We start from the raw sequence: 230,686 nt of genomic DNA on the forward strand, positions 1-230,686 counted from the left end.
TGCGGGTGTAGCGCTTCTGGGCACTGCCCCCACGGATAGAAGTGGTAATACTCTTTAATGTCTTTTTTCGTAAAGCCTTTAGCTACCTCAGATACACTCTGAGGGAAAAATCCGTCTTGTTTACCTTTGTTGTACAGGTAGTCGTTCTTCTCTTCACTATCGAAGAAGCCCTGCCAATTGTCGTAAATACCTTGAACTAATGACTGTTGGATAGGGTGATTTTTTAAAACACCGAACCCTGTCTCGCGAAGTGACTTCACGAATTCTTCTTGTGCGTTTTCCGCTTGGTAATCAACAGCAACTAATTGCATAACTTTATCCCGTATATTTTGACTGCGGCATTATAAAGGTAGACGGGCTACAGAAAAAAGTCGCAGAAATTGACATAAATCAACCCCGCGAGGAATTTGCGCGTAATTTACAGAAACCTGACCAGTTAGTCTAGTAAAATCTTGACCAACTGGTCCAAATTAATGAAATTTAACCAAGAGAGAGGTAAAAGCCCGCTAGCGCGGCACTCATTAAGTTAGATAACGTTGCAGCAATAACAGCTTTTAGCCCCAGTCTCGCAATTTCTTTTCTGCGTGTTGGTGCCATAGCACCAATTCCACCCATCAAAATAGCGATAGAAGAGAAGTTTGCAAAACCACAAAGTGCAAAGGTGATAATGGCCTGAGATGCTTCAGATAGCTGCGATTGGTTTTCTAAGAAGTTAAGGTAAGCAACGAATTCGTTGACCACCATTTTCTGACCAATGAAGCTACCTGCAAGTTGCGCTTCCTCCCATGGTACGCCGATTGCCCATGCGAGAGGTTGAAGTACATAACCCAGGATCCCTTCAAACGTAACGTTTTCATAGCCAAATAGCGCTGCTGTCCAGCCGATAAGGCCGTTGAACATGGCAATTAACGCTATGAAAGCGAGTAGCATAGCGCCTACGTTTAACGCAAGCTGCATGCCTGACGCTGCGCCACTGGCTGCAGCATCAAATACATTAGCGTAGCCGGTATCTTCCGCGTCTACGTCATGTAAATCTTCATTGGGCTTACTGGTTTCAGGCAAGATGATTTTTGCCATTAATAAGCCACCTGGCGCAGCCATAAAGCTTGCTGCCAATAAGTATTTAAGGTCTACACCCATTCCCGCGTAGCCTGCCATGACAGAGCCAGCAATTGACGCTAAACCGCCTACCATAATGGCAAACAGCTCAGAACTTGTCATGTGAGGGATGAAAGGGCGAACAACAAGAGGGGCTTCGGTTTGACCCACGAAGATGTTAGCGGCTGAAGACATAGATTCAGGGCGACTGGTACCCAGCGTCTTTTGTAAAAAACCACCGATAACTTTAATAACAACTCCCATCACTTTAAGGTGATAAAGCACTGCGATAAGGGCTGAGAAAAAGACGATAACGGGAAGTACGTTAAAAGCGAAGATAAACGCAATAGACTTGTCGCCAATAGGGCCAAACAAGAAGTTTATGCCCTCTTGGCTGTAAGCAATAATATTAGCAACAAACTTGGTTGCACTTAACAATACCTCTTTACCTGTTTCAGAATACAGGACAAACGCGCCAACTGATGCTTGAATAGCAAATGCGCCACCAACGGTGCGCCAATTTATACTGCGTTTCGCCGATGATAACGCGAAAGCAATACCCAGAAGGACTGCAATGCCCAGTAAACCTACCATAGTAATGTTCCCTTAAAGAAGCGCTTGCTGAATGTGTGATTTAATCACATCTAATGCAATTTGGTTTTTGCCACCTTGCGTCACTACTACGTCGGCAGTGAAGCGGCTAGGTTCGATAAATTGATGATACATAGGCTTAACAGTTTCTTCGTACTGTTTTGCCACCGACTCAATACTACGACCGCGTTCTTTTAGGTCGCGCATCATTCGGCGCATCAAACAAATATCAAGAGGAGTATCGATAAAGATTTTTACGTCATATAGAGGTAATAAATCGGTACGCGCAAGCAACATGATACCTTCAAGTATGATCACAGGTGCGGGATTTAAGCGCTCCGTTTCAGGTAAACGTGTGTGCGTTTTATAGCAATAATGCGGATAGTCGATAGGTTGACCGTCACGCAATGCTTGCAAGTGCGCTTTCAATAGCTCATGTTCAAAAGCGTTTGGATGATCATAGTTATTCTTCTCACGCTGTTCCATGGGAAGGTGATCTTGGGCGCGATAGTAGTGATCTTCGCGCAGCACTTGAACAGGGCGGCCTTGAGCACTGAAGCCGTTAAACAAATTTTTTGTAAAAAGAGACTTCCCAGAGCCAGAAGCTCCAGAAATGGCAATAATTAGTGGCGATTGCATAGTACTATAAAGCTGGTTTTGTTGGTGCAAAGATACGCGTTTAGGCCTCGCGAATCAATGTTATATTCACAAGTTCTCACTTTTGGGCGCGGTCTTTGCTAGAACTTTATTGTATTTTCAAGGTATTGCGGGCTGTTTTTTAAACTCGCAAAAAATACAAAAAAGTTCTCCAAGTGGTCAGTTTTTAATTAGTTACCAATAATTTCGATATCCTCTTCTTTTATCGGTGGCAATGCATAAGAGTGTTGCTTTGAACGTGAACCTTCACCCTGAGCACGAGGTGGGTAATACTTCTCTTTTTCTTCAACGTAAGACAAGAATAACTCATCAAGGGCGGCTCTTATTTCACTTAACGTTTTGTCTAGGTTTGCGTTGAAGTCGGGGCGTTTTCTCTTTGTATGGCCTAACTCAATCAATCGGCCGAAGCATTTATTAGCTAGCGCCATTAACTCACTTGGAACATCTTTATGTGGCGGTAATGGTTGATTGGGATTGGCTATGCAGTATTTAACCAAAGCAGTGTAAAAACAAAGAGGCTTGTTTTGTAAGGTTACTACTTTGTCTTCAATACCGTTTGATATGGTCTTTTCTTGCAGGTTAATTATTAGTTTGGGCTTAGGAGGAACAACGAGTTCTTCAAGGGGAGATTGTTTTCGCTTCTCTTTGTTCGTAAATACAAATAATGGGGCAATAAGAAGTGCAATTAGAACGGCTACCCAGCTAATCCCCACTTCACTTAAAGCATTTCTACTATTAATTGAAATATGTATGGTTTGCTCTGCATTCTTAAAAGTGGATCTATGTACAATTGGATATTCAGTTAAGTCTGCATTTGTCTGAACGCCCTGAACAGCGCTCGCTATGACAGGCAGCGTTTTTTCTTCTATTACTTTATTGAGGCGTTCAAGATAGCGTTCAATGGCATACATATTCGCTGGCGTATTTAGCGTTTCGTTTCCAACATCAAGGAAAGCGCTATCCAAACTTATACGCCTTTCAACGACATCAATAGCTTGGTGGATGGAAAGCTGATGTGCAAAGTACTGACCTATAATGGATGCTGTTTGCAGAACCATTACCAGCAATACAAATACTGCCGCAATTTTTAGGGGAGGTATAAGGTGCAACTTAACTTTACTCATTTGTTACACCCTTCTTCCAAGGTAATATTTTTGTAATATGGCCTTGGGTGAGTTGTCGCTATTTCGTAGACAACTGACTGTACAGCGCAGAATAGGTCCGTATTTTGGGTCTGCATCTTTAAATACCATTGCATCCCGCTCACGCTCTCTAAAAGGGGGGCGGTGTAATTCTTAGAGAACGTCTCGGCATCTTCCTCTGCCCAATACGTTGAGATGATATCGACTTCGCCTGCAAGGAGTGCGCGCCTCAATTCCTTATGAGAGCTGTAATAGACAATGTCGACAGTGGTGTCTGTCAGCCCCATATGTTGTAAGACTGTCTTGGGCACAATATGACCAGAACGACTACTTGGATAGTCTAAAAGACCAATTCGTTTTCCAAGTAGATACTCTTTATTTAACAATGGTTTTTCTCTAAGCGCTATAAAAAATGCGGGGTAGTCAGGGTGGGCTGCTAGCTTGGTTAAACCATAGATTTTATCTGCACCAAAGGCATCCACGATATTGCTTTTCACCAAGGCTAGGTCAACTACACCGTGGTTTATATATCGAAAGGTATCGTAATCGCTTTGACCAATTACTACTTTAATACTGCTGTATTGGCGTTTTATCGTGCTGTCAGAGCATAATCGTTCGCTAACCATTTTAGCTATGCGACCATCGGTTATATAAGCAGAAAATACATCTTTATTACCCGATAACCCTGTGTTACAGGTTGATATTTGACCAGTTTGCGGCAGGATGTCATCATAAAACGTAGAATTTTTATAATAGCTTGCTAGGCCACACGATAGTGCAACTATAGCTAATATAATCCACTTTACAGAGGTAACAATTCTTAAATCTGTCAAAAAAACGACCAAATGAATTAACGATTTATATGTGGATTTCATCAGTTAAGGTTACTTATTGCAATAGGTAAATTTATTTTTAAATGGTAAGTTGTTGTTATTAATGAATCTTTTATAGGTAAACCTGATTTTTGTTAAACGCTGTTTATTAGTGTTCGATATGGCAAGAATAGCATCAGCTAATCGCCGTGAATTGACAATAATAACAATAAGTAAATTAACCTGACCATTTGGTCAAGATATTTTTTACAAAGTCAAACGCCTAGGGGAGTTGCTGCTAAATAAAAATGTAAAGTTGTAATAAAATTGACATGAATCTCTATAACAATTTTGTCGATTCATATTAATTGAAGGTCGTCTAAGGGAAATGCCCTACTAGCGACCCTAAAAACAAATTTAAACAATAAGGGAAACACACATGAGAACATCAGCAAAGTTCAGTCGTATTGCGGCTGCGGTTGCGCTGTCAATCGGTTTGTCGTCAACGGCTATGGCCCAGGTTACGTCATCTGAATTGAACGGTAAAATCATGGGGCCGCAAGGTAACCCAGCGGCAGGTACTGTTGTAACAGTTACTCACGTTCCTACAGGCGCGGTTAAAACTGTTACTGTGAACAACGGTGGTACGTTCAGTCTTCGCGGTCTTCGCGTAGGTGGTCCATACACAGTTGTCATTGATTCTGACGAATTCGCTGATCAAACAATCAATGACGTCTACCTAGAGCTTGGTGAGTCAGCGTCAATTGAGCGTATGCTAGAGCCAGCAGCCCAGTACGAAAACATTGTTGTTACTGGTTCTCAAGTTAGCAGCTTATCTTTCGGCCAAACCGGCCCTGTTGCAAGCTTCGACCTTTCTACTCTTCAAGAAGCGCCTGCTATCAACCGTGATATTACCGATATCGTTCGTATCGACCCGCGTATTTACGTGGACGAAGGTGGCAGCAACGGTATTCAGTGTGTGGGTAAAAGCCCGCGTTTCAACAGTTTGACTGTTGACGGTGTTCGTATGAACGACCTTTTCGGTCTTAATTCAAACGGCTACCCAACTGAGAGAATGCCTTTCTCTTTCGACGCTATCGCTGGTGTTTCAGTTGAAATCGCACCGTTTGATGTAATCTACGGTGGTTTCTCTGCGTGTAATATTAGTGCTGTAAGTAAAACGGGTACTAACGAAGTTCACGGTTCTGCGTTCTATGACTTCGGTAGCGACAGCTTACGTGGTGACTCACTCGAAGGTGATGACATCAACCTAGGTGCTTATACTGAAAGACGTTACGGCTTCACTGTTGGTGCACCACTTATCAAAGATAAATTATTTATCTTCGCAGCATACGAAAAGCTTGAAGGTGCAAACACCTTCGACCGTGGCGCTATCGGTTCTGGTGCAATTAACGAAGTTAATATTACTCAAGCAGAAGTTGAGCGTATCCAACAGATTTCTCAAGATGTTTACAACTTCGACGCGGGCTCTGTACCTTCAAGTCTTGCTAACGAAGATGAAAAACTACTTGTTAAATTAGACTGGAATATCAATGACCAGCACCGTTTAGCGTTTACCTATAACTACAACGACGGTAATAACTTTGCTGAGTCTGATGGCGATTCAAATGAATTCGAATTCCAAAGCCACCTATATGAGCGTGGTGCAGAACTTCAGTCTTTCATCGGTGTACTTTACTCTGACTGGACAGACAAATTCTCAACCGAAATCCGCGTAGCTCGTACAGAGCTTGATAATCTTCAGCGCTCTTTCTATGGCGACGGAACACCAGGTGGCAATGATTTCGGTGAAATTATCATTCGCATGGCTAATGATCCTAATGATGACGCTGATAACCTTTCTGTTTATCTAGGTTCTGATGACAGCCGTCAAGCCAACGACCTAGACTGGGATGCAACTAGCATCATGTTCCGCGGTAACTACTACTTCGATAACGGTCACACGCTAACTTTCGGTTATGAAAACGACACGCTTGATATCTTCAACCTTTTCGTACAGCACGCCGAAACAACAACTACATTTAACAGCATTGATGACTTCGAAAATGGTGCGAATGCTCGAATTGATTATGGTTATGCTTACTCGGGTAACCTTCTAGATAGAGCTGCTGAGTGGGGTTACACTTCACACTCTACATATGCGCAGGACGAGTTCTACCTAACTGACGACTTGAAAGTAGTTGCTGGTCTTCGTTATGACTGGATTACAACGTCAGACCGCCCTCTAGAGAACGCTGAATTCACCGAATCTTACGGTTATAGTAATAGTGCAAACCTAGACGGTGTAGACCTTCTTCAACCACGTGTTGGTCTTAATTACACGCTAAGTGATAGCACAGAACTACGCGGTGGCTTTGGTCTTTTCTCAGGCGGTAACCCGAACGTTTGGATGACTAACAACTACCAGAACACTAACGTTACTGGTGGTGAAGTACGTGGTGATTACGCAAACATCCTAGATGGCAGCGTAACTTGGGTTAACACTGAAGACGGCGTTACTGCTGGCCCTGGTTACTCAGTACCGTCTGACCTTGATGCTCAGATGGATGCAGGTGTTGGTAGTAACTTTGAACCAAATAACCTTGACCCAGACTTCGAAATGCCTAGCGAGTGGAAAATCTCTGCAGGTATGACGCACATTACAGATGAAGACTATGTATTTAACCTAGATCTTTTGGTAAGCATTACGCAAGACCAAGCGATGATTAAATACAAAGGTATAGAGCCTGTAGGTCTTACCGACGAGGGATACATTGAGTACGAAAGAACGGGTCTGGGTTCTTTGGAGCTTACTAACTCTGATGAAAGCTCTACTTCTTATTCATTAACAGCAACAATGAACAAGACTTGGGACAACGGCATCTCACTTGTGGGTGGTTATAACTACAGCCACGCTGAAGATGTTCAGCCTATGACTAGCTCAGTAGCGTTCTCTAACTACCAGTTCAGGGCATTTACTAACCCGAATGAAGAAGTTTCTTCACTGTCGGATTGGAACATTGCTCACCGCTTTACGTTGGACTTCCGTTACACTACTGAACTTATTGATGGCTACAACACTACGTTCTCTGCGTTCGCGGTTGCTCAGTCTGGTAAGCCATACAGCTTTACTATTTCTGAGGACGAAGTAAATAGTATCTTTAACTTCACGCCTTACTTGGACTCTAACAACGTACTTCCAATTGGTGCTGAGCGTAACGATGAAGAAAGCCCTTGGTGGACAAAAGTTGATATCGCGGTTCGCCAAGATGTTCCAGCCTTCCACAAAGACCACACAGCACAAGTATTCTTCGTGATTGATAACTTCACAAATATGCTTAACGATGATTGGGGTATCCTAGAAGAGACTTCATTCAATACAGCTGTTGTAGGTACTGCTAATCCAGAACGTCGTCAAGGTGATGCGTCACTTTGGGAATTACGTTTGGGTGTTAACTACCGCTTCTAAGAAGTAGTAAACACTAACTACAAGTTGTAGTGTTAGGTGCCACTTTCCTTAACAGGAAGTGGCACTTTTTTATGCCTGCGATTTATCTCACACACAAGCCACTAATCGATCACAGTGTTTGCTTATGATCTAAGTCCCTCCACAACACGAATTAACTGACGAGAAAACTTTTAAATGCTCGCAAGGAGGGCTTATGACAAAACGTATGCTTATGGTAATGACGTCTCACGAAATTATGGGTGACACGGGTAAGAAAACTGGCATGTGGTTAGAAGAGTTCGCAGCGCCATATTACGCATTTAAAGATCAAGGCTATACGATTTCGCTGGCATCACCAATGGGCGGGCAAGTGCCTATTGACCCTAATAGTCTTGCAGAAGACGCAATGACAGACGACGCCATGCGTTATACTAAAGATGAATTGGCACGTAGTGCTATCGCCTCGACTATACCGCTTGAAGATGTGCGTGCAGATGAGTTCGATGCCGTATTTTACCCAGGCGGCCATGGCCCTTTATGGGACCTTTCTGACAACGCCCACTCGATTAAATTAATTGAAGACACAATTGCGGCGAATAAACCTGTCGGTGCAGTGTGCCACGCTCCAATCGTGCTAAAGGATGTTAAAACTCCAGATGGTAAATACTTAGTTGATGGCAAACAAGTAACGGGGTTCTCAAACAGCGAAGAAGCTGCAATGGAACTTACTGACGTTGTTCCTTATCTGGTAGAAGATGAACTGGTTAAAAAGGGCGGTAAGTATGAAAGTGCTGACGATTTCGCGGTAAAAGTCTTTACTGACGGTTTGTTAGTAACGGGTCAGAACCCACCGTCATCTCGCCCCGCAGCAGATGCGCTTATTAAGTTGCTATCTTAGGAAAACTTTCGGTTATACCCTATTTGGAAACCGCATCTTGTATGCGGTTTCTTGATTTTTGATTGTCGGCTTTTGGTTGCCCTAACTATACATTTTCAAATAAATCTTCAACGCGTTGTCTTAATTCTTCAATTCTTGTTACGTCAGCAGGGGCAATGAAAATAGTGTCATCACCTGCAATAGTCCCTAATACGCCGTCTTTTTTACTTAATGAATCAAGTAAACGAGCAATAAGCTGTGCTGCACCTGGGCTCGTTCTAATAATGACCATGACATTGTTGTGAACGATATCTAATACCAACTGTTTGAGCGGACTTTTGGCGGTAGGCATACCTAGTTCAGGAGGCAAACAGTAAACCATGTCTCCTCGTGCATTTCGGGTTCGTACCGCGCCAAACTTACTTAGCATTCTAGAGATTTTGGATTGGCTGATGTTGTCAAAACCTTGTGCTTTCAAAGCGTCAACAATCTCGCCCTGCGAACCGTAATTTTCTGCTTTTAGGATTTCTTTAAAAGCTTTGATGAGTTGCTCTTGTTTTGCGTTTGCCATTAGCGCTCTTTTCTTTTTTGAGTGTTATCGTAAGGAATTGTATTTAGTATGCGTATATTGTGCCGTACAGGTAGACTTTGCGCAATTTCTTTGCATAATCATTCATGATAATGAATATCGAATGAAAATCGCCATAAATAACGTTAATAAGACGATCCGGTGATTGAGTTTTCCCCCGCGTTGCATTAGTGTGACGTTCCGTTTAAATACGTGAAGTAATCCCATAGGAGAAATGGTATGAAAGTAGCCGTGTTAGGTGCTGCCGGTGGTATTGGTCAGGCGCTGTCTTTGTTGTTGAAAACACAATTGCCAGCAGGTTCAGATTTAGCGCTATATGACGTTGCGCCAGTTGTTCCTGGTGTTGCCGTTGATTTGAGCCACATCCCCACTGCGGTAAAAGTAACCGGTCACGGTAAAGATGACCTAGCTGATGCACTTACTGGAGCAGACGTAGTTCTTATTCCAGCGGGTATGCCTCGTAAGCCAGGTATGGATCGTTCTGATCTGTTCAACATCAACGCCGGCATTGTTAAAAACCTAATTGAAGGTGTAGCTGATAACTGCCCGAACGCGTGTGTTGGTATCATCACTAACCCAGTTAACACTACTGTAGCTATTGCAGCTGAAACGCTTAAAGCTAAAGGCGTTTACGACAAGAACAAGCTTTTCGGTGTAACGACACTTGACGTTATCCGTGCTGAAACTTTCGTTGCTGAACTTAAAGGTGTAGACGTATCTTCTGTGCACGTACCGGTAATCGGTGGTCACTCGGGTACAACTATCCTTCCTCTTCTTTCACAAGTTGAAGGCGTAGAGTTTACAGACGAAGAAGTATCTAGCCTAACTACTCGTATCCAGAATGCGGGTACTGAAGTTGTTGAAGCGAAAGTTGGCGGCGGCTCTGCAACCCTTTCAATGGGTCAAGCAGCAGCGCGTTTCTGTCTGTCTCTAGTTGCAGCAATGCAAGGTGAGAACGTTGTTGAGTACACTTACGTACAGACTGACGACAGCGACGACGCAGCATTTTTCGCACACCCAGTACGCCTTGGCGCAAACGGTGTTGTAGAAATCTTGCCATACGGCGAGCTAAGCGCGTTTGAAGAAAAAGCGAAAAACGACATGCTTGAAGGCCTACGTGGCGACATCAAGCTAGGCGTTGACTTCGTAAACGGCTAATAGTGCTATTGGCGGCGAAGCCTGAAAAGGCAATCAAAACGTAGGCCCGCCGTGAATACGTCCATGTAGGCTTCACCACCGCATCCATGCGGTGGAGAGCCTACATTTTAATTACCTTCCCAGTCTTTACACCAACGTGCGATCTTACCGGAACTCATTACTCTAGAGAGTAGAAAGCCTGTTACGACCTTACGTATCCAGCTTTTTTGTTGCGTGCTTGTAGGCTTCGTCATGGCATCCTTGGCATAGGAGAGCCTGCTTATCAAAGCCCCGCCAAATCCAAACCTTCCAATAGCCTAATCACTGAAGTTTTTTTAAAAAGACCAGTCTGTTACGACCTTACGTATCCAGCCTTTTTTGTTGCATCTTTGTAGACATCGCGACGGCGTTTTGGGTACATGTTTACTTATCAAAAACTTCTCTAAACCCAAAATCTCATTTTTCTATCTTTATAGATTTATTAGCCACAGAAAGGGGGGGCTTAGTTAAAATCCAAACGTTGAATAATTCCATGCTGAAGAATGACTATGTAACCCAGCGTTAGTGCGGTAAATGTGTAAAAAAAAAGAATCGCTATCTTTAAAGTAGGAGGCGATGAACGTTGTAAAGATCAAAACTAGGTAAGTGAAATCAGCCAATTTTTTATGCTTCATGGTGTTTTCCCCTCATTAGGTAGATATTAAAAGCTCGCCCAAAGGTGAGCTTTTATCACTTTTTACTTGTCTAAATAGCCAATGAACATCATTGCTCCGCCGACAGCGAGTCCGAATATACCTGTAGCTGGACCTCCGGCAATCCCAAGGCCTATTACTGCCATGCCTCCAGAGGTCCAATCACCCATTGCTCCAGACACTTGTGTAACTTCTTCTACATTTAACTCTTTCATAAGTCATCTTTAATCTATTAATAAAAACCCCAAGAATTGGGACCTTTAAAGTGTATTCAGGTCGAAGCGGCTTTTTAACTGTACGGAGGATTTGTTTGTAACCTCTTTTGGCAAACCATGATTAATTTGGCCGTATACTTTTGCAGTTACGAATGGACGTGCGTTTGTATTATTTAAGGGTAGGGCATTTCGCAATATTAAAAAGCCTGTCTTCACGTGAATCTGTATTGATACCTTTGGCTGTAGCAGAAGTACAAGGCTTCAATATTATGCTGCTTTCAGCCATGAGAAAAAGCTTAGTGACTTACCTGTATTGGCTTTGGTTGGCAAATGCTCGTAATAAGGGCCAATGTCTAAACTTTTGTGGAAAAGCGTAAAACTTTGACTATGCTTGGAGAACGCTGGTTTAGTATCAATGCTAACGTGACAGCGTAACTGCATGGGTCAACCCTATAACTTATCTAACCAACTAAGTTGTATAACGCTAACGAACAGGCAAAGAGGATGTAATATGAGCAATGCAAAGTTAGGTGATGTGAATGATTCGGCAAAAAAATGTCCGGTCATGCATGGTGGTTTAACAGCCACAGGGACAACAGTAATGGACTGGTGGCCTGAAGCCTTAAACTTAGACATTCTGCATCAGCACGATACGAAGACAAACCCAATGGGAGAAGACTTCGATTACCGTGAAGAGGTTAAAAAACTAGACTTTCAAGCCCTTAAAAAAGATCTCACCGACTTAATGACAGATTCACAGCCATGGTGGCCAGCGGATTGGGGGCACTATGGCGGCCTTATGATCCGTATGTCATGGCATGCGGCAGGTTCGTACCGAATTGCGGATGGTCGCGGTGGCGCTTCAACGGGCAACCAACGTTTTGCACCGCTTAACTCTTGGCCTGATAACGTTAACTTAGATAAAGCGCGCCGTTTACTTTGGCCCATTAAAAAGAAGTATGGCAACAAATTAAGCTGGGCTGATTTGTTTGTTCTTGCGGGGACCATAGCTTACGACAGCATGGGTCTTAAGACTTATGGTTTTGCCTTCGGTCGTGAAGATATTTGGCACCCTGAGAAAGACGTTTACTGGGGCGCTGAGAAAGAGTGGTTAGCGCCTAGTGATGAACGCTATGAAGACGTAGAAAGTGCTGAAACCATGGAAAACCCTTTGGCAGCTGTGCAGATGGGCCTTATTTACGTAAACCCTGAAGGCGTTAACGGTAAGCCAGATCCACTTAAAACGGCAGCTCACGTACGTGAAACCTTTGCGCGTATGGCAATGAACGACGAAGAAACCGTTGCGTTAGCAGCCGGTGGTCACACGGTGGGTAAATGTCACGGTAACGGAAGTGCAGAAGCGTTAGGGCCAGACCCAGAAGCAGCAGGTATTGAAGAAGCCGGTCTTGGCTGGATGAATCATGAGAGCCGCAGTATTGGTCGTGATACCGTATCTAGTGGTATTGAAGGCGCGTGGACGACGAATCCTACGCAATGGGATAACGGCTATTTCCACCTACTGCTTAATTACGAATGGGAACTGAAAAAGTCTCCAGCGGGCGCTGAGCAGTGGGAACCAATCAATATTAAGGAAGAAGACAAGCCTGTTGATGTTGAAGACCCATCAACACGCTACAACCCTATTATGACCGACGCCGATATGGCGATGAAGATGGATCCGGAATACAGAAAAATTTCTGAAAAATTTTATAACGATCACGAATACTTCAGCGAAGTGTTCGCCCGCGCATGGTTTAAACTTACTCACCGCGACCTAGGACCAAAAGTTCGTTACATAGGGCCTGATGTACCAGAAGAAACGTTAATTTGGCAGGATCCAGTTCCTGAAGGCAGTACGTCATATGACGTTGAAGCGTTGAAGAGTAAAATTGCAGAATCAGGCCTATCTGTTGGGGATATGGTAGCAACAGCGTGGGATAGTGCTCGTACCTTTAGAGGGTCAGATTTACGTGGCGGCGCTAATGGTGCGCGAATTCGTTTAGCTCCTCAGAAAGATTGGGAGGGCAATGAGCCTGAGCGTTTAAATAAGGTGCTAGAGGTTCTTGCTCCACTTGCTGGCGCGGCGGGTGCAAGCCTTGCGGATACCATTGTTTTAGCAGGTAACGTGGGCATAGAAAAGGGTATTGAAGCGGCTGGCTTTAACGTACCTGTTCCTTTCTCTCCTGGACGCGGCGACGCTACTGACGACATGACCGATGCTGAATCGTTTGATCCATTAGAGCCAATTGCAGACGGTTACAGAAACTACCTTCAAAAAGACTTTGCAGTTAAGCCAGAAGAGCTAATGTTAGACAAAACCCAGTTACTTGGTTTAACAGCAAAAGAAATGACGGTACTAGTAGGCGGTATGCGCATGCTTGGCACTAACTACGGCGGCAGTAAGCATGGTGTATTCACCGACAATGTAGGTACGCTAAGCACGGACTTCTTCGTAAACCTTACTGACATGAAATACACGTGGAAGCCGACTGGGAAAAACAGCTACGCCATTGTCGATAGAGCATCAGGTGACGAAGTGTTTACCGCTACACGCTTTGACTTAGTGTTTGGTTCAAACTCAGTGTTGCGAGCGTATGCTGAGCTATACGCGCAAGATGATAGCAAAGAGAAGTTTGTTAAAGACTTTGTTGCAGCGTGGACAAAGGTGATGAACGCAGACCGCTTCGACCTTACCTGTTAGTTCTTATCTAAAGTGTAAGTAAAAACACGTAAGCAATAAAAAGCCCGCTTCATCATATGAAGCGGGCTTTTTTTATATTATTTCGTAGCGAAGCAATTGGTGACCAACATAATAAAGCTGTGTGCGTCAATTCAAGCGCTTCGTTAGCACAGTGATTAACCCGTGTTACGCATACCGATAGCAATACCCGCGATGGTAACCATCATAGCGCGTTCTAGGCTAGTGTTCTGCGCATCGTCGCCGGCTTTACGGATACGATCTAGAAGCTCAATTTGCAGGTAATGAAGGGGCTGGAGATACGCCGCACGAATTTCCATCGACTCTTTACCCTGCGGGTCGTTCTTCATAATGTCGTCATCGCCTGTGATAGCCAATAGTGACGAGATGCTTTCCTTAAGCTCGCTACGTAACGCTTCACCAAAGTGCTTAAGCTCTTTAGGTACAAGGCGCTCATCATAAGCTTCACTAATGCGTGGGTCAGCTTTGTGGAACACCATGTCTAGCATAGAAAGACGCGAACGATAGAATGGCCATTCGCTGAACATTTCGTTAACTACTTTCTCGTTCTCAGGGGTCTTCACGCTATCAATAGCGCGCATAACGCCTAACCAGCTCGGCAGTACCAAACGGGTTTGTGCCCAAGCGAAGATCCATGGAATAGCACGTAGGCTCTCAATTCCGCCTTGTGGCTTACGCTTAGCAGGGCGGCTGCCTAGAGGTAGTTTGCCTAACTCTTGCTCTGGTGTAGCCACGCGGAAGTAAGGTACAAACTCTTCATCGTGACGTACAGTTGCACGGTAGTTATCACGACCTTGCGCTGCCATTGCGGTAATAAGCTCACGCCACTCTTCTTTTGGTGCCGGAGGTGGGAACAACATAGCTTCAATAATGGCGCTGGCGTAAATACCTAAGCTGCGTTTAGCCAGTTTTGGCATACCGAACTTATAGCGAATGGTTTCGCCCTGTTCTGTTACGCGGAAACCGCCTTCTAGTGAGCCAGGAGGCTGTGAGTAAATAGCAGCGTGTGCTGGCAATCCACCACGACCAATCGTACCGCCACGACCGTGGAATAGGGTTAGGCTTACGTCGAATTCTTCTGCAATGGCTACCAGTGCTTCTTGCGACTGATACTGTGCCCAGCCAGCTGCTAATGCGCCAGCATCTTTCGCTGAATCAGAGTAACCAATCATGACAAACTGACGACCTTTCACGTAACCGCGATACCAGTCGATAGACAGAAGTTTGCGCATTACGTCAGGCGAGTTGTTCAAATCGTCTAGCGTTTCAAATAGTGGTGCTACCGGCATTGGCCAATCTACACCGCTTTCTTGAAGAAGCAGCTGAACCGCCATGACATCTGATGGTTCGCTTGCCATAGAGATAATGTAGATACCAAAGCCATGCTTACTGTGTTTTGCAATGACCTTGCAAGTATCTAGTACTTCTTTTACATCGTCAGATGCATCCCATTGTGCTGGGAATAGCGGACGTTTTGAGCCTAGCTCGCGCAATAAGAATGCTTGCTTGTCGGCTTCGCTCCACTGTGCGTAATCGCCTAAACCTAAATAGCGAGTAAGTTCGCTAAATACGTCTGCGTGACGTTCAGAGTCTTGGCGTACATCAAGGCGTAGAAGGTGAATACCAAATACGCGAGCACGACGAATGGTGTCTAGTAGTAGGCCATTAGCAACAACCTGCATACCGCAGTCTAATAGTGACTGATAGCAAAGCATCAATGGCTCAATTAGCTCATCGTCGCTTTCTATCCAGTTAGACGTGTCAGGGTTTTTACCCGCAAGATAGTCGGCAATGCCGTCACGAGTAGCAATAAACTTATTAACCAACGGGCGAAGTAGGGCGCGGTACGGTTCGTTTGCATCGCCTACTTGTTCACGTAGTTCTTCATTGCAATCGTACATTGAAAGTTCTACTTGCAAACGATCAAGGTCGATAGCGAAAAGTTTAGCTGCGCGCTTTCTTGCCAGCAGCAATACTTGCTCGGTTACTTTTGAAGTAACAAATGGGTTACCGTCTCTGTCGCCACCCATCCAAGAGCTAAATTGTACTGGTGACGAGTCTAGCGGTAGCGATACGTCGTAGTCTTCATTTAAGCGACCATCAAGCTCGCGCATGAAGTCAGGTACCGCTTCCCACAATGAGTTTTCAATGACCGAGAAGCCCCAACGCGCTTCATCAACAGGCGTCGGGCGCACTGAACGAATTTCTTCAGTGTGCCACGCTTGAGCAATAAGGTCAGCGATGCGTGTTTCTATCTTCTTACGCTCAACATCACTTAACGATTCTTGATGCACAGCCTGCAGGCAGTCCGCTAGCTCTTTATGTTTATGAATAAGTGTACGGCGCGTAACCTCAGTAGGGTGTGCGGTTAATACAAGATCGATGTTTAGTTTTGCAACGGCGTCTTGTACTTTGTCAGCAGTCAGTTCTGCTTTATCTAGGTGTTTAAACAGAGCATCAATAGATGCATCGACATTCATTGCCGCGTTGTATTCTTGCTCGGCAATATTACCTAGGTTCAAGAATTGTGCGAAGGCACGACCAACAGTCAGCAAATCGCTGTCAGACATTGTTTTGAAAGTTTCTTTCAGTTCTTCGCTACAAGTAGCGTCTCCCTGATAAGAAGCTCGGCCGCCTTTACGAATCTTTTCAATACGGTCTAGCCACTCCTGACCTAATTGATTTTTGATTGTTTCACCAAGGGTTTTACCAAGGTATCGAACGGTATCTTTCAGTTCAGCATCATAGTGTGTTTGCATGCTATCCTCCTAAATATATGGGCTAACCATACTGTGTCCTTTGCGACTTGTCTAACCACTTTCGGTTATAATTTACAACATTTTGATACTTTTGCACCCTAGTTAACATTGCTCAAAGCAAGATATTTTGTGGTGTGGTACACTCTTGCACCGGAAAATGCAGAAACATTCTCGCGTTAAGCGTTTTGTTTGAAATTTGTACTGCATTTGTAATTTAATTTCAGGAGTTCTTGTGACTGATACATTCAATACAGTAGAAACCCAAGCAAGTTACGGCATTGGTTTTCAAATGGGTCAACAACTACAATCAAATCCTTTCGACGGACTAGCGATTGACGCTGTTGTAGCTGGCCTAAAAGACGCCTTCGCAGGTCAAGCACCTCAGGTTGATAACGACACTCTACGTGATGCGTTTGGCGAAATTCACAAGCGTATGCAAGCTGCTAAAGAAGAAGCAAGCAAAGCGGTTATTGAAGAAGGCACAAAGTACCTTGAAGAAAACGCAAAGCGTGACGAAGTAACCGTAACTGAATCTGGTCTTCAATATGAAGTTGTTACTGAAGGTGACGGCGAGACTCCAGATGCTTCTAGCACAGTACGTGTTCACTACCACGGTACGCTTATAAACGGTACTACGTTTGATAGCTCTTACGAGCGTGGTCAGCCAGCTGAATTCCCAGTAGGCGGCGTAATCAAAGGTTGGACTGAAGCACTTCAACTTATGAAAGCAGGTTCAAAGTATCGTCTATACGTACCACACGACCTAGCTTACGGTGAGCAAGGTGCTGGCGCAGCTATTGCACCTTACAGCACCCTAATCTTTGACGTAGAACTTCTTGACGTTCTAGGTTAATGATTTCTTCACAGGAGTGCCCAGTGGTGCTCCTGTGAATATAAGTATTCTTCTTTGTTTAATCTTTTATTCCTTTCTATCTTCTAGCCTATTCCTTTTACTTTTCTAACGCTTAGTTTGTAAACGAACAGCACACTTATAATCTGAACGCGTTTACGTGTCGCTTGTTTAAATCTAAATATGTGATGCTACTATGTTTTGTTGGTGAGAATGCATGTATGCGATATGCTGGCAAAAGCGTATTAAAGGTTAGCAGGGTCCCATCTGCTCCGAGTTGTTATCAGTGGCTTCGGCATTACAATAGCCCCACGCTCAAATAAGGAAAATTATTATGGTTATCAAGCCTAAAGTGAGAGGCTTCATTTGTACAAACGCGCACCCGGTAGGCTGTGCTAAAGCGGTTGATGAACAAATTGCTTATGTAGAAGCAAAAGGTGACTTAGGCGAAGGCCCTAAAAATGTACTGGTTATTGGTAGCTCAACAGGCTACGGATTAGCGTCACGCATCACATCTGCCTTTGGTTATGGCGCAAAAACATTAGGTGTTTGCTTTGAAAAAGCGCCAACGGAACGCAAAACGGGGACTGCTGGTTGGTACAACACTGCAGCATTCCATGAAAAAGCTAAAGCAAAAGGCTTGTATGCAGACACTATTAATGGCGACGCATTTTCTGATGAAATCAAAAATGAAACCATTGAAAAAATCAAAGCTGAAATGGGTAAGGTTGACTTGGTTATTTATAGCCTTGCGTCTCCTCGCAGAACCGACCCGGAAACCGGTGTGACCTACAAGTCGACGCTTAAGCCAGTAGGCGAGGCATACACCACAAAAACTTACGATACAGATAAAGACAAAGTGCATGAAGTGGCGCTTGAGCCCGCCAATGACGATGAAATCCTCAACACCATTAAAGTGATGGGTGGCGAAGATTGGGAACGTTGGATGGACTTTTTACGCGATGCTGATGTGCTAGCAGAAGGCTGCAAAACCACTGCCTATACCTACATTGGTAAAGAGCTTACATGGCCTATCTACGGTCAAGCTACTATCGGCAAAGCAAAAGAAGACCTTGATCGCGCTGCAGCTGCTATTATTGGCAAAAACAGTGACTTGCTTGTACAAGCAAACGTAAGCTCACTAAAAGCGCTCGTGACGCAAGCAAGTTCTGCCATTCCCGTAATGCCGCTTTATATTTCACTTATTTACAAAGTGATGAAAGAAGAGGGCACACACGAAGGCTGTATTGAACAGATTCATGGTTTGTTCACACAGTGCCTGTTTGGCAATACGCCTACGTTAGATGAAGCAAATCGCTATCGCATGGACGGCAAAGAAACAAATGACGCTACTCAAGCGAAGATTAAAGCGCTATGGGACCAAGTGACACAAGAGAACTTTCATGACTTAAGTGACTACAAAGGTTACCACCATGAGTTCCTAAAGCTGTTTGGTTTTGACATTGACAGCGTTGATTACGACAGTGAAGTTGACCCATTGGTTAAGTGGTAAAGCCTAAACTTACCATTAATTAACTTAATGCAATTCGTGCAAAAGCCGTCTGATTTGACGGCTTTTTTGTACCGAATTACAAGCCGATATAGGGTGTCATCGAAAAAATTGTAAATGAATAAGACCAAAGGTTTACATTAAATTGTAGAAAAATTTGCCTTTATCTTGAAATAGCGTGGCACAAACGTATGGGTTAATGCTAAAATCCCGAAATTAAGTAGGGGTCTTTTCTGCCTCTACCAAAACAGCAGTGGCGATTGCAGCTACACAACAACAATAATAAGTGTAAATTTCTGCTGGTGGTCTATATAGAAAGGACGAACAAAGCGTCCGCTAAAGGAATTATGCGTTACGGCTTCATAACAGGCTGACCGTAGCAATTGCAGCAAGTTCCATCAATCAACAAAAAAGGTGTCTAACACCTGTTAATAGTGCGTTTTTGCATGCTGACAGGCAGGTTTTCTGCGGTCATGCAAAAGGGTATTTCTATTAGAGTAGTGCAATTACATATGATAAAAATCAAGAAAGGTCTCGACCTCCCAATTGAGGGAGCGCCAAAGCAGGAGATTGCTGATGCATCTGCTGCAACGCGCGTTGCCATTCTGGGAGAAGAATATGTGGGTATGCGCCCTACCATGCACGTCCAAGTTGGCGATGTAGTGAAGAAAGGTCAGGTTCTTTTTGAAGACAAAAAGAACCCTGGCGTTAAATTCACTGCTCCAGCTGCGGGTGAAGTGGTAGAGGTTAACCGTGGTGCAAAACGTGTTCTTCAGTCTGTAGTTATCAAAATGAACGGCAGCGATGCCGTAACATTTGATAAAATTGCAGCTGACCAGATCGCGAGCGCAACACGTGAGCAGCTTCAGTCAATCCTTGTAGAGTCAGGCATGTGGACAGCGTTACGCACACGTCCATTCAGCAAATCGCCTCAGCTAGACTCTGTACCAAACTCAATTTTCGTTACAGCAATGGATACTAATCCACTTGCAGCAGATCCTGCTGTGATTATTGCTGAGCGCCAAGACGATTTCGTAAATGGTCTTAAAGCGCTAACGCAATTGAGCGGCGGCAAGACTTACGTTTGTAAAGCGGCAGGTGCTTCTGTTGCTACTGGCGATGCGGCAGTTGATGTTGAAGAGTTTGGCGGTCCTCACCCTGCGGGCCTACCGGGTACTCATATCCACTTCCTTGATTCAGCCGGCATGAACAAAACGGTTTGGCACATTAATTACCAAGACGTTATGGCGATTGGTGCATTGCTGACCTCTGGCGAGCTAGATAACCGCCGTGTTATCTCACTTGCAGGTCCTGCTGCAACAAACCCACGCCTAGTGCGCACCGTAATGGGCGCAGACTTGACCGAGCTTACTGCTAGCGAGCAAGTAGACGGTGAAGTACGTGTTATCTCTGGTTCTGTACTTAGCGGTACGACAGCTATGGGCGTTCACGGCTTCCTTGGTCGTTTCCACACCCAAGTTTCACTACTAAAAGAAGGTCGCGAGAAGAAATTGTTCGGTTGGATCCTACCTGGTTCAAACCAACACTCAGTGACTCGTGCTTACTTAGGTCACCTAAGTGGCAGCAAGAAATTTGATATGACAACAACTACCAATGGTTCTGAACGTTCTATGGTTCCAATTGGTAATTACGAACGCGTTATGCCCCTAGATATCATTCCTACGCTTCTGCTTAGGGACCTGATTTCTGGTGATACTGACGGTGCTCAGACGTTGGGTTGCTTAGAGTTGGACGAAGAAGATTTGGCATTGTGTACTTATGTATGCCCTGGCAAATACAACTACGCTCCTATCTTACGCGACTGTTTGACCACGATAGAGAAAGAGGGTTAAGTCATGGGTTTAAAAGCGTATTTAGAAAAGATCGAACCAAACTTCGAACCAGGTGGTAAGCATGAAAAGTGGTATGCGCTTTACGAAGCTGCGGCGACCATTTTCTACACCCCAGGTAAAGTAAATAAAGCTAACACGCACGTGCGTGACAGCATTGACCTTAAGCGCATCATGATCATGGTATGGATGGCAACATTCCCAGCTATGTTCTTCGGCATGTATAACATTGGTTTCCAAGCGCAAGAAGCTATTGCTGCTGGCGCAGGAACGCTGCCTGACACATGGCAAGCAGGTCTATTCGCTGCCCTTGGCGGTGACTTGGCAAATGCGGGAACACTAGGTCTATTCTTCTATGGCGCATGTTTCTGGCTGCCAATCTACGCGGTAACGTTCGCGGTAGGTGGTTTCTGGGAAGTATTGTTCGCGTCTGTGCGCAAGCACGAAGTTAACGAAGGTTTCTTCGTTACATCGGTACTGTTCGCACTAACACTTCCAGCTACTATTCCTCTATGGCAAGTAGCACTAGGTATTACCTTTGGTGTTGTAATTGCTAAAGAAGTATTCGGTGGTACAGGTCGTAACTTCCTTAACCCAGCATTGTCTGGTCGTGCATTCCTTTACTTTGCGTATCCTGCACAAATTTCAGGTGACCAAGTATGGGTAGCGGCAGATGGCTATTCTGGTGCAACGTCTCTAAGCCAAGCGGCTTCTGGCAACCTTGATTACGCGAACATGGATCAGTGGATGAACAGCTTCATCGGTACTATCTCAGGTTCTGCGGGTGAGGTGTCTACCCTTGCTATTATTCTTGGTGGCTTGTTCATCATGTACATGCGTATAGCAAGCTGGCGCATTGTTGCTGGTGTAGCAATTGGTGTTGCCTTCTTCGCAACTTTGCTAAACCTAATCGGCAGCGATACTAACCCTATGTTTGCAATGCCTGCACATTGGCACTTTGTTGTTGGTGGTCTTGCTTTTGGTATGTTCTTTATGGCGACAGACCCAGTTTCTGCGTCGTTCACTAACCAAGGTAAGTGGGCTTACGGTATCTTCATTGGTTTCATGACGGTACTAATCCGCGTCCTAAACCCAGCCTTCCCTGAAGGTGTAATGCTAGCAATTCTATTTGCTAACTTGTGGGCGCCACTGTTCGACTATTTCGTCGCACAAAGCAATATCAAGCGGAGGGTAGCACGTGTCGGCTAAGAAAGAATCTTTAGGCAAAACGGTAGGTATTGTTGTTGCCGTATGTTTAGTTTGTTCAATTGTTGTTTCTGGCGCGGCTGTTGGCCTTCGTTCTCTACAACAAACAAACGCAGCTCTAGATAAAAAGAGCAACATTCTTAATGCTGCAGGCCTTTATGAAATGGGCATGAGCAATAGCGCAATTGAAAGCACGTACAGCGAGCGAGTAGAACAGCGTTTTGTTAATCTTGACGAAGGTACTTTCGTAGAAGCGCCTAAGCCAGATTACGACATGTATAAAGCAGCCAAAGAAACTGAGTACAGCACAAAGGTAACTAACAGCAATGTTGGTTTCCAGCGCCGCCCTAACGTGGCAAGTGTTTACTTAGTTCGCGACGACGCAGGTGATGTTTCTCGTATCATCCTTCCTGTTCACGGCAGCGGCCTTTGGGATCTTATGTACGGTTTCTTAGCGGTAGACGCAGACGGCCAAACGGTTCGCGAGCTTATTTACTATCAGCAAAAAGAAACGCCAGGACTAGGTGGTGAAGTGCAAAACCCTGCTTGGCAGGACAAATGGGACGGCAAAGAGCTTTACGAGAATGGCGAAGTTGCTATTCGCGTAGTGAAAAATGCTAACCCTAGCAATCCTCACACTATCGATGCGCTTTCAGGTGCAACCCTAACCAGCAACGGTGTTGAAAACACTATTCGTTACTGGGTAGGCGAGCAAGGCTTCGGCCAGTTCCTGAAGAACCAAGCATGGCGTTCATAAGGGAAGTCTCATGGCAGATACTAAAGAAATGAAAAAGGCCCTCTTTGGGCCAATCCTGGACAACAACCCGATCGCCCTACAGGTATTGGGTATCTGTTCAGCACTGGCAATTACCACTAAGCTGGAAACAGCATTGGTAATGTCGCTTGCGCTTACAAGCGTTGTAGCGTTCTCAAACTTGTTTATTTCACTAATTCGTAACCAGATTCCATCTAGCGTTCGAATTATTATCCAGATGACCATCATTGCATCGTTGGTAATCGTGGTTGACCAAATTCTGAAAGCGTATTCGTATGAAATATCGAAGCAGCTGTCGGTATTCGTTGGTCTGATTATTACTAACTGTATCGTAATGGGTCGTGCTGAAGCTTACGCCATGAAGAGCCCACCTCTGATGAGCTTCCTTGATGGTATTGGTAATGGCTTGGGTTACTCTTTCATTCTAATTGTTATTGGTACAATTAAAGAGCTATTTGGTTTCGGTACTATTTTAGGTTTCGAAATCCTTCCACTGGTTCAAAACGGTGGCTGGTATCAGGGTAACGGTTTGTTAATCCTACCATTCAGCTCATTCTTCTTAATCGGCGGTATGATTTGGGTTATCCGTACTATCCGTCCTGAGCAAGTAGAGCCTAAGGAGTAAGTCATGGAACATTATTTGTCGTTATTTGTTCGCTCAATTTTCGTTGAGAACATGGCGTTATCACTTTTCTTAGGTATGTGTACCTTCCTTGCGGTATCTAAGAAAGTAAAAACTGCTATGGGTCTTGGTGTTGCTGTTATCGTGGTACTAGGTATCTCGGTTCCGGTTAACCAAATTATTTATGTAAACATTCTTGCTCCAGGCGCATTAGCATGGGCAGGTTTCCCTGAAGCTGACTTAAGCTTCCTTAACTTCCTAACCTTTATCGGTGTTATTGCGGCATTGGTACAGATCCTAGAGATGAGCTTAGATAAGTTCTTCCCTGCGCTTTATAACGCACTAGGTATCTTCCTTCCGCTTATTACCGTTAACTGTGCAATCTTCGGTGGTGTAGCGTTCGCAGTACAGCGTGAATATAACCTGACCGAAAGTGTTGTTTACGGCGTAGGAAGTGGTATTGGCTGGGCAATAGCAATTGTGTTGCTTGCGGCAGTACGTGAAAAGCTTAAGTATGCTGATATGCCAGATGGTGTTCGTGGTCTAGGTTCTGTATTTATGATCGCGGGTCTAATGGCACTAGGCTTCCAGTCATTCACTGGTATTCAGCTGTAAGAAAGCTCGGGAGCATATAAATGAATAATGTAGAAATATATCTAGGCGTAGGCATGTTCATTGCCATCGTTCTAGCGCTGGTATTTATTATCATGTTTGCCAAGTCTAAATTGGTACCAAGCGGTGATGTTACTATCACTATCAACGGTGACCCAGACAAAGCAATCAAAACAGAGCCAGGTGGTAAATTACTTGGTGCTCTAGCTGATGCAGGATACTTCGTATCTTCTGCGTGTGGTGGCGGTGGCTCATGTGGTCAGTGTCGTGTAGATGTACACTCAGGTGGTGGTGAAATTCTTCCAACTGAACTAGACCACATCACTAAAGGTGAAGCACGCGAAGGCTGCCGTCTTTCATGCCAGGTTGCTATTAAGCAAGACATGGAAATCGAGCTAGAAGAGTCAGTATTTGGTGTTAAGAAATGGGATTGTGAAGTTATCTCTAACGATAACAAAGCAACCTTCATCAAAGAACTTAAGCTTAAAATTCCTAACGGTGAAAGCGTACCTTTCCGTGCAGGTGGTTATATTCAGATTGAAGCGCCAGCGCACCACGTTAAGTACAAAGAGTTCGATATTCCTGAAGAATACCGCGGTGACTGGGAGCGTTTTGGCTTCTTCGACATCGAGTCTAAAGTAGACGAAGAGACGATTCGTGCTTACTCAATGGCGAACTACCCAGAAGAAGAAGGCATTATTATGTTGAACGTGCGTATCGCTACGCCGCCACCTAATAACTTAAGCCTACCTGCGGGTAAAATGTCATCGTACATTTGGAGCCTGAAAGAAGGTGACAAAGCGACTATCTCTGGTCCATTCGGTGAATTCTTCGCGAAAGAAACTGAAAACGAAATGGTATTCGTAGGTGGTGGTGCTGGTATGGCCCCAATGCGTTCACACATCTTCGATCAGCTTCGTCGCCTTAAGTCTAAGCGTAAGATGAGCTTCTGGTACGGTGCACGTTCACTTCGTGAAATGTTCTATACAGAAGACTTTGACGAGCTAGCAGCAGAAAACGATAACTTCGAGTGGCACGTAGCACTTTCTGATCCTCAACCAGAGGACAACTGGGAAGGTTACACAGGGTTCATTCACCAAGTACTTCTAGAGAACTACTTGAAAGATCACCCTGCACCAGAAGACTGTGAGTTCTACATGTGTGGACCACCTATGATGAACGCGGCCGTAATCAACATGCTTAAAGATTTAGGTGTTGAGGACGAAAACATCATGCTAGATGACTTCGGTGGCTAAGGGTTTGATTTAAGAGCTACTCGCTTAAAAACTCAAGCATATTAAAAGGGGCGCAAGCCCCTTTTTTGTTGAAGCAAAACGCATAATGCACATTGTTAGTGAAAAATGTGCAAATTAGCTAAGGACAACATCGTGATCCGATTCGGTATTCGAATTTTTCTCGCTTTTGTTGCTATTGGTATTCTTGTACTTGCAAGCTGTAGCGACGAAAAAACGCCTGTAGTGCACCTTCAAGGGCAAACAATGGGCACAACCTACAATGTAAAATACCTTGTAGCTGAAACGCCGGTAGAAGGCTTACAAGCTGAAATAGATGCCCGTCTTGTTGAGGTTAACAAGATGATGTCTACTTACGACCCAACGTCAGAACTATCAAGGTTCAATCAATATCGCTACACCGACAATTTCGCCGTATCGCCAGATACGCTAACCGTAGTTAACGAGGCATTACGCTTGGCAAATCTTAGTGGTGGTGTGCTTGATGTTACCGTTGGTCCATTGGTTAATTTGTGGGGGTTTGGCCCGACTAAGCGCCCTGAAAAAGTACCAAGTCAGACAGACATCGACGATATTCGTCAATATGTTGGGTACAAGAAGCTTTCAACGACGCCTACAGGCTTAAAGAAAAGCCATCCTATGCTATACGTCGACCTGTCGACTATTGCTAAAGGTTTTGGCGTTGACGAAGTGGCAGAGATCCTTGAAAAGCACCGTATAGAAAACTACCTTGTGGAAATAGGTGGGGAAATGCGCGTAAAAGGCGAGCGAGGAGACGGCAGTGAATGGCTGATTGCCATTGAAAAGCCGGTTACTACGGAACGCGCAGTTCAAAAAGTTGTCTCAATAGGTGAAAACGCGGTCGCTACATCGGGTGACTATCGTAATTATTACGAAGAAGACGGTGTTCGTTATTCGCACCTAATAGACCCGACTACCGGTAAACCTATCTCACATAACTTGGTGTCGGCCACCGTTGTTCACCCTTCATCTATGACGTCAGACGGTTTGGCTACGGCATTTAATGTGATGGGATGGGAACAAGCAATAGCGGTTGCGGAGCAAGAGCAACTTGCTGTATTCCTCATTCGTCGCACAGAAGACGGATTTGAAGAGTATGCGTCGCCAGAATTTGATAAACTGGTCACAGTTCATAATTAGGGGGTAGCTATGTCTACATTCATTCTTGCTTTTGGTTTCTTTCTAACAATGGTACTAGCTATGGCCGTTGGCTACCTATTTCAGAAAAAATCAATCTCTGGAAGCTGTGGCGGCTTAGGGGCACTAGGTATCGAAAAAGCCTGTGACTGTCCAGAACCGTGCGATCGTAAAAAGTCACGTATGGAAAAAGAAGAAGCCCGCCAGAAAAAATTAAACGAGTGGAAGCAAAACCAAATTTTGTAATGCTTAATCTCTCGTTGGCTTAAGTTATAAAAGCGCTGTTTTATACTCATCGACAGCGCTTTTTTGTATCTGATAGATGGAGATTTTACGTCGAATCTGCACAGCTAACCTAATGTAACTTGTCGGGGATGCTTCATGGGCGACACCACTTAAAGGGAGCGTTATCTTTACGAACAAGCCATGAACAGGCGTTAATATTTTAGCACTTTGTTAGCTCTACCCATATTTCGTTGCTCCACATTTGTATTTAGGTTAAATTTACATCTCATAAAATTCTAATATAAACAATAAAACATCAAGGAAGAGTTATGACACGCAGTGTACGCCTCGGGACCTTCAGTATAATCGCGTTATCCCTAGCCGCATGTGGAGGCGGAGGTTCGGACTCTGATGTGTCGGATAACGGAGGCTCCACTCCGGTTTCTTCATCATCAATCATCAAAAACGCTAAAGACTACACTCCATCGCGCCTCAACACTGCAGCAAAGGCAATTGCAAACGCCCAATACCAAGGCAAAACAGTCAATGCGGAAGTGGACATAGAGCTGGTCCAAGAAGCGTTCAATTTATTGTTTAATGATTCAGTTATGACAGTCCCAGAACTGGCAGAACAGGACTTTTCTGATGATGTGAACGGTGGCTCGATTAAGAAAACTTATGCCTGTGATCAAGGTGGTAGTGTTGCTTATGACGGCAAAGTATCCGATACCTTGACAGGTACCATCGCCATGAATTACCAAAATTGTTGGTTGTATAGCAATGGCGTTGCTATTTCTGGGTCGACGGCTATTGCCATTGAAAGCGTGTCAGATAGCGCTGCGAAATACAGTATGTATTTCGACAGTCTGACATGGACTATCGAAGGTGTACCCTATACTTTGTCTGGCGTCGTCTCAATCGATGAGGGCTTCAACGAAACTAACAGTAGCTATTACGTAGATACCAGTCAACATGTCGCGTTCACTATAGGCGCAGAGCAATATAAATTAACGGGGAATTACGACATATCCTATTCGCCCAATGAAAGCCTTAACCATGCTGAATTAGACTTCTATGTTGGCTCTAAAGGTAAACTAGCTGTCGAAGCAGAGGCCCCTGAGTATTTATGGCCATACATGTACGATGGCGAAGTAGTAGTAGCGGGTGATAAAACTGCAACCTTACTTTTCGAACAAAGCACTATTCGTTATTTAGAAGATACAGATAACGACGGTACCTACGACCTAGGTACATTTATAATTGATGGCCATGATTTAATTAGTGGTAACCTTGCAGACAGATCACTTGTCGCTATCGCTGACATGTCCATGCCACCCACAGTCTATGCACCTGATTTTTATACCTGGGACAACGTGGACACGACGACACCCATTACTGTTAGCCCTGGTTATTATAATGATAGCGATACAGATTACGAAGATTTATCTGTCAGTTATCGCTGGTATCTCAACGGTGTTTTAGTAGAAGACGTTACTGGAGATACCTTTCCAGCCTACCGCGCTGTATTTAACGATGTGGTAGAAGTGTCAATGGTCGTCTCTGATAGCGCTAACACTGTAGAGTCAGGTCGCACTTCAATCACTCTTGCGGATGCACCGGCACAAGTAGCGTTCGAAAACTTACCTGAATCGGTGTCTCCTGGCGAATATATCGAATTTAGTGCAATTGTGTCTGACCCTGATCTTGGCGACAATCAAGGGGTTCCGACCTTAGTGTCAGCGCCTTCAGGCGCTACCATTAACGAAGATGGATTGATTTCTTGGCAAGCGCCGAGTAATCAGTTGTTTAAAACCCAACTTTACGAATTTGGTTTTTCAACGGGTGAAGAAGGTGCCGAAGTAGTCAAAACTGATGTCTCAGTGACTAATAATGACGTTCAAGAGTTAGCTCGCTCGGGTATTGAAGTGCCTAAACTGAACAATTCAATGGTAGTGGGTGATTTCGACCACGACGGTGACAATGAAGTTCTCTCCACCGATTCTGCAAATCGCGTATTTTTACTGTCTTATCAAAACGGCATCTACAACCAAACTTGGATGTACCCCTATAAAATCGAGCAAGGTGGAACAGTAAAACAAGTCCTCAGTACCGATTTTGATAACGACGATTACCCCGATATTCTAGTGATATCTGAACACGGCGTATCCGTTGTTACCGACATTGACGAAACGGCAACAACGCTTTTAACTACCGACAACTACATACATAGTGCCGTTCTCGGTGACATAGATAATGATGGTGACGATGAATTGGCCTACCTATACTCACCACGTGATTACGGCGAAGCCAGTGATATTGTGGTGGTAGACCTTAGTTCGTCCGAAACACCTTTATTTACGTTTACCGCCGAAGATACCTATGAAATTGCTCTGGGTAATGTAGATTCCGACACTCAGTTAGAGCTGGTTACTAATTCTGGTTTGGTCTATGACCTTGATTCTGGTGAAAACCAATGGTTTCTGAACTCAGGATTTGGTAGTCATCACATTGCCGTTGCCGATATAAATGGCGACGGTATTGATGAAATTGTAGGAGCTGACAGTTGGTCTTACATCTATGTGTACTCAGCACAAGACAAGTCTCAAATTACGAGTGTTGAGAATTTTAATACTTGCGACATTAGCGCAGGAAAACTGACTGACGATAGTGATCCTGTATTGCTTGTAGGGGACTGCCAATGGGGCAATGTCCACGCCATGAAGCTGTCTAGTAACACGCTCACTTCAGTATTTAGCGTTGATATGGTTGATCATGGTTCGACCTCGCTGACCCTTGGCGATGCCGACAATGATGGCCTTAACGAACTGTTATGGGGCACCGGTACTACACATTCTGGTGAAAATTTACTCGTAACGGCAGATGTCACAGCCACTTCTGCAACAATAAAAACGTCGGCAACCACATATCAACTAGATAGCTTTAGTGCGGCTGGGTGGGCAGATTTGTACCCTGGTGACGAACGTGCTGTTTTCTTCGTGCCAAGCACGGGTAGTGGTTATGACGGCTCTAAGGTCTTACTAATGGAGAACACAGGGAATTACATTACTAGTGAAGAGATTTCTTCTAACTGGGATAACTCTAGTGTTGCTGTAACTACCGATTACAACAATGACGGTGCTGGTGATTTATTCCTACCTAGTGCAGAAACCTATGATGGCGCATTCGCTGCAATGCGATTAAATGATTTCTCTATTCAATATGAGATTACAGGCGATTATTCAAATGATGTTTCAGTTATCAAGGCATTCGACTTCAATAACGATGGTTTCGATGATGCAGTGTATGTTGATGGTCGCACATTAAAAGCGGTCGACGTGAATAATCAAGTTATGTTGGCCACTTACACCATGCCTCAATATTTCCGTGATTTTGATATTGCCGCGATCAATGGCAATGTGTACGTGGCGCTTTCTCAAGGCGACGACATAACGCAATTACTCAAACCAACAACATCAGGTTTCTCTATTCAAGCAAGCGCCGATATTTCTTGCGCGCGCCTTACCTTTATTAATGCTGATAGTGACGCTGCCGCTGAACTGGCCTGTTATAATCAGAACCAATCTCTAGTTATGTATGATGTAGCTGACACCAGTTTGACCAAGACATCGGAAGTTTCGATAAATAAGGTTATTGTAGACATGGTAGCCAATCCAGCAACCGCTACTGAACAGACACTTCTTGTGACAACGGCGCATGACAATGATTGGAGTTACTACGGTGCTTCTGAACTCAGCGAAATGACGGTTGAAGGCATCAGTATTTGGAAAAGCCCTGCGTTGATTGGTCCGGCCCGCAGCCACTCTCTACACGCGAGAAAGTCTGCTGAGGGAAGCCTAGAAGTGATGATGGCAACATCTCGGGTAATGTATTGGTTAGGCAGAGTGAATTAAGTAAAACTGCTGGGGCAATTTTGATACTTGTTTTGGCGTTTACATAATTGAGCGGCGACACATCAATGTTGGTGTGTCGCCGCTTTTTGTTTAGTACTTTTATTCTGGCAACGTTCTGTAAAAAAACACGCGTTTTAACTTAAGCCATTCATGCAAAAGAGTGAGGACCAATCAATCTCGTTAATTATCAAAACGAGGTAGTGTAATTAAACGCTATTGATAATATACTGTCTTTTTGTACAGTTTCGTGTGAGCACGTTAAGAACAAAGGCAGGTAATGCGAAAAATTATCCACGTTGACATGGATTGTTTTTACGCCGCAGTAGAAATGCGCGATAACCCAGCCTTGCGCGATATTCCCATTGCTATTGGCGGCAGTGCCGACCGTCGCGGTGTTATCTCTACCTGTAATTATCCCGCCCGCAAATTTGGTGTGCGCTCGGCTATGGCAACAGCGTATGCCCTAAAATTATGTCCCAATCTCACGCTAGTAAAAGGGCGAATGGAGGTGTATGCCGCTGAGTCGCAAAAAATACGTAAAATTTTTGCAGACTATACCGACCTTATTGAACCCCTATCATTAGATGAAGCTTATTTGGACGTTACTAACAGTGAGTTTTGTGGTGGTAGCGCTACGTTAATCGCTGAAGAAATACGCGCGCGTATTCAAAACGAATTAGGTCTTACCGCTTCAGCAGGGGTCGCACCCTGCAAATTCGTGGCAAAAGTAGCCAGCGATGAAAACAAGCCTAACGGTATTTGCGTGATCACGCCTGATAAACTTGATGAGTTTGTACGGGAGATGCCGCTAAAGAAAATTCCAGGCGTGGGCAAAGTTACCATGCAAAAGCTTCAGCGCATGGGGCTGAATACGTGTAACGACGTTCGCCAGTATCCTTTTGAGCGCATTCAAAAAGAGCTGGGCAAATTCGGTAGTGTGCTATGGGAACGGGCTCATGGCATCGATGAGCGCGAGTTGTCAGTATCTCGAGAGCGCAAGTCTATAGGCGTAGAGCGCACGCTAAGCGAAGATATACACACTATCGAGCAATGCATCGACTTCTTGCCCCATTTGTTTGAAAAGCTTCAGGAGCGAATGGAAAACCATAAGAAGCGGACGGGCAAGCCTGTGCGTATTCGCACACAAGGCGTAAAGCTTAAGTTTAACGACTTTCAGCTGACCACGGTTGAACATCGTTGCGCTACGCTTGATGAAGCTTATTTTCGTACATTAATGCAGGAAGCTTTTGAACGCGCAACAGGGCGTGGCATCCGTCTTGTAGGCGTGCATATAGGCCTCGCCGCCGACCAATCAACACAACAGCTGGTTTTGCCTTTTGAGCCAATTTAATTAACACTAGCGCCTTATTCTTTGACGCAACACTTACCTTGAAGGTCACAATGGATTCAATACAACTTAAAACCCCCGGCCGTTACAAGCATTATAAAGGCAATTTATACGATGTTTACGAAGTAGCCACCCACTCAGAAGACGAGAGTAAATTAGTGGTATATCGGCCGTGTTATGGCGAAAAGGCGTTATGGGTTCGCCCTCTGGATATGTTTTTGGAGTCAGTAGAAAAAGACGGCGAGACACTCCCTCGTTTTGCTTATGTGGGTGATATCCCTAATGACGAAAAAATGATCTAATTGTGAAATTAGGTCATAGTGTAAGAGGTCTTATTTAAACAGGCTTCTTACAAGGAAATAATAATGAAAACTGCCCCTCGTTTTAGCGCCCACATTGTAGCTGCGTTCTTAGCTGCTAGTCCTTTAATTTATTCATCGGTTCATCCAGCCAATGCACAAGACAGGTTCGCCGATGTTGAAGTAAAGGCAACCGCGATAAAAGGCTCTGTGCACATGCTTACAGGCGCAGGTGGAAATATTGGCGTATCAGCTGGGGAAGACGGGGTACTGATCATCGACGATCAATTTGCGCCTCTAGCTGAAAAAATAGCGGCTCAGCTTGGTGAGTTAGGCAGTGACAAGCCTAAATATGTGATAAATACGCATTATCACGGCGATCACACAGGCTCTAATGCATTTTTCCACAGCCATAAAGGCGCGACCATTCTGGCCCATGAAAATGTACGCGTACGCTTAGCTAACGATGAAAAGATAAAACCGGAAGCCCTGCCAACGATTACCTATGAAGATGGCATTAAAATTTACTTTAATGGTGAGACCTTACATGTAATGCATTTAGCGGTAGGTCACACTGATGGCGATAGCGTAGTGTGGTTTGAGCAACCCAACGTCATGCACACGGGCGACTTATTCTTCAATGGTCGTTTTCCCTACATTGACCAAGGTGCAGGTGGCAATGTAGAAGGCTACATGGAATCGGTAGAGCAGTTGCTAGCGAAAATAGATGACGAGACCATTATCATTCCGGGCCACGGCGAAATCAGCAACAAGCAAGAATACACCGCATTTTTAGCTATGATCAGCGAAACCTTTGACTACGTTAAGAAACTCAAGCAAGACGGCAAAACCCTTGATGAAGTAAAAGCGATGGGCCTAGATGAAAAGTGGGCCGACTGGAGTTGGAATTTCATCAATGAAGAGAAGTGGATAGCTACACTCTACAAAGACGCCTAGTAAAAAATAACAGTGGGGTCAGAGTCAGGACTCTGACCCCCAATAAAATATGGTGCATTGTAAAACGCGGTTTTATCAGTGACTACTCACTAAACGTTTGAATATAAAGCTGCTCTACTTTATCTCGCGCCCACTGGGTCTTTCTAAGAAACTTAAGTGACGATTTAATCGAAGGGTCGTTGTTAAAGCAGTTCACTCTTATGCGGTAATACAACCCGTCCCAGCCGTAGCGCTCATGAAGCTGCGTTACGATTTTCTCTAGCGTTAAGCCGTGAAGCGGGTTATTGGGTTGTTCATTCATAGTATGGCGCTGCTCTGTCTCATTTCGAACTGCTAGTTTATCACGAACAATGGGGTCAGAGTCATTACTCTGACCCCATAAACTTTTGATGCCATACTAAGCGCTAGTCTTCGCTGCCTGTTGCTTTGTTAGTTGCTCTGAATTAAGCACAGGTAAGCCCTTATTGGAAGACTCAGTCTTTAACTGCTTTGGCTTTCTCGGGGTTTTGTACAGCGGCCAAATTAGTTGTTCTTTCCAGTCGGCGTAAAACATACCCTCAATACCGTATTGCGCAGGATATTGCCTTGTTATCTTAGCGGTACCAAATAATACATCCCAAAAGAACAATAGGTTGCCGTAATTACCTTTGTAATTGGTCACGCCGTCATCTGCTTTTAATCCATGATGCGCACTATGTGTAGAAGGCGTTGATATGGTGCGCTCGACCACCCAAGCAATAGGGTGTAACCAAGGTATATTGTACAGTACTTTGTCCCACTTCCACTCTGCATGAGCGCCAGTTATCACAGTAAGCTTTGCCACTAAATAAAAGGCGTAGGTCCAACCTAACCCCAAATAAATTAGCGCGCCAGAAAACCATAATGACGGCATAAATAGATAATAGAAGAAGTTATTTCTGTAGATAATACGAACACTCATGTACTTAGCATTGTGGTGGGCTCGATGTAAGTTGTAGAGAAATCGGGTTGAGTGCGAAAGCCTGTGCCACCAGTATTGCATCATGTCATCAAATATTAAAAGCAGTGCTAGGTGCAAAAGAATAGGGGAATCTGTAAGTGCCCCCTGAAATTGGGGGAATGCTAACGCCATTATTGCGGCAGAGCAAAAGAGAACCAGAGGTTGTGTTACGGTAAATAATAGTAACGTACCGATAAGTTCTACTTTTCCATCATCGCTGACTTCCGTAGCTTTTTTAAATAGCTTACCGCTCTTGGCTTCCAGCAAAGCAAACGTAACAAAAACGGCCAAAATTGCCCATTGATAGCTCATAGTAATTACTCCCACACACGATTGTTGAGTGTGAATTTACATTGCGTTAACATTGCAGAATATATACTTATATAGATTTGATGAGCATGTCTTACATTCACGGTATACAGCAGACGGTTATGCCTGATGATTATCTCGATATTTGTATACCCTTTGGAAAGGTAAAAACCTATGCCGCGACCTCGACTATTCACGATAGAGGTAGCAAAAACAAAGGGTTGTCTATTGTTATGTCTGGAGAAGTTAAAATAGGTAATTATGGATTAGACGGCAGTTATCAAATTACCACTATACTGCAACGCGGAGATACGTTTGGAGAATTTACGCTATATGCTTCACTTGCCAGAACCCACCACGCACAAGCGCTAACGCCATGTAAGATATTACAGGTCCCTGAACCTGCTTTTCGTTCTCTTATAAACCAGCATCCTGTAATCTCTGATTTCATATCTCGATCGCTCGCAATAAAGCTTCATGCGGCGCTAGAAAGACTAGATGATATTCGGCGTTTACCCACTTATGTTCAGTTGGCTAAGTTGATTTACCAGTCTTATTTGACGACACAAAGTGACGTTATACCCCTGCGGCAAAGCGATTATGCAGAGAGGTTGGGAGTAACAGTACTTACCGCACATAAGTCGCTTACTAAGCTGTATGACTTACAACTCATAGAGAAACGATATGGAGGAATAGCTATAACCAATGTTGAGCGCCTTAAGAATTTTTTAAAAGACAGTTCGTCTTTATTACCTTTGTAGGGGGCTTTTAGTACTCACTCAAAAATTATAACGACCTACTGCAGGTGTTATCTGAACAAAACACATTAAGTGTTCCCCCGGTTGATTAGGTTTTTATCAAGGCTTTAGCCCGTCTAAAATAATGTGCTGAATGTTACTAAGCGTGCTATTAAAGAAGTTGGGCTCGCTTAAATCTTTGCCGGTGACCGCTTTAATTTGCACGCTGAAATCTGCGTAGTGCTGCGTAATAGCCCAAATGCTAAAAATTAGGTGTATGGGGTCAACAGGTTTTAACTTACCCGCTTTTATCCACTCGTTAATGACAGCGCTTTTTGCATCGAGTAAGGCCTTTAGCGGCGTTTCTAATTCCTGTATTAGAAGAGGAGCACCCTGTACCACTTCCATACAAAAAAGTTTAGATTCGGCCGGATTGTCCCGGGACATTTCAAGTTTTACTTTTATGTATTCACTCAAGGTGGCTATGGGTTCCTGTTCTGCAGAAAAGCTTTGTAGCGGCGTTAGCCATACATCTAATAGGTGAGTGATTACCGATAAGTAAAGGCCATCTTTGCTTTTAAAGTAATACAGTAAATTACTCTTTGATACATTCGCTAATTCCGATACTTGTTCTACGGTTGTGCCGCTTACACCGTTTTTTGAAAACAGAGAAAGGGCAGCATCCATAATGCGGTTACGCTTTTCTTGAAGCGCCTTTTCTCTTCGTTTCTGGGTAGTAGGGCTAAATGCTCTTGCTGTTTTTGTATTTAATTGGTCTTCAGATTTACTCACTACTCAATTCTTCTTAACCGGATTTCTGCAATCTGGCGCATAGTTTACGCGCAGTTTTCTAACCTATAAACCCATTTGCACAAATATGCACCAATTAAGTTCAGTTGCACTGGACTGGATGTTCCAAATTGAACCAATAGGTCTAATTTCAAAGTTAAAGATATTTAAGTTATTGAAATTTAAGTGTTTAATAAATTGGCCTGCTTTGTGCTGTTCACTATGTATACCGCCACTTCAATGTTTTGAATTCGGCAACCTTAAAAAAAGCGGGGTAAACCGCTTAAAACGCAGACAAGCAGAGGGAACAACATGGATATAGGTGTATTTATTCCGATTGGTAACAACGGCTGGTTAATTTCTAAAAATTCGCCTCAGTTCAAACCATCGTTCGATCTCAACAAAGAGATTGTAATGAAGGCAGAAAAGTACGATATGGACTTCGCGCTCTCTATGATCAAGTTGCGCGGTTTTGGCGGTGAAACAGAGTTTTGGGACTACAACTTAGAGTCGTTTACCTTGATGGCTGGTCTTGCCGCTGTTACTTCAAAAATACAACTGTATGCCACAGCTGCAACGTTGGTCTTGCCACCAGCGATCATGGCACGCATGGCAAGTACTATCGATTCTATTTCTAACGGACGTTTTGGGGTCAACCTGGTTACTGGCTGGCAACGCCCTGAATATTCGCAAATGGGCATGTGGCCGGGCGATGAATTTTTCGGTAACCGCTACGAATATTTAGATGAATACATCAAAGTTGTGAAAGAGCTTTGGGAAACAGGGAAAAGTGATTTTAAAGGCGAGCATTTCCAAATGGATGACTGCCGCATGCTACCTAAACCACAGCGTAAAATACCGCTTATTTGTGCTGGGCAAAGTGCCGCGGGCATGGATTTCTCGGCCCGTCACGCCGACTATAACTTCTGTTTTGGTAAAGGTGTGAATACACCTACCGCATTTGCGCCTACCGCTGCGCGCTTGACCGAAGCCGCTGAAAAGCAAGGTCGCAGCGTTGGCTCCGCGGTACTTATCATGATCATTGCTGATGAAACCGACGAAGCAGCGATGGCTAAATGGGAAAGCTATAAAGACGGTAAAGATCAGTCAGCGTTAGATTGGATGGCAACGCAAGGCGCGGCAGACAAAAAGTCAGGCAAAGACACCAACATTCGCGACATGACCAATCCAACCTCAGCGGTAAACCTGAATATGGGTACCCTTGTTGGCTCTTATGAATCAGTCGCTTCTATGCTTGATGAAATAGCCACAGTGCCAGGCTGTGAAGGTGTGTTGCTGACCTTTGATGACTTCCTTAAAGGCATGGACGATTTTGGCACTAAAATTCAGCCGCTAATGAAATCACGCCAGCACTTGCTTAGTACATCGGGAGCCGCCTAATGTCAGCCGGTGAAATATTTGAAGTGTCAGGGTGCTTTCAAGCGCGCCAAACAGGGCAGCCCGTACTACCAGCTAAGCCTGAACCGTTAACGTTAAACCCTGCGGAAACTGCCGTAATTGTGGTGGATTTGCAAAATGCTTATGCCAGTAAAAATGGTTACTTAGACAAAGCGGGTTTTGACGTTTCCACCACGGCACCAGTCATTGAGAATACCGTTAAGGTACTGGAAACCGCACGGGCAGCTGGTATGCCGGTGGTGTTTTTACAAAATGGATGGGATGCCGACTATAAAGAGGCGGGCGGCCCAGGTTCGCCGAATTGGTACAAATCTAATGCCCTTAAAACCATGCGTAAACAACCAGAGCTAAAGGGCTGTTTGCTTGCCAAGGGGACATGGGATTACGCGCTTGTCGATGCCCTAAAGCCTCAGGATGGCGACATCGTTATTCCGAAAACCCGTTACAGCGGTTTTTACAATACTAATTTAGACAGCATGCTGCGCGCACGTGGTATTCGCAACTTAGTGTTTACAGGCATTGCAACTAATGTGTGTGTTGAATCTACGCTGCGCGATGGCTTTCACCTGGAATATTTTGGTGTTGTGCTGGCTGATGCGGCATATCAAGCTGGCCCGCCAGATATTCACGAGGCCTCACTTTTCAACATTCAGACGTTTTTCGGGTGGGTGTCTACCACCGCGCAGTTCTGTGAAGTGTTTGAAGAGGCGAGTTAGGCGTTTCTTCTTAGCTTCAAATAGCTACACAGACAAAAACAACGCGATAAATCAGTTTACACGATTTGAAATAAACCATTTATAGGCGCCAGGCAGCAATGCATAGAAAGCGCAATGAAAAGGATAAGAACATGCCGAAGAAAGCCATTATTCCAGCGGGTACGTCAACGCCAATAGCCCCTTTTGTTCCGGGCTCCATGGCTGACAATATTCTCTATGTGTCAGGCACTTTGCCGTTTGATGAAAACAATGATGTGGTGCATGTAGGTGATGCTGAAGCGCAGACTCGCCATGTGTTAGAAACCATAAAAAGTGTAATTGAAGAGGCGGGTGGCACTATGGATGACGTCACCTTCAACTCAATTTTTATTACCGATTGGGACGACTATGCCGCGGTAAACAAGGTTTACGCCGAATACTTCCCAGGCGAAAAGCCTGCTCGCTACTGCATTAAAGTTGGGCTGGTAAAGCCTGAAGCCTTAATTGAAATTGCCTCTACAGCACACATTGGGTAAGCGGTTATGTTTGGACTTCCCATTAATTGTGCTCATTGGTTTTATATAGGTGAGCTTTATGCCTTCTGATACGCAGGCAAGCTACGCCCACATGAGCGGCAAAATGCAGGGCGAAATACGCAGCGAAATGTACGGCAAGACACATTACGAAATACATGGTCTGACGTCGACCGACGCGCCAACGGTTGTTTTCAGCTCAGGGCTAGGCGGGGCTGCTAAGTTTTGGCAGCCTCAACTGGCTGACTTTACCCCAGGCTACCGAGTGATAACTTACGACCAGCTTGGAACCAACAAAAGTGTGGGTGATTTACCAGCGAACTACAGTATTTCTGATATGGCCAATGAACTGGCCGCTTTGCTGAAAAAACTAGAAGTACAGCAATGCCATTTTGTTGGGCATGCACTTGGAGGGCTGGTGGGCTTAGAACTCGGTTTAACTCAGCCCAGCCTTCTGCAAAGCCTAGTGCTAGTGAACGCATGGAGTAGCCCCAATCCGCACACTCTGCGCTGCTTTGACATACGCAAAGCCTTACTCGCTGCGGATAGAAAAGATATGTACCTACAACTGCAAGCACTGCTGCTATTTCCACCTGATTGGATAGCTGCTAATGCCCAGCATTTAGACGATGAAGAGGCACATTTACTCAACAATTTTCCGGATGTAGATAACTTGCTAGCTCGTATCGGCGCGCTAAGTGCGTTCGATATCGATGACAAGCTAGCAAATATCACTACACCAACATTAGCGCTGGCAAATAAAGACGACACTTTGGTTCCATGGCAGCGCTCGAAAATACTAGCTGATGCCATGCCTAACGCAGAGCTATCGGTAATGGAATATGGCGGTCATGCATCAAGCATTACCGAGCCTGAGGAATTTAATAAATTGGTATGGGATTACTTAGCGCGCATAGCTTAATCGGCTAACCCAATACCTAGACGGCTAAAACAGTACTTAACAATCTTTAAAAACTGGAAAGAATTTGAAATGACGGTATCAGAAAAAGCTGAATATGAAATAAAGGCCCCCATTAGCGAAAGTGGTCTAGCTCAGTTATTTAGCGGTGCTCATACGCACACTACATGGCTCGATAAAAAGATAGATGAAGCGGTACTAAAGCAGCTTTATGACTTGGTGAAAGTAGGCTCGACATCAGCAAATTGCAGTCCTGCGAGATTTGTTTTTATAACCTCAGATGAAGGGCGAGAAAAACTCAAGCCTTGTCTTTCAAGCGGTAACGTAGAGCAAACCATGACCGCACCTTGCACGGTTATCGTAGCTTTCGACGAAGAATTCTATGAAGAACTACCTACGTTATTTCCTTATGCGGATGCGAAAAGCTGGTTTACTTCAAGCCCTGAAGCCGCTTATGAAACCGCGATGCGAAACAGTTCCATGCAGGGCGCTTATTTAATTAGCGCCGCGCGCGCACTCGGTCTTGATGCCGGTGCCATGTCTGGCTTTAACCCCAAATTACTTAACGACACATTCTTTTCCGATAGCACGTGGAAGGTGAACTTCTTACTTAACATTGGTTATGGCGATGGAAAGAAAGTGCACAAACGTTTGCCTCGCTTAAGTTTCGAGCAAGCTTGTCAAATATTGTAACGCCAACACAAAGGATATTTGTATGACTATTACAGCAATAAAAAACGCAGTAACAGAAGTGCTTCCCCCGGTTACGCCTGAGCAATACCGTGAAGGCATGTCTAGCTTAGCGGCAGCGGTAAACGTCGTTACAACGACTGGCCCAGAAGGGCGCGCTGGCTTTACAGCAACGGCAGTGTGCAGCGTAAGCGACAGCCCAGCAACTTTGCTGGTGTGTTTAAACCGCAGCGCTTCTGTGCATAAGGTATTTAAGAACAGCACGCATCTGGTTATTAACACGCTAACCTCGCAGCATCAGTCAATTTCAAACACCTTCGGTGGTAAAGCGCCTATGAGTGAACGCTTCGAAATTGGCGAATGGGGCGAGTCAGCAACTGGCTGCCCTCAACTACTCGATGCCGCAGTCAGTTTTGATTGCGTGATCATAGATGTAAAAAGTGTTGCTACACACGATGTGCTTTTTTGCCAAGTAGTAGACATTAAACAAGACCAAGACGCCGACGCACTTTTATATTACCAGCGCGGATATCACAGCGCGTGCAAAGACGCATAACTGAAGGATTAGATACCCAATGAAAGTAGTAGGCCACTTTATTAATGGTGAAACCTGTACCCCAAAAGGGCGTATGCAAGATGTGTATAACCCAGCAACGGGCGAAGCAGAGAAGCTGGTTTTACTGGCATCGAAGGCTACCGTAAACGAAGCCATTGTTAACGCGCACCAAGCTTTTCCACAATGGCGAAACACGCCGGTAAGCAAGCGGGCTCGCGTTATGTTTAGGTTCAAAAGCTTACTTGAAGAGCATGCTGATGAAATTATCGCGCTAATTGGCACCGAGCACGGAAAAATAAGCCATGACGCGGCAGGCGAACTACAGCGAGGTATCGAGAACGTAGAATTTGCCTGTGGCGCGCCGCAGTTGCTTAAAGGTGAACACAGTAAAAATGTGGGCCCAAGTATAGATTCATGGAGCGAGTTTCAGCCCCTTGGTGTGGTGGCAGGGATTACCCCATTTAACTTTCCGGCTATGGTGCCGCTTTGGATGTTTCCGCTCGCCATTGTATGCGGTAACACCTTTGTTTTAAAACCATCAGAACGAGACCCAAGCTGCGCTATTTTCCTAGCAAAGCTACTTAAAGAAGCTGGGTTACCCGACGGTGTTTTCAATGTAATCAATGGTGATAAAGAAGCGGTTGATCAAATACTCGATGACGAGCGCATCAAAGCAGTAAGTTTTGTAGGCTCAACGCCTATCGCCGAATACATCTATTCAAAAGCCAATGCTAGCGGCAAGCGTTGCCAAGCACTAGGCGGGGCTAAAAATCACGCCATTGTTATGCCTGACGCTGACGTTGATAACGCGGTTAATCAACTGTTAGGCGCAGCCTTTGGTTCATCGGGCGAGCGCTGTATGGCGCTCTCTGTGGTGGTTGCCGTGGGCGACAAGATAGCCGATGAGATTGTAGATAAAATGCAGTTGGCGATGAAAGACTTAAAAGTGGGGGCATTTGACGATGCATCTAATGATTTTGGCCCGCTTATTACACAGCAGCATAAAGAGAAAGTAGAAGGCTTCATAACAAGTGCAGCTGAGCAAGGCGCTAAAGTAGTCGTTGACGGGCGAAGCCCAACAGTCGAGGGGTATGAAACTGGCTTTTTCTTAGGTGCTACGCTCATCGATAAAGTCACGGCTGAAATGACAAGTTATAAGGCTGAAATTTTTGGCCCGGTATTACAGGTAATGCGCGTTGAAAGTATGGAGCAAGCCATGCAGCTTATTGACGAGCATGAATACGGCAACGGCACCTGCATTTTCACCCGCGATGGTGAAGCTGCCCGTTATTTCTCCGACAATATTCAGGTGGGCATGGTAGGCATAAACGTACCGCTGCCTGTACCTGTTTCTTATCACAGCTTTGGTGGTTGGAAGCGCTCACTCTTTGGCGACCTTCATGCATACGGACCTGACGGCGTGCGTTTTTATACTAAACGCAAAACTATTACCCAACGTTGGCCCTCAAGTGGTGTTAGAGAAGGAGTCAGCTTTTCATTTCCTAGTTAACTAACAAGTTAATAAAAACTACATGCTGCCGGTGCATTAATGCCTTTAGCTAAAAACGGCAAATGTTCACTGGCGGTGGGTAGTAAAAGCTATGCCATTAATTATAACAATTTAAACCCGCAAACCTTTGGCAGTTACTCTCCAGTCCTGCTTTAGGTTTGCACCCCAGTGGCAATCGATAAGCAGTTCACGTCGACAGTTACTCTTATAAAAATATCGGGACAACACCGCCGCAAGGCTTGTTAAAAAGAACTATAAACGAGAGTAAAACATGCATACGTTAAACACACACAAGCGTCTGCTGGCGTTAACCGTTGGGATGGCGTTAAGTACGCCAGCGGCCTTTGCTGCAGAGAATGTTTGGGAAAGTATTGAAGTTACCGCGCAAAAGCGCAACGAGAATATAAGCGATGTGGGTATCGCTATTACCGCTTTTTCGGGGGAGCAGCTAGAGGCGCTTGGTCTTGAAAGCAGTACCGAGCTTATTGCGTTTACCCCAGGCGTGTCGTTAGCCGGGGATATTGGTGGGCAGCGCGCTATTTTTAATATTCGAGGTGTGGTACAGAACGACTACGCTGACTTGGCGGAAGCGCCGGTGGCGGTCTACGTGGACGGCGGATATTTAGCAAGTACCCAAGCCCAAACCTTTGGCTTATTCGACGTAGCTCGTATAGAAATTTTAAAAGGTCCGCAGGGAACATTATTTGGCCGAAACGCTACGGGTGGGCTGGTAAATACCGTTACCGCAAAACCTACCGCCGACACCGAAGGTTATGCGGAATTTACCGCAGCCCGTTTCGAACAATATCGTTTTGAAGGAGCAATATCCGGGGAAATAGCAGACGGCATTTATGGTCGCTTTTCTGGGTTTACCAATCAGCAAGGTGAAATACTTGAAAATATTTACGAAGACGGTGCAGCACCCGATACGCGCTTGGGTTCAGTAGGCGGCGGAGAGGACGGCTATAACGACGATACTAAAGCGTTTCGTGCTCAGCTAATGTTTGATATTGGCGAGGAGGGCACCTTACTTGTAAGCGGTAACTGGTCTGATACCACCAAAAGTGAAGGCCCGTATCAGGTGGTGAATACCACAGAAGTGAAAGATGCCGCGGGCAATGTGATAGATGTCATTTTCGCTGCTGACGATCCTCTAGGCTGTGACACTATCCAAGCGGGTGTTTGTGTAGATGGTAATTTCAATGGCGACCCATTCCGTCCAGTGCAAGGTGGTGACTTCAACGGCAACTTTGACCCTGACGGTTCGGGCAATAAGGTAAATAAAGACTTCGCCTTTGACGATCAAAACAAAATCAAGTCAAAAGGCTTAGCGGCAACACTAGACTATGCCTTCGAAAGCTTCGATTTTTTTGCAATGTCAGACTATAAAGAATTCAAGCGTACCGTTGGTCTAGATTCTGACCAAACGGCGTCTCCTGAACTTATCTTCCAGTCAAATAGCACCATTGAACAGTTTAGCCAAGAGTTTCGCTTTTCAGGTGAAACTGCCGACTTAAAGTGGGTTGGAGGGCTTTATTACCTTTCTATCGACACTGATTACAGTCAAGGCTTAGCGGGCTCACCCACCACCTTTTTCTTAGGCGGTGAAGAAAATAATACCTTAGTGGCCCTTGAAACCGAGTCATACTCTGTATTTGGGCAAGTCGACTATAGCTTGACTGACGACCTTGTTCTGGTTGGTGGCTTACGCTATACCCGTGAAGACAAAGACTTTGTGGGTAATGTTTATCAGAACGAGAACACCGACGACCGAGTTATTGAGATTGACACCAGCACGTCTTCTTTAGAAATGCTTTCGCAAAGCAACGACCAAAATTTATGGTCTGCAAAGCTTCAGTTGGAATATAGTATTGGCAATAGTTTGTACTACGCGGGAATTAATCGTGGCGTTAAAGCAGGGAGTTTTAATGCGCCCTTATTCGGAGGGTTCAGTTTTTATGAGCCTGAAGAGCTAACCTCCTACGAAGCTGGCTTAAAGCACAGTTTTATGCAGGGAAGCGGCGTGTTTAATGCTAATGTCTTTTACTACGACTACAACGATTACCAGTCTTTTTCATGGGTAAATAATGCCGGAGTGGTAACGAATGAAGAAGCGTCGTTTAGTGGGGTAGAGCTTGAAGTATTTTTAACGCCAACAGACAGCTTAGATGTAATGGTTAACTTCTCTTATACCGATGCAGTGGTTGAAGATTTAGAAGTGGCGTCAGGTTACTTTGCTGATACAACGCCGCCGTTTACCCCTGAATACCAGGCGTCTGCTATGCTCAGGTATAATTGGGATGCGTTCGAAGGAAACATGGCGGCACAGCTATCAGCAAACTATCAATCTGAAACTTTTCACAATGCGCGTAATTTTACCGCTCATGAAATTGATAGCTATGCTATGGCCGATGCACGTTTAACTTGGGTTGATGGTCAAGACAAATGGAGCCTAGCCGCTTACGTAGATAATCTGTTTGATTCTGATCACGAGCTCATTGGCTTTGACGTTTCAGGATTTTACGGCACAAGCCAAATTTCCTACGCAAAACCTAGGACATATGGCGTGACTATTAGACGAAGTTTCTAGTTTGGTAAGCAAGGCGTTTTAGACACTTGGCTTAAAACTTAAATCTTACTCGAAAACGCCCTTACTCGAAAACGCCAGATATTTAGCTAACCTAGATACCGACATTCTAAAAAACGGTATCTAGGTGTTTCGTTATCGGTAAGCGCAAAACGGCAGCATTTTTGCTTCTGTTCTCATCAGCGACTTATCGGTGGCTTATCGCTAAATAGCGCGTTTTCGCTAGTTAAAAAGAATGCGGCATTTTTTCAAAAAATGTCACCCAAGGAATCAGCAAAATATTCGATATTTTGTAAACAGTAACGCTTCGTAAGGCCCTGTTTTTTATTTATAAAAAGACATGCGCGTGCAGCACTAAAACAACAAGGAAATAGATCGTGGATAACACCAACAATCAACCCATGACAAAACCTTCCCAATACGATGGCGATTTATGGAACCCAGATTTGGCGCCCACCAGTGAGGCAACAAGAACCTGGAGGTGGAAGGACTATGCGGCGTTATGGGTGGCTATGGTGGTATGTGTGCCCACTTATTTGCTATCTGCTGGGCTAGTGTCTGAAGGCATGAACTGGTATCAGGCAGTGATAACCGTGCTGTTGGGCAACATTATTGTGCTGGTGCCAATGATGCTAATTGGTCACGCGGGGGCTAAATACGGTTTACCTTTTCCTGTATTGCTACGTAGTGCTTTTGGTACCAAAGGCGCGAAGATCCCTGCTCTGGCTCGCGGCCTTGTAGCCTGCGGGTGGTTTGGCATTAATACATGGGTGGGAGGCAGTGCGATTTACGTTATTTTAAATAGCGTAAGCGGCGACGCTTTTGTAGGGCAGGCGCTGCCATTTTTAGGTATAGATATTACCCAAACCCTGTGCTTCTTTGCTTTTTGGGCAATGCATTTGGTTTTCATTAAGCACGGTACTGAATCTATTCGCTGGCTTGAAACTTTTGCTGCACCATTTTTGATCTTAATGGGCTTAGCGCTTCTTGCTTGGGCATACATCAATGCCGGTGGATTTGGCGCTATGTTATCTACGCCATCTCAATTTGTCGAAGGAGGCGCTAAAGAAGGCCAGTTTTGGTCTGCGTTTTTCGCAGGTCTTACATCTATGGTGGGCTTTTGGGCAACCATGGCATTAAATATCCCTGATTTCACTCGCTTTGCTAAATCACAGAAAGATCAGATGCTAGGGCAGGCTATCGGCTTACCCTTACCCATGGCGTTGTTTGCCTTTATTGGGGTAGCGGTTACCTCGGCAACGGTAAGCATTTACGGTGAAGCTATTTGGGATCCAGTGGCACTCGCGGGCAGAATGGGCGGCATGGGCGTGGTCTTTGCGCTCGCGGCATTAGCGCTTGCTACTTTAACTACGAATTTAGCCGCTAACATGGTTGCTCCGGCGTATGGGTTTTCGAACATGGCGCCTTCAAAAATTAGCTTTAGAATGGGCGGATACATCACCGCGGGTATCGGCGTTGCTATATTCCCTTGGAAGTTGCTTGAAACCGCGGGTGGTTATTTATTTACCTGGCTTACGGGTTATTCTGCACTGCTCGGCCCAATCGCAGGTATCCTCATTGCCGACTATTTCATTTTAAGAAAATCGACGCTAAACATTGATGCGCTGTTTCAGCACAGTGGCGAATATGGCGCGAACAACGGTTGGAACATGGCGGGCGTAGCTGCACTTGTTATTGGTATTTTGCCTAATATCCCTGGCTTTGCGCACGCAGCTGGGTTTGTAGACAGCGTACCAGCCATTTTTGATACGCTTTACGCCTACGCATGGTTCGTGGGGCTAATTATCGCCAGTATCGTATACCTAACGCTGTCCAACAGAGTACCAGCTACCATGCAGGCAAGAAGCGCCTCCCAATAATGGGGTCAGAGTACTTTTCTGCGCAGTAAACTAATGGGGTCAGAGTACTTTTCTATTTAATTTACTCTGACCCCCAAATATGCTTTGTCAGGGTTATTTTCGCTTCATGTTTTCAAAAAGTGAAGGCTCCCACGGTCGCATTGCCATTAAAAGCCCTATATGTTGGCGCTCTTCAATTGGCAGGGCGTTGTCTTCACTGCTGAGTTTTGCAGCTTCTTGTCTAAGCTGCTCTAAACGCCGCTGAATAATCGAAACCGAGGTTTGAGAATAGCGACCGCGCAAATAAAAGCGGAACATCCAAGGTTCGTTCTTTTTTGGATCCATGAACTTCACCATGACTTCTTGTTCCATAAACTTTTCTAGCGGCCCGCCTGGGATCCAGCGAAAGTCTTGGGCAATAAGCAGCTTATAATGGTTGTTCGGCAACAGCTCGATAAGCTTAAGCCTATCAAGGGTTGTCATTAGCTTAATGCCTTCTACTTCATCAATATCGTAATGTTCGATGAGTTCTGAAAAGCGCCAGCCGTCACGAACACACACCGCGGCAAGTAATAGCTTGGGGTTAGCAAGCAATTCCATTTCTTGCTGTTCAGACAGCTGCGAAATCTTCTCCTGCTGTTTTTGTGAAAGGCTAAATAAATCGCTTAATGACAAGTTTAAGCATTCACAAATCTGCTCTAACTTATCAAGGCTGAATGCCTGCAACGAAAAGTTACGCTTTACACTCGCTTCGCTAACATCAAGCGCTTCTGCAAGCTGCTTATAGGTGAGTCGCTGTTCCCGTAAGCATTGTTTCAAAGTGTCGTACACAAGGCTAATTTGGCTCATGGTATTACTTTTTTATACTTGTGGTGTAATTTAATACTACATTAATCATTTTGGTTTACGAAATTTATTCTTGGTTCTAGTGTGGAAAGTGTTCAGGCACATCTTGTCTTAACAAACTAGGAGCAAGTGATATGAAAAATACACGTTCAACATTGATGTTAACTGCACTATTAAGTAGTGCGCTTCTTACCCATGCTGCAATGGCAGATGATTCTTTTGATCATAGCGGCAAAGCCAGTAAGCACAGTGCATTAGCTGCCTCTGAAGGCTTAGCGACAACCGCTTCGGTAGCAAGTGCAGTCGTGGCAGTACCTGTGGTATTGACCGGGAGTGCGGTTGTAGCCGGAAGCGCGGTGGTAGAAAGCGCCGTGAATGAAAGTGCTCGCAACCTTCATCAGGCTAGCCATCAGTCTTCAGTGGCGGATAACCAACCTTTGGTGATAACCGAAACCATTATTACTGCCGACCCAGCCCCAAACCAAGTGGTTAGTACTAAGACCAAAGTGATCACGACCACAACTAATACTAAGCGGTAGGTTAGACATGAAAGCCTACATAACTTCAATCGGGTTTACACTTGTACTATTGATGTCTGGTATTCATGACGTATACGCGGGTAGTCAGCAGCACGGTAAGCCTACTTTTACGCCAGAAGCGATCGCTACTTTTTCAAAGAATGTGGAAAAGTATGCGGCAGTTGAAGGGGCCCAGGCATTTATTATTGCCAGACGTGGCAGACCTATTGAGGATATGCCGAAAGGCATACGCTTTACTCATACCGCTATTGCTATTTACTCAAGTATTGAGCTAAGCAATGGCGATACGGCTAAGGGCTATGCCATACACAATTTATATCAAGACGCAGATGAGAAGGGCAAAAGTCATTTGATTACCGACTATCCAGTAGATTTCTTCTGGGGCGCGTATGCGCTAGAGGCAGGAATAATAATTCCTTCAGTAGAGGTGCAACAAGCGTTAGTGAATCTATATCGTGATGACAAAGCTAAGCTGCTTCACAATGCTCGATATTCGGTAGTGGCTAACCCGTTTAATAGTGAACGCCAGAACTGCACGGAGTACACCCTCGATGTTTTAAACGCTGCAATTTACTCAACTACTGATATTGCGCAGCTAAAGGTAAATGCTAAGGCCCATTTTGTGCCACAAAAAGTAAATATGAGCCGCGCGAAACTTGGCTTAGCAAGTATGTTCAGCGATGGCGTAACTTTGTCAGACCACGGTCGCAAGGTAGAAACCACCACTTTCGGAAGCCTTGCTCGCTATATGCAAAAGTACGATTTAACAAACAAGGCCGTTACGTTTACCCATACGGGTCAAATAGAGAATATTTAGGAATTTTACTATGCAAAACATGAATAAACCCACTAAAGCATTTCGAATCGCGTCACTAGCTGCACTTATTGTAGGCGTAGGTGCTTATTTTATAGGCTTGTACAATGCACCTATGGCCCTTAACGAAAAAGGTTATTACTTCACTATTATGCTTTTTGGCCTATTTTCAGTGGTAAGCTTGCAAAAAACGGTACGGGATAAAATGGAAGGTGTACCTACGACCAAAGCATACTTTTTAGCTTCAGCGGTAGCCACCGGTTCAGCCATTGTACTGTTAGTTATTGGATTGCTGAACGCCGAACTCTTGTTAAGCGAAAAAGGCTTTTTCGGAATGGCGTTTACCTTAAGCTTATTTGCTGCCATTACGGTTCAAAAGAACGTTCGTGATAGCCAAAATCAAAATGAACTTAGTAGCGTTGAACCCCAATTAGTAACTAACGTTTCACAGCCTGAAACAACCACCAAAGTAAAAGCTGCATAAAAGTAAAGGGGTCAGAGTACATTTCGCCAAAGTCAGACGACCCCGCCATCAAATTAATTTACTCTGACCCCACTTTTTCGTATTGTATATCAATTGTTTAGCTATTTAGCGTCCTTTATTTTTAACGCATCAGGGATGAAATATGCGTAAACCCGTCAAATACAGAATTGCTTTTTTAATCGTTGCTGCGGCGTGTTTTTATGTAGGCACATGGTTCTTACCGAGTACCTTGCCAGACATTACGCTGAACTTTAGCAATATCATATCAGAGCCAAGCTGGCGTAATACGGCGCTTGTTTCGTTGGTTTATTTCCTTGTGCTGCCGGTGTTGTACTACTTCTGGGTTATTCGTATTGGCGAACAGGCTCTTTGGAAAATACTGCTAATATTTTCGCTAAGTAGCTTGATAGCTCGTTATAACTACCCGGATCAGCTGGCGCACTATTTTGCGTTTATCAGCTACCTAAAATACCCCATCATTGCTGTGTTAATGGTTATTGAAGTCGTGCTAATAGTAACTATCGTAAAAGCACTTTGGGGCGCACGTAAACTAAGCGGCGACCCACGAATACACATGCTCGAAAAATATGAAACAGCTGAAGCGCCAGAAAAAGGTAGCAAAGAGGCTAAGCAACTAGAGCTTGCTTTAATGTTGGCTCACGAACCTGCTAGTTGGTATTACGCTATACCTAGCTTCAGCAAAAAGCATGTGAAAAGCGCAGTGCACCTGAAGTTACTTTCTGGTAAGTGGTGGCATTTACTAAGCGTACTTATTGCTTTGAGTATCACAACCTATGCCTCTTATGTATTGCTATCGCAATTTAGTGAAACGATTGCCATGGTGGTGGCCACCTTGGTGTTCTATCTAGTGATCATGTTTGTTGCGAACTACCGGGTAAGCAAAAACTACAGCTGCTTTGTTTGGCAGGACAAGGTTGTAGTGAATAACTCTTGGTGGGGAATGGTTGTGATTCCAAAAGCGAATATAGAAAGCATTGAAGTTGGCGAGTGGAGTAGAAATTTAACCAAAGAGGATTTTCACTTTGGAAGGGGCGCTGCTAACGTCAAACTTACCTTCAATAAACCCCAAACATATTATTCTGGTATGGCTTTACTAAATGAAAGTATTTCGACCCTATATTTAAGCGTAGATAACCCTTCGATGCTACACAGGGAGCTTGAAGTCATCGATTAGCTTTTCACTGCGCAGTAAGCGGTAAAGCCTAAACCACCGCGCGCAATACGTCGCGGGCGGTGGTGGCTTGCAGGAGTTTACTCTTTAAAGTAAATCAAAATTTATAAGTAGCAGAAACTCCAACGTTTCTCGGGTCCGCAATGGCAGCGTAGCCCCCTGGGTTACGAGCACTGACTGGCTCTTGCGTCACAATGGCGGTTTCGTCGAAAAGGTTGTCTACAAATGCAGTAACAGACCAGTTGTCAGTTTCATAGCCAGCAGTTAGGCGCACCAAAGTATAGTCTCCTGCCACGCGCTCCTCAGTATTTGAAAAGTCGCCAAAGTATTCACCAATGTAACGGACCGAGCCGCCGACATTGAATGTCTCGTTTAGCCAGTATTTAGCCCCTACATTTGCGTTAAAAGAGGGTGCTGAATTCAGTTCATTACCATCCACATCAGGGTATTCCTCACCTGCATCGGTAATTTCACTGTTAAGTAACCCAATACCCGCATTAAGCTGTAGGTCGTCAGTGAGATTTGTATGCAGCTCCGCTTCCAAGCCATAAGTTGTTACCTCTGGCATATTCGTTATGAAGCGGGTCGAGCTTAATGCTTGAAAACCTGAATAGTCGTTATAGAAAAGGTTAGCACTAATGAATGTATTATTACTTAACGATGTACGCGAGCTCAACTCGTAGGTGTAGACTTCTTCTTCATCGTAGTAATAGTACTCTTGAGCTGTGAAGTTTAGAGCACCACCCGCTGCGTTATACCCTTTACGAGCACTGATACCCAATGTAGTGCTTTCATCTACATCGTAGGTTAGCGCGAGTTTAGGAAGGAAAATGTTAGTATCTTCTATGTACACATCGTCGATGGGGTCATAAACGAAGTGCCTGTCTTGGCTTTCTCTTTCTAGGCGCCCACCCGCGGTAAGCGTGAGCTTATCCGATAAAGTAAAGTTGGCTTCGGTATATAGTGCGATTGATTCACTATCGTCGTCACCGTAGTAGGGAAATGCGCCCGTACTTAAAATATCTTGCTCACGCTCGAAGTAATAGAAACCAATAAAACCTGTGGTTTCACCACCACTAAACGCGAAGTTTAGCTTTGCATCTACCGTGGTATTGGTTTCATCGAATACTAGAGTTTGTTCGTCTTCATCAGATGCTTCGTAACTGTCAAAGCCCCACTGATAATCCATATAAGCCAATATAAGGTCGAACGAGAAGTTATCATTTACTGCATATTCTGTAAGGAGCGAGGTGGTAGATATTTCAGTTTCAATATTTCTAAAAAATACGCGATTTCGTTCGTCTAAATTTTCAAGCTCATAATAAATACGCCCCGTGTCACCTTCTTCGTTGTTGTAGGTGTGTGTAAGCATAAATGAAAGGTCGTCGCTAGGCTCCCACTTAAGCTTCGCGCGCACGCGACGGGTTTCAATTTCATCTATGTCGTAGTCTGGAGGGTTAGTTTCAAAACCTTCACCATTGGTAATGGTATCTGCGTTAAGCGTTTGCACACTTAAACGAAACGCTAGTTCTTCTTCAATAATAGGGCCTGATATAACACCAGCAGTATCAATATATTGGTCTTTATTTCTATAGCCTACTCGGGCTGCGCCTTCCCAATCGAATGAAGGATCATTAGTCTTAATAAAGACAGAGCCTGCAATACTATTTCGCCCATTACTTGTAGATTGAGGACCTCTGAAAACCTCTATTTGCTGTAAGTCCCACATACCGCTATCGCCGCTTAAATCGGCAACAAAAGGTTGTGCTACACCATCAATTAAGGTCGATACACGCCCCTTCGCACCACCGGCAATTGAATTAAAGCCTCCAGCGCCACCGTTACCCGAAACACCGCGAATGTCGGGCAATGCTCCCGAAAGCGTTACTACGTTGGCGATTTCTGACAGGGCATCAGATACAGACTTGTATTGCGTATTGTTTATCTCATCTGCGGTAAGTACAGATATGGATGATGTTGAATTTTTTAGCGTACGATTGGCTTTTTCACCTAGTACGACGATTTTCTCAATTTCCTCAACACGCCCGTCAGGGGCTGGTACATTTTGAGCATTGGCAGTAAAGCCGACCGTTGATATTGCCATTGCTATCACAGATAACGATGCCGGAAATGTGTTTCTCATAAAAGTAGTTCCTTATTATTTCTCAAAGTAGTACGGCCGCTTTGAACGAGGCTCTTTTTATTGCTTAAGTGGTAAAGTTCTGGCGGTTGCCAACGGTCAACACCCGCCAGAGGTTGGATTTAGGTTATTGCCAGACACCGTCTTGGGGCACAAGCGTGCGCTTTGCAGCCAGACGTTTCGCAATCAAAATAAACAGCGCAATAAGCGAAATAGCGACTCCGATAAACGCGATATTTATGGTGCTAGATACGCTGGCATTCCAATAAACACAGGTCACTACAATAAGGCTAAGTGCTATGACGGTAAGTGCACAAAGGCTGTGAATGGCTGCTTTAAGAGGGGGAACCCAAAAGCTGTATGCTATCGCTGCTAGGAACCCGCCGTAATAGCCAAGGTGCTGATAGAGTTGAATGTTACCTTGTGCTGCCGATACAAGCTTCGCCGCCAAAAGAGATAAACCAATCCCAACTAAGGTACCTGTGCAAACGCCGACAGTTAGGCGCGATAAAATTCTCACCGAGCGTTTCTGTGTGGCAGGAGCATTAGCTGTCGAACGTTTCCTTCTCCCTTCTATCCAAATGATATTGCCCGTTAGGAATAGCAGTGAGCCGCTTAATCCCAATGCAAAATAAATCCAGTGAATTGCACTGCCGCCAAAACCCCCAAAGTGCAGCGTGAAAAAGCTATTCACAATTTTACCCGCTACGCCTGAAACTGAAGGCAGCATTGCCGTATACCCAGCTGAGGCAGTGTATGGGTCTGTCACCCAGAACGCGTAATAAGGACCGCGGATGATCTCACCTTCAAGTTCGCCACCAATGATCAATCTAGAACGCGGCGTACCCAGACCTGAAAAGCGAAGTTCAGCCATATTAAAGTCAGGCTCAGTTTCTGTAATTTTCTGGCGTAATGTTTCTATAGAGAGAAGGTTTTCGTTGTTTCGAACCACGTCAATTGCAGCGGGTCGATTAAACATAGGCTTATCTTGATAAACAAGGCTTTGCATAGAGCCATAAAGGATATCGTGATAAGCGAATACCACAGTTGTTACCGCGATGATGATGTGAAAAGGAAGGGCTGAAATACCTAATATATTGTGAAAATCTACCCAAAAACGTTTTGCTTTTTTTGCCTTTCGCAGGGCAAATAAGTCTTTTGCCCATGTGGGGAGAAATATAACCAGACCAGATACAATGGCGACAAAGTAGAGTATACAAACGATACCCATTATCCAGATACCTACCGCATCGTGATCGTCACCTCCTGGGATCCCTGCGGTTCTGTGTAAATGATCAAGAAAATCACCGATATCTGAAAGAAATGCTTGCTGACTGATAAGTTGTCCGTTCTCATCCAATGAAGCATGCCAATAGACCGCATCATGAGTATCTTCATCTCTCACTACCCATTGAACCGGCGCATGTTCTGTCATTGCGGTAGGCAAATACACCGTCATTTCTTTACCTGCTTCTGGGTGCTCAGTAAGTACTTGTTGTATTAGGTCGTCATACTGGCTTTCAGCGATGGCAGGCATGGTATTTTCGCTGTGTAGAGCCCAGGTGTTCAGCGGCCCTTTAAACATGGTAAAAGCACTCGTTGCAAAGCAGATGAACAATAAAAGCCCAGTTAAAATGCCTGTCCAAATATGAATGTTTTGGTAGTTTTTAAAGTTTTCTAATTTCATGGTTTAAATCAAGACCTGTATTGCTAGGTACTCTGCAACGGTTAAAAGAGCGATAGCGGTAAAGATGCGAAGTGGACGGTGAGAAAAGTAAATAAGTGCTATAAGCGTGAGCCAGACAGGTACTATCCACCACATAAGGTGTTGTGTTTTAACGTCTAAAGGCGTGTTATCAAAAACTGCAAAAGTGATAAGTGCGCTAGTAAATAAACCTAGAGGAAGCCCCAGTACAAGTGCTCCAATACTTTTTAGCCACCATTGTGGCGGATTAGCTTGACTACTTTGGTCGCGAGATAACGTAGATTTATTACCCCGTGGTGCGGTTAAAGGCTTCTCCCACCGTGTTATAAGAGGTACAAGGCTTAAACCAAGCATGCTAAGCGTGAAAGTCGTATAAATTGCTGCGGCTACTGAAAACGACTGGCTGAAACAAAAAGTGGCGACAGTACAGAGACTAATACAACCGATGATGGCTGTTTTAAATGAATAAGGGCGTGTTTTAAACCACTGTTGATTTGGGGTTCCAGCATACAAGACTGTACACGCTAACACGCAGAGGACTAAACCAAATGCAAATACAGTCGTCAACGTAAGCTCTCCTTTAGCTTTTATTTAATTTGCGGCAAGCAGCCTTAAAAAATCGCCAATAGGATATTCAACTAAAGTATATATGTAAATAGGAATAATTGTCATTTACATTAGCATTTTATTAAAAGGAGTGTTTAAAAAGTCTTTAATTATAAAATGCGGATTGCTCCTAATTGAGAATTGAACTAGCGCCAGCCCTTTATTATGCTGAACACTAATATTGTTAGAGGTCGTAAATTAACGTGTGTGAACTACTAGGCATGAGTGCCAATACCCCAACGGATTTGTGTTTTAGCTTTACGGGATTAACGCGCCGTGGTGGTGAAACAGGCCCGCATAAAGATGGCTGGGGCGTGGCATTTTACGAAGGTAAGGGCGTGCGTATGTTTCACGACCCTGAGCCTTGCGCCACGTCACCTATCGCCGACTTTGTTTCTAAGCTTCCTATAAAAAGTAAAAACGCCATTTGTCATATTCGGCAAGCTAACGTTGGCAACATCAACTTGGCGAACACGCATCCCTTTACCCGTGAGCTTTGGGGGCGCTATTGGGTATTTGCACATAATGGGCAGTTACCCAACTTCTCACGTCGAGCAGGTATTTATGAAGCGGTAGGGGATACAGATAGCGAAGAGCTTTTCTGCGACATTATGAATAATGTTAGGCAAAACCTCCCCCGAGACGCTATGCCAGAGCAGCTAGCTGAAACGCTTGTCGAATTGGCACAAGAGTATGCACAGCAAGGTGTATTTAACTGTTTATTGAGTAACGGCGACTGGCTGTTTACTTTCTGTAGCACAAAGTTAGCCAGCATTACTCGTAGAGCGCCTTTTGGCCCGGCTTGCTTAAGTGATGTTGAAGTAGAAATTGATTTTGCAGCTGAAACCACGCCAAAGGATGTGGTAAGTATTATTGCTACCGAACCGCTAACCAATGATGAACAGTGGGATATATACGAGCGAGGCGAATGGAAGCTTTGGCAAGAGGGGGAAGTCATTGCCTCGGGTAAGGTGGATGTACCTGAACACAAAAAAGAAGCCGAGATGGTAGCGCCCGATCCTTCGCTTCACGACTAATCACGAATTGTGGGGTCAGAGTAACTTTAACGGCCCCGCACTTTAAAAGCCGGCGCTTGGTTGGTAAGCCGCTCAATAATGTACTCTGACCCCAAAACTCGGGTTACCCCAATATTTATCTCAATACTTGGCTGATGGTTTGTTTTACTGCTTGATAGCGGGCGGGGAGTGCGCTGTGGGGCGTTTGAACACTGTATAAGGGCTCGGTTACCTCGTTTTTTGCTTCGTAAACAGTAAGTTTGTCGGCAAATGACACAAATTCTAGCGTGCTGGTTGGCAGCACGGTGTAACCTAACCCTTCGCTTACCGGCAGTAAAATTTGCGAAAGTTGATTGATATAGCCGGCGTGTGGCAGCTTATTTGGATTAACCTTGGCTAATTCAGGCTCTCCGCAATCGTTAAAGTAGCGCTGTAAGTAGTGCATGGCGTCTGGGTGATTAATAAGCCCTAAGTGGTTGATTATGGCTTTTAGTGTAATAGCGTCATCACTTTTACTCTTTGCTCTTCCAAATGCGCTTGTTATTTTTGTACCCGAACCCGAACCCGAACCCGAACCCGAACCCGAACCCGAACCCGAACCCGAACCCGAATCAGACATCAAGTTCTGTTTATTTTCAGGAAAACCAGAAAGCTGTGCGGTAATTGTATCAGGCAGTCTACGTGGAAGTATTAGCCCCAAAGCTTCCTCGCCTAAGTACTCGCTATGTATATCTTCACTCTCTGGCTGGTTAGTTACAATGCCAAGCTCAAGCGTATTGTTCGCTATGCCTGATAAAATTGTGCGTCGAGGCGCGACTTCCACATGAATATTGAGCGCGCTATGCTGCCTTTGTAGTGCCAACAGGGCAGGGTAAATACGCTGTGCGATAGCGCCTGAACAGGCCACTACACACTTTCCTTCAAATGGTGCGTCAAACTTTAAGCTGGCAATAAAATCTTGCTCTTTTATCTGTTGCTCTTTGGCGTATTGATAAACCCGCTGACCCTGCTCTGTAAGCTGAATCCCTTTGCCTAAACGAACCACCAATTCGCACTGACATACTTCTTCTAGTTTTTTCAGGTGCTGGCTTACCCCAGGCTGCGTCATGAATCGCTGCTCAGCGGTACGAGTGAAATTTCCCGTTTCTACTAACGTAATAAAGGTGTCTAGCCAAATAGGGTTAATCATTTTGGTATAACCTAAATTTATCAAATTAAGAAAATATCATAATTTCAAGTTTTTTCATTGTCTAGCTACTATGTATCCATATTCACTTAAGCGCTATTTTCGATTAGCTGTATGATTGATGTTTTGGATAATTGGTACAAGAGAACGCCATCTATCCAAACACAGAGACAAACAACTAATTAGCCGCTTAAGCCGTTTTGACAACTTGCACTACAAAGGAGTAAGTGATGACTGAAGCAGTAAAAACACCGTATCCACGTACGTTTTCCCATATCGGTATTTCGGTACCCGATTTAGAAGCCGCCGTGAAGTTTTACACCGAAGTACTTGGCTGGTACCTCATCATGAAGCCAACCGAAATTATTGAAGACGATTCGGCCATTGGTGAAATGTGTACCGACGTATTCGGTGCAGGTTGGGGTAAATTCCGCATTGCGCACCTCTCAACGGGTGATCGCGTAGGCGTTGAAATCTTTGAATTCAGCAACCAAGAAAATCCTGAGAACAACTTCGAGTACTGGAAAACCGGTATCTTCCACTTCTGTGTTCAAGACCCAGACGTAGAAGGTTTAGCTGAGAAGATTGTTGCCGCTGGCGGTAAAAAACGTATGAAGGCGCCGCGTTATTACTATCCTGGTGAAAAGCCTTACCGCATGATTTACATGGAAGACCCGTTTGGCAACATCCTTGAAATTTATAGCCACAGCTATGAGTTGCACTATGCAAGCGGCGCTTACGAGTAAACGTTAGTTAATAATGCTTTATAGGCATTGCGTTAAGCAAATGCATAGCTAGCTTTAAATAAGCGAAAGGCGAGGGCGAAATAAGCAAAAGCTTATTCAACGCACCTCGCCTTTTTGTTCTTTAACTACTCTTGAAACGTGAGATTTTATCCGAATTGACCTGATACATAAGGGTTGGACGCCTTTTCTGTGCCTACCGTTGTAGTAGGGCCATGTCCAGGGTAAATTGTCATATCATCAGGTAACACCATAATTTTTTGCTTAATAGAGTCGATAAGCTGCTGATGATTTCCTTGCGGAAAGTCAGTTCTGCCAATAGAGCCTGCAAATATGACATCCCCCACAATAACTCGATTGCTCGAACGCTCTACCAACACCACATGTCCGGGTGTATGACCGGGGCAATGCAATACTTCCAACGTTAAATTGCCTACTGAAATGGTGTCGTTGTCATTTAACCACTCATTGGGGGCAAAAGGCTGCGCGGGTGGAAAGCCAAACATCTGGCTTTGCTGCATAAGCGCATCTAACCAAAATTTATCTCCGATGTGGGGGCCAACAACGGGCACACCGTAATGTTCAGCGATGGCGACAGTACCGCCAACGTGGTCGAGGTGACCGTGAGTCAGTATGATTTTTTCTATACTCACGCCTTTATTTGTAGCGGCTTCAATTAACGCTTCAACGTCGCCACCAGGGTCGACAAACGCGCCTTTGTTAGTCGTTGGATCCCAAATTAACGAGCAGTTTTGGGCAAAGGGCGTAACCGGTATAACTTGAATTTCCACTGTTTAACCTTTTGATTTTTTGTTGCTTGGATGATAATACCAGTCCGCATAGATAATTACCCACTCAGAAGGCGCTGGCAAGTTTCCTAGCGAAGCGTGGGAATGCAGGAATGGCTGTTCCCTTTCAAATTTCCAGAATGAAGCTAGGAAGCTTGCCAGACCTTCCCGAAGGGCGAGTTTAAAATGTCCGTACTCTTTGTTGTGTCACCTTGATGTAGAGCCACTATACCTTCGGTAACACGCCGCGATTACGAACATTTTAAACCTCGCTGAGAGGGTGATTATCTATGCGGATTGGTATAACGCGCAAAATAGAGCAGTGCGCCAATAGCTAATTCCCCTAATAAAAATAACCATGCGTTAGTTGACGATTGTGCAATAGACCATGCGCAAACCGCTAATGCAGCAAAGGGTATCAAACGTTTTAAAGGGTTTATAGCGTTAGCGGATGAGCCTGTAGAACTCCCTCGTAAATAAGCCCTCTGCGCTTTCATTAGCACCACTACACACACGGCATACACTACAAGCCGGGCAAGCACACTTGAAATTGCCAGCCATACAAAACTGCCGGTAAGCGCCATGGTCCCGGCAAAAATCCCTAATATCGTTATGGAAACGGCTGGAGTAGCAAAGGTCGAGTGAACTTCACCTAGCTTATTACCTAGTCTACCGGGAATAAGAGACTGCTGCGCCATAGAGAACGTAAGCCGAGAGGTAGATATCATGTTCGCCAATAGGTTACCGGCAACCGACACCACGGCGGTAAATGTCATAACAAGCGCTCCGGTTTCGCCAAATATCACATTAGCAAGGGCAATAAGTGGTGCGCTATCCGGCTTGGCAGGCCCTACGGTGTGCCAATAAAGCCACTGCACGCAAAAGTAAAAGATGGCAATGCCTGAAACCGTAAGCATCAACGCCCGAGGAATGGTCTTTTTCGGTGAATTAGTCTCGCCGCTGGTTACCACTACCGTCTCAAAGCCAATAAAGGCGTAAAGTGTAAGTAAAGCACCTGCAGATATAGTGTCGAATGCAGGGACAACGGTAGCCGAAGAGCTTGTCAGCGCAGTAGAAAAGTCTAGCTGCCAATAACCCACAACAATTAGCGCTACAAATGGCACAAGTTTTAGCACTGATATAGTATCAAGCGAACGCATAGCGGCCTTAAGACCAACAATATTCACTACAATTAATGCTGCTGTCAGCCCTATGATTGCATATGATTTTCCTGCGCCTGTATTAAGCTCGGGCCACATATAGCCTGCGTAAAGTAACAGAACGTGCATATTAGCGGCAATTGCCGTGGCTCGAGCCAAGTAATACACAAACCCCGTTTGAAACGCGGCTGCATTGCCAAAGCCTTTTTGGGCATAAATGACTGGCCCGCCAGTCTCTTGATAGCGCACAGCTAACTGCCCAAAACACCAGACGATGGCCAGCATAAGTGCGCCAAAGATTAAAAAGATGTAGGGGCTGAAAGCACCAAGCTCCGCGGCCATTTTAGCGGGCAGTGCAAAAATGCCTGCCCCAATGAGCCCATTTAATACCAAAAGGGCGGCGCCAATGCCGCCGATCCCTTTGGTTAATAGGCTTTTGTTTTCGCTATTCATTTAGAGAAAACTTCTTCTCCAGCCACATAGGTGGCGTGAACTTCGGTTTTCCAAATATCTTTAGCGTCTATGCTGAAAATATCTTGGTCTACCAAAATGAAATCAGCCCACTTTCCTGGTGTTAAAGTACCTAACGTATCTTCCATATGCCCTGCGTAGGCTGCATCTAAAGTAAACCCTTTGAAGGCTTGCTCGATAGTTAATGCTTCGTGGGCATACCAGCCTTTTACTGGTTGGTTGTTTCTGTCTTGACGTGTAACCGCAGCGTGAAGACCGTAAAACGGGTTAGCAAGCTCTACAGGAAAATCTGAACCTAAGGGTAGGGCAATGCCTGAATCAAGTAGCGTTTTCCATGCATAAGCGCCTCTCATACGGTCTTTGCCAATGCGATCTTCTGCCATGTTCTTATCGCTGGTGGCGTGAGTAGGCTGCATAGAAGGTAATACCTTTAGCGACGCAAAGCGGGCTAGGTCGTCAGGCGCTATAACTTGCGCGTGTTCTATGCGGTTGCGCAACTCGCTGCCGCCAATATTTTTAAACGTGGTTTCAAACTCGTTTAGCGCAACATGATTCGCCTTATCGCCAATAGCGTGATAGTTAAGCTGGAAGCCCGCACCAATAACCGTGGTGAAAAGTTGGGTCATATCTTCTGGTTGAGTTAACAGCAATCCATGTTGATGGGGCGCATCGGAATACGGTTCGAGTAATGCTGCCCCCCGACTACCTAGCGCACCATCGCCATAGGCTTTCACTGAACGAATATACAAAAAGTCGTCTTCATCACGAATTGCACCGTTGCTCAACATGGTTGATAGTTCGGGGTCAGTCGCGCTCACCATTGCATAAATACGTACAGGTAAGTCGCCTTCTACCGCTTCTTTTAAATAGAAGTCGTAAACGTCTCTGCCCACACCAGCATCGTGCATTGACGTAATGCCATTTGCTAGTAAGTGCTCACCTGCGGCATTCAATTGCTGCTCGTATATCGCGTTACTGGCTTTCGGTAAGTGTTCTTCAATTAACAGTGATGCGTTATCGATGAATACACCAGTAGGTTGGCCGTTAGCATCCTTAATAATTTCACCGCCAACAGGGGACTGGGTGTCTTTTGTGATGCCAGCTAGCTCCATGGCTTTTGTGTTAACCCACGCCGCATGACCGTCCACTCGAGTAAGCATTACAGGTTTATCAGAAACAACTTTGTCCAAATCAGCAGCTGTTGGAAACGCTCTGTCAGACCATAATTCTTGGTTCCAGCCGCGCCCGGTAATCCAAGCTTGTTGTCCGTTTGCGAAAGCGTATTCGGCAACCATTTTAGCTGCGTCTTGCGCACTTGTACTTTCTCGCAAGTTTACTTCTAGTAAGTTTGCTCCTAGGCCGAGAAGGTGACCATGAGCGTCGATAAGACCTGGCAGCATGACTTTACCTTCGCCGTCTATGGTGCCATCAACAGAGGTTTTACCTTTATCTACATCTAGTGCAACGACCTTACCTTCGTCCAAGAGAAGATTTTTAAAAGTAGTGAGTTCACCCTTTTCATTTAAGGTGTAGCCTTTTACGTTCTCAACCAGGGTGGCTGCCTCAACACTAAGCGCAGTGGTCATGGCGGCCAGTGTTGCCGCTGTGGCAAATGTTGATGCGAGTAGTTTTGAAAGCGAATGCTTTTTAAATGTCAGCGTAGACAATGTAGAGTTCATAGTGAGTTTCTGCCTGTTTGTTTTTCTATTCTTAGTATTAAATCGTACTATTCGCTTAAGTTCTCTTTAAAACGAAAAAAGCGAAATACCGCTTTGCTAAGTCTGAGCTTGGACCTGCGACTATGCCTAAGCGTCTTTAAGTTCTTCTAATTCGTCAGCGTCTTCAAAATCCAGGATAGGAGGCTGCAATAAAAAGTCTCTTTCCCAAATTTTTGCCATATTCGATTGGCTAATGTTGCCACCACTTAATATTACAAGAGCGGTTTGCCCAGGTGGAGTGTTCGCCGCCCAAGCTGCTACAGCGGCCATCGTCATTGCACATGTTGGCTCAATATGAAGCTTTAGTAGGTGGTGCAACCATTGCGTCCAATAAGCAATTTGTAGCTCGTCTACTTCATAAAAATCGTCAAGCTCCTGCAGTATAGGAAAGGTTACATCGCCCACTGAAGGGGTGGCTGCGCCATCAGCTAGCGTATTTGGCGTGTGCTGCAGCGATACTATCTCGCCCGCCTGTAGCGACATGGATGCGTCGTTTGCCTCAGCGGGTTCTGCGCCTATAACCAAAGCATCGGGCTGCAATTCACGGGTTGCCAGCAAGGTACCAGATAGCAGACCGCCGCCGCCGCAAGGTGCAAAAACGGCGTCCACATCGCCTATTTCATTTAACGCTTCTAATGCCACTGTGCCTTGCCCCGCCACTATGTCTTCATGATTGAACGGCGGTATCCATACAGTGTCTGGTGCTTTTGATGCTTGCTCAACCGCTGCGTCGGCCTCTGGGCGAGTAGGATACAACTTTAATTCTGCGCCATAGCTTTGCGTTGCCGCAGCTTTAATTGGCGAAATGGTCTCGCTCGCGAAAATCGTAGCGCTACAACCGAAATGTGCGGCTGCATAAGCAACAGCTTGAGCGTGATTTCCAGAGCTATTGGCAACCACATGTTTTGGTAGGCGGCCTTCCTCTTTCAAACGTGCCAGAAAATTCATTGCGCCGCGAATTTTGAATGCCCCAATGGTTTGTAAGCATTCTGCTTTAAACAAAATGCGGTTGCCCATCCATTTATTCAGTAACGAAGATTCTAATATTGGTGTTTTCTTTACGTCGTTCTTTATGCGTTCATAGGCTTGTTTTATATCTTCAAAATTTGGGGAGTTACTCATTAAGAAACGCTCTTTTAATTGTGTGTTTTTAACGCGTTAAAGTAAGCATGCCTTTTTTCGCGCTAAAGAAAAAATTAAATCTATACACTGCCAGATACTTTTCAATTACGCCAGTGTGCTGAAACTTAATCGTGTATAAGGCAATTCATATTTATTTCATAATTCTACTTTAGTCTAACTGCGCCAGTTTCCGGAGATAGGCACATGTTAAGCAAACTCAATCATCGTATTTACGCCTTACCAACGGTTTTGTTTCTCTTTCTCACTTTACTATTCGTTTCTGCGGGCGTTTTTATTCAAAACGACGAACGCCAAGCACGTATTTCTAAAGCCCAGTCAGTAGCAGAGCAGGTAAAGATAAGCCTAGAGGTATTCTCGAGTGAACGCATTCAAGCGCTGCATAACCTCATGCAAAACTGGCCAACCTTTGAGCCAAACCAAGTAGACTGGTTTAACGCGCAGGCCCTGTCATTGATGGGTATGCAGCGTGGTTTTTCATCGCTGGTGTTTGTTGATGCTAATGGGAAGATAGCGTGGGTGGCCACGCCATCTTCCGGCATTAAAACCCGCATAGACAACAGCTTAGTTGGTAAGCCTATGGAAGCGTTGGGCCTGAACATATCGCGCTTTTCTGAGGACTTGGAAAGTACGCTTTTGTATTCAGAGGCCGTAAAACACCACTTTATCATTATGGGTAGATCGATAAGCCCTCAGGAGCCTGAGCATGGCTTTCTAGTGGCGAGTTTTGATGTACAAACTATTCTAGGCGTGATGTTAGGCGAGTTAGTGGGGCCGCAGTTTAATTTTCAGCTCAAAGCCGACAATCAAACCTTATTTCAAAGCGGAGAATTAGTACAAGATGGCACTATTGTGCCGCTTGCACCGTTTACATTTCTAGAGCGGGACTTCCTCCTTACCATGCAGTCCCAGCTTAGCCCTTACAACGCAGGGCTTTTGATTATGCTAACGGGCTTATTAATGTCAGCGCTGGTTAGCTATGTACTACACAAACAATTAAAGGGTGCCGTCAGTTTATCGCTTAGCCATCAGCGTTACTTAACAGCCAGCGAAGCTTCTTTAGATGCTTTGCTTATTTACCAACCTACTGAAGGCGATTTTTCACTCGTCGAAGCCAATTCATATACCCGTTATCTGTTTCGTGGGGCGTGTGACGTACTGCGATCCATGACATTGGCGGAGCAAATGCGGTATTTAGGGTTGGGTAACGAATTTATAAATGCGCAAAACGTATATAAAGATGGCGTACCTTATGAATCGCATATCGCTATTGAAAGTGATCAAGTTAGCCCAGAATGGATAAAAGTTCAGGTGGTAAAGGCGGGGGAAAATATCGCCTTAACAATTAGGGATGTTACCGAGCGTTTTCGGGCCCAAAATGATCTTAAACGCAGCGAGGAAAAATACCGTCGCTTAGTTGATGGCATGCACCGTCACTTTGTTTACACCAAAACTGTCGAGCATAACTTTATGTATGTGAGCGCGGGTATTGAAAAAATTTTAGGGTTTAGCGCCGAAGACTTCTGTGCGAACGAGTCGAGATACGTACGACAAGTACCTGACGAGACCTTTGAAATACGCCAAACCATTGCCCGTGGCGAAAAGCCCGAGCCTTATGTTGTGCATTATCAAGGCAAAGTAGGCGAGCCATTAGCCATTGAGTTCTCAGACACCCCTATCCTCGACGAGCAAGGACTACTCGTAGCCGTTGAAGGCATTGCCCGCGATGTGACGAAAGAGCTAGCGCTGCAGGAAGAAGTGTATTTTCAAGCAAACCATGACCAGTTAACCGGGTTGTTTAATCGCTACGCGTTTGATGAAAAACTGCGAGAGATCCTTGATGAAACGCATAAAGAAGCTGTTCAGCACAGTAGCCAAGAGGCGTTACACCAAGTTGGTTTTAAAAAAGTGGCAAACATTAGCTCGCCTCGCGCTTACCACAAGCAAAGCGTGATGTGCTTTATCGATATGGACCGTTTCAAATTGGTTAATGATAGCTGTGGTCACCCCGCGGGCGACAAGCTTTTAAAAGAGATATCTACAATATTCAGACAATACGTAAACGGCCAAGACTTGCTTGCCCGAATAGGTGGGGATGAATTCTGCATTATATTTCGCAATCAAAGTTTGGATGAGGTAACAAACCGCCTAGACAAGTTATTGGTGGCGATTTCAAATTATCGTTTTGTTTATGACGACAAGTTATTCTTTGTAGGCGCAAGTATCGGCGTTATCGAAATCAATGAAAGTACACAAAGTGCAGAAGCATTGATTAAAGCTGCAGACAATGCGTGTTACAAAGCCAAACACCTAGGTCGAAACCGTTACTTTGTATTTCATGATAACGACTCGCAAATGGCCATTGACGACAGCGAAAATCAGGTTCTACATGCTTTACACCACGCGTTACAAAACGATGGTTTTGAGTTGTATAGCCAAGCTATTATGCCACTTAACGTGCCTAGCCAAGATAAGGCTGCCCAACAAGAGCATTACGAAATTCTGCTGCGTCTAAATGCAAAAGATAGCGGCCTTATAAGCCCGGGGCTTTTTATTCCATTGGCAGAGCGCCACGGATTAATGAACAAAGTGGATATGTGGGTGGTAGATAACACCCTTAAAACTCTTGAGAGTAACCCAGCTCATATTGATAACGTTGGCAAGGTTGCGATTAATTTATCTGGGATTACACTGGGCGATGAAATGGCGCTTCACAACATTACGAAGCGCATGCAAAGTACCTCTGTGCCAGCTGAGAAGATTTGCTTTGAAATAACAGAAACAACGGCGGTAACTAACTTAAGTGCAGCTAAGCATTTCATTTCTACCTTACGGGCCCTCGGCTGCAGCTTCGCTTTAGATGACTTTGGTGCAGGTATGTCCTCGTTCACCTACCTTAAAAACCTTGATGTTGATTACGTTAAGATTGATGGTTCTTTTGTGCGAAACATTGTTCACGATCCAATTGATCATGCTACAGTTACTGCGATTAATAATATTGCGCACAGTATGGGTAAACAAACGGTAGCTGAGTTTGTGGTCGATAACGCGACCGCAGAGGTCTTACAAGAGCTTAAAGTGGACTATGGTCAAGGCTTTGCTTTAGATAAACCTAAACCGCTGGCGCATAGAGTTCAATGGCGAGTTAAACTTGCCTCTGCCTAAAGGAAATGATTATGGGTTTATTTGATACCATCATGGGTAATGCAAGCGAGACAAGCGCTTCGGACGTACAAGAAGAGCTTACGCCAATACTCGCAGCTAACGAGACCGTTACCTCCGCGTTTAAACTAGTGCGCGATTTAAGTGTTTTCACGAACAAGCGCTTAATCCTTATCGATAAGCAAGGCCTAACCGGGCGCAAAGTGAACTATCACTCCATTCCTTACAAATCTATTACCCAGTTTATCGTTGAGACGGCAGGGCACTTTGATACTGACGCCGAGCTTAAAATTTGGTTGTCGGGTAAAGCTGACCCTGTTGAAATTGAGTTAAGTGCATCGTCTGCTCAGGCGGTACAGCAAAACCTAGCAACCCAGATGTTTAGCTAGTGAGAATCAAAAAGACCAAATAAAAAAGCGATGCTTTCACAAGCATCGCTTTTTTGTTTATTACAACTTGCCTAGGCCCTAACCCGATTAGTCTTTCAAGTTACGGTTAAAGAAGTTAGTAATCGTTTTGTATAAGTGAATGCCCGTTTGCTTACCACGAATACTGTGCTTCTTACCTGGGTAATCCATGGTTTCAAATGGAATCGCCAAATCTTGAAGGTGCTTGTATAGCATGGTCGAGTGCGTAAACAATACGTTGTCATCTGCCATGCCGTGGTAAATCAAAAGGTCGCCTTTCAAGTCTTTTGCGTAAGGGAATACTGAAGATGCTGTGTAGGCATCATCATCTGTATTAGGGTTACCCATATAGCGCTCGGTGTAATGAGTATCGTACAAGCGCCAGTCGGTAACCGGCGCACCTGAGACACCCGCTGCGAAGTAGTCGCCCGCTTTGAACATAGTCATAAGCGTCATGTAGCCGCCATAGCTGTGACCGTGAACACCGATACGCTTAGCATCAACATAAGGAAGTGTGCGCAAGAACTCTACGCCCGCAACCTGATCGTCTACTTCAATAAAGCCCATTTTTTTGTAAATAGGATCTTCAAAGCTTTTACCGCGATAGTTAGAGCCACGGTTATCTAACGTGAATACTACGTAACCTTGGTCAACCCAGTGTTGGAACAGCAAACCACGGTTACCCGCCCAGCTGTTTGTTACCACTTGTGCGTGTGGACCGCCGTAAAGGTAAACAATAACAGGGTGCTTCTGTTTAGGGTTTTGCTTAGCGCTGTCTGGCGTGTAGATGCGATACTTAAGCGTTGCGCCATCCTTAGTGGTAATGTCACCAAACTCAGGTGCCGTCCAGCTGTCCATATAAGCGTGTAGCGGGTGGCCTTCTTCAACCTTATTTTCTTCAAGCCAAGTAATTCGCTCGCCGTTTGCACTGTTTAAGCTTACCTGTGCAGGGGAATTGATAGTTGAAAAACGGTCAATAAAAATTGAAGCATCTTTGCTAAACGCAGCACTATGATACGCGCCTAACTCAGTTACGCGTGAAATCTCGCCGCCATCTAAGGGTACGCTGTAAACATGACTTTCTAGCGGCGTATCTTTGCGACCAGAGAAATACAAACGGTTGTTTGCGGTATCAATAGCTTCAACACTGTCAACAACCCAATCACCTTTGGTTAATTGCTTAACTAACTTGCCGTTGTTGTCGAAAAGGTAAAGGTGTTTAAAACCGTCGCGCTCAGACGCCCAAATAAATTGGCCTTTTTCTTTTAGAAAGTAAAGGTCGTTGTGCAGGTTTACCCAGGTATTACTTGTTTCTGTAAGCAATACGTTTTCTTTTTTACGGTTAAGGTCGAATGCGCGAAGCTCTAAGGTTTGCTGATCTCGCGTTTGCCATTGGTAAGTAAAGGTAGTGCTGTTTGGCATCCACTTACCGCGAGCAAAATAAATGTCTTTATCTTCACCTAAGTCAACCCAGGTACGGTCGCCTGAGTCGATGTCTTGAATAGCCAGTTCCACTAACACGTTTGGTGTGCCCGCTTTCGGGTATTTCTGTTCGATAAGCTTGATGTCGTCAGCATAGATTTCAGAGCGAGTAATTACATCTACCGGGCTTTCATCAACTTTGGTAAAAGCAATTTTAGTCTCATCTGGTGACCACCAGTATCCAGTCATGCGGCCCATTTCTTCTTGGGCTACAAACTCAGCCATACCAAATTTTATGTTGCCGCCGCCTTCTTTGGTAATCGCTGTTTCTTTACCTGATTCAATGTGCTTTACATAAAGGTTCTGGTCGCGGATAAACGAAATGTAGTTACCTTTTGGTGATAATTTAATATCGGTTTCAAACGCTTCGGTATCTAGAAGCTGTTTTGCGCCTTTTTCACCTAGCTTGTGATAGAAAACGTCTCCGCCCAGCGGGAACAACAATGCTTTACCATCGTCGGACCATTGGTAGCTAACAATGCCGCTACCAGATAAGCGCATACGCTCACGTCGCGCTTTTTCTTCATCAGACAGCACTTCTTCGCCGCTTTGAAGGTCGTTTGAGTCGAACAGCATGCGAGTTTGACCGCTTTCAATATGGTATTCCCATAAATCTAGGCGCTCGTAGTCAGTTTGCTTACCTTTTAAGAAGGTAACACGTTGGCCGTCGGGGGATACTTTCAATGAACGTGGCGCATTGCCATCAAGTGAAGGAGAAGAGAAAATGCGCTCAATAGTGAGCGTTTCAGCGTTTAAAGCAGTAGAGAGCATAGCGGCTCCAATTAAAAGGGCTTTTTTCATTTTTATCTGCATATTTGACTGTCGAAGGTTTGATTGTTGTTATATCAATTTATGATACAAGGTGCGACGTATGAAATCCGCAATGGTGCTAGGAGCGACAGGTTTAGTAGGACGAACGCTTGTAAATATGCTGTTACAGGACAGACGATACAATGAAGTAACCTGCTTAGTCAGAAAACCGCTTTCTTCTAGCATGTTTAACGACCCCTACAACAGACTAAAGCCTGTGGTTATCGACTTTGACAACCTGCAAGACTACCAAGGTTACTTCAGTGTAAACCATGTTTATTGCTGCCTGGGTACTACGCTTAAAAAGGCGGGGTCTAAGCAAGCCTTTCGCCGTGTCGACTTCGAGTACGTTCACGTAGCGGCGCAGCTTACCCGCGCTCAGCGCGCAGACAGTTTTGTATGGATATCTTCAGTTGGCGCTGATGCTAAAAGCAGTAACTTTTACTTGCGGGTGAAAGGAGAACTGGAGAACGCCATTATGCGTATGCCGCAATTACCCCATGCCTCGGCAGTTCGACCTTCATTACTACTGGGTGAGCGCAATGAATCGCGAACGCTAGAAGACATAGCGCAGAAAACGGCGCCTATATGGCAAAGCATAATGAAAGGCCCGTTAAAAAAGTACCGACCTGTTCATGCCGTGGATGTGGCCAGAAATATGATGTCGCTTCAGCGCTGGAAATAGACCCGGGGGATGAGCGTGTACAATATATGTCACCAGCTTAACGTGAAGCGCAACCGAACTTGGTATAGAATGCGCGCCTTTTAATGCACCAGGTAATATGACTTCTCCATGTTCCGCTGTAAACAATTCACCGTAGCGCAAGATAAATGCGCCATGAAAGTGAACACCGACAGCCTAATTTTAGGAAGTTGGGCTAAGCTTCGTGCTGACATTAGCCGCGCCCCGCGTATTTTAGATATTGGTACCGGCAGTGGCATTTTAGCCCTAATGATGGCGCAAAAAGCCGAAAGCTTTTTTCCGTTAAATCATAACAATGATGCACCTCAAGTCGAGGCTATCAAAATTGATGCCATCGAAATTGATAAGGATGCAGCGGCGCAGGCAGCAATTAACTTTGAAAATTCAAAGTGGGCAGGGCAGCTACATATCCACAACTGCGATTTGGCGGGGTTTGAACCAGCCTATTTGTATGACACCATTATTTCCAACCCGCCGTATTTCGAATCGCCAGCGAAACTTTCTAATGCCTACAGTAAGCAAAGCCACAATCGTTCAGTAGCAAGACAAACATCTACATTAAGCCCAGATGATCTTTTTAACGCTAGCAGTGCATTATTGATAGAAAGTGGACAAATGTACTGCGTTTACCCTGCGTCGATGGAAACTGACATTATCAAAACCGCCGCTGGTCATGGCTTATTGCTGGAAGCGATGCTTTATGTAAAGCATACATCGGATAAAGACCCTTACCTTTGTGCATTTCGCTTTAACAAAGTAATGAAGAATGCTGACGGCGGACATGCAGATTGCACTGCGTATGCAGACCATCAGCTTTTTAACACAACAGTTACGAATGAAAATGCGCTGGTTATTAGAGACCATGAGGGTAATTACACAAATGAATACAAAGCCCTTTGTCAGCCTTTTTACCTTAAATTTTAATGAGCCGATATAAATGAATATAGTTGCAGAAGGTTTTGGCGCGATAGCCGTTGTTTTAAATTTTATTGGGTATCGCCAAACCAATGTCGACAAATATTTGCTTATTTCAGCGTTTGCTTTGAGTGCATTAAGCGCTCATTTTTTTATGTTGGACGCTATGGCCGCTGGCATTGGTACATTGCTCGCAAGCGTGCGTAACTTTATTGCTATTAAACACAGAAGCAATGCTATTTTGTTTTTCTTCGTAGCAGTGAATCTTGGCTTTCTCGCCTATGAATGGTTTGTGTTAGAGCACAGTTGGATAATTTTTATTGCCTATGCGTCGTCACTTATTTTTACCGTAGGTTCACTAGTTATTCGAAACACACATACCATTAGAAAAGTGTTTCTAGCGGCTGAAACATTAGGGCTGTTATACGCTTTATCCGTAGGCAGTATTTTCGGTACTGTTTTCAATATCAGTAACTTGATCAGTATTTTAAGTAAGCTTAGAAAGCCTTAATACTCTTCTTACCACACTTATCTAATCAATTAGTCTAATTTAGCCTACTTTTAGCTCGAAAATTGAGCTGTTTTGGGCTTTCAAAGCGCCTGATAGCACTCCTCCAAACGGTCAGGTATTGGCATGTCAATCTTCTCTACGCCTTGTTTTCAAAGGCTTATACCAAAGTTTAATGAGCTAAAGTCCAATTTTCTTTTGCGTATGTAAGCGTATCATTATCAATCAGTAAGTATGGTTTCAGCAATTTTTCCTCCGGATGTGCAGAAGTAGACTTGTCGTGTAGTAGTCAGGAGAGCGTGCGCAGTGAAATTAGTCGATAACAAACAACAAATTAATCAAACTGATCTGCTTGAGCAGTCTTTTCAAAGCGCTATCAACAGCGGTTCTGCGGTAAATGTGTTTGAACGAGCACAACATTTCAAAAATACAGCGCCAGCTGGCAACAAGCCGCGTTTGGTAGAAGTAAGCACCAGTCTTGAAACAGAGAACCTTTGGAAAAAGCGTCTTAAAATGCTACTGGATGCGGAGAATAATCTTATAAAAGTTATACGTTTACGTAAAATTACTGCTATATTTACGGTCCTGAGTATCGCTATGTTTTTATTTTCTCTGTACGTGGCTCCTTCCATGTCTCCAGCAGTTTTCTACAGTTTAATTGCTGTTGCTGCTTTCGGTTTGGCGACCTACCCAGCATGGTTCCTAGTATCGAAAAGTAATAGAAAACGCAGAGACCATATCTCTAGCTTGTTCTACAAAAGCAACCACGAAGTTGAGATTGTTGACGGAACCATGAAGTTAATAAACAGGGCGAACTATGCAAGTGTAACTCAAATACACATATTGGATCGCAAACTTGGATTATTCACAAACCCATAGACATCACTATACCTCCAAGCTAATTTTGTTGCTTCTGGTAGCCTCTTGTTTGTTAGGAGGCTTACTTTTAGCGCCAATGGACGCACTAGGCCAACTATTGGCCTCTATTACTATCCTGGTTTTCATTTCTCTTTGTAGTAAAGAAGCGCGTCATACTCAGAAATACCAGCATTTATTCCGCATCTTTGCGCTCGTTTTGGCCATAGCACTTAGCGTAAGGTATTTGCTGTGGCGAGGTATCTATACACTCACCTATTCAGATATTTTTTCGATGATTGCAGTATGGCTGCTTTTCGCAGCTGAAATATATGCGGGTATCACTTCGGTATTAGGGGCTATTGTTAATGCTTTCCCGTTAAGTCGACCATTGCTTTCATTAGAAGGTATGGACAAATCTGCGCTGCCAAGCGTAGACGTTATGATCCCAAGCTATAACGAAGATGAAGAGATATTAGAGGTCACGATTCGTGCCGCACAAATGTTGGACTACCCAAAAGATAAGCTTCATATTCATCTGCTTGACGACGGTGGTACAGATCAAAAAATCAACGCAGATAACCCTATCTCGGCAGCGTCAGCCAGACAGCGTCGACAAGACTTACAATCACTTTGTTCGCGCTTAGGCATTACCTATCACACTCGGGCGAAAAATGAGTTTGCTAAGGCGGGCAACGTTAATAGTGCAATACAAAATACGACGGGAGATTTGATTGTAATTCTCGATGCCGATCACGTGCCTACTTCTGACTTTCTCGACAGAACTGTCCCTTGGATGCTTAAAAACGAAAAGGTGTTCTTAGTTCAAACCCCTCACTTTATGGCTAACCCAGATCCAGTAGAGCGCAATTACTTTTCAGCGTTTACGCGCATGCCTTCAGAGAACGATATGTTCTATGGCACTATTCAAAAGGGGCTAGATTATTGGGGAAGCTCATTTTTTTGTGGCTCAGCCGCATTAATGCGTCGAAAGCACTTGGATTTGGTTGGCGGCATTTCTGGTGACTCTATTACCGAAGATGCAGAAACCGCGCTAGACCTGCATAAAATGGGCTATGAGTCTGTGTATGTTGACAGACCTATGGTAAGCGGACTTGCTCCTGAAACCTTCGATGCGTTTATTCAACAGCGTATGCGTTGGGCGCAGGGAATGACGCAAATTTTACTACTTAAAAAACCATTTAAAGCGGAAGGTTTAAAGTGGTACCAGCGGGTGGGCTACATGAGTTCAATCATGTTTTGGCTGTTTCCTTTCGCCCGCATTATCTTTTTACTCATGCCTTTAGCATATCTTGTGTTCGGGCTTCAGGTTTACCATGCCTCTATACTAGAGATATTCGCGTTTACACTACCCCATGTGTTCGCAACTTATATGATCTCCACAATGCTCTTTGGGCGAACGCGATGGCCCTTGGTATCCGAACTTTACGAAATATTGCAATGCGCATTCACATTAAACGCATTAGTGAAAGTTTTCTTGAAGCCTCGAGCCCCCTCTTTTGTCGTAACGCCGAAAGGAGAAAGCTTAGAAAAAACCTTTGTATCGCCGCTTTCTAACGTTTTTTACTGGGGAATACTTCTTATTACTTTCGCGCTAGGGTGTGGAGTTTATAAATTAATAACTGAACCACTAACCCGAGAGCTTACGGTAGTCGTATTGCTTTGGAATGTCTTTAATTTAATTTTATTGCTGTCAGTGTTGAGTGTTCTACTCGAGCGAAAACAGGTACGCAGCCAAGCTCGGTTGCCAGCCACCAATAGTGTAGTAATTAAAACTAAAAGTGATGAAGCTTGGGTGGGTGACTTAGTCGACCTTTCATTAGGTGGAGCAAGGTTGCGATTAAAAGGTAAAGGAGCATTCGTTCCCGAAAAGGCAACACTTTCTTCATGGAGTCATGCTTTAAATAAGAATGTACATATCGCTATTGTTGTACTGAACTACGATAGCAAATCTAAAATACTAAGAGTTCGTTTTGTTCCCGAAACGGACGAACAAGAAAACGAAGTCATCGCCTTCGCTCTTTGTGACAGCTTGCGTTGGTTATCGTTTCAACGTCGCAGAACCAGACCCATTTCTTACTGGTTTGGAGCTAAACACGTATTAAAAGTTGGATTAAAGCCAGCTTTATTGCATATGCTTGTATTAATAGGCAAATTCGCCGATAAATTAGGTCTATTGCCTAAATCGGTAAAGGACAAACAATGATTAAAAAATACTTTATCTTCATGTTGTGTTTGTGCGTATCATGCAGCCTCGCGGCCCAAACCGATACTTACAGGCTAACAGAGTTTTTCGGCGGTGACGAAACCCTGCGCCTACAAGGTAAAGCGGCAACGCTAGACATACCTATACCTCTTAGTTCGCTTGCGAAAGTAAACAGCGCTCGACTGCGGTTAGAGGTAATGAGCTCCCAAGCGTTGATCAAAAAACGCTCTCAACTTTATGTTAGGTTCAACAACGCGACTATCGGTCAGGTGGCTTTTGACCCTCAAAGGCCGTCTTTAGTCTCTGAGATAGAAATACCCCAGTCTCTTTGGCGAGCAGGCTTTAATTCACTGACGTTAGCAGTAAGCCAGCACTATGCCGAGCAGTGCGTAGATGGCAGTGCGCCAGAGCTATGGAGTGAAATTAATGCCTATACGTCAACGTTACAATTAGATACATCAATCGATAACAAACCTTTTAAATTAGAAGATTTAAGCGGTTTCTTTAATCCAGGCATTGGCGGACAGAGAGACGTACAGCTTTACACTGCACGCGAGATCGAAAGTGAGCTAAAGCAACAAACTTTGCCTTTAGTGGCACAAGCTCTAGCGCTTAGAAACCAATACCAACCGTTAATTGTAGAGCATGACACCTTCGATGATGGTTATGTTTTGCCTCAATTAAAAGAGACTGAGGATAGCTATTGGGGTGAGGAAAACGTAGCGCGTTATGAACGCACTGCTTGGTATTTGGAACGAAAAGAAAAGCAGCCCGTTCACGTATTAATTGGCACCGTAGATGCTTTATCCCCTGTGTTATCTGACGAAGTAATAAACGATATTGACGGTGCATTTTTGAAAACCCAGCGAACTCCAGCGTTTGTAAAAGATGGTGAAGTAATTGTACCGGCGAGCTATCGGCTTATTGTTAGTGGCACAACACCAACTGAAGTGCTTGAAGCGGCAAAAGCGTTGGCGGTAATGGATGACGCTATCAATCCAGTCTCTCAGGTCACCATACTTTCCCAAACCCAAATGAAAGCAGACACGCTTCAGCGCAATTTTGTATTGGCTCCTGATAATCATTACACACTTCAAGATTTAGGCGTGTCCACATCGCAATTTAGAGACGAAGGCACCTTCAACAAACGAGTATCGTTTAGATTGCCCGCTGACTTTTACGTACCAGAGAATGCCAGCGTTAACTTGTTCTTAGATTTTGGTTATGGCGCGGGTTTCGGACCTGGCTCTGTAATGAATGTGAGCGTGAATGATGAGTTAGTTCACGGCCTAGCGCTTAATAATGACAACGGCCAGTCGTTTAGGGATTATCAACTCAGGGTGCCGGCACGCTTTTTCAAAGGAGGCATCAACAATGTAGACTTTGATTTAAGTTTACGCGCGCCACTTGCGGGAGTGCCCTGTGACGATGTTTCAGGCAAGCATTTAGTTTTTCAGCTGGCCGATTCTTCTGCTATCGAATTTCCGGATGCAGGAAATGTTGCTGTGCAGCCGAATTTGGCATTATTGTCTGAAACTGCCTACCCGTTTGCACGATTTAAATCGGCACCTGTTTCCACAATTGTCATTCCATCAGATAACTATCTAGGCACTGCGCTCACGCTAACGGCTAAACTAGCTCAAGTAGCGCAGGTTCCTTTGTTAAACCTTCATATAAGAGAAGGAAATGACGTCTCTACCGATGGCTCTGCTATTGTTTTAGGCACGCCAGAAACCCTCTCACAAATTGAGCAAACCGAATTTAGCACTGCGATAGAAGCAACAAAACGCTGGTCTTATCGATTGCAAAATAATTTGTACAACCGCATACGTACGCTTACTGACGACATGTCTTTCAAGGTAATGCGTGTAGATGGGCACACAGTACAAGAGAGTGATTTAGGTGAACAGGCAGTGTTGACCGCCCAAGAGCATCCAACTTCATCCCAGACGGATACTATGTTCATTATTGCCGCGCAAAGTCCTGAATTGCTTCAGGCGAGAGTTACCGACCTGGTTAGCTTGTCAATGTGGGGGCAAATGGCTGGCGACTTCTTTGCTTGGAAAAATGCTTTATCGCCATCTTTGGTTATGCAAGTAAGCGATAAATATGAGGTTGGCGAAGCTGATGATACTTGGTTGCACTTAAGGTTATGGCTATCTAATAACCCGTGGTATTGGCTAATAGGTTTCGTAGCTATAGTGTTTGTGGTGAGCTTGTTTATATATCTATTATTAAAACGCAGAAACAAACAAGTACAAGATTCATGGTAAATATACATAGCGTTTTAAGAGCAACATTTTTATTCGGTATCACGCTTTTGTTAATGTCATGTTCTACTGAAGAAGATAGCGAATTTAAGTCTCAGTACATTGCGTATAAGGCGCTGTTTATTGATGGTGGGCGGGTAGTTGATACCGGAAATGATGAGGTATCACATAGCGAGGGGCAGGGGTACGGCATGCTCTTTGCCGTTGCCGCAAACGATAAAGACACCTTCAACGCACTGTGGCATTGGACTAAAAGCACACTAATGCGTGACGACGGCTTGTTTAGCTGGCGCTATCGCCCTTGTATTGATAATTCAGCCGCTTGTATTGATGACCCTAATAACGCCTCTGATGGCGAAATTCTTATCGCGTGGGCGTTATTACGTGCGAATGAACGGTGGGGCGTAAGCAAGTATCTGGAAGATGCTAAAGCAATTGTGGGTGCTGTCGAACAGAAGTTGTTGATAACCAACAGCAACAGCGTTGTATTGTTACCTGGTGAATACGGATTTACGTCCGAACAAGCAGGCAATAATAGTTTGCAGCTGAATTTGTCTTACTGGGTTTTTCCCGCTATCACTGACTTAGCGAGAATATCGGCTACGCCCGCACGCTGGGAGAAACTCTATAATTCGGGGTTAGCTTTGCTGTCTAAAATGCAATTCTCTTCTTATGAATTGCCAAGTGATTGGGTGCGTTTTACGCCCAACAATACTGACTCAGACAATAACGATATTGGCACAGTAAGCTTAGACAAGGTGATATCGCCCGAATTCGGCTTTAATGCCATCCGCATTCCACTGCAGCTTTCATGGTCAACGCAATTTCGTGAAAACAATCAGCTAATCGAGAAGCTACTAGCGCCATATTATGCATGGTGGGCTGTTACGCCTACGCCAGCTACTATCAACCTATTAAGTGAGGAAACAGCTGAGTACGAGATGTCTAAGGGCATGAAGTCGGTTCAGATTGCGGTAAACAGCTTAATGAAACCAGAAGCGCCACAAAAACCTAATTGGCCTTCTATCGACCGTAACATGGATTATTACTCTGCAAGCCTAACGCTGCTCTCTATGTTAGCGGTTTTGGATAACGCATCGTGAAAGAAAGGTTTACACGCACGTCACTCTGTCTAGCCATCGGCGCATTGCTCACGTCCTTTGGGTCGATGCAGGCGTACGGGCAAACTAAAACAACCTACAAAGAAAAAGATCTAGGCATACTTCCGGCACAACAGGAACAGCCCGATTTAACCGGGCTTTGGTATCACATTAACGAGCAACAGATTACGCGAGCGAACGAAGAATTTACGCGCTTAAAAGCCCGTTACCCCCAGTGGAAGGTGCCAGAAGAAGTCGAAGCTGAGCTAAATAGAATTAATGGCCGAGTTAAAGGTACTATTACGCCTGTAGTTTCAGTACCGAGAGTAGATAAGTCAGGCAAACCTGAGGCTGACTCTATGCCCAATGGTTCGCTCGAAACACCCCAAAAACAGGTTGCCAAACCTGCCTCAAAAGCGCTTCCACTAGAGAGGTTTGCGCAATTAACGCCTAAAGCTAGAGCGACAACGCCAAAGCAAAAAGTAGAAAGGCTTGTTGCGTTAAGTAATCAGTTAAAGCGCACTGACTTTTACTTGCTCATGGGGTGGACTGCTATCGACAAAGGCATGTTAGAGGTCGCTAGCCAACAGTTTACTGCAGCTTTGCAATCGTCTGTTCGCGATATCGATAAACAATCAGCACAGCAAGGTCTTGACAGCGTTACAGGTATCAAGCTCCAGCAGGCGTTGACGCTGCGTGATACAACAAGGCTGGCACAGTTTCTTAAGTCTGACGACAATGGCTACGTAAAAGAGATACTACAAGGCGCGGCGTGGCAGCAATATGATTTAAAAAATTATGACTTTGCCGAAGCGCTGTTTAGTATAGTAGAAGATAATGAAGGCCAGTATCTGGCACTCAGCGCGCAAAACAGCGATGTTGCTGAGCAAAACGCTTTCGACTTGGCGTGCAGTATTGATACAGAAGTCTTCATCAGGCGCTGTGCAGATGGCTTGGCTAGTCGACAGGCCCAGTTTTACGATACAAGGCGTTACAAAGAAAGTATACAAGCTGGCGAAGCCCTCGGACGTTTGCGGCCTTTAAGCATAGAGGAACGTGCGTTAATTGGCTGGGCTGCAAAAGAAATACAAGATATTTCCACCGCAACGGCGGCATTCGAGCAAGTGCTATCGAAAACGCCAACCAATACGGTTATTGCGAATGAATTGGTTTCATTGAATCAAAGTAATGACGCTACATTAAATCGCTTGGCCTTAAAACACAGTGCAGTGAAAAGCATTTTGCAAGCGCGCACGATACGCAACGCGTGGCCTAGAAAACAATTTTGGTTAGCTTATCAAAACGACGACCCACAAGCGGTTACCGCACAAACTAAAGAAGGCCTAAGTGCAGTTTACGGTATAAATACCCGCAGTCGAAGTGGTGGCGAGGGGCTTGGGAATTTTGATGTATTGTCACAGTACATCGGCATTGGCAGCGGTTATAAAAACTGGCTTTGGCAAGTTTCATTAGACTACAAACAGTTCTACAGTGGTTCTCCTCAAGCTGGTGACTGGTTCGGTGACAGGCAATTAGAAAGTGCATCTTCGGGCATAAGCGGTTTCGAAGACACAGGTGTTCGGGCTGAAGCCTATTATCAAGCGCCAGACTTCAACTTTTACGCGAATTTGGAATATGCCATGTTCGAGCAACCCGTTGGCGCTAAAGTAACCGGGCAAATATCGGCGACCAAGTTTTTAGCAAATACAACCGTTGCGGCTACGCTATTTAGAAAAGCGAAAGAAGACAGTCTATTGAGTCAGACCGGAACTTTTTATGCCAACCGCGCGCAGTCTTGGGGCTATGTGATAGAAAGCGGTATTCGTGGATTGGTCGCCCATTCCATTGCTGACAATATGTCGGTTGCGGGAACTGCACAAATAAGCCGATTGGAAGGCGAACTCGTTGCTGATAACAGCGCGCTATCGCTTCGTGGTGACGTGAGCTATGACATAGCGAGTTATGTATCTCCTCGCCTTGATTATTGGCGTGTAGGGCCATTCTTAAGCTATACGAGCTACGATAAAAATTTAAGCGGTTTTACTGTAGGCAACGGAGGCTACTTTAGCCCGAGTCAGTTTTTCAGTATTGGCGGCTATTCTGAGCTGCTAACCCTAGAGGCACATAATTGGCAGGTTAAACTGCGTAGTTCACTTGCACTCTCTCGTGTTAAACAAGACGATGATTTACGTTTTCCAACAGGAGAAGCGTTTCGTCTTGAAGACTTAGATGAGACCCTTGGAGAAAACTCAGACACGGGTTTAAGCGGCAATTTTATGGCTGAAGGGCAATATCGTATTAACCACAACTGGATTGTGGCTGGCTATATTGGAAAAGCGTTTGCGGTTGAATATCAAGCGTTTGAAGCGGGTATTCAGATAAGGTGGCGACAAGGGCAGGGTAATGGTGTAACAAGCGATGAGCTTTTGCTGTCTTCGCCAAGATTAAGCGGCTTTGCTTTGTAAAGCCGCTTTAATTTGAAGAGTAATTTCTCTTTTTAAGCGTTAATTCGCTTTTCTACGTCTAGCCAGCATAAAACAACCCGCACCAAATAAAAGGGCGATTGAAGCAGGTTCACTAACGTTAATAGCGCCAAACTGATAGTTATTTATTTGTCCTGTTGGCGCGACGTAGGTTTTGCCATCGTCATTAACCAGTTCTTTGAACGGCGTTTCCAAACGATTCGCAATAACGTTGCCGTCCACATGACCATTGTAGAAACTTAGTTCTGCATATGGCGCCAACACACTACCTTTTACGCCAACACTGTGCAGGGTGAGATCTTTAGCATCAACGAAGTTAAACAAGATGTTGTTGGTATAAAGGCCATCATGACGTTGACCTTCATTGTTATCATTGTCTCTATACTGGCCATTTTCTGTAAAGTATTCGTTTTCCTGCGTAAATGCAGTATTGAAGAAGCCTGTATTAAACAGCTCTACCGTATCCCCATACACATTGATAATGTTATAGCTAGTGGTAGAGAAATCGTAAACAATGTCTTTGTCAGCTGCGCTGAACCAGTCAGAGCTAATCGAATAGATATTCACATCATCGGAGCCGGAAAATACGATGGTGTCGAGAGTATCAATATTACTGTCATTACAACTGACTAACGCATTTGGATCTGAAGCGTCGGTGCAGGTCAGTGTCGTTGTTCCATTCACGCTCATCGAGGCAAAGTCTTGAGACTGCGCCGTTACTTCAGTTGCGATGGAATTAAAATCGAGATTGTCGACGTTTACTGTATTACTGGAAGACTGCATGGCGCTCCCAGTATAGCCAGCATTATCCACGGTGAGCGTTGTACCGTAGGTTATGGAGCCATTCACACCCGCTTCACGGATGGTAACGGCTTGCTCAGACTGGATGTCCCCGTTATTAACGCCAGCCTTCTCTAATGTCACGTCACCTTTACTGAATATACCGCCATTTTCCACACTACCGTAGGTTACTGTGGTAGCACTGGTACTGTTTAGTGCTCCATCGAACATTACGCTATTAGCAGTAACCATACCTGAAACTGTGGTTTGTCCTGCGTGAACATGGCCTCGGGTATAAGAAAGATCGCCACCTACATAAAGTGCACTAGAAGAAAGATCGGTAGGGAGTAGAAGACCTACATCAAAGTCTTCAACCGTTAGGTTTCCACCTACGGCTAACGTACCTTCAACGTCAGAACGCTCACCTTCGTAATCTTCAAAGATGAAAGCGTTGTAGTTAAAGGCTTCGCTTAATTCGATTTTTGCTGCAGACACCTGGGGTGCTGACATTACTGCTGCAAGTACAGCAGTGTAAATAAGTTTTTTGTGCATTTTGGCTCCAGTGACATCCGAGTCTGGAACCGAGTTTCAACATGGTTTATCCAGACACACCGAATGGTACGATCTGAACAAAATTCGTGCGATAGCACAAGAGATACTTTGGTATAAGAGAGGATACGAAAAAGCCACCCGAAGGTGGCTTTTACTTAATTTGTATTTGATTAATAAAGCGTTTTAGCTGCTCTTTTTAACCAAAACAGATACTTTGTCGATACCAGCAATTTTAACTTGGTTCATCACTTCAACCACTGTGCCGTGCTCGCTGTCTTCGTGAGCCTGGATAGCAGCAGAATCAGTGTTGTTTTCTGCTAGGTATGTTTGCGTGTTCGCAACCACACGACGAATATCAACCTCACGGCCACCCATCATGATAGTGCCATCAGCATCAATACGGATAGAAAGCGCTTTAGAAGGCTTGTCGTTTTTCGCTTGATTATCTTCTGGACGGTTTACGTCTAAACCTTTCTCTTTCACGAACGAGGTCGTTACGATGAAGAAAATCAACATGATGAACACGATGTCCAACATGGGGGTCATATCAATCTGAGCCTCGTCTTCAGCCGAGGTATGCTTCTTTCTTTTCATCTCGTCTTCTTTCTTCTGTTACGTTCGAGCCATTTAGTATACTGCTTGTTACAAAAATATACAGACTTTTGTATAAAAACAGTGTGCTCATTAACACTTGTTGTTGAAAAAATACTCAGTTTCACGGTGATAAAACAACAATTCAGGGTTGTTTGCGTGAAATAGCGACACCTAATTGGTAAAAATACAACATCAATGCCTGATTGAGTGATGTACGCAAGTTACCATGAGGGTAAATGCCAAGTCTAGCTTCCGTTGATTTTTTTGTGCCTTGTACCAAAAACGCATTTTTGATCTCGTGATCTTGTATACAGGCTTCAAATGCTCGGGCAGCCATCTCCTGAGGCATAGCATAATAATACATTTTTAGCGCGCGATCAGCTTCTACGGATCGCACAAAGTACTCATTAGGCCTTTTTTGATCATTTAAGAACAATAACGAGAAGCAATCGCTTAATTTTTGATTCAATGGATGGGCGTTCATAGGTGCGTTATCTAGCCATGCCTGCGTGGCGAAGCTGCCGGCAGCAATGCCTTCGAACATACGAGGCGCAATGTAGTGATCAAATGCGTGAAACCACTCATGGGCAAGGGCACCAGCTCCCGCGTTTTTTGCTAGCGCTAGCTGCCTTTTTGCGCTGTTGTAGTGGGCGCTACTGTGTTTTTGCCCCCCACTGCCAAAAGCAAGGGATAGAGAGCCGTTTAAAGACAGCACTTGCTCATTGATATTAAGGATCGCAACCAGATCGTACAGCGCATCAAAAAATAAATTGGCAGCGATCTGCTGCTCTTCCGCGGTCACCCACCTGCCAACCGTGATCGTTGCGAAGTTAAACAGTTTACGAATATCTTGAAACGACACGTCGGCACCGTCCCGATGGCTTGGGCCGTTGCGATAGAACTGCTGATGAAGACGACCTTTATTTTCCAACGCTGATATCCAAGTGGATTAAAGTTTTATGCCATTGAGACCAGTAGCTGTTCACACCAGGCTTCGATGCGAGCATCGGTTTTGTCGTATTGGTTTTCATCATCAAGAGATAAACCTACGAACTTGGTTTTATCTTCGGTCAAGGCTTTAGAGGCGGTAAACTCGTAGCCTTCGTTAGGCCAGTACCCCACAATATTACAACCCGAGGGCATAATTGCATCGTGAAGCATGCCTAACGCATCTTGAAACCATTCGCCGTAACCAAGTTGATCGCCAAGGCCGAATAGTGCAATGGTTTTACCTGCTAAATCTAAGCCGTGAACCTCTTCCCAGTGAGATTCCCAATCTTCTTGCAGCTCGCCGAAATCCCAAGTGGAGATACCAAATATAATGATGTCGTATTCGGCTGTGCGCGTCAGGTTTACATCTTTAATATTGTGAAGGTCAACAATGTCTTCGTCAAAAAGGCTATTGAGCTGCGCTTGGATTTTTTCTGCCGCCATTTCGGTATAGCAGGTTGTTGAGCCGTAAAATAATCCGATGGACAGTGCGCTATCACTCATTAGATACCTCTTTTGAACTAATCGTCTTTAGAAGCTGGGAATTCTACCTCTTTACCGTTGCTCAACAAAGCTTTGCACTGAACATCGGCGTTTTTCTGTGAAATTTTTAATACACCGATGGCGCAACCGTTGAATAATTCGCCATAACCCTTGCTAGGCTCTCGTGCTTTTACCGACATGTTTCGACGTCTTGTGAAAAGGTTCAAGGGAGACTTGGAGCGATACAGCACGCGGTTTAATCTATCTAGCCATTTAATTAGCCCATCCGGGAACGCGTTTTTCAATCCGCTGCAGGTGAATTGGGTGATGTGAGGGCTGTTGCGCCTAAAGCGCAGGCGTACATCGTACACAAAGGAATAGTGCACATCGCCCGACAAAATAATGAATTCAGGTGGAGTTTTATAGTGCCTAAAAATGTTTAACATAACGTTGGCAGTACCTTTATGTGCCATCCAGTTTTCTGCATCTACCGTGAGCGCTTTGCCAAAAAACGTAAATATTTTTTGAATGGCCTCAATAACTTTAACCCCATAGATGGGGGCGGCAGAGACAACAATGACAGATTCTTTGCCAATAATAGAGTGCTGGAAATCACACAGTGCTTCCCAGTCCATTAGCCCCGAGGGCTTGTTCATATCTGATTCACTGCGCCAACGCTGCGTGCGGGTGTCTAAAACCTCAATAGGAGGTGTGGTATCTAAACGGTAATGCCACTGATCAAAATCCAACAGATCGTCAATGATTTCATCGTGCGAGTTTAAACCGCTTTCTCCCATTGATTCTTGTACTTTAGCGATTAGTGGCGCTACTTTTTTTGGTGCATTCCCCCAGCCTTGGCAAAGCAAATAGCCGATAAGCGCATTGCCGATCATGCGTTTTGATAAAGGGTTTCCATAGACTTCTTGTTCCCAGCCCCGAGTTAAATTCCAGTCGTCGGTAACATCGTGATCGTCAAAGATCATATAGGTGGGAATGTGTGCCAGGGCTCGACGTACCTGGGGTAATTGCTTAACGAACGCGGTAAGCGCGTCATTTTCTTTATCGAAAATGTTTGAGTACTTTTCTGGTATACCCTCTTTATCTATAGAGCCATCAGAGCGCAACGTATCAGCCCACAGCGTGTCGGACCATACCAGCAAATACATAGCGATGATCTCTGCACTGCCAATTAAATGGTTTTGTGCATTTACCGACGTAAACACAGGCTTCTTCTTGGCGCCAAAGAATATTGAAGATAGTACTGTGTTGGTCGCTATTTGCGGCAGAAGCTGTTCACGTTCATAAAACCCAAATTTATGGGTTGCAAGTTCACTCGTATTGCTCACCACTGCGCCCTCAAGCGCTTCGTGGTAAAGGCCTAAGCGCTCTATCACTCTGTGAATGGCTTTCAGCATAGGGCCAGCGACATCATCTGCGTAAATTTGATCTCCCGTCATCAACAAAAGATCGGGAAAGCCGTCATCCTTTTCAAACGCATTCTTGTGAAGCACGTCAACCTGCGCGAGCGCATCATCGTCATGAAAGTGGGGTTTGCGGCATGAGCCGTGCAAAATAGTTTCAGGCGTTTCTGTATAGTGAAAGCTTGGAGAGAACTGGCCATCGTAGAGTATTGCGCGCTGTTCTTTTTCCCATCTGGTTTGGGCAGACGAATCGTCGAATAACAGTTTATAGCTAATTCGCGCTCTGTCTTTAAAAGTATCAGCCGCGTTAAAAGAGATAAGGTGGATGAAAGCATAAGTGCCTACGCGTACCGTTTCACTCTGACATTCACCCGCTATTGTCTGGTCACAGACCGACAGTTTCAGTGATGGTGCCTCGGCGTTACTGGTGACTACCCATATATGGCATTCAGTAGGCGTCACTTTTCTTACTATTGGCCCTGCTATGACTTGGGGCAAGTGCTGCGTAGGAATGACTTTCTCCTTCAATACTCGATTTACTATCTAAAACTTTTCTGCCTCAATATTAAGAAGCTTTATAATATTTATAGTGTCTTTTGCAAGCCACAGACGCAATGTAAATAACCGTTATAACCTTACTCTTTTTTGTGCGTAAACGGTATGCTCGATATACTCCCTTACAATTTTTTCAGTTTTAGCTTTTGCTCTCGATACGCCGAGTCGAGAGAGGACTTCATATTATGCTTAAGTATTTATCCGCCACCGTTTTAACCGCCATGCTGGTCAGCGCATGCAGCGAGCCCAAAGATGTCATTATCAGTCCAGAACCTAGCGATTTGACAGAAACAACAGTAGGGAAGTGGATCCTTGATGAATCTGGAAAAGTTATGTTTGACCCCCAAACATCCGGGCTAGTCGTGCTAGACGGACAGCTAGTTACCATTGCAGATGCAAGTGCGGATGTTACGCAGCAGTTGAAGTTACATAGCATTTCACCAGAAACGGCAACGCTAAGCGCGTCTAGTAAGCGTTTTTCATTCTCAAGAGATGTGCGCCGAAGCTGCTTCTATAGCTACTTGAGCGAACAACCAGATTTAGAAGCGTTAGCGGTAGACCCTAGAGATGCTAATGTCATTTACACCGTCACAGAGGATGCAACCCGTACAGGAGCCTTGAGCCCTCGTTGTGAAACCAAGTACGAAGATACAGGCTCTACAGACTACCCAACCCTATTGGTCAAACTAACGCGAAAGGACAATGGCGCTGTTGAAATGTCAGATGTGCGTCCGCTCCAGTTTCCGAAAGAGTTCGAAGTAGGTAACTTTCCTAACGATGGTATTGAAGGCCTGACTATGGCGGAAGACGGCACTTTGTATTTGGCATTAGAAAAAGACAAAGCGGGGCAGCCAAGGATCTTTACATTGTCTGTTGATGAAAACTTTTTCTCATCGAGCGATTTTGCAACTGTAAGTGAACCAGACCTTCAGCTTCCTTCGTTTACCTCGGGTAATCACCCTATAAATGGCTTGGCTTTATATACGCACTCAACGGGCGCATCATATTTATTTGGCGCGGCAAGAAACGACAATGAATTATGGGTAATTGATACCACTGGTAGCAAACCGACAAAGCGCATTCCCATTATTTTTGATGTTGCCAGTGATCAGAGTTGCGAACAGTACACAATGGATAACTCGTCGATGGAAGGGTTAGTCACTATTGATAGTACGCTATGGATCATTAACGATCCGTGGGAAAAGAATTACATGAAAAACGCGACATGTAAGGCGCATAAGACGCGTTATGAAGATTTAGCGCCCTTGCTATTTTCGATAGAAATCAATGACGCTTGGTTTGATTAGCGTCTATCTACTTACGATGGTATTAAAACCGAAAAAGGGTTGCTACCAAGCAACCCTTTCGTTTCTAGCCAACCTGTAAACGTCGCTAAAAAAGCTGACTTTACCTATGCATCGCTGCGAAGGCGAGAAGCAAAAGTCTTTTTGAATTTTGCAAGTTTAGGTGCAACCACCATAGAACAATACTGGTTCTGCGGATTGTTTTTGAAATAATCCTGATGATAGTCTTCGGCGTCATAGTAGTTATTCACGGCTACTACTTCAGTGACTACCGGGTCAGGCCAGATTTCTTCTTCTGTGATTTGTGCAATAATTTTTTCAGCTTCCGCTTTTTGTGCGTCGTCATGATAGAAGACGGCGCTGCGATACTGTGTACCCACATCATTACCCTGTCTATTTAGCTGGGTAGGGTTATGTAGCGCGAAGAAAATTTCTAATATTTCACGGTAGCTGATGTTGTCGGCATCAAACGTTACCTGGACCACTTCTGCATGACCAGTGTTTCCCGTACATACCTCTTCATAGGTTGGATCGGCTTTTTCACCTCCAGCATAGCCAGAAATTGCTTTTTCTACACCTTCGACAGTGTTAAACGCAGACTCGATACACCAAAAGCATCCGCCTGCTAAAGTGGCTACTTGTAAATTTGCCATAATAAAACCTCTCATAATCTTTGCTTGTAGTGTGGGTGCGGGTAGGGCACAACACAAGTCATCCAAGCGTGTTTTTTTATCGTATAAACGAATATTAAATAAGAATAACGTGCTACGGCTCAAAACGGTTTTAAACTGGTTACAACAAGAGCGCGGTTAGCGCGTGGCAAACGCGATGTAATATTTATTTTTTCATGTTTGCATGGGCAAAATCGCCTTTTAAGCGATAAGCGTCTTATGTGGCAGAGGTAGGTAGAAGTGATTATTTTTTATGATGGTTATTGCCCATTGTGTATAGCCGAAATGCATCATTTACGCAAAAGAGACAAGCATAACAAACTCACCCTGGTCGACATTCAGGCCACTGATTTTGCAAGTCGTTATCCGGACATGGATTGGCATGCGCTTAATGCCAGGATTCACGGGCTTCGCGATGATGGCACCCTAATTACCGGGCTTGATGTTACCCATGAAGCATGGAAAGCAGTAGGTATGGGCTGGATTTATGCTCCGCTTCGCTGGCCTGTTATCCGTTATGCCGCTGATGCTTTCTACAATGTATTCGCAAAACATAGATATACCATTTCTTACCTTTTAACGGGAAAAAAACGTCAGTGCGACCGCTGTGTACCGGGAGAGCCGAATGGAAAATAACGTACTTATCGTGGGCGCATCTGGTGGCATAGCGTCTGCGCTTATAGAGCAATATCGCAGTGCGGGCGCAAAAGTGTTCGCTGTAAGTCGTGCAGCTGCAACTGAAAGTAACAATTCAGAGAACGTCTCCTATCATCAAATTGCTGAACAGGATGATAAGCACATCAGCGGCTTTGTTAAGCAACTTGCTAAGCAAGAGGTTGTGTTAAATATGGTAGTAATAACAACCGGTTTTTTGCATAACGAAAGCGAAGGTATTCACCCCGAAAAGCGCTTAGAAGATGTCAGCGAGGAAGCCTTGACTGCGTATTTTGCGACAAACAGCATTATTCCCGCTATATGGCTTAAGCATTTAGTCAACGTTATGAGTAAAGAAGGCTCAACCCTTGTTTGCCTAAGCGCGAGAGTAGGGAGCATATCAGACAACGGGCTTGGCGGATGGTATGGCTACCGTGCCTCGAAAGCCGCGCTCAATATGTTTGTCAAAACAGCGTCTGTAGAGTACAAGCGCAGATTGAAAGATGTCATGCTGGTATGTTACCACCCAGGTACCGTTGATACCGGGCTGTCGAAGCCATTTCAAAAAAATGTAGCGGCTAAAAAACTCTTTACGCCAGAGTTCACTGCAAAACAACTTATTCACCACCTTTCAGCGCTCAATCGGGACCAGACTTGTCATTTTATCGACTGGAATGGCGAAGTGGTAACTTGGTGATACGGTCTAACCTCATTTCTGCAAGTCCAACATCAAGACTTTTTATTTCACTGCTGTTACCATGTTATTTTGGGAATGGTGCAGCGTATTGATACGCCCATAGAGGTAGCAATACAACGCGTTGACGCCACATGTGAGTCATTACAACAAACGCCATCCTAATAATAAATAATACCAGTTCGCTCGGCTTGATTCCGACGAGAATCAAGAACGAACAACAAGTACAAATTGTGATTTCAAAAAGTGATTGTTGTATACAAGGCTAATTTGAATGTCGCAAGGCGTGATAAGCGAACTGCTATAACAATAACTCAACAAGAGGAAGGGATATGAGCGGGGCCAGAGAACAGTTCGGATCGCGCATAGGTTTTATATTGGCTGCTGCAGGCTCTGCAGTGGGCATTGGTAATTTGGTGGGGTTCCCAGTCGGTGCAGCTAAAAACGGCGGTGGTGCATTCCTTTTAATGTACGCTATTTTCGTTTTTGCCATTTGTTTACCGGTTATGTTGGCAGAGATGTCGGTGGGTCGCCATGCTAAAAAAGACCCGTTAGGCGCATACAGCGCTATCAGTGGTAACGAAAAGAAGTGGAAACTTGCAGGCTGGCTCGCGATTGCCACGCCGTTTATGATTGCCGTTTTCTACATGGTTATTACTGTATGGCTTTTTGGCTATTTATTTGAAGCAGTTAGTGGGAACTTAGACAAACTAGCAAACCCCGATACCTTTGGGGTGTTTATTAATTCAGAGTCTATTTTCGTCTACATGGCTGCTGTTGTTGGTGTGGTTTACCTTATCCTTCAAGGTGGTGTAAAAGAGGGGATAGAAAAAGCAGCGAAGCTGCTTATGCCAGCACTTTTCGTGATGCTTATCGGCCTTGTTATCTTCGTACTAACCCGCGAAAACGCAATGGCAGGCGTAGAGTTTTATATTGTTCCTGAATTTTCAAAAATTACAGCAGAAGTAGTGAACGGCGCACTATCACAAGCCTTTTTCTCATTGTCGTTAGGTATGGGTATTCTTATTACCTACGGTAGTTACATCGATAAACGTGCGGATGTACCAAGCGCTGCAAAGCTTGTTGCATTAACTGATACTGCAGTGGCTTTTACCGCAGGCTTAATGATTCTTCCTGCCATATTCTCTTTCAACCCAGATATTAATCCTGATGAGTTAAGTGAATCGTCTGTAGGTATGATTTTTACTTATCTGCCTAGTATCTTCCTGGCACTACAAGACTCCATTGGCTATATGGGCGCTTCGATTGTAGCCAGCTTGTTCTTCCTATTAGTATTCTTTGCGGCAATAACGTCTCTAGTGTCTATCTTTGAAGTACCTGTTGCGGCGCTTATGGATGAAAAAGGCGTAAGCCGTAAATGGGCGCTAGGCTCTTTAGGTAGCATTATGATTGTGCTGGCAATTCTAAGTGCATTGTCGTTTGGTAAAGTTGATATGCTGACGTCATTTATGCACTACGCCGGCGCAGATAAATCGCTGTTTGACGTAATTTACGATGTATTTTATGACACTATTTTGCCGTTAAACGGCCTGCTAATCTGCTTGTTCGTTATTTATCGCTGGAAGAGTGCTAATTTTAATGCTTCTTTGGAAGAAGGCAGTAGTGGCTATAAAGGCAGCTGGTTTGAAAAGTATGTGGATGTTTCGTTGAAGACGTTTATTCCGCTAATTCTACTTGTGATTTTTGTAAACACGGTGGCGGTGAAATACTTCGGGTTGAGCCTTTTTGGTTAATAAGGTTCACGACAAAAATTACTAAATTTACCGTGCAATAGCAGTAACGTTAGATGAAAAAACGGCAAGCTTCACGCTTGCCGTTTTTGTTTTCAACAGAATCTTTATTTTTCACTCACTGTTCTTGAATAGTGACTCGCTTAACACATTAGGTTAAACGCACTTCATCCCAAGAGAACTGTGTTAGAAAATGAGTCAATATAAGACTTAAAACATGCGATAAGGGTCGCCATACTCTGGCGTAATGTTAAGCCTTTCCCAACTTTGCGTAGCGTCGATGACCTTGCCGCCAGGCTGAGCTTCTGTATCAGAAAAGTGTGGTGCGTCTATACCCATCGCGCTAGCTGCATCTACATAATAAATACCGCGCTTTGGGTGAGATAAGCTGCAAAGGTGTATAACGTCGTTTAGTGGCTTGTCGCAAATAATTGAGGTTAACGCAGACACAATGTCGTGCACATGGACAAGGTTAATTCGTTTATTTCCTGCATCCAACTGTCTTCCACTTAGCGAACGGGCAGGATGACGGTCTGGACCTACTAAACCGGCTAGACGAATAATACTGATATCAACCTGACCTCGTTTAGACAACAAATAGTCTTCAATAGTAACGTGTGCCTTGGCCGAAGCTGTTTGCGGCTGTGTAGTGCTAACTTCGGTAACTACTTCGTTCGTGGCATCGCCATAAACTGATGTAGTACTGATAAAAACAATGTGCGCAACGCCAGCGCTTAGTGCAGCATCAATAAGTCGCAGCATATTGTCAGTAAATGATTCGAGGTTGGTGTTTCTTCTACCCGGGGGAATATTTAGCAATAGGGTCGCGTTTGGTAGGTGGTTGCATAGCGCCGATGTATCATCGCCCAGTGCATATTCAATTGCGGTGATACCTTGTTCTTTTAACGCCAGGCGTTTCTGTTGGCTTCGAGTAGTGCCAATAATATTGACCTTACCTGACAGTGCGTTGCCTACATAGCCAGCTAACCAGCCATAGCCACTAATTACTACATTCTGAGTCATCGATTAAACTCCCCCTTTATTTATGGCTTAAGAGTACATCAATCGGGGGGCGGATGTCGTTAATACGCCTACCATTAACTGAAAAAGCAGAAATCTGAGTGAGGAGAAATATTAAAAAGTTAGATAGCGAGCGCTATAAAAACCGACTGTTTTTTCAGTCGGTTTTCAAAATAAGTGAAATAGAAAGGTAAGTAGTTTGTTGTAGCAGGCTTAATTCGCTAAATTATTCGACTACATTTTCATTTCGTCATTGTGCTCGTTGTGACCATGATGGTCGTTGGGGTCAATATCCAGCAAGTTCAAGTCATCAAGCCCTGAAATAGATGCCTGCATTTTACCTTCGGCATAGTCGGCTTTCTTCAGCACTTTACACAAAGCATCGCCTTTTTCTTCCAGCGAAGCGGCTTGGCTTTCCAAGCGATATTCTAAATCTTCACCCCAGCGCTCCATCTTTTGTTCAAACTCAGACATATCACCACCTTCCCACAGCATTTGTGTGCCAACCGCGATAAGAATTCTGCCCATAGATTCACTGATCAAAGATTCGATTTGTGTTTCAAACTCTTGTTCCCAGCTTTCGTCAAACCAACCTGGTTCGTCAAATTTCGTAGAATCTACGCGAATATTGCCCGCGTCATCATAAAAAGAGGTGTTTAATTTGGTTTCTAGTGAGTTGAACAATTCATTGAAATCATCACCCATTTGGTCACCGCCCAGCAGTTCAGTAAACACTTCAGTTACTGCTACATTGGCAATTTGCAGGCCTTCACTGGCAATGGTAAGGGTCATAGGAATAGCAATATCAATATTGTTGTAGTATTCACTTACCCAACGCTGTTGTTCGCTATTTAGCGAAATTGACTCACCGTTGATGGTCATATTGTGTTGAGCATCAATTGTCATTACCGAACCATTGTCCATCTGAACCGTAAGGTCGCCTTGGTAATACTGAATATGGCCATCAAGCTCCATGTCGCAGCTGTTGTTCTGAAAACTTGTGTCATGCGCGAATGCGTGGCCGCTTATCAAAGCACTGGTAACAGCAACTGAAAGTAATAGTTTGTTAGACATTGTTCATTCCTTAATTTAGGTGTAACACATCAACCTTGTTCTAAGAGCTACGACGGGTTGTAGAGTCACTATCAAATAAACACTAGCGTTATTTGCTGGTATATCTTTAGTTGAGCAATGGCCTTGCCAAGATTTAAAATTTATATTTTTCAGTTGGTTAGGTTATGTGTGCGTTTTTTAAGAGCAATTTCCGATTCACTATTTAGTGAAATTGCTAACTAATTAGTAGATTTGACTAAGATCAATTAATACCAATAGCGATAGATTTAAGCCAATCCAAGCATGGTTAAATCTTATTTATTGGTGCATAATACCGCCAATATTTTTAAGGGGTTTTCACAATGGCTGATTGGATTAATGCAATTATGTTTGGTGTTGCGCTAATTGCCTTTACGCTAGGGCTAAGCAGCATCGTTATGGGCTTTATGACTGCTAAAGCAGGTGCTGAAGGTATGCAGGAAAAAATCGAGTACGGTTTTTTTGGCGTTACTGGTTTAGTACTTTGCTTACTGATGGCCTACGCACTGGCTTAAGCGATAAGCATTATGAAAAAACCGGCTATTACAGCCGGTTTTTTTTCGCCTTTAAACAATAGTGATATCAGTTCTACTAGTCGTTGTCTTTGCGGTCGTGTTCGTTTTTGTCCTGAGCTTCTCTTGGCGCCTTAGCACTTTTGTCATCAATACGGTGATGAGCAGCAGACTCCTGTAGGGCTTCGTTTCCACCAGTGCTGTTAAACACGCTATGTTCACGATGGGCAAGCAAGGATAAATGCCCATCACGCTGATAAGCGCGTAAGTCGAACAGGTCTAGCATAGCCATGACATGGTCAAAAATATCTGCCTGAACTTTCTCGTATTTAACCCAGTCTTTTTGAATACTAAAGCAGTAAATTTCTAAAGGTAAACCGAGCTCATTGGGCGGCAACTGCCTAACCATGAGGGTTAGTTCTTGGTTGATATCTGGGTGTTTACGCAAGTATGCCTCTAAGTAAGCTCTAAAAGTGCCAATGTTAGTAAGGCGACGATTGTTTAACAGGTCCGATTCATCAATCGAATAATCTCTGTGATAAGCCCGGAGCTCATTTTTCTTCTTGTCGATATATTCGTTGATATAACGAATTTTGGAAAAGCGCTCTAGCATATCGTTGTCACAGAGTTTGATCGAGTGCACATCAATATAAATGGCACGCTTAATTCTGCGTCCACCAGACTCCTGCATACCGCGCCAGTTCTTTACTGCTTCTGTGGTTAGGCTATAGGTCGGCAGTGTAGAGATGGTCTTGTCCCAGTTTTGTACCTTTACGTTAGTAAGGCCTATTTCGAGTATTTCACCATCTACTTCGTACTTAGGCATGGCAATCCAGTCGCCTGTATTAAACATGCGGTTGGCGGCAATTTGAATACCGGCAACAAAGCCTAAAATGGTGTCTCTGAATATTAATAGCAGCACAGCAGCAATGGCTGTTAAGCCAGACACAATAAGCAGCGGGCTTCTGTCTACAATTAAAGAAATACTAAGCAGTATGGTAATAATAGCGAAGGCAAGTTTCGTTACTTGAATGAAGCCTGTAATAGGAGCGCGCCGAGATAGGGCTGAAGCATTGTAGACATCTTCTACCGTGCTTAGCATGGCATACAAAGCCAATAGCCCACTATACAGCATGTATAGTTGGGCACTCTTAATCATCATTCCGTGTATGACAGCTTCATCATCAATGAGAACGGGGGTGGTAACGTAAATAAAGAGCGCCGGAAAAAGGTGCATCAAACGCCTAAAGAAGCCGTGTTCTTGTAGCGCGTTATCCCACTTATTATTCGACTTATATACCCAGTTAGCAATTTGAGGGCGCACTAGCAGGCGCGCAATCACGTAGATTAGGACTGCTACTAATAGTATAGAGCCTAGAGCAAGCAAATTGTAAAGTGGATCTTCAGTGGTTAAATTAGGAAAAACGTCTTTAACCAAATGAATGAAATGATCGCGTACTGAAGCACTGACTTCCATTATTTACGACTCCAACAGTTTCTTTATACGATTGTCTTTATTTTCCCACAGTCCATTTAACCAGTTTTGGAAATAAAGACGAAACTCAGACTCAGTGCGTTCTGATTCTTGTTGTAGCTCTGGTACAGGAGTCACGTTTACGTCGATAACGATTTTTGTCATCTGTCCGCTTAGCATTGCCATCATGGGGTGACGTTTATTTTCAGGGTAAAGTAGCGAGATATCTAGCACGTTAGTAAATAGCTCACCCATAGCTGAAAGCGTGAAAGAAACCCCGCCCGCTTTTGGTGGCAGTAGGTTTTCGTAAGGGCTTTGCTTAGACAAGTGCTTTTGGGTTGTATAACGCGTTCCTTCCACAAAGTTGATGACGGTAGTAGGAACCGTTCTAAACTTTTCACAATACGCTTTAGTGGTTTCTAAGTCCTTGCCTTTCTTGTCCGGATTTTTTTCCAAATATGCGCGGGTGTATCTATGCATAAAGGGCATATCAAGCGCCCAAGCGCCTAATCCAACAAAGGGTAACCAGATGAGCTCTTTTTTGAGAAAGAACTTTGGCGCGGGAATGCGGTGTGTGGCAAATTCAATAAGCAAAATAATATCTAAATAACTCAGATGATTAGCGATAATTAGATACCAACTGTTTTTTGAAAGCTCACCATGAACCGAACACTCAATATTAACCTTATTAAATAGCCTGATTAACAGCACACTAATACGCCCAAAGCTAAACATTAGGGCATGCATAACCTTGTTCCAGGCAGTTCTAATTCTTCCATTTGGCAAAAGCAGCTTTACCAAGCCAAGTAGAATAATTAGTCCGCCCCATAGAGCGAGATTGAGAATTTGCAGCGTGGTGTGCAAAACAAAAATAAAAGGCGCGAGTACTACACGGATCATAATGGTTTCTGAGTTGCGTTAAGTGAATCTAAAAGCTGATCTTTGGCGTGCCATTGTTCATTCAGCCATGTTTGAAAACGGGCGCGAACTTGCGGATCATCAAAGTAACTATCGTTAAATACGCCATTTTCCATAATGTCTTTAATAGGCATAACCTTTATATTTACGCGGATGTCGCGCACTTTTCCACTCACGAAGTCCCAAAAAGAAGGAACGCCGTTAGGGTAGTCTATTGTGACATCTATCAATTTATGTAGCTGGTCACCCATGGCCGATAACACAAAGGCAATTCCGCCTGCTTTGGGTTTAAGAAGGTGCTGAAAAGGCGAGTTCTGCCTATCGTGTTTACCCTGCGTAAAGCGGGTGCCTTCTACAAAGTTCATAATACTAACGGGCTTGTTGCGAAACTTCTCGCACGCTTTACGTGTAGTTTCCATGTCCTTTCCCTTGAGATGCGGGTTTTTAGCCAAGAAAGACTTTGAATACCGCTGCATAAATGGGAAGTCGAGCGCCCACCATGCCAACCCAAGAATTGGCACATAAATTAGTTCTTTTTTAAGGAAAAACTTCAAAAAAGGGATTTTTCGGTTGAATACACGTTGAAGAACAAGGATATCGACCCAAGATTGATGGTTAGCAACGACGAGATACCAATCATCTCGGGTGAGTTTTTCTAGTCCGTTTACCTGCCATTTGGTTCGGCCGCTGATGCGCTGATTAAGGTTGTTTACACCAATCCATGCGGTCGCGCAGGCATCGAGCAAATAAGAGATGAAGCGTCGCCACGGGGCTATAGGAATTAACTTAAATATCGCTAAGATGAATATGGGCGTCGACCACAAAACTGTATTCAGGAAATAGCAGATAACCGAAATAGTGCCAACAATATGATGCAACAGGGCTTTTACCATTGTACTTACCTCAAAAATTAGGCGCTTAGTGTAAACGAACTTGATCTAAAATCCGATAGAGCCTTTACTGATTCCACAATAAAGGTGCAATTTTACGAATTTAAGGAGCTGAAATGGAGCTTATTGGCGAAAATAAAGCATTTGGGGGCCAGCATTTGCGCTACACCCACAAAGCTGAAACCACACAATGCGATATGACTTTCGCGATTTTTCTTCCCCCATTTGCCTCTAAAGAAAAACCGGTGCCGGTATTATATTGGCTATCTGGGTTAACCTGTACCGACCAAAACTTTATGCAGAAAGCGGGGGCAATGAAGCTTGCAGCAGAATTGGGTATGGCCATTGTTGCACCTGATACTTCGCCTCGTGGTGAAGGAGTGCCGGATGATGAAGAAGGGTCTTACGATTTCGGTTTAGGAGCGGGCTTCTATGTAGATGCAACGCAAGCTCCGTGGGACAAACACTACAACATGTATAGCTATATTGTTGATGAACTGCCAGCGCTTATCGAAAGCGAATTTCCTGTAACTAAAGAGCGGGCAATTAGCGGACATTCTATGGGCGGACACGGTGCGTTAGTCATCGGCATGCGTAACCCAAATAAATTCGTTTCGGTATCAGCGTTTAGTCCTATTTCGAATCCGTCAGATTGTCCATGGGGTGAAAAAGCACTAGGCGGATACCTAGGTGATGACAAGGCAGCGTGGAAGGACTACGACGCATCTTTGCTGTTAGCAAGCAAAACCCATAGTGTGCCTTTGTTGGTTGAGCAGGGTACAAAAGATGAGTTCTTGCACGAACAGCTAAAGCCTCAGTCTCTGGTTCATGCTGCACAACAATCCGATACGCAACTTACGCTTAATATGCACGAAGGTTACGATCACAGTTATTTCTTCATCGCATCGTTTATTGAAGAGCATTTAGAGTTCCATGCGGGACATATTGGCTTAATCTAAGCGCGCTCATCTAAACTCAAAAGTACATTAAAAAGCCGGAACATGTTCCGGCTTTCTGTATCATTATTGCCTAAAAGACTGTAATTACTTTAACTTTTGCGCAAGCGAGATGAATTCATCAATCGCAACGGGTCGTTGATATAAATACCCTTGACCGTAAGCGCACTGATGATTTTGTAAAAATTGCTGCTGCTGTTGAGTCTCAATGCCTTCGGCGATAATTTTGATATTTAAATTATGCGCAAGCCCGAGAATAGCCTGCACAATTGCTTGGTCATCGGTATTTTTCTCTAATTCACTTACGAAAGAGCGGTCAATCTTAAGCTCATCAATAGGCAATTTTTTCAAGTATACTAGCGAGCTAAAACCTGTACCGAAATCGTCTATCGATACAGTAATACCCATAGACCTAAGCTCGTTAAGCAAGACAGACACTGTGTCTAAACTCTCAACCAACACGCTTTCTGTTAATTCGATAGATAAATTGGAGCCGGGAAGCTGGTGATCTTCTAATGCATTCTTAATTTGATTAAGTAACGCTAAATCTGATACTTGGCGACCGGATATATTAATAGCCAATCTAATATCTAATTTCGATGCTTTTAGCGCCTCAATAACATTACACGCTTCATTAATAAGCCACTCACCAAAGGGGAAAATGAGTTCGCTTTTTTCTGCTAACGGAATGAATACTTCAGGTGAGATAAATTTTCCTTCAGGTGTTATCCATCTTGCTAGCGCCTCACATTTTACTATCTTCCCTGAAGAGAGGTCGACAATGGGTTGTAAAAATAGCTTGAGCTGATTACTTTTAATAGCTTGTCGAAACGCTGATTCAAGTTCGTTTATTGCGTGATGCTGTTTATGCAGTTCCTCACTGTATACAAGGGCGATATTTTTACCTTGATATTTAGCCGCCTGCAACGCGATATCAGCGCATTGGAGTAAGGTTTCTGCTGAAGCGCTATCTTTGGGGAAACTTGCTTCACCCATATTAACACCTAGGTTAGGCTCGCTTCCGTTAAGCACGGTATAGGTTTGGGTTAGTTTGCGTATAAGCTGTTGAACGTACTCGGCGCTAGCTAAATCTTTAAAGGTATCGATTCGTTTTACTAGGGCGAACTCGTTACTGCCTATTCGAGCAATAAACCCGCTGTTACCAACGAATGCTTGTAGCCGTAGAGCAAAAGACTTTAATATTTCATCCCCAGATTGGTAGCTCAACGCTTCGTTAATTTTTTTGAAGTCACAGATATCAATTATAAACAGCTTAAACGATGTGTCTTCCTGGACTAACCGCCTTACCGTATCGGTGAACAAATTACGGTTGGCAACTTTCGTTAGTGAATCCATACCACTGGCGGTAAGCACACCTTCTTCTTTATTGTGTATATGCGTAATGTCAGTAAATAAGTAAACCCAGTGAGTAAGTTCATCTGCATGCATTACAGGATGGATAGTTACCTGAAGCCAAACTTTGTAATCGTCTATTGGCTGCCAATATATTTCGCCTTGCCAGGGGGCTTTCCTCTGTACCAAAGTCGGTAAAAAAGTAGACGGCGCGTCAATGTCTTTAATCAACTCACCGATGCGAATTGAGCTTGGCGTTGTGCTATTGCAAAGTAAAAGCCTATGTGAAGCTTTGTTATCAAGTATCAAGGCACCTTCATTATCTAAAATAACTACGCCTGTTTCTAAATTATGAATAGCTTGTTGTATAGGCGGTACTAGCTTTTGAAGACGGGTGTTTTTGCGCAGTACATTATTTAATTTATGCCTAATGTATTCATGCTGCCCTACAATTTCATGGTGGCGTAACAGTAATTCACGAGCTGCTTGGAGCGTCTGCTGTTTTTCATCAAACTGCTCTTTAACGTTCTTAACCACTAGATAGCGAGAGCCGGCTCCGCCATTGATCGCCAAGGCTTCAAGACGCAAAAGCTGATTTTCGTTTTGTTCGGTCCAAAAACCGGAAGATAGGGTGAATGACGTTTCTCCTTTCCATACCTCATCGGCGTCGAAAAAGAAATCGTCTAAAAAAATAGATGGGATGTGTTTTTTTTGCAGTTTGTTGTTATCGTCAAGCGCAACAACATTATTTAACCATGGAAGTTCCGGTGTTAAACACGTGATATCGTTCTCAGAATTGCACTTAAACAGCGCGCAGTTAGTTATGCCTAGCGCATTTAATAAATGGATATCCATGGCAATCTCCTACCAAAACGCAATTGTACTGAATAAGTTTTCTACATTTTCACCGGTCTTCGCACTTGTTTTCGTAAGTGAAGAAAATCTTTGTGCGTAATTATTCAATTCTTCCTCACTCCAATGCCAGCTAGTTGGGAGGTCAGTTTTATTCACTACGAAAAATGCGGGAATGTCAGGGTAGTGCTCTTGAGCGAGCTCGAGAATTTCTATACCCTCAAGTAAAGACTGAGAGCGAGTTTGGTCAACCACGATAATATAAGCACTGGCGCCGCGAAGGTAGCGAGGGTTAAAGCCACAGTATCTATCGATACCCTCTAAATCCCAGAGGAGAAGCTGGACACCGCGCCCTTCTTTATTGACTTGTTTTTTGTCTATTTTTACGCCAATAGTAGTCTTGTACTTTTCAGAAAAAATACCTTCGACAAACTGCTTTACTAGGCTTGTTTTACCAACACCAGTGGGCCCTAGAATACAAACTTTTTTCTGTATCACCGCAAAGCTTCCTTACTATTACTCACTGGATATTAAAACATTTAACATAACTGAACGCCCCATCGATGCTTTCTGCAATGGTAGCTCTCCTAAGCTTACGGGTATAAGAATATCACTTTCTACACCAAGTGAAATTAATGAATTCACAACATTCTCTGCTCGTTTTTGGCTTAAGGCGCGATTGCGTGCGCTTGAGCCCGAATTGTCACTGGCCCCCATCACAACGATACTCACAACAGTATTTGTTCTATCTGCGAGCATTAATAATTGTTTTATGTCATTTGCTAGGGCTTCTAATTTTGCTAACTGTACTTCAGAAAGCGCCTCTTGGTTAGTAGCAAAAAGTACACTTTGTGAAGAAACTTTATTAACGAGTCGGTTTAACATTGCTTTTTGAAGCGCAGCATCATTAACGTTATAAACCGGTTTTACGTTAAGGGCAGTGGTGTCTACAGAGACTCCCGATATACCTGGGATTGCACTTATTTGCTGAGTAAGGTCTATCGCCGTCGTATTAAACACGGCTCCCGATATCGCAAATTTGTGGTTTTCTTCTTTTTCTATGGTTATGTTTTCAAGCTCGTTCAGTGGATATTCGTTAACGAGCGTTTCAAGTTTTCGCTCTACCACGCTGGACTTTAAAGAGACAAAGGGCTCTTCAATTACTGTGACCTTTTCTGCATCGATTCCATTGTCGCTGAACCATTGGTCAATGCTGGTGGAAACAGGGTCGCGCAGTACTTTTGTATGTACATTGCCATTAGATATATAGGTATCGGTAACAATAATACCAGGGGGAGGCGTAAGCTCGTGTAGCTCGCTTTTTAAAATACTTAGGGAAAGTCGCATAAAGGACAGTACTGCTAAAGCAGTGAAGACTACCAAGAGCACGGCTGCGCCTATCAAGCGTTTTGACTTTTTGCCCTCACCTTCTTTTCTTTCACTTACCAAGCAATCCGCAAGGATAGTTTCGCATCCGTCAAAAGGAGCATTGTCACCCTCATAATTGACTAAAGGTTGTTGGTAAAATTGATGAAAATCTTCCAAAGCCTGCTGAAGCTTACCGCGAACCTCAGGAGGTATACTTCCCGTTACCGCTGCGACAAGTAATGCTTGAGGGCCAATTTTAATCAGTAGCGTAAAATCTTCTGTTTTTATCTCGCCAAGCTCGTTGTCAGACTCGCTAGCGGTGACGCCAAACGCATCTGCAACAAAATCATTGATAGCGACAAGCATTGAGGAAATGAGATCCGCATCTTTTTCTTTGTCCGGATCTGACGAGATACTGTGGAGTAATGTGCCGGTTTCACGGTGAATGACCAGCAGCTGTTGCACTTGATACTGATATATTTGCGACGCTACATACTCAGAGTACTTAACGCCAGACTGCCAGGCTTTAAAGCGCCACGAAATACTTTTGGGGCTAAAGCTATTTTCAATTAATGCATTGGTTCGCTCAACAAACTCTACAAGAAATGATGAAACGGCTTTTCTTACTAATGTACCTACTAATGGGTAAAGTGTGCCTACAATCTTTTCACTATTAGCTTCGATAGAGCGGTGCAGGGATTTTTCGACAAGGGGAACAAGAACTTTGTTGACCGAGCCATCTTTTGTCTCTCGTTCAAATAACGCTTCAGATACAACATTGCTCACAAAACCCTTTGCGTCGCGATCAAGCTTCTCTTGAACGAACTTGTCATCCCGCCCAATAAGCAGCTCTCTGACTTTTTCAAGAGAGTTGTCCGGCAACTCAGACGGCGGCACTTTGTCACTCATTAATTAATGATCGGTAGCGAGGTTGGTAGCCATGGTTGAAAGTAAGTTTGCCAGTGTTTTTCTGTCTGTCTTACTCTCTGAAAGCTCGCTAGTAACTTGCTGAAGCTTTTCTAACAGTTCTTGATGGCGTTTACTAAACAAGTTGTCTAGGGATTCCAATTCTTTTACTACATGTGCCTCTAACACATCGTTGTCGTTCTTCGCTGATGTTTCAGCAATTTCCAGTTCACTTTGCAGCTTATCGGTAGTGTGCTGAAGCTGTTCTTGCACGTTACTGTTGTTGTCATTAGCGCTGGCTAGCTGATTAGAGAGTTCAGTGATCTGATTATCGATGAGTTTACGTATATCGTTAAACTGATTATCAAGGTGTGTGTTTAATTTAGCGAAGCTATCATTTACTCGCGACTCAAGGGCAGAGAGATCTGCACGGAAAGCACGATTTGTTTGACCAAATAATATTTCTCTAAGTTGAGCAAGTTCGTCAGCTGGTTGAGGAGCGTTTTGTGCTTCATTAACGCTTTGCGCTTGCTGATCCTTCGGCTTCTTGTCCGCCATAAAATGTCTCCGGAAGGTGCAGTACTTTTGCTTTTAATAGCGAGTATTCTGCGATCACATTTTTAATTGTGCTAATAATTACGGTTATTACCTTATACAATAGCCGCTAATTGCTCATTTTGAAATACGCTAAAAGCATAATAGTGGTAAATATCTATCTAAAAAAAGCAAACTTTTCAGAGGGTTGTTAATAATTTAATAGTGCAAGGATACTAAAAGCACTATTAAGTGAGGCCGAGGCAGCGCTTCGAATCTAAGAAAAAGTTAAGGCGTTAACTAGTAGGATTTTGTAGACAGTACTAACTCGATATCTAATGGGTGCGGCAACCGCAAGACTGCAATATTCGTTCATTTTTTATGTGTTCACTTTTTGTGAGCATCAGCTTTTAATGAACATGAAGGCAGCTTCAATGTAATTGAAAAAGTAATAACTCCCGACTCTTTGTTTCTTACTCTCACGCGATAGACATTGATATTTTTTCTCGTCGTCTTAGTAATGCTATAATACGCCATCTTATTTTCCGCCTAAAAACTTGGGCCCCAAAAAGACTCTTTTTGGACCCCGATACAGTGAAAATAAGGAATTAAAGGAATAAATACCGCATTTGGTACTTACTCGAAAAGTTAAATATTATATATATAAAACATGGGCTTAAATTGAATACTACTGTTCAAACTCTTGACCGCAGATTCTCTGTCGCTCCAATGCTGGATTGGACAGACAGGCATTGTCGCTACTTTTTACGATTAATGTCTAAGCACACGCTGCTTTACACTGAAATGGTCACTACAGGCGCGATTATTTACGGTAAAGGCGATTACCTTGGCTACAACCAAGAAGAACATCCAATCGCTGTTCAGCTAGGTGGCAGCGATCCCGCTGACATGGCTAAGTGTGCTGAATTATCACAAGAGCGCGGCTACGATGAAGTCAACATAAACGTAGGCTGCCCAAGCGATAGAGTAAAAAACGGTAGCTTCGGTGCCTGTTTGATGGCGCAACCTGAAGTGGTAGCTAGCTGCGTTAAGGCTATGCAGGCTGCAGTAGATATTCCCGTAACTGTGAAATGCCGTATTGGTATTGACGACATGGACGAAGATGAAGACTTTGCTCGTTTTATCGATATAGTGGCAGACGCAGGCTGTGACACCTTTATTGTTCATGCAAGAAAAGCATGGCTACAAGGTTTAAGCCCAAAAGAAAATCGAGAAATTCCGCCTTTAAATTACCCTAGGGTTCACAGACTAAAACAGGCGCGCCCTGAATTATCAATTAGCATTAACGGTGGTATTAAAACACTCGCCGAAACCCAGCAACAGCTAGAGACCGTTGACGGTGTTATGGTTGGCCGCGAGGTTTACGCAAACCCCTATATCATGTCTACCGTTGATAAAGACATATTTGGTGACGCTAAAGCACAAAGTCTGTCACGTCGTGAAATAGTACTTCAAATGCAGCAGTACATTGAGCGCCAAGAGGACCCATATTTTAAACCTTGGCATGCAGCTCGCCACATTCTGGGCCTTTATCAAGGGCAAGCGGGTGGACGAATTTGGCGAAGATACTTAAGCCAAAATGGTACAGGCAAAAATCCAGATCCTAATTTACTTCTAAATGCTTTAGATGCTGTAGAGAGCGCGCAAAAAGAAGTTGCTGAGTACAATAGTCAAAAAGGCTAATAACTTAGTGCTTTTGACCAAAGTTTAATATTTGTTCAATTGTATCCGAAGCTCGCATTTTTGCGGGCTTTTCTTTAAGTTTATATAAATCAGCTGCTTAAGTTCTTTTTAAGGAGTTGGCACACCTCTCGCAATCCTCTAAGTATCGCGACGACAACGTGTTGTTGCACTGACTAAATTTAGAGGGATAACATGAAAACTTCACTAATCGCAGCAACTTTACTGACAGCAAGCATGGCAAGCGGTGTAGCAAATGCAGAAGAGTCAGTGCTTCAAACATTTTTGACGCATGTAGTTTCAAATGCAGTAACTACAACTACACAAGAAATAAAGTCTGATGTGTACCAAGCAGTGGCTAACGCTACCTATCATTTTGAGTTGAGCCCTCAAGAGGTACGTGGAAACGGGAAAGTAAGTGTTACCGACTTAGCTGTAACGGAAGCTGGTAACCAAGATACAGATAAAGACGCTGATTAACCGTCAATCAGCATCGATAAAAGCGCCTACGGGCGCTTTTTTTATGCATGTTTAGTAATGAAATAAGTTTATAAGGACACAGTGTAAATGCCGTCAAATCGGAAGTGGTCAATTTAACAATAGGGTTGGTTAAATACACTAATTTATCGTATCTAAACGTAAAGTTAAAAAGCAGTTTTAAGCTCAAAATTTAATAAAATACATATATATCAATAAGTTAAATAAATGGCATGGTCATTGTAATACTAAAAGTGTTGAGGAGAACTCAGTCAGCGGCAACTAGCAGTGAGTACAAGAGAATAAATGCTGGAAGCCACAACACTACTTTTAACGGAGAAAGAATCATGGGTATGTTTTCACGCATTAACGATATTGTTCAAGCAAACATCAACGCGATGTTAGATAAAGCTGAAGATCCAGAAAAAATCATTCGTTTGATTATTCAAGAAATGGAAGAAACCCTGGTTGAAGTTCGCACCGACGCGGCGCGCTTTATTGCTCAGCAAAAAACGCTAGCGCGTCATATGGAAGCAGCAAACAAACAGGTTGATAGTTGGCAGCATAAAGCGCAAATCGCAATGAACAATGACAAAGAGTCTTTGGCAAAAGCGGCACTTATAGAGAAGCAGAAGTATGTTTCCAAACTTGACTCTCTTAAAGAGCAAGAAGCGCAACTAGCTGAAAGCATCGAGAAGATTCAAGGTGATACTGCAAGACTGAACAGTAAATTGGCAGAAGCCAAAGCTAAGCAAAAAACCTTAGTTCAGCGCAAAAATTCAGCGCAAACACGCTTGAAAGTGAAGCAAGCTGATCACGAAGGAAAAATAGACGATGCAATGATGCGTTTTGAAAGCTACGAACAGCGCATTGACCATCTTGAAGCGCAAGTGGATGCATATGACTTAACAAAGTCGAGCGAAGCAACATCATTACAAGCTGAGTTCGATGCAATGGAAGCAGACGAAGCGATTGAAAAGGAACTGGCAGAGCTTAAGAAGAAAAAGGTCGCCTAAGCGACCTTTGGTGCCGCCGACTTATATTGTAGATATCGAAAGAAACATTTTTGGAGAAGATGATGAAAGTACCATCACAGAAGCGAATTTATAGAGACCTTGATTCTGGCATTATTTCAGGTGTGTGTGCAGGTGTTGCACGTTATTTTGATATCGATGCAGTATGGGTAAGAGCGGCGGCGGTAGCGGGTTTATTTATCGCAACCCCCATCACGCTAGTGGCTTACGTGGCTGCCGTTATCCTACTACCGAGATTAGTGTAATGAAAAACTTTTTAATTGCACTGGTTATTGCCATTGTACTGGTTAACTGTTTGGGTAGCCTTGTAGATAGCTGGCTAGGTATGCATCTTGTCATGTCTGACGAACTGCTTAGCCCTTGGGAAAACGTGGCCGTGCTTTCGCTAATTGGGGTTGCCCTTGCTGTTGTTGGCTTTGTTGTCGCAATAAGTGTTGTTGGAACGATTCTGTTAGCGCTTGGCGCCGGCTTCCTAGCGCTACTTGTTATGGGCGTTAGCGCTTTCTGGCCAATTATTCTTATCGGTATTGCACTATATGCGCTGAAAAATCGCAACTCTGCTGCTTATAAGCAGCAAAATGATACAAACATGCATCATACTTTATAATTAGCATAAATAAATTTATATTGTGTTAACGTAGTAAAAGATGGTGTTATGTCGTTAACCGTCATAAAGGTTTCGCATTTTTCACATAATATTAGTTGTTTCAAATAGCTGACCATCGTCGGCTATTTGTTATTTAAAAGGAAGGTTGGTGTTTATATGAGACAATCTATTAACTCAAAACGAATAGCGATTGTCGCTGTGGTGATTTTTTTACTTTTCTGGTTAATTGGTTGGTATTGGAGTTTATCTCCAGATACATTTGATGTCAGAAAGCGTTTGGAGCAGAACTCACCCGTTGAAAACCCCACAAATATAGCGGGTTACACACTAACTACCACCATGATTGATGTGTCGGAAACCTTGCTAGATAAGCCTGGTGGGTATCTTTCAAATGATGTCATTCCACCCGGTGTTTTTTTAGATAATATGCCGGCTTGGGAGTTTGGAGCATTAGAAATGGTACGAGACCTCGCGCTATCAATGCGTAAGGATTTTAGCCGTTCTCAATCTCAATCAATTGAAAACCCATACCTGACAAAAGCTCACCCTAAATTCAATATGGACCATAAAAGCTGGGCATTACCTTCGTCTGAATCTAGCTATGCTGAGGGTATCGAACTTCTTAAAAAGTACCGAGACGAGTTGGCAAACACACGTAATTCAGACAGTCAGTTCTATACCCGAGCCGATAACCTGCGAGAATGGTTGAAGCAGGTTGAAAAACGGTTGGGTAGCTATTCACAAAGATTAAGCGCCAGCGTAGGATCTGCTAGAGTTAATACAGATTTAGCTGGTGACGCTAACGCGAAGCAATCTACACCTAGCACCAGTCAACGCGTTGTACAGACAAGCTGGTGGAAGTTAGACGATAATTTTTACGAAGCGCGTGGCGCAACATGGGCTCTTCTACACTTTCTTAAAGCTGTAGAAATTGAGTTTAACGATGTGCTTGAAGATAAGAATGCATTAGTCAGTCTTCAGCAAATCATTCGCGAACTGGAAGCAACACAACAGTCTGTTTACAGTCCGATGATTTTAAATGGCAGTGGCTTTGGTATGTTAGCTAATCACTCTTTAGTTATGGCTAACTATATTTCTCGCGCAAACGCTGCTTTAATTGAAATATCAGAACTTCTTAATCAAGGATAATTAATGAAAAAAGGTCTTATAGCTGCCGCATTGGGATGCGCATTATTTTCAGTTTCATCTCAAGCAGACACTATCGCAGGCGTTTATGTTGGAGCTCAAGTTTGGCAAACCGACACGCAAGGCGGTTTTGCAGATAGCAACAACACTGCTGATTTCAACTTTGACGATGAAACCAATACGGCGTTATATATTGCCTTTGAACACCCAGTGCCTTTTTTACCGAATGTGAAGGTAAATCACACTACGCTAGATAATTCAGGCACTACTGCGCTTGATGCCAACTTTACTTTTGATGATCAGTTGTTTACAGAAAGTACTGTGGTCAATACTGATATCGAGCTTGATGCAACGGATTTCATCTTGTACTACGAGTTATTCGATAACGACTTGGTAAGCTTTGATCTTGGTGTAAATGCTAAGTACATCGATGGTGCATTGTTTGTTGTCGATACAGCAAGTGATACCAGTGGCTCGGCTGAATTTTCGGGCATAGTGCCTATGGCGTATTCGAAAGTTCAGCTAGGGCTTCCGTTCACTGGGCTATCTGCATATTTTGAAGGTAGCTATTTGTCATTCGATGACCACGAGCTAAGTGATTATCAAGCGGCAGTTCAATATTCATTTATTGAAAGTTTAGCAGTCGATATGACCCTTCAAGTTGGTTACAGAAACGTAACAGTTGATATTGAAGATCTTGATGATGTTTACGCTGACATGGAATTTGACGGTGTATTCGCAGGCTTAGAACTTCATTTTTAAGCACTAACTATCTGTTTTTAAAGGCGTGGCTGCTTGTGCAGTTCACGCCTTTTTTATTTTTCGAGGGTAACGTTTAGGTGCGTTATTACTTATTCACTTAGTCATTAGCACTTTCAGTAATAAAAAAGTTTCATTTATTCTTTTCTCTTCTTGAAGAAAGCCGTTAGCCTTAGCGCCATTGATAAAAGGCTAAAAGACTATGTCACAAGATTCTAATTCGAACTCAGCGCCAGGCGCGGTATTAAACGAACAGCAGTGGAATGCCATTACGCAAGCCATTGCAGGCTTAAATCGTGATCAACTTACTTGGGTAAGTGGCTATGCAGCAGGCATGGCGGCTGCGCAAGGCGGCTCGGTTGCCCCTGCTTTACAAAGCGCGCCTGCCGTAGCGGGTGATGCGCCAACGCTAACTATACTGTATGGCTCACAAACAGGTAATGCGAAAGGTGTGGCTGCGCAGTGTCAAGCCAAAGCAGAGGAAGCAGGCTTTAACAGCAAGCTTGTTAGCATGGCTGATTACAAGCCTCGCAACTTAAAAGCAGAAACCCACGTAGCGGTATTTGTAAGTACCCACGGTGAAGGCGATGCACCTGATGATGCCATCGAACTGCACGAATTCTTAGCGGGTAAAAAAGCCCCGAAGCTTGCGAACACTAAATACGCCGTTGTGGGGTTAGGTGATAGCAGTTACGAGTTTTTCTGTCAAACAGGTAAAGACTTCGATGAGCGCTTAGGTAAGTTAGGTGGTAAGCCTATTGTTGAGCGCCTTGATTGTGATGTTGACTATGAAGCGGAAGCCGAAGCATGGTTAAACAAGCTTATTGAATCATTAAAAGATGATTTTAGTGCGGCACCACAAGCAGCGGTAGCGGCGCAAACTGGCGCAGCAGTGCAGGGGGTAGCAGCACAGACTTACACCAAAAAGGCACCGTTCAAGGCAACGTTGATTGATGCCCAGAAGATTACGGGTCGCGATTCAGTTAAAGATATCCGTCACATTGAAATAAGCCTTGAAGATAGTGGAATTACCTACAAACCAGGTGACGCGCTAGGCGTTTGGTTCAAGAACGCTGCTTCTTTAGTATCAGAGCTTATTAGTATTTTGTCGTTAGATGGCAATGCTGAAGTATCTGTAGGTGATGCGACAATGTTGTTAACTGATGCATTAACGTCCAAGCTTGAATTAACCTTAAGCTACCCTAATTTCATTAAGTCTTATCAAGAAGCGACCGGCTCTGAATCGTTAGCGACCTTGATGGAAGATAAAGCGCAGCTGCGTACTTACATGGCTGAGCGTCAAATCATTGATATCGTGCGTGACCACCCAGGTAAGCTGTCTGAACAGCAGCTTGTTGATGCATTGCGCCCATTAACACCACGCTTGTACTCAATAGCATCGAGTCAAGCTGACGTGGAAGATGAAGTGCACTTAACGGTAGCTCACGTCGACTATGAAGCGTTTGGCCACCGTCATCAAGGTGGTGCGTCTGGCTTCTTGTGCGAATATTTAGAAGAAAATGGTGAGGTAGAAGTTTTCGTTGAAAACAACGAAAACTTCCGTTTGCCGGAAGATCCTAATACGCCAGTGATCATGGTAGGACCGGGTACAGGAATTGCGCCGTTTAGATCTTTCATGCAAGAGCGTGATGTGCAAGGCGCTGAGGGCAAAAATTGGTTGTTCTTCGGCAACCCTAATTTTACGCAAGATTTCCTATACCAGGTAGAGTGGCAAGGTTACGTTAAAGAAGGTCTGCTAGATAAAATTACGCTTGCATTCTCTCGTGACCAAGAAGAAAAAGTATATGTTCAGCACCGCTTATTAGAAAACGGTAAAGAAGTGTACGAATGGCTAGAGCAGGGCGCACACTTTTATGTGTGTGGTGATGCAATGCACATGGCGAAAGATGTAGAAAACGCCTTAATCAATATTGTGCAGGAGCACGGCGGAAAATCTGAAGCTGATGCTAAAGCCTATATTGTAGAGTTACGAAAAGCGAAACGTTATCAGAAGGATGTCTATTAATGAGTAACGAAAAATCACCATTTATCGTTGAGGGCAAACTGGCTGACAACGAGCGTCTAAAGCGCGAGAGTAATAATTTGCGCGGTACCATCACTACGGATCTTAAAGATGATCTTACCGGTGGTTTCACAGCTGATAACTTCCAGCTTATTCGCTTCCATGGTATGTACCAGCAAGACGACCGTGACATTCGAGCAGAACGTGCAAAGCAAAAACTTGAGCCGCTTCATAATGTGATGCTTCGCGCGCGTTTACCAGGTGGTGTTATCACGCCTGATCAATGGTTAGCGATCGATAAGTTTGCAGCTGACCACACCATGTATGGCAGTATTCGTTTAACCACTCGTCAAACTTTCCAGTTTCACGGTGTGTTAAAGCCTAAGATTAAGTCTATGCATCAAATGCTAAACAAAGCTGGCATTGACTCAATTGCGACGGCAGGTGATGTAAACCGAAACGTACTATGTACGTCTAATCCAGTTGAATCTGAGCTTCACCTTCAGGCATTTGAATGGGCTAAAAAGATAAGTGAACACTTACTTCCTAAAACTCGCGCGTATGCTGAAATTTGGTTAGATGGTGAAAAAGTTGAGACCACTGAAAAGCCTGTTGAGCCTATTTTGGGTGATAACTATCTGCCGCGTAAGTTTAAAACTACCGTGGTTATTCCTCCGCAAAACGATGTTGATGTTCACGCAAACGACCTTAACTTTGTTGCGATTGCAGAAAATGGTCAGCTAATTGGCTTTAACGTACTTGTTGGTGGTGGTCTTGCAATGACTCACGGTGATAAGAGTACGTATCCGCGTAAAGCCTCTGACTTTGGTTTTATACCGCTGGAAAACACGCTAGACGTTGCCGCTGCGGTTGTTACCACGCAGCGTGATTGGGGTAATCGTGTTAATCGTAAGAACGCGAAAACCAAATACACCTTAGAGCGTGTTGGCGTAGACAACTTCAAAGCTGAAGTTGAGAAGCGCGCAGGCGTGACTTTCCAAGATAGCCGACCTTACGAATTTACCGACCGTGGTGACCGTTTTGGCTGGGTTGAAGGCATTGACGGCAAATACCACCTGACTGTGTTTATCGAAAATGGTCGTATTTTGGATTACCCAGGTAAAACGCTAAAAACAGGTTGCGCAGAAATTGCCAAAATACATAAAGGCGATTTCCGTTTAACCGCAAACCAGAACTTGATTATTGCTGGTGTTCCACCCCAGGACAAAGACAAAGTAGAAGCCTTAGCTCGTGAGCATGGCCTCATTGCGCCAAGTGTTTCTAATCAGCGCCTTGATTCAATGGCCTGTGTTGCATTGCCAACTTGTCCGCTAGCGATGGCAGAAGCTGAGCGTTATCTGCCAGATGCTGTTACCGAGCTAGAAGGCTTGCTTGCCAAACACGGTTTAGAAGAAGACAGCGTTATCTTCCGCGTAACTGGCTGTCCTAATGGCTGTGGTCGCGCAATGTTGTCTGAAGTTGGCTTAGTCGGTAAGGGCCCAGGCAAGTACAACTTGCATTTAGGCGGCAACCGAGAAGGTACTCGTATTCCACGTATGTACCGAGAAAACATTAGCGAACAAGAAATCATGGCAGAGCTAGATACGCTACTTGGTCAATGGGCTAAAGAGCGTGAGAGTGGCGAGGCCTTTGGTGATTATGTTGTTCGCGCTGGTGTCGTAAAACCAGTAGTAGACTCCGCACGGGATTTCTATGACGAATAATACAGCAGAAAAGCAGCAACCACTTACGCTTGATATCAGCAAGGAAGACCTTGCTGATATCAACGATATGTTGGAAAAAATGACAGCGCAAGAGCGAGTAGCTTGGGCGCTGGACAACTTGCCCGATACTCATATTGTGTCTTCGAGTTTCGGAGCGCAGTCGGCAGTTATGCTGCACATGCTGACTCAAGCACAACCGGATATCCCCGTTGTGCTCACTGATACTGGGTATTTGTTTCCAGAAACGTACAAATTTATTGATGAGCTGGTTGAAAAGCTTAATTTAAACTTGCACGTTTACAGCGCAAAAATGTCATCTGCGTGGCAAGAAGCGCGCTTTGGTAGGCTTTGGGAACAAGGCATCGAAGGTATTGAAAAATACAACAAGATGAACAAAGTTGAACCAATGCAGCGTGCGTTGGGTGAACTGAATGCGGGTACCTGGTTCGCAGGTTTGCGCAGAAGTCAATCTGATACTCGCGGCAAACTGCCTGTTTTACAAAAAGTAGGGCAGCAGTTTAAGCTATACCCAATTATCGACTGGAGCAACAAAGACCTTCACTACTACCTTAAAGATAACGACTTGTCTTATCATCCGCTTTGGGAGCAAGGCTACGTTTCAATTGGCGATTGGCATACAACGCAGTCGCTGCAAGAAGGTATGAGTGAGCAAGATACCCGCTTCTTCGGGTTAAAGCGCGAATGTGGATTACACGAGTTTGGTGACGGTATTTAACTTATGTTGAATACCTCGCCCAATACTTTTTTCAATTCTTGTAAATACCTTTCGTTAGAGGATTTAGTAACCAGTTTGTAAAGCTCACTGCCTACAGAAGTAAACTTGTAATAAACCAAAGCAACTCCGGACGTTTTACATGTAAGCGTTATATTCTCATTAACACATCGCCATGTGACCTGTTGCCCCTCTACATATTCTCCACTCTCGATTTCACTGGCATAAATTAACTTCATTTCCTGCAGCGACAATAGGTCTGGGTAACTAAGTCCAACAGAAGCTAAATTTAATTGTTCTGGAATGGGTTTTTTGAGAAACGAGAGCAGACCTTTACGTTTATGATATCCCACTAATATGCGCGGTACGGTGTCATTACTTTTTCGACTGGCTACGTTAACCGCTTTATTAAATACTTTGGCATCTCTGTGCGTGAGCGTTTTAAGCAACTGCAGAGTGCGAAGTGAAAAACTACCGGGATGGGCGACCTCAACGGCAAAAATCTTGCCCCACAATTCTTGCATTGGTTGGCTGTAAATTTCCTCAGCCATAGTGCTAAAGGCGAAAAACCAATCTGCATCAAGATTATCGTTAGTTTTTTCGTTGATTGAAACATTTAGTGCTATATTTAAAACAGATTGAAGATTGCTCGCTTTTTGAGTTTCTAGGATTTGTTTCCTTCGTTCCAGCGCATGTTTTTGCTTTTTAGGATCAGGAGGCATCATAGATGGGCTAATACCCACTCTAGCGAACCATGACAACATGCGTTGGCGGCTTGCATCCGCTTTGATAGAGCTCGCCATTTTCTCAGCAGCGGGTTGGTCACTGGGCGCTTTTGCGCTACTGACTTCCGTGTTTTGAGCTTTTTTAATCTCAGGGGGTAAGTGCTGAGGTGTAATCTTCATATTGATTTAAATTATTGAATGTAAATTAGCATGTAACATGAGAGCACTATTGCATTGCGTAACCCATTTATCAATGCGATTGTCTCCTTAATACAGTAAGTCGTGCATTCTTGTTTTGTATGTATCGGGGAAATGAGCGGTAATGTCGGCAATGGATTACGATAACGACGAGTTAATTTTTTTAGATGATGATGATTCAGTTACAGAGCCTGTATTATTAGGTAAAGACTGGAACATTCTTATCGTCGATGATGATGAAGAAATTCACACGGTAACGCGTCTGGCGCTATCTGATCTCATCGTAAACGATCGCAAGTTAAACTTCATCCACGCTTATTCCGCGAAGCAAGCCAAAGAAAAACTTCACGAATTCGGTAACAGTATCGCTATCATTTTGCTTGATGTTGTTATGGAAACTGACGATGCAGGCTTTGATGTCGTTAAGTATATTCGTGAAGACATGAAACTGTACGAGCCTCGTATCATTTTGCGTACAGGGCAGCCAGGTTATGCACCTGAAGAGCAAGTCATTAAAGTTTACGATATTAACGACTACAAAACGAAAACGGAACTTACGCGCTCCAAGCTACTTACGACCATTATCTCTTCGCTGCGCTCTTACCAGCAAATTATAACCATAAGTCAAAGTCGCACTGGCTTAGAAAAGATAATTACCTCGTCGGCGAATTTGTTTGAAGAGCATTCGGTTAAAGAGTTTTGCGAAGGGGTTGTCACACAAATTAGCTCCCTTATAGGTCTCGATTCTGAAGGGCTGTTATGTGCTCGAGCCGGCTCCCTTTTAGACCAAGACGACGAACAAGTATATGTCCTTGGTGCTGCGGGTGAATATGCGAAATTTATCAATCACCCGGTTGTAGACGTTAATAACATTGACATTGAAGAAAATATAAGCCGTTGTTTACGCCTTAAAAAGCACATATTTGAGGCGAGTTGTTCTGTACTGTATATAAGTCGCGCTGGTTTCGAAGCCGCTGTGTACGTTAGGCAAACTCACGAAATCAGTGAATTAGACAAAAACCTTTTAGAAGTATTCTTATCTAGCATTTCGGTAGGCTACGAAAACGTCAACCTCTTCCACGAATTAAGGAATGCAGCGTTCAGAGATTGGTTAACCCGATTACCAAACCGCAATGAGTTCATTAATATGCTAGACAAGCCTCACTTGTTTGGTGGAGAAAATTTTAGTGTTGCGCTTATCGATGTTAATCATTTTTCCGATGTTAATGATGGGCTAGGGCAAGAAGTTGGCAACGAGTTATTACGTGCAATCAGCGATCGTTTTCAAACCTCATTTGACGGCCAAGTCAAGAAAGGACGTATTGGTGCTGATGTTTTTGGTCTTATCGGCCCCGATGAGCTTGTCTGTCCCGAGGCAATCAACGCACTTTTCCAATCATCCTTTAAAGTGGGTGACCACACGCTACCCGTGAATGTTACCGTCGGGTTTTGCAAGCTAGAGAATAAGCGCCATATTGGTATTGAGATTTTAAAGCGCACCAATATTGCGTTAAACCGCGCTAAGAAAAACCTAACAGACAACTTCGAGTATTACGCTAAAGATATTGAGGATCAGACCACATGGCGTTTGGATATGATCCGTCAATTAAGAAACGACTTTGCGGCGAGAAAGCTAGAACTATGGTTTCAGCCCCAAGTAGACCTGCTCAATGAAAAAGTAGTGGGTATGGAAGGCCTACTTCGCTGGCCAGATGGAGAGGGGGGCTATATCTCTCCAGCTGTTTTCGTGCCACTTGCTGAATACTCTGGTCTTATTGTTGATATTGGTGAATGGGTGCTTGAGGAATCATGTCGCCGTTTGCAAGAGCTTAAAGAAAAGGGGTACGGGCATCTTAGGGTTGCTGTTAATATATCTATTCCCCAGTTTCGCGATAGATTATTTGTCGAAAAAGTTAAACAAGCACTTTCCAAAGCCAACTGTGACCCCAGTCTATTAGAGCTTGAAATAACCGAAAGTGTGGTAATGGACGAGCCGCAAATAGTGATTGATGCTTTGCGTACGTTGAAAGAATTTGGCGTTCAAATTGCTATCGATGACTTTGGTACAGGCTTTTCTTCCATGAGCTATCTGCAGCAATTGCCATTAGATCGTTTGAAAGTCGATCGTTCCTTCGTTAAAGACATCAAACCGGGTGCTAGTGCAGTGCTTGCCGAAACCATAGTAACGTTAGGAAACAAGCTGGGGTTACTCACTATTGCCGAAGGTGTGGAAAAAAGAGAGCAAGCAAGCTACATGATTAAACTAGGGTGTGATGAGGCCCAAGGTTATTTATATGCCAAGCCCATGCCTTTTGATGCACTTCTAACGTTTCTTGAGGCGCACGATTAATCAGATAAAGCTGACGAGATAGCGAGCTGCAATTCGGGAAGTATAGTCCGCTCGAACCATGGATTTTTAGCAAGCCACCTGTTATTCCTTCCTGACGGGTGAGGTAAAACAAAGTGTGTATTAGTCGGCGCACCTACTGCTTCAGTCAAAGTTTTGTACTGGGGTAAATAATACTGCTGTGAGTATCGACCTACGTAAAGCGTGACTTTAGGTTTTAAGTAGGCGAGAAACTCATGGTGCCATGTAGGTGCACACTCTTTTCTAGGCGGGGCATCAGCGCCGTTTTTGTACCCTGGAAAGCAAAATCCCATAGGTAGCACCGAGATCAAGCGCGCATCATAGAAAGTTTCTTTGGATACAGCCAGCCATTCACGCAAGCGATCTCCGCTCGGATCGTCAAACGCAATACTTCTCTCGTGCGCTTTAAGCCCTGGCGCTTGCCCAATAATAAGAATTTTTGTGGATGGTGAAGTATTAAAAATGGGGTTAGGTTCGTGAGGTAAATAAGGCGCACATAGCGTGCAATTCTTTGCTTTGGCCACCAATGCATCGTGCCCTTTCAAAATTTTCTCCAATTATTTCTTCTTGTCATACTTCTGTCATATTAGTGTGATCTAAATTTGACTATCTAATGTATATACAGTATGTTTAATAGTGACAGTAGTAGACTGTAGCACAGGAGAAGAAACATGCGTAAAGTAGTACTAACATTAGCTCTATCAGCAGCCTTTGGTATTGCGCATGCGGAATCTGGTGAGAACCAGCTTTTCGATTGCATGGATGCGAAAACATTCGAAATGAATAACCAATGTATGTCGGATCAAATCGGCAATAACATTCGTTTCCGTGATGCACAAGCAAAGCTGATCGACATTGCAAGCGAAAGTCAGGGTGACTACGCTATTGCAACAATGACATTCGATCAAGAAAATATGCACATCGACATCGTAGCACATAAAGACTCGCTTAACGCGCTTGCTGCGAACCGTAACTAATTTTTAGTTAACGCATATAAGCCGGCGACAATTTCGCCGGCTTTTTTGTATCTGTTAGAAAATCCTATTTAGCCCATTGATGGCAGCAACACGATAGGCTTCAGCCATGGTCGGATAGTTAAATGTAGTGTTAACGAAGTAGTCTATGGTGTTGCCTTCACCTTTTTGTTGCATGATGGCTTGGCCGATATGAACAATCTCAGAGGCACGTTCACCAAAGCAGTGAATACCCAGTATTTCTTTCGTTTCCCGGTGAAATAGAATTTTAAGGCTACCCGTTTGTGTTGATGCAATCTGCGCTCTGGCCAAATGTTTGAACTGGGCTCTTCCCACCTCATAAGGTATCTTGGCTGCAGTAAGTTCTTGTTCTGTCTTACCTACCGAACTAATTTCCGGGATGGTATAGATACCTGACGGAATATCTTCTACTAACGCTGAATGTGTATTTATGCCGAGCATTGCCTCAGCGGCAAATCGACCTTGATTATATGCTGCAGATGCCAAACTTGGGTAACCAATCACATCGCCAACAGCAAATACATTGTCTACGTCGGTTTGATAACTTTCATTAACCTTAAGTTGGCCTCTACCATCAGCTTTTAAACCAATATTCTCAAGTTTCAGAGTATCTGTGTTGCCCGTACGGCCATTAGCAAACAATAAGCAATCGGCCCGCATGCGCTTACCTGACTCTAAGTTTAAAATTACTGAATCATCGGTAGCTTCGACAGAAGAGTAGGTTTCATTATGACGAATAAGTACGCCGTTGTTCCATAAGTGGTAACTTAGCGCATCAGAGATTTCGTCATCTAAGAATGACAATAGACGGTCTCGCATATTAACCAGATCGACTTTTACTCCCAAGCCTCTAAAGATACTGGCATATTCCGACCCAATTACACCTGCACCATAAATTATGATGGACTTTGGATCGTGATCTAGAGATAAGATGGTGTCAGAGTTATAAATACGGGGGTGATTAAAATCGATATCTTTCGGGCAATAGGGGCGCGAACCTGTGGCTATTGCTATTTGTGCTGCTGTGACTGTGTCCTTCGAGCCATCTTCTCGTGTTATTTCCAAGGTGTGTGCATCGACAAAGCTGGCTTCGCCATGAAACAGCGTAACGCGGTTCCTATCATAAAAAGAAGAACGCAGGCGAGTTTGGCTTTTAACTACACCGCTAGCATGGCGCATGATGTCTGAAAACGTAAGGCTCTTACTTAAGTGGTTGTCGGCAAATAGGGGAGACGTATTGTATTCAATAAGACGACTGACTGAGTGACGAAGCGCTTTAGACGGAATAGTGCCCCAATGAGTACAGCCACCGCCAACAGCTTCGTAGCGTTCTACCACTGCCACTTTTTTACCGGCCTTGGCAAGCTGCATTGCAACACCCTCTCCTCCGGGGCCAGTGCCTATAACTATCGCATCGTAATGATACGACGGAGCTTTAGTTTTTTGCTTCGTTGCCATGTTACCTTCCCGTATTATTACTTCTATGTGTGGCGTCTGATATCACAATACCCGCCATAATTCAGTTTATGATGTAGATTGAACATCGAACTTAGTCTAAAGCTAAGCTGTTTATGTCAACCTTACAAACTCTAGTATAACTACCTTACTTGAAGTGTCATCCCAACTATAGATCAAAAAAAACCACATAAGCAGATACTTATGTGGTTTTCTACGAATTCGAGAGTAAAGAAAGTAGTTACGCCATTTGAAGTGACAAACTCTGCAATTGAGTCCATTTTTCTTTCTGCACTGCAAAGGCGTGCTTCATCTCTTTATATTTGTAAGCAAGCTCTAACCCTTCAATGCTGCGTTTTAATGTACGCTTCTTAACGCGCATAACGCGCTTTTTCGTTGCGTAGTACTCACTCATCCGCTGCATTAGCAGGTCGTACTCTTCTTGAATAGTGTGCATCATTTCTTCCGCATTCGGTAGTAACGATACTTTTTCACTTGCCCTTTGAAGCTGCATGGCCGCCAGAGCTTTTTCGATGCGCTCTTCAGGTACTTTGCGAAGGTTCGACGTTAAACCTACATAAGACAGCCCTTTGATAAGCCATTTAGTAGGATCAAACTGGTACCAACGAATGCCATTGCGGTAGTCGTACTCAAAAATATGGTGATAGTTGTGATAACCCTCACCAAAAGTAAAGAATGCTAAAACGCCATTATCACGTGCTGTATTCTTATCGGTATAAGGCTGACTACCCCAAAAGTGAGCAAGCGAGTTAATGAAGAACGTAACATGGTGAACTAGCACCAATCGCAAAACGCCGGCCACCAAGATCATGCCCATGACGTCGCCGTTCAGGTAACCAAACAGACCAGTAATACCAAAGTTAGCAGCGAGTACGATAGGCAAGTAGTATTTGTGCTGCCACATTACAACGCTATCTTTTTGTAGATCTTTACAGTTGCTGTAATCATCGTAACGCTTAGCTTGATACTCGCGTAACATCCAGCCGATGTGCGCAAACCAAAGCCCTTTCTTTGCAGAGTAGGGGTCTTTGTCGTTGTCATCTACATGGCGATGGTGAACGCGATGATCTGACGACCAGTGCAAAATACTATTTTGCAGTGCCATCGCCCCACCAATCGCTAATACGACACGAACTACAATGTTGGCATCGTAGGTTTTATGTGACCACAAGCGATGATACCCAGCAGTTATTGACATGCCGGTGAAATAGAATAGGAATATAGCGGTACCGATTTCTGCCCAATCGATACCCTGATATGCCACCCAAAGCGGCACACCTATAAATGCAATTGCGCCTGATATTATAAATACCAGCACATTCGTTAGGATAAGAGGAGGTTTTTTCATTTTATACAACTTGGCTTACAACTGTTCGCTAATTTATCGTTTTACGAGGCTTCAGGCAAGCAAAACCCAGATAAGTTCTGCTTACATGTGTAAAGTTTAATTATAGCCGAGGGTGGCAAAAACGTAGCTAAAACGTGAGAATTAACGCTTAACCCTTGTTTATAAAAGAGATGATTTTGTTTCCCTTTCCCCATCAGTGCGTGTTGCGATAAACTAGACGTGCTAGTCTTTGATGTATGAGGTTCGATTGCGTTAATGGTTATTCAGATGACGTTGAAAGTAGACTCTAAAGTTAAAAAATCATCAAACCATTAAAAGTTAATGAACACAGGGTGCGAACGTGAGCCGACAAGAACAGAAATTAAAAACCCGCCAAAATATCATCCATGCTGCATTTTCACTGCTAGATGAAAACCGAAGTTTATCGGCAATAAGCTTGCGTGAAGTTGCCCGAGAAGCTGGCATTGCTCCCACATCGTTTTATCGACACTTTAAAGATATGGACGAGTTGGGTTTAACGCTGGTGGATGAAGCGGGTTTAGCGCTGCGTCAGCTTATGCGTCAGGCTAGAAGGCGCATAGCTTCAGGGGGCGGCGTCATCCATACCTCTGTTGAAACCTTCATGGAGTTCATCGCGGCCAACACAAACGTATTTCGGTTATTACTGCGAGAGCATACCGGAACGTCGTCTGCTTACCGACTTGCAGTATTCAGAGAAATTCAACATTTCATCGATGAACTTACTGACTACATTATCGAACAGCAAGGCGTGGAATACGCCTGCGCCCAGTTACAAGCCGATGCCATGGTAAGACTAGTATTCAGTGCCGGAGCGGAAGCATTAGAAGCGGATGATAAGCTTAGAAGTGAAATTGGTGAAAGAGTGAAAGCGCAACTTCGCTTTGTTCAAATAGGCGCTACCCAGAAAGCGTAGCGCTGAAGTATTATCAAATATTTTACGAAACAGATTCTAGCGTAAGCCTTCTTATTACACGAAATATAGCTTGTTAAGCTCTCAATACGATAACGCTGGGTTCAACCAGTTAATTTCAAGAAAAGAGAGCAAGATATGTATTATTCAGTTTTAGAAGTTACACCTACCAATGAAGCGTGGATCCCGCACTATGTAAAACTCGCCGCGGATATCGTGTCGAAACACGGTGGAAAATATCTAGCGAACAGTGCAAATCATCAAACTTTAGAGGGCGAGAGAGAAGAACCCGCCATTCGCGTTATAATACAGTGGCCTTCAAAACAAAGCGCACTCGATTTTATGTCTGACCCAGATTACCTTCCACTACTAAAACTAAGAACTGACGGCTCAGTAAGCCATCACGTTCTTGTAGAAGGCAAGGAGTAGTAGAAAATGACTTACACGCAAACTAGACTTTGCGTGTAAGTAGAACGCCTGCCTCAATATGATGAGTGAAAGGAAATTGGTCGAATAGCGCCGATTGAGAAACGTCGTGAGTTTCACTCAAAAGCTCAAGGTTCTGCGCCAAAGTTTCAGGATTACACGAGATATACACAATATTATCGTAATCCTGAATCATTCTGAGTGAATCTTCATCTAACCCAGCTCTTGGTGGGTCGACCAATACAGTGGTGAAATTGTAAGTGCTTAAATCAATGCCTTCTAAGCGACTAAACGTACGCTCGCCCTTCATAGCCTGTGTGAATTCTTCGGCGGCTAACCTTACAATTTTTACATTGCTCAGCTCGTTTTGCTCAATATTAAACTGAGCTGCTTGCACTGAAGGTTTAGCTATTTCGGTACCCACCACATTATCAAAGTGAAGTGCTAGCGGAAGTGAAAAGTTACCGGCACCACAATACATTTCTAGTAAGTCTCCAGAGAGTGGTTTAACACAATCTAAAGCCCATTCAATCATGCTACAGTTCACTTCGGCATTGGGCTGAGTGAAGCTATTTTCTATATGCTTGAATACGAATTCACGTCCGTTTACTGGTAAACGCTCAATTACAAAATCGTTGTCGATAATAAGCTTTTGCTTTCTAGCGCGACCAATGATGTTTACTTTAGGAAAGTGAGTTTCAAGTGTCGCTTTTAATTCTCTTGCTGCCACTTGCCATTCTTCGTCTAATTGACGATGGTATAAAAGGCTTATAACAAGTTCGCCAGACAGTGCAGAAAGGTAATCAATTTGAAATAACTTTTTTCTGAGAGTTTCGTTTGGTCTTACTTCTTCAAGCAATAGTGCCATAGCATCGTTTATTGCTTTACATGCAGGGGCAAAACTATCGACACGATATTTTTCTTTCGTTTCCTGATTAAACATGATGTGAAATAAGTCATCGCCCTCGTGCCACACTCTAAACTCGGCACGCATACGATAGTGCGTTGGCTGAGACGGGAATACAGAAAGTTCTGGTGCATTGAATGGAGAAAGCAACGCGGTGAGACGATTTACTTTTTCGTCCAACTGATCTTGATAGCGTTGTTGTTCATTGGTGGTCATAAAATTCTCCATTCATTATTAAGGTCGCGAATTGTAGTCCCTTAAAAAATAACTGCAACAAGCGCTCCCGACTTCTTCATTATTAATACGCGTGATTGCCTAAGTAGCCTTTAGAAAAAAATGCTGTATTAATATTAAACAATATTGATTCATTGCCGATAATAAGAATGAGGATAGTGAGGATCAAATTATGAACGTGGGTCAAATTAAAGCTTTTATGGGAGACCAAAAGGTTGAACAGAAAGCGGATCAAAAGGCAACGGTTCACCCGAATGAAGCGCTTAAAAAGCAGTTGCAGCAAGACGGATTGCAGCAAGCCGCTGAGTTTTCGAAGCAACAAGCGGCTTCAGTATCTGTTTCAAGTAGCCAAACGAGTATCGGCTTGCGCGTGGTAAGTAGCAATATTAATCAAGCGTTGGAAATAGATGGGCAAAGACCACAAGAAACGAAAGAGAAAAATCTTGAAGAAAAGTCGAACGGTTTATTCGACTTTGAAAAAGTAGCCCGAAACGTACTTAAGTTCGTGGGCAGCGTTATTCGCGGCGCAGCCGATGGAGGTGCCAGCGAAGAAAAGCTGACCGGGCTATTTAGCCAAGCAAGAGAAGGAGTAAGCCGCGGCTTCGCGATGGCTGAAAAAGATCTTGCTGGGTTTATGAATGAAGAGATTGAGCAAGGTATAACGAAAAGCCGGGATCTTATTGATACGGGTATTGATGATCTAGAAACCGATATCTTTGGACGCGAGCAGCCTAATGCTGTCCAGCTGTCTTCGTTGGAAGCTGTTGCAGCATCGGACGAAAAAAGCGGTAGTTTGATGATTCGAACTAAAGATGGTGATGAAGTGAGCTTTAGTTTTGAAAGCCTGCGTTCTTTCCAGGCTTCTCAGCAACTTAATTTTCAGGCTCAGGCATCTCAAGGCCAATCTGACGGTAGTGGTGAGCAAAGTGAAAGTGGCTTTTCGGCAAGCTATTCTCAACAAACGTCTTATCAATACTATGAACGAAGCGGTATTAGCTTTTCATTAAAAGGAGAACTTGACGAAGATGAGTTGGAATCGATAGCTGATTTAGTCGGACAAGTGCAGGATCTAGCTGATACCTTCTATAGTGGTGATATCGACAAGGCATTTGAAGAAGCACTGAGTTTAGGCTTTGATGATAAAGAGTTGGTTGGTTACGCACTACAGTTAAATAGGACTACGCAAACCGAAGTGCTAAAGACATACGAAAATATTCAGCACTATAATGAAGATAAAAGTGACAACGCGAAGTACGGTAATGTGGTTAGTCCAATCGCTCAATATCTAGAGAAGATGATGGATACCTTTGCTAACGCAGAAAGTAAGTTAGAAAGTAGTGAAGACTATAATACTTTAATAGCTGGTATTATTAATGAAATGGAAGATGTCCAGGTTCCTGATCTAATATCCGCCATAAATAGATTTCGATCTTTTAATCAAACTTTATTAGATGGCCTTCCTCAATCTGCTGAAACCAGCGAGAGCTAATGCTTATGACAATAAAAAGCCCGGAAGCGAGAGCTTACCGGGCTTTTTTACATAACTAAAAACTACGAATAAGAATTACACGTGTTCGACTTTGTCTTTTGCAGGTCGAACTTTCAACGTTCGTTCCTGGAAGATTGAGTCATTTGTTTTATCAATAACACTACTAAGGTCGTCTGTGACAACCTCGATAAAACCGTAACCTTTTCTTTTTCCAGTTTTACGATCCTTCATTAAACGAACCGACTGCACTTCAATAAAGCTACTGAAGTACTCCTTTACTGCGTTCTCGTTTGCTCTATAGGGTAAATTACCCACATATAAAGTTTCAACTGATCCGTTATTGGTGTGTGCTCTGGCATCTGAGGAAGATGGACTTTGAATAAGAGACGCTAGCCAAGGAGTAACGATACCGCTTATCAGCAGAGCTGCAGATACGGTAAGTGGAACATGGACGTTTAAACTAGCAGAAGAAAATAACAAATACCCTGCAATTGCAAAAATAGCGCTAATTACAGCGCATTGAATAAAGCCTACTTTCATATACCTACCTTTCTATTGTTTATTATGGTGTTGGAGGCTGTATATAGTTTACTCATTTGTAACAATTAGAACAATAAAATGTGAAAAAACTAGTCGAAAGATGCATTGAGCCAATGGAAATGATGCAGAAATGAACGGTTAACACCAAAAGTGCCTTAAAATGCAAAAAAATCCAATTTAAGTGTTGATCTTTCTCAAGAGGTATCTATAATGCGCTCCACGTTCTGAGGGGGCTTCGAGAAAAACAAAGCCAACTTAGCAACAAGTGCGAAACCAAGTTTTCAAGCAAATAAAAAGTTTAAAAACATGGTTGACATCGAAAATAAACGATGTAAAATGCGCACCTCACTCGAACAGGGTGAGTCACTAAGAGGCAACGGCTTCTAGTGAATTGCGACGAAGTCGCAACGTTCTTTAACAATTTAGACAAGACAATCTGTGTGGGCACTCGTTAAGAGTGTCACAACGACGATTCATATTTCGATATATTTAATTGAAGAGTTTGATCATGGCTCAGATTGAACGCTGGCGGCAGGCCTAACACATGCAAGTCGAACGGTAACAGGAAGTGCTTGCACTTCGCTGACGAGTGGCGGACGGGTGAGTAATGCTTGGGAACTTGCCTTTGCGAGGGGGATAACAGTTGGAAACGACTGCTAATACCGCATAATGTCTACGGACCAAACGGGGCTTAGGCTCCGGCGCAAAGAGAGGCCCAAGTGAGATTAGCTAGTTGGTAAGGTAAAAGCTTACCAAGGCGACGATCTCTAGCTGTTCTGAGAGGAAGATCAGCCACACTGGGACTGAGACACGGCCCAGACTCCTACGGGAGGCAGCAGTGGGGAATATTGCACAATGGGGGAAACCCTGATGCAGCCATGCCGCGTGTGTGAAGAAGGCCTTCGGGTTGTAAAGCACTTTCAGTTGTGAGGAAAAGTTAGTAGTTAATACCTGCTAGCCGTGACGTTAACAACAGAAGAAGCACCGGCTAACTCCGTGCCAGCAGCCGCGGTAATACGGAGGGTGCGAGCGTTAATCGGAATTACTGGGCGTAAAGCGCACGCAGGCGGTTTGTTAAGCTAGATGTGAAAGCCCCGGGCTCAACCTGGGATGGTCATTTAGAACTGGCAGACTAGAGTCTTGGAGAGGGGAGTGGAATTCCAGGTGTAGCGGTGAAATGCGTAGATATCTGGAGGAACATCAGTGGCGAAGGCGACTCCCTGGCCAAAGACTGACGCTCATGTGCGAAAGTGTGGGTAGCGAACAGGATTAGATACCCTGGTAGTCCACACCGTAAACGCTGTCTACTAGCTGTTTGTGACTTTAAGTCGTGAGTAGCGAAGCTAACGCGCTAAGTAGACCGCCTGGGGAGTACGGCCGCAAGGTTAAAACTCAAATGAATTGACGGGGGCCCGCACAAGCGGTGGAGCATGTGGTTTAATTCGATGCAACGCGAAGAACCTTACCTACACTTGACATGCAGAGAACTTTCTAGAGATAGATTGGTGCCTTCGGGAACTCTGACACAGGTGCTGCATGGCTGTCGTCAGCTCGTGTCGTGAGATGTTGGGTTAAGTCCCGCAACGAGCGCAACCCTTGTCCTTAGTTGCCAGCCTTAAGTTGGGCACTCTAAGGAGACTGCCGGTGACAAACCGGAGGAAGGTGGGGACGACGTCAAGTCATCATGGCCCTTACGTGTAGGGCTACACACGTGCTACAATGGCATTTACAGAGGGAAGCGAGACAGTGATGTGGAGCGGACCCCTTAAAGAATGTCGTAGTCCGGATTGGAGTCTGCAACTCGACTCCATGAAGTCGGAATCGCTAGTAATCGCAGGTCAGAATACTGCGGTGAATACGTTCCCGGGCCTTGTACACACCGCCCGTCACACCATGGGAGTGGGATGCAAAAGAAGTAGTTAGTCTAACCTTCGGGAGGACGATTACCACTTTGTGTTTCATGACTGGGGTGAAGTCGTAACAAGGTAACCCTAGGGGAACCTGGGGTTGGATCACCTCCTTACCATTACGTCGATAGACGCACTTGATGCAGTGCCTACACAGATAGTCTTGTTTAAAATGAAGAACGACACAAGTTTATGGGGCTATAGCTCAGCTGGGAGAGCGCCTGATTTGCATTCAGGAGGTCAGCAGTTCGATCCTGCTTAGCTCCACCATCTACTTGACACTGAGCTTGCATAAGCGAAGTACTGAAGGCTTGTAGCTCAGCTGGTTAGAGCGCACCCCTGATAAGGGTGAGGTCGGCAGTTCAAGTCTGCCCAAGCCTACCATTTCCTTGCTTTAAGAAAGGAAGGTAACAAAGGTAGAAACGTGTCACGTTGGACCCCAAATCCTAATGAATATTTACTGTTTCAGTAAGCATTGATTAGGGTTTTTTACTCTAAAGATGAAAGTACTGCTTTTGCAGGAAACATCGAATGTTCTTTAACAATTTGGAAAGCTGATATTAATAGTAATCAATCAAAATTGAGTAACTGAGAAATCGAAAGATGAACTTTTTACTCTACTTGACTGAATTGCTTGTTATCAATTTATTGATAGCAAGGCAATTCTTCCGATTAGCTTGTCATGCATGCGACATAACTTAGACAGAAGTCAAAAGGCTGTTTGGGGTTGTATGGTTAAGTGACGAAGCGTATACGGTGGATGCCTTGGCAGTTAGAGGCGATGAAGGACGTGTAAGTCTGCGAAAAGCTGTGGTGAGCCGACAAAATGCATTTGAGCCACAGATGTCCGAATGGGGAAACCCACCTGTTTACAGGTATCGTTACGTGAATACATAGCGTAACGAGGCGAACGAGGGGAACTGAAACATCTAAGTACCCTTAGGAAAAGAAATCAATTGAGATTCCCCTAGTAGCGGCGAGCGAACGGGGAACAGCCCTTAAGCTGTATTGAATGTAGTGGAATCCTTTGGGAAGAGGAGCGATACAAGGTGATAGCCCTGTACACGACGCAATCTTTACAGTGAAATCGAGTAGGTCGGGACACGTGTTATCTTGACTGAATATGGGGGGACCATCCTCCAAGGCTAAATACTCCTAACTGACCGATAGTGAACCAGTACCGTGAGGGAAAGGCGAAAAGAACCCCTGTGAGGGGAGTGAAATAGAACCTGAAACCGTATACGTACAAGCAGTGGGAGCCCTTCGGGGTGACTGCGTACCTTTTGTATAATGGGTCAGCGACTTATATTTAGTAGCAAGGTTAAGCGAATAGCGGAGCCGTAGCGAAAGCGAGTGTTAACTGCGCGTTTAGTTGCTAGGTATAGACCCGAAACCCGGTGATCTAGCCATGAGCAGGTTGAAGGTTGAGTAACATCAACTGGAGGACCGAACCCACTGACGTTGAAAAGTCAGGGGATGACTTGTGGCTGGGGGTGAAAGGCCAATCAAACCGGGAGATAGCTGGTTCTCCCCGAAATCTATTTAGGTAGAGCCTCGGACGAATTCCATTGGGGGTAGAGCACTGTTAAGGCTAGGGGGTCATCCCGACTTACCAACCCTTTGCAAACTCCGAATACCAATGAGAACTATCCGGGAGACACACGGCGGGTGCTAACGTCCGTCGTGGAGAGGGAAACAACCCAGACCGCCAGCTAAGGTCCCAAAATATTGCTAAGTGGGAAACGATGTGGGAAGGCATAGACAGCTAGGAGGTTGGCTTAGAAGCAGCCACCCTTTAAAGAAAGCGTAATAGCTCACTAGTCGAGTCGGCCTGCGCGGAAGATGTAACGGGGCTAAGCAATATACCGAAGCTGCGGCAGCAAGTTTACTTGCTGGGTAGGGGAGCGTTGTGTAAGTGGATGAAGGTGAGTTGTAAAGCTTGCTGGACATATCACAAGTGCGAATGCTGACATGAGTAACGATAATGGGAGTGAAAAACTCCCACGCCGGAAGACCAAGGTTTCCTGTCCCATGCTAATCAGGGCAGGGTAAGTCGGCCCCTAAGGCGAGGCAGAAATGCGTAGTCGATGGGAAACGGATTAATATTTCCGTACTTATATAATCAGTGATGGAGGGACGGAGAAGGCTAGGCAAGCTTGGCGTTGGTTGTCCAAGTGAAAGTGCGTAGGCTGAAAACTTAGGTAAATCCGGGTTTTCAAGGCCGAGACACGAGACGAGCTCCCAAGGGAGTGAAGTTGTTGATGCCCTGCTTCCAGGAAAAGCTTCTAAACTTATGATTATATGAACCGTACCCCAAACCGACACAGGTGGTCAGGTAGAGAATACTAAGGCGCTTGAGAGAACTCGGGTGAAGGAACTCGGCAAAATTGTACCGTAACTTCGGGAGAAGGTACGCCTCTGTTTGTGAACACTTCGCGTGGTAAGCAAATGGAGGCCGCAGTGACCAGGTGGCTGGGACTGTTTATTAAAAACACAGCACTCTGCAAACTCGTAAGAGGACGTATAGGGTGTGACACCTGCCCGGTGCCGGAAGGTTAATTGATGGGGTTAGTTTTCGGACGAAGCTCTTGATCGAAGCCCCGGTAAACGGCGGCCGTAACTATAACGGTCCTAAGGTAGCGAAATTCCTTGTCGGGTAAGTTCCGACCTGCACGAATGGTGTAACCATGGCCACGCTGTCTCCACCCGAGACTCAGTGAAATTGAAATCGCAGTGAAGATGCTGTGTACCCGCACCTAGACGGAAAGACCCCGTGAACCTTTACTACAGCTTGGCACTGAACATTGAACCTACATGTGTAGGATAGGTGGGAGGCTTTGAAGCACAGTCGCTAGATTGTGTGGAGCCGTCCTTGAAATACCACCCTTGTATGTTTGATGTTCTAACATTGGTCCCTTATCGGGATTGTGGACAGTGTCTGGTGGGTAGTTTGACTGGGGCGGTCTCCTCCCAAATAGTAACGGAGGAGCACGAAGGTTAGCTAATCACGGTCGGACATCGTGAGGTTAGTGCAATGGCATAAGCTAGCTTAACTGCGAGACAGACACGTCGAGCAGGTACGAAAGTAGGTCATAGTGATCCGGTGGTTCTGTATGGAAGGGCCATCGCTCAACGGATAAAAGGTACTCCGGGGATAACAGGCTGATACCGCCCAAGAGTTCATATCGACGGCGGTGTTTGGCACCTCGATGTCGGCTCATCACATCCTGGGGCTGAAGTCGGTCCCAAGGGTATGGCTGTTCGCCATTTAAAGTGGTACGCGAGCTGGGTTTAGAACGTCGTGAGACAGTTCGGTCCCTATCTGGTGTGGGCGTTGGATGATTGATGGGAGCTGCTCCTAGTACGAGAGGACCGGAGTGGACGAACCGCTGGTGTTCGGGTTGTGATGCCAATCGCATTGCCCGGTAGCTATGTTCGGAACGGATAACCGCTGAAAGCATCTAAGCGGGAAGCCGGCCCAAAGATGAGTCATCCCTGAACTTTAAGTTCTGGAAGGGTTGTTATAGACGATGACGTTGATAGGCAGGGTGTGGAAGCGTTGTAAGGCGTTAAGCTAACCTGTACTAATTGCCCGAGAGGCTTAACCATACAACGCCCAAGAAGCTTTAGGCTTTTGGAAGTGTTGTAGACAAGCTAAAGTAAGTAGAGTGAAAAGTAGTTACTCACTGATTGAATTAATATTATCTTTCCCAAATTGTTACCAGTTTTTCCTGGCAGCCATAGCGATACGGTACCACCTGAATCCATTCCGAACTCAGAAGTGAAACGTATTAGCGCCGATGGTAGTGTGGGGCTTCCCCATGTGAGAGTAGGACACTGCCAGGTCCCAATTAAAGAAACCCGCCTAACGGCGGGTTTTTTGCTTTCTGCACCAAAGAAAAATAATGGGGTCAGAGTCACGACACTGACCCTCAACTCTGACCCCATTTGTTTGCCGTAGGTTTACGCCTCGGTTTGTAGGGCTTGGTTCTTCAGAGTTTCTATCATGTGTTCACGCATTTTAAACTTCTGTAGCTTGCCTGTTACTGTCATTGGGTACTCTTTTACTACACTGATGTATTTAGGTACTTTAAAGTAGGCAAGTTTCGATTTTAAGTAGTCTCGTATTTGCTCTTCATCTACATGCCTATTGTCTTTTGCTTTGATCCAAAGGCACACTTGCTCGCCATATTTGTTATCGGGTATGCCAAATACAGCTGCGTCGGATACGTCGTCATGTTGGTACAGCACCTCTTCGATTTCTCGGGGATAGATATTTTCGCCCCCGCGAATGATCATGTCTTTTATTCTGCCTACAATAGTGACATAGCCTTCTTCGTCCATTTCGCCTAGATCGCCAGAATGAAGCCAACCTTCGTCGTCTATGGTAGCTCTAGTTTTAGCTTCATCTCCCCAGTAACCTTTCATTACGCAATAGCCTCTTGCACAAATCTCACCTGGCTCTCCGATTGGAGCAGTACTGCCTTGTGCGTCGATAATTTTTACTTCGGTATGAGGCATAGCTCGGCCGACTGTTTTTACCTGTTTCTCAAATGGTGAATCAATATCGGTAATATGATTGATAGGGCTGCATTCTGTTTGACCGTAACCTATAACGACTTCGGTCATATGAAATTCACTATGGACTTTACGCATTAGTTCCTCAGGACATGTACTTCCCGCCATAACGCCAGTTCTCAAGCTCGATAAATCGAAGCTTCTAAAGTTAGGAAGCTCTAGCTCGGCGATGAACATGGTAGGCACGCCGTGCAAACCTGTACATTTTTCTTCTTCTACTGTGCGAAGCGTTTGTTCGGGGTCGAAAGACTCCCCAGGAAATACTGCGCATGCTCCGGACGCTAAACAGACTAAGTTGCCCAACACCATACCAAAGCAATGATAGAGTGGTACGGGAATACAAAGCTTGTCTTGGTGCGTAAATCTCGTTGCTTCTGATACTAATAAACCATTATTTAATATATTGCGATGCGTGAGTGTTGCGCCTTTCGGGTTACCGGTCGTACCTGAGGTGAATTGAATGTTGATGTTATCATCAGCATTTAGCGTTCTTTCGATGTCTATTAACAGCGATTTTAAAGCCTTAGTAGGCTCTACTTGGAGTTTTGAAAACGCCTGTAGTCCGTCTACCGTTGTCTCGCCAATAGTATATACGTGCTTAAGAGAGGGTAGCTTCGAAAGCGATAGCGCCGTATCCGCTTGACTTTGGTTGTTGGTATCTAGTTCCGGGGCTAATTCCTTCAAAATGGCGATGTAGTTTGAGTGTTTAAAAGACTGTGCCATCACCAAGTGCTTTACCCCGACATTGTTAATAGCAAAGGCTAATTCATCTGGGCGGTAAGCGGGGTTAAGACATACCATGACCGCGCCAATTCTTGCCGTGGCCATTTGTACAAGTGACCACTCGATGTTATTGGGGGACCATATCCCAACTCGATCACCTGGCTCTACGCCATTGGCAAGTAAACCACAAGCCACACGTTCTACTTCACGCCAGTATTGCTGATAGGTCCAGTGAATACTTTGATGTTTTACGATGATCGCTGGGTTATCGCCATAATTGTCGACAACCTTTTTGAAGTATTGACCTATTGTGAGTGATGTCAGTTCAGCATCACAAGGACCGCTAAACTCACTTTTTTGAAGTGGAAATACAGTGTTTGACTGTGTATTTGATTCCATTATTCCTTGCCTCCATGCGCGTACGCATATGATTTAAATGTAATTTTAGATAATCGCCATCATGATTTTGAAATCGAAGTACACAATAGCGACCTTTGCGCTAATTACAGAATGCGCAATTGAGTAAACAAAATATTTAACCTTTATTAACAATATGGTTGTAAATGCGTTTTGTCGACAAGATGTTGGTCGTATACGGTGCTGTTCAACGAAAAATATTAGCGTTTCGTCGCAGGCTATTTATTAGGGGGCGAACTGGTGAGTTTCGTGGGGTGTATTGTTTAAAGGAAAATAAAAAAGCCCCGCACTTTAAGCGGGGCTACATAGTTGGGAATACTATGAATTATTTAGTTTAACTATTCTGATTCAATCTCTTCAAAATAGGTACGGTATTCCATACGAGTTATGTACGAATCACCATCTTCATCCATTGAGTCAAAGTCGCCTTCAACGTCGGCCATTTCTAGCTCCTTCTCACTGATTTTACCATCGCTATCCTTGTCGATTTTAGTGAACTTAGTATTGGCCGTTGCAGACATCTCAGTGCGCAACTCTTTATTCTTTTCTGAAATCATTTCATTATCAGCTTTAGAAAAAAGTGCTGGATTGCCTTCTTCAGTGAGTACAGCGTCTGTTGTACCTTCAGCTTTAACCTGAGTGATAACCTCATCGCTGAACATCGATGGTTTTTCATCGACAAATGAATTGAATTCTGCGCGGCTAACCATACTGTCGCCGTCCGTATCCATTTTAGATACTAATTTGCTGTCGATTGTACCTGACGATTCTGAACCGACTATGTAGCCATTACCATCTTGATCAAGCGCATTAAAGCTCTTAGAAATTTTTTCTTCATGATGGCCTGCGAATGCAGACGCAGAAAGTGTAGCTGCAACAACAGCACTAGTAATCATACTTAACTTTGTGATCTTCATAATCAAATTCCTTCTGTTTCTCATTGCGAACACGGGCTATCAATTGCCCTAATCACTAAATTGAACGCATGTTGATTGAAGTTAATTCTTCAAACAAACCTATTTAGCTACTCACAAATATCTTATTCACTTGTCGTGCCAACGAGTTAAGTTATTGAAAGTATGAGTAATAGCTAAAGGTGGAAATAGATTCAGAGTGTAATACTTTTGTTAATTTGTCACGAAGCCTGAAAGATCTTCATACAAATAAACATAGTTAAAATAAGGAAAGTTGAGCGTTAGCTATGCGCTCAAAACTAAGAGATATCATTGGCAATATACTATCAGCAATGGGTTTTATCTGCTTCTCTATATAGTGGTCATAGTCAAGCGGCGCAGAGATTGTTTCCACCGTTTGTGGCCCTTGAACGGTAATTACATAGGCTATGGAAGTATTAGATTGGTAGCGAAGTGGTAAACCCTGTTCTTCAAATAATTTGTCGGCCCGTCTCGCCGCTTTAACGTGGGGGGGAAGAGATTTTACATACGAAGAAAGTGGTTTTCTTAGTCGCTTTTTATACACCAACTCTTCATCCATTTTTCCCGCTTTTACTGCGTTTAGCGTTTTATTGATGTACTGCTTTACAGGTTCATTGGTAAATACTCTTTTGTATAGTTCGTATTGGAACTCTTTAGCAAGCACTGTCCAATCCGAACGCACGTTCTCTAGGCCTTTAAAGATAAGCTCACCGTCTTTCATCCCTGCGTAGCGCTTTTTACTCCCTTCAGAAGAGCCACGAATTGTTGGCATAAAGAAGGTAGAAAAGTGAGATTCGAACTCAATCTCCAAATGGCAATCAATGTCGAACTGACGCTTAAGTAACTCAGTCCATTTCTGGTTAATAGTTTTGGCAAGCTCACGACCTGTTTCAGAAGGTGTACCCAGTGCAGTATTTCCTTCAACATGCACAAAGGTTGAATCAGTATCACCGTAAATAACCGTATAGCCTAGTTCCTCAATCCAACTCGCAGTGGTTTGCATGATCTCATGCCCACGCAATGTAATTGAACTGGCAAGACGAGGATCGTAAAAAGGACAGCCTCCGCTACCAAGTACTCCATAGAAAGAGTTCATTAATATTTTAATGGCTTGAGAGCGTGGTGCGTCTTTCTGTTTTTTGGCTTCGTCGCGCTGAAGCCATAGGTTTTCGATAATTGAAGGTAGAAAATGTGATTCGCGGCTAAATACTGCGCCTTTAAACCCCTCTATTGCCGTATTAGGAGACTTAAGTCCTTCTGCAAGCCCTAACGGGTCGATTTTAAACGTGCGAATAATGGAAGGGTAAAGGCTCTTAAAATCGAGGACTAAAACATCTTTATATAAACCTGGTTGCGAGCGCATGACATAACCGCCCGGACTAGCTAAACCGCCATTTTCTGGCCTCACTCCAGCGACATAAGACTTGCGGTGTAGCTTAGGTAAATAAACGTTTAAAAACGCCGCTACCGAGCCTCCCGGGCGGCTCATATCTAAGCCGGTAAGAATGCTCCGTAATGCCAGAAAATCAATAAACTGGGTTTTATCCTGAATGCGGTTTACTAGTTCGGTGTCTTTAAAGTTGTAGTTCGCGAGTGCAACAGGGTCGCTATGATAAAGATGTTTTATCGCTTCAAGTTTGTCGGCAGCTTGAATAAGCTTATTTTCACCAAGCAGTTCTTCGGAAACATGGTCAAGAGAGAAGGACTCAAACTGATAGGTCATGGTTTTAAGTGCTTCAATACCATCAATCACGCATCGGCCAGGCACATCAACAAGTGTTTGGTCTTCCCACTGTCTTACTGAAGCCTCTCGGCCATGGCGGCCAATAGCATACTTGAGCGAATTTGCCTTAGCACGGCGGCCCAGCACAGCCATATCAAACTGCTTAACGTTCCAACCCAAAATAATGTCTGGGTCGTGGGAGGTTAGGTGTGAAAAAAAAGCTTCTAGTAGTTCTTTTTCAGACTCGACCGTAACAAGCGTGTATGGACTGTCTTCTTGCTCCTGTAATGTCTGACCAATAAAACTCGGTGGACAAACAAGCAGCACTACACTTTTTCCTTCGCCTGCCAGTGCAATGCTGAACAGCTCTTCGTGTTCATTACACTCAATATCTATACTTAATGATGTAAAAGTAGTTCTGAAATGGCAGGGCCTTATCTGCGCATTTTCTATAACAAGTTGTGGCGTATCATCGACAACTTGTGGGGTAACGAATTCCACTGCGCCATACACAAAGCGCTCCATTAGATAGCGATCGGCCACGCGAATATCGGCTTCATACAATACAATACTTTGCTCTTGCGCGCGTTGGCGAAGCTGGTGCATATGCGATTCGGTGGCGGTCTTGACCGTAGCCACAGGAACTTGTTCCAGTGTGTGAAAACCATCTTCTGAAATTATGATCTTAACTGGCATACGAGCAGCAATGTCGCGCAATGCAGCACATTGTTCGAGGGACACAAAGCAAGTGGGGTTCTGAGGTGACGATACTAATCTAGCGGTGTTATTGGCGGTTTTAACCCAGAGTTCAACATAGACTTTGCCTCGCTGGGTAAACGTACTTTTGTTGAGTATGAACCCTTGCTGTATTACTGGGGCTGACATGAATTTGTTTTTACTAACCGCTTTTTAAAGGTGTCAATTTATTAGGAAAGCCCTAAGTGCGTGGACGTTGATTGAATTTTTCTAACCCACATTTTACGTATTCAGTCAAAAGCGCAAAAGGTACAAAATACGTCGGCTATCAACTTCAACAACCACAGTATAGCGTTTGTTATCACCAAGTCCTATAGATCTCTATTCGACAGATATGTTTGTTTTTGTTAACGGAGCGAGTTAGAACGAGACTGGTACTAATTATCTTGCATGAGAACGAAGGTATCAGACCAATAAGATTATGCTGCGTTTACACACTAGCATTATCGACTTACGGTTTTATCAAAAAAGGCGGTCGTACCTAGGCTATTTTAGCAGCCATTGGAAACAGTGGAACGACTTAGTGAATATTAAAAGATGCAGGCTAGAAAAGGTGAGGGCGATATGGAGTATCTATACGACAAACAGGTAGAACCGGGTGAGCTAATTGAAGTAGCCGAAGATGTACTTTGGCTAACTATGCCCCTTCCATTTGAACTCGATCATATAAACCTGTACTTAATCCGCGGTGAAGGCGGCTGGGTAGTAATTGACACTGGCATTGGAACGTCTACTACCAAATCACTTTGGAAGCGTATATTTGTACAATTAGATGCACCAATTGTCGGTGTTATTGTTACGCATTTACATCCAGATCACGTGGGGTTAGCAGGTTGGATAGCTGATACATTTAACGTACCTTTTTATATGACCCAAACTGAGTATTTCACTGCGCGAGCCTTCGCAGCAGGCAGAAACGGCGCTACTAACGCAAGAGATGTTCTGTATTACCAACGGGTAGGGCTTGATGAAGAAATGATTGCAAAGCTGACCTCTGGCGAGGGCAACGGTTACAGCAGTGTTGTGTCGCCACTTCCCATAAGTTATACCCGTTTAAAGCATGGCATGACATTATCGCTTGGCGATAATGAATGGGGGGTTATGATTGGGCGCGGCCATTCTCCCGAACATGCCTGCCTTTACAATGAAAAGAAAAATATTCTTATATCTGGCGATCATATTCTACCGATCATCACACCCAATATCGGCGCCTATTCAACAGAGCCTGACGCCAACACCCTAGACGACTACCTGAACACCTTGCCCCAGTTTAAAAGCTTGCCGAAAAATACAACCGTGTTACCCGCACACAAACTTCCCTTTATCGGCCTGCATGAGCGTGTTGACTCGCTCATTGCACATCACCACGAACATCTTAAAGCCTTGTTGAACGCTTGTGAGAAACCTCAAACGGTGGTCGAGCTGTTACCCGTTATGTTTAAGCGCAAGCTTTCAAGCCGTAACATGGTGTTCGCTGTGGCGGAGTGTTTATCTCACCTTAACTATTTAATAAATGAAGGGAGTATTTCGCGAACACTCAATGAGGAAGGTGTATTTATATTTAAGGGGTGCGAAGCGAGTAAACTAGCAAGCTAGGAATCACTGGTGGGCTCTGCAGGGGCTTTAGGTATGGTGATTTCTACAACAGTTCCTTTAGCCTCTTTACTGCTAATGGATATTTTACCTTGGTGTTGTTCTATGGCGGTGTAAGCAACAGAAAGGCCCAGCCCTTGACCTTGCCCTTCAGGTTTGGTGGTAAAAAAAGGTTCGAACACGCGTTTTAAGTGTTTTGTTGGGATGCCACAGCCTGAGTCCAGTATTTTAATCGTTACTGATTGCGCGGCATCAATTACGGTGAGTTTAACAAAGCCCTTATCTTCTATCGCCTGCGCAGCATTTATCATTACGTTCATCAGGGCTTGTTTCAGTGGCCCTGGATTTCCCATAACCTCCACCTTTTCTTGCTCACATTCAATTTTATATTGGGGGGCGCTGTATTGAGCGGAAATGAGCGTGATGAGCTGATTACATATGGCACATATATCTACGGTTTGCATCCCTTCGGCAGTTTCTAGTGAAAATTTTTTAAGGTTCTCAACAATGTCCTTTACTCGTGTAAGTCCTTCAGTGGACTCCGCAATTAGCTCGGTAATATCCTCTTTTAATAAGTCATAGTGATTCGTCTCAAATAAGGCGTCTATTTGTTCTCTTAGCTCGTCGGTGAAGTGTTCAAGTTGACTTTTAACACCGTCACATATTGCAAGAAGGTGTGATGCGTATTGGTCTAGCGTATTGAGGTTAGCATTTACAAAGCCAATTGGATTGTTAATTTCATGAGCTATACCTGCTGCAAGTTGCCCCGTAGAGGCCATCTTTTCAGCTTGAATAAGCTGGCTTTGGGCAGTATCGAGTTTGCGAATGAGCTTTCGCTGCGCTTCGTGCTCTTTTTTTAGGGCTTCGGAAAGTTTTTGTTGGGCTCTGAAATAGCTCGCTTGGGCAGTTACATCTTGCAGGAATATGCAGGCTAAACGCTGCCCGGTTTTCTTATCTTTAATAGGCAAAATTTCCATATTTTGGTACATCTGCGTCTCTTCGCCCGTTATAGGTCGAGAGCTTTTAAATGGAAATATATGCGGTCGTTGCTCCCAATAGCTAAAGCTTGGGTGTTGCAACACGAATACCGACTTTAGCCTACGCTTGAGGAACTTACCTTGCCCTTGGAACAGCTCAACTACAGGCGTGTCTTTATAACAGTCGCGCATTTTATGAGGGAGGCGATCTAAAAAGAAGTCGTTGAGATAAACGACGTTAAAGCTTTCATCGACTACACCAATTCCGACAGGTAACTTACCTACCAGCTGTTCAAACATTATGCGAGTAACTCATCCAATGTGTTTTTCATGCGAGCAAGAGATTCATCGTCTAAACAAAACACAACGCGCATGCTAAACGAGGAAATTGCGATAACGAACTGGACTTCCATCACCAGGCTGTGCTGCCACTGAAGCTCATCAAAGTTCGCTTTATCGGGTAAAAACAACGTAGGCATATTTAAGTTGGTGGTAAGCTCTAACTGATCAGAAAGGCCAGCTAAACATGCACCCGCTAAGATATTGCAAAGCTCCAAAATGATTTCTTGAATATCTTCCTTACTTAATGGTTCGTCGTAATCCATCAAAGTTGCGACTTCACTTAAACCTGCTTGTGACAGCACGGACATGACTTCACCGTGCACATCGCCTAAGAAAGACTGACGGGTATAAAAGGCATCTTCGGTTTCAAATAAGAGGCTGTAGAGCTGAGTGGGCGTAACGGCTGAAATTTTGGGTATAGAAATGTCGATTTTCGTTTCAATAAGTTGAGCGAGCGAGTTCGCGGCTTGCCCCATCGAAATATTTAGCAGTTCTTGAAGGGCATCTCTTTGCTCTTCATCCAGTGGTAGTACGATACTCATAGATACCCCAGCTCAAACAGTGCCATGGCCAATTCTTCTTTATCTAAAGGCTTGCGAAGAAAACGCTTAGCGCCTAAAGACATCACAATTTTTTGTTTTTCAGGCTGAAAATCAGCACTTATCACAATAACGTTTGGCATGTTAGACCTTGCATGCAGATGCTCTAACACGCCAACGCCGTCTACCTCGGGCATAGTAAGATCTAAAAGAATGAGCGCAAATTCGTTTTCGCAGAGAGCATTTATTGCCTCTTGTCCGTTTGTTGCTTCAGTTATCTCGTATTCTAAATCTTGGGGAAGCGAGCGTATAACACTACGCCTCGACAACTTGGAATCATCAGCAACTAGTACAGAAAGTGACATTTACAGCCTCCTTAAGCGGCATTTAACGCAATGCCTTTTTAGTAAAGTATGTGCAACTTTTACGTTACTGCAACAATACCGTTGAAAATTATTGCTACAGTTATACTTTACCTGTTTATTTACTAATTTCAGTATATGACAAAGGTGACTTTTGTGCGTATTAGACTTTTAGTTGAATTGGTAATGTGCGGGAAAAGAACGAGGTAAGAAACGGAAGAGGGCATGTGCTGATACAGAAACATGCCCTGTGTATTTAGCCTTTTTGCATTGTTTGCATTTTTTCTAACGCAGCTGGCATTGCATCGACATAACGTTTAACGTCAGCTATTTTACCCATGCTTACACGAGACCAATTATTGTAAGTACGATAAATGCCTCGGATAAGTACGTCTTTTTCAGCCATAGCTTGTCGAAAATATTCGGCATTGCCATCGCCAAGATTAACAAAAATAAAGTTAGTACTAGAGGGAAGAGCTGTCAAACCGTTAGCCTTAACGGCATCCATTACCATAGATTTACCTTCATAAATTTTTTCTTTAGAGAACGCTAAAAAGGCGTCGTCATTATAGCTCGCTATTGCGGCAGCAAGGCCTGCTTGGTTCAATGTGTAGCCACCCATACCATAGCGATTAATCCATTCAGTATTTTCTTCAGAAGCAATAAGATAGCCTACTCGCATACCCGCTAAACCATAAATTTTCGAGAAGGTTCTTGCTACGATGACATTGTGGCCAGGTTTCACAAGTGGAATCATTGAGTGTTTTGGTGGCTCATCGATAAGTTCGTTATAGGCCTCATCAACTAAAACCAGTGTCTTTTTAGAGACTTTGATACAAAACTCGCGAAGCTTATCTGGGTCAAGCACTTTGCCCGTGGGATTATTAGGGTTACAGATATGTACCATACCGATAGAGTCATCAATAGCGGCGTACATGGCGTCAAGGTCAATGTCGAGATCTGCTGTATTAGCAATTCTTACTATTTCAGGCGCACCTTGTTTCTCGGGTGCTTTTGAGGTGGTGTCCCAAAAAAGATCTGGTCCAAGAATTTTCCCATTCTTACTGGCTGCCACGGCAGCGTAGGAAAGGATAGGGCTAGACCCTGCGCTTAGGGAAATATTCTTACGCGTTATGCCATGACGCTCAGCAATCATATCTAACAGGGTCATCGCGGCAGGATAAGCGTAATATGCACCGCCTTCAGCTGAGGCTTGAGCAATGGCGTCCAACGCTTTGGGGCTAGGACCGAATGGGTTTTCGTTAGCGTTTAGTTTCGCTACGCCAGGTTTTGGGCCATAAATTACTGATGCCGCCTCATTTGCTGCAGCGCTTGAAGATTGAGCGCTAACCAAGTTACTAAATCCTGTTGCTCCTATGGCTGATGCTGCTACCGAGCCACCTAAAAATAAACGTCTTGAACGGTTATAACTCATAGATATTCTCCTTTTTATTTTAAATGGCTTTATAGAACATTGCGCTTGAAACAATGACGAGATAAATGCCAAACAATCGCTTTAGCTTTTTTTCACTAAAGTTATGCGCCATCTTCGCTCCGATAGGTGCAGTAAAAATTGCGCCTATGCTGATAGCGATGAGCGCTGGAATGTTGATGTAGCCAATAGTGCCAACAGGAAGAGATGCCGTGTCTGGATGCTTCATAAATAGAAAGCCGATGGCGCCAGGAAGACCTATCAGGAAGCCTACGCCGGCAGCGGTAGCAACAGCTTGCTGAATAGTACGTTGGCACATCACCATCGTTATGACGGTTGGCGTGCCGCCTCCTATACCAAGTAACGCAGAGAAGCCGCCCAATACAAATGCTAATACCGCTTTGCCTATGCCCTTAGGCATATCGAAAACAAGGCCAGGGCGCACGACAAATTCAGGGAAAAGAAAATATACAGAGTAAAGCAGTACACCTGCAGCGAATACTACGGTTAAGCCATTCGCACTAGAGTTATTAGCTATTAATAAGCCTCCGCCAACACCAAGGATAAGCCAAATACTCCAAGACTTAAGGATGTCAAAATCTACGGCACCTTTGGCTCGATGCGCCATAACAGAACGCGCGCTAGATACGACAATTGATGCCAATGACGTGCCTATTGCAACTTTGACTAGTGATTCAGAAGGGGGAGTAAAGAAAGGAAAAACAGCGAGTAGGGCAGGAACAACAACAAAGCCTCCACCATTGCCGAATAGACCTGCGGTAATACCAGCAATGGCACCGGTTATACACAAGGTAACTACAAACCACAGTAGTTCTATTTCCATCAGTTTTCTACCCCACACAATACAGCTTTAAACATTGAATGACCTTTTAAGTTTTACTTATATACAATTATTTAAAAACGCAAACACCGGCTTGCGCCGGTGTTTGTTAACCCGGGTTAGAAACGAGCAGCTAACCGTGTGTAATAGTACCCACCCTGCCAGTCGACTATCGATCCAGAGTCATACAGCTCGCCACAACAAGCGTCACCGTTAGTACTCAGATCTGGGTAGTTATCAAATAGATTTCTGACACCCACTGAAAGCGTAAGGTTTTCGCTAATTAGGTAAGAGCCTTCGATATCAAACATAAATTCGTCGCCGAAGGTTTGAATACTTGTTGGGTCCACACCATCATCGCTCCCCGCGTTTTCGTATTCGCCGAAATAGCTAAGGCGAGCTACCGCAGACCATACGTCGTAACTGTGAGTGACTGAGAACACACCGCGCATTTCAGGTCGGCTATTTTCAAAATCGAACTGATCTTCTGCATCCAGATATTCGCTGGGGTCAGAGTCAAACTCAGTTTTATTATAGTTAACCGAGCCGGTTAAAACGGTTGAGCCATACTTGGATTCCATCTTGTATGTAGCTACGACATCCAAGCCCTCTGTCACTGTATCGAATGCGTTCTGGAAGAAGAAAACACCACCGATTGACTCTGCGCCCGATACGTTTGCTCCAGCAAGGGCTAAGTAATTCTGGTAAGCATCGTAACCATCAGCATCTGGGGCGGTGACCACCGTTGTTGAAACATCACGTGTGGAAACAGAGTAAAGGCGGTCCTCTAATTTGATATTGTAATAGTCTACGGTAAGGGTTAAGTCACCATAATTAGCCGTCATACCTAACGTGAAGTTGGTCGACTTTTCAGGTGAAAGCTCTTCTGCACCAAGTGCCTGCGCAACTTCACCGCCTGCAGGGAATAAGCCTGTAGCTACAGGGAAGCCATCAGGTAAGCGAGTCGATACATTAGTGGTACCCTGCTGACCTGGTGTGGGCGCTCTAAAGCCTGTACCAAATGAAGCTCTAAAACCTACATCGTTGTTTAATTGATAAAATGCCGCGACTTTGTAAACTACCTCAGAGCCAAAATCTGAGTAGTCCTCATAGCGTAATGCTGCTTGGGCAAATAGCTCGTCAGTAATGTCTCCCGAAATGTCTGTGTACACCGCATAAGAGTCGCGTTCATATGAACCTGAATAGTCAGGTGAATAACCTGGGAATCCGTTAGAGCCAACGCCAACGACTGTATAAACAGCATCATCTGGGTCAGCACAATTTAATGTCGAGCCGTTTGCGATAACAGCTAGCCCTTCGGCGGTAGCGGTAGCTCCGTCACAGAAACCATACGGGTCAGAGGTAGCGTAAGGGCCTGCAAAATAAGAGCTTTCCTCTCCTTCAGATATTTCATAAGACTCATCTAGGTAGCTAGCGCCAAAAGCGAGTACGTACTCACTCAGGTCGTAGGTAAAGTCAGCTTGGATTTGAGTTTCTTCGTTAGTTAGGTCGCCTGGCTCAAATGACGTAGGCGACTCATTGCCCAAAGAAGGGTTAATGGTATTTGCTAGCGTGTAAGAAATTTCGTTGTTGCCATAACGTCCACTGATGTCGTAGGTAAGGTCGCCAGACATGCCTTTTATGCCACCCACCATTGAATAATCAGTAACATCACCAAAGAAACGCGGTGTAAAACCGCCAGGGAAAAACTCTGTAGGGTTCCAAATAGAACCGTCTTCAAGGCGGATATCTTCAATAGTCCCGTTGCCTGGATAGCGATAGTAAAAAGACCCGTCGCCTTCACTTTCAGAATAGTTACCAAAAGCGTATAACTCCGCTTCAGCGCTTAGTGCGTACCCCGCGTTGAAAAAGACGCGTTTACCGCTGGTATTAGGTTGCCCCCAAGGTTGTACTACGTCAGAACCATGCACACTGTTGGCCATAGCGGTAGCATCAGCGATGTACTCGGCTGATTGCTCGTCTACACAAAACCAGGGTTCACAATATTGTTCGCCTCTATAGGTCGCTTCACTATCTGAGTATTCGGCTGAAATGCTGAAGAATCCATCGTCACCAAGTGCGAAACCTTTGTTTCCTGTAACGGTAATCTGGTCGCCATCACCTTCATAGTAGCTACCATAATCAATGGTGAAAGAGCCGCCCTCAGTATTGTTTTTAAGTTGGAAGTTAATTACCCCCGCGATGGCATCCGAACCATACTGAGCTGCCGCACCGTCTCGCAATACCTCAACACTTTGGATTGCTGCTGTAGGAATAGTTGCGATATCTGGACCTTGAGTACCAGAGCCACCGATTGAAACAAGCGCTGCTCTGTGACGGCGTTTTGAGTTCACCAAAACCAAAGTCTTGTCTGTAGGCATGCCTCGAAGCGTGGCAGGACGAATAAAGGTGCCGCCGTCTGAGATAGGCTGTCTGCCAACAGAGTAGGAAGGTACAAGGGTCATTAGAACGTTGTTCATGTCGGTAAACGCAACGGCTTCAACGTCTTCTGCGGTTAACACGTCAACGGGAACGGGCGAACTTGTTACTGAGCGCGGCGCACCACGAGCGCCTACAACGGCTATACGTTCTAAATCTTTAGCTTCTGTAGTTTCCTCGCTGGCTTCTTGCGCCTGTACGACCATTGAGGTAGTGAAAAGGGTTAATCCGGTAAGTGCGTAACGTACTGCAGTGTGGAGTTTCTTTTGATTCATTAGTGTTCCCAATCGTGCTTATTGCTACTTAATTTATGAATGCGGATTAATTGGATCTGCACTCTTTCTAGGCACGCACGAGCACCACATTGATGCATACACATCTTGTAATTGTTATTGTGTAACTCGTGTACAGGGAATAGGCTAAAAACTCTTTGCCGCTGGTGGAAGAAAGAAGAATATTCAGGGGTATAAGAAAAACATTGACCCCTCTGGAAACTTACGGTTTTCTTGGTATTAGACTTAAGTAGTATCTAATGTGAGATTTTTTTAACCCATCCGTGAGCGCTTTTATTTACATTTTCGCTTCATATAACCTATTGGAATGGCATATACCTTGCTGACTTCAGATGCAGTTACGCGAGGCTATTCTCTATTGCCTTCCAAAAGGGGGTTAAGTGCACTCTAAACAGCTACATTACTTTATAACCACAGTACAGCGAGGCAGTATTGCTGCAGCGGCAAGAGCCCTAGATATTGCTCAGCCTGCTATTAGTCAGCAACTTGCAAGCTTGGAGCGAGAAGTCAAAGCAACGCTGCTAGAACGAAGTTTTTCGGGTATAAGCTTAACGCCCGCTGGAGAAGTATTTTACAAACACGCAGAGAAAATAATGGGTGAAATTGACAACGTGAAATCAGCGTTGCAAGCGTTTCAGGGAGAACAGCAAAAAGTAATAAAAATAGGAATGCTTCCGTCAATTGGCAACGTACTTTCCCTGCCGTTATTAACTGAAATAACGAGTAACCATAAAGCATTGAAAGTAGAGATCAGCACTGGGCCTTCATACACCATCAACGATTGGCTCGAATCAAAACAGGTAGATATTGCTTTAACCTACCAGCAGGCGATAGAACCTAAATTTATGAGCGTGACCCCTCTTATTCAAGAAGAGCTACATCTCGTTTTTACTGGTTCCCCAGCTTATTCCGAGTACGCCAAGCTTAAAGATAAATCAACGATAAAATTCTGGGAAATAAGTGAACTACCTCTTTTATCGCCCGGAAATAAAGATGCGCTTGGTCAGCTTATTGCTGATTACGAGAAAGCTACCGGAGTGAGCCTTAAGCATGATCTTGCATATTCTGGGCAGTTGATGACAGGGCTAAGGCAAGTAATGCAAGGGGAAGGGGTGATGATATTGCCCACTTCGGCTATTTTTCACTTAAGAGAATCAGGGCTGGTTTCTACGCTAAAAATTACCCAGCCTGAAATGCATCGCACTGTGCTAGCTGCTACAAACAAACAGAGAAAAGCTACGCACGAATATCAGCAAATTATCGATATCATTCGAAAAGTGGTAGCTAAGGAGAATGCACTCAAACATTGGTGTGGTACCTTAGAGTTTGCGGCCTCATCCTTTGTAGCGAAATCAGCATAATCGAGCACACCATACTTCTTGTGAATTAAAAACGTTGGCTAGTTCGAGCCTCGGGTAGAGCGATATCTACTAATACGGGTAAATGGTCGGATAACACCTTAGTTTTTTCGTTCTTAATTTTCCTGCACGATCTTACTTTAATATCTTCTGTCACCCATACGCGGTCGAGAGAAAATATGGGAAAGTTGCTAGGAAACGTGGCACCAATTTTTTGCTGCAATAGCAAATCATTTAAAGCCTTAAAGGCCTTTGAAAAAAACTGCCATTCATTAAAATCACCCGCTAAAAATAGCGGAGTTTGTTTATCTTTTAAACGCCGCGACAGATGTTCATGGAGCAGAGAAAACTGCGAACGACGCTCAAGTTTCTTGAGACCTTTGTGGGTATTCACCACCGTCAGAGGCGTTTTCTCAGTTTTTAATTCAACAATCTGCACATTTCTTGGCTGTCGTCCTGTTTGACTCACATCTATGGTGTCGTGTTCCAACACATCAAAACGGGTCAAAATTGCATTGCCGTACCACCCATCAGATTCTCTAATTGCTGGGGAGGGAATTAATTTAAACGTATTACCAGCGCAGATGTCTTTTACATCTTGCGCTGTATCTCGTTCGGGAGGGCGCGTATCCATTTCTTGAAGCAAAACTACGTCAGCACCGCTGTTTGCAAGAAACTGTCCAATACGTTTGTAGTCGTGCTTCTTATCCCTGCCAACTCCGCTATGGATATTGTAGGTTACTATGCGGCACATTTTTCAGACTCATCCTTACTGTTGTTACAGCCTTCTTCCGTGTCGGTATTAGCCTCTTTTCGAGCTTGGTAGTAGCGGGCGAATTTTTGCGACCCCCAAATCATTAAGCCCCATAAAATGATGCCTCCCACTAGGTAGCTAATAGTTTTAACAGATGGATCCTGCCAAATTTGCGCAATAGAATCGCCAACAAGGCCTTTAGCAATCATAGGCGGAAACATGCCCAAAAATGTACCGACTAAAAACTGTAAAATGCCAATAGATGAAATGCCCGCGACTAAATTCACCAGACTAAAGGGGGCAATAGGCAGCATGCGAATTGCCGCTACGCCAACTATGCCACTGCGTTTCAATTTTTCATCAACGGCTGCAACCTTTGGCCCACCAATCTTTCTAAGTCCTGCGTTACCCGATAGCTTACCGATACCAAACATAATTGCTGAACTCATTAGCGCTCCCATGATGCCGTAAATAGGCCCCCATATAGGACCGAAAATAGCGGCTACTGCCAGGGATAGTACAGTTACCGGGAAGAACAAAACGCCGCCAACTACATACACGAGTAAAACAGTTGGAAGGGCAAAATAAGTGCCTCTACTTTTTTCTAAAAAGGCGTTGATGCTGTCTGAACTTAACCATGGGATTGACTGGCTTGCCCAAAACATCAGCCCGCCAAGTACCGCAATAATGGCAATGCCAATTAAAATCATTATGCTGCGACGTTTGGGGTTACGAGCAGGTAGCGCGTCACCATCAAATGTAGGTACTGAAATAAGCGGTTCTTCAGGGTCCGATAATGCGCGAAATACGTTTTTGACCGAGTGCTCTGTAAATACTTCGTCGCGAACTTCGGTAAGTACATAACCATGTGCTATTTGATCTTGCATCAATGCTTCTACAGGGTACTGGCTGTTAAATATCTCCGGTATCGCATCTATATCACGACCTGTATGCTCAGCTAGTAGGTCGTTTCTTACTTGCTCTATACATGCTTGGTTGTCTTTACTATTGCCGAACAAAACCGTATCAATTTCAGTGTCGAGGGTCATTGAACGGTTACTTAGGTTTGAAGACCCAATAACAAGGTACTTGTTATCAATGGTCATTACTTTAGAGTGAATACGTTTGTATGCTTTTCGCCCCTGCATGTCTTCTATTGAAGAATAAGTCAATTTTACTCGTTTGGGGTCTATGCCTTTTTCCAAAATCGCTTTGAATTCAATACGGCTAGCCCAAAATGCCTCACATTCAAACTTACCTTTGGGTTCGTAAGAACTAACAATAACAACGGAAAGATTTGGCTTTAATTTAAGTTGCTTATTAAGCGCTTCAGCGATTTCTTGACGGGTCGTGAATTGGTTTTCGATATAAATAACCGATTCTGCTTCGCCAATTAGGTCGAGCAGCATATGACGTACTTCTTGTGCTGGCTCTGCTTCATCCATAAAAGGGATGGTTCGAGCAAGTGCACACTCTACGTTTTCAAAAAGTGGAGGGTAGTCTTCTGGCCATGCTTCAGGCAAAGGCGCATTTTCATCTATTCGCGCATCTTCACGAATATTAATAGGGGTGTCTTCAGCTACTCGCTGCCATCTCCACCTGACAAGTTGTGCAAAATCAGCAACAACAGGTCCGCTTGAAACCATTTGAACATCGTGTAACGGGCCATACTCGCCATCGGGACCATCTCTTTCCTCGGAGACCACGGGATGGTCTCGGGTATCCCAACGGTTAGTCGAAACATCCATACCGCCTGAAAAAACAAGTTCGTCGTCAATAACTACAATTTTTTGATGCTGGCTTCCGCCCATTGGAATGGTATCGTCTAGCTCTGTTTGAACGTTGTCAGGCGTTTTCTCTTCCCACACTTCTTTTGCCCACATTTCGCGTTGAGCGAAGAAGGCCAAAGAAGAGTCCCAGCGCAGTAGGTAAATTTTAATGTCTGGGTTTTGCTCTGCTTTCCATTTGAGCAAGTCGCTAATAACACTAGGCGCTTTGCTGTTAGCTTCATCGTCACCACGTAATAACCGAATGCGACTGTCTATATCCCAACCAACAATAAAAATACTGTGTTTAGCTTTAACAATTGAGCTATGCAAGGCTTTGTAATAGTTTCCGCAATCTATCAGAGGAGTAGAGAAGCGAGCTTTGCTCTCTACCCAACAGTTTTGACCTGGTTGAAAAACACTCTTACCTGATTGCATGATTTCTTACCTGTTTTTATCAATTTATCTATTTATTAGTCGGTTATTGCAGAATCCATACCTCATTAGTTGACGGGGGTGGGGGTTCTTAAGTCTCTAATTTTAATAGGTTATTTTTTTAATTGGAGGTTTTTAAAAAACAGCATCATTTGCTTCTGTGTAATTTTTTCACGATAGAACGAGTTTAATGTTCAGTATTGGAAAAAGGTCAGAATATCTTCTATATAACCTCAGGGTTATACAAAAGGTTATGGTCAATGAAGTTTTTTTCCAAAGAAAACGCATCTAAGCAGGCACTAGAACAGTCAATACTTGCGGTCGTGACTATTGATGAGAAAAATAACATCACGTTTTATAATGACGCAGCTCAAAAGCTATGGGGTTATACGCCTAGCGAGGTAATGGGAAAGAATATAAAAATACTTGTACCTCAGGAACACAAAGCGAATCACGATGGCTACGTCAACTCACACAGACAAACCAACGTAAATAAGATTGTTGGAAGTTCACGAGAGGTTGAACTGGAAACCAAAAACGGTGAGCGAATTTGGGTTCAACTCGCCTTGTCACAAGTGGTTGTGCAAGGCAAAAAGCATTACACGGCGTTTGTACGCGATGTTACAGAAGAGCGTGAATCTCGTGAAATTGTGGAGCAAACCCTAGAGCAAGCGTTAGATGCAGTAGTGTGTATAGATGAGAACAATAATGTCACTCTATTTAACGCATCGGCTGAAAAGCTTTGGGGGTACGGGCGACATGAAGTTATTGGCCAAAATGTAAAGATGCTTGTTCCCCAAGCGATACAGGCGAACCACGACAATTATGTGAACGCAAATAGAGAAACGGGTCAAGACAAGATTGTTGGTACGAGCCGTGAGGTAAAGGTAGAAAGAAAAGACGGAAAGAGCCTCTGGGGTAGGCTTTCGTTATCAAAAGTAAGGTTAGCTGATAGAACTTTATATACGGCCTTTATAAAAGATGTTACCGAAGAGGTCGAACAGCGAGAGTTACAGCGTATGCTTTCTCTCGTAGCCAATGAAACGGATAACGCCGTCATAATATCTGACGCTAATGGCCTTATAGAATATGTTAATAATGGCTTCTATAGGCTGACAGGGTGGCAGCTTGAAGAAGTGAAAGGCAAAAAGCCGGGGTCGTTTTTGCAAGGTGAAGAAACTGATCAGAGAACCGTCAGTGTTATACGACAAAAAATTAAGAACCGCGAAGCGTTTTACGATGAAATTCTCAACTATAGAAAAGACGGAGCGCCATACTGGACTTCACTATCAATTAACCCCGTTTTCAAAGAGGGTAATTTAGTTAACTTTATTGCAGTGCAGGCTGATATCACCCGTGTGAAACAGATGGCGCTAGACTTTACAAATAAGTTAAAAGCCATTGGCAGTGCACTAGTGTTGCTTGAAATGGAGCCTAACGGAAAAATTATCGAGGCAAACAAATTACTGCGCGAAACCTTGAGTGGTGTAATGAGTACAGAGGCATTTGCTAATGAGGTTATGGGGGGGTTAAGTGCAGAGGACAAATCGACATTAGAAACGTCAGGGTTCGTCTCAAAAATCGCCGAATTTGACCTTGGGGATAATTACCTAGCCTTTGATGCTCGAATAAGTGCACTTAAAAACTTCAATGGGCAAGTAACGCGCTACGTATTTTTCGCTATTAATGTTACGTCTAGAAAGCAAGCCGTGAACGATACGCAAGAAGCAATGAAAGAGCTATTGGTAACCAGTCAAACTATTAGTAATATTGTTGGCACAATTAACTCCATTTCCGAACAGACTAACCTGTTAGCGTTAAATGCAGCTATCGAAGCGGCCAGAGCAGGAGAAATGGGGCGAGGGTTTGCTGTCGTTGCTGATGAGGTAAGAACCCTGGCGGGCAACTCACAATCATCGTCAAATGAAATTGATAACCTTGTAAAAACAACGGTATCTAAGATAGAAGAGTTAGCGCAACTTATTCAGCGCATAGATGGCTAATAAAAAAGCCTTCGTCGTACGACGAAGGCTTTTTATTCACATCAATTCAAGTTAAAACTGTAACGCTGCAAGTAATTAAAAACGGTATTCTACACCGATGCTTGCTTGTTTAAGATCAGTTTCAAAGTCAGTATCGTCGATATCATCAAACGCTTCGTCTGCATCTAGTTCTGTGTCGTATACAGTGTACTCGGCGTTTACTAGGAAGTTGCTAGTAACTGCATAGCTTAGACCTGCACCCACGAAAAGACTTTCGTCATCGTTGTCACGAGAAACACCCGCAAAGTTGTATTCTGTTTCAGACCATAGCTGACCTGCTTTAGCATAAAGAGAGAAGCGTTCGGTTAGCGGAAGGATACCTTTAATAGCGGCTGTATAACCATCTGTTTCAGCACCTGCAATGTCGTTACCGTAGTCACCAAAATCGATATAGCCACCTTCAATAGCGACCCATTCGTTAAACTTGTAGCCTACAAGACCTTGCCATACGTCTTTATCGTCATCGAAATCATCTTCGCCTTCAACGCGCAGGTAACCGTAATTACCACCTACATAAAAACCACTGTCTTTTGCTTCAATTTGATTGGACTGAGCGTGTGCGCCGAACGATGCCATCGCACTAATAGAGGCAACAGCAGCAAGTCCAGAAAGTGTTTTAAGTGTGTTTTTCATAAGTTCATCCTCATTACTTCTTAATAAATCATCGACTTCTCACTTGAAGCCGACGTGTCCTGATTACACACTTTCTGTTTCAACTGCTGTGCCATGGTAGAAATTTCAGTATTCATTTCAAACTAGAGCAAAATTTACAGATGTGGCCACATAATTGTTTGTTATTTAGGCACTTTCGATTTGTAGTAAAAACTACGGGCAAACACCGTAAGAAAATTTTTCCTAGCGTCTGAAAGAGATTCATAAATATGCGTTGCGGGTAGAAATGCATCGACTATATTTTAGACAGTGATGGCGCTGATAATCGAGAGGTTTATTAAGTTGCTGAAACTAAACAGATTTATTTTGATTAGATTTTCCAATCATTTGAATTCATTTTATCAACTGTAAATATTGTATAAGCGTGTCTATCTTTTAACAGCTTATGAGGTAAACAAAATGTTAACAAATGGTGGCGCTTAGAAGTGTCTATCATGTGATAACTAAAACAAACTCAGATGGGAAAAGACCATGACTTTAAATAGGTTTAAAAAAACTACGTTATCGGCGCTAGTGGCGCTTTCGCTAGGCGCGTCAGGTGCTATTGCCAATGATCAGATAAGTAAGCCCGCTGGTGCTAAAGGCACAGGGATGACTAAAGCTTTCCAAGCGAAGACGAATCAATTTTGGTGGCCTGACCAACTCGACCTCTCACCACTTCGAGATCATGACAACCGTTCTAACCCGTTAGGTAAGGATTTTAGCTACGCTAAAGCGTTTGCAAAACTTGACCTTGATGAAGTCAAAAAAGACGTAAACGAACTGCTTACCACATCTCAAGACTGGTGGCCTGCAGACTTTGGCAACTACGGTCCTTTCTTTATCCGTCTTTCATGGCACAGCGCTGGTACCTACCGTACATTAGATGGTCGCGGCGGCGGTGATGGTGGTCAAATGCGTTTTGACCCGCTTAACAGCTGGCCTGACAACGGCAACTTAGACAAGGCACGTCGCCTACTTTGGCCAATTAAGCAAAAGTACGGTGAAAGTTTATCTTGGGGCGACTTGATGATCCTTGCCGGAACAGTAGGCATGGAAAACATGGGCTTTGATACCTATGGTTTTGCAGGTGGTCGTACTGACGACTGGGAACCAGATATGGTGTACTGGGGACCGGAAGTAGAAATGCTAGCTAGTGACCGTGAAGAGCGCGACGGCAAGCTTCAGCGTCCACTTGGTGCCACGCACATGGGCCTAATATACGTTAACCCTGAAGGTCCTAAAGGTGTACCTGATCCAATGGGATCAGCGAAAAACATTCGTACTGCATTTGGTCGCATGGCGATGAACGATGAAGAGACTGTAGCGCTAATCGCTGGTGGTCATACATTTGGAAAAATGCACGGTGCGCACAAACCTGCTGACTGTTTAGAAGCTGAGCCTGGCGGCGCAGGCTTAGAAGAGCAAGGTCTAGGCTGGAAAAATAACTGTGGTAAGGGTAATGCTGAAGACACAGTAACCAGTGGTTTAGAAGGTGCGTGGACACAGTTGCCGACTAAATGGACAAGCTTATACCTTCAAAACCTACTTGGTTTTGAGTGGAAGCAAACGCGTAGTCCAGCCGGTGCCATTCAGTGGGTCCCTACTGATGAGTCGCTTCACAAGTCAGTGCCAGATGCACACGTGGAAGGTAAGAGAAACCCTCCTGTAATGACCACTGCTGACCTTGCGCTTAAGTATGACCCTGAGTATCGCAAAATTGCCGAACGCTTTTTGGCTGACCCTAAAGAGTATCAAACGGCATTCGCTAAAGCATGGTTTAAGCTAACACACCGTGATATGGGGCCAAAAGCACGTTACCTAGGTAACGATATCCCAGAAGAAAACTTTATCTGGCAAGATCCTGTGCCTAAAGCTGATTACAAAATGATTTCTGCTAAAGACGTTAACAAGCTTAAATCAGACATTTTAGATAGTGGACTTACGGTTCAGCAGCTTGTAAAAACAGCGTGGGCAGCGGCGGCAAGTTTCCGTGCTTCAGACCTACGTGGTGGTGCAAATGGCGCCCGTATCGCGCTAGAGCCTCAAATGAGCTGGGAAGCTAACGAGCCAGAAACAGTGAAAGCGGTAGTGTCTAAGCTTAAAGAACTACAGGAAGGCTACAACGAGCGCATGTTCTCTAAGAAGAAAGTGTCACTTGCCGATTTGATTGTTATTGGTGGTGCTGCAGCTATCGAAAAAGCAGCGGCTGACGCCGGTGTTGAAGTAACTGTACCAGTAGTACCAGGTCGTACAGATGCAACTCAAGAGCAGACAGACGTTAACTCTTTCTCTTTGCTAGAGCCGACAGCTGATGCGTTCAGAAACTACTACAACGCTGAAGGTAGCTATCGTTCGCCAACTGACATGTTAGTAGACAAAGCTGATCAACTAAACCTGACGGTACCTGAAATGACCGTATTATTAGGTGGGTTACGTTCATTAGGGGCTAACGTAGGCGATGTCAAACACGGTGTATTTACTGACGAAGTAGGCACGCTTAACAATGATTTCTTCGTGACGCTACTTGATATGGGCGTTAAGTGGAGAAAAACTGACAATCCATCGGTATATGAAGGCGTGAATAGAAGCACAGGTGAAGTTATGTACACAGGTACACCTGTAGACCTCATCTTTGGTTCGAACAGTGAGTTGCGTGCCGTAGCCGAAGTTTATGCTTACGACAATGCGAAGAAACGTTTTGTTGAAGACTTTGTGGATGCATGGACTAAAGTGATGACGCTAGACCGCTTTGACTTACGTCATGACCTAAATGCCAGCCTAGGTAAATAGGTAAAGCGAATCTGCTATCGCGAACTTGTTAGCGATAGTATCAAAGTTTAAAAGGGCGCTTCGGCGCCCTTTTTTTCTATGCTGAACTCAAAATACTTTATAAATTGTTAATGTAGCTAAAATGGCCTTGGGAGCGTCGCAAAGCTTTCTTGATTTCGATACACTGAATCTTTACTTTACGCCTCAACAGACAAATATCGCGATGGCTAGCCTTCAACGAACCTTGGTAAACTTAGAAATGCTAAGTGAGGATATTAATGCATTAAATGACAATGCTATTAATTCCGCCGCTCACATAAAACTTCTGCGCAATGTGTTAGAAGAACTCAAAAACGCAGAGTCATTTGTTGCCTTCGAGACAGAAGCAAGCTTTCATAAATTGTTATCTGGCTCTATGTTCGAGAACATTTTCGAAAGAAAGGGTATGGTCGGGGTTTACATTAAGCTGGTGGGTTATGTGGTCACCGCATGGGAGGCTACCGATAAAGCGAACGCCATCATTAGCGAGAACTTCGATTCAAGTGCTGATAAGCGGTTAGAGTTGCTTCAGGTTAAAGCTATAAAGGCGAAATCTCAGTTAAAAACGGTGGCGTCTGCAATGGGTAAAGAAGACTATAAAAAGTTTGTAGACACGCTAGGCCTGTTTGCTCAGGAGTGGCAGTGGGATACCCTTCGCGCTAGGTTCTAGCAAGCGCGAAGAGTAGATCATAATTAAAACACCGTAATAATCGCTTTGAGCACTATGGCGTGATATTTCGGATACCGATACTTTGCTCGTTGATAACCCGAACTTCTCGTTGAGGGAAGGGGATCTCGATATCGTGCTTACGTAGTGTTTCAAAAACAGTAAGCAGCAAATCACCTCCTACGCGGTTTTTGCCATCGTCTACACCTTCCATCCAGAACTCAACAAACATGTTTACGCCAGAGTCGCCAAAACTGTCTATTTCACAGTCCGGTAGTTCTTCAAAAGGGATATTATCACCACTGATCACTTGCGGGTGCTCAGATACCGCTTCCTTTATGATTTCTACCATTGCGCGTATATCTGTTTTGTAGGCCACCGAAAAATCGATACGGTAACGCTGCTTAGGATCTTTATGCGTCCAGTTTATCAGCAAAGAACTGATAAACTTCTCGTTTGGGACTAGGATGTCCTTGCCGTCATAGGTTTCTAACACGGCATAGCGCATCTTAAACTCTCTAACGATACCTTTTTGCCCGTCTTCCAATTCAACGAAATCGCCAACGGTCAACGATTTATCCAACAGAATAATAATGCCGGAGATAAAGTTTGAAGCAATAGACTGCAAGCCTAGGCCTAAACCCACACCCAAGGCTCCGCCGAAAACGGCTAATGCGGTAAGGTTAATGCCCATAACGTTAAGTAATAGAAGAAACACAATACAGAACAGAGCTACTTCAAACAGTTTGGCGAACACTTCCTTGGTAGATACATCAAGCGATTTGTGGTTTCGAATAATATCTTGCCCTATCGCATTAGAGCTGCGACCGAGCCAGAACAGCAAACCACCAAACAATAAGACTCTTGTTACGCCATACGCAGAAATTTCAACATTGCCGACTGATATTGCTATCGACTCTAAAGCTGACGTAATGAGGGGAAGCACGTCTATAAGGTGTAAAAACAGGATAGGGAGGCCTATCCAACGCATAAACGCAGCGATAGTTTTATTTTCAACGAAGCCTATGATTAAAGAGTTTACGAACAGCATAAGCGCTACGACCACTGCAATTTCCAGTAGCCATGCATCGAACTGGAATTGCGCACCTAACACGGTGGTAAGTTTTAATAAGCTTATAGTGATAAGTGGAAACAGTGCCTCGCCGAGATTATATAGAAAGCCGTGCATGGTATGTGCGCCTTGCTGTGGCTTTTCTCGAGTAAACTTAAAAGGCTTTTTTACCTGCTTGGCAAGTAAAAACGCTACGCAGTATATTACCGCCATAGTTGTAAGCTGGATAATAAAGCTATCAGACATTACTGACGCTTTGACTAACGCCAATTTCTCTTCGAAGTGCTGGGTTAAACTATCAACATTCATGTGTTCTACTTAATTTAATTACCGCGCAACGTAAGTGCGGGTTTTGCTTAATGAGCGTGGAATCCCTGCGCGCTTTTTATCTTTATTATCAACTAGGGTAAAGCTTTTTTCACCGAATCAACATATGTCGATTGTTTATTCATCACTGGTCATACAGATTCGGCTGTTTTTACAGCGAATAGAGGATGGACTTAACTCGATATAACCTTTCAGATATATACTAATCGATATGGGTTGACTTTATTGTATTGAAATAGAACATTTTTTTGTTTCTATGACAGTTAAAGACTCAAGCAAAGATGATATTCCTACCGAATTAATTTTGTCGACTAGATAGAAAAATTAAATCCTCCCAATTATTGGTAATAATAATTGGTTGACATCTGGTAAGGCCGAATTGTAATATGGGTTTGTTTTCTGCTGCTTGTTTAAGCAGAGTGTGGACTAGCTTATCTATGCGCTTATGCGAAAATCGGCATGTTGAAGAGTGTAAACTTAATAGCAAACCGTAGTTTTTGTTTTGCGCTTTGAAGCAAAGATAATAAAAACAGTTACTCTCAAGAGTACCCTACAAAGCAAACAGGCTTCTTAGAAATAAGAAGCCTGTTTTATTTTGTAATAAGAAAAGTACGTAGTCGTAATTACTGTCTTAGATGAGCGATAGAATAAAGCCCACGCGTTTCATCAGTTTTACGTTTTATCTCTTCTAACGCTTTTGCCTCACTCGCATCGAAAAGCGCGTTGATAAGGCGATTAAAGTGCTGATGCATTGCTCGCCTTGCGCCTGCGGTATCCTTACTAGCAATAGCATCATAGATAAGCGTATGCTCTCTCAGCCTTTGCTCTTCACCCTGTGAGCACACATCGCTGTAGGCAGATATAACCTGAGGGACTGTTCTTCTCAATTCCCATAAATTTTCAACTGAAAGCATAATGGCGTTATTTCGTGTCGCTTGAGAAATAATCTGATGGAAGCGCTGGTCTGCCTCGTCGGCTTTTTGAGGAGTCTGCATCTCAACTAAGGTTTGTTTTAGCGCTTCTAACTCTTCATCTGAAATAGTTGCGGCAGCAAGCGCAGCAGCTTCACCTTCAACAAGCGCGCGCGCCTGGGTAAGCTCAAATGCGCTGATTGGCTTGGTTGCTTGGCCTTGTTTTTTTTGATGCAACACATACACACCAGAACCGGTTTTTACTTCTACACGCTCTCGTACTTCCAGCGCGATAATGGCTTCACGGATAGTAGGGCGACTAACGTTATACGTCTCCGCGAGTTCCCTTTCTGCGGGTAAGCGGCTACCTTCAGGATAAATTCCTTGGTCGATTAGCGCTTCAAGTTTTTCAACTATGCTCCAGAAGAGACGACGAGTCTTCATATTTACAGCCCTTGTTTGCCTGTTGTTTACCTAAAAAGAAAAGACAATTGGTAAATTAATTCTATCTGACCATTGTATATCGAAACTAACATAAAGCGCAAAGTCCCGAGTAGTGTGCTTTGAAACACTTTATGAGCAGAAAAGCTCCTTCAATTGGTAATACATTTTATTGTTATTGGTAAAATAAATTGGTTGTTTTTGGTCTATTTATTGGTTAGATTCTAAAACAGTCAGTAACAAATAAATAACAGCATAATTGCGTTTTTGCAAAAGAAGATTGGCAATTTATGTGCGATTTATACGATTTAGCAAGGTCAGTGGCACTATCACGGTAGATATCACCGAAGACCTTGCCAGCGAAATGGGGAAAGTATGAAAGTAGCAAATATCTGTAAGTCAGCGATCGGAATTATTACGCTTTTGGCGTTTAATACAACGGCATACGCCGAAGACTACTTAGTTGACTCTAAGGAAAGCTACCTCAACGCGTTAAAGAAAGTCGCCCCTGGCGACGATATCGTACTGAAAAATGGTACTTACCATGATTTTGAAATAAAGTTCAAAGCGCAAGGAAGTGAACAAGAGCCAATTACATTGAGAGCGCAAAGCAAGGGCGGTGTTATTCTCTCTGGCCAATCAAACCTATCTATCGCGGGGAGGCACTTAATTGTATCTGGGCTTGTATTTAAAGACGGCTACTCTCCATCAGGTTCAGTAATTAGCTACAGAACAAGCAAAAACGAACTTGCGAATTATACCCGTGTCACCGAAGTCGTTATTGAAGACTACTCAAAGCCAGACAAATTCGAAAGTGACTATTGGGTTGCGCTGTATGGAAAGCATAACAGGCTAGATAGTTCGTACTTAGCAGGCAAGCGAAACCGAGGTGTAACGGTCGCAGTAAGGTTAGATTCAAAAGATAGCGTAGAAAACTATCACAAAATAGACAATAACTATTTTGGCTTCCGACCTGAGTTAGGTTCAAATGGTGGAGAAACCTTAAGAATTGGTACCAGCCATTATTCACTTGAAAACTCTTTTACCCGAGTCGAAAACAATGTGTTTGACCGATGTAATGGCGAAGTTGAAATTATCAGCGTCAAATCAGGTGGTAACGTTCTTCACGGCAATACCTTCATTGAATCTCGCGGTACGCTGACGCTAAGGCACGGTAATGGTAACACAATCACCAATAACGTGTTTTTAGGAAATGGTGTTTCAAACACGGGCGGAGTACGCGTCATTAATGCCGATCAAGAAGTAGCAAATAACGTGTTTAAAGGGCTTACTGGCTACCGCTTTGGCAGTGGGTTTACAGTAATGAATGGCGTGCCCAACTCACCTCAAAATCGCTACCACCAAGTAAAAAATGCCAACATACATCACAACACTTTCATTGACGTTTCACACATTCAATTGGCTGCTGGAGCAGATGAAGAACGTTCAGCGCCACCTGTGGATAGTGTTTTTGCTAACAACCTTGTTATCGCTAACACGGTGCCTACTACATTTAGCTTTTTTGATGATATTAGCGGTATAGCATTTACCAACAATGTGGCTAACTACAGCGTAGAAAGTCAAATTGAAAAAGGCTTTACGAAGCGAAGCGATATACAGCTATCTTCATCGAACAGTATTTCTTTGGAGGAGATGAAAGTAGGCGCTGACGACAGTGTTAAGCCACTTCAAAAAGCAGAGGTAGGGCCAAGTTGGTATCAGAAAAAAGAATACGAAACGCCGTTTGGTTCAGGAGATGAAATTACTGTAGAGCCAGGTGTAAATTCGCTTTTTGAAGCGGTCGCGAAAGCGAATGATGGTGATGTTCTTATACTTAATGATGGCGTCTATAGCGAGCAAAAAATTGTTAAGATAGATAAAACTCTTTCTGTAAAAGCAAGCAAAAACGCAAAAGTCATTATCCGTCCTCAGCGCTCTGCACTTTTTGAAATAAGTGACAATGGTTCACTGGAAATTGAAGACATAACGCTTTCAGGTAGTGATGCACCAGATGCGGCTGGAAATACATTCATCCGCACTAAAAAGTGGGGCATGTTAACAAATTACCGGTTCACAATGGATAAGGTGACAGTAACTGACCTAAACATAAACCATAGCTATCATTTCTTTTCAGCAGGCGCCCGAAGCTTTGCGACTTTGTTATCTATCACTAATAGCCAATTTGACGCTATCTCTGGTCACGTACTGGCGTTGAATAAAGAAAAAGATGATTTAGGTATCTACAACGTTGAAGTGTTGAATTTAGAAAACAATACATTTAGCGATGTTCAGGGGGCACTAGCACTTATCTATCGCGGTGGCACCGACGAAAGTACTTTTGGGCCTAAGGTAACGATAGCTAAAAACGTGTTAACGAATGTAGGTTTGGGTAAAAGAAACAAGCGTAAAGCAAGCATATTTCTTCATGGCGTACAAAAAACACAGATTCGAAATAACGAGTTTAGCGCAAGTGCGCCAGTCAAAATTGAACATACCGTTGGAGAGCCGCAAACATCGCATAGCGGCAATACATTTAAAAGTACAAAAGGTATCGACATTGTCGATTTCTTGAAAGCGAAAGACGAATGTGGCTGTCCTGAGTAAGAATGCTCAAACTAGCGCGCAACTTATGCAACGAAAAGTAATTACAGTAAAAATTAAAGACTACGAGTTCGTAGGGTGGATGATATGAGAGTTGGTTTTATTGGTGAGTGCATGGCCGAGCTTAAAAAAGTAAACGGTGTACTAGAAGAAGGGTTTGCTGGCGATACCTTCAATTCTGCCGTCTATCTAAAGCGCACGTTCCCTCAATTAGATAGCTATTTTGTCAGTGCAGTAGGCAGGGACGCATTGTCAAAGGAGATGCTCGACTTTGCGCAAAGCGAGTCGATTAATACACGCTTCTTATTCACTCACCCAGACAAGCATATTGGGCTTTATAAAATTTATACCGATGCAGAAGGCGAGCGCTCTTTTACATACTGGCGCAATGATTCTGCTGCGAAGTGCTTGATGTCTTTAATTACTGATGGCGATAAAGCGTCGATGACAGCGTTAGACTTAGTGCTGTTTTCGGGCATTTCACTCGCTATTCTAAATACTGAAGACTTACCAAAGCTTTGGCGTTTACTTGCAACGCTTAAAGAAAGTGGAACCAAAATTGTTTTTGATATGAATCATCGGCCAGCCCTGTGGAAGGGTAGGGATGATGCCACTGCATTGTATGAAAAAGCGTTTGAAATTGCAGATGTTGCGTTACCTGGATTAGAAGACTTTAACTTCTTGTATGGGTTTGAAACGGTAGAAGAGATAGTAAACTTTTTAGCGCCTTTCTCATTTAAGCAGCTCGTTATTAAAAATGGCGCAAGCGCTGTAACGCTAGTGGATGAAAGCGGAGAGGTTTCAGAAGTAGGGCTAACCCCCGTTACTAATGTTGTTGACACTACCTCTGCTGGTGATGCCTTTAACGGTGTTTTTCTAGGGGCGTACCTTACGGGCGAGAGTCCTGAGGCCTGCGTAAACAAAGCCGCTAAGTGTGCAGGTTTTGTGATTCAGCACCCTGGCGCCATTGTAGATAAAAAGGCCTATGCAGACCTAGTGACATCTATCGCTTAAGTAAGTTAAAGCGAAGTATTCAAATACCAAATAAAACACTATATCGAACTTATAAGGGCATCCGCCCCTCGTATTACAAGAGACAAACCATGAAAAAAATATCAGACATTATGGGCGGCCAAACCCTGCTCCCAATCATTCAAGCCGATAATGTAGAAGACGGTGTGGCCATTGCGAAAGCAATGTCAGCTGCGGGCCTTAACACAGTTGAAGTTGTATTGCGTTCAGAAAATTCAGCGAAATGCATTACAGCTATTAAAGAAGCGCTGCCAGATATGATTGTTAGCGCTGGTACCGTAATCGATAAAGCATCTTTAGATGCTGCTATAAATGCTGGAGCGGACTTTATCGTGACGCCTGCGGTAACAGAGCGCCTGCTGACTATGCTGGTAGACTCAGGTTTACCTGTACTGCCTGGTGTATCGAACGTATCAGATATCGTGTTAGCACGGGAACATGGATTCAGAGAAATGAAGCTGTTTCCAGCATCTTTGTCAGGTGGTGCGTCTTTCCTGAAAGCGGTAGGTGGTCTATTTAAAGATACAAAGTTCTGTCCGACGGGAGGCGTGTCGCCAGACAATTTCAACGACTATCTGTCACTTGGTAATGTGTTTGCAGCAGGCGGTACTTGGGTTGCGAAACCTCAATGGGTAGCAGATAAACAGTGGAACCTCATCACAGAGGCATGTTCGCAAGTGTAACGAACGCGTCACCTTCCTAATTTTCATTCCTTAAAAAGCTGGCACATTCGCCAGCTTTTTGATTTTTCAGCGTATTAATTGGTGTTATAGCTTAACCGAGCTATCATTAGTGAAATAGTTTGCGCATACAACGCTGTGGCGCTGGCTTTATACAATCAGAATGAAAATGTGACTATGATCAAATTGATAGTGCTGCCTTTCACCATTGCAGCCGCCCTACTTTTGTCTGTCGCCGAAAGCCGTGCTAATGAACTTGAGTTTTCAGGTTTTGCAAGGGCGGTTGCAGGTCAACTAGATACAAAAAAAGCTACCTATGAAGGGTATGACGACAGCATCAGCTTTTCTGAAAAATCCCTTATAGCTTTGCAGGCTGACTATACTTATTCATCATCGTTCTCCGCTTCAGCTCAACTTCTCTTGCATACCGACGACGATAGAGAGTCAGGTATAGAGTGGCTGTATTTAACCTATGCACCTAGTGAAAGTTTTCAAATTAATGTTGGCCGGTTGCGCACGCCTTTTTTAAAGTATTCTGATGTTATTGATGTTGGGTTTGCCTACCCATGGATTAATGCACCGCAGCAACTCTACAGTAGTTATTTGTTCTCTCAGTATGAAGGTGGTAATGCTAGGTTGAGAAGGTCTTTTGGCGATGTTGTAGTTGATTTTGAGGCTTACTACGGAAAGTATGAAGATGCGCTATCTTCAAGCGGTATCAACGTAGATGTTGAAGTGAAAAACTTATTCGGCGGCGTTATTGAAGTCAACTATGGTGGCTTGCAGCTAAGAGCAGCCACTGTTAATGCGCCTAAAGTTGAAACAACTATCGATGAAATTGCGCCTTTTGTTCAGGGACTTAGAGCTGCTGGATTTGACTCCATAGCTGAACAGTTTGATATTAACGATCGCGCGGGCTCTTTTTTACTGGGCGCCAGCTATGACACGCTTAGTTGGTATGTAAGCGGTGAGTGGATGAAGGTCTCGTCTGATATCGATGTACTTGCGAATTTAGAAAGTTTTTATGTTTCATATGGCTACTATTTTGATGAGGTTCTTTTACACTTAACTTATGCTTCATCCAGACAATCACTCAATACCATCGACAATGTAATACCTGTAGGTGTGTCGCCTGAACTCGATCAGCTTTATTTCGCAGTCGAGCAGCTCAATAGCTTTTTTCCGACGGATGATCTTGATACTTGGACTCTTGGCGCTAGGTGGGATGTGAAAACCAATATTGCACTTAAAGCTGAGCTGTCGATTCTTGATGGTAAAGAAGGTAAAACATCGTTTTACGACATAAAAGAGAGTAGTTTCGATAGAAATGCGGCCCTGTATCAAGTGGCAGTAGAGTGGGTATTTTAATGCAGAAATACTTGCTCATTTTCTTTCTCTTACTTTGTTCTCGTATAGCCGTTGCCCAAGATGGCATTTGGGTCGTTGCAAACCTTCCTGGTCAAAATTTCGCACTAACAAAAGCGGAAGTGCGCAACCTTTTCATGAGCAGTGGAACATCTTCCGACGATGCATTAATACCTGTAGCTATGAGCCCTGGCAATAGAGCTCGAGCAATTTTCAATACCAAGATAATTGCTTTGCCCGAATCACGAATTCAATCCTATTGGGCACAGATGCGCTTTAGTGGACGTCAAAAACGGCCAATCGAGTTCAATAATTCAAACGCCTTGCTTGAACACGTAACAAATACTGAAGGTGCGATAGGTTATGTTCCCTCTGGAACAGTACTACCTGAAAACGTAAAGGTGGTTTATCGAAGTCTTTAAGCAATCATTAATCTTAAGAGCTTTGTGATTGCTTTGTAGTACTATTAACCAATGCCATCAGTGGAATTGGTTTACTGTAAAGATAACCTTGAAGCGTGTTACACCCTTGGCGTATTAGAAAGTTGGCTTGCTCTTGCGTTTCAACACCCTCTGCACACACCGAAAAGTTCAGGCTTTTAGCCATATCAATAATAGTCTTGGTAATCATTTCTGATTGCTTAGATTCACCTATTTTGTTTACAAAACTTCGGTCTATTTTTAGTGTGTCTATATCAAACTGCGTTAAATAACTCAGAGAAGAGTAGCCTGTACCGAAATCATCAAGGGCAAGTCTACAGCCTAATTGCTTCAGCGATGCAAAAAACGGGTTCGCCGCATTGAAATTGTTTATATATGCAGATTCCGTAACTTCAATTTCTAAGTTTGAAGCGGGGAGTCTACCATTATCTAATTCATGCAGTAAAAATTGCGTGACATTGTGGTTATTTAAATCGTGGGGGCTCAAGTTCACCGATATAACTAAGTGGCTGCCAAAGGCTTCAATGAGTACGGGAAATTCGTAGCGAAGTTGTTTTAATACCCATAGGCTTATTTGTGATATTTTATCAGTCTGCTCTGCAATAGGAATAAACTCAGCAGGCGAAACTGGACCTAACACTTCGTCTTGCCAGCGAAGCAGAGTCTCAAACCCAGTTATGTTCTTATCTGAGTCTACTTTAGCCTGATAAGTTAGGTAAAACGCATCGTTTTCAAGAGCTTCAGTAATGCGAGTAGATATGAGTATTTTGCGCTGCGTATGCGCCAGCATTTCATCGGTAAACCATACAAATCTAGATTTGCCATCGTCCTTAGCTTTATACATGGCAACGTCAGCGTTAGTTATGAGGTTGGTTAGTGAGTATTCACAGTCACTTGCAAGTGCAAGACCTATGCTAGCACTTGAGTCTAGCCTCAGCCGGTTAATGATATGAGGTTGAGATACTGCTTCTACGAGTTTTAGCGCTGTTTCTTCTAAAAAACTAGGGGATGTAAGCTCGGGTACAATAACAATAAACTCGTCACCGCCTAAACGCCCCAGTGTGCAGTTATCCTCAAGTGTACTGTCCATCAACAAACTGATATGAAGGAGAAACTTATCTCCCGTGTCGTGCCCAAACGAATCGTTGATAGTCTTAAAACCGTCTAAATCGATAAACAACAAACCCAGTTCGTGAGCATTCTTCTGCGCTATAGCGAGTTCATTTGATAAAAGCTTCATTAAGCATTGTCGATTAGGCAGCCCTGTTAAGGCGTCGAAATTAGCAAGCCGCTCCATCTGAGATTGTTGCTTCTCTAGCATTTCGTTTTTTTGCCGGTTCGCTTCAGACTGGTTTTTTATATTCTCCATCATATTGTTGAATGCTCGAGACAAAGCAAGCATTTCCTCTTTGTCTACTTCCTCAACCTTGGCATCGTAAGCGTTGTCATCCACGACACTGTCCATTGTTTTGATTAGGGTGTTTAGCGGACGCATTGCTCTGCGCTGTGCCCGTGATGATATAAATAACGAGATGATAATGAGAAATACCACGGAAGGCGTGACCAAAATAATGTATCTTTGCCGACTTACTTTTAATGCTTCTTCCAGATTGAAGACCAGGGCAAGTTTTCCCAACGGGAAAACGTCTTCGCCTATTGTTTTCACCACTATTACTTTGCTAGAAGTGCGATGTAAACCAATGGGTAGCGTCGCGATATTACGATCAATGTTGGTTCCACTGAGCTGCGGGGACGTTTGTTCTTGCGGTTTAGTGAGCCTCCCTTTAAAGCCTGCAGGGCCCACATAATGATTCAACAGCGTACCGCTATTACTGAAAATATAAGCTGCTTCAGCATATTCATATTCATCTAAGCGAAGCAGAATTTCCGTTTGATTGAAACTGCCGGATGGCTCTTCTATATAGTCAATGAGATCGACAGCCATGTTTACGCTTAATGCGTCGACCTCTTCTGAGACAAATTCAATATAAAGCTTTTCATAAACATAAATAGACAGGCCGATAATAAGGGCACTGACTATAGCGATAGATGCAAGTGTATTGAAGGATATCTCTGACCTAAGACTTTTCAAAAAATGCTCTTTTAAGTTGAATGGGATCGCAGTAACGACTTCGAATAAAATGTAGGAAAGGACCGTCACCTATTCACAAATCTAGTATAGACGGTTTTCGTCATTTCTTAATTAGTAATTAGATTGAAATTGTATGAAGGGGTAGAGCTATGCTTTATTTAGATGTCTTTTGAACAAAAAATGCGCTGGTGGCCTAAGGTGTTTAGTGGTAGACTCCGCACGCAATTTGTAAGAGTAAACACCTACGTTCTTTTCTTGATGTCAAACACCAATAAGCCAAGTTGGCAATGGCGTGTCTCTTTAGGTTTTCCCAGTAATCTATAACCCCCCACGGTTAGCAATAAAGCACTAACGCTTATACCTTTGCGGTATGCAATTTTTTATAAATACCTATGACAGGAGTTTGTTAATGTCATTTACCCAATTAGGGCTCGCTGAACCCTTGTTAAAAGCTATTGAAAAACGAGGGTTTAGTACGCCATCACCGATCCAGGAAAAGGCAATACCAGAAGTATTGCAAGGAAAGGATGTGCTGGCGGCTGCGCAAACGGGAACAGGGAAAACCGCGGGATTTGGACTTCCTATTTTACAAAGACTGATGTCTGGCAAGCCAGTATCTGGCAATAATGTTCGCGCGCTTATCTTAACACCAACTCGCGAGCTTGCTGCTCAGGTGGAAGAAAGCATTCGAGCATTTAGTGAGTTTTTACCATTAAAGACCGCTGTGGTATTCGGTGGTGTGGGCATAAACCCTCAAATGATGAAGCTTCGTAAGGGCGTGGACGTACTAATTGCGACCCCTGGACGATTACTCGATTTGTATCAGCAAAACGCCGTGAAGTTTTCACAGCTTGAGGTATTGGTATTAGATGAAGCCGATAGAATGCTTGATATGGGCTTTATTCACGACATTAAAAAGGTGTTGAAGCTATTGCCACAGGAGCGTCAGAGCCTACTTTTCTCAGCCACATTTTCTGATGAAATTACAGCGCTGGCGAAAACGATAACTCGTGATCCTGTAAGTATTTCTACCGCCCCTGCCAATACAACGGTGGACGCTGTCGAGCAGCACTTGGTGACCATTGATAAGTCTAAAAAGACGACTGCGCTGATTTGTTTGATTAAACAGCAAAAGTGGCAGCAAGTATTAGTTTTCAGCCGTACCAAGCATGGCGCTAACCGAATTGCGGAAAAGCTGACTCGCTCGAAAATTCCAAGTGCAGCCATTCACGGAAACAAAAGTCAGGGGGCAAGAACTAAAGCCCTTGCTGATTTTAAAAGTGGTGAGATTAAAGTTCTGGTGGCTACTGATATCGCTGCACGCGGTATAGATATCAGCGAACTGCCGATAGTGGTTAACCTGGATTTGCCGAACACAGCGGCTGACTACGTTCACAGAATCGGTCGTACTGGGCGCGCTGGTGCGAGTGGACAAGCTTGGTCGTTTGCTTCTGCCGAAGAGTTACAGAACCTAAAAGATATTGAAACACTCATTCAAAAGCTGCTCCCTCGCAGAACCCTTGAAGGTTTTGAGCCTCAGCAAGCCGTACCTGTTACCACGCTTTCTAAGCCGAAAAAGCCTAAAAAACCGAAAAAACCAAAAGTATCTCAAGGTGATAACGGTGCAGGCAGGTCAACTGGCGGTAATAAGAAAGCGGGACAACGACAGGGCAACCGTAGTGGAAATGGTAGCTCTCACGGGGGCAAGCCAAATACTCGTAACAGTGGCGGCGGTAAACCTGCAGGTCAAAGACACTCAGGAAGCGAAGGTAATGCTGCTAGACGACCTGCTAAGCGCAGAAACAGCCCGTCCAACAGTTCGACTAGTAATAGGACTTCCAACAGCGCAAAAGCGTAAATAGTTATATTTTATCAATAAAGCTATGGTTAATTGATAAAGGGCCTTTTGTATAAAAGGCCCTTTTTTGATGTTCCTTAGAAACTAAAAACTAATGCTTTAGTTATGCTCCCATGAAAACGGGTTGTAATGGCGCAGCGCTGGCGTGGTGTTTACTCCGTTGCTATTCGCAGCGTCTAGCGTGAGCTCAGCACGTTTAATGAGTGTTTGTTGTAGCTCAGTACGAAAGCCTTTGGTTTCTTTCCATAGCTGGTTAAGCCCTTCTGGAGTATCACCTTGTAAATCTTGTGTAAGCAGCGGCCCAAGCTTGTCATACGCGCTTTGAAGCCTAATTGCCTGTTCTTTGTTATAGGCAGCTTCTTCACCCGTAGCTTTCCAATTAATGAATGGGGCTTTCTGCGCATCTGTCATAGCAGGAAAACGGGAAAAGTACGTTATGTACTCTGATAAGGGGATGCTATCGGCCCGCCCCCAAATATCCATCGTCGTTCTGTTCAGCAAAGCACTGGTTTTAGGCTCAACTACCATCACAGTTGGCGTTGCGTAGTAAATCGGATAGTTGAATCGCTCGGTAATATTTCTTCTGTCTTCAAGCGTTCCTACGTCAACAAATACAGTTTCATAATGGGCGCGTAGAATAAGATCCATTTCTTTTGTTGCGAAGCGCTCAGCTAAGCCTGTACTGTCGTGGCACCACTGTGCTCCCAGGACAACCAGAAGCAACTTGCTTTCCTCCACAGCTCGTTGCTGCGCGTTAACCACGTCTTGATAAGGTGAGGAAGAAGGGGAATAAGTATAAGGGTTTTCATTTTGGGTGCTGACACAGCCATTTAAGATAGAGAAAGCGGCTATAAAAGTAGCTATGGTTAAGCTGCGCTTAATCAACTGGGCTTGACGTTCAAAGAAAGTGTTTTGCATACAATGATCAAAATAGTAGTTAAATCAACATCAATGTAGCATAAAAAGTAAAGAGAAAAGCGGTAATTGACCGTAGTAAACTACCGCTTTAGCAGGTCGGTTCAAGCTGATACAGGGATCAGCTTCATGTTGATATTCCCAACACCCTCGAAAGTGACTGTAGATGTGGCACCAGCCACAGTGTCATGTACGCCAGTAATAGCGCCTGAGCAGATCATACAGCCTTTTGGAAGAGTAATATTCCGCGCTGCTGCTTGGTCAATTAAATAAGCTACAGCCGCCATAGGCCCGCGTAATACGTTGTTTGATGGTGCAGTATTGATGTGATCTTTATCAATGAACACAGATGTCTGCATGTTTTCAATCACCGTATCCCACGACGCGATAGGGGCGCCAATTACCATACCTTGGTTTACACCAAAGTCACTGATGATGGCAGTGGGGCCATAGCTATTTAAATCAATAACAGGGCTACTCGCTATTTCTACGCCTGCATATACAGCTTTGATTAGGTGTTTCAATGGTCCCTTGGTATCAATTGAACCGGGCGTAATTTCTTCTCCCAGTTCAAATACCAGTTCGGCTTCAACAGCAACCATACCGCCTGCGTAGACTTCTAGCTCAACGAATTCATCGTCTGCGTGGGAACGACCAATGAAATGGGTAACCTTTTTAAAAATTGGGCCCATTAAGCGCTCTGCGCCCATCTGATCGCGAAGTTCGGGGATCACCATGCCTACTTTCCAGCCGGTGATCTCGTCGTTCCACTGTTCAAGCGACATGTCTTGAACGCGGTAGGCCGCGTCCAAAGTTGTCGGAACATCACCTGGAAAAGTTTCTAATACAGTGGCTTGCTTGCGTGCGTTAACCAGGGTATTCGAAAGCGTTTTCAGGTTGTCTTCTGTAAGTGGTTTATCAGGAAACATCGTGACGATTAAATCCCTAGTGCCTGACCGCCACCAATTTGAACGGTTTCGGCAGTAATAAATGACGCATCTTCACTTACCAAGAAAGACACTACAGACGCGACCTCTTCAGGCTGTCCTAGGCGACCAAGCATGATGTTATCTTTCCAAGAAGCAAATACTTCTGGCTTACTCGCTTTAATTTGCGCATGGAAAGGCGTATCAATGGTGCCAGGAGAAACAGCATTTACACGAATACCAGCTGGTGCAAGTTCTTTAGCAAGTGCACGGGTCAAAGTATGTACCGCACCTTTTGAAACACCATAGATACCTGCACCAGGGCCACCAGCGTTCCAACCAGCATTAGATGTGTAATTTACGATAGAGCCGCTGTCAGATTTCTTTAAATAAGGAATAGCTGCACGAGAAACGAAGAACGCACTATCAAGGTTCAGTGCCATAACAAAGCGATAAAACTCTGTTGTCATCTCTTCCATTGGGCTGCGTCCGCCAAGGCCGCCGGCGTTATTAATGACGGCGTCGATCTTGCCGTATTTATCGCCAATCGCTTTTACGTTTTTATCAACGGCTTCATCGCTTGTAACGTCAAAGCCATAGTAGTCTGCTTCAATACCTAAGTCGCTAAGCTCTTTTACACGCTCTGCGCCCTTATCGTCTTCAATGCCATTTAAAACAACAATGAAACCGTCTTGGCCAAGTCTTTTAGCAACTTCAAATCCGATGCCGCCTGTTGCTCCAGTTACCAGTGCTACTTTCTTCGTCATAACAATAACTCTTTGTGTTGTATTACATTGTGTATAACCAATCTTAGGTTAATAAAATTAATTGGTCTACCTGTTTTGTGTGTTTTTTGTCATGGTTTTATAAATTTATCTTCAAATGTATAGCGGTGTTAAACTTCACTCATCTATAAATGCTTAAATTTTATTGATTTTGATTGTAATTCGAAAGAGGGTGGTTAGAGTGTCAACAAGAACGTATAAAATGACAATAATGCAGGTGTTATTATGTTTATTGGTAAGTCCAATTTATGTTTGAATTGAGTTTGTAGAAAATATTATTGGATTTTGTTTATAGGAATAGAAAGGCGTACCACGGTTCCCATTGGGTAATCGCGGCTTATATTGAGGGTTCCATCTATCAACTTAGCACGCTCTTTCATCGAAAGCAGGCCGAGGGTGGGCTTAGCGTTAACCTTACCTTCAATGGTGTCGGGTATACCCGCACCGTCATCTGCTACAGTGAAGGTAGCATTTTTAGGCTTATAGGAAATATCAATAGAAAGTGTCCTCGCATCAGCATACTTAATGCTATTAGTTACCGCCTCCTGAATTATCCGATAGATGTGTATTTTCTGCTCGGGCTTAAAATTAATAGGCGTACCGCTAAGATTGAATGAAAAATCTATTTTTGCGCGCTTCAGCGTAGTTATGATCTCGGAGCGTTCAATAACGCTCTCGATGGGAAGAGTGTCGATGCCAGAGGGGCGTAAACCGCCTAGGCTCTTTTTCATTGCCTGATACAAAGCATCTATCTTGCCGACTAATATCTCGTGGTCTTTGGTTGTGTCAATTAGTGATAACTGGAGTTTTAAATCAACGATGCGGTGGCCAAAATCGTCGTGCAGATCGCGAGATAAACGCTTTCTTTCATCCTCTTGTACTGCTACTAGCTTGGCCGCGAGGGCCTGTGCATTTTGCACTGCAATTTCAAGGTCTTCGTTGTTTCGAGCCAGTTTTTTATTCAATTTATTCGACTGGTTGATAGAAGACCCTAGGATGAGGCAACTTACGCATAGCGCTAAAATATAAAATTGATGCTCTATGGGAGGTAAAGCGCTCTGACTGGCTACCACAAACGTTGTAATACCAATAAACAAACAAGATAGCGCACTACCGAACACAGCATAGCGATACGATAAGAAAAGGGCTGGAAATACCGCAAGGTATTTAATTTGATAGCTGATATTAATATTTTGAGAGTAAAGATAACTACTGAAAACTAAAGTAAGTAACCATGTTCCTACGGTTATAAACAGTGTTGATTCGTTTTTATTAATATACTGGCGAGTGTATAGCGCAAATAGAAGGGGGCAAAGAACAATAATTCCTACAAAGTCACCAAGAGAGAAATCGAACAAAATAGAAAGAAAAGCCGCTACGTCAGTTTGTAATTCAATAGCCCGTCTGCCTAGAAACACTGTCCCTAGCGCTACGCTTATCAGCATGCCGAATGCCAAGGTGGCAAGGGTACTGCGGACATTATCGAAATAAGGTGCTGCAAAACGGCGTCTAAAGACATAAACACATCCGCAAACTACCGCGGGTGAAATGAATAAGTGCACTAAATACCAGCCAACACTTCCGCTTAAAAAGGCGGTGTTATCAAGAACGCCCCCTGGATGAAATAAAATGAAGTGGATTAACTTTTCTGAAAAAAGCAATAAGGGCCAGCTTGCTAACGGTAATAACAAAAAGGCGGCCAAGCGAACGCCAGCGGGTAAATACCAACTCACAGTGCCTGATATAATTTCAAACTGGGTGCTAAATAGCCATACGCTGTGAAATAGACCGGTATATATCAAACCCATCTGTAAATAGGTAGTGTTGATATACCGCGTGATATTCATTAATCAGCTTTGACTAGGGTGTCGTCATAGATGACGTCAGATACATCTAAGTATCCGGTTTCTAATGCTATGCGAAGTAAGCCAAATTGAGACGTAACATTCAGCTTTTTGTAAATATTAGTTCTGTGAACCATGACTGTCTTTGGCGCAGTATCTATGTGATAGGCAATTTGTTTAGGTTGGAAACCTTTAGCTAGTAGTAAAAAAACTTCCTTTTCTCTTTCTGTAAGAATGGAAGTCAGACGCTTATCGCCAAACGCTAATTTTTTACTGATATCTGAGCTGAGGTAGTTTTCATCTTTTTCTAGCGACTCCAGCGCGTCCATTAACTCTTTCGTAGCGGCACTTTTTGTAACATAGCCATCAGCGCCAAGTTCAAGTGCTTTACTAATATAACCTACGTGATCATACATGCTGAGCATCAAGCACTTTACAAAGGGGGCCGCTTTCTTAATTTTGATAAGCGTGTCAAAACCATTTTCTTGGGCTAAGGAAATATCCAAAACTGCCACATCTATATCGTCTAAAGATGCGAAGGCGGGGAGTGCGCTTAATGAACTTACAGCGTAAGCAACGTGCCAGCCATACTCTTGCTCGATGAGAGTCTTAATGCCGTCCCTTACAATTTCATGGTCATCAATGAGGAGTATGTGCATGAAAAAATCAATCTATTTCTTAATGCATCAAGTGTACGTTGTATTTGGCTTATAGGGAATAAGCCGATGGCTTATATTGGTGGTGTATTCTATTTTTCGCATGAAAAAAGCCGGCCTATCCATGGCCGGCAGTTACTTAAGCTTTAGTGTTTAGCATGCTAAATGCTAAGAACTACTTTGCGTGTAATAGCAATACTAAACGCGGTATTAAAGGTTTACCGTCACCGGCGCTGAACAAGCAGACGTTTCATCACACACCATATAGGTATATTCGCCAGGCTGAACGCCACGGCTTCTATCGCGATAACGACCAGTATTGCTTACTTCTTCAAGTAGTTCACCATTGCGATAAATCATTACAGTATCAGCCATTGAGCCGCTGTAAGATAAGTCTACACGTAGTGAGCCGAAGCGAGAAAGCATAGCGCGGTCAATTTCTGCAACAATATTACTGTCTGAAACCGACACTGTCTCTGTTGAAACGCCAGTTTGGCCTTCAGAGTCGGTAACCGTCAGGGTTACATCATAGGCGCCTGTACTTGCGTACACATGAGTTGGGTTCTCTTCTGTTGAAGTCGCACCATCACCGAAGTCCCAGCTGTAGCTAACAATGTCGTCATTAACGTCATTACTATTGTTAGTAAAGCTCACTGATAGACCTGAAGCGTCATAAGTAAATGCAGAGTTTGGCGGTGTTGGTCCTACTTCACCAATACCGGTAACTACTAGGCTCCATGTGTTAACGGTACCGTTATCTCCGTTAAAGGTATCAAGCACGTTTAAGGTCCAATCGCCGGTAGCCACTTCGCCGTTAAAGGCATCAGTGTTGTAGCTTTCAACGATATCATCTGTACCACCACCTTGGTTTTGGCGCAGAACGGTAGTTGTTCCTTGTGGAGAAGTGAGTGATAGCACTAAGTCACCGCTATATGTATGCGTAATATCTACCGAGGCTTGCATACCAAACACCGTTAAGTCATCCGGTACGTTTATCACTAGGTCAACGCCTACATCATCTGGATCTTCTTCATTCGGTAACGTAGGTACAGCATCGCCTGAATATGCGTAAGGGAATTCGTTTAGCCCTTGCGGGTAAACGTAAAGGTTGGCGGATTTAGACTTTTCAATTTCGCCACTTACACCAATAACAGTAAAGCTATAAGCGCCCCAAGGGGTATCTTCAGAGGTTTCTACTGTTAGCGTAACGGTGTCGCCAGGCATTGCCGTGTTAGCACTTAAATAAGCAATGTCACTTTCTTCGGCAAGAGAAAGCTGCACTTCTTCTTCGTAGCCAGCAATTGAACCAACTTCAATAGTGAAAGTATAAGCTTCACCCGCCTCAATTTCCGCTGAGCCTGGTGTGATGCCTAGTTTAAAGCCAGGTGTTGGGTCGGCTTCTTCTAATGCATTTAGCACATTAAGACGGTTGCCTGAAACTGTGCGACCGTCAGCCCAAAGACTCGTTTCACCGGTAGTCATTAACAGCTCTTTCATTTCTGACGGCGTCAGTTCTGGGTTTAACGACCATACAAGGGCCGCTGCACCCGCAACATGTGGCGTAGCCATTGATGTACCAGAGTATGCGGCGTAGCCGTCGCCCGGTATAGTAGATAAAATAGCTGTACCTGGCGCTGCAATATCCACCGTTTCCAGACCGTATGAATAGCCGCTATCGCCGTCAGTTCTAGTGTGGCTTGCAACTGCCAATAAACTGTTTGTTGTAGTGACATAGTTAGACGGATAGTTGTCGACGTTGTCATTGTCTGAACCAGAGTTACCTGCTGCAGCAACAAACAAAATTCCAGCTTGGCCTGCCACTTCAATAGCTGTCTCTAGCGCTTCACTGTAGCCGCCACCGCCCCAGCTGTTGTTCGTAGCTTTTACGTTGACGCCACGGTTTTCTTTCAGGTCGGTGAAGTAATCAATACATTCGATAGCGCCAGCGGTTGACCCCGTTCCATCTGCACCGAGGAATTTACAGGCAGCGATAGACACATCGTGGTTTACGCCAACTACACCTATACCGTTTCCGCCCACAGCGCCAATAGTCCCAGCTACGTGCGTACCATGAGAATCATCGTCCATAGGGTCGGTATCACCGTTTGCTGTATCAATTCCGTAAACGTCATCAATGTAGCCGTTGCCATCATCATCAATACCGTTGCCGGCGATTTCACCTGGGTTTACCCATGCATTATCTGCAAGGTCTTCATGGTTGTAGTCAACGCCGGTATCGATAACACCTATCACTACATCGCTATCACCTGTTGTAATATCCCATGCTTCTGGTGCATCGATATCTACATCTGCAGTGCCGCCTGCTTGCCCGGTATTATCCAAGCCCCACAAATCACCGTAAGACGGGTCGTTAGGAATTAATGCTTTGCGATATAAAAAGTTTGGCTCGGCAATTTTAACCGCCGGGTTTTTCTTTAACGTTTCAATGGCGTCTTTAACCGATTTTCCACGAAGTTGAAGTTTGGCAATGCGGCCATTTAGAAGGTTGGCGAAGCGATCATCAACTTCATCACGGTTAGCGTCGCTGATTCTTGCGCCCACTGATGAACGAGCGCGCATTTTTTCCGCTTTGCTTACATTTTCTTTGTACACAACAATAACGCTATCATCGAAAATTTCGGCTTTCGCGGCATGTGCGTGGCTAGAAGCCATTAGCGGAAGTAGGGCTAATGACAGTGCTGAAAGGCCTGTTTTAAAAGGCGTTGTTTTCATAGTTAGATTCCATAATTAGCAATAATGCTTTAATCACGAAACCTTCTCATTCGGTCTGATATAACTAACGGTTAAAACTTATAACGCAAATTTTAAAACCTGCCACCCTTAATGAAAAAAATAGTACAAAAATACAACTTAACCACTAGGCCATTACTATAAATAATGAGTGATGTGGTACTTAATTATTAGACAGCGTACCCAGAACGAGACGCTATCTCCTATTTCCATCAAGAGGTCTTACCAATAATTTTTTTTGGTGTGATTTTTAAACAAAACTAGCACTAAGGTATTAGCTTTAACCGCAAGAACGCTAATGAAGCGCATGCTGATGTTATTTCGAATGTAATAAATACAACTTAATGGTGATGGATTCTCTCGCTTTTAAGGCGTTTTATAGAAGGGTCACCTTTGTTGTTAATCAAGGAAGCAGTCGTTCTCATGGACAAGAAACTAAAGGTTAAAAAATACCAATGCGCTAAAAACGTAAGAGCATTAAAAGCCTCTTCGCTTTTAGCTTCAGCGGTGTGTGGTCTTCTAACCGTCAACTCTTCTGTCTATGCCCAACAGTCTGATTTATCAACAAGCTCCGACATGGTGGAATCTTCTCTTTCAATGAGTCTGAATGCTCAAGCTATTACGATAGACGATGAAACGGTCTTCATTGCTGTCAATCAGTTTGGGCTGAATAACATAACTAACATTATCCAAAGCGGCAACGGCGCCAACCTATCGAACGTTGTTCAAAACGGCAGTAATAACGAAGCTATCATCACTCAACTTGGTGAAGGCAACGTTGTGAATTTGCTGCAGCAAAACAACAACAACTATTTCGAAATTATTCAAGACGGGTTCGACAATGTTGCCAATGTCAATCAATTAGGTGAGCAGTCTTTCACTGTTTATCAGATAGGGAACGAAATGGTAATTAACATCACACAGTATCAAGAATGATGTGATTGCCATAGGGAGACAAACGTGAAAATGAAAAAAACAAAAATAGCGAGTGCATTGCTTTTAGTAGCAGCGTCAGGATGGGCGTCAGCTCAAGAAGTTCCTGCAACTAAAACTGTCGACTTTAACGCCACAGCAGATTTTGTAGCTGCGGCAGAAGGCAATGAAATTACGCTAACCCAAACGGCACCAGAGGGAAACGAAGTAGGTAATGAATCAGTTTTAAGCCAAGAGGGCGACCTAAACGCCATATTTGTTGAGGTAACGGGTGACGCAAACGAAGTTCTTGCTTCGCAAATGCAATCAGGCAACACCTTCTACGCGAGCGTTACTGGAAATGGCAACTTCTTGGAATCTGAGCAAGACAGTTTAAACAGTACCGCAGATTTTGTAGTTGAAGGCGACGACAACATGGTCTCACTGGTTCAGTTAGGTGACGGCGGCCCGTTTGGTTTTATTTTCAGCCGTTCAATAAATAGCATTTCGGGCAGTGGAAATACCTTGTCAGTTTATCAGGGCGATGGTGGCAATTGGGCTAATAACGCGATTTCTGGTAACGACAATACGGTCTTTGTTGACCAAAGTGGCGATTGGCACGAATCCTATGTTCGTGAACTTAGCGGCGATGCTAACGTAATTGACGTTATTCAAGATGGTTACTACAACATTTCAGATTTAACTGTAATCGGGTCTGATAATGAAGTTGAAATTGATCAAGATGGCGATCAGAACGTTATCGGTTGGACCATGATTGGCGACGGTAACGTGCTTGAGTTCGAACAAGACGGCGACGGCAATGAAATTGCCACTGGCGTGTTTGAAGGTTCGGGTAACGAAGTCAATGTTGACCAAATCGGTGATGTAAACCTTGCTACCGTTGAAACTATCGGCGGAGCATCTAATACGTTCGAAATTAACCAAGTGGGCGAAGGAAATACGGCTTACGCTGGCGTGATTGGCTTGTTAAACGAGTTCGATTTAACCCAGGTAGGTGATGGCAACGAAATCAGCACTGTAAACTTTGATGGTATTTTGAACACCGTTGAAATTGAACAAGATGGCGATGCTAACTTGGCGTTAGCGCAAGCCGGAATTGGTGATGCAACTTATTATGCAGATGGCAATATCATCGAAATGTCGCAAGAGGGCATTGAAAATACGGCATCAGTTGAGTTAGCTAGCAATGTTACTTCAAGCTACAACGAAATTATGGTTTCGCAATCAGGTGAGCTCAACTTACTCGATTTGCTGGTTAACGGTGACGAAAATGTTGTTAGCGTCATGCAAGAAGGCGTGGGTAACTGGGTAACAGATGAAACGGGCGGACAGTTCGTTATTTCAGGCGATATGAATACCTTTGAAGTTACGCAAATGGGTAACGACAACTTAGTTACAGGTAGCATCACTGGCAATGGCGGCACGGTAAGTGTTACGCAGGTTGGTGACTACAACGTAGCTACCGTTGTTCAGATGTAAATGTACAAAAGTACAACATGAATAGCCGGGCGAGTGCCCGGCTCAGTTCAATAAAATGAAGTATCTGTATCGATTCTCCTTTCTCACACTAGTTTTAGGTGTGCTCTTTTCTCCGATTCACGCGGAAGAAATTCGCTTAGGCGGGTTACTGCTCGATAACAGTATAAGCCGCCAAGGGCACGAATTTGCTTCTCGAATTAGTCAATATTGGCGGGAGGTTCCCGACAGCTCAGGTAAAAACCTGGTAGTCAAAGAAATCATAGTGCCTCAAGCAGGTACCTTGCTATCAGTAATCTACGACAACAAAGTGGTTTACCAAACTTATATGGGGCGTAGGCAAGTTCCGATAGATGAGAAAGTGCAGCAAGCAATCATGTTGGTATTAGACGCAGTAGCAAATGCGAGTATAGACAGTAGAAGCCCAGATTTAGCAGGGGACGAATGGTAATGAAGAAAAAAATTGTAATTGCAGCGCTTGCAGTGGCGACGGCAGTAGCGCCAGCAATAACGCAGGCAACTGAATTAGTTTATGAGCCAATAAACCCGTCTTTTGGTGGCAACCCACTCAACGGTTCATTTTTATTAAGTAAAGCAAATTCACAAAATGCGCATAGTGCTTCTCTAAGCGAGCGCTCCTATGATGAGCGTCTTCAAGAGTCACTAGAGCGGGCCTATATAAATCGCATCGTTCGTGAAATTACAGATATCGCTTTTGGCGAGCAAGAATACGACGAAGATGGCAATCCGATAGACAGTATTTTCAACCAAGATAGTATTTTTGTTAGCGGTGACTTCCAGGTTGAGCTTATAACAAGTAATCCTGACAGCATAGTCGTCAACATTACTAACTTATTGACTGGTGAAGTCACCATTGTAGAAATTCCACGGTTTGGGTAGGGAAACACATGAGAAGTACCGTTTATTTATTATTGGCTCTGGCACTAACTGGTTGCCAGTCCATCACAAATACAATCCCGCCTGATACTACGGCTGCGGATATTATCAAAGATAGCGCCACCCTTTCTGAAGTCAAAAGCCTACCGGCACCCATGGGGCAAATTCCGGTTTCCGTTTATGCGTTTAGAGATCAAACTGGGCAATATAAGCCGAGTACAGGAGCAAGCTCTTTTTCAACCGCAGTGACACAGGGAGCTACGTCTATCCTTGTACAAACCCTAAGCGAAACATCGTGGTTTTTGCCTGTTGAGCGCGAAGGGCTACAAAATATTCTCACTGAAAGAAAAATTATCCGGGCCGACGAAAAAGGCGGGGGCGATTTACCGCCACTCACGACTGCTAGAATTATTATAGAAGGTGGCATAATTAGCTACGACACCAATATTCGTACTGGCGGGGCTGGCGTTGAGTACTTTGGTATCGGCGCGAGCGAGCTGTTTAGAGAAGATCAAATTTCTATATATATGCGCGCGGTTGACGTAAGAACGGGTCAAGTATTGGTATCAGTTTCTACATCTAAAAAGGTGCTTAGCCAAGAGATTAGAGCGGGATTATTCAGATACGTTTCGCTAAAGCGTTTGCTTGAAGCTGAAACCGGGTACACCACCAACGAACCCATGTTTGAATGCGTTAAGCAAAGCATAGAGAAAGCGGTGAGTGAATTAGTATTACAAGGAATGGAGAAAGGAGTATGGCGCGCCAAAGCGTAAGCGCCATACAGTGTTTTAACTTACATTGCTCGTCAGTTTAGTAGCTTACCTGCTGGGGCTGGCTAAACTGATGGTCGAACCATTTGATGAGTTCAACCCTATTTCTGCATTCTGTTTTCCTGAATATGCTGTATACGTGTGTTTTCACCGTATTCACACTGATATGCAAGCAATCTGCAATTTCTTGGTTCTGTGCGCCATCGGCAATTTTTCGTGTAATGGCCAATTCTCGTTTGGTTAAGACAGTAGTTGACGATTGAAGCGCAGCAACGGGCTTAGTTTTTGGTACTAGATTGGCATCAATATAACGGCTCATAATTTCGCGACTAAACCATTTGTTTCCTGCCTGGACCTGCTGAACACCTCTAACTAACAACTCTAAACTATCTTCGATATGAAACACCCCATTGATACCGTGTTGAAGTGCCGCGTAATGAAAGTCGATGTTACTTTCTGGCACGTTGAAAATCACCTTGTTCAATTCAGGGTAATCGTTAACAACCGGCAAGCTGAACATAGCAGCAGGGTCACAATACTGTGCATCAATGAAGAAGGTATAAGTGTTGTTGAGCACGCTTCTAGGCGGGTGGATAGCGCCAGTCGTAACGTTAAATCCACACGAAGGCAAAATACTAAGGAATCGTTCGTAAGCCCCATCCTTTTTAGTATTTTCCGAAAAATTACTTCTTGTTAAAACGAACGCTTGATGTGACATGAAAGCTCCTTTTCGTGTACATCAACCTTACGAACTATACAATGGCTTTACAATACTCCTGTGGTCTTACTTGTAGCGCCAAAGCGTAACAAAATGTAACAGTGAAAAACTTATATTAATTTTGCTTAAAAATAGCTGTTTTTTAAGTACTCGGTGAATTAAATATAAGTAAATTATCTCTATAAAAAACGTTTGCCCCCTTTGTTAAAAATGACGTTAGTGTATAGTTCATCACCAAGCTAATCCTTCCAAAACTTCAACACACAGAGAGAACCATGACCGTAAATGTTGACACTCAGTCTTTGATTGCATCTATGCGCGATGTAGTAGGGCAAGCCTATTTGTTAACTGATAAAGCGAAGAAGCAGCCTTATACCAAAGGGTTTCGCTTTGGCGCAGGTGAGGCGCTCGCGGTAGTAAGGCCGGGAACATTAGTGGAAATTTGGCGCGTGTTGAAGCTTTGTGTTGAAGCCGATGTTGCGGTAATTATGCAGGCGGCAAATACAGGATTGACAGGTGGTTCTACGCCAGACGGTAAAGATTACGATAGGCCTCTTGTTATCATAAGCACCATGCGAATTGATGAGATTCAGCTGGTGGACAATGGAAAGCAAATTATTGGCTTAGCGGGTAGCACTTTGTTTGGGTTGGAAGAGACGCTTGCACCTTACGGTCGTGAACCACATTCGGTTATTGGCTCTTCGTGCATTGGTGCTTCTATCGTGGGTGGTATTTGCAACAATTCAGGTGGCGCTTTAGTCAAGCGAGGCCCTGCCTATACCGAGCTTGCACTTTTTGCGCAAATTGATGCCAGCGGCAAGTTATCTTTAGTAAACAACCTTGGCATTAACCTGGGTAGCGCACCAGAAGAGATTTTAAATAACCTTGAAAACAAGCGTTATAAAGAAACTGATGTACAGCACCCCGACGCTCGCGCCTCAGATAACGAATATGATGAGCGCGTACGAGACGTTGACTCTAACACGCCATCGCGTTTCAACAATGACGGCAGGCGACTTCATGAAGCTTCAGGCTGCGCAGGTAAACTTGCTGTATTTGCAGTAAGGCTAGACACCTTCCCAATTCCCAAGAAGAAACAAGTATTTTATGTAGGCTCAAACGACGCTGCTGTATTTACAAAAGTGCGTCGCGACATTCTTTCAACCTTCGAGAACTTGCCTGACTCGGGTGAGTACCTTCACCGCGATTGCTATGACGTGTCGAAGAAATACGGCAAAGATATGTTTATCGTTATCAGTAAGCTTGGGGCGAAGTTCATTCCAAAGCTGTTTGCGTTTAAGCGCAAATTCGATGCATTTACCGACAAGTTAGGTTTTTTACCTAATAAAATGTCAGACCGCGTTATGCAGTACATGAGCTATATTTTTCCTAATCACTTACCCAAGCGCATGGAAGCGTTTAGGGATAAATATCAGCATCACTGGATTTTGGAAATGAGCAACGACGGGGTAGATGAAGCCAAAGCCTACCTAGATGAGTTCTTCAAAACTAATGAAGGCAGCTACTTTGAGTGTACTGAGGAAGAAGCAGATAAAGCGATTTTACATCGTTTTGTTGCCGGTGGCGCAATAGGTCGCTACCACGTGATGCACAGTAAAGAAGTGGGCGCTATGATGACCATCGATGTTGCACTTCGCCGTAACGACCCTGATTGGTTTGAAGTGTTGCCTAAAGAAATAGACGACCAGATAGATACCAAACTCTATTACGGTCATTTGTTTTGCCACGTAATGCATCAAAACTATGTATTGAAGAAAGGCGCCGACGCGAAAGTGCTAAAAGGAAAAATCCTTGAAACCTTTGATGCTAGAAGTGCTGAGTATCCTGCAGAGCATAATGTGGGTCATGAGTACTTCGCCAAAGACGCTCTTAAGAACTTCTATCGCGAACTTGACCCCACCAACAGCTTCAACCCGGGCATAGGTAAAACCACCAAACTCAAAAACTGGGCTGAGCATGAAGGTGGCTGTTGTGGTGGGCATCACTAAAAGCCTGTTGACGTAAAAAGCACTTCAAAAGGTTCTGCTTGTTGTTTTCTAAATTAAAACCAAGTAGAACCCTTTTTCTTTCCAGCTAACTTTTTGCAGTTAGCGCTTTAAACAAGTTCTGAGATCTACACCACCTTGTTAAATCTGGACTAACCTGAACCAAACCCGATCTCCGCTAGTAACAAAAGAAAGTGTTTAAACTTTCGCAGGTTATTAGTTTACCTGTAAGTGAAAAGGGATTTGCTATGAAAGGTCAAGTAAACAACTCCACCATCCTTCTTCCTGTATTTCTTCCCGCCGTCGCCATTATTTTGCTTCTGGTTATCGGAACAATCAGTAACCCCGAACTCGCAGCCGAGGCTTTCAACAACACATTGGCATGGATCACCGAAAGCTTCGGTTGGTTCTATATGCTGTCGGCGGCAATCTTTTTGGTCTTTATTGTATCGATTGCGTCATCTAGCTGGGGGAATATCAAATTGGGGCCCGATCATGCTGAGCCTCAATATAGCTTTCCTGAGTGGTTTTCAATGTTATTTTCTGCGGGCTACGGGGTAGCGCTGCTCTACTTCGGCGTGGCAGAGCCTGTACTGCACTATTCTTCGCCGCCTGCAGGAGCAGCTGAAACGGTCGACGCCGCGAAGCAGGCTATGCAAATCGCGTTTTTTCACTGGGGTTTCCACATATGGGCGATTTATGGGTTAGTGGGCTTGGTGCTTGCCTATTTCGCTTTTCGTCATGGTTTGCCCCTATCTATTCGCTCTGCTTTGTATCCGCTGATAGGAGATAAGATTTATGGCCCAATAGGTCATGCAGTAGATGTATTTGCCATTCTAGGAACACTGTTTGGTATCGCCACTACCCTTGGACTATCTGTTACGCAAATCAATGCGGGGCTTAACTATCTGTCCGGTGATATCCCCATCGACATCATGGTACAGGTAGGTACTATCGCTATAGTGACGATAGCCGCAACAATATCGGTTATTGCGGGAATGGATAAAGGCATCAAGCGACTTTCTATTCTGAACATGCTTTTGGCTGTATCTCTTATGGGTACAGTTTTTGTCATGGGGGAAACCGTTCATATTTTAGAGACCTTTCTGCAAAACACAGGGAGTTATTTCAACGGTATTATCGAGCGCACTTTTAACCTTCAAGCTTACAGTCGTAGTGACTGGATAGGGAACTGGACCCTGTTTATTTTTGGCTGGACCATCGCTTGGGCGCCGTTTGTAGGCATGTTTATCGCCAAAATAAGTCGAGGCAGGACCATTAGACAGTTTGTGTTTGGTGTAATGCTAGTGCCTACCATGTTTACTTTCCTTTGGTTTTCCGTGTTTGGTGACACAGCGTTAAACGCCATTATGAACCAAGGGGTGACAACGCTTATTAGTGATGTACAGGAAAACGAAGCCGTAGCTTTGTTCAAGCTTTACGACTTGTTGCCCGGCGCGTCAATCATGTCAGGTTTGACCGTGTTATTAATCATTACGTTTTTTGTGACCTCATCAGATTCAGGGTCGTTGGTTATCGATTCACTTGCTTCTGGGGGGAAAGAGGAAAGCCCGGTGTGGCAGCGTATTTTTTGGGCCTGTTTGGAAGGAACCGTTGCAGCGGTACTGCTGTTGGCTGGTGGACTAAATGCACTGCAAACTATGACCATAGCAAGTGCCTTACCTTTTGCCTTCATAATGCTAGCGTCTGCAGCAGGTCTGTGGCGTGCACTTGTCATCGAGGGTTATCGAAATAATAGTTTGACGGCAAATACGCTGAATAGAAATCATGGTCGGACAACTAGCCTTAAAGGCCGGTTTGCCGCAATGGTCGATTACCCGAGTCGAGACGAGGTGCATGAATTTATTGATAAAACGGTGATTGCAGCGATGAAAGACGTTCAGGCTGCTTTGAAAGCGCGAGAGTGGGAGGCGTTCGTTAAACTTGATGAGGAAGCGGGAAGAGCCACCTTCACTGTTGAGCGTCACGAGCACATGGACTTTATCTACGACATTCGCATGACCGAGTATTTAGTACCAGGGTTTAGCTACGCAGAGCTGCGCTCGGAAGATGACGAGTCGGAAAAGTACTTTCGTGCTGAAGTGTTCCTTCGACGCGGCGGTCAAGCCTACGATATTTATGGTTACGACAAGGAGAGTATAGCTAAGGATATCTTAGACCAGTTTGAAAGCTACTTGCATTTCCTTGATACCAGTCCAGGTGAACTTCCTTGGGAAATGGATGCTTATGACGATATGCTAACGCAACCGAAAAAGTAAAACGTCAAAGCAAAAAGCGGCAAACTATCAAAAAGTGTAGCCATAGCTTTTTTGAAATAAAAAAAGAGCGAGTAAAATCCTTTACTCGCTCAGTAAGAAGGCCACCTCTTCTGAGGGAAAGTAGCCGTCGGAGAACTGTTGGTTTTCTCTTATGCTAATCGGTTGATTATTGAAGAGAAATCCATTCCTGCATTGCCTTCTTCACAATGCATTTCAAACCACTTTGCAGCAAGCTCACCCATAGGTACTTGCGCGTTGACGCCCTTCGCGCCCTGCATGGCCAGCCCCAAGTCTTTGAGCATAAGCGCAGAAGCGAAACCGCCAGCAAAATCGTTATCAGCAGGGCTTTGTGGCCCCACACCTTTTACAGGGCAATAAGTGGTCATTGACCATGTCTGTCCCGAGGCATTTGACGCGATATCGAAGAACACTTGCGCATCTAAGCCTAGTTTTTGTGCCAGCTGGAAGCTTTCACACGTCGCAATCATGGTCGCGCCAAGTAACATGTTGTTACAAATCTTTGCCGCTTGTCCCGCACCATGGCCGCCTGCATGAACAATTTTTTTGCCCATCGCACCAAGAACGCCTTGCGCTTTATCGAAAGCGTCAGTATCGCCGCCCACCATGAACGTGAGCGTGCCGCCTGCGGCTGCTGCAACGCCGCCTGAGACAGGGGCATCGAGCATTTTAAGGCCTTTTTTCTCAGCTAGTTCTGACACACTTTTCGCCGTTTCAACGTCAATGGTCGAGCAGTCAATAAGCAAGGTGCCTTCGCGTACAGAAGCCAGGATCTGATTTGAATAGATATCTTTTACGTGCTTGCCTGCGGGTAGCATAGTTATAACGATGTCAGCTTCAGAAACAGCTTGTTCGGTACTTTGAGCGATAGTGCATCCCGCTTCTTTAGCTTTTGCCAGCGCCACTTCGCTTAAGTCAAAGGCCAGTACGTTGTAATCGTTCTTAACTAGATTATCTGCCATCCCCGAGCCCATGTTACCTAGGCCAATAAATGCAACTGTGGTCATAATCGTCTCCTCACTTAGCCCATGGTTGGAATAACAAAGGCGTTGTCGTTGGTATCTGAGCCATCAGGCCAGCGCTGCGTAATGGTTTTAACCTTGGTCCAGAACTTCACTCCTTCCATACCATGTTGATTGGTATCGCCAAATGCAGAGCGTTTCCAGCCACCAAAAGTGTGATAAGCAACCGGCACAGGAATAGGCACGTTAATTCCCACCATGCCTACGTTTACACGTTGCGCAAATTCACGCGCCGCATGGCCGTTACGGGTGTACATAGCAACACCATTACCGTATTGATGGTCGCTAGCTAAGTTAACCGCTTCGTTGAAGTCTTTTGCGCGCACCATTTGCAGCACGGGACCAAAAATTTCTTCTTGGTATGAGCGCATGTCTTTGGTTACGTGGTCGAAGAATGTGGGGCCGATGAAGTAGCCTTGACTGTCGTCAGGGATCTGACTGGTTCTACCGTCGTAAACAAGCTCAGCACCTTCTTCTATGCAAAGGTCGATATAGCCTTCAACGCGCTCTTTGTGCGCAGCAGTAACCACAGGGCCATAATGAGCATTAGGATCTTCACTATGACTTACCATAATGTCTTTAATCGCCGGAATAAGCTTGGCTTTAAGTTTTTCAGCGGTTTCATCGCCAACCGGAACGACAACCGGCAGCGCCATGCAGCGTTCACCGGCACTGCCATATGCAGCACCCACTAAGTCGGTTACCACCTGATCCAAATCAGCATCAGGCATTACGATACCGTGGTTTTTCGCGCCGCCCATAGCTTGAACGCGCTTTCCAGCACGAGCGCCACGCTCGTACACGTAGTTAGCAATATCAGAAGAGCCTACAAAACTCACCGCCTTAATAGTTTGATGATCTAAAATACCATCAACCACTTCTTTGTTACCGTGTACAACGTTAAGTACGCCAGCAGGAAGGCCTGCTTCAATCATAAGCTTTGCCAGTTCAACAGGTACTGACGGATCGCGCTCTGATGGCTTTAAAATAAACGCGTTACCGCACGCGATTGCAACGCCGAACATCCACATTGGGATCATGGCGGGAAAGTTAAATGGCGTAATACCCGCCACTACACCAAGTGCTTGGCGCATGGAGTACACATCGATTCCTGGGCCTGCGCCTTCGGTATATTCACCTTTTTGTGCATGAGGGATTCCACAGGCAAACTCGATAACTTCAAGGCCGCGCTGAATATCACCCTGGGCATCAACCAACACTTTACCGTGCTCACTTGATAATAGTGCCGCTAAGCGATCGCGGTTTGCTTCAACTAGCTCTTTAAACTTGAACATGACACGAGCGCGTCGTTGAGGATTTGTGGCTGCCCACTCAACCTGTGCAGCTTGGGCTGTTTCAATTGCATAGGCCAACGTTGAAGTGTTAGCCAAGCTTACTTCAGCCTGTACTTCACCTGTGTTAGGCGCAAATACCGACACGGTATTTTCGCTGCTATCCTCAAAATCTTTACCTGCAATAAAGTGAACAATCTTTCTCATGACATAGCTCCTAGGGTTTTTAACAATATTGAAACCTTGTGTTTGCAAAGACAATACATATACTTGCAGTATGGTGCTGTAAAAATGCAGGTGTTTGAGTGAATTGGGATGACATGCGCTTGTTTCTTGGTTTGGCAAGAAATGGTCGTGTAGCTATTGCAGCTAAAGGCTTGAAGGTAGACCCTACGACATTAATTCGTCGTGTAAAAAAACTGGAGGACTCATTAAATTGCAAGTTGTTCGAGCTAACGAAAAAGGGGTATGTGCTAACCACACATGGTAGTGAGTTGGTTACGTATATTGAAAAAGCAGAGCATTATTTTTTAGAGGCCCAAAACGAATTAGGTGATGAACGTTCTCACTTGGCAGGTACGATCAGAGTGAGCGTTTCTGAAGGTTTTGGCAGCTGGTTTTTGGCGCCATTGCTACCCGACTTCAAGAAGCAATATCCGGGGATCAGTATCGAGCTTGTAGCTACCAGTGGCTTTTTAAATCTGAATAAACGAGAAGCCGATATGGCTATCTTGCTTGAAAAGCCCAGTAAAGGCTTACTGGTTACACAAAAACTGACAGACTATAACCTTTATCTTTATATCCACCAGTCCCTTATCAGCGATTATAAGCCACGAGCATTAAAAGACCTTACCACGTTTAATTTAGTAAGTTATGTTCCCGATTTGGTGTATGCGCCTCAATTGAAGTTCATTGAAGAAACAGCACTATCGCAGTTGAGCGCACTTCGCAGCACCAGTATTAATGCGCAATATCAAATGCTTGTAAATGGCGCAGGGGTAGGCATTTTACCTAAATTTATGGCTGAAACTCAGCCAGGCTTGGTTCGACTCATTGAAAACGAGATTCACATTAGGCGTACGTTCTGGCTTGCCACACACAAGGAAACCCATTCTCAAGCCCGCTTTCAGGTATTTACACAATGGCTTACAGATAAAGTTGCGCAATACCATTCAAAATTTCTCGACTAAAAAATTAGACGTTTATCTACTGTCTTTTGCAGGGTAAATATGTAAAAAATAACGTAGCAGCGTCGAAAAACTCGCCACGCTTTAATACAAGTGGCTGAATGTGGTCTAGGTTTTAATAAATTAGGCCGACACGTCCTAGTTAAAAAGACATTGTCTAGCGAACCGTTTGCTAAACCTTGTGTAGATTAATCAAATTATCGTTAAGGCAAGGTTAGTTACTGCCGATACAAATTATATTACTGCCATTCTCTATCAGGGAAGATCCTATGTTCAATAAACACTTAGTTAAAGAAAACGAAGCACTTAAAGAGGAACTGCACATACTCAAGCAAGTGCGAGACGGGTTACGTGAAGACATGATTTTTCTTCGCCTAAACGAGCGTGGTGAGATTGACGCGGTCAATAGGATGTTCGAAGAGGAACTAGGTTACTCTCTATCTCAAGTAAAAGGTAAACGCTTTTTTGAGTTTGTGCCTGAAATTGCACGGAACACTCCTCATTTTAAAAAGTTAAAAGATGCTCTTGAGCAGCGCGTCCACTACTGGGGGGCAATAGAATTTGTGCGTGCAAACGGTGATGAGGCGTGGCTACGGGGTGTAGTAGAGCCTATTTTCGATATTAATGGCAACATACATAAATTCTCGGTAAACCTAAATGACCTCACGCGCACCATCGCTAAGTCGAAAGAACACGAAGATTTAGTAGCCGCTTTACACAAATCTAATGCGGCGATTGAGTTCGATCTCAATGGTGTAATTCAAGACGCTAACGAAGCCTTTTTGAAAACCGTTAAATACAGTTTGAACGACATAAAGGGCAAGCACCATAGAATATTCTGCGATACTGAATACGCTAATTCTATGGAATACAAGAACTTTTGGGATCGCCTAGCCCGTGGTGAATTCGTTGCAGGGCGTTTTGAACGTTTTGATGCGCATGGCAACAGCTTTTGGTTAGAGGCAACTTATAACCCTATTTGTGACTCTCACGGTCGCATGTATAAAGTGGTTAAACTAGCTACTGATATTACTGAGCAAGTTGCTAGAGAAAATGCAATCTCTAATGCTGCTGATATTGCCTATCGTTCTTCTAATACTACTGATCAAATTGCATCACGAGGGAAGGAAGTCGTAAGTGAATTGCTTTCTGAAATGTCTTCGCTGTCGGATCAAATGGACAGAGCTAAGGAAGGAATAAACGCGCTAGATAGCCAGTCTCAGCAGATAGCCACTATCATAGGTAGTATCAGTGCCATCGCCGAGCAAACTAACCTACTAGCTTTAAATGCGGCCATTGAAGCCGCGCGCGCTGGCGATCAGGGACGAGGTTTCGCTGTAGTGGCAGACGAAGTACGCCAGTTAGCGTCGCGCACTACCGAGGCTACGGAAGAAATTATTAATGTGGTTAAGCACAACCAAACGTTGGCAACCGATGCCGTAAACCTTGTGAATGAGGGTGATGCAAAAGCACAGTCTGGGCTTAATTACGCCAACGAAGCGGGTGAGGTTATTGAGCAAATCCAAAACGGCGCGAAGGAAGTTGTGGATGCAGTCGGGCAGTTTAGCAGTCAGCTCGTAAATTAAACATTAATAAGTAGCGTTGACATGAACGTGTAGAACGTAATCAATAAGCGTACCTATTGCCTCACTTGTAACACCTATGCTTGAAAAAGTGAGTTCATCCTACCTTGGTAGGATGAATTCGCCCCTATTGCAGGATGTGCTTTTGAGCGCATGCTGTATAGCATAACCTTGTAATAAAAGGCTTGCAGGGGCGCTTATGTCAGGTTTTACGAAAATATCTACAGCTATAGTGGCCGTATTCATTGGCTGCTTTTTGGTTTTTACCTGTCTGGTCTACTTCCACATACAGGATAATATAGAGGAAGAAATGACCGGCGCGCTTAATCAAGTGCGAGAAATGGTAAACCTCAATATCCCTGTCGCTGATATCGAAGCAATTGTAGAGCCTAGTCCTCACTTATCTGCCCATTATTTCACGGGCCGTCTTCGGGCAGAGCAGCCCTCAGCAATGTCTACATCTGAACGCAATGCACTGACACCCGTTATCATCCCAATTCAGGAAAATCAGTATCTTATCGTTACGCCTTCCGATACTACTGAGCTCACTCAGAATCTTACGTTTTTTGCCTTGGTAGCGGGGCTGTTTTTTGCGACTTTTGTTCTGCTTCTATTTACATTAAATGTAGCGGTTAAACAAAGGTTAGTGCCGCTAAATCAGCTCGCTGAAGCGTTATCTAAGCTACGAGAAGGCAAGGAATCACAGCCTCTACCACATTCAGATATTACCGAAATGAACAGGGTGTTAAATCAATTTAAGCACCTGCAAAATGCGCTTAAAACAAAAGAAAAGCAGCTCATCAAAATAGATAAGCAGTTAGCTCTTCTTCAAGAGCAAGAGCGAAATTACCTTGCCAGAGAACTTCACGATAACGTGGGGCAGTTGCTGACAACGATAAAAGCCCACGCCTATATTCTGGTTAACGCAAAAGAGCGCTCTGTTGTTGAATTCTCTGCTCAGAAAGTTCAGGTGATGTCATATCAAATAAGCGATGCAATTAGAAAGCTCACTGCTCACCTTCACCCGCTTGTTCTGGATAGAGTCTCTCTTCAGTCGTCGCTAGAACGTCTGGTTTACGAACAAGAAGTGGCACAGCCCGATACGCAGTGGAACGTGTCAATTAATCTAAAGCGCTATCAAGAAGATAATGAGCGAGATATTCATCTTTACCGATTTGCTCAAGAAGCCATTAATAACGTGATTAAGCATGCGAAAGCCACCAAGGTTAGCATTCAAATTTATGGCGATACTCACCGGGTTTCTGTGATGGTCAAAGACAACGGCCGGGGATTGGGGAACCACATTGTAGAAAATATTGGCATGTCTTCAATGCGCAGCCGAGCGCGTTGTATAGGAGCAAATTGCAGTGTGACGTCACCAGATGATGGCGGCGTTGCTGTATCGCTGTCCCTTACCCTTAAAAAAATGCCTCCTCTTATGGGCGCTAACGTCGCATGAATATTCTGATTGTCGACGACCACGCTGTGGTGCGTGAAGGATACAAAGCTTTACTCAATGCGATGATGCCCGATTGCCGTATTTTTGATGCTGAAAACGGTGCACAAACCCATCGTTTATTAGCCAGTAGTGACATTGAGATCTTAATCCTCGACATAAACCTTTCAAATGAAAGTGGCCTTGTTTTAGCCAAGATTTTTTTGAAGCGACATCCAGATTTAAAAATTATCTTTTTCAGTATGTTCGAAGACAGTGTCATATTGCACCGCGCCATGCAGACCGGTGCTATGGGGTACATCAGTAAAAGTAGTTCGCCTGAAATATTGATCTCGGCAATTAAGGTCGTCGCAAAAGGGCAAAAGTATATTGAGCGAGGCCTGGCGGTAAATTTAGCCAATCAACTTCTCGATACCAATGTGGACATTGCTGCCAAATTAACAAAACGTGAGTTCGAAATATTTATTGCGATAGCAATGAATAAATCCCGCTTCGATATTGCTGATGAGTTGGGCCTATCGGCTAAGACTGTCTCTAACGCACTTACCGTCATTAAGCGAAAGCTCGACGCGGTGCCCTCCCAGTTTTCAGCCATTGCGGCTAAACACGGTTACATCGGTGATGCAGAGCTTTCAGCGTCTCAATCGGTGTCTTTTGTCGAGAAAAGTGGCAAGTAGCCATAGGTTTCCCCTCCTAAAGTAGGAGTCAAATCGGTCTATCGCATCATGGTAGGTACAACGTAAAAGTACCATTATCAAACTACACAACAAACCAAGTTAGTGCGCGTGGTACGCGCAAAGTTATCAAAAGGTACTTCTTATGATTTATGCAAAGCCAGGTAGTGAAGGTTCGGTCGTAAGCTTCAAAGAAAGCTACGGTAATTTTATCAATGGCGAATGGGTTGCACCGGTTAAAGGTGAGTACTTCACCGCAACATCACCAGTAGATGGCAGTGACATCGCACAAATCCCTCGCTCAACGTCTGAAGATATTGAGCTTGCTTTAGATGCCGCTCACGCTGCGAAAAAAGGTTGGGCAGATACATCAGTAGCTGAGCGTTCTAACATTCTTCTGAAAATAGCCGATCGCATCGAAGAAAACCTAGAGCTACTCGCCGTTGCAGAAACTTGGGATAACGGTAAAGCCGTTCGTGAAACACTGAATGCCGACATCCCGCTTTGCGCAGACCATTACCGTTATTACGCAGGCTGTATTCGAAGCCAAGAAGGCACCATCGGTGAAATTGATAAAAACACGGTGGCGTATCACTTCCATGAACCTTATGGTGTAGTTGGACAAATCATTCCATGGAACTTCCCGCTACTTATGGCGGCATGGAAACTTGCGCCAGCACTTGTTACCGGCAACGTAGTGGTGTTAAAGCCAGCAGAACAAACGCCAGTATCTATCTTATTGTTCGCCGAACTAATCCAAGACCTATTACCGCCAGGTGTATTAAACATTGTTAACGGGTTCGGCGCAGAGGCTGGACAGGCCCTTGCAACAAGCACAAGAATCGCAAAAATTGCATTTACTGGCTCTACGCCGGTTGGCGGGCACATCCTTCGCTGTGCTGCCGAAAACCTTATTCCATCTACTGTAGAGCTTGGCGGCAAATCGCCAAACTTATTCTTCGCAGACATTATGGACCACGAACCAGAATTTATCGATAAGTGTGCGGAAGGGTTAGTGCTTGGCTATTTCAACCAAGGTGAAGTATGTACGTGTCCTTCTCGAGCGATTATTCACGAAGACATCTATGATGCGTTCATGGAAAAAGTGTTGGAAAAAATTCAGAAGATCAAACGCGGCAACCCACTAGACACAGACACCATGGTAGGCGCGCAGGCATCTAACGAGCAGTTCGAAAAGATCCTCAAATACATCGATATCGGTAAGTCAGAAGGAGCTCAGGTTGTCACTGGAGGTGAGAAAGAACAGTTACCAGGCTTTGATGGAGGCTACTACATTCAGCCGACTATCTTGAAGGGGGAAAACCACATGCGTGTGTTCCAGGAAGAGATTTTTGGGCCGGTAATCGCTGTTCAAACCTTCAAAACCGAAGAAGAGGCGATTGAGATTGCCAACAACACAAGCTTCGGGCTAGGCGCAGGTGTATGGAGCCGCGATGCGAATGTAGCATTCCGCGTAGGTCGAGCGATTGAAGCAGGTCGCGTATGGACGAACTGTTATCACTTGTATCCAGCTCACGCTGCATTTGGCGGCTACAAGAAATCGGGGATTGGCCGCGAAACCCACAAGATGATGCTAGATCACTACCAGCAGACAAAAAATCTATTGGTAAGCTACGACATCAATCCACTTGGTTTCTTCTAAGTAAACCTGAGGGCGGCGCCTACCGCCGCCCGCTACTTTTATGCGCATCGCATTTTCCTTAATCATTTTCTTGCTGTTTCTCAGCTCCAATGTGTTGGCGCAGTCTGACGCGACAGACATTCCACAAGACATTTACAAAATATTTCCTAACGCTACACGCGTGGGAGAAATGCACACAGATATCAAGGTAACCCCGGTCTATCAGCTTCAGCAACTACTCGGATATGTTTTTGAGTCGAATGACTTTGTCGACTTCATAGGCTTTTCAGGCAAACCGGTTAATGTGGTGATTGGGCTAGATACACAAGGCAATGTGGTCGATCTTTTCGTTAAGCAGCATAGCGAGCCGATTTTTTTGCACGGGCTTGGCGAGAAATCCATGTTTGATTTCGTTGCTCAATATCAAGGGCACAGTGTCAAAGAGCGTTTTATCATTGGTGGGAAAAGCAATGTAGGCAAAGACGCTACCTACTTTGATGGGGTTACGAAAGCCACCGTATCGGTGCTGGTTATCAACGATACCATCGTGACATCTGCATTAGCTGTTGCCAGAGCTAAGCTCGATGGCTTTGTTGCGCCTAGCAATAATATTATCAATTCAGACTTTTACGAACCTCTTACTTTTAGCGAGTTGGTGGACAAGGGCTACATCCAAAAGCATCAGATTACTCAGCAAAATACCAAAGGCCTCTCGAGTGAAGTGGTTCGGGCGGTTGACGATATCCAAAGCGAGTTTGCCTTTGATGGTGACATCATCGCCGAACACTACTATGCGTTTTTAAGTCTTCCTATTGTGGGGAAAAACCTGCTGGATGAAGAGGAGTTTGCTCGGTTACAGGAAAATCTAAATCCGGGTGAAATGGCACTGATGGTGTTGAATACGAAAGGTTTCAGTTTCATCAGCGATGAGTTTATTCCCCAAACCACACCTGAGCATTTACGGGTGTCTCAAGGCGGATTTCCCACAGCTATCCGCGATATCGATTTTTATAGCTTCTATGACCCCGCATTTTCACAAGCATTGCCAGACTACAACGAGATCAAAGTACTTCGCGTAAAATCGAAAGGTGGGCTGTCACTTGACCAAGAAATGGAAATAGCGATTAGTGTGCCGTTTAAGCCAAGTTTCTTCGACCAAGATGAGCATCTGTTCCCTTTGAAAGTGACACTGCCTAGTGAACTATTTATGGAAAATCCTGAGGCTCAGTTAGCGAAGCCCATTCCGTTGTGGCAGAAAATTTGGGGAGACAGAGCCTTAACGATAAGCATCACCGTTGTTTATCTTGTGGCGCTGTCGTTGTTCTTTGCATTCCAGCAAAGGCTAACTCCTTACACCAAGTTTGTGCATACAGTGCGGGCATTTTCCCTTGTGTTCGTGCTGTTTTTTATTGGCTTTTACGCTCAAGGGCAACTGTCGGTTGTCAACATATACACGCTGCTACTGGATATCGTCGATGGGTTCTCGTTAGAAGTATATCTTCTCGATCCGGTTATTTTTATTTTGTGGAGCTTTGTATTTGTCTCGCTGTTTATCGTTGGGCGGGGACTATTTTGTGGCTGGCTTTGCCCCTTCGGAGCACTTCAGGAAATGATGGGAATACTGGCTGAAAAGCTCAGGATAAAACAAATTAGAATTAAGCCTCAGCACCACAAGCGGGCGCAAAAAATTAAATATGGGTTGCTTATAGGACTAGTTGTGTGCTCATTCTATTCGCTAAACCTTGCGGAGAAGCTCGCTGAGATAGAGCCGTTCAAAACGTCCATAACCCTACACTTTGTTCGATATTGGCCCTTTGTGCTGTATTCGGTTTTATTGCTGGTACTTAGCTTAAAAATTCATAAAGTGTACTGCCGCTATTTATGTCCGTTGGGAGCGGGGCTTGCCATTCTGGGGCGTTTCCCTTTAGTTAAGTTGCTTACACGTAAAGATGCCTGCGGTAATCCTTGTCAGCTGTGCAAACAAAAGAAATGTGGTATTGATGCTATAGAACAAGACGGCAGCATTGACTATGCTGAATGTATTCAGTGCCTTGAGTGTGTGGTTACGTTAGATAACCCTGACTTGTGCAAAATCGATAAATATAAAAAGAAAAAGGTGCCAACGCGTGTCAAAAACCTCAATCCTGTCCGCACTTAGTCAACCTGCTAATAGCAAGGTTAACGATGACAACCATTCTAGTTTATACGGTGCTAAAGAAGCCTGCCGTGATGTGGCCAATGAGATTTTAGCCAAGGTTAAGTGCGATGAAATAGAGCTATTACTCTTTCATACCAGCACGCTTTTTGACTTAGACACCGTAGCAAAGGAAATCTCCGCACGTTTTCCGCACGTGAATATTGTTGGCTGCACCAGTGCAGGAGAATTTAATAAAAACGGCTACGGAACAGAAAAACTTTTGGCCGTCGCGTTTTTGAAAAACGAATTTTCTATTGCCACAGCATTGGTGCCTAATTTGGGCGAAGTAAACTTTGATGAAGCCCACGATATTGCCAGTGGTTTGCGCCGAGCCTTACAGGGGAGGGAGCGTCGTTACGATACAGAGCAGCACTTCGTTATTTCTGTGCTCGATGGACTTACCCGCCATGAGGAACATTTTCTAGAAACCTTTGCGACTGCATTTGGTAATATTCCACACTTAGGCGGTAGCGCTGGCGACGATCTAAAGCTTGAAGCCACCTATGTGTTTTATAACGGTGAATTTCATCGAGACGCAGCAGTACTGCTGCTTGTTGGCACGGGAAAGCCCTTCACCGTGTTCTCCATTGATCACATTAACTCTCCCGTTTCAAAGCTGGTGGTCACCCACGCCGACCCTGAGTCGCGAACCGTGTATGAAATAAACGGTGAACCTGCTGCGCAGTATTACGCGAGTTTATTGGGAATGAAAGCTGAAGACTTAACGCCGGATGTGTTTTCCATGTTTCCCCTTGCAGTGATGGTAGGTGGCAAGTACTTCATCCGCTCTATTCAAAAAGTAGATTTGGCCACTAACGCCATTACCTTTTACTGCGCGGTAGATATTGGCATTATTCTTACGTTTGTTCAGCTGGGTGACTGCATTGAAGCATTAGAAAGTAAACTAGACAAACTGCGCGCTCAGCTTGGCGAGCCTGAATTTGTCTATGCTTGCGATTGCTTTTTGCGAAGGCTCGAAATTCAACAAGGCAAAAACGACCACGAAATAAGACGGCTACAGCAAAGGTACAATGTCGCGGGCTTCAATGCCTATGGCGAGCATATTCACTCGGTTCACTTGAACCAAACGTTTACGGGGGTGTATTTTGCAGCCCAATAATCAATTTACCGACGTGGAAGCGCTCCAAAAGGCCCTTTACGAGCAACGGCGTGAAAACGAAAAGCTTGAGAAAATAAACGCAGCGCTGATGTATCGCATGGAAGAGGGCGGTTTTAATCATCACAGCTACCGCGCCTTCGAACATTCGGTTCAACTTTCTGAAAAAGTGAGTCAGAAAACAGAGGAGCTGCAGTCAGTACTGCAAAAGCTGGAGCAGTCAAATGCCGAGCTAGTGCGGGCTCACGAAGAAACCCATCAGGTTAAACAGCGTTTACACGACGCCATTGAAAGCACCAATCAGGCGATGGTGTTGCTAGATAGACTGGGCGGGATCATCTTCTTTAATCGGCACTTTGAAACTGTTTGGGATGACCTTTCCATTACCCCTAAAATTGGCGATAACTATTACGATATCACCCAAGCTGCCAAGCATTCCGGGGTTATTCGCCGTGCCCTGCCTGCTGATGTCGAAGGCAGGATGATCTATCAGTTGTCGAACCGGCGATGGTATCAGCTGACCAATCGACCCACGCAAGAAGGCGGGAACGTTATTCTGTTTAACGACATCACTGAAGTAAAACTGCTTGAATCGAATCGTTACGAGCAAGTCATTAAAGAGAAAAACAAGCTGTTGCAAAGCCTTATCGATAATATTGATGTTGGAATATTGCTCATTGATAAAGAAGGTGGCATTGCGTTTTGGAATAACACGTTTTTGACCCAGTCAAACGTGCCCCAGCACGTACTGGTAAACAGTAAGAATATTTATGCCCTTCAAAATAACCGTCACTGGAGCGGGCTCAACCTAAACCCGGTGGGGCCAAGTACCCAGATTATACACGAGCAATTGGTGGTTGAACGCAACATCACTACACTGCCCGACGGCAATACGCTGTGCACGTTCACCAATGTTACATCGCAGCATCACTACGCAGAAACGCTGAAGCAAAACGAAAGCTGGATCCGCATGATAACCGATAATGTACCGGCGCTTATTGCTTACATTGGTACCGATAAAAAGTTTCAATACACCAATAAAGGTTATCGCGATTGGTATGGCGTTAGTGAGCAAGACATTAATGATATGCCTATGGATCGAAGCCATCTGAAAGAGGTTTACCCCAATCTTATTCAGTACTTGCGCCGTGTTAACCAAGGCGAAGTGGTGAGCTTTCAAAGCAAAGAAAAAAATGCTCATGGCGACGTTGGCTTTTTACAGAAAGTTTATTTGCCTCATTTCAATGAATCTGGCGATATCACCGGGCACTTTGTCTTGGCAACAGACGTGTCGCAGCAGGTAGAAAGCCAACTCCAGCTTAAAGCGGCTAAAGACCAATTAGAATCGAATGTAGAAAAGCGTACCCGTGAACTCAATCACGCCAACATCGCCCTTCAAGAAGCGATTGATTCAAAGAGCAAATTTTTGGCTGCTATTAGCCACGATCTTATGCAGCCCCTTAGCGCTGCGATCTTGTTCAACGAAACATTGAAAGATCAAGTGGATAGTTCATCCAGCCCCATTGTTGCCGCCCTCGATAATTCACTGTCTGATTTACATGGCCTTATTCGCACGCTTATTGAAACATCCAAACTAGACGCTGGGGTGTTACAGCCCGATAAGCAGCAAGAAAATGTATTGCCGTTACTTATGCAGCTAGCCGAAGAGTTTACGCATATCAGTAAAGACTACAGTGTAGATTTTCGCTATCGCTTGAAAGAAGCCTTCGTGGTGACAGACGTGAACTTACTTTCTCGAATATTGCGAAATTTATTAATAAATGCAATGAAATACGGTGCCAACGGCAAGGTGTTACTGGCAGCACGAAAGGTGAATGAGAACCTAGAAATTAGCATCTATGATCAAGGTGTGGGTATAAGCGAAGACGATCAGAAAGTTATTTTTAAAGAGTTTTCCAGATTAGAAAACGATTTTAACTACTCTTACAGTTTGGGGCTGGGACTATACATTGTAGATAAAATGAGTAAGTTGCTAGAGCACGATATTCGAGTGCGCTCGAAAGAGGGCGTAGGCGCGTGCTTCACGGTGACCATTCCTATTACCGAAGTGTGTGATACGAGCCAGGAGCAAGACTATCTTTATACTTTGGAGCCATCGTTACCAGATTACGTTTTGGATAAGCATATATGGCACATTGATAACGATGCGAATATGCGCATTGCTATGCAAACGTTGTTCGCAAACTGGGACATGGAGGTAGACACCTTCTCAGGTTTTGAACAATGCAGTGCCGTAAATAATGGCAGCTTTGACGAGTGCGACATGCTTATTGTCGATTACCACTTAGATGAAGAAGAAACCGGTTTAGACATTGCGAAACGCGTAAGAAAAATCGCGCCTTCAATGCCCATTATGATTTGCACCGCTAATCACTCAAAAGCGTTAGCGAATGAACTTGAAGGCACCGACATTCAGCTGCTGCACAAACCTGTTAACTCCTCGGTGCTCAAGGCGGCGCTAGTCTCAAGTTTGAATGGCTAAAAGTAAACGTGTCTAAGACCTATTAATCTTCGGTGCACAGCAAAGATCAACAGATCTTAATTAAATACGTATTGGTTAAAGTCGATATTCGCGGCACTGGCGACAACCTTTACTCGGTTGCTGGCGCCTAATTTTTTGAGAATAGATGAGACGTGAGACTTAACCGTGGTTTCAGAAATATTAAGCTCGTAGGCAATCACTTTATTGGCTAACCCTTGAGTTAGATATTTCAGCACAGTCAGCTCTTTTCGTGTTAATGAACGAATTTGCTCCGGCGAAATACCGTTGTCATTGGTCATGCGTGTTCTGGTAGACGGCGTTCTCAATATCTCTGAAGGTAAACACACGTTCCCTTCAAAAATACTCTCGATAGATGTGGCTATTTCTTCAATCTTGCTGCTTTTTGAAATAAAGCCAACGGCACCATAAGAAATGGTTTGCAGTATATTTTGCTTTTCCGTTTCAGCGGAAATAATCACTACAGGTACGTTAGGGTGTTGGTTTCGAATTTCTAAAAGTCCGTTTAGGCCACAGGTTTCCGGCATATTTAAATCAAGCATGATTAAATCGAACTTCGCGTCTTGCTCTAGCAACGTTAACGCTTCAGAAATTGAATTGGCTTCGAGGGTTTCTGAGTCGGGAAACTTTTTCCCTAAAATAGTAATCATTGCGTGACGAAAAATAGGGTGGTCGTCAATTATCAAGATACGGTGCATGGTCTTTCCCTCAGCTAAAAAAGCGACATTTGCCGCTGGCCTTGTGACTTATTTGGGCTGGCGTTTTATTCACACATAAGCCTTTTAGTAAGACAAAATTATGGCGTAAATGAAACGCTTCAAAGTGACCAAATTCTCCGAAATATTAAAAGCTAAACAGTCACTTCACATGCTTACAATGTTAACATTAATATAACATTAAATCAGGCCTAATAAGACCAATGGCTTATAATAAAAAAGCACGTAAGACCAGTACTGACGGGACTTTCGTTCTATAACTCGTCAAGTAACTGCCTTCTTTTTTCGGCGTATTCTGTTTCGCTAATTAGGTTTGCCTTTTTTAGTGCGTCTAACCGTTTAAAACGAGCAACGATATCGTTTTCTGCTGGTAAGGGGGCCGAGCCAGCTACGTCTTTCTTACTGGGTGTGTTTTCCCTATTCGCTGGGGAAAGTGTTTCCTTTTCTACAGGTGATTCAAACGCCAGCTGAGTCGGTGCGACCACCCAATCGAAGCGATTTTTCATTTTCAGTTCTATACCAGGTGCGGAAAAAGAGAGTGGGGAATCGAATGAGAACTTTGCTTGTTTCCGATTACCAAAATTAAAGTCGTATTTTACCAAGCCCTGAGAAGTAGGATCATAAGCCATTTCGTAGGCTTTATTGGCTACTTTATCGAACTCGCCAATAAGAATATTGAGCTGGTCATCTGCAACGAAAATACTGCCTGCAACGTAATACGTTTGGGTTTTAAGGCCTGCCAAATAGCGCTTCTCTTTACTAAGAGCAAAAATTACGTCTTGCTGAGCAGTCGCTGTTCGCAGCGCCTCAGGCAGATAGGCGGCAAGTAACGCAACCTGTTCGTTGGAAAAAAGCGGTGTTGACGTATTTTTGTTCTTAACCACCTGAATAGCGCTAAGTATGGCGGATACATCCTGCTCTTGCAGCGTAAAGGGGTGCTGGTTGGCACGCACGTCACTGTCTGTTTCGTTTTGCTTTTCAACAAGGCGAATAAAATTGTTTTTGTCCTCCTGAAATATGACCTGTGCGTCTGCGATATGTACTGTCGTTATGAAGAGTAGGGCTAACAGAATGGGTTGAGCTGAACGTAATGAAAATAGAGATATATTTTTCATGATCTTTCCTTTTTAAATAGGAAAAGCGAGAGTGAATCTCGCTTTTTTATGTCATATCTTTTAGCTTAATTTTAATTTCTGACTTAAGTTTAAAATTGATCAGTTTTTATCATTAATTAAATGAATAGAGTGATTTTTAAAATTCAGAGTAATTAGATATAAGTTCAATGTTAAAATATGACTGACTTTTAATTCTCAATTAAAAGAACACAGTGCCACCTAGTTGAATTAGGGTTAAGTCTTCTGCGCTGTTATAAATTCCTTGCGCAGATTCTGAACCATCAATATCTAAACTTAGGTTTTCGTATTTCGCGTACACCAAGAAGCGCGAGCCAAAATATTGTTCTGCTGCAACACCCCACTGACTAAGCTCTGAGCCGGTAACGCCATCTAAATGAGCCATGCCGTATTGGTCGTTATAACTGGCATATTCAGCATAGAAAGCAGAATCTCCAAAGCGATTAAACTGTTTTCTAATACCCGCTTTAAAGTAATAGGCATCCGTATCGTCACCCGACCCAACAATCGCGTCGTCAGCTTCTTCCATCTGATAAGTGGCTACCCCAAATACACCTGACTCAATATGCATGAGCCCTGCTTGCAGTTGTAGCGTAGTTGAACTGTTGCCCCCAACATTGCTACCGCCATCTTTATTCACTGAGTAACCTGCGTGAAGGTTAGTTTTGAAGCCTTCGTGTTCAGCAGCATATTTAACCGCAATATCGTAGATTTCGTCGTTTGCATAACCAACTGCAATACTCACATTGCCCATTTGAGGAAGATCGTAGCGTACGCCATTACGGTAAATCCCGTTACAATCTAGTCCTATACCCAACCCAGGCGTAGCCAAGCACTGAGCAAATTGACCCCACGCGACATTGGTTGAACCTTCTTCCACGCCTCGAATAAAGAAGCCATTTGCTCTAAATAATGGAGAAATTCCCGACCAGATTGTGCCAGAGGGGTCGGCTAGAACGGCAATGTTATCGGTGGGAAGGCTTTGTAAACCAATGGTGATTTTACCCCAGTCGCCACCAAAGTAGAGGCTACTGCCCAACAGGCCTATGTCGCCGCCATTGAAGGTGTCTAAGTTATCCTGATTGGCAAACAAAAGCGGGGTTTGATGGCCACCACCGGCGTAGTTCGGTGCGCCTGAAAGAGGTTCAATAATGACCTCAAAGCCCACGTCAATGCCTTGTTCTTCCAGTTTATAATTCCCTGAAAGCGTAATACGGCTGCCTAGCGTTGTACCGTTGTCTGAAAGTTGTGCCACATCACTACCCACACCGTCGTCGTAATAGGTTAAGCCTTCGTTTATCCACCCAGAGATATTCCATGAATAGGGCTCGTCTTGGGCAAAACTATGGCTACTGACTGTGCTTAAAATGGCAATAGATAAACAGGTTTTTGTAAATGTATTCTTTTTCATTTTACTGTCCCAATATTGGTAGTGTTGATTAATTACAGTGGCTTTTTGTTTTTATTTTTGACTGGTTTTAATACTTTCGGTGTCCAGTAAATTGATAATAGGTTCTATTGAATTTTGAACCATTGGCCGTAAGGCGTGTTAATCTCCTTCTTTAGTAGCGGGAAAATTAAATGTAAAAATCATAAAAAACGCGACTACTGTGAAAAAGTAAGTCGCGTTTTTTTGATTTTTTTTGCAGCTTTTGTGTGGACAAAAGCGCGTTTGTTAAGAACTGCTATCTGATTAGAATCTCGCTTTTAGATTTACACTGACCATTGGCGGTTGTGCGGGGCCCACGAACTCTGCACCTTCTACGTCGGGATAAATGTCTTCTAACACCTCATCAGCCTCGCCATAAGTACCAAAGGTTTCATAGTCTTTGTCGAACACATTGTTCACACGTAGCGATGCGGTAAATGTGTCGTTGAAACGGTACGATGCATAAATGTTTGCAATAACGTATCCGTCAATCTTTTCATTTTCGTTAGCCTCATCGCCCCTAAAGTACTGACTAGATGCTGAAATAACTTCTGCCCCCAAACGCGCTTTATCCGTTAAGGCGTAATCTGCATAGAGCTTGACTAGATGCTCTGGCTGGCCTGGAATTTTGTCACCTGGCGTTACGACCCGATCCGGGCCCTGAGGGTTAAAGGGGCTAAACGACGTGAATGTCGATTCGTAGGTTGCGTTAAGATAGTTGTAGTTTAACCGGTAAGTTAGTTTTTCCCACGTTGAGCCTACGCTGAATTCAACGCCCTGACGCTGGGTTTCATCAACGTTAATAAAGTATCCGCGAGAGGCAACAGAGCCAGCTTGTTGGAAGATAATGTCGTCCTTACTCCTACTATGAAAAACATTTAGCATCAGGTCGATGTTATCAATGCGTGTGGTGTAGTTTGCTTCAATAGTTTGGGTGACCACCTGATCAAGAGGAGGATCGGCCACAAATCCATTCGGTAAGCGGCACGGGTCGTCTTCATCTGCACAGCTTAACTCTGCTGGGCTTGGCGTTCTTGAAGACTGGCTGATTGCAAGATTCAACTGGCTTTGCTCATCAATAGTAATGTCTACCCCTACCGCTGGGTTAAATTGGGTAAAACGGTGATTGCCGTCCAATGAACCTTCACCGTCATCAATCAGGTCTTCCATAACAATATGGTCTCGGTTAAAACGTCCACCAAGATTGAGTGATACGGCTGAAGAGAGCTGTGTACTATTCATGAAAAATAGCGACCATGCGGTGGTGTCTACATCTAATCTAACCCTGGCTTCTTGTGCCATGAGCCCGTCTATGGGTAAAACGGTGCGTGAGTCTTGTGCAGAATCGTTTTCCAAAATACCAAATGTAGTATCAGCGGCGTAGTTAACATCTCCCTTTGTGTAGCTGGCACCAACAATTAACTCTGAACTGAAGCCGCTTAAGGCATATTGTTTCGCTAGCTGAAAAGATAACCCAGTAGCTTTGGCGTCTGTGCGGCCCGTATTGTATGTACCATCAAGTTCATCTGCGTCCACATCTGATATTTCGGCAAGCGCGGTGTCGTCATCAAAGCCAATAAATTCAACCGCTTCTATATCGTCGCCTTCTCCTACAACAGGCGAATCATCGTCATCATCGTCGTCGCCATCATCATCACTATCAAGCGGAGCATCATCATCATCGTCGTCATCATCTTCAAATTCACACAGTGTTACGCGTCCATCAGCGAACTGGCAGGCACCAAAATCACTGTCATCGCCGTTGATTGATTGAGTTTGTGTGTCGCGATAAAACATATTGGCGGTTAAAGATAAGGTGTCAGTTAAAACGAAATCACCGGTTATATTAACGTGCGTAAGTTCGTTGTTGGTCTGATCGGGATGTGTGTAGACCGCTTCTCTGCCTTCAATATCAAGCAGTTCAATAGGTGACGCACCATTGCCGAGTAACTCGTTATCGGCCATAAACAGGTTCATGTCGAGATGCATTTTGTCACTTTTATAGGCAAGCGATGTAAATACTTGCTGCACTTCAGATGGCGAATAGTCGCGCCAGCCATCTTCCTCATAGTGATTCAGGTTTACATAATACGCCCAATGATCGTTATGACCACCCGATTCCACAGACGCGGCTTTCTGGCCGAATTGTCCAGCCTGTAAATCTATTTCGTTGGCGTTGAAGCTAAACCCTGTTTTCGTTCTTAGCGCAAGGGCGCCGCCTAGCGTGTTTTGGCCAAACAGAGGGTTTGAACCAGAGTACAAAGAAACGGTATCTATAGCATCTAGAGGCATTAGGTCCCAATGCACAGTATCGCCAAACGCTTCATTAACCCGACCGCCGTTCAAGTACACCGAAATGCCCTGAGGTAGACCAAGCAGCGGAGAGGCAGTAAACCCGCGGTATTGCAGATCGGGTTGGAACGGATTGTTTTGAACATCGTTTAGGTTCACGCTTGCCAGCTGAGTTTTGAGTAGCTCAGGTAGTGAACGGTTGACGCTCCCTTCAATATCGTCTTGAGTGAGTGTCTGAACGTTACCAAATACGGCAGAGTTATTGCTGTTGGCGCTAAGCGGTGTCGCTCCCTGTACCTCTATAACCTCGTAGTGGTCCATTGCATCGTTAGCTTCTGCAGCAGAGCTAAACGCATAGGTTACAGCGCTTGCAATAATCGCAAGAGCAAATGGTGAACGGGCAAGTTGATGTGTTGGGAATTGTGCAACGTTTTGGCTAGAGCTTTTAGTAGAAATTCGCGTAGGCATGGTCTTGACTGCTTCGTTATTATTTATACTTTCAGTATTGCCTTAACCATTCCCTAAAAATATCCTCCTTAAGGGGGAGGAAGTATCATAAATTGGTAGCAGTGTTTTTTCCCGAATTCCCTACGAGAGAATCGATAAAACCTTATGACACCAGTTTTCACGCTCTGTGATATTTGTATCGCTGGCACCAAATAGAAAAAGGTTATTTTCATAGGTTGCAGCGCCCAGTGCGTAGCATTCCCCCGAAGTTCTTGGTTGCCAGAAAAGGTGGTGTGCCAGCACCGCTTGTAGTCTTGACTGTTGATAGAACGCGATGCGATACACCCAGTGCGAGGCCAAATAACCAGAATCAGAATTTAGATAAGCCGACTCAAGAGTTGTTGAGGGTGATTGGATGGAAAACGGCGTGAAGTGCGAAGCAAAGTGTTCAGCGTTAAAGCGTTTCAAATTGGTGGTCTTGTTGGCGAGTGGCCGCAATAAACGTGGAAGTGCAGGCAAGTGCTCTAACGCAATAAAATGTCGGTATTTAGAGGTAAGACGCGGTATTAAAAGTGACTGCTCGCTATTGGAAGCGCTGGCTTGCGCGGAAAAGTCTTTGCGTGCTTTTCTAATCCGCTCGAGAGCGACTGACTTTTCTGGTGAAGATAGAGCCCTCAGGTAGGAGTGCGATACCTTATTAGCACTCGCTAAATAAGTGCTTTTGGTGGCACAATCTTTGGCGGCACACTTGTTAGAACCCAACGCATCTGTTAGTTGCGCAAAATAGCGAATAGCCGCCCCCACACCCTCTGCATGTTTATCAGTGTCTGGCATTGGCTTTGAAGGTCTAATATCAAATGAGGCAAGACACGCGGATACCACATGTTTTAGTTGTCGCAGCCTTTTATCATAATCATCGCTCACGAGCTTGTGTGTCAGATTTTGTGAAAGCTTTGGAAGTGCTTCTATCGAAAGCTCGCTTGCTACTTCCTTCATCGCTTCGTTTGTGACGAGGCGAATTGCAAAATTGCCTTGTTGATTGATTTCGGGGTCGATAAATAAAGTGTTTTCAAGGCCTACTACGGTGCTAAGTGTTGCTTCTTGCTGTAGTAAACCATTTAAAAAGCACTGAGGAAACCACCAGGTTAATACATGCCTTATTGATTCGTTTTCGCTTTTTTTCGTTTGCGCATCAAGAGAGGCTTCTTTGTCTAAATGTGAGTGTTCGCGTTGAGATGCGTGCTGACTCAGTGCAGCGTTTCTGTTCAGTGTAGATTCTTCGCTCAAAGCTGTTTCCGCGCTCAGGGCTGCTTTCTCGCTCAAGTTTTTTTCAGCGCTCAAGGCTGTTTTTTCGCTCAAGGCTGTTTCCGCGCTCTGCGCTTTCATTGTGCTCAGGGCTGTTTCCGCGCTCAGGGCTGTAACAACCTCCTTGCACTGCTCAAAAAAGTGGGCTGAATCACTGTAAACCAGCGTGGTGATATTGCTGGGCTGATACCACTGGCGTTTGTAGTCTTGAAGCGCTTGAATGCTGTTGCTGCCTATGGTTTGTGTAAAACCACCCGCGTGTTGATAGGCATTTTTATTGGTATCGGTTAATCGAATAGCGGCGTTTAATGCATAGTCGCTGTTTGCCTCTAGCATGGCGAGCTCGTTAAAGATAACCCCGTCACGCTCTAAGATAACCTCATCGGTACCGTAATCCCGGTTAAGCAGGCCACAGTACAGGTAATTTACAGCATCAAGCAGCACGTTCGCTTTTTCAGACGAAGCGAAAAAGAAGGTGTACTCGGCGAGTGTGGTAGCGTTAATAGTAACAGGCAAAAGTGTATTGGCCATAAAAAGCTCGTGGGCAGCAGGGTATGGGTGAGAGCGTCGAAAGCTCATGTGCTCAGCTAAATGAGACAACCCTGTGTGGCCTGCTGCAGGGGTTTTTAGCGCAAAAACAACGCTATGCACTTTTGACCCAGAGCCGGCATCAATGAAATGAAATTCAGACATACACTTTTATCATTGCGGTTTAACGGTATCTCTTTTTGTTTCGTACTTATCGCAGCCCATTTATTTCCTAGTACTTACCTCGTAGCACTTACTTCTAGAATGGGAATCGGCTTTTCCACCTTCCGATACTGTAGTGCCTTCGACGGTGCAGTACCTGCTTTATCGGTAATGCCTTTCATCAAATGGTGATCGGGCGACTTGCTGCAAACCGGATCCGTCTTATACATATCACCTGTTAGCAGGTAGGCCTGACATCGGCAGCCGCCAAAGTCTTTATCTTTTTCATCGCAGTCCCTACAGGGCGAAGGCATCCAACTATCGCCACGAAAATGATTAAAGCTAAAGTCTTGGTGCCAAATATCGTGCAACGAGCGTTCTTTCACATTAGGAAAACGAAGGGGCAATATCTTTGCACTGTGACACGGAAGGGCACTGCCATCTGGCGTTACGGTTAAAAACGTTGTGCCCCAGCCATTCATGCACGCCTTAGGGCGAGATTCGTAGTAGTCGGGCGACACAAATATGAAGGTTGGCCCTTTACCGTTTTGCTGCGCGCGGTAGCGGTTCACTGCGGCCTCAGCTTCCTGTAGCTGCTGTGAGGTAGGTAACAGATGGTCTCTATTTTCATAGGCCCAGCCGTAATACTGTACGGTAGCCAGCTCGACAAAATCAGCGTTTAGCTGCTCGCTGAGCGCCATCACGTCTTCTATTTCGTGAATGTTCTGCGCGGTAATACAGAAGTTAAGCACCATAGGGTAGTTGTATTGTTTTACCAGCTTCGCAATTTTAAGTTTTTGTTCAAATGAGTGACGCTTGTTGCCTATTAAGTCGTTTACTTCAGCATTGGCTGCCTGAAAGCTCAGCTGAATGTGGTCAAGGCCGGCTTCTTTGAGTTTGGCAATACGTTTTTCTGTCATGCCAATGCCAGAGGTGATCAAGTTGGTGTAAAAACCCAAAGCCCGCGCATAAGCGACTAAATGCTCTAAGTCTTTTCGAAGCAATGGCTCTCCGCCAGAAAAGCCCAACTGCACGGCGCCCATTTCCCGCGCTTCACGCAGTACACGCTCCCAATGCTCAGTAGAGAGCTCATTAAATGTTTCTTCCATATTTACTGGGTTTGAGCAATAGGGGCAATGCAATGGGCACTGATAGGTAATTTCGGCTAGGAGCCATAGCGGAGGTGTTATGCTATTTGGTACGTCGGTTTGTAAATCAACGTCTGTATTATTCGTCATAGCGGATCCACTTCTTTTGCTCGGCATGGACCAGAAATGCATGAACATCTTCTTCTAAATCTTCAGGTGCATCAGGGAACGCTTGGCGAAGCTCAGCACAAATGGCATTTTCCGTATTGCTGCCATCCACACGCTTAAGAATTTCTGCCGCAGAAGGATTAAGTTTGATCATTCCTTCGGGGAATAACAAAACATAACAACCCTGAGCTTTCTCGTACTGCATGCGAAAAAGCGGATTTAAAGAAGCGGTTTTGTCTCTTGTGCCGCAGCCCTCGTTGTTGTGACTGCTGCTATTTTCAATGTTATTTTCCACGTTATCAGCACCGACGCTATCAGCATCTAAGTGGTGTTCGGTTTGCGATTGTAAATTCGACATCGTTAAAACCTCCCTTTATGGCACACTTGCTGATCGGCAATACCATCAAACGGCTTTCTCTTATATTCATAGGCAAAGCAAATGGCATCAGCAATGCTCCACAAAATATCAATTTTGAACTGCAGTATATTGAGCGCATGTTCTTGCTGTTGTCGGGTAATAAAGTGGTCAAGGGTAATCTGCAGGCCATGCTCTACATCACGGCGCGCCTGACTTAACCGCATTTGAAAGTAGGTAAAGCCTTCACTATCAATCCATGTATAGTGCCTAGGCCAGGTATCTAATCGGCTTTGATGTATTTCAGGGGCAAACATTTCAGTTAACGATGAGCAGGCAGCCTCTTCCCACGACGCACGGCGGGCAAAATTCACATAGGCATTTACTGCAAACTTAACCGCTGGCAACAGGTGGGTTTCATCAAGTAATTCACTGCGGTTCAAGCCTACCGCTTCGCCCAACCGCAACCAGGCTTCTATGCCGCCCAGTCCGTCTTCACATTCCCGTCCATCGTGATCGATTATTCGTTGGATCCAAGTTCTGCGTACCGATTGATCTTCGCAATTTGCTAAAATTGCCGCGTCTTTAACCGGTATCGCCATTTGATAATACAGTCGGTTGGCCACCCAGCCCTGAATTTCATCAACGCTGCAGTGTCCTTCATTCATGCGTTTATGAAAGGGGTGATGAATATGGTAGTAAGCGCCTTTTTCTCTCAGCTTTTGTTCGAATTCTTGTCTAGACCATGCGTGTTCTGTCATTACTACACCTCAATTTCCATACCGTCGTAAGCCAATTCAATACCTTGCTCACACAGGCTGTGATAGGCACTGGAGTCTTCGTCAAGCACGCGATTTGTGTTGTTGATATGAATAAGTACTTTACGCTCAACGTTAAATTCATTTAGCAGCGCAATGGCTCCGCCCTTTCCATTAACCGGCATGTGTCCCATATCAGTGCCCAGCTTATTGCTAAAGCCGTGATCTATCATTTCTTCATTGGCCCACAGCGTACCGTCAAATAGCACGCAGTGAGATTCGCGCATCACCTGTTTTACCGTGTCGTTTGCCTGCATACATCCCGGCGCGTAAAAAAGCACGTTGCCCGTGGTGTCGTCAGTTATCTTCAGGCCGATATTGTTGCCCGGCACAATGTTGTCGCGATATGTCGAATAAGGGGGCGCATTAGACTCTAATACCACGGGTTGGAAAGTCAGGCCTTCTGCCCCTTTTGGTACAAAGCGTTGATGATAATCGGTATTAATTGAATGCTGCTGTAGTCCGCCGTGCCAGTGTTTTAATACGGTAAAAAGCGGGAAGCTGGTGGTTAGGTCTTCGGCCACTACATCGGTACAATAAACGGGAAGGGGTAAGCCTTCGCGCAATGTTAGCAGGCCTGTAGTATGGTCAATTTGACTGTCGGTAAGCACAATTGCGCTTATGCGTGTGCCGCGAGACACATGGGCGTCGGGCCACAGCTGCGGATGGCTATTTATCTGCTCCCTTAAATCGGGGGAGGCATTAATGAGAACCCAATTTTTACCATCGCTACTGACAGCAATGCTCGACTGTGTTCTGCCTTTCGCCTTTATTTTACCTTCGCGTAAACCCTTACAATTTGGGCAGTGACAGTTCCATTGCGGAAATCCACCCCCGGCGGCAGCACCAAGAATCAATACGTGCATAACAACTCCATACTACAAGTAAAAAAAGGCTGCATCGGCAGCCTTTTTGTTCATCATCCCAGAGGGCATTGCCTAGCGGTTATTGATGTAAAGAGTTACTTCAAAACCAAGGCGCATTTCTGTGTATTGGGGTTTAGTCCACATAATTGTTCCTCTTCTTTATGATTAAACGCATGACTGAGTATATGTTGGATATGTGTTAACAGAAATCCTCCTAAGGGAGGAGAACTGTCATGAATTTTGATGATTTATTGATGATTTTTGATAGCGCAGCTGCTTAAGTAAGATAACAGCAGAGGAATAGGGCGGCCGGTTGCCGATAACGATTTGGTGTAGGTAAAAGCGGTTCCTGCCACATCGAGGTGAGCCCACGGCGTGCCGTCAGCAAAGCGAGAGAGAAAGCAGCCTGCCGAAATAGCACCGGGAGAGTTTATGCTAGTATTCATCATATCCGCGTGCTGAGAGGTAATGGCGTCTTGATATTCTGGCCACAGTGGGAAAGGCCAGCACCTATCGTTAGCCAGTTCACCCGCTTCAACTAACACACTTTCAAGCGCTGGAGCGTTGCTAAAAAGCGCAGTGGCTTTGTGCCCCAGTGCGCTAATGGCCGCGCCGGTTAGGGTTGCAATATCAATAATAACCGAGGGGGAGAACTGTTTCGCGTAGCTGATTGCATCGGCCATAAGCATACGCCCTTCTGCATCGGTGCTCATGACTTCCACGGTTTTTCCTGAGTGCATAGTAATGATGTCACCCGGGCGATAGGCTTTGCCATCAATCGCATTATCGGCGCTCGCCACAATACCAATAATATTTATATTTAACCCCAGTGTGGCAACCGCCTGAATGACGCCCAATACACAGCCGGCGCCTGCCATGTCGTAAATCATATGGCGCATATCAGGGCTGCGTTTTAACGTTATGCCGCCGCTGTCAAACGTTACGCCTTTGCCAATTAACACTACTGGCGGTGAATTCTCTAAACCTTTGGCTGTGTAGCGAAGAAAAGGCATGGTGGCAGCGAACTGTGAACCTGCGTTTACCGCTAAATACCCGTTCATGCCTAACTGCTTTAGCGTACTTTCATTGAGGATATCGCAAGACACCGTATTAAAGGTTTGCGCCAGATGCTGAGCTTGTACGGCCAGATAATCTGGCGTACATAAGTTGGCTGGCATGTGGGCGATATCTTTAGCCCAGGTCATCGCGTCATTAAGGGCTGATTCATAGCGCATAGTGTGTGAAACGAGACGCTTTTGCGCGTTATTAAAATGCTTGGCATCTAATGTAAGAGACAGCGTGCCCCTAATATCAGTTGCTTGGTTAATTGCTTCATTAGTTGCGGCGTTTTTTTCAACACTAGTTGCGTTGTTGTTGCCATCGCGGGCTCGACTGCTAGAAACCGAACGGTTATTCGTCTTATAGCCCTTAAAGTGATAACCGTGCTTGAAATAGCTTCTAAGTAGCGCACTCAGAAACTGTGAGTGGCTCGCAACGACGTTAACAGGGTCGCTGCTTGCTGTTTCAGCGCTAGAAAGTGCCATTAACGACAGTTTTTCCAAGGTTACCGACACGCTTTTAAGCTTTTTAACCAATGCATCGAACTGCTGTTCTAGGTAGCGAAACGCTGGTGCGTTAGTTTGGCTCAAGTCACTGCTGCTTTTTGAATTAAACGCAGAATTTGAATCGCTAGCGAAGCTTGAGCGGTTAACATTGGAAGGGCTCTTAATTCTAGATAAAGTCTTGGCATTAGATAAAATCTGGGCACGGCTAGAGACGTTGGGTGCATCTGACGCTTCAAAAAACGCAAAATCGACACCATAAAACAGCACCCGTTTTACTTCAGCTAATTGTTGGCTAATTATGTTTTTTCCGCTGTTTTCAGTGTCTGAGATGTAACTTGTTTTAAACGCCTTAAGGCCTTGTACTAATACACATTGGCCTTTATTTCCTGCAAAACCTTCATCGTCAAAAACCTGCTCAATGTATGTCTTAGCGGGCGTTGAAAAGTGAAATAGTTGGCTCGCTAATAACTCGGGCGTAGTTAAAATAAGTAAGCAGTCACTATCGTCTAACATTTCAACTTTATTGCTTTCATTAGCCCAGATTAGGTTTGCTTTTATCACGAGAAGCGCCCTTTTGAGGCTTTGGGGCGAAAGCTTCTCACAGCGAAAATAAAAGTGATAGCCGTAAGGCAAAGTACAACGGCAAGCGCGTTGTGTTCTAGTTTTTCGTAGAGCGCAAATCGCAGTAATTCTACGCCGCTACTAAAGGGGTTAAAGGCACAAATCTGATACAGCCATTCGCTGGCCTCACGCATTTTCCAAAGCGGGTATAGGGCGCTTGATAGAAAGAACAATGGGAAAATGACAAAGTTCATGACCCCGGCAAAGTTCTCTAGCTGCTTAATATAGTTTGCCAGTAATAATCCTAACGAACCTAAAAACAATGACAGTAGCGCAATAACAGGCAACGCATAAACGTATCCCAACGCAGATAGACGTACATCCAGTAAAAGCGCAAAGGCAAAGAAGATGTACACCTGAATAGCGCTTACCAAGGTGTTGGCTATAAGCTTGCTGCCTAGCAGAAAAGGGCGGGGAACTGGGCTTAACAGCAGTACTTTCATGCTGCCCATTTCTCTGTCGTACACCATGGACAATGAACTTTGCATACTATTAAAAAGCACAATCATGGCGGCAAGCCCAGGTACAATATACTCTTCGTACAAAATATAACTCTCGTAAGGCTCGGTCATTGAAAGACCCAGGGCTGAACGAAACCCTGCGGCAAAAACAAATAGCCAAAGCAGCGGGCGCACCAATGCACTTAACAGGCGTGTACGTTGCTGCCAGAACTTCAGCATCTCTCGGGTAAGTACGCCAACAAAACAGCGCCAATACATCAGGAGCCTTCCTGCATCAAATGCTGCCAAAGGTGCTCAATATCTTGTTGATGATACTTGGCTAACAAGGCTTCACATTTATCGTGGGCTAACACTCGTCCTTTTGATAGGACTATCAAGTTGTTGTTGTGCTTCACTTCTTCAAATAAATGCGTGGCCCACAGTACACTTACGTTTTGGGAATGAGCGAGTGCTTGTACTACCCGCAAAATAAGATGACGGGATTCTATATCTAAGCCAACGGTAGGCTCGTCTAGTAGCAGCAAGGATGGCTTGTGAATAAGGCAGCGAGCTAACTCGACCCGACGTCTGTGCCCGCCGTTTAAGTTGCGAATTTTTGTGTTGAGCTTGGTCGTAAGGTCGAGCTCGTCGAGCAGGCCTTGAATATGAGATAGCGCGCTAGTGGTACTTATGCCGTGGAGCGAAGCAAAATAGGACAAATTTTGTTTTACCGATAAGTCGATATCTAAAGTACTTTGTTGAAATACCACGCCCATTTTCGCCATAATACTTGTGCGAGATTGAGACAGGGTAGCACCATCAAAGGTGATGCTGCCTTGCGTGAGTTTTTGAAGGCCCGTAATAAGCGCAAATAAGGTACTTTTGCCTGCGCCATTTGGTCCAAGTAGCATGGTTAAGCCTGGTTTTAGGCAAAGGCTTATATTGTCCAGCGCGTTGTGGCCGCCGTACTGATGTGAAACCGCTTGAACCGCTATTTCCATTTAACCGCCACGCCCCAAGGGTATCGCCCCACTTTTACGGTATGCTCTACGTTTAACGTGTGGGTATTGATGACAGAAACATCACCGCTCACACCGTTAGTTGTAAGTAATAAAGATTGATCTTGGTTAAACGCTAACTGCCACACTCGTCGCCCAACCAAAATGTAGTCTTCCACTTCGAAGGTATCGGTATTGATGACCGCTATGCGATTCGCTGGGCCAAGCGCCACGAAGGCGTAGGGCTTATCTTTCATAAGCACAATACCCACTGGCTGAACCTTGTCGCGATAAACGCCTTTAATGGCAAAGGAAAGGGTCTTCACTTTTTGCTTAGTAGCAGTATCGAAAATACTAACGGTGCCACCTATTTCCGAGCTTACCCAAAGGTACTTATCATCTCTGGTAAAGTGAGCATCTCTGGGTCTTGCATCAACCAAGCTATTCGCAATATTTTCGTGAGTTTTGGTATCTATCCAGTGCACCATGTTAGTGGTTTCTGATGTGACGACCATCATGCTGCCGTCGTGACTCACAGCCAGCCCCTCAGGCTCTACGCCTACATCTATCTGAGAAATGACCTGAGCCGTTGGAATGTCGATAACAGTAAGAAGGGCATCGTCTTCATTAGCTGTGTAAATAGTGGTGCCGTTAGGATGTAATGCTATGGTTTCAGGATCTGCACCTGAGGGAAGATCGCCTACGATCGAATGGGTAGACAAATCCATAATTTGAATGCGATCAGCATCAGAGGCACATATATACGCGTGGGACTGGTCTGCACTTAAAATAAACCCTCGGGGGCGCTCTCCAACCTCGATAGTTTCAATCACATTAAATGTCGTCATATCAATGACAGATAGCGTGTTGTCTTTTTCGTTAGTGACATACGCCTGAGGAAGTGCAAAGGCTCGAGGAAGTGCAAAGGCAGCCATTAAACTGCCAAGCAAGAGTGCAAAGCGATAGCTCATAACTTGTCCTTACAGGTAGTGTGTGTTGCGCCTAATGTGTCCAGTTCGTTGGTTTGGTGCAAAAAGCCTTCAAGGGGCGCATGAGTCACCAATGCGTCTTCGTGGGCCAGCGCAATAGGCTGACGAAATTGGTGGGTGTAGGGGCGAATAGAAAGAGGGCGGCCTTTATAGGCACCCAGCGTGTAGAGCTCGCTAAGCAAGGTTTTAAGTATTCCTTTCTGCGTTAAATCGCTTCCTTGCTGCGCCGCATTTGCCACTGCCATTACCGCAAGATACGCGGCGAAGTCGACTTCATTCATGTGTCTGTTAAACCCATCGTTAAAGCGGCTTTGAAGCTGACGGGCGCCCCATTGTTCGTGGGTAAAATGCCAACCTATTGCTTTTAGGCCGGCAGCGCCTACCACAGGTACGGGATAATAGGTGTTAAAGGGTAGGCTATACGCGAATTGCGCCGCGCTATCGGCGCTAAAAACAGCCTGATAGGTTTCTGTCGTTCGCGTAAATTGAGGAATTTCAGCAAAGGCAGCCCTGCGTAAATCAAAACTGTCCTGCCACTGTTTAGTTTCAACAAGTGAAAGCTTAAATTTTTTAGCGCTGCGTTTAAACGCGGCTAGGTATGCAGCATCGTCAGCGGTTTTTCCGTAAACTGCAAATATCTCGTCAATACGCTTAGTGCGAAACCACTGGGCTAGCGCGTCGGCTTTCATCTGATAGCTGGGGATTGTATGGAACAAGGGCAAGCGACATGAATTTTGTCTCAGCAGATCATCGCTATTCGCTACGTTAAAAAATACGGCATTAGGAAACGTGCTTTGAATAGTGGCAATCAACTGCTCAATTGAGGCAGCCTTTACCTTATCACTGCTTCGCATATCCAGTAGTACAACAGGTGCGATGTTGCCTTGCTGATTGCTGCTTATTTCTATGTAATTTGTGTTAGCACTTGAAGCTGATTGCTGGCGTGTTTTAGCTAAAGAAGCTTGCAGTTCGCCGATAGAAGGCACAATGATTTCAGTTAACTCAAACTGATAACCAAGAAATTTTCCCGTGATATTGGCATCCTTTATCGCCACACTTGCGCCAGCTGTCCCCTCATTGCTGGGGGACTTTAAATAGTCTGGTGTGCCTGGTGGAGATGTGCCCGCAACTTTTATGTAAATGACCACAATAGTGGCAAAAGAGGCCTGTGGTGCAGCTTGTTGAGTACGTGAAGGATGCGCTTCATTAAACGCGAGCGCGCTGTTTAAAAACGGCAACAGAACGCAGCAAAAAAGTGACGCTATACATTTTTGATAGCGCCTACCGGTTAATCGTCTTTTAACCGTGCTTTTTACACCCTTTGCCATATATCACCCCGAGCTCAGCTGCATGCTTTTGCTGATATCTGTTTGTCTGACATAAGGGTATATGGCAATTTTCCCGAAGAACATCCTCCTAAAGGAGGAATGCTATGGCGCTAAAGTAGCATTAGTAAAATCACGCTAACCCCTTAGTATGCTTAAGAAGTTCGATTGAATAAGTGGGTAAGCTGTGCAGTTAGTTAAACCTTTTCGAGTTATTTTCATTTTACTCTGCCTGATAACGGGTTCTGCGCTTTCTGCGTTCGGGGAAGCGAGATCGTTAGACGATATTAAAGACAGCGGTTTAATTAGAATTGCGGTGTACACCGACTATCCTCCATTTTCATTTATTGAAAACGACAGACCCACAGGAATTGATATTGATATCGCCTGTGAAATCGCGAGCGCCCTTGATGTTGAGCTAGAACTGATATGGATGACACCAGGTGAAACGACAGAGGACGATTTCAGAAATTACCTATGGAAGGGCCATATAATTCATCGCATTAAGGCTGATGTGATGATGCGCGCGCCTTACGACCCAAGCTTTTCTCAAAAACGTGACGACGTGGGCTTGTTGGTTAATGAGCTTGTTCATATGTTTGCCCCCTATCAGCGTGAAAGCTGGCAAATCATTCACAACACGCAAACCTTGCCCGAAGTGGAAACCATGGGCATGTTTCAGTATCACACGATTGGTGCGGAAATAGACAGCATTCCCCACTTTTACTTAACGTCAGCGTTTGGCGGCCGATTGCGAGAAAAAACATCGCACTATGGCTCAAACGCAGAAGCGTTTGACGCGATGAAAGCGGGAACCGTCGAAGCGATAATGGGATTGCGCTCGCAAATATCCTACCTCAGTCAGTTTGTTGATAATGAGCAATATCGCCTTGCAAGCAACGCGTTTCCGCTTATTGGAAAGCAAAAGTGGGATATAGGACTTGCTGTTCATACTAATTATCGCGCGCTAGGCTATGAAATTGGTGATGTAATTACGCGAATGGTGGTCGAGGGCGATATGCAACGGTTATTTGAGAAATACAAAACCATTTATGAGGTGCCGCCCTATTTTACGGGGCAAGAGCGTTCAGAATAAGATAATTCAGTATAAAAGCATCTGACCAATAGCATTCAGCGCGATAGTACTTTAGGCAATAACTCTATGACCAACCGCCTTCTTACCTCTAGCGCCGTCATCAGTCACGCATTACTTTAAAAAGACGTGAAAGCGTAAAGGCGTTAATCAAAAGGGAAAATAGCCCTTCATTCCTCCTCCTAAAGGAGGAGTCAAATCACTCCGCTGTTGCATAGGCATCGACATCCCCCCTAGCTATGCTAATCCTAACGAATAGTCTGAAACAGACCATTTATGGCCTACATGCAACTAGGAACCGTTATGAATAATAATATGCCAATTAAAAAACTTGCCCTATCTATGCTGGTTTGTGCAAGTGCGTTAACTCCTGTCCATGCTGTTGTCACCGACAAAGATATTCAAAATGACCACGTTACCACTGACGACGTAGTGACGTATGGAATGGGCTTGAAAGCTCAGCGCTATAGCCCGCTAACCGCCATTAACCGCGATACAGTAGAAGAAGTACGTCCTGTGTGGGCGTTCTCATTAGGTGGTGAAAAGCAGCGGGGTCAAGAATCGCAGCCTCTGGTAAAAGATGGTGTGATGTATGTAACCGGATCTTACTCTCGTGTGTGGGCCATCGATGCGAGAACTGGTGAAGAATTATGGCAATATGAGGCGCGTTTGCCCGACGGCATTATGCCTTGCTGTGACGTTATAAACCGTGGCGTTGCGCTTTACGATAACCTGGTCATATTTGGCACCTTGGACGCCAAGCTAGTAGCACTGGATAAAGACACGGGCAAAACCGTTTGGAAGAAAAAAGTTGAAGACTACCGAGCGGGCTACGCCATTACTGCAGCGCCTATTGTTGTTGACGGAAAAGTCATTACAGGGATTTCCGGTGGTGAATTCGGTATCGTCGGTAAAGTGTATGCTTACGACGCGAAGTCTGGCAAACAGCTATGGGTTAGACCTACCGTTGAAGGGCACATGGGGTACTTATGGAAAGACGGTAAGAAAACCGAAAATGGAATTTCAGGCGGCGCGCCAGGCAAAACATGGCCTGCTGATTTATGGAAAACCGGTGGTGCAGCAACCTGGCTAGGCGGCACTTACGACTCAGATACAGGTTTGCTATTCTTCGGTACGGGTAACCCTGCACCGTGGAACTCTCACCTACGTCCGGGCGATAACTACTTCTCGTCGTCGCGCTTAGCTATCGACCCTAATACAGGAAAAATTGTTTGGCACTTCCAAACCACACCACACGATGGCTGGGACTTCGATGGCGTAAACGAGCTTATCTCGTTTGACTACCAGGAAAATGGCAAGACAGTGAAAGCGGCGGCAACCGCCGACAGAAATGGCTTTTTCTACGTCCTTAACCGCGAAAACGGTGACTTCATTCGCGGCTTCCCGTTCGTTGATAAATTGAACTGGGCAAAGGGGCTAGATGAAAAAGGTCGACCTATCTACATTGAAGAAAATCGCCCAGGAAGCCCAGCGCAATCAGCTGATGGTAAACAAGGCGCACAGGTTGTCGCTCGCCCTGCGTTCTTAGGCGGTAAAAACTGGATGCCAATGGCCTATTCAAAGGATACTGAACTCTTTTATGTGCCTTCAAACGAATGGGAAATGGATATCTGGAACGAGCCAACCTCTTACAAGAAAGGTGCAGCGTACCTTGGTGCGGGCTTCACCATCAAATCAGTGAATGAGGACTTTATCGGCGTACTTAAAGCGATTGACCCTAAAACAGGTAAAACCGTTTGGCGCTATAACAACTTCTCTCCACTTTGGGGCGGCGTGTTAACCACAGGTGGTGGTTTGGTTTGGACCGGTAACCCTGAAGGTTATCTTATGGCCTTTGACGACAAAACCGGCGAAATGGTTTACAAGTTTCAAACTGGCTCAGGTATTGTTGGCTCTCCAGTGACATGGGAAATGGATGGTGAGCAGTACATCTCTGTACTATCAGGATGGGGCGGCGCAGTGCCATTATGGGGCGGTGAAGTTGCAAAACGCGTGAAGCACTTCAACCAAGGCGGCACAGTGTGGACGTTTAAATTGCCCAAGCGCTATCAGCAGGTGGCAAAAAACTAATCTTAGCTGAGCAGTAAATAGTGATTAATACATGGCCAGCGCCTACGTGCGCTGGCCTTTTTTCATCACCTATTCATTAACCTGTTGCAAGGTAAGTCTTTATCATTCTTATGGACGTTATTTCGACTCTGACTTTAGCTCTGACGTTGAAGCAGCTACGGTAAAGCTTGCGCTTTCAGAGGCTATCATTGTGGACTCCTACCAAAGGAGGAGCCTTTCAAAACCAAAGTAGAGTTACCCCTTATTTCCTCGTACGTATACTTGATTCATAGTCTTTTGAGGATGTATGAATTATGAAAACAAAAATATCGATGTTGTTTGCGGCACTCGTGGTAACTGGCTTGTCTGGCCACGTGCTTGCACATGGAAATGTTATCCCTCAAGGAGCAGATAGCTCAGCTATGCCGCCAATCACTGATGGCGATGAGTCTGAAAATGGCTGGGTGTTTGAAAACCCATATCGAAGCCTTGATGAAGAAACCAAAACGAAGGTCATCAAGTTTGGTGAGTCAGCTTATGCAAATAACTGTGCGGGTTGTCACGGCCTGCACGCGCAGTCTGGCGGAATAAACCCAGACCTTCGTGAACTCGACCCAGAAAGCTTTGAAGACGACGAATGGTTCGTTGAGCGCTTGCGTTTTGGCTCGGCTAAAGGCATGCCCGCACTTGGCGGTATTCCTGAAGGTCAAACCGATCCTATCTTAGACCAAGAGACACTTTGGGCTATTAAAACCTACGTTGAAGCACGTCGCGTTGTCGCTATTGAAGAGGGTGAGATAGAAGCAGATTAAGGTGACTGCTACACCTTTTTCGCCGGGTTAACGTCGAGTTGCCCGGCGCTTTTCGTTTTAGCGTGATTTTTGTACAACTTGGCTGTTTCTATTGCAATAGTGTCGGTAACTTAGCAGCATGGTGTTTGTGTTTACCGTTTAAAATGCTCTCTTCAATTGGAAACCTAATGACCACGTCAATTGCTCGCTCTTTTTGTGTCATCACGTTAATCACTTCTCCTATGTTGTGGAGTTCGTCCTATGCCAAAGCGACACAAGTCGCGTCTCCATCAGATGGGATCGAAACAGTAAAAAGCGCTTCGTTATTAGAAAATAAAGCGCCGCTTATCCTTATGGCCACCTATCCTATAGATAACAAGCCTCTGCCTCGATTTAGCGTTGATGCAAGTTGGCCATCGTTGCCAGAAACCTGGATGTTAGGGCAGGTGTCGGGTCTTTCTATCGATAAATATGATCACGTGTGGATATTGCAGCGTCCCAACTCTCTGGGTAAAACCGATACAGGGCTTGTGGCAACACCTCCTACTGCGGTGTGTTGTGAACCAGCCCCCCATGTTATTCGTTTTACGCCCGATGGCGAGGTAGCTACAGCATGGGGCGGAGAAAACAATGCACCTACGATAGACGGTGTAAACCAATGGCCGGTAAACGTACACGGTCTATTTGTTGATGAAAATGACACGGTTTGGTTAGCTGGGAATGGCAAAGACGACCATGTGTCTGTAGGTTTTACTTTTGATGGCGAGTTTGTGAAAGGCATAGGTAGGCGAGGGCAGACTAACGGCAACATGGACCTTGTCACATTGGGCAATCCCGCAGATATGTTCATGGACAGTACACACAACGAGTTAGTGATTGCAGATGGTTATATTAATGCGCGCATTGCAAGTTTTGATGTTGAGAAAGAGAAGGCCACTCACGTGCTTGGTGCTTATGGAGAAAGGCCATTAGGGCCCACTCGTGAAGGAGACTTTGACCAGTCCCAAGCCACCCAGCCGCAAAAGCAGGGGATAGACCCGGAAAATCCATTGTTTGGGAATATCGTGCACTGTATAAATCAAGACAGTGACGGATTTATTTATGTTTGCGATCGTCGAAACAACCGCCTTCAAATATTTAAACGGGAGAAAAACGGAGATATCCGCTTTGTAAAAAACTTTGCCGTACGGCCAGAAACCGGAGGGTTAGGTACAACGACTGATGTGGCATTTTCACCCGACGGAAAATACTTGTACGTTGCCGACATGATGAACGGGCGTATTTGGATTTACGATAGAAAATCTCATGAAAAGCTAGGTTCGATAGGTAAAAACGGCCGCTATCCAGGCCAATTTATATGGCTACACAGTATTGATACCGACAGCGAAGGAAACTTGTACACCACCGAAGTTAATACGGGTAGACGAGTTCAAAAGCTGGTATTTCAGGGCGTTAAATAACGCCCTTTTATAACAGTAATGAACCGTTTTCGGATTTGGGCGCAAAGGCAAAGAAAAAATACCTAAACGCGCCCCAGAAATTTATTATCGGTTTTTTAGAAAGTAATAACTACGCAGAGATTAGTTATGTAATGCGTCTAAAAATGGCACCTTAAATCGCTCAAAAGCTTCAATGTGGGGCAGGTGCCCTAACCCTTCTAATTCAACAACATGGATGTTTGAATTGCGTGCTTTTACTTCATTGCCTAACCTGTCGTAGCGACCTAACTCTCTACTTACGTCGTCATGTTTATTAGCATGACCAGGCGCTGTGCGATCGCGGGTACCTAATAATAGTGTGGTTGGCAGGGTTAAACTATCAAACTCTTCAATAACTGGTTGCGTGAATATCATATCGTAGGTTAGCGCATTAACGCGCGCTAGCGTTTGCCAGTCTGGGCCGTTTATCCACCCTTGTAAAAACTCGGCATGCTCGGCATATGTGTTGTTCCACGCCCCATCATAATAGTTTTTTGTTTGATAATTAACGATCATCTCTGGCGTTTTCTTAAGCTCACTTTGGTATACCGTTTCAATGTCGGTGTAACTTTCATACAGCAAGTAGTTTTCCAAACCTATGGGGTTTATCAAAATAAGGCTTTCGCTTTTGTCGGGGGAAAGCAATGCAAATCGCGTAGCCAACATACCGCCCATGGAGTGCCCAACGATAATACTTTTTTCGATATTTAAAGACTGCATTAGTTGTCGCGTATTGTTCGCAAGCGTGGCAAAACTGTATTGATATTGCGTAGGTTTAGACGATTTTCCAAAGCCTATTTGGTCGGGTATAAGCACACCATAGCCCTGACTTTGCAGAAGGCGAGCTGTACTTTCCCAATAAGAGCCGTTGAAATTTTTGCCGTGAAAAAGTGTTACAACCGGCTTGTCTTTTTCAGGTGGCAAAAACATATAGGCCATTTCTAGGTCGTTTCCCTGCGATGAGAAACTAAACATTTTTACTTCGAACGGATACTCCACCGTGCTCAAGCGCTTATCAAATTCGAGGCGAGTTAGCGAATTGGCGTCGGTTCCCTGTGCAAAAGAGACGTGTGAAACGAATAACAATGTCAGCATGCCATGAATTAGCAATACCTTTACATTTTTGAGCATAAATCACCATCTGGCCGGATCAAAAGCGGAACGAGCCCAGTATGGCATACCCGCTTTTATCTACCCACTCATCCTCGCCTAGATACGACAACAGTACAAAATTTAACGATGCTTCCCGATAATCTTAGTCTTGCGCAAATGCTCTTGATTTGATCTTTTGGTTTTCTTTCTTTTGTTTGTTCATTATTTGTAATCAAAAATAATCATTTTGATTACCTTTAAAGATAATTTTATGTAAAAAGTAATTTTACTTTTTATTAAATTCAGAAAATTTACAGTTTAAATTAACAACTAAAAATGCTTTTATGTCAGGTGTTTATGGTTCTTTGTTCTATGCTTTGATAAAAACTTGTTAATTTTTGGTTGACGTAAATAACAAATAGTGGTCATATTCTCACGAGTTGAGCATTTGATCTTTGTGTGAGCATTTGGGTTTTAGTGATGTTTTTCCCGATTTCTCCAAGGTACGAAGACTCTTTAAAAATTACACTCCACACAATTACGAAAGAATAATAGAGGGTTCACAATGGGACTAGATACAACGAAACACGTGACGCAATCAACTAAGTTCGCTAAACGCGCATCTTTAAGTCTGATCGCTGCCGCTGTATTGGCGGCCACCGTGCCAACGTTAGGTATGGCGCAAGAGCTAAGCCAAGAAAAGCCGATGTACGTACCACCCAGTGAACCCAATGAATTTCTTGATGGTCGAGTGCAAGTTAACTTCTTAGCTATGCAGAATTATCAAGCTATCCAAGCCAAAGATGGTGCGTTTCGTCCAGAAGATGAAACTCAGTCAGACGGCTTTGGTCGTCTTCGCGTGAACTTAATGTTTAAGTTCAAAATTACCGAAAACATAACTGCCGATATTGATATCGCTGAAGAGCCTAATGACTTTGGTAATAATGGCGACAGAGACTTCTCATTCCACCAAGATTTTGCCGGCGTTGAGTTTGATATGTTTGGACTGACTGGCTATGAAAAAGAGAACGCTAGCCTTATTCTGCGTGTGGGCAACATAGGTGCCTCTCCTTTCCAGTTTAAAGGTTTCCAAGACGGTGCGGACAACCAAGGTAACGCACTTATCGGTAACGGCATTAACGACTACGCCACTGCCGAAAACGGTATTCAGCTAAGCTACACCGAAACCTTCGATAGCGGCATTCTTCGCTCATACAATGTGGCGGGTCACATGACTACGTCAAGCTTTGGTGAAGCTTTCCAAGAAGATCGCGGCTACAACTATCGTTTGCAAGGTACCTTGGAATTTGAAGGTGGCTTTAAAGCCGGTCTTAACTTCTTCAATGCTAATCAAGGCGAGCAACTTGTATTCGAAAACGGTCTTGCCAGCTTAGATGGCGTTACCACTACCAACTATCGTTTTGGTGACGGTGAAAACTATAACTTTTCTGCGTCTGCTTCTAGTGAACGTGATACTCACGTAGGTGCACTACCAGGGCTTAATCAATCAATTATGCAGCTTAACTTGGCGTATCAGCCAAGTGACCAAACCAGTGTTATTTTAATGTTAGGTAAAGCAACTGATGATTATACCTTTGCAGACGTAGAAGGTAATGCTGTTGCAGGTATCACTTACTTCGGTAATGAAGGCGTGTTAGACCCAACAGGTACTACGTTCGATTCTAACCAAGTAATTGAGGCTGATTCGTCAGTTGAATACTGGGTAGTAGAAGCGCAGCAGTACATTATTCCAGAGAAGCTCTATGTTGCTGCACGTTATGCAGAATCTGAAAATACGTCAGACCTTATTGAACAAACAGACAACGACGTAACGCGTCTACAGGTATCAGCGGGATATTGGATCAACGACCGTACTCTTTGGAAAGTGGAATATGTAGACCAAGACGAAGGCGTTAACTCTGGTGGCCAGATTGGCGCAGGTTTCGACGGTCTAACGTCTGAAATTTCAGTTAAGTTTTAATCGCTAACCACGTTTTAACACAAAAGGTTAGGCACTGAGTTGCTTCGCTGCCTAACCACCTAACTTACTTTAATACCTCTGATTTTTTCATCCCCGCGTTAACCAAATTTGGGCGGGGAGGGGAAAGTCATATCTGATAAGAGTACAAAGGGGAGAGACCCGATGTTAAAAAAACTATCTTTAATTGTAGCCAGCGCACTAACCATTAATTCGGCGGCGCAAGCAGAAACTATCACTATTGCTACCGTAAATAATGGCGACATGATCACCATGAAGTCGCTTAGCAGCGAGTTTGAAAAGCAGCATCCTGATATAGATCTTAAATGGGTTACGCTAGAAGAGAACATTCTTCGTCAGCGCGTTACTACCGACGTTGCTACTAGCGGTGGGCAGTACGATGTAATGACAATTGGTACCTATGAAGTACCGATTTGGGGCAAGCAAGGTTGGCTAACCGAACTTAACGGACTAGGTGACGATTACGATATTGACGATTTATTACCTGCTATTCGCAGCGGCCTTTCCGTAAACGACAAGCTTTATGCTGCGCCGTTTTACGGTGAAAGTTCTATGGTGATGTACCGCACTGACCTCATGGAAAAGGCTGGCTTAGAAATGCCAAAAGCGCCTACGTGGAGATTTATCAAAGAAGCTGCTGCAGCAATGACTGATAAAGACGCCGGGGTATACGGCATTTGTCTTCGCGGTAAAGCTGGATGGGGCGAAAACATTGCGCTATTAACGTCAATGTCTAACTCTTTTGGTGCTCGCTGGTTCGACGAAAATTGGAAGCCGCAGTTCGACTCTAAAGCGTGGAAAGATACGCTGGAATACTACGTAGATGTGATGGAGAAATACGGTCCTCCAGGTTCTTCAGCCAATGGTTTTAACGAAAACTTAGCACTGTTCCAAACCGGTAAATGCGGCATGTGGATTGACGCTACCGTAGCGGGTGGCTTTGTTACTAATGAAAAAGACTCTGAAGTTGCCGACAAAGTAGGTTTCGCGCTTGCTCCTGATAACGGCCTAGGTAAACGTGGTAATTGGCTATGGGCTTGGACTTTAGCTATTCCATCAAGCAGTAAGAAAACCGATGCGGCGATGAAGTTCATCAGCTGGGCAACATCAAAGGGCTATTCAAACTTAGTTGCAGATAAAAAAGGTTGGGCGAATGTCCCTCCGGGCACACGTACCTCATTGTATGAGAACGACGCTTATTTAGAAGCCGCGCCGTTTGCACAAATTACCCTAGATTCGATTAATTCTGCAGACCCGAAAAAACCAACAGTAGAGCCTGTGCCCTACGTAGGTATTCAGTTTGTGGCAATTCCTGAGTTCCAAGGTATTGGTACCGCAGTAGGTCAGCAGTTTAGCGCCGCGTTAACCGGCCGAATGACGGTAGACCAAGCACTGCAAAGCTCACAGCGTTTAGTTGAACGCGCTATGCGCAAAGCGCGCTACCCAAAATAAACAGCGTTAACCACAGGGAAAGTGCTTTATTGCACTTTCTCATTTAATAATTATAAGAGGGCTAGTCATGGCGACCACACAATCTCGTACTTTAGCCAAAATCATGCTTTTTCCTTCGGTCTCTTTGCTTTTAGCATGGATGATCGTGCCTTTATGCATGACCCTTTATTTCTCGGTATTAGACTATAACTTGCTTATGCCGGGCGATAACGAATTCATCGGCTTTCTCAACTACGAGTTCTTTTTAACTGATCCCGCATTTATTGAGTCATTTTTTAACACCCTATTGCTAGTAGGCGGTGTGTTGTTTATTACCATTTGCGGCGGAATTGGCTTAGCGGTGTTATTAGACCAGGCAATATGGGGACGAAACTACGTACGTATTATGGTGCTAGCGCCATTTTTCGTTATGCCTACGGTATCTGCGCTGGTATGGAAAAACATGTTTATGAACCCAGTGAATGGACTGTTTGCCCACTTCGCTGAGTTTATTGGCGTAACGCCTATCGACTTTTTTGCGGAACAGCCTTTACTGTCAATCATCATCATTGTGTCGTGGCAGTGGCTACCGTTTGCTGCACTGATTTTACTTACGGCTATTCAATCGCTTGACCGTGAGCAGCTAGAAGCGGCAGATCTTGACGGTGCAGGCCCGTGGAGCAAGTTCGTTTATATTGTGTTGCCTCACCTTTCTCGTGCGGTTACGGCAGTAATTCTAATTGAAACGATCTTCTTACTGTCGATTTTCGCTGAAATCCTAGTAACGACTAGCGGTGGTCCTGGATATTCATCGACCAACATTACTTACCTTATTTATACCCAATCGCTTTTGCAGTTTGATGTAGGCGGTGGTTCGGCAGGCGGCATCGTGGCAGTGGTTATTGCCAACATAGTCGCTATTTTCCTAATGCGCCTAATTGGCAAGAACTTAGAGGGGTAAGTAATGGCGATTAAAGATACGAATAAATCAAAACTTATCTACACCCTTGCGGCGTGGACAGTAAGCGGGATGATTTTCTTCCCCATTCTTTGGACAATTATTACAAGCTTCAAAACAGAGTCAGAGGCCATTTCTGCTTCGCCTAGTTTGTTTATGTTCGATTGGACCTTAGAGAACTATGCAGAGGTGCTTTCTCGCTCTTCTTATTTCGACCATTTTATGAACTCGGTTGTGATTTCGCTTGGGGCTAGCCTCCTTGGGTTGCTTATTGCTATTCCAGCTGCTTGGTCCATGGCGTTTGTGCAAACTAAGCGCACAAAGAACCTACTTATGTGGATGCTTTCTACCAAGATGCTTCCACCGGTAGGCGTGTTAATTCCTATTTACCTGCTATTTCGCGATTTTGGATTATTAGATACACGTATTGGTTTGGTCATTGTAATGACGCTTATCAACCTGCCTATCATGGTGTGGATGCTTTATACCTATTTTAGAGAAATCCCTAATGAAATATTAGAAGCGGCACGCATGGATGGCGCTGGAATAAAGCAAGAGATCTTCCAAGTGCTGCTGCCGATAGCGCTGCCAGGCATCGCATCAACATCACTGTTGAACGTTATCTTGGCGTGGAATGAGGCATTTTGGACACTCATTCTTACAGCAGCTAACGCAGCGCCTTTAACAGCATTTATTGCCAGTTACTCAAGTCCAGAGGGTTTATTTTACGCAAAATTATCAGCCGCATCAGTAATGGCCGTAGTGCCCATTCTTATTCTTGGTTGGTTTAGTCAGAAACAGTTAGTGCGCGGCTTAAGCTTCGGCGCAGTTAAATAGGAGAGCTTCAAAATGGGAAGTATTACCTTAAAACAAGTAACAAAGAGCTTCGGCGACGTTAACGTGATTAAGCCGTTGGACTTAGAAATTCGAGATGGTGAATTTATTGTATTCGTTGGGCCGTCGGGTTGTGGCAAGTCAACCTTGCTTCGCATGATTGCCGGCCTTGAAGATACCACAAGTGGTACTATCGAAATCGATAACCAAGACGCAACTGACATGCCGCCCGCCCAGCGTGGTTTGGCTATGGTGTTTCAATCTTATGCCCTTTACCCTCATATGTCGGTAAGAAACAACATTGCGTTTCCGCTAAAACAAGCGAAAGTAGACCCTGCAATCATTGAGCAGAAAATTGAAAAAGCGGCGAAAATGCTTAACCTTACCGATTACCTTGACCGTAAACCAGGTCAACTTTCGGGCGGTCAACGTCAGCGTGTTGCTATCGGACGTGCTATAGTACGCCAGCCTTCAGCGTTCTTGTTTGATGAGCCGCTGTCGAACTTAGATGCATCACTTCGCGTTAATATGCGCCTAGAAATATCTGAACTTCATAAAAGCTTAGATACCACCATGATTTATGTTACTCACGATCAAGTTGAAGCCATGACCATGGCCGACCGTATTGCGGTATTTAATGGCGGTATTATTGAACAAGTGGGTACGCCTTTAGAGCTTTATCAAAAGCCAGTAAACCAGTTCGTGGCAGGCTTTATCGGTTCACCAAAAATGAACTTTATTAGCGTGGATGCAAAAACGGGTGACCCGACGTGCAGCTTGGGCGTGCGCCCAGAGCACTTTAGAATTACCCGCGATAAAGGCCTGTGGACCGGTAGAGTTGGCGTGATTGAGCACTTAGGGTCTGAAACCTTTTTGCATGTTCATGTTGATAGTGTCGGTACATTAACAGTGAAAGCCGATGGTGATTGTAAAGTGGCCTACGGCGACATAATTAACTTAACGGCAGCGCAAGAGAAAATCATGCACTTCGACAAAGATGGCGTAACCATCCCCGAGTTGTCTTGGGGAGAAAAAACGTCGTCTTCTGCGGCTTAGTTGCATTGTTGACGCGTTGAACACAAGGTATCAATGAGCGCATAGCAAGTACACTATTAGGTTCTCAATATTAGTTAATAGTCTACTTCTTTGCCGTTAGGACATTAGCGCTCACCGGAAAGACAGAACATAGATAGCATGTTTTAAACCGAGATTTAGTCAGTAACCGTAGCAAGGTATGGAAGGCATATCTGGCAAACAACGGGCAAAATAAGCAAGGAATTATTATGGAGCAGAAAAAGCCAACAGCACTTAACACCGATATCGAGTTGGTTATTTTCGACTGTGATGGCGTACTTATTGACAGTGAAATTTTATGTAAACGCGTGCTTATTTCTATGCTTTACGACCTTGGCGTTAGAATAGATGGTGATTACTTCGATAGGCACTTTTTAGGCAAGAGTTATGAGTCTGCAAAAGCGCAGATAGCCGAAGACTTTAACATCAACCTACCCGTGGCTTTTAAGGACGATTATCTAACTGCACTATTGGCTGTGTTTGCTGAAGAGCTTACCCCAACACCTGGCTTAGAGGCTATTTTACAGCGTCTTTTGGTTAGAAAATGTATTGCGACGAGTAGTCATCCTGAACGAGTCACCTTTTCTTTAAAAACAACGGCATTAGACAGTATTTTTAATGGCGATGTAACCACAAGTACTGAAGTTACAAGAGGGAAACCGGCGCCTGATATTTTTCTGTTGGCGGCAGAAAAGATGGGCGTATTACCTGAAAAATGCGTAGTTATAGAAGATTCTGATGCAGGCATTAAGGGTGCGTTAAGTGCCGGAATGTCGGTAGTGAAATACACGGGGGCGAGTCATTTTGAAGGGGGAGTATCGAGTGCATTTGAAGGCGTACCGGTGATCGAGCACTGGCGCGAGCTCCCTGGTCTTTATCCAACGTTGTTTACACCATTTAACTAAGCTCAGTACTAATACCTCACAATATTGAAGGTACTTCTTAAGCTTATTTCCACTCTTCCCTTGTCTCCCATTGCTCCACCCAAGTAGGTAGGGCTTTGGAGGGCATAGGGCGTGCTATGCCGAACCCCTGCGCAAGCTCACAACCTAGAGCTAATAATGATGCTCCATGGGCAACACTTTCCACACCTTCAGCGATAACACTGCGGTTAAATGAATTAGCCAGCGCTATTACACCAGTAACAATCGTTTTATCTTCTAAGTCTACTAACATATCGCGAACGAATGACTGGTCTATTTTAATCACCTCAGCGGGCAGGCGTCTTAAGTAAGTTAAAGACGAATAACCCGTTCCAAAATCATCA

185 protein-coding genes, 2 tRNA genes and 3 rRNA genes (2 of these 190 only partly in view) are annotated in these 230,686 nt (G+C 44.3%); 106 read left to right on the plus strand and 84 right to left on the minus strand.

All coding sequences use genetic code 11. The features are described from left to right. The 5 genes from ACYX4N_RS04470 to ACYX4N_RS04490 all read right to left on the minus strand — a co-directional run. Positions 1-311 carry the beginning of an isopenicillin N synthase family dioxygenase gene (locus ACYX4N_RS04470; protein ID WP_334060271.1) on the minus strand. It extends 529 nt beyond the left edge of the window, so the window shows 311 of its 840 coding nt (coding positions 1-311); it begins with the start codon at positions 309-311; its stop codon lies off the left edge, out of view. 169 nt (positions 312-480) lie between these two features. After that, complete coding sequence (locus ACYX4N_RS04475; RefSeq protein ID WP_474804632.1) at positions 481-1,692, minus strand: NupC/NupG family nucleoside CNT transporter; 1,212 nt, start codon at positions 1,690-1,692, stop codon at positions 481-483. A 12-nt stretch (positions 1,693-1,704) separates the two neighbouring features. Continuing rightward, positions 1,705-2,328 (minus strand): uridine kinase, encoded by a 624-nt coding sequence (gene udk, locus ACYX4N_RS04480; protein ID WP_014950808.1) that lies wholly within the window; start codon positions 2,326-2,328, stop codon positions 1,705-1,707. A gap of 188 nt (positions 2,329-2,516) precedes the next feature. After that, complete coding sequence (locus tag ACYX4N_RS04485) at positions 2,517-3,470, minus strand: hypothetical protein (protein ID WP_474857417.1); 954 nt, start codon at positions 3,468-3,470, stop codon at positions 2,517-2,519. Beyond that, positions 3,467-4,363: a PhnD/SsuA/transferrin family substrate-binding protein gene (locus tag ACYX4N_RS04490; RefSeq protein WP_476055734.1), complete on the minus strand. Its 897-nt coding sequence runs from the start codon at positions 4,361-4,363 to the stop codon at positions 3,467-3,469. The genes ACYX4N_RS04485 and ACYX4N_RS04490 overlap by 4 nt, the downstream gene beginning before the upstream one ends. A gap of 376 nt (positions 4,364-4,739) precedes the next feature. On the opposite strand from ACYX4N_RS04490, the gene ACYX4N_RS04495 reads away from it, so the two are divergent. Then, positions 4,740-7,769, plus strand: coding sequence for a TonB-dependent receptor (locus tag ACYX4N_RS04495; protein ID WP_474804642.1), 3,030 nt, complete (start codon positions 4,740-4,742; stop codon positions 7,767-7,769). A gap of 193 nt (positions 7,770-7,962) precedes the next feature. Continuing rightward, positions 7,963-8,646, plus strand: a complete 684-nt coding sequence (locus tag ACYX4N_RS04500) for a type 1 glutamine amidotransferase domain-containing protein (protein ID WP_476055735.1) — start codon at positions 7,963-7,965, stop codon at positions 8,644-8,646. Positions 8,647-8,731: 85 nt separating this feature from the next. Here the strand turns inward: ACYX4N_RS04500 and argR are convergent, their stop codons facing one another. Further along, the gene (gene argR, locus ACYX4N_RS04505; RefSeq protein ID WP_179984645.1) at positions 8,732-9,196 is read right to left on the minus strand and encodes a transcriptional regulator ArgR; all 465 of its coding nucleotides are present in this window, start codon (positions 9,194-9,196) and stop codon (positions 8,732-8,734) included. 237 nt (positions 9,197-9,433) lie between these two features. Between argR and mdh the strand changes: the two genes are divergently transcribed. Further along, complete coding sequence (mdh, locus tag ACYX4N_RS04510) at positions 9,434-10,372, plus strand: malate dehydrogenase (protein WP_476055736.1); 939 nt, start codon at positions 9,434-9,436, stop codon at positions 10,370-10,372. A gap of 715 nt (positions 10,373-11,087) precedes the next feature. On the opposite strand, the gene ACYX4N_RS04515 is transcribed toward mdh, so the two are convergent. Together ACYX4N_RS04515 and ACYX4N_RS04520 are read right to left on the minus strand one after the other, a co-directional pair. After that, on the minus strand, positions 11,088-11,225 hold the full coding sequence (locus ACYX4N_RS04515; RefSeq protein ID WP_476055737.1) for a hypothetical protein: 138 nt from the start codon (positions 11,223-11,225) through the stop codon (positions 11,088-11,090). Positions 11,226-11,525: 300 nt separating this feature from the next. Continuing rightward, on the minus strand, positions 11,526-11,699 hold the full coding sequence (locus tag ACYX4N_RS04520) for a hypothetical protein (protein ID WP_476055738.1): 174 nt from the start codon (positions 11,697-11,699) through the stop codon (positions 11,526-11,528). A gap of 70 nt (positions 11,700-11,769) precedes the next feature. On the opposite strand from ACYX4N_RS04520, the gene katG (ACYX4N_RS04525) reads away from it, so the two are divergent. Next, complete coding sequence (katG, locus tag ACYX4N_RS04525; RefSeq protein WP_476055739.1) at positions 11,770-13,959, plus strand: catalase/peroxidase HPI; 2,190 nt, start codon at positions 11,770-11,772, stop codon at positions 13,957-13,959. A gap of 155 nt (positions 13,960-14,114) precedes the next feature. On the opposite strand, the gene ppc is transcribed toward katG (ACYX4N_RS04525), so the two are convergent. After that, positions 14,115-16,736: a phosphoenolpyruvate carboxylase gene (ppc, locus tag ACYX4N_RS04530; protein ID WP_476055740.1), complete on the minus strand. Its 2,622-nt coding sequence runs from the start codon at positions 16,734-16,736 to the stop codon at positions 14,115-14,117. Positions 16,737-16,968: 232 nt separating this feature from the next. Here ppc and ACYX4N_RS04535 point away from each other — a divergent pair, with 232 nt between their 5' ends. From ACYX4N_RS04535 to ACYX4N_RS04600, 14 genes are all read left to right on the plus strand, one after another. Further along, a complete protein-coding gene (locus tag ACYX4N_RS04535) occupies positions 16,969-17,589 on the plus strand; it encodes an FKBP-type peptidyl-prolyl cis-trans isomerase (protein WP_015068144.1) in 621 nt (206 codons plus the stop codon). Between the two features lie 331 nt (positions 17,590-17,920). After that, positions 17,921-19,099 carry an enoyl-ACP reductase FabV gene (gene fabV / locus ACYX4N_RS04540; protein ID WP_476055741.1) on the plus strand — a complete coding sequence of 393 codons (1,179 nt, stop codon included), beginning with the start codon at positions 17,921-17,923 and terminating at the stop codon, positions 19,097-19,099. Positions 19,100-19,608: 509 nt separating this feature from the next. Continuing rightward, positions 19,609-20,949, plus strand: a complete 1,341-nt coding sequence (locus tag ACYX4N_RS04545; protein ID WP_476055742.1) for a Na(+)-translocating NADH-quinone reductase subunit A — start codon at positions 19,609-19,611, stop codon at positions 20,947-20,949. A 3-nt stretch (positions 20,950-20,952) separates the two neighbouring features. Next, complete coding sequence (locus ACYX4N_RS04550) at positions 20,953-22,155, plus strand: NADH:ubiquinone reductase (Na(+)-transporting) subunit B (RefSeq protein ID WP_014950797.1); 1,203 nt, start codon at positions 20,953-20,955, stop codon at positions 22,153-22,155. Continuing rightward, the gene (locus tag ACYX4N_RS04555) at positions 22,145-22,909 is read left to right on the plus strand and encodes a Na(+)-translocating NADH-quinone reductase subunit C (RefSeq protein ID WP_014950796.1); all 765 of its coding nucleotides are present in this window, start codon (positions 22,145-22,147) and stop codon (positions 22,907-22,909) included. Before ACYX4N_RS04550 ends, ACYX4N_RS04555 begins: the two co-directional genes overlap by 11 nt. Positions 22,910-22,919: 10 nt before the next feature. Then, positions 22,920-23,552 (plus strand): NADH:ubiquinone reductase (Na(+)-transporting) subunit D, encoded by a 633-nt coding sequence (locus tag ACYX4N_RS04560; protein ID WP_015068139.1) that lies wholly within the window; start codon positions 22,920-22,922, stop codon positions 23,550-23,552. 3 nt (positions 23,553-23,555) lie between these two features. Then, positions 23,556-24,164 (plus strand): NADH:ubiquinone reductase (Na(+)-transporting) subunit E, encoded by a 609-nt coding sequence (gene nqrE / locus ACYX4N_RS04565; RefSeq protein WP_015068138.1) that lies wholly within the window; start codon positions 23,556-23,558, stop codon positions 24,162-24,164. Positions 24,165-24,184: 20 nt separating this feature from the next. After that, complete coding sequence (gene nqrF, locus ACYX4N_RS04570; RefSeq protein WP_179984639.1) at positions 24,185-25,417, plus strand: NADH:ubiquinone reductase (Na(+)-transporting) subunit F; 1,233 nt, start codon at positions 24,185-24,187, stop codon at positions 25,415-25,417. 132 nt (positions 25,418-25,549) lie between these two features. Beyond that, complete coding sequence (locus ACYX4N_RS04575; RefSeq protein WP_476055743.1) at positions 25,550-26,575, plus strand: FAD:protein FMN transferase; 1,026 nt, start codon at positions 25,550-25,552, stop codon at positions 26,573-26,575. Positions 26,576-26,584: 9 nt separating this feature from the next. After that, entirely contained in the window at positions 26,585-26,818 is a 234-nt protein-coding gene (gene nqrM / locus ACYX4N_RS04580) for a (Na+)-NQR maturation NqrM (RefSeq protein ID WP_014950791.1), read from the plus strand. Positions 26,819-27,126: 308 nt separating this feature from the next. Further along, on the plus strand, positions 27,127-30,708 hold the full coding sequence (locus tag ACYX4N_RS04585; protein WP_476055744.1) for an FG-GAP repeat domain-containing protein: 3,582 nt from the start codon (positions 27,127-27,129) through the stop codon (positions 30,706-30,708). Between the two features lie 277 nt (positions 30,709-30,985). After that, the gene (gene dinB, locus ACYX4N_RS04590) at positions 30,986-32,059 is read left to right on the plus strand and encodes a DNA polymerase IV (RefSeq protein ID WP_476055745.1); all 1,074 of its coding nucleotides are present in this window, start codon (positions 30,986-30,988) and stop codon (positions 32,057-32,059) included. Between the two features lie 50 nt (positions 32,060-32,109). Further along, positions 32,110-32,358, plus strand: a complete 249-nt coding sequence (locus ACYX4N_RS04595; RefSeq protein WP_474857428.1) for a DUF1653 domain-containing protein — start codon at positions 32,110-32,112, stop codon at positions 32,356-32,358. Positions 32,359-32,421: 63 nt separating this feature from the next. Beyond that, positions 32,422-33,312, plus strand: coding sequence for an MBL fold metallo-hydrolase (locus tag ACYX4N_RS04600; RefSeq protein ID WP_476055746.1), 891 nt, complete (start codon positions 32,422-32,424; stop codon positions 33,310-33,312). Positions 33,313-33,394: 82 nt separating this feature from the next. Here ACYX4N_RS04600 and ACYX4N_RS04605 read toward each other — a convergent pair whose 3' ends face one another. Both ACYX4N_RS04605 and ACYX4N_RS04610 read right to left on the minus strand, forming a co-directional pair. Continuing rightward, on the minus strand, positions 33,395-33,613 hold the full coding sequence (locus ACYX4N_RS04605) for a VF530 family protein (protein WP_476055747.1): 219 nt from the start codon (positions 33,611-33,613) through the stop codon (positions 33,395-33,397). 96 nt (positions 33,614-33,709) lie between these two features. Beyond that, entirely contained in the window at positions 33,710-34,603 is an 894-nt protein-coding gene (locus ACYX4N_RS04610) for a sterol desaturase family protein (RefSeq protein WP_476055748.1), read from the minus strand. Positions 34,604-34,689: 86 nt separating this feature from the next. Between ACYX4N_RS04610 and ACYX4N_RS04615 the strand changes: the two genes are divergently transcribed. After that, positions 34,690-35,361 carry a Crp/Fnr family transcriptional regulator gene (locus ACYX4N_RS04615; RefSeq protein WP_476055749.1) on the plus strand — a complete coding sequence of 224 codons (672 nt, stop codon included), beginning with the start codon at positions 34,690-34,692 and terminating at the stop codon, positions 35,359-35,361. 96 nt (positions 35,362-35,457) lie between these two features. On the opposite strand, the gene rutR is transcribed toward ACYX4N_RS04615, so the two are convergent. Further along, positions 35,458-36,129 carry an HTH-type transcriptional regulator RutR gene (gene rutR / locus ACYX4N_RS04620; protein ID WP_476055750.1) on the minus strand — a complete coding sequence of 224 codons (672 nt, stop codon included), beginning with the start codon at positions 36,127-36,129 and terminating at the stop codon, positions 35,458-35,460. Positions 36,130-36,438: 309 nt separating this feature from the next. Here rutR and rutA point away from each other — a divergent pair, with 309 nt between their 5' ends. The 9 genes from rutA (at position 36,439) to ACYX4N_RS04665 (ending at position 46,915) form a co-directional block, all read left to right on the plus strand. Then, the gene (gene rutA / locus ACYX4N_RS04625) at positions 36,439-37,527 is read left to right on the plus strand and encodes a pyrimidine utilization protein A (protein WP_474804692.1); all 1,089 of its coding nucleotides are present in this window, start codon (positions 36,439-36,441) and stop codon (positions 37,525-37,527) included. After that, complete coding sequence (gene rutB, locus ACYX4N_RS04630; protein WP_474804694.1) at positions 37,527-38,261, plus strand: pyrimidine utilization protein B; 735 nt, start codon at positions 37,527-37,529, stop codon at positions 38,259-38,261. Before rutA ends, rutB begins: the two co-directional genes overlap by 1 nt. Positions 38,262-38,359: 98 nt before the next feature. Then, entirely contained in the window at positions 38,360-38,776 is a 417-nt protein-coding gene (gene rutC, locus ACYX4N_RS04635; RefSeq protein ID WP_474804697.1) for a pyrimidine utilization protein C, read from the plus strand. Between the two features lie 58 nt (positions 38,777-38,834). Then, complete coding sequence (gene rutD, locus ACYX4N_RS04640) at positions 38,835-39,695, plus strand: pyrimidine utilization protein D (RefSeq protein WP_474804699.1); 861 nt, start codon at positions 38,835-38,837, stop codon at positions 39,693-39,695. A gap of 69 nt (positions 39,696-39,764) precedes the next feature. Beyond that, positions 39,765-40,385 (plus strand): malonic semialdehyde reductase, encoded by a 621-nt coding sequence (locus tag ACYX4N_RS04645; RefSeq protein WP_474804701.1) that lies wholly within the window; start codon positions 39,765-39,767, stop codon positions 40,383-40,385. 22 nt (positions 40,386-40,407) lie between these two features. Beyond that, complete coding sequence (locus ACYX4N_RS04650; protein WP_474804704.1) at positions 40,408-40,938, plus strand: flavin reductase; 531 nt, start codon at positions 40,408-40,410, stop codon at positions 40,936-40,938. Positions 40,939-40,957: 19 nt separating this feature from the next. Next, on the plus strand, positions 40,958-42,448 hold the full coding sequence (locus ACYX4N_RS04655; RefSeq protein ID WP_474804707.1) for a CoA-acylating methylmalonate-semialdehyde dehydrogenase: 1,491 nt from the start codon (positions 40,958-40,960) through the stop codon (positions 42,446-42,448). A gap of 271 nt (positions 42,449-42,719) precedes the next feature. Beyond that, positions 42,720-45,038, plus strand: coding sequence for a TonB-dependent receptor (locus ACYX4N_RS04660; protein WP_474804710.1), 2,319 nt, complete (start codon positions 42,720-42,722; stop codon positions 45,036-45,038). 374 nt (positions 45,039-45,412) lie between these two features. Continuing rightward, a complete protein-coding gene (locus ACYX4N_RS04665) occupies positions 45,413-46,915 on the plus strand; it encodes an NCS1 family nucleobase:cation symporter-1 (protein WP_476055751.1) in 1,503 nt (500 codons plus the stop codon). A gap of 93 nt (positions 46,916-47,008) precedes the next feature. Here the strand turns inward: ACYX4N_RS04665 and ACYX4N_RS04670 are convergent, their stop codons facing one another. Beyond that, positions 47,009-47,743 carry a helix-turn-helix domain-containing protein gene (locus ACYX4N_RS04670; RefSeq protein ID WP_476055752.1) on the minus strand — a complete coding sequence of 245 codons (735 nt, stop codon included), beginning with the start codon at positions 47,741-47,743 and terminating at the stop codon, positions 47,009-47,011. A 131-nt stretch (positions 47,744-47,874) separates the two neighbouring features. On the opposite strand from ACYX4N_RS04670, the gene ACYX4N_RS04675 reads away from it, so the two are divergent. The 4 genes from ACYX4N_RS04675 (at position 47,875) to ACYX4N_RS04690 (ending at position 50,772) form a co-directional block, all read left to right on the plus strand. Further along, the gene (locus ACYX4N_RS04675; RefSeq protein WP_476055753.1) at positions 47,875-48,279 is read left to right on the plus strand and encodes a hypothetical protein; all 405 of its coding nucleotides are present in this window, start codon (positions 47,875-47,877) and stop codon (positions 48,277-48,279) included. Between the two features lie 7 nt (positions 48,280-48,286). Beyond that, entirely contained in the window at positions 48,287-49,096 is an 810-nt protein-coding gene (locus ACYX4N_RS04680; RefSeq protein ID WP_476055754.1) for a DUF2145 domain-containing protein, read from the plus strand. Positions 49,097-49,106: 10 nt separating this feature from the next. Beyond that, positions 49,107-49,577, plus strand: coding sequence for an inner membrane protein YiaA (gene yiaA, locus ACYX4N_RS04685; protein ID WP_476055755.1), 471 nt, complete (start codon positions 49,107-49,109; stop codon positions 49,575-49,577). Positions 49,578-49,719: 142 nt separating this feature from the next. Beyond that, positions 49,720-50,772, plus strand: coding sequence for a hypothetical protein (locus ACYX4N_RS04690; RefSeq protein WP_476055756.1), 1,053 nt, complete (start codon positions 49,720-49,722; stop codon positions 50,770-50,772). Positions 50,773-50,866: 94 nt separating this feature from the next. Here ACYX4N_RS04690 and ACYX4N_RS04695 read toward each other — a convergent pair whose 3' ends face one another. The 3 genes from ACYX4N_RS04695 to ACYX4N_RS04705 form a co-directional block, all read right to left on the minus strand. Continuing rightward, positions 50,867-52,912, minus strand: coding sequence for a TonB-dependent receptor (locus ACYX4N_RS04695; RefSeq protein ID WP_476055757.1), 2,046 nt, complete (start codon positions 52,910-52,912; stop codon positions 50,867-50,869). Positions 52,913-53,036: 124 nt separating this feature from the next. After that, complete coding sequence (locus ACYX4N_RS04700; RefSeq protein WP_474857438.1) at positions 53,037-54,596, minus strand: PepSY-associated TM helix domain-containing protein; 1,560 nt, start codon at positions 54,594-54,596, stop codon at positions 53,037-53,039. Between the two features lie 3 nt (positions 54,597-54,599). Next, positions 54,600-55,181: a hypothetical protein gene (locus ACYX4N_RS04705; protein WP_476055758.1), complete on the minus strand. Its 582-nt coding sequence runs from the start codon at positions 55,179-55,181 to the stop codon at positions 54,600-54,602. Positions 55,182-55,423: 242 nt separating this feature from the next. Here ACYX4N_RS04705 and ACYX4N_RS04710 point away from each other — a divergent pair, with 242 nt between their 5' ends. Further along, entirely contained in the window at positions 55,424-56,257 is an 834-nt protein-coding gene (locus ACYX4N_RS04710) for a class II glutamine amidotransferase (protein WP_476055759.1), read from the plus strand. 115 nt (positions 56,258-56,372) lie between these two features. Here the strand turns inward: ACYX4N_RS04710 and ACYX4N_RS04715 are convergent, their stop codons facing one another. After that, positions 56,373-57,425, minus strand: coding sequence for a LysR family transcriptional regulator (locus ACYX4N_RS04715; protein ID WP_476055760.1), 1,053 nt, complete (start codon positions 57,423-57,425; stop codon positions 56,373-56,375). Positions 57,426-57,652: 227 nt separating this feature from the next. Here ACYX4N_RS04715 and ACYX4N_RS04720 point away from each other — a divergent pair, with 227 nt between their 5' ends. Next, a complete protein-coding gene (locus ACYX4N_RS04720) occupies positions 57,653-58,168 on the plus strand; it encodes a lactoylglutathione lyase family protein (protein ID WP_474804738.1) in 516 nt (171 codons plus the stop codon). Between the two features lie 146 nt (positions 58,169-58,314). Here the strand turns inward: ACYX4N_RS04720 and ACYX4N_RS04725 are convergent, their stop codons facing one another. The 4 genes from ACYX4N_RS04725 to ACYX4N_RS04740 form a co-directional block, all read right to left on the minus strand. Next, complete coding sequence (locus ACYX4N_RS04725) at positions 58,315-58,956, minus strand: MBL fold metallo-hydrolase (RefSeq protein ID WP_476055761.1); 642 nt, start codon at positions 58,954-58,956, stop codon at positions 58,315-58,317. 281 nt (positions 58,957-59,237) lie between these two features. After that, complete coding sequence (locus ACYX4N_RS04730; protein WP_476055762.1) at positions 59,238-60,566, minus strand: APC family permease; 1,329 nt, start codon at positions 60,564-60,566, stop codon at positions 59,238-59,240. Further along, positions 60,563-62,263 carry an amidohydrolase gene (locus tag ACYX4N_RS04735; protein WP_476055763.1) on the minus strand — a complete coding sequence of 567 codons (1,701 nt, stop codon included), beginning with the start codon at positions 62,261-62,263 and terminating at the stop codon, positions 60,563-60,565. Before ACYX4N_RS04735 ends, ACYX4N_RS04730 begins: the two co-directional genes overlap by 4 nt. A gap of 126 nt (positions 62,264-62,389) precedes the next feature. Next, a complete protein-coding gene (locus tag ACYX4N_RS04740; protein ID WP_476055764.1) occupies positions 62,390-63,424 on the minus strand; it encodes a serine/threonine dehydratase in 1,035 nt (344 codons plus the stop codon). A gap of 204 nt (positions 63,425-63,628) precedes the next feature. Here ACYX4N_RS04740 and ACYX4N_RS04745 point away from each other — a divergent pair, with 204 nt between their 5' ends. Further along, positions 63,629-66,607, plus strand: coding sequence for a putative bifunctional diguanylate cyclase/phosphodiesterase (locus ACYX4N_RS04745; protein ID WP_476055765.1), 2,979 nt, complete (start codon positions 63,629-63,631; stop codon positions 66,605-66,607). A gap of 11 nt (positions 66,608-66,618) precedes the next feature. Continuing rightward, positions 66,619-66,993 carry a PH domain-containing protein gene (locus tag ACYX4N_RS04750; protein ID WP_118492099.1) on the plus strand — a complete coding sequence of 125 codons (375 nt, stop codon included), beginning with the start codon at positions 66,619-66,621 and terminating at the stop codon, positions 66,991-66,993. An 87-nt stretch (positions 66,994-67,080) separates the two neighbouring features. Here ACYX4N_RS04750 and ACYX4N_RS04755 read toward each other — a convergent pair whose 3' ends face one another. Then, a complete protein-coding gene (locus ACYX4N_RS04755) occupies positions 67,081-69,294 on the minus strand; it encodes a S9 family peptidase (protein WP_476055766.1) in 2,214 nt (737 codons plus the stop codon). 70 nt (positions 69,295-69,364) lie between these two features. On the opposite strand from ACYX4N_RS04755, the gene ACYX4N_RS04760 reads away from it, so the two are divergent. The 8 genes from ACYX4N_RS04760 (at position 69,365) to ACYX4N_RS04795 (ending at position 80,346) form a co-directional block, all read left to right on the plus strand. Next, positions 69,365-69,988, plus strand: a complete 624-nt coding sequence (locus ACYX4N_RS04760) for an NAD(P)H-binding protein (RefSeq protein ID WP_474857447.1) — start codon at positions 69,365-69,367, stop codon at positions 69,986-69,988. 153 nt (positions 69,989-70,141) lie between these two features. After that, a complete protein-coding gene (locus tag ACYX4N_RS04765) occupies positions 70,142-70,930 on the plus strand; it encodes a tRNA1(Val) (adenine(37)-N6)-methyltransferase (protein WP_476056417.1) in 789 nt (262 codons plus the stop codon). A gap of 13 nt (positions 70,931-70,943) precedes the next feature. Beyond that, positions 70,944-71,432 (plus strand): YgjV family protein, encoded by a 489-nt coding sequence (locus ACYX4N_RS04770; RefSeq protein WP_474857448.1) that lies wholly within the window; start codon positions 70,944-70,946, stop codon positions 71,430-71,432. Positions 71,433-71,735: 303 nt separating this feature from the next. Then, on the plus strand, positions 71,736-72,308 hold the full coding sequence (locus tag ACYX4N_RS04775) for a hypothetical protein (RefSeq protein ID WP_476055767.1): 573 nt from the start codon (positions 71,736-71,738) through the stop codon (positions 72,306-72,308). Further along, positions 72,286-74,511: a UDP-forming cellulose synthase catalytic subunit gene (gene bcsA / locus ACYX4N_RS04780; RefSeq protein WP_476055768.1), complete on the plus strand. Its 2,226-nt coding sequence runs from the start codon at positions 72,286-72,288 to the stop codon at positions 74,509-74,511. The genes ACYX4N_RS04775 and bcsA overlap by 23 nt, the downstream gene beginning before the upstream one ends. Continuing rightward, positions 74,508-76,784, plus strand: coding sequence for a cellulose biosynthesis cyclic di-GMP-binding regulatory protein BcsB (locus ACYX4N_RS04785; protein ID WP_476055769.1), 2,277 nt, complete (start codon positions 74,508-74,510; stop codon positions 76,782-76,784). Before bcsA ends, ACYX4N_RS04785 begins: the two co-directional genes overlap by 4 nt. Beyond that, positions 76,778-77,884, plus strand: coding sequence for a family 8 glycosyl hydrolase (locus ACYX4N_RS04790; protein WP_476055770.1), 1,107 nt, complete (start codon positions 76,778-76,780; stop codon positions 77,882-77,884). The genes ACYX4N_RS04785 and ACYX4N_RS04790 overlap by 7 nt, the downstream gene beginning before the upstream one ends. Beyond that, positions 77,881-80,346 carry a cellulose synthase subunit BcsC-related outer membrane protein gene (locus tag ACYX4N_RS04795; RefSeq protein WP_476055771.1) on the plus strand — a complete coding sequence of 822 codons (2,466 nt, stop codon included), beginning with the start codon at positions 77,881-77,883 and terminating at the stop codon, positions 80,344-80,346. Before ACYX4N_RS04790 ends, ACYX4N_RS04795 begins: the two co-directional genes overlap by 4 nt. A gap of 39 nt (positions 80,347-80,385) precedes the next feature. Here the strand turns inward: ACYX4N_RS04795 and ACYX4N_RS04800 are convergent, their stop codons facing one another. The 5 genes from ACYX4N_RS04800 to ACYX4N_RS04820 form a co-directional block, all read right to left on the minus strand. Beyond that, positions 80,386-81,696: a choice-of-anchor A family protein gene (locus tag ACYX4N_RS04800; RefSeq protein ID WP_476055772.1), complete on the minus strand. Its 1,311-nt coding sequence runs from the start codon at positions 81,694-81,696 to the stop codon at positions 80,386-80,388. 183 nt (positions 81,697-81,879) lie between these two features. Continuing rightward, complete coding sequence (locus ACYX4N_RS04805; RefSeq protein WP_014950746.1) at positions 81,880-82,290, minus strand: ExbD/TolR family protein; 411 nt, start codon at positions 82,288-82,290, stop codon at positions 81,880-81,882. Positions 82,291-82,432: 142 nt separating this feature from the next. Continuing rightward, positions 82,433-83,221 (minus strand): CLCA_X family protein, encoded by a 789-nt coding sequence (locus ACYX4N_RS04810; RefSeq protein WP_476055773.1) that lies wholly within the window; start codon positions 83,219-83,221, stop codon positions 82,433-82,435. Positions 83,222-83,247: 26 nt separating this feature from the next. After that, the gene (gene fldB / locus ACYX4N_RS04815; protein ID WP_474804791.1) at positions 83,248-83,784 is read right to left on the minus strand and encodes a flavodoxin FldB; all 537 of its coding nucleotides are present in this window, start codon (positions 83,782-83,784) and stop codon (positions 83,248-83,250) included. A 17-nt stretch (positions 83,785-83,801) separates the two neighbouring features. Beyond that, on the minus strand, positions 83,802-85,682 hold the full coding sequence (locus tag ACYX4N_RS04820) for a metallophosphoesterase family protein (RefSeq protein ID WP_476056418.1): 1,881 nt from the start codon (positions 85,680-85,682) through the stop codon (positions 83,802-83,804). A gap of 242 nt (positions 85,683-85,924) precedes the next feature. On the opposite strand from ACYX4N_RS04820, the gene ACYX4N_RS04825 reads away from it, so the two are divergent. Then, a complete protein-coding gene (locus tag ACYX4N_RS04825; protein WP_476055774.1) occupies positions 85,925-87,046 on the plus strand; it encodes a hypothetical protein in 1,122 nt (373 codons plus the stop codon). Positions 87,047-87,150: 104 nt separating this feature from the next. Here the strand turns inward: ACYX4N_RS04825 and msrA are convergent, their stop codons facing one another. After that, positions 87,151-87,696: a peptide-methionine (S)-S-oxide reductase MsrA gene (gene msrA, locus ACYX4N_RS04830; protein ID WP_476055775.1), complete on the minus strand. Its 546-nt coding sequence runs from the start codon at positions 87,694-87,696 to the stop codon at positions 87,151-87,153. A gap of 258 nt (positions 87,697-87,954) precedes the next feature. On the opposite strand from msrA, the gene ACYX4N_RS04835 reads away from it, so the two are divergent. From ACYX4N_RS04835 to ACYX4N_RS04845, 3 genes are all read left to right on the plus strand, one after another. Next, positions 87,955-88,350 carry a thiol-disulfide oxidoreductase DCC family protein gene (locus tag ACYX4N_RS04835; protein WP_476055776.1) on the plus strand — a complete coding sequence of 132 codons (396 nt, stop codon included), beginning with the start codon at positions 87,955-87,957 and terminating at the stop codon, positions 88,348-88,350. Then, positions 88,340-89,065, plus strand: a complete 726-nt coding sequence (locus tag ACYX4N_RS04840) for an SDR family NAD(P)-dependent oxidoreductase (protein WP_476055777.1) — start codon at positions 88,340-88,342, stop codon at positions 89,063-89,065. Before ACYX4N_RS04835 ends, ACYX4N_RS04840 begins: the two co-directional genes overlap by 11 nt. A 329-nt stretch (positions 89,066-89,394) precedes the next feature. Then, entirely contained in the window at positions 89,395-90,816 is a 1,422-nt protein-coding gene (locus ACYX4N_RS04845) for a sodium-dependent transporter (RefSeq protein WP_476055778.1), read from the plus strand. A 207-nt stretch (positions 90,817-91,023) separates the two neighbouring features. Here the strand turns inward: ACYX4N_RS04845 and ACYX4N_RS04850 are convergent, their stop codons facing one another. Together ACYX4N_RS04850 and ACYX4N_RS04855 are read right to left on the minus strand one after the other, a co-directional pair. Next, positions 91,024-91,836, minus strand: a complete 813-nt coding sequence (locus ACYX4N_RS04850) for an NAD-dependent epimerase/dehydratase family protein (protein ID WP_476055779.1) — start codon at positions 91,834-91,836, stop codon at positions 91,024-91,026. 231 nt (positions 91,837-92,067) lie between these two features. Then, entirely contained in the window at positions 92,068-92,907 is an 840-nt protein-coding gene (locus ACYX4N_RS04855; protein ID WP_476055780.1) for a DUF2884 family protein, read from the minus strand. A gap of 341 nt (positions 92,908-93,248) precedes the next feature. Between ACYX4N_RS04855 and ACYX4N_RS04860 the strand changes: the two genes are divergently transcribed. Beyond that, a complete protein-coding gene (locus ACYX4N_RS04860) occupies positions 93,249-93,440 on the plus strand; it encodes a hypothetical protein (protein WP_014950735.1) in 192 nt (63 codons plus the stop codon). A gap of 76 nt (positions 93,441-93,516) precedes the next feature. Here the strand turns inward: ACYX4N_RS04860 and ACYX4N_RS04865 are convergent, their stop codons facing one another. From ACYX4N_RS04865 to ACYX4N_RS04875, 3 genes are read right to left on the minus strand one after another with little or no spacing between them, the layout of a single operon-like run. Beyond that, the gene (locus ACYX4N_RS04865; RefSeq protein WP_476055781.1) at positions 93,517-94,914 is read right to left on the minus strand and encodes a mechanosensitive ion channel family protein; all 1,398 of its coding nucleotides are present in this window, start codon (positions 94,912-94,914) and stop codon (positions 93,517-93,519) included. Between the two features lie 3 nt (positions 94,915-94,917). Beyond that, on the minus strand, positions 94,918-95,811 hold the full coding sequence (locus tag ACYX4N_RS04870) for an acyltransferase (RefSeq protein ID WP_476055782.1): 894 nt from the start codon (positions 95,809-95,811) through the stop codon (positions 94,918-94,920). Then, positions 95,808-96,722, minus strand: a complete 915-nt coding sequence (locus tag ACYX4N_RS04875; RefSeq protein ID WP_474804820.1) for an acyltransferase — start codon at positions 96,720-96,722, stop codon at positions 95,808-95,810. The genes ACYX4N_RS04870 and ACYX4N_RS04875 overlap by 4 nt, the downstream gene beginning before the upstream one ends. Before the next feature lie 113 nt (positions 96,723-96,835). Between ACYX4N_RS04875 and fghA the strand changes: the two genes are divergently transcribed. Further along, on the plus strand, positions 96,836-97,678 hold the full coding sequence (gene fghA, locus ACYX4N_RS04880; protein WP_476055783.1) for an S-formylglutathione hydrolase: 843 nt from the start codon (positions 96,836-96,838) through the stop codon (positions 97,676-97,678). A gap of 84 nt (positions 97,679-97,762) precedes the next feature. Here the strand turns inward: fghA and ACYX4N_RS04885 are convergent, their stop codons facing one another. From ACYX4N_RS04885 to ACYX4N_RS04900, 4 genes are read right to left on the minus strand one after another with little or no spacing between them, the layout of a single operon-like run. Further along, positions 97,763-99,883: a putative bifunctional diguanylate cyclase/phosphodiesterase gene (locus tag ACYX4N_RS04885; RefSeq protein WP_476055784.1), complete on the minus strand. Its 2,121-nt coding sequence runs from the start codon at positions 99,881-99,883 to the stop codon at positions 97,763-97,765. A 9-nt stretch (positions 99,884-99,892) separates the two neighbouring features. Next, entirely contained in the window at positions 99,893-100,378 is a 486-nt protein-coding gene (locus ACYX4N_RS04890; protein WP_118492148.1) for a Rab family GTPase, read from the minus strand. An 18-nt stretch (positions 100,379-100,396) separates the two neighbouring features. Then, positions 100,397-102,157 (minus strand): OmpA family protein, encoded by a 1,761-nt coding sequence (locus tag ACYX4N_RS04895; protein WP_476055785.1) that lies wholly within the window; start codon positions 102,155-102,157, stop codon positions 100,397-100,399. Between the two features lie 3 nt (positions 102,158-102,160). Further along, positions 102,161-102,712: a hypothetical protein gene (locus ACYX4N_RS04900; protein WP_476055786.1), complete on the minus strand. Its 552-nt coding sequence runs from the start codon at positions 102,710-102,712 to the stop codon at positions 102,161-102,163. Between the two features lie 657 nt (positions 102,713-103,369). Here ACYX4N_RS04900 and dusA point away from each other — a divergent pair. From dusA to ACYX4N_RS04950, 10 genes are all read left to right on the plus strand, one after another. Continuing rightward, the gene (dusA, locus tag ACYX4N_RS04905; RefSeq protein ID WP_476055787.1) at positions 103,370-104,392 is read left to right on the plus strand and encodes a tRNA dihydrouridine(20/20a) synthase DusA; all 1,023 of its coding nucleotides are present in this window, start codon (positions 103,370-103,372) and stop codon (positions 104,390-104,392) included. Between the two features lie 192 nt (positions 104,393-104,584). Then, a complete protein-coding gene (locus tag ACYX4N_RS04910; RefSeq protein WP_474829971.1) occupies positions 104,585-104,869 on the plus strand; it encodes a hypothetical protein in 285 nt (94 codons plus the stop codon). Between the two features lie 344 nt (positions 104,870-105,213). Further along, positions 105,214-105,882: a phage shock protein PspA gene (gene pspA / locus ACYX4N_RS04915; protein ID WP_118492169.1), complete on the plus strand. Its 669-nt coding sequence runs from the start codon at positions 105,214-105,216 to the stop codon at positions 105,880-105,882. 62 nt (positions 105,883-105,944) lie between these two features. After that, entirely contained in the window at positions 105,945-106,145 is a 201-nt protein-coding gene (locus ACYX4N_RS04920) for a PspC domain-containing protein (protein ID WP_025254029.1), read from the plus strand. Beyond that, entirely contained in the window at positions 106,145-106,507 is a 363-nt protein-coding gene (locus tag ACYX4N_RS04925) for a hypothetical protein (protein ID WP_474804843.1), read from the plus strand. The genes ACYX4N_RS04920 and ACYX4N_RS04925 overlap by 1 nt, the downstream gene beginning before the upstream one ends. A gap of 156 nt (positions 106,508-106,663) precedes the next feature. Next, positions 106,664-107,656, plus strand: coding sequence for a DUF2333 family protein (locus tag ACYX4N_RS04930; RefSeq protein ID WP_269918385.1), 993 nt, complete (start codon positions 106,664-106,666; stop codon positions 107,654-107,656). Between the two features lie 3 nt (positions 107,657-107,659). Beyond that, positions 107,660-108,415, plus strand: coding sequence for a TIGR04219 family outer membrane beta-barrel protein (locus tag ACYX4N_RS04935; protein WP_474804847.1), 756 nt, complete (start codon positions 107,660-107,662; stop codon positions 108,413-108,415). Positions 108,416-108,614: 199 nt separating this feature from the next. Further along, entirely contained in the window at positions 108,615-110,438 is a 1,824-nt protein-coding gene (locus ACYX4N_RS04940) for an assimilatory sulfite reductase (NADPH) flavoprotein subunit (RefSeq protein ID WP_476055788.1), read from the plus strand. Then, a complete protein-coding gene (cysI, locus tag ACYX4N_RS04945) occupies positions 110,438-112,159 on the plus strand; it encodes an assimilatory sulfite reductase (NADPH) hemoprotein subunit (RefSeq protein ID WP_474829981.1) in 1,722 nt (573 codons plus the stop codon). The genes ACYX4N_RS04940 and cysI overlap by 1 nt, the downstream gene beginning before the upstream one ends. Continuing rightward, positions 112,149-112,895 carry a phosphoadenylyl-sulfate reductase gene (locus ACYX4N_RS04950; RefSeq protein ID WP_474857475.1) on the plus strand — a complete coding sequence of 249 codons (747 nt, stop codon included), beginning with the start codon at positions 112,149-112,151 and terminating at the stop codon, positions 112,893-112,895. Before cysI ends, ACYX4N_RS04950 begins: the two co-directional genes overlap by 11 nt. Here ACYX4N_RS04950 and ACYX4N_RS04955 read toward each other — a convergent pair. Continuing rightward, the gene (locus ACYX4N_RS04955; protein WP_476055789.1) at positions 112,892-113,797 is read right to left on the minus strand and encodes a TIGR03899 family protein; all 906 of its coding nucleotides are present in this window, start codon (positions 113,795-113,797) and stop codon (positions 112,892-112,894) included. The two genes, ACYX4N_RS04950 and ACYX4N_RS04955, sit on opposite strands and share 4 nt — an antisense overlap. A gap of 142 nt (positions 113,798-113,939) precedes the next feature. Here ACYX4N_RS04955 and ACYX4N_RS04960 point away from each other — a divergent pair, with 142 nt between their 5' ends. After that, positions 113,940-116,165 (plus strand): bifunctional diguanylate cyclase/phosphodiesterase, encoded by a 2,226-nt coding sequence (locus ACYX4N_RS04960; RefSeq protein WP_476055790.1) that lies wholly within the window; start codon positions 113,940-113,942, stop codon positions 116,163-116,165. On the opposite strand, the gene ACYX4N_RS04965 is transcribed toward ACYX4N_RS04960, so the two are convergent. Then, positions 116,162-116,740: a uracil-DNA glycosylase family protein gene (locus ACYX4N_RS04965; RefSeq protein WP_476055791.1), complete on the minus strand. Its 579-nt coding sequence runs from the start codon at positions 116,738-116,740 to the stop codon at positions 116,162-116,164. The genes ACYX4N_RS04960 and ACYX4N_RS04965 overlap by 4 nt on opposite strands. Positions 116,741-116,854: 114 nt before the next feature. On the opposite strand from ACYX4N_RS04965, the gene ACYX4N_RS04970 reads away from it, so the two are divergent. Continuing rightward, positions 116,855-117,160: a hypothetical protein gene (locus ACYX4N_RS04970; RefSeq protein ID WP_025254039.1), complete on the plus strand. Its 306-nt coding sequence runs from the start codon at positions 116,855-116,857 to the stop codon at positions 117,158-117,160. A gap of 54 nt (positions 117,161-117,214) precedes the next feature. Here ACYX4N_RS04970 and sthA read toward each other — a convergent pair whose 3' ends face one another. After that, positions 117,215-118,636 (minus strand): Si-specific NAD(P)(+) transhydrogenase, encoded by a 1,422-nt coding sequence (gene sthA, locus ACYX4N_RS04975; RefSeq protein ID WP_474857479.1) that lies wholly within the window; start codon positions 118,634-118,636, stop codon positions 117,215-117,217. A 238-nt stretch (positions 118,637-118,874) separates the two neighbouring features. Then, positions 118,875-120,002 carry an acyl-CoA desaturase gene (locus tag ACYX4N_RS04980; protein WP_476055792.1) on the minus strand — a complete coding sequence of 376 codons (1,128 nt, stop codon included), beginning with the start codon at positions 120,000-120,002 and terminating at the stop codon, positions 118,875-118,877. Between the two features lie 340 nt (positions 120,003-120,342). Between ACYX4N_RS04980 and fabR the strand changes: the two genes are divergently transcribed. Further along, positions 120,343-120,936: an HTH-type transcriptional repressor FabR gene (gene fabR / locus ACYX4N_RS04985; protein WP_461853095.1), complete on the plus strand. Its 594-nt coding sequence runs from the start codon at positions 120,343-120,345 to the stop codon at positions 120,934-120,936. Between the two features lie 135 nt (positions 120,937-121,071). Then, positions 121,072-121,362, plus strand: a complete 291-nt coding sequence (locus ACYX4N_RS04990; protein ID WP_476055793.1) for a DUF1330 domain-containing protein — start codon at positions 121,072-121,074, stop codon at positions 121,360-121,362. A gap of 22 nt (positions 121,363-121,384) precedes the next feature. Here the strand turns inward: ACYX4N_RS04990 and trmA are convergent, their stop codons facing one another. Next, positions 121,385-122,482: a tRNA (uridine(54)-C5)-methyltransferase TrmA gene (gene trmA / locus ACYX4N_RS04995; RefSeq protein WP_476055794.1), complete on the minus strand. Its 1,098-nt coding sequence runs from the start codon at positions 122,480-122,482 to the stop codon at positions 121,385-121,387. Between the two features lie 190 nt (positions 122,483-122,672). Between trmA and ACYX4N_RS05000 the strand changes: the two genes are divergently transcribed. Next, positions 122,673-123,989: a DUF5610 domain-containing protein gene (locus tag ACYX4N_RS05000; protein WP_476055795.1), complete on the plus strand. Its 1,317-nt coding sequence runs from the start codon at positions 122,673-122,675 to the stop codon at positions 123,987-123,989. 75 nt (positions 123,990-124,064) lie between these two features. Here ACYX4N_RS05000 and ACYX4N_RS05005 read toward each other — a convergent pair whose 3' ends face one another. Next, complete coding sequence (locus tag ACYX4N_RS05005) at positions 124,065-124,529, minus strand: RNA recognition motif domain-containing protein (protein ID WP_179984549.1); 465 nt, start codon at positions 124,527-124,529, stop codon at positions 124,065-124,067. Positions 124,530-125,019: 490 nt separating this feature from the next. On the opposite strand from ACYX4N_RS05005, the gene ACYX4N_RS05010 reads away from it, so the two are divergent. The 5 genes from ACYX4N_RS05010 (at position 125,020) to rrf (ending at position 130,282) form a co-directional block, all read left to right on the plus strand. Next, positions 125,020-126,552: ribosomal RNA gene (locus tag ACYX4N_RS05010) — 16S ribosomal RNA — on the plus strand. 78 nt (positions 126,553-126,630) lie between these two features. After that, positions 126,631-126,706 (plus strand) — tRNA-Ala (locus tag ACYX4N_RS05015). 37 nt (positions 126,707-126,743) lie between these two features. Beyond that, positions 126,744-126,820: transfer RNA gene (locus ACYX4N_RS05020), tRNA-Ile, on the plus strand. A gap of 349 nt (positions 126,821-127,169) precedes the next feature. Next, positions 127,170-130,045, plus strand: a 23S ribosomal RNA gene (locus tag ACYX4N_RS05025). 121 nt (positions 130,046-130,166) lie between these two features. After that, positions 130,167-130,282 (plus strand): 5S ribosomal RNA (gene rrf / locus ACYX4N_RS05030). The 16S, 23S and 5S rRNA genes sit together here with 2 tRNA genes alongside, the layout of an rRNA operon. Positions 130,283-130,399: 117 nt before the next feature. Here rrf and ACYX4N_RS05035 read toward each other — a convergent pair. The 3 genes from ACYX4N_RS05035 to ACYX4N_RS05045 all read right to left on the minus strand — a co-directional run bounded on the left by ACYX4N_RS05035 (position 130,400) and on the right by ACYX4N_RS05045 (position 135,697). After that, the gene (locus tag ACYX4N_RS05035) at positions 130,400-132,136 is read right to left on the minus strand and encodes an AMP-binding protein (RefSeq protein WP_476055796.1); all 1,737 of its coding nucleotides are present in this window, start codon (positions 132,134-132,136) and stop codon (positions 130,400-130,402) included. Between the two features lie 356 nt (positions 132,137-132,492). After that, a complete protein-coding gene (locus ACYX4N_RS05040; protein WP_476055797.1) occupies positions 132,493-133,071 on the minus strand; it encodes an EF-hand domain-containing protein in 579 nt (192 codons plus the stop codon). Positions 133,072-133,327: 256 nt separating this feature from the next. Further along, positions 133,328-135,697: a DNA polymerase II gene (locus ACYX4N_RS05045; protein ID WP_476055798.1), complete on the minus strand. Its 2,370-nt coding sequence runs from the start codon at positions 135,695-135,697 to the stop codon at positions 133,328-133,330. 435 nt (positions 135,698-136,132) lie between these two features. Here ACYX4N_RS05045 and ACYX4N_RS05050 point away from each other — a divergent pair, with 435 nt between their 5' ends. Beyond that, positions 136,133-137,164, plus strand: a complete 1,032-nt coding sequence (locus tag ACYX4N_RS05050; RefSeq protein ID WP_476055799.1) for an MBL fold metallo-hydrolase — start codon at positions 136,133-136,135, stop codon at positions 137,162-137,164. On the opposite strand, the gene ACYX4N_RS05055 is transcribed toward ACYX4N_RS05050, so the two are convergent. The 6 genes from ACYX4N_RS05055 to ACYX4N_RS05080 form a co-directional block, all read right to left on the minus strand. After that, the gene (locus ACYX4N_RS05055; RefSeq protein ID WP_476055800.1) at positions 137,161-138,438 is read right to left on the minus strand and encodes a sensor histidine kinase; all 1,278 of its coding nucleotides are present in this window, start codon (positions 138,436-138,438) and stop codon (positions 137,161-137,163) included. The genes ACYX4N_RS05050 and ACYX4N_RS05055 overlap by 4 nt on opposite strands. After that, positions 138,438-139,022 (minus strand): chemotaxis protein CheX, encoded by a 585-nt coding sequence (locus tag ACYX4N_RS05060; protein WP_118492212.1) that lies wholly within the window; start codon positions 139,020-139,022, stop codon positions 138,438-138,440. The genes ACYX4N_RS05055 and ACYX4N_RS05060 overlap by 1 nt, the downstream gene beginning before the upstream one ends. After that, entirely contained in the window at positions 139,019-139,384 is a 366-nt protein-coding gene (locus ACYX4N_RS05065; protein ID WP_474854513.1) for a response regulator, read from the minus strand. The genes ACYX4N_RS05060 and ACYX4N_RS05065 overlap by 4 nt, the downstream gene beginning before the upstream one ends. A 253-nt stretch (positions 139,385-139,637) precedes the next feature. Then, complete coding sequence (locus ACYX4N_RS05070; RefSeq protein WP_476055801.1) at positions 139,638-140,816, minus strand: pyridoxal phosphate-dependent aminotransferase; 1,179 nt, start codon at positions 140,814-140,816, stop codon at positions 139,638-139,640. Positions 140,817-140,835: 19 nt separating this feature from the next. After that, positions 140,836-141,657: a sulfite exporter TauE/SafE family protein gene (locus ACYX4N_RS05075; RefSeq protein ID WP_179984541.1), complete on the minus strand. Its 822-nt coding sequence runs from the start codon at positions 141,655-141,657 to the stop codon at positions 140,836-140,838. A 116-nt stretch (positions 141,658-141,773) separates the two neighbouring features. Further along, positions 141,774-144,368, minus strand: a complete 2,595-nt coding sequence (locus ACYX4N_RS05080; protein WP_476055802.1) for a TonB-dependent receptor plug domain-containing protein — start codon at positions 144,366-144,368, stop codon at positions 141,774-141,776. 398 nt (positions 144,369-144,766) lie between these two features. On the opposite strand from ACYX4N_RS05080, the gene ACYX4N_RS05085 reads away from it, so the two are divergent. Next, positions 144,767-145,747 carry a LysR family transcriptional regulator gene (locus tag ACYX4N_RS05085; protein WP_476055803.1) on the plus strand — a complete coding sequence of 327 codons (981 nt, stop codon included), beginning with the start codon at positions 144,767-144,769 and terminating at the stop codon, positions 145,745-145,747. A gap of 25 nt (positions 145,748-145,772) precedes the next feature. Here the strand turns inward: ACYX4N_RS05085 and ACYX4N_RS05090 are convergent, their stop codons facing one another. Together ACYX4N_RS05090 and ACYX4N_RS05095 are read right to left on the minus strand one after the other, a co-directional pair. Next, positions 145,773-146,498, minus strand: coding sequence for an endonuclease/exonuclease/phosphatase family protein (locus ACYX4N_RS05090; protein ID WP_476055804.1), 726 nt, complete (start codon positions 146,496-146,498; stop codon positions 145,773-145,775). Beyond that, positions 146,486-148,702 (minus strand): VTT domain-containing protein, encoded by a 2,217-nt coding sequence (locus ACYX4N_RS05095; protein WP_476055805.1) that lies wholly within the window; start codon positions 148,700-148,702, stop codon positions 146,486-146,488. Before ACYX4N_RS05095 ends, ACYX4N_RS05090 begins: the two co-directional genes overlap by 13 nt. Before the next feature lie 257 nt (positions 148,703-148,959). Here ACYX4N_RS05095 and ACYX4N_RS05100 point away from each other — a divergent pair, with 257 nt between their 5' ends. Next, the gene (locus tag ACYX4N_RS05100) at positions 148,960-150,702 is read left to right on the plus strand and encodes a PAS domain S-box protein (RefSeq protein WP_476055806.1); all 1,743 of its coding nucleotides are present in this window, start codon (positions 148,960-148,962) and stop codon (positions 150,700-150,702) included. 75 nt (positions 150,703-150,777) lie between these two features. Here the strand turns inward: ACYX4N_RS05100 and ACYX4N_RS05105 are convergent, their stop codons facing one another. Beyond that, positions 150,778-151,374 (minus strand): porin family protein, encoded by a 597-nt coding sequence (locus tag ACYX4N_RS05105; RefSeq protein ID WP_474804894.1) that lies wholly within the window; start codon positions 151,372-151,374, stop codon positions 150,778-150,780. 510 nt (positions 151,375-151,884) lie between these two features. On the opposite strand from ACYX4N_RS05105, the gene katG (ACYX4N_RS05110) reads away from it, so the two are divergent. After that, positions 151,885-154,185 carry a catalase/peroxidase HPI gene (katG, locus tag ACYX4N_RS05110; protein ID WP_476055807.1) on the plus strand — a complete coding sequence of 767 codons (2,301 nt, stop codon included), beginning with the start codon at positions 151,885-151,887 and terminating at the stop codon, positions 154,183-154,185. 121 nt (positions 154,186-154,306) lie between these two features. Continuing rightward, a complete protein-coding gene (locus ACYX4N_RS05115; protein WP_476055808.1) occupies positions 154,307-154,873 on the plus strand; it encodes a hypothetical protein in 567 nt (188 codons plus the stop codon). Between the two features lie 52 nt (positions 154,874-154,925). Here the strand turns inward: ACYX4N_RS05115 and ACYX4N_RS05120 are convergent, their stop codons facing one another. Then, positions 154,926-156,251 (minus strand): mechanosensitive ion channel family protein, encoded by a 1,326-nt coding sequence (locus tag ACYX4N_RS05120; protein WP_476055809.1) that lies wholly within the window; start codon positions 156,249-156,251, stop codon positions 154,926-154,928. Positions 156,252-156,892: 641 nt separating this feature from the next. After that, positions 156,893-157,624, minus strand: a complete 732-nt coding sequence (locus ACYX4N_RS05125) for a FadR/GntR family transcriptional regulator (RefSeq protein WP_179984532.1) — start codon at positions 157,622-157,624, stop codon at positions 156,893-156,895. Between the two features lie 372 nt (positions 157,625-157,996). On the opposite strand from ACYX4N_RS05125, the gene ACYX4N_RS05130 reads away from it, so the two are divergent. The 5 genes from ACYX4N_RS05130 (at position 157,997) to ACYX4N_RS05150 (ending at position 163,721) form a co-directional block, all read left to right on the plus strand. Next, positions 157,997-160,225, plus strand: coding sequence for a polysaccharide lyase 6 family protein (locus ACYX4N_RS05130; RefSeq protein WP_476055810.1), 2,229 nt, complete (start codon positions 157,997-157,999; stop codon positions 160,223-160,225). Positions 160,226-160,309: 84 nt separating this feature from the next. Beyond that, a complete protein-coding gene (locus tag ACYX4N_RS05135) occupies positions 160,310-161,236 on the plus strand; it encodes a sugar kinase (RefSeq protein WP_474804905.1) in 927 nt (308 codons plus the stop codon). An 89-nt stretch (positions 161,237-161,325) separates the two neighbouring features. Continuing rightward, positions 161,326-161,937, plus strand: coding sequence for a bifunctional 4-hydroxy-2-oxoglutarate aldolase/2-dehydro-3-deoxy-phosphogluconate aldolase (eda, locus tag ACYX4N_RS05140; RefSeq protein ID WP_476055811.1), 612 nt, complete (start codon positions 161,326-161,328; stop codon positions 161,935-161,937). A 174-nt stretch (positions 161,938-162,111) separates the two neighbouring features. Beyond that, a complete protein-coding gene (locus ACYX4N_RS05145) occupies positions 162,112-163,302 on the plus strand; it encodes a hypothetical protein (protein ID WP_476055812.1) in 1,191 nt (396 codons plus the stop codon). Further along, positions 163,302-163,721, plus strand: coding sequence for a hypothetical protein (locus ACYX4N_RS05150; RefSeq protein ID WP_476055813.1), 420 nt, complete (start codon positions 163,302-163,304; stop codon positions 163,719-163,721). The genes ACYX4N_RS05145 and ACYX4N_RS05150 overlap by 1 nt, the downstream gene beginning before the upstream one ends. Positions 163,722-163,734: 13 nt before the next feature. Here the strand turns inward: ACYX4N_RS05150 and ACYX4N_RS05155 are convergent, their stop codons facing one another. After that, positions 163,735-165,831: an EAL domain-containing protein gene (locus ACYX4N_RS05155; RefSeq protein WP_476055814.1), complete on the minus strand. Its 2,097-nt coding sequence runs from the start codon at positions 165,829-165,831 to the stop codon at positions 163,735-163,737. Between the two features lie 409 nt (positions 165,832-166,240). Here ACYX4N_RS05155 and ACYX4N_RS05160 point away from each other — a divergent pair, with 409 nt between their 5' ends. Next, positions 166,241-167,689 carry a DEAD/DEAH box helicase gene (locus tag ACYX4N_RS05160; protein WP_476055815.1) on the plus strand — a complete coding sequence of 483 codons (1,449 nt, stop codon included), beginning with the start codon at positions 166,241-166,243 and terminating at the stop codon, positions 167,687-167,689. A gap of 99 nt (positions 167,690-167,788) precedes the next feature. On the opposite strand, the gene ACYX4N_RS05165 is transcribed toward ACYX4N_RS05160, so the two are convergent. From ACYX4N_RS05165 to ACYX4N_RS05190, 6 genes are all read right to left on the minus strand, one after another. Next, on the minus strand, positions 167,789-168,607 hold the full coding sequence (locus ACYX4N_RS05165; protein ID WP_474854539.1) for a thioredoxin family protein: 819 nt from the start codon (positions 168,605-168,607) through the stop codon (positions 167,789-167,791). Between the two features lie 101 nt (positions 168,608-168,708). Further along, positions 168,709-169,533 carry a 2-keto-4-pentenoate hydratase gene (locus ACYX4N_RS05170; protein WP_476055816.1) on the minus strand — a complete coding sequence of 275 codons (825 nt, stop codon included), beginning with the start codon at positions 169,531-169,533 and terminating at the stop codon, positions 168,709-168,711. 8 nt (positions 169,534-169,541) lie between these two features. Beyond that, a complete protein-coding gene (locus ACYX4N_RS05175) occupies positions 169,542-170,297 on the minus strand; it encodes an SDR family NAD(P)-dependent oxidoreductase (RefSeq protein ID WP_476055817.1) in 756 nt (251 codons plus the stop codon). A gap of 293 nt (positions 170,298-170,590) precedes the next feature. After that, entirely contained in the window at positions 170,591-172,162 is a 1,572-nt protein-coding gene (locus tag ACYX4N_RS05180; RefSeq protein ID WP_476055818.1) for a sensor histidine kinase, read from the minus strand. Then, positions 172,162-172,818, minus strand: a complete 657-nt coding sequence (locus tag ACYX4N_RS05185; protein ID WP_476055819.1) for a response regulator — start codon at positions 172,816-172,818, stop codon at positions 172,162-172,164. Before ACYX4N_RS05185 ends, ACYX4N_RS05180 begins: the two co-directional genes overlap by 1 nt. A gap of 207 nt (positions 172,819-173,025) precedes the next feature. Further along, positions 173,026-175,548 carry a S8 family serine peptidase gene (locus ACYX4N_RS05190; RefSeq protein ID WP_476055820.1) on the minus strand — a complete coding sequence of 841 codons (2,523 nt, stop codon included), beginning with the start codon at positions 175,546-175,548 and terminating at the stop codon, positions 173,026-173,028. Positions 175,549-175,989: 441 nt separating this feature from the next. Between ACYX4N_RS05190 and ACYX4N_RS05195 the strand changes: the two genes are divergently transcribed. The 5 genes from ACYX4N_RS05195 (at position 175,990) to ACYX4N_RS05215 (ending at position 179,645) form a co-directional block, all read left to right on the plus strand. Then, a complete protein-coding gene (locus ACYX4N_RS05195; protein ID WP_476055821.1) occupies positions 175,990-176,502 on the plus strand; it encodes a curlin repeat-containing protein in 513 nt (170 codons plus the stop codon). A gap of 30 nt (positions 176,503-176,532) precedes the next feature. Beyond that, entirely contained in the window at positions 176,533-177,978 is a 1,446-nt protein-coding gene (locus tag ACYX4N_RS05200; protein ID WP_476055822.1) for a curlin, read from the plus strand. Positions 177,979-178,078: 100 nt separating this feature from the next. After that, on the plus strand, positions 178,079-178,426 hold the full coding sequence (locus ACYX4N_RS05205) for a CsgE family curli-type amyloid fiber assembly protein (protein WP_474804935.1): 348 nt from the start codon (positions 178,079-178,081) through the stop codon (positions 178,424-178,426). Further along, positions 178,426-178,875, plus strand: a complete 450-nt coding sequence (locus ACYX4N_RS05210; protein ID WP_476055823.1) for a curli assembly protein CsgF — start codon at positions 178,426-178,428, stop codon at positions 178,873-178,875. The genes ACYX4N_RS05205 and ACYX4N_RS05210 overlap by 1 nt, the downstream gene beginning before the upstream one ends. An 8-nt stretch (positions 178,876-178,883) precedes the next feature. Then, a complete protein-coding gene (locus tag ACYX4N_RS05215) occupies positions 178,884-179,645 on the plus strand; it encodes a CsgG/HfaB family protein (RefSeq protein ID WP_476055824.1) in 762 nt (253 codons plus the stop codon). Positions 179,646-179,682: 37 nt separating this feature from the next. On the opposite strand, the gene ACYX4N_RS05220 is transcribed toward ACYX4N_RS05215, so the two are convergent. After that, on the minus strand, positions 179,683-180,360 hold the full coding sequence (locus ACYX4N_RS05220) for a helix-turn-helix transcriptional regulator (protein WP_476055825.1): 678 nt from the start codon (positions 180,358-180,360) through the stop codon (positions 179,683-179,685). 275 nt (positions 180,361-180,635) lie between these two features. On the opposite strand from ACYX4N_RS05220, the gene dld reads away from it, so the two are divergent. Further along, positions 180,636-182,369 (plus strand): D-lactate dehydrogenase, encoded by a 1,734-nt coding sequence (dld, locus tag ACYX4N_RS05225; RefSeq protein WP_476055826.1) that lies wholly within the window; start codon positions 180,636-180,638, stop codon positions 182,367-182,369. A gap of 245 nt (positions 182,370-182,614) precedes the next feature. Next, positions 182,615-184,645, plus strand: a complete 2,031-nt coding sequence (locus ACYX4N_RS05230; RefSeq protein ID WP_476055827.1) for a BCCT family transporter — start codon at positions 182,615-182,617, stop codon at positions 184,643-184,645. A gap of 149 nt (positions 184,646-184,794) precedes the next feature. Here the strand turns inward: ACYX4N_RS05230 and mmsB are convergent, their stop codons facing one another. Together mmsB and ACYX4N_RS05240 are read right to left on the minus strand one after the other, a co-directional pair. After that, a complete protein-coding gene (mmsB, locus tag ACYX4N_RS05235; protein WP_476055828.1) occupies positions 184,795-185,670 on the minus strand; it encodes a 3-hydroxyisobutyrate dehydrogenase in 876 nt (291 codons plus the stop codon). Between the two features lie 14 nt (positions 185,671-185,684). Beyond that, positions 185,685-187,184, minus strand: coding sequence for a CoA-acylating methylmalonate-semialdehyde dehydrogenase (locus ACYX4N_RS05240; RefSeq protein ID WP_476055829.1), 1,500 nt, complete (start codon positions 187,182-187,184; stop codon positions 185,685-185,687). A 98-nt stretch (positions 187,185-187,282) separates the two neighbouring features. On the opposite strand from ACYX4N_RS05240, the gene ACYX4N_RS05245 reads away from it, so the two are divergent. The 8 genes from ACYX4N_RS05245 (at position 187,283) to ACYX4N_RS05280 (ending at position 199,336) form a co-directional block, all read left to right on the plus strand. Next, positions 187,283-188,167: a LysR family transcriptional regulator gene (locus ACYX4N_RS05245; RefSeq protein ID WP_476055830.1), complete on the plus strand. Its 885-nt coding sequence runs from the start codon at positions 187,283-187,285 to the stop codon at positions 188,165-188,167. 266 nt (positions 188,168-188,433) lie between these two features. Then, positions 188,434-189,750, plus strand: coding sequence for a methyl-accepting chemotaxis protein (locus ACYX4N_RS05250; RefSeq protein WP_476055831.1), 1,317 nt, complete (start codon positions 188,434-188,436; stop codon positions 189,748-189,750). A 196-nt stretch (positions 189,751-189,946) separates the two neighbouring features. Then, complete coding sequence (locus ACYX4N_RS05255; RefSeq protein WP_476055832.1) at positions 189,947-191,206, plus strand: sensor histidine kinase; 1,260 nt, start codon at positions 189,947-189,949, stop codon at positions 191,204-191,206. Further along, complete coding sequence (locus ACYX4N_RS05260) at positions 191,203-191,880, plus strand: response regulator (protein ID WP_476055833.1); 678 nt, start codon at positions 191,203-191,205, stop codon at positions 191,878-191,880. Before ACYX4N_RS05255 ends, ACYX4N_RS05260 begins: the two co-directional genes overlap by 4 nt. A 142-nt stretch (positions 191,881-192,022) precedes the next feature. Next, entirely contained in the window at positions 192,023-193,540 is a 1,518-nt protein-coding gene (gene exaC / locus ACYX4N_RS05265) for an acetaldehyde dehydrogenase ExaC (RefSeq protein ID WP_118492296.1), read from the plus strand. A 40-nt stretch (positions 193,541-193,580) separates the two neighbouring features. Beyond that, complete coding sequence (locus tag ACYX4N_RS05270; RefSeq protein ID WP_476055834.1) at positions 193,581-195,677, plus strand: 4Fe-4S binding protein; 2,097 nt, start codon at positions 193,581-193,583, stop codon at positions 195,675-195,677. Next, positions 195,646-196,836 (plus strand): nitric oxide-sensing protein NosP, encoded by a 1,191-nt coding sequence (gene nosP / locus ACYX4N_RS05275; protein WP_476055835.1) that lies wholly within the window; start codon positions 195,646-195,648, stop codon positions 196,834-196,836. Before ACYX4N_RS05270 ends, nosP begins: the two co-directional genes overlap by 32 nt. Next, positions 196,823-199,336: a hybrid sensor histidine kinase/response regulator gene (locus ACYX4N_RS05280; RefSeq protein WP_377948190.1), complete on the plus strand. Its 2,514-nt coding sequence runs from the start codon at positions 196,823-196,825 to the stop codon at positions 199,334-199,336. Before nosP ends, ACYX4N_RS05280 begins: the two co-directional genes overlap by 14 nt. Before the next feature lie 56 nt (positions 199,337-199,392). Here the strand turns inward: ACYX4N_RS05280 and ACYX4N_RS05285 are convergent, their stop codons facing one another. From ACYX4N_RS05285 to ACYX4N_RS05355, 15 genes are all read right to left on the minus strand, one after another. After that, positions 199,393-200,052 (minus strand): response regulator, encoded by a 660-nt coding sequence (locus ACYX4N_RS05285; RefSeq protein ID WP_014950680.1) that lies wholly within the window; start codon positions 200,050-200,052, stop codon positions 199,393-199,395. A 272-nt stretch (positions 200,053-200,324) separates the two neighbouring features. Next, the gene (locus tag ACYX4N_RS05290; protein ID WP_476055836.1) at positions 200,325-201,185 is read right to left on the minus strand and encodes a hypothetical protein; all 861 of its coding nucleotides are present in this window, start codon (positions 201,183-201,185) and stop codon (positions 200,325-200,327) included. A 199-nt stretch (positions 201,186-201,384) separates the two neighbouring features. Then, on the minus strand, positions 201,385-202,614 hold the full coding sequence (locus ACYX4N_RS05295) for a porin family protein (RefSeq protein WP_476055837.1): 1,230 nt from the start codon (positions 202,612-202,614) through the stop codon (positions 201,385-201,387). Positions 202,615-202,896: 282 nt separating this feature from the next. Beyond that, positions 202,897-205,392, minus strand: coding sequence for a TonB-dependent receptor (locus tag ACYX4N_RS05300; protein WP_476055838.1), 2,496 nt, complete (start codon positions 205,390-205,392; stop codon positions 202,897-202,899). 120 nt (positions 205,393-205,512) lie between these two features. Next, positions 205,513-207,369: an insulinase family protein gene (locus ACYX4N_RS05305; protein ID WP_476055839.1), complete on the minus strand. Its 1,857-nt coding sequence runs from the start codon at positions 207,367-207,369 to the stop codon at positions 205,513-205,515. Between the two features lie 74 nt (positions 207,370-207,443). Beyond that, on the minus strand, positions 207,444-208,604 hold the full coding sequence (pqqE, locus tag ACYX4N_RS05310; protein WP_474871797.1) for a pyrroloquinoline quinone biosynthesis protein PqqE: 1,161 nt from the start codon (positions 208,602-208,604) through the stop codon (positions 207,444-207,446). Then, positions 208,594-208,980, minus strand: coding sequence for a pyrroloquinoline quinone biosynthesis peptide chaperone PqqD (pqqD, locus tag ACYX4N_RS05315; RefSeq protein WP_476055840.1), 387 nt, complete (start codon positions 208,978-208,980; stop codon positions 208,594-208,596). Before pqqD ends, pqqE begins: the two co-directional genes overlap by 11 nt. A 2-nt stretch (positions 208,981-208,982) precedes the next feature. Further along, positions 208,983-209,738, minus strand: coding sequence for a pyrroloquinoline-quinone synthase PqqC (gene pqqC, locus ACYX4N_RS05320; RefSeq protein ID WP_476055841.1), 756 nt, complete (start codon positions 209,736-209,738; stop codon positions 208,983-208,985). Between the two features lie 2 nt (positions 209,739-209,740). Then, positions 209,741-210,661, minus strand: coding sequence for a pyrroloquinoline quinone biosynthesis protein PqqB (gene pqqB / locus ACYX4N_RS05325; protein ID WP_014950672.1), 921 nt, complete (start codon positions 210,659-210,661; stop codon positions 209,741-209,743). 72 nt (positions 210,662-210,733) lie between these two features. After that, positions 210,734-210,805 (minus strand): pyrroloquinoline quinone precursor peptide PqqA, encoded by a 72-nt coding sequence (gene pqqA, locus ACYX4N_RS05330; protein WP_071953288.1) that lies wholly within the window; start codon positions 210,803-210,805, stop codon positions 210,734-210,736. Between the two features lie 104 nt (positions 210,806-210,909). Beyond that, positions 210,910-212,787: a leucyl aminopeptidase gene (locus tag ACYX4N_RS05335; RefSeq protein ID WP_476055842.1), complete on the minus strand. Its 1,878-nt coding sequence runs from the start codon at positions 212,785-212,787 to the stop codon at positions 210,910-210,912. Beyond that, positions 212,784-213,566: an ABC transporter permease gene (locus ACYX4N_RS05340; protein ID WP_015068005.1), complete on the minus strand. Its 783-nt coding sequence runs from the start codon at positions 213,564-213,566 to the stop codon at positions 212,784-212,786. The genes ACYX4N_RS05335 and ACYX4N_RS05340 overlap by 4 nt, the downstream gene beginning before the upstream one ends. Beyond that, positions 213,566-214,288 carry an ATP-binding cassette domain-containing protein gene (locus ACYX4N_RS05345; RefSeq protein ID WP_476055843.1) on the minus strand — a complete coding sequence of 241 codons (723 nt, stop codon included), beginning with the start codon at positions 214,286-214,288 and terminating at the stop codon, positions 213,566-213,568. The genes ACYX4N_RS05340 and ACYX4N_RS05345 overlap by 1 nt, the downstream gene beginning before the upstream one ends. Next, positions 214,279-215,256, minus strand: a complete 978-nt coding sequence (locus tag ACYX4N_RS05350; protein ID WP_476055844.1) for a PQQ-dependent catabolism-associated beta-propeller protein — start codon at positions 215,254-215,256, stop codon at positions 214,279-214,281. The genes ACYX4N_RS05345 and ACYX4N_RS05350 overlap by 10 nt, the downstream gene beginning before the upstream one ends. Then, entirely contained in the window at positions 215,253-216,602 is a 1,350-nt protein-coding gene (locus tag ACYX4N_RS05355) for a type 1 periplasmic-binding domain-containing protein (protein ID WP_476055845.1), read from the minus strand. Before ACYX4N_RS05355 ends, ACYX4N_RS05350 begins: the two co-directional genes overlap by 4 nt. Positions 216,603-216,786: 184 nt before the next feature. Between ACYX4N_RS05355 and ACYX4N_RS05360 the strand changes: the two genes are divergently transcribed. The 4 genes from ACYX4N_RS05360 (at position 216,787) to ACYX4N_RS05375 (ending at position 222,013) form a co-directional block, all read left to right on the plus strand. Beyond that, a complete protein-coding gene (locus ACYX4N_RS05360; RefSeq protein ID WP_476055846.1) occupies positions 216,787-217,695 on the plus strand; it encodes a substrate-binding periplasmic protein in 909 nt (302 codons plus the stop codon). A gap of 300 nt (positions 217,696-217,995) precedes the next feature. Further along, the gene (locus ACYX4N_RS05365) at positions 217,996-219,783 is read left to right on the plus strand and encodes a PQQ-dependent methanol/ethanol family dehydrogenase (RefSeq protein WP_014977357.1); all 1,788 of its coding nucleotides are present in this window, start codon (positions 217,996-217,998) and stop codon (positions 219,781-219,783) included. Positions 219,784-220,076: 293 nt separating this feature from the next. Continuing rightward, positions 220,077-220,574, plus strand: a complete 498-nt coding sequence (pedF, locus tag ACYX4N_RS05370) for a cytochrome c-550 PedF (protein WP_014950662.1) — start codon at positions 220,077-220,079, stop codon at positions 220,572-220,574. Positions 220,575-220,741: 167 nt separating this feature from the next. Then, on the plus strand, positions 220,742-222,013 hold the full coding sequence (locus ACYX4N_RS05375; RefSeq protein ID WP_476055847.1) for a beta-propeller fold lactonase family protein: 1,272 nt from the start codon (positions 220,742-220,744) through the stop codon (positions 222,011-222,013). Positions 222,014-222,133: 120 nt separating this feature from the next. Here the strand turns inward: ACYX4N_RS05375 and ACYX4N_RS05380 are convergent, their stop codons facing one another. Next, a complete protein-coding gene (locus ACYX4N_RS05380; protein ID WP_476055848.1) occupies positions 222,134-223,162 on the minus strand; it encodes an alpha/beta fold hydrolase in 1,029 nt (342 codons plus the stop codon). A 667-nt stretch (positions 223,163-223,829) separates the two neighbouring features. On the opposite strand from ACYX4N_RS05380, the gene ACYX4N_RS05385 reads away from it, so the two are divergent. The 6 genes from ACYX4N_RS05385 (at position 223,830) to ACYX4N_RS05410 (ending at position 230,324) form a co-directional block, all read left to right on the plus strand. Further along, on the plus strand, positions 223,830-225,104 hold the full coding sequence (locus tag ACYX4N_RS05385; RefSeq protein ID WP_476056419.1) for a hypothetical protein: 1,275 nt from the start codon (positions 223,830-223,832) through the stop codon (positions 225,102-225,104). A 162-nt stretch (positions 225,105-225,266) separates the two neighbouring features. Next, complete coding sequence (locus tag ACYX4N_RS05390; protein ID WP_476055849.1) at positions 225,267-226,574, plus strand: ABC transporter substrate-binding protein; 1,308 nt, start codon at positions 225,267-225,269, stop codon at positions 226,572-226,574. A 67-nt stretch (positions 226,575-226,641) separates the two neighbouring features. Beyond that, positions 226,642-227,514, plus strand: coding sequence for a carbohydrate ABC transporter permease (locus ACYX4N_RS05395; protein WP_476055850.1), 873 nt, complete (start codon positions 226,642-226,644; stop codon positions 227,512-227,514). Positions 227,515-227,517: 3 nt separating this feature from the next. Then, positions 227,518-228,348, plus strand: a complete 831-nt coding sequence (locus ACYX4N_RS05400) for a carbohydrate ABC transporter permease (protein ID WP_476055851.1) — start codon at positions 227,518-227,520, stop codon at positions 228,346-228,348. Between the two features lie 12 nt (positions 228,349-228,360). Further along, positions 228,361-229,401: an ABC transporter ATP-binding protein gene (locus tag ACYX4N_RS05405; protein ID WP_476055852.1), complete on the plus strand. Its 1,041-nt coding sequence runs from the start codon at positions 228,361-228,363 to the stop codon at positions 229,399-229,401. Positions 229,402-229,628: 227 nt separating this feature from the next. After that, a complete protein-coding gene (locus ACYX4N_RS05410) occupies positions 229,629-230,324 on the plus strand; it encodes an HAD family hydrolase (RefSeq protein ID WP_476055853.1) in 696 nt (231 codons plus the stop codon). 43 nt (positions 230,325-230,367) lie between these two features. On the opposite strand, the gene ACYX4N_RS05415 is transcribed toward ACYX4N_RS05410, so the two are convergent. Next, positions 230,368-230,686, minus strand: the final stretch of a protein-coding gene (locus ACYX4N_RS05415) for a bifunctional diguanylate cyclase/phosphodiesterase (protein ID WP_476055854.1). 2,843 nt of this gene lie beyond the right edge of the window; only the last 319 of its 3,162 coding nucleotides appear in the window; its start codon lies beyond the right edge, outside the window; the stop codon is at positions 230,368-230,370.

This window comes from Alteromonas sp. ABH4_452 (assembly GCF_056311825.1).

What these genes read in the sequence shown, in the direction of transcription:
- ACYX4N_RS04475 (WP_474804632.1), bottom strand. Translation starts at nt 1,692, where the DNA reads ATGGTAGGTTTACTGGGCATTGCAGTCCTTCTGGGTATTGCTTTCGCG.
- udk (WP_014950808.1), bottom strand. Translation starts at nt 2,328, where the DNA reads ATGCAATCGCCACTAATTATTGCCATTTCTGGAGCTTCTGGCTCTGGG.
- ACYX4N_RS04485 (WP_474857417.1), bottom strand. Translation starts at nt 3,470, where the DNA reads ATGAGTAAAGTTAAGTTGCACCTTATACCTCCCCTAAAAATTGCGGCA.
- ACYX4N_RS04490 (WP_476055734.1), bottom strand. Translation starts at nt 4,363, where the DNA reads ATGAAATCCACATATAAATCGTTAATTCATTTGGTCGTTTTTTTGACA.
- ACYX4N_RS04495 (WP_474804642.1), top strand. Translation starts at nt 4,740, where the DNA reads ATGAGAACATCAGCAAAGTTCAGTCGTATTGCGGCTGCGGTTGCGCTG.
- ACYX4N_RS04500 (WP_476055735.1), top strand. Translation starts at nt 7,963, where the DNA reads ATGACAAAACGTATGCTTATGGTAATGACGTCTCACGAAATTATGGGT.
- argR (WP_179984645.1), bottom strand. Translation starts at nt 9,196, where the DNA reads ATGGCAAACGCAAAACAAGAGCAACTCATCAAAGCTTTTAAAGAAATC.
- mdh (WP_476055736.1), top strand. Translation starts at nt 9,434, where the DNA reads ATGAAAGTAGCCGTGTTAGGTGCTGCCGGTGGTATTGGTCAGGCGCTG.
- ACYX4N_RS04520 (WP_476055738.1), bottom strand. Translation starts at nt 11,699, where the DNA reads ATGCAGTTACGCTGTCACGTTAGCATTGATACTAAACCAGCGTTCTCC.
- katG (WP_476055739.1), top strand. Translation starts at nt 11,770, where the DNA reads ATGAGCAATGCAAAGTTAGGTGATGTGAATGATTCGGCAAAAAAATGT.
- ppc (WP_476055740.1), bottom strand. Translation starts at nt 16,736, where the DNA reads ATGCAAACACACTATGATGCTGAACTGAAAGATACCGTTCGATACCTT.
- fabV (WP_476055741.1), top strand. Translation starts at nt 17,921, where the DNA reads ATGGTTATCAAGCCTAAAGTGAGAGGCTTCATTTGTACAAACGCGCAC.
- ACYX4N_RS04545 (WP_476055742.1), top strand. Translation starts at nt 19,609, where the DNA reads ATGATAAAAATCAAGAAAGGTCTCGACCTCCCAATTGAGGGAGCGCCA.
- ACYX4N_RS04550 (WP_014950797.1), top strand. Translation starts at nt 20,953, where the DNA reads ATGGGTTTAAAAGCGTATTTAGAAAAGATCGAACCAAACTTCGAACCA.
- ACYX4N_RS04560 (WP_015068139.1), top strand. Translation starts at nt 22,920, where the DNA reads ATGGCAGATACTAAAGAAATGAAAAAGGCCCTCTTTGGGCCAATCCTG.
- nqrE (WP_015068138.1), top strand. Translation starts at nt 23,556, where the DNA reads ATGGAACATTATTTGTCGTTATTTGTTCGCTCAATTTTCGTTGAGAAC.
- nqrF (WP_179984639.1), top strand. Translation starts at nt 24,185, where the DNA reads ATGAATAATGTAGAAATATATCTAGGCGTAGGCATGTTCATTGCCATC.
- nqrM (WP_014950791.1), top strand. Translation starts at nt 26,585, where the DNA reads ATGTCTACATTCATTCTTGCTTTTGGTTTCTTTCTAACAATGGTACTA.
- ACYX4N_RS04585 (WP_476055744.1), top strand. Translation starts at nt 27,127, where the DNA reads ATGACACGCAGTGTACGCCTCGGGACCTTCAGTATAATCGCGTTATCC.
- dinB (WP_476055745.1), top strand. Translation starts at nt 30,986, where the DNA reads ATGCGAAAAATTATCCACGTTGACATGGATTGTTTTTACGCCGCAGTA.
- ACYX4N_RS04595 (WP_474857428.1), top strand. Translation starts at nt 32,110, where the DNA reads ATGGATTCAATACAACTTAAAACCCCCGGCCGTTACAAGCATTATAAA.
- ACYX4N_RS04600 (WP_476055746.1), top strand. Translation starts at nt 32,422, where the DNA reads ATGAAAACTGCCCCTCGTTTTAGCGCCCACATTGTAGCTGCGTTCTTA.
- ACYX4N_RS04605 (WP_476055747.1), bottom strand. Translation starts at nt 33,613, where the DNA reads ATGAATGAACAACCCAATAACCCGCTTCACGGCTTAACGCTAGAGAAA.
- ACYX4N_RS04610 (WP_476055748.1), bottom strand. Translation starts at nt 34,603, where the DNA reads ATGAGCTATCAATGGGCAATTTTGGCCGTTTTTGTTACGTTTGCTTTG.
- ACYX4N_RS04615 (WP_476055749.1), top strand. Translation starts at nt 34,690, where the DNA reads ATGTCTTACATTCACGGTATACAGCAGACGGTTATGCCTGATGATTAT.
- rutA (WP_474804692.1), top strand. Translation starts at nt 36,439, where the DNA reads ATGGATATAGGTGTATTTATTCCGATTGGTAACAACGGCTGGTTAATT.
- rutB (WP_474804694.1), top strand. Translation starts at nt 37,527, where the DNA reads ATGTCAGCCGGTGAAATATTTGAAGTGTCAGGGTGCTTTCAAGCGCGC.
- rutC (WP_474804697.1), top strand. Translation starts at nt 38,360, where the DNA reads ATGCATAGAAAGCGCAATGAAAAGGATAAGAACATGCCGAAGAAAGCC.
- rutD (WP_474804699.1), top strand. Translation starts at nt 38,835, where the DNA reads ATGCCTTCTGATACGCAGGCAAGCTACGCCCACATGAGCGGCAAAATG.
- ACYX4N_RS04645 (WP_474804701.1), top strand. Translation starts at nt 39,765, where the DNA reads ATGACGGTATCAGAAAAAGCTGAATATGAAATAAAGGCCCCCATTAGC.
- ACYX4N_RS04650 (WP_474804704.1), top strand. Translation starts at nt 40,408, where the DNA reads ATGACTATTACAGCAATAAAAAACGCAGTAACAGAAGTGCTTCCCCCG.
- ACYX4N_RS04655 (WP_474804707.1), top strand. Translation starts at nt 40,958, where the DNA reads ATGAAAGTAGTAGGCCACTTTATTAATGGTGAAACCTGTACCCCAAAA.
- ACYX4N_RS04660 (WP_474804710.1), top strand. Translation starts at nt 42,720, where the DNA reads ATGCATACGTTAAACACACACAAGCGTCTGCTGGCGTTAACCGTTGGG.
- ACYX4N_RS04670 (WP_476055752.1), bottom strand. Translation starts at nt 47,743, where the DNA reads ATGAGCCAAATTAGCCTTGTGTACGACACTTTGAAACAATGCTTACGG.
- ACYX4N_RS04675 (WP_476055753.1), top strand. Translation starts at nt 47,875, where the DNA reads ATGAAAAATACACGTTCAACATTGATGTTAACTGCACTATTAAGTAGT.
- ACYX4N_RS04680 (WP_476055754.1), top strand. Translation starts at nt 48,287, where the DNA reads ATGAAAGCCTACATAACTTCAATCGGGTTTACACTTGTACTATTGATG.
- yiaA (WP_476055755.1), top strand. Translation starts at nt 49,107, where the DNA reads ATGCAAAACATGAATAAACCCACTAAAGCATTTCGAATCGCGTCACTA.
- ACYX4N_RS04690 (WP_476055756.1), top strand. Translation starts at nt 49,720, where the DNA reads ATGCGTAAACCCGTCAAATACAGAATTGCTTTTTTAATCGTTGCTGCG.
- ACYX4N_RS04695 (WP_476055757.1), bottom strand. Translation starts at nt 52,912, where the DNA reads ATGAGAAACACATTTCCGGCATCGTTATCTGTGATAGCAATGGCAATA.
- ACYX4N_RS04700 (WP_474857438.1), bottom strand. Translation starts at nt 54,596, where the DNA reads ATGAAATTAGAAAACTTTAAAAACTACCAAAACATTCATATTTGGACA.
- ACYX4N_RS04715 (WP_476055760.1), bottom strand. Translation starts at nt 57,425, where the DNA reads ATGATTAACCCTATTTGGCTAGACACCTTTATTACGTTAGTAGAAACG.
- ACYX4N_RS04720 (WP_474804738.1), top strand. Translation starts at nt 57,653, where the DNA reads ATGACTGAAGCAGTAAAAACACCGTATCCACGTACGTTTTCCCATATC.
- ACYX4N_RS04730 (WP_476055762.1), bottom strand. Translation starts at nt 60,566, where the DNA reads ATGAATAGCGAAAACAAAAGCCTATTAACCAAAGGGATCGGCGGCATT.
- ACYX4N_RS04735 (WP_476055763.1), bottom strand. Translation starts at nt 62,263, where the DNA reads ATGAACTCTACATTGTCTACGCTGACATTTAAAAAGCATTCGCTTTCA.
- ACYX4N_RS04740 (WP_476055764.1), bottom strand. Translation starts at nt 63,424, where the DNA reads ATGAGTAACTCCCCAAATTTTGAAGATATAAAACAAGCCTATGAACGC.
- ACYX4N_RS04745 (WP_476055765.1), top strand. Translation starts at nt 63,629, where the DNA reads ATGTTAAGCAAACTCAATCATCGTATTTACGCCTTACCAACGGTTTTG.
- ACYX4N_RS04750 (WP_118492099.1), top strand. Translation starts at nt 66,619, where the DNA reads ATGGGTTTATTTGATACCATCATGGGTAATGCAAGCGAGACAAGCGCT.
- ACYX4N_RS04755 (WP_476055766.1), bottom strand. Translation starts at nt 69,294, where the DNA reads ATGAAAAAAGCCCTTTTAATTGGAGCCGCTATGCTCTCTACTGCTTTA.
- ACYX4N_RS04760 (WP_474857447.1), top strand. Translation starts at nt 69,365, where the DNA reads ATGAAATCCGCAATGGTGCTAGGAGCGACAGGTTTAGTAGGACGAACG.
- ACYX4N_RS04765 (WP_476056417.1), top strand. Translation starts at nt 70,142, where the DNA reads ATGAAAGTGAACACCGACAGCCTAATTTTAGGAAGTTGGGCTAAGCTT.
- ACYX4N_RS04770 (WP_474857448.1), top strand. Translation starts at nt 70,944, where the DNA reads ATGAATATAGTTGCAGAAGGTTTTGGCGCGATAGCCGTTGTTTTAAAT.
- ACYX4N_RS04785 (WP_476055769.1), top strand. Translation starts at nt 74,508, where the DNA reads ATGATTAAAAAATACTTTATCTTCATGTTGTGTTTGTGCGTATCATGC.
- ACYX4N_RS04790 (WP_476055770.1), top strand. Translation starts at nt 76,778, where the DNA reads ATGGTAAATATACATAGCGTTTTAAGAGCAACATTTTTATTCGGTATC.
- ACYX4N_RS04800 (WP_476055772.1), bottom strand. Translation starts at nt 81,696, where the DNA reads ATGCACAAAAAACTTATTTACACTGCTGTACTTGCAGCAGTAATGTCA.
- ACYX4N_RS04805 (WP_014950746.1), bottom strand. Translation starts at nt 82,290, where the DNA reads ATGAAAAGAAAGAAGCATACCTCGGCTGAAGACGAGGCTCAGATTGAT.
- fldB (WP_474804791.1), bottom strand. Translation starts at nt 83,784, where the DNA reads ATGAGTGATAGCGCACTGTCCATCGGATTATTTTACGGCTCAACAACC.
- ACYX4N_RS04825 (WP_476055774.1), top strand. Translation starts at nt 85,925, where the DNA reads ATGCTTAAGTATTTATCCGCCACCGTTTTAACCGCCATGCTGGTCAGC.
- msrA (WP_476055775.1), bottom strand. Translation starts at nt 87,696, where the DNA reads ATGGCAAATTTACAAGTAGCCACTTTAGCAGGCGGATGCTTTTGGTGT.
- ACYX4N_RS04840 (WP_476055777.1), top strand. Translation starts at nt 88,340, where the DNA reads ATGGAAAATAACGTACTTATCGTGGGCGCATCTGGTGGCATAGCGTCT.
- ACYX4N_RS04845 (WP_476055778.1), top strand. Translation starts at nt 89,395, where the DNA reads ATGAGCGGGGCCAGAGAACAGTTCGGATCGCGCATAGGTTTTATATTG.
- ACYX4N_RS04850 (WP_476055779.1), bottom strand. Translation starts at nt 91,836, where the DNA reads ATGACTCAGAATGTAGTAATTAGTGGCTATGGCTGGTTAGCTGGCTAT.
- ACYX4N_RS04855 (WP_476055780.1), bottom strand. Translation starts at nt 92,907, where the DNA reads ATGTCTAACAAACTATTACTTTCAGTTGCTGTTACCAGTGCTTTGATA.
- ACYX4N_RS04860 (WP_014950735.1), top strand. Translation starts at nt 93,249, where the DNA reads ATGGCTGATTGGATTAATGCAATTATGTTTGGTGTTGCGCTAATTGCC.
- ACYX4N_RS04865 (WP_476055781.1), bottom strand. Translation starts at nt 94,914, where the DNA reads ATGGAAGTCAGTGCTTCAGTACGCGATCATTTCATTCATTTGGTTAAA.
- ACYX4N_RS04870 (WP_476055782.1), bottom strand. Translation starts at nt 95,811, where the DNA reads ATGATCCGTGTAGTACTCGCGCCTTTTATTTTTGTTTTGCACACCACG.
- ACYX4N_RS04875 (WP_474804820.1), bottom strand. Translation starts at nt 96,722, where the DNA reads ATGGTAAAAGCCCTGTTGCATCATATTGTTGGCACTATTTCGGTTATC.
- fghA (WP_476055783.1), top strand. Translation starts at nt 96,836, where the DNA reads ATGGAGCTTATTGGCGAAAATAAAGCATTTGGGGGCCAGCATTTGCGC.
- ACYX4N_RS04885 (WP_476055784.1), bottom strand. Translation starts at nt 99,883, where the DNA reads ATGGATATCCATTTATTAAATGCGCTAGGCATAACTAACTGCGCGCTG.
- ACYX4N_RS04895 (WP_476055785.1), bottom strand. Translation starts at nt 102,157, where the DNA reads ATGAGTGACAAAGTGCCGCCGTCTGAGTTGCCGGACAACTCTCTTGAA.
- ACYX4N_RS04900 (WP_476055786.1), bottom strand. Translation starts at nt 102,712, where the DNA reads ATGGCGGACAAGAAGCCGAAGGATCAGCAAGCGCAAAGCGTTAATGAA.
- ACYX4N_RS04910 (WP_474829971.1), top strand. Translation starts at nt 104,585, where the DNA reads ATGAAAACTTCACTAATCGCAGCAACTTTACTGACAGCAAGCATGGCA.
- pspA (WP_118492169.1), top strand. Translation starts at nt 105,214, where the DNA reads ATGGGTATGTTTTCACGCATTAACGATATTGTTCAAGCAAACATCAAC.
- ACYX4N_RS04920 (WP_025254029.1), top strand. Translation starts at nt 105,945, where the DNA reads ATGAAAGTACCATCACAGAAGCGAATTTATAGAGACCTTGATTCTGGC.
- ACYX4N_RS04925 (WP_474804843.1), top strand. Translation starts at nt 106,145, where the DNA reads ATGAAAAACTTTTTAATTGCACTGGTTATTGCCATTGTACTGGTTAAC.
- ACYX4N_RS04930 (WP_269918385.1), top strand. Translation starts at nt 106,664, where the DNA reads ATGAGACAATCTATTAACTCAAAACGAATAGCGATTGTCGCTGTGGTG.
- ACYX4N_RS04935 (WP_474804847.1), top strand. Translation starts at nt 107,660, where the DNA reads ATGAAAAAAGGTCTTATAGCTGCCGCATTGGGATGCGCATTATTTTCA.
- ACYX4N_RS04940 (WP_476055788.1), top strand. Translation starts at nt 108,615, where the DNA reads ATGTCACAAGATTCTAATTCGAACTCAGCGCCAGGCGCGGTATTAAAC.
- cysI (WP_474829981.1), top strand. Translation starts at nt 110,438, where the DNA reads ATGAGTAACGAAAAATCACCATTTATCGTTGAGGGCAAACTGGCTGAC.
- ACYX4N_RS04950 (WP_474857475.1), top strand. Translation starts at nt 112,149, where the DNA reads ATGACGAATAATACAGCAGAAAAGCAGCAACCACTTACGCTTGATATC.
- ACYX4N_RS04955 (WP_476055789.1), bottom strand. Translation starts at nt 113,797, where the DNA reads ATGAAGATTACACCTCAGCACTTACCCCCTGAGATTAAAAAAGCTCAA.
- ACYX4N_RS04960 (WP_476055790.1), top strand. Translation starts at nt 113,940, where the DNA reads ATGTCGGCAATGGATTACGATAACGACGAGTTAATTTTTTTAGATGAT.
- ACYX4N_RS04970 (WP_025254039.1), top strand. Translation starts at nt 116,855, where the DNA reads ATGCGTAAAGTAGTACTAACATTAGCTCTATCAGCAGCCTTTGGTATT.
- sthA (WP_474857479.1), bottom strand. Translation starts at nt 118,636, where the DNA reads ATGGCAACGAAGCAAAAAACTAAAGCTCCGTCGTATCATTACGATGCG.
- ACYX4N_RS04980 (WP_476055792.1), bottom strand. Translation starts at nt 120,002, where the DNA reads ATGAAAAAACCTCCTCTTATCCTAACGAATGTGCTGGTATTTATAATA.
- ACYX4N_RS04990 (WP_476055793.1), top strand. Translation starts at nt 121,072, where the DNA reads ATGTATTATTCAGTTTTAGAAGTTACACCTACCAATGAAGCGTGGATC.
- trmA (WP_476055794.1), bottom strand. Translation starts at nt 122,482, where the DNA reads ATGACCACCAATGAACAACAACGCTATCAAGATCAGTTGGACGAAAAA.
- ACYX4N_RS05000 (WP_476055795.1), top strand. Translation starts at nt 122,673, where the DNA reads ATGAACGTGGGTCAAATTAAAGCTTTTATGGGAGACCAAAAGGTTGAA.
- ACYX4N_RS05005 (WP_179984549.1), bottom strand. Translation starts at nt 124,529, where the DNA reads ATGAAAGTAGGCTTTATTCAATGCGCTGTAATTAGCGCTATTTTTGCA.
- ACYX4N_RS05035 (WP_476055796.1), bottom strand. Translation starts at nt 132,136, where the DNA reads ATGGAATCAAATACACAGTCAAACACTGTATTTCCACTTCAAAAAAGT.
- ACYX4N_RS05040 (WP_476055797.1), bottom strand. Translation starts at nt 133,071, where the DNA reads ATGAAGATCACAAAGTTAAGTATGATTACTAGTGCTGTTGTTGCAGCT.
- ACYX4N_RS05045 (WP_476055798.1), bottom strand. Translation starts at nt 135,697, where the DNA reads ATGTCAGCCCCAGTAATACAGCAAGGGTTCATACTCAACAAAAGTACG.
- ACYX4N_RS05050 (WP_476055799.1), top strand. Translation starts at nt 136,133, where the DNA reads ATGGAGTATCTATACGACAAACAGGTAGAACCGGGTGAGCTAATTGAA.
- ACYX4N_RS05055 (WP_476055800.1), bottom strand. Translation starts at nt 138,438, where the DNA reads ATGTTTGAACAGCTGGTAGGTAAGTTACCTGTCGGAATTGGTGTAGTC.
- ACYX4N_RS05060 (WP_118492212.1), bottom strand. Translation starts at nt 139,022, where the DNA reads ATGAGTATCGTACTACCACTGGATGAAGAGCAAAGAGATGCCCTTCAA.
- ACYX4N_RS05065 (WP_474854513.1), bottom strand. Translation starts at nt 139,384, where the DNA reads ATGTCACTTTCTGTACTAGTTGCTGATGATTCCAAGTTGTCGAGGCGT.
- ACYX4N_RS05070 (WP_476055801.1), bottom strand. Translation starts at nt 140,816, where the DNA reads ATGAGTTATAACCGTTCAAGACGTTTATTTTTAGGTGGCTCGGTAGCA.
- ACYX4N_RS05075 (WP_179984541.1), bottom strand. Translation starts at nt 141,657, where the DNA reads ATGGAAATAGAACTACTGTGGTTTGTAGTTACCTTGTGTATAACCGGT.
- ACYX4N_RS05080 (WP_476055802.1), bottom strand. Translation starts at nt 144,368, where the DNA reads ATGAATCAAAAGAAACTCCACACTGCAGTACGTTACGCACTTACCGGA.
- ACYX4N_RS05090 (WP_476055804.1), bottom strand. Translation starts at nt 146,498, where the DNA reads ATGTGCCGCATAGTAACCTACAATATCCATAGCGGAGTTGGCAGGGAT.
- ACYX4N_RS05095 (WP_476055805.1), bottom strand. Translation starts at nt 148,702, where the DNA reads ATGCAATCAGGTAAGAGTGTTTTTCAACCAGGTCAAAACTGTTGGGTA.
- ACYX4N_RS05100 (WP_476055806.1), top strand. Translation starts at nt 148,960, where the DNA reads ATGAAGTTTTTTTCCAAAGAAAACGCATCTAAGCAGGCACTAGAACAG.
- ACYX4N_RS05105 (WP_474804894.1), bottom strand. Translation starts at nt 151,374, where the DNA reads ATGAAAAACACACTTAAAACACTTTCTGGACTTGCTGCTGTTGCCTCT.
- katG (WP_476055807.1), top strand. Translation starts at nt 151,885, where the DNA reads ATGACTTTAAATAGGTTTAAAAAAACTACGTTATCGGCGCTAGTGGCG.
- ACYX4N_RS05115 (WP_476055808.1), top strand. Translation starts at nt 154,307, where the DNA reads ATGGCCTTGGGAGCGTCGCAAAGCTTTCTTGATTTCGATACACTGAAT.
- ACYX4N_RS05120 (WP_476055809.1), bottom strand. Translation starts at nt 156,251, where the DNA reads ATGAATGTTGATAGTTTAACCCAGCACTTCGAAGAGAAATTGGCGTTA.
- ACYX4N_RS05125 (WP_179984532.1), bottom strand. Translation starts at nt 157,624, where the DNA reads ATGAAGACTCGTCGTCTCTTCTGGAGCATAGTTGAAAAACTTGAAGCG.
- ACYX4N_RS05130 (WP_476055810.1), top strand. Translation starts at nt 157,997, where the DNA reads ATGAAAGTAGCAAATATCTGTAAGTCAGCGATCGGAATTATTACGCTT.
- ACYX4N_RS05135 (WP_474804905.1), top strand. Translation starts at nt 160,310, where the DNA reads ATGAGAGTTGGTTTTATTGGTGAGTGCATGGCCGAGCTTAAAAAAGTA.
- eda (WP_476055811.1), top strand. Translation starts at nt 161,326, where the DNA reads ATGAAAAAAATATCAGACATTATGGGCGGCCAAACCCTGCTCCCAATC.
- ACYX4N_RS05145 (WP_476055812.1), top strand. Translation starts at nt 162,112, where the DNA reads ATGATCAAATTGATAGTGCTGCCTTTCACCATTGCAGCCGCCCTACTT.
- ACYX4N_RS05150 (WP_476055813.1), top strand. Translation starts at nt 163,302, where the DNA reads ATGCAGAAATACTTGCTCATTTTCTTTCTCTTACTTTGTTCTCGTATA.
- ACYX4N_RS05160 (WP_476055815.1), top strand. Translation starts at nt 166,241, where the DNA reads ATGTCATTTACCCAATTAGGGCTCGCTGAACCCTTGTTAAAAGCTATT.
- ACYX4N_RS05165 (WP_474854539.1), bottom strand. Translation starts at nt 168,607, where the DNA reads ATGCAAAACACTTTCTTTGAACGTCAAGCCCAGTTGATTAAGCGCAGC.
- ACYX4N_RS05170 (WP_476055816.1), bottom strand. Translation starts at nt 169,533, where the DNA reads ATGTTTCCTGATAAACCACTTACAGAAGACAACCTGAAAACGCTTTCG.
- ACYX4N_RS05175 (WP_476055817.1), bottom strand. Translation starts at nt 170,297, where the DNA reads ATGACGAAGAAAGTAGCACTGGTAACTGGAGCAACAGGCGGCATCGGA.
- ACYX4N_RS05180 (WP_476055818.1), bottom strand. Translation starts at nt 172,162, where the DNA reads ATGAATATCACGCGGTATATCAACACTACCTATTTACAGATGGGTTTG.
- ACYX4N_RS05185 (WP_476055819.1), bottom strand. Translation starts at nt 172,818, where the DNA reads ATGCACATACTCCTCATTGATGACCATGAAATTGTAAGGGACGGCATT.
- ACYX4N_RS05190 (WP_476055820.1), bottom strand. Translation starts at nt 175,548, where the DNA reads ATGAAAACAACGCCTTTTAAAACAGGCCTTTCAGCACTGTCATTAGCC.
- ACYX4N_RS05195 (WP_476055821.1), top strand. Translation starts at nt 175,990, where the DNA reads ATGGACAAGAAACTAAAGGTTAAAAAATACCAATGCGCTAAAAACGTA.
- ACYX4N_RS05200 (WP_476055822.1), top strand. Translation starts at nt 176,533, where the DNA reads ATGAAAAAAACAAAAATAGCGAGTGCATTGCTTTTAGTAGCAGCGTCA.
- ACYX4N_RS05210 (WP_476055823.1), top strand. Translation starts at nt 178,426, where the DNA reads ATGAAGAAAAAAATTGTAATTGCAGCGCTTGCAGTGGCGACGGCAGTA.
- ACYX4N_RS05215 (WP_476055824.1), top strand. Translation starts at nt 178,884, where the DNA reads ATGAGAAGTACCGTTTATTTATTATTGGCTCTGGCACTAACTGGTTGC.
- ACYX4N_RS05220 (WP_476055825.1), bottom strand. Translation starts at nt 180,360, where the DNA reads ATGTCACATCAAGCGTTCGTTTTAACAAGAAGTAATTTTTCGGAAAAT.
- dld (WP_476055826.1), top strand. Translation starts at nt 180,636, where the DNA reads ATGACCGTAAATGTTGACACTCAGTCTTTGATTGCATCTATGCGCGAT.
- ACYX4N_RS05230 (WP_476055827.1), top strand. Translation starts at nt 182,615, where the DNA reads ATGAAAGGTCAAGTAAACAACTCCACCATCCTTCTTCCTGTATTTCTT.
- mmsB (WP_476055828.1), bottom strand. Translation starts at nt 185,670, where the DNA reads ATGACCACAGTTGCATTTATTGGCCTAGGTAACATGGGCTCGGGGATG.
- ACYX4N_RS05240 (WP_476055829.1), bottom strand. Translation starts at nt 187,184, where the DNA reads ATGAGAAAGATTGTTCACTTTATTGCAGGTAAAGATTTTGAGGATAGC.
- ACYX4N_RS05250 (WP_476055831.1), top strand. Translation starts at nt 188,434, where the DNA reads ATGTTCAATAAACACTTAGTTAAAGAAAACGAAGCACTTAAAGAGGAA.
- ACYX4N_RS05255 (WP_476055832.1), top strand. Translation starts at nt 189,947, where the DNA reads ATGTCAGGTTTTACGAAAATATCTACAGCTATAGTGGCCGTATTCATT.
- ACYX4N_RS05260 (WP_476055833.1), top strand. Translation starts at nt 191,203, where the DNA reads ATGAATATTCTGATTGTCGACGACCACGCTGTGGTGCGTGAAGGATAC.
- exaC (WP_118492296.1), top strand. Translation starts at nt 192,023, where the DNA reads ATGATTTATGCAAAGCCAGGTAGTGAAGGTTCGGTCGTAAGCTTCAAA.
- ACYX4N_RS05270 (WP_476055834.1), top strand. Translation starts at nt 193,581, where the DNA reads ATGCGCATCGCATTTTCCTTAATCATTTTCTTGCTGTTTCTCAGCTCC.
- ACYX4N_RS05285 (WP_014950680.1), bottom strand. Translation starts at nt 200,052, where the DNA reads ATGCACCGTATCTTGATAATTGACGACCACCCTATTTTTCGTCACGCA.
- ACYX4N_RS05290 (WP_476055836.1), bottom strand. Translation starts at nt 201,185, where the DNA reads ATGAAAAATATATCTCTATTTTCATTACGTTCAGCTCAACCCATTCTG.
- ACYX4N_RS05295 (WP_476055837.1), bottom strand. Translation starts at nt 202,614, where the DNA reads ATGAAAAAGAATACATTTACAAAAACCTGTTTATCTATTGCCATTTTA.
- ACYX4N_RS05300 (WP_476055838.1), bottom strand. Translation starts at nt 205,392, where the DNA reads ATGCCTACGCGAATTTCTACTAAAAGCTCTAGCCAAAACGTTGCACAA.
- ACYX4N_RS05305 (WP_476055839.1), bottom strand. Translation starts at nt 207,369, where the DNA reads ATGTCTGAATTTCATTTCATTGATGCCGGCTCTGGGTCAAAAGTGCAT.
- pqqE (WP_474871797.1), bottom strand. Translation starts at nt 208,604, where the DNA reads ATGACGAATAATACAGACGTTGATTTACAAACCGACGTACCAAATAGC.
- pqqD (WP_476055840.1), bottom strand. Translation starts at nt 208,980, where the DNA reads ATGTCGAATTTACAATCGCAAACCGAACACCACTTAGATGCTGATAGC.
- pqqC (WP_476055841.1), bottom strand. Translation starts at nt 209,738, where the DNA reads ATGACAGAACACGCATGGTCTAGACAAGAATTCGAACAAAAGCTGAGA.
- pqqB (WP_014950672.1), bottom strand. Translation starts at nt 210,661, where the DNA reads ATGCACGTATTGATTCTTGGTGCTGCCGCCGGGGGTGGATTTCCGCAA.
- ACYX4N_RS05340 (WP_015068005.1), bottom strand. Translation starts at nt 213,566, where the DNA reads ATGTATTGGCGCTGTTTTGTTGGCGTACTTACCCGAGAGATGCTGAAG.
- ACYX4N_RS05345 (WP_476055843.1), bottom strand. Translation starts at nt 214,288, where the DNA reads ATGGAAATAGCGGTTCAAGCGGTTTCACATCAGTACGGCGGCCACAAC.
- ACYX4N_RS05350 (WP_476055844.1), bottom strand. Translation starts at nt 215,256, where the DNA reads ATGAGCTATCGCTTTGCACTCTTGCTTGGCAGTTTAATGGCTGCCTTT.
- ACYX4N_RS05355 (WP_476055845.1), bottom strand. Translation starts at nt 216,602, where the DNA reads ATGGCAAAGGGTGTAAAAAGCACGGTTAAAAGACGATTAACCGGTAGG.
- ACYX4N_RS05365 (WP_014977357.1), top strand. Translation starts at nt 217,996, where the DNA reads ATGAATAATAATATGCCAATTAAAAAACTTGCCCTATCTATGCTGGTT.
- pedF (WP_014950662.1), top strand. Translation starts at nt 220,077, where the DNA reads ATGAAAACAAAAATATCGATGTTGTTTGCGGCACTCGTGGTAACTGGC.
- ACYX4N_RS05375 (WP_476055847.1), top strand. Translation starts at nt 220,742, where the DNA reads ATGACCACGTCAATTGCTCGCTCTTTTTGTGTCATCACGTTAATCACT.
- ACYX4N_RS05380 (WP_476055848.1), bottom strand. Translation starts at nt 223,162, where the DNA reads ATGCTCAAAAATGTAAAGGTATTGCTAATTCATGGCATGCTGACATTG.
- ACYX4N_RS05385 (WP_476056419.1), top strand. Translation starts at nt 223,830, where the DNA reads ATGTACGTACCACCCAGTGAACCCAATGAATTTCTTGATGGTCGAGTG.
- ACYX4N_RS05390 (WP_476055849.1), top strand. Translation starts at nt 225,267, where the DNA reads ATGTTAAAAAAACTATCTTTAATTGTAGCCAGCGCACTAACCATTAAT.
- ACYX4N_RS05395 (WP_476055850.1), top strand. Translation starts at nt 226,642, where the DNA reads ATGGCGACCACACAATCTCGTACTTTAGCCAAAATCATGCTTTTTCCT.
- ACYX4N_RS05400 (WP_476055851.1), top strand. Translation starts at nt 227,518, where the DNA reads ATGGCGATTAAAGATACGAATAAATCAAAACTTATCTACACCCTTGCG.
- ACYX4N_RS05405 (WP_476055852.1), top strand. Translation starts at nt 228,361, where the DNA reads ATGGGAAGTATTACCTTAAAACAAGTAACAAAGAGCTTCGGCGACGTT.
- ACYX4N_RS05410 (WP_476055853.1), top strand. Translation starts at nt 229,629, where the DNA reads ATGGAGCAGAAAAAGCCAACAGCACTTAACACCGATATCGAGTTGGTT.